General features: G+C 36.2%; 220 protein-coding genes and 10 tRNA genes (2 of these 230 running past the window's edge). 165 read left to right on the forward strand and 65 right to left on the reverse strand.

Annotation, left to right across the window (positions count from 1 at the left end):
- From NBX25_RS04375 to NBX25_RS04420, 10 genes are all read left to right on the forward strand, one after another.
- Positions 1–912 carry the 3' portion of a site-specific integrase gene (locus tag NBX25_RS04375; RefSeq protein ID WP_002979474.1) on the forward strand. 339 nt of this gene lie to the left of the window's left edge, so the window shows 912 of its 1,251 coding nt (coding positions 340–1,251); its start codon lies off the left edge, out of view; its stop codon occupies positions 910–912.
- A 651-nt stretch (positions 913–1,563) separates the two neighbouring features.
- Complete coding sequence (locus tag NBX25_RS04380; protein WP_061084778.1) at positions 1,564–1,956, forward strand: single-stranded DNA-binding protein; 393 nt, start codon at positions 1,564–1,566, stop codon at positions 1,954–1,956.
- 45 nt (positions 1,957–2,001) lie between these two features.
- Entirely contained in the window at positions 2,002–3,075 is a 1,074-nt protein-coding gene (locus tag NBX25_RS04385) for a DUF932 domain-containing protein (protein ID WP_061084779.1), read from the forward strand.
- A gap of 52 nt (positions 3,076–3,127) precedes the next feature.
- Entirely contained in the window at positions 3,128–3,322 is a 195-nt protein-coding gene (locus NBX25_RS04390; RefSeq protein ID WP_024564693.1) for a hypothetical protein, read from the forward strand.
- A 26-nt stretch (positions 3,323–3,348) separates the two neighbouring features.
- On the forward strand, positions 3,349–3,687 hold the full coding sequence (locus NBX25_RS04395; protein ID WP_024564692.1) for a hypothetical protein: 339 nt from the start codon (positions 3,349–3,351) through the stop codon (positions 3,685–3,687).
- 24 nt (positions 3,688–3,711) lie between these two features.
- A complete protein-coding gene (locus NBX25_RS04400) occupies positions 3,712–4,320 on the forward strand; it encodes a PRTRC system protein E (RefSeq protein WP_024564691.1) in 609 nt (202 codons plus the stop codon).
- A 17-nt stretch (positions 4,321–4,337) separates the two neighbouring features.
- Positions 4,338–4,556, forward strand: a complete 219-nt coding sequence (locus NBX25_RS04405) for a PRTRC system protein C (RefSeq protein ID WP_024564690.1) — start codon at positions 4,338–4,340, stop codon at positions 4,554–4,556.
- An 18-nt stretch (positions 4,557–4,574) separates the two neighbouring features.
- Positions 4,575–5,738, forward strand: coding sequence for a hypothetical protein (locus NBX25_RS04410; RefSeq protein WP_024564689.1), 1,164 nt, complete (start codon positions 4,575–4,577; stop codon positions 5,736–5,738).
- Entirely contained in the window at positions 5,735–6,457 is a 723-nt protein-coding gene (locus NBX25_RS04415) for a PRTRC system protein B (RefSeq protein ID WP_024564688.1), read from the forward strand. The genes NBX25_RS04410 and NBX25_RS04415 overlap by 4 nt, the downstream gene beginning before the upstream one ends.
- Positions 6,454–7,260, forward strand: coding sequence for a PRTRC system ThiF family protein (locus NBX25_RS04420; protein WP_024564687.1), 807 nt, complete (start codon positions 6,454–6,456; stop codon positions 7,258–7,260). The genes NBX25_RS04415 and NBX25_RS04420 overlap by 4 nt, the downstream gene beginning before the upstream one ends.
- Before the next feature lie 215 nt (positions 7,261–7,475).
- On the opposite strand, the gene NBX25_RS04425 is transcribed toward NBX25_RS04420, so the two are convergent.
- From NBX25_RS04425 to NBX25_RS04505, 17 genes are all read right to left on the reverse strand, one after another.
- Positions 7,476–7,862 carry a response regulator gene (locus NBX25_RS04425; RefSeq protein WP_002979452.1) on the reverse strand — a complete coding sequence of 129 codons (387 nt, stop codon included), beginning with the start codon at positions 7,860–7,862 and terminating at the stop codon, positions 7,476–7,478.
- Between the two features lie 282 nt (positions 7,863–8,144).
- The gene (locus tag NBX25_RS04430; protein ID WP_002979451.1) at positions 8,145–8,438 is read right to left on the reverse strand and encodes a helix-turn-helix domain-containing protein; all 294 of its coding nucleotides are present in this window, start codon (positions 8,436–8,438) and stop codon (positions 8,145–8,147) included.
- Complete coding sequence (locus tag NBX25_RS04435; RefSeq protein WP_024564686.1) at positions 8,419–8,730, reverse strand: helix-turn-helix domain-containing protein; 312 nt, start codon at positions 8,728–8,730, stop codon at positions 8,419–8,421. Before NBX25_RS04435 ends, NBX25_RS04430 begins: the two co-directional genes overlap by 20 nt.
- Positions 8,731–8,871: 141 nt before the next feature.
- The gene (locus tag NBX25_RS04440) at positions 8,872–9,315 is read right to left on the reverse strand and encodes a VOC family protein (RefSeq protein WP_002979449.1); all 444 of its coding nucleotides are present in this window, start codon (positions 9,313–9,315) and stop codon (positions 8,872–8,874) included.
- A 34-nt stretch (positions 9,316–9,349) separates the two neighbouring features.
- A complete protein-coding gene (locus NBX25_RS04445; RefSeq protein WP_002979448.1) occupies positions 9,350–9,631 on the reverse strand; it encodes a hypothetical protein in 282 nt (93 codons plus the stop codon).
- A 114-nt stretch (positions 9,632–9,745) separates the two neighbouring features.
- On the reverse strand, positions 9,746–10,195 hold the full coding sequence (locus NBX25_RS04450) for a DUF3872 domain-containing protein (protein ID WP_024564685.1): 450 nt from the start codon (positions 10,193–10,195) through the stop codon (positions 9,746–9,748).
- A gap of 11 nt (positions 10,196–10,206) precedes the next feature.
- On the reverse strand, positions 10,207–10,767 hold the full coding sequence (locus NBX25_RS04455) for a conjugal transfer protein TraO (protein WP_024564684.1): 561 nt from the start codon (positions 10,765–10,767) through the stop codon (positions 10,207–10,209).
- Between the two features lie 21 nt (positions 10,768–10,788).
- Entirely contained in the window at positions 10,789–11,691 is a 903-nt protein-coding gene (gene traN / locus NBX25_RS04460; protein WP_061084780.1) for a conjugative transposon protein TraN, read from the reverse strand.
- A gap of 25 nt (positions 11,692–11,716) precedes the next feature.
- Complete coding sequence (gene traM, locus NBX25_RS04465) at positions 11,717–13,057, reverse strand: conjugative transposon protein TraM (RefSeq protein WP_061084781.1); 1,341 nt, start codon at positions 13,055–13,057, stop codon at positions 11,717–11,719.
- A complete protein-coding gene (locus NBX25_RS04470; protein ID WP_024564681.1) occupies positions 13,044–13,331 on the reverse strand; it encodes a hypothetical protein in 288 nt (95 codons plus the stop codon). Before NBX25_RS04470 ends, traM (NBX25_RS04465) begins: the two co-directional genes overlap by 14 nt.
- Before the next feature lie 20 nt (positions 13,332–13,351).
- A complete protein-coding gene (locus NBX25_RS04475) occupies positions 13,352–13,783 on the reverse strand; it encodes a hypothetical protein (RefSeq protein ID WP_002979442.1) in 432 nt (143 codons plus the stop codon).
- A gap of 11 nt (positions 13,784–13,794) precedes the next feature.
- On the reverse strand, positions 13,795–14,418 hold the full coding sequence (gene traK, locus NBX25_RS04480) for a conjugative transposon protein TraK (protein ID WP_002979441.1): 624 nt from the start codon (positions 14,416–14,418) through the stop codon (positions 13,795–13,797).
- Between the two features lie 24 nt (positions 14,419–14,442).
- Positions 14,443–15,438 carry a conjugative transposon protein TraJ gene (gene traJ, locus NBX25_RS04485; protein ID WP_024564680.1) on the reverse strand — a complete coding sequence of 332 codons (996 nt, stop codon included), beginning with the start codon at positions 15,436–15,438 and terminating at the stop codon, positions 14,443–14,445.
- 2 nt (positions 15,439–15,440) lie between these two features.
- Entirely contained in the window at positions 15,441–16,055 is a 615-nt protein-coding gene (locus tag NBX25_RS04490; RefSeq protein ID WP_372487774.1) for a DUF4141 domain-containing protein, read from the reverse strand.
- A 45-nt stretch (positions 16,056–16,100) separates the two neighbouring features.
- On the reverse strand, positions 16,101–18,602 hold the full coding sequence (locus tag NBX25_RS04495) for a TraG family conjugative transposon ATPase (RefSeq protein ID WP_024564679.1): 2,502 nt from the start codon (positions 18,600–18,602) through the stop codon (positions 16,101–16,103).
- Entirely contained in the window at positions 18,599–18,931 is a 333-nt protein-coding gene (locus NBX25_RS04500) for a DUF4133 domain-containing protein (protein ID WP_002979436.1), read from the reverse strand. The genes NBX25_RS04495 and NBX25_RS04500 overlap by 4 nt, the downstream gene beginning before the upstream one ends.
- A 12-nt stretch (positions 18,932–18,943) precedes the next feature.
- A complete protein-coding gene (locus tag NBX25_RS04505; RefSeq protein WP_002979435.1) occupies positions 18,944–19,249 on the reverse strand; it encodes a DUF4134 domain-containing protein in 306 nt (101 codons plus the stop codon).
- A 204-nt stretch (positions 19,250–19,453) separates the two neighbouring features.
- On the opposite strand from NBX25_RS04505, the gene NBX25_RS04510 reads away from it, so the two are divergent.
- The 3 genes from NBX25_RS04510 to NBX25_RS04520 are packed head-to-tail and all read left to right on the forward strand — an operon-like array spanning position 19,454 to position 22,758.
- A complete protein-coding gene (locus NBX25_RS04510) occupies positions 19,454–19,738 on the forward strand; it encodes a helix-turn-helix domain-containing protein (protein WP_002979433.1) in 285 nt (94 codons plus the stop codon).
- A gap of 57 nt (positions 19,739–19,795) precedes the next feature.
- Complete coding sequence (locus NBX25_RS04515) at positions 19,796–21,001, forward strand: SIR2 family protein (protein ID WP_002979432.1); 1,206 nt, start codon at positions 19,796–19,798, stop codon at positions 20,999–21,001.
- A 2-nt stretch (positions 21,002–21,003) separates the two neighbouring features.
- Positions 21,004–22,758, forward strand: coding sequence for an ATP-binding protein (locus tag NBX25_RS04520; RefSeq protein WP_002979431.1), 1,755 nt, complete (start codon positions 21,004–21,006; stop codon positions 22,756–22,758).
- A gap of 37 nt (positions 22,759–22,795) precedes the next feature.
- On the opposite strand, the gene NBX25_RS04525 is transcribed toward NBX25_RS04520, so the two are convergent.
- Genes NBX25_RS04525 through NBX25_RS04540 form a run of 4 tightly spaced genes read right to left on the reverse strand, consistent with a single transcriptional unit; the run spans position 22,796 to position 24,925 of the window.
- Positions 22,796–23,428, reverse strand: a complete 633-nt coding sequence (locus NBX25_RS04525; protein ID WP_002979430.1) for a hypothetical protein — start codon at positions 23,426–23,428, stop codon at positions 22,796–22,798.
- Between the two features lie 2 nt (positions 23,429–23,430).
- A complete protein-coding gene (locus tag NBX25_RS04530) occupies positions 23,431–23,703 on the reverse strand; it encodes a DUF3408 domain-containing protein (RefSeq protein WP_002979429.1) in 273 nt (90 codons plus the stop codon).
- Positions 23,704–23,714: 11 nt separating this feature from the next.
- Positions 23,715–24,152 (reverse strand): DUF3408 domain-containing protein, encoded by a 438-nt coding sequence (locus tag NBX25_RS04535; RefSeq protein ID WP_024564678.1) that lies wholly within the window; start codon positions 24,150–24,152, stop codon positions 23,715–23,717.
- 5 nt (positions 24,153–24,157) lie between these two features.
- On the reverse strand, positions 24,158–24,925 hold the full coding sequence (locus tag NBX25_RS04540) for a ParA family protein (RefSeq protein WP_250252963.1): 768 nt from the start codon (positions 24,923–24,925) through the stop codon (positions 24,158–24,160).
- Positions 24,926–25,664: 739 nt separating this feature from the next.
- On the opposite strand from NBX25_RS04540, the gene mobA reads away from it, so the two are divergent.
- From mobA to NBX25_RS04630, 18 genes are all read left to right on the forward strand, one after another.
- Positions 25,665–26,108 carry a conjugal transfer protein MobA gene (gene mobA, locus NBX25_RS04545; RefSeq protein WP_024564677.1) on the forward strand — a complete coding sequence of 148 codons (444 nt, stop codon included), beginning with the start codon at positions 25,665–25,667 and terminating at the stop codon, positions 26,106–26,108.
- Positions 26,105–27,394, forward strand: coding sequence for a conjugal transfer protein MobB (gene mobB / locus NBX25_RS04550; RefSeq protein WP_024564676.1), 1,290 nt, complete (start codon positions 26,105–26,107; stop codon positions 27,392–27,394). Before mobA ends, mobB begins: the two co-directional genes overlap by 4 nt.
- Before the next feature lie 101 nt (positions 27,395–27,495).
- Positions 27,496–29,496 carry a conjugal transfer protein MobC gene (gene mobC / locus NBX25_RS04555; RefSeq protein ID WP_024564675.1) on the forward strand — a complete coding sequence of 667 codons (2,001 nt, stop codon included), beginning with the start codon at positions 27,496–27,498 and terminating at the stop codon, positions 29,494–29,496.
- A gap of 165 nt (positions 29,497–29,661) precedes the next feature.
- The gene (locus NBX25_RS04560) at positions 29,662–30,018 is read left to right on the forward strand and encodes a hypothetical protein (RefSeq protein ID WP_198418452.1); all 357 of its coding nucleotides are present in this window, start codon (positions 29,662–29,664) and stop codon (positions 30,016–30,018) included.
- Between the two features lie 91 nt (positions 30,019–30,109).
- A complete protein-coding gene (locus NBX25_RS04565; RefSeq protein ID WP_002979422.1) occupies positions 30,110–30,373 on the forward strand; it encodes a hypothetical protein in 264 nt (87 codons plus the stop codon).
- A 149-nt stretch (positions 30,374–30,522) separates the two neighbouring features.
- Positions 30,523–31,176: a HupE/UreJ family protein gene (locus NBX25_RS04570; protein ID WP_250252964.1), complete on the forward strand. Its 654-nt coding sequence runs from the start codon at positions 30,523–30,525 to the stop codon at positions 31,174–31,176.
- A gap of 11 nt (positions 31,177–31,187) precedes the next feature.
- Positions 31,188–31,796 carry a hypothetical protein gene (locus NBX25_RS04575; protein WP_002979420.1) on the forward strand — a complete coding sequence of 203 codons (609 nt, stop codon included), beginning with the start codon at positions 31,188–31,190 and terminating at the stop codon, positions 31,794–31,796.
- Between the two features lie 21 nt (positions 31,797–31,817).
- Complete coding sequence (locus tag NBX25_RS04580; RefSeq protein ID WP_002979419.1) at positions 31,818–36,212, forward strand: CusA/CzcA family heavy metal efflux RND transporter; 4,395 nt, start codon at positions 31,818–31,820, stop codon at positions 36,210–36,212.
- Positions 36,213–36,232: 20 nt separating this feature from the next.
- On the forward strand, positions 36,233–37,429 hold the full coding sequence (locus tag NBX25_RS04585; protein WP_024564674.1) for an efflux RND transporter periplasmic adaptor subunit: 1,197 nt from the start codon (positions 36,233–36,235) through the stop codon (positions 37,427–37,429).
- 215 nt (positions 37,430–37,644) lie between these two features.
- Positions 37,645–39,483 carry a heavy metal translocating P-type ATPase gene (locus tag NBX25_RS04590; RefSeq protein WP_024564672.1) on the forward strand — a complete coding sequence of 613 codons (1,839 nt, stop codon included), beginning with the start codon at positions 37,645–37,647 and terminating at the stop codon, positions 39,481–39,483.
- Positions 39,484–39,513: 30 nt separating this feature from the next.
- Positions 39,514–39,936, forward strand: a complete 423-nt coding sequence (locus tag NBX25_RS04595; protein WP_024564671.1) for a hypothetical protein — start codon at positions 39,514–39,516, stop codon at positions 39,934–39,936.
- Positions 39,937–40,072: 136 nt separating this feature from the next.
- A complete protein-coding gene (locus NBX25_RS04600) occupies positions 40,073–40,393 on the forward strand; it encodes a DUF6122 family protein (RefSeq protein WP_078411585.1) in 321 nt (106 codons plus the stop codon).
- A 38-nt stretch (positions 40,394–40,431) separates the two neighbouring features.
- The gene (locus NBX25_RS04605; RefSeq protein WP_123891969.1) at positions 40,432–40,758 is read left to right on the forward strand and encodes a hypothetical protein; all 327 of its coding nucleotides are present in this window, start codon (positions 40,432–40,434) and stop codon (positions 40,756–40,758) included.
- Between the two features lie 72 nt (positions 40,759–40,830).
- On the forward strand, positions 40,831–43,236 hold the full coding sequence (locus NBX25_RS04610; protein WP_061084769.1) for a TonB-dependent receptor: 2,406 nt from the start codon (positions 40,831–40,833) through the stop codon (positions 43,234–43,236).
- A gap of 62 nt (positions 43,237–43,298) precedes the next feature.
- Positions 43,299–43,739, forward strand: a complete 441-nt coding sequence (locus NBX25_RS04615; protein ID WP_024564668.1) for a hypothetical protein — start codon at positions 43,299–43,301, stop codon at positions 43,737–43,739.
- Positions 43,740–43,983: 244 nt separating this feature from the next.
- Positions 43,984–44,322, forward strand: coding sequence for a MerC domain-containing protein (locus tag NBX25_RS04620; protein WP_061084768.1), 339 nt, complete (start codon positions 43,984–43,986; stop codon positions 44,320–44,322).
- A gap of 37 nt (positions 44,323–44,359) precedes the next feature.
- Positions 44,360–45,586: an MFS transporter gene (locus NBX25_RS04625; RefSeq protein WP_024564667.1), complete on the forward strand. Its 1,227-nt coding sequence runs from the start codon at positions 44,360–44,362 to the stop codon at positions 45,584–45,586.
- A gap of 49 nt (positions 45,587–45,635) precedes the next feature.
- Positions 45,636–46,460: an RteC domain-containing protein gene (locus tag NBX25_RS04630; RefSeq protein ID WP_024564666.1), complete on the forward strand. Its 825-nt coding sequence runs from the start codon at positions 45,636–45,638 to the stop codon at positions 46,458–46,460.
- A gap of 107 nt (positions 46,461–46,567) precedes the next feature.
- Here the strand turns inward: NBX25_RS04630 and NBX25_RS04635 are convergent, their stop codons facing one another.
- The gene (locus NBX25_RS04635; protein WP_078411583.1) at positions 46,568–51,997 is read right to left on the reverse strand and encodes a helicase-like domain-containing protein; all 5,430 of its coding nucleotides are present in this window, start codon (positions 51,995–51,997) and stop codon (positions 46,568–46,570) included.
- Positions 51,984–52,421, reverse strand: a complete 438-nt coding sequence (locus NBX25_RS04640) for a DUF1896 domain-containing protein (RefSeq protein ID WP_024564664.1) — start codon at positions 52,419–52,421, stop codon at positions 51,984–51,986. Before NBX25_RS04640 ends, NBX25_RS04635 begins: the two co-directional genes overlap by 14 nt.
- 186 nt (positions 52,422–52,607) lie before the next feature.
- Between NBX25_RS04640 and NBX25_RS04645 the strand changes: the two genes are divergently transcribed.
- Together NBX25_RS04645 and NBX25_RS04650 are read left to right on the forward strand one after the other, a co-directional pair.
- Complete coding sequence (locus tag NBX25_RS04645; protein ID WP_024564663.1) at positions 52,608–54,737, forward strand: DUF262 domain-containing protein; 2,130 nt, start codon at positions 52,608–52,610, stop codon at positions 54,735–54,737.
- Between the two features lie 18 nt (positions 54,738–54,755).
- Positions 54,756–55,514 (forward strand): hypothetical protein, encoded by a 759-nt coding sequence (locus NBX25_RS04650; protein ID WP_024564662.1) that lies wholly within the window; start codon positions 54,756–54,758, stop codon positions 55,512–55,514.
- A 29-nt stretch (positions 55,515–55,543) separates the two neighbouring features.
- Here NBX25_RS04650 and NBX25_RS04655 read toward each other — a convergent pair whose 3' ends face one another.
- The 6 genes from NBX25_RS04655 to NBX25_RS04680 all read right to left on the reverse strand — a co-directional run bounded on the left by NBX25_RS04655 (position 55,544) and on the right by NBX25_RS04680 (position 61,876).
- Positions 55,544–56,425, reverse strand: a complete 882-nt coding sequence (locus NBX25_RS04655; protein WP_024564661.1) for an ORF6N domain-containing protein — start codon at positions 56,423–56,425, stop codon at positions 55,544–55,546.
- Positions 56,415–58,508 (reverse strand): type IA DNA topoisomerase, encoded by a 2,094-nt coding sequence (locus tag NBX25_RS04660; RefSeq protein ID WP_024564660.1) that lies wholly within the window; start codon positions 58,506–58,508, stop codon positions 56,415–56,417. The genes NBX25_RS04655 and NBX25_RS04660 overlap by 11 nt, the downstream gene beginning before the upstream one ends.
- A 2-nt stretch (positions 58,509–58,510) precedes the next feature.
- On the reverse strand, positions 58,511–59,917 hold the full coding sequence (locus NBX25_RS04665) for a DUF3945 domain-containing protein (protein WP_502799734.1): 1,407 nt from the start codon (positions 59,915–59,917) through the stop codon (positions 58,511–58,513).
- A 174-nt stretch (positions 59,918–60,091) separates the two neighbouring features.
- Complete coding sequence (locus NBX25_RS04670) at positions 60,092–60,385, reverse strand: helix-turn-helix domain-containing protein (RefSeq protein WP_002979402.1); 294 nt, start codon at positions 60,383–60,385, stop codon at positions 60,092–60,094.
- Between the two features lie 28 nt (positions 60,386–60,413).
- On the reverse strand, positions 60,414–60,764 hold the full coding sequence (locus tag NBX25_RS04675) for a helix-turn-helix domain-containing protein (protein WP_024564658.1): 351 nt from the start codon (positions 60,762–60,764) through the stop codon (positions 60,414–60,416).
- A gap of 266 nt (positions 60,765–61,030) precedes the next feature.
- Complete coding sequence (locus tag NBX25_RS04680) at positions 61,031–61,876, reverse strand: RteC domain-containing protein (protein WP_024564657.1); 846 nt, start codon at positions 61,874–61,876, stop codon at positions 61,031–61,033.
- Between the two features lie 469 nt (positions 61,877–62,345).
- On the opposite strand from NBX25_RS04680, the gene NBX25_RS04685 reads away from it, so the two are divergent.
- Positions 62,346–63,404: a serine hydrolase domain-containing protein gene (locus tag NBX25_RS04685; protein WP_250252965.1), complete on the forward strand. Its 1,059-nt coding sequence runs from the start codon at positions 62,346–62,348 to the stop codon at positions 63,402–63,404.
- Between the two features lie 117 nt (positions 63,405–63,521).
- Here NBX25_RS04685 and NBX25_RS04690 read toward each other — a convergent pair whose 3' ends face one another.
- The 5 genes from NBX25_RS04690 to NBX25_RS04710 all read right to left on the reverse strand — a co-directional run bounded on the left by NBX25_RS04690 (position 63,522) and on the right by NBX25_RS04710 (position 64,985).
- Positions 63,522–64,346: a 5'-nucleotidase, lipoprotein e(P4) family gene (locus NBX25_RS04690; RefSeq protein ID WP_250252966.1), complete on the reverse strand. Its 825-nt coding sequence runs from the start codon at positions 64,344–64,346 to the stop codon at positions 63,522–63,524.
- Between the two features lie 211 nt (positions 64,347–64,557).
- A tRNA-Arg gene (locus tag NBX25_RS04695) sits at positions 64,558–64,631 on the reverse strand.
- Positions 64,632–64,643: 12 nt separating this feature from the next.
- Positions 64,644–64,718 (reverse strand) — tRNA-Pro (locus tag NBX25_RS04700).
- Between the two features lie 107 nt (positions 64,719–64,825).
- A tRNA-Arg gene (locus tag NBX25_RS04705) sits at positions 64,826–64,899 on the reverse strand.
- 11 nt (positions 64,900–64,910) lie between these two features.
- Positions 64,911–64,985, reverse strand: a tRNA-Pro gene (locus NBX25_RS04710).
- Positions 64,986–65,798: 813 nt separating this feature from the next.
- On the opposite strand from NBX25_RS04710, the gene NBX25_RS04715 reads away from it, so the two are divergent.
- Positions 65,799–66,305, forward strand: a complete 507-nt coding sequence (locus NBX25_RS04715; protein WP_228412863.1) for a thermonuclease family protein — start codon at positions 65,799–65,801, stop codon at positions 66,303–66,305.
- A 148-nt stretch (positions 66,306–66,453) separates the two neighbouring features.
- A complete protein-coding gene (locus NBX25_RS04720) occupies positions 66,454–67,737 on the forward strand; it encodes a hypothetical protein (protein WP_250252967.1) in 1,284 nt (427 codons plus the stop codon).
- Positions 67,738–68,446: 709 nt separating this feature from the next.
- Here the strand turns inward: NBX25_RS04720 and NBX25_RS04725 are convergent.
- The 3 genes from NBX25_RS04725 to NBX25_RS04735 form a co-directional block, all read right to left on the reverse strand.
- Positions 68,447–68,520, reverse strand: a tRNA-Arg gene (locus tag NBX25_RS04725).
- A 41-nt stretch (positions 68,521–68,561) separates the two neighbouring features.
- Positions 68,562–68,636, reverse strand: a tRNA-Pro gene (locus tag NBX25_RS04730).
- Positions 68,637–68,650: 14 nt separating this feature from the next.
- Positions 68,651–68,735: transfer RNA gene (locus tag NBX25_RS04735), tRNA-Ser, on the reverse strand.
- 135 nt (positions 68,736–68,870) lie between these two features.
- On the opposite strand from NBX25_RS04735, the gene NBX25_RS04740 reads away from it, so the two are divergent.
- The 4 genes from NBX25_RS04740 to NBX25_RS04755 all read left to right on the forward strand — a co-directional run bounded on the left by NBX25_RS04740 (position 68,871) and on the right by NBX25_RS04755 (position 73,456).
- Positions 68,871–69,896 carry an N-acetylmuramoyl-L-alanine amidase gene (locus NBX25_RS04740; protein WP_123908688.1) on the forward strand — a complete coding sequence of 342 codons (1,026 nt, stop codon included), beginning with the start codon at positions 68,871–68,873 and terminating at the stop codon, positions 69,894–69,896.
- Positions 69,897–69,968: 72 nt separating this feature from the next.
- A complete protein-coding gene (aspA, locus tag NBX25_RS04745) occupies positions 69,969–71,369 on the forward strand; it encodes an aspartate ammonia-lyase (RefSeq protein ID WP_123908687.1) in 1,401 nt (466 codons plus the stop codon).
- A gap of 77 nt (positions 71,370–71,446) precedes the next feature.
- Positions 71,447–72,301, forward strand: a complete 855-nt coding sequence (locus tag NBX25_RS04750) for a glycosyltransferase family 2 protein (RefSeq protein ID WP_250252968.1) — start codon at positions 71,447–71,449, stop codon at positions 72,299–72,301.
- A 108-nt stretch (positions 72,302–72,409) separates the two neighbouring features.
- Positions 72,410–73,456 carry a hypothetical protein gene (locus NBX25_RS04755; RefSeq protein WP_250252969.1) on the forward strand — a complete coding sequence of 349 codons (1,047 nt, stop codon included), beginning with the start codon at positions 72,410–72,412 and terminating at the stop codon, positions 73,454–73,456.
- 35 nt (positions 73,457–73,491) lie between these two features.
- Here the strand turns inward: NBX25_RS04755 and NBX25_RS04760 are convergent, their stop codons facing one another.
- The 7 genes from NBX25_RS04760 to NBX25_RS04790 form a co-directional block, all read right to left on the reverse strand.
- Positions 73,492–74,970: a lipopolysaccharide biosynthesis protein gene (locus NBX25_RS04760; protein WP_123908684.1), complete on the reverse strand. Its 1,479-nt coding sequence runs from the start codon at positions 74,968–74,970 to the stop codon at positions 73,492–73,494.
- Between the two features lie 9 nt (positions 74,971–74,979).
- Positions 74,980–75,774 (reverse strand): FkbM family methyltransferase, encoded by a 795-nt coding sequence (locus NBX25_RS04765; RefSeq protein ID WP_123908683.1) that lies wholly within the window; start codon positions 75,772–75,774, stop codon positions 74,980–74,982.
- Between the two features lie 335 nt (positions 75,775–76,109).
- Positions 76,110–76,778, reverse strand: coding sequence for a DUF2461 domain-containing protein (locus tag NBX25_RS04770; RefSeq protein ID WP_250252970.1), 669 nt, complete (start codon positions 76,776–76,778; stop codon positions 76,110–76,112).
- Positions 76,779–76,888: 110 nt separating this feature from the next.
- Positions 76,889–78,118, reverse strand: coding sequence for an ABC transporter permease (locus NBX25_RS04775; RefSeq protein WP_250252971.1), 1,230 nt, complete (start codon positions 78,116–78,118; stop codon positions 76,889–76,891).
- 19 nt (positions 78,119–78,137) lie between these two features.
- Positions 78,138–78,887 carry an ABC transporter ATP-binding protein gene (locus NBX25_RS04780; protein ID WP_123908680.1) on the reverse strand — a complete coding sequence of 250 codons (750 nt, stop codon included), beginning with the start codon at positions 78,885–78,887 and terminating at the stop codon, positions 78,138–78,140.
- A 50-nt stretch (positions 78,888–78,937) separates the two neighbouring features.
- The gene (locus NBX25_RS04785; protein WP_250252972.1) at positions 78,938–80,212 is read right to left on the reverse strand and encodes an efflux RND transporter periplasmic adaptor subunit; all 1,275 of its coding nucleotides are present in this window, start codon (positions 80,210–80,212) and stop codon (positions 78,938–78,940) included.
- Positions 80,213–80,300: 88 nt separating this feature from the next.
- Positions 80,301–81,611, reverse strand: a complete 1,311-nt coding sequence (locus NBX25_RS04790; RefSeq protein WP_250252973.1) for a TolC family protein — start codon at positions 81,609–81,611, stop codon at positions 80,301–80,303.
- A gap of 227 nt (positions 81,612–81,838) precedes the next feature.
- Here NBX25_RS04790 and NBX25_RS04795 point away from each other — a divergent pair, with 227 nt between their 5' ends.
- The 8 genes from NBX25_RS04795 (at position 81,839) to NBX25_RS04830 (ending at position 89,962) form a co-directional block, all read left to right on the forward strand.
- Positions 81,839–83,533 carry a DEAD/DEAH box helicase gene (locus tag NBX25_RS04795; RefSeq protein WP_123908677.1) on the forward strand — a complete coding sequence of 565 codons (1,695 nt, stop codon included), beginning with the start codon at positions 81,839–81,841 and terminating at the stop codon, positions 83,531–83,533.
- Between the two features lie 151 nt (positions 83,534–83,684).
- Positions 83,685–84,323, forward strand: coding sequence for a DUF47 domain-containing protein (locus NBX25_RS04800; protein ID WP_045494045.1), 639 nt, complete (start codon positions 83,685–83,687; stop codon positions 84,321–84,323).
- A 23-nt stretch (positions 84,324–84,346) separates the two neighbouring features.
- The gene (locus tag NBX25_RS04805) at positions 84,347–85,489 is read left to right on the forward strand and encodes an inorganic phosphate transporter (RefSeq protein ID WP_250252974.1); all 1,143 of its coding nucleotides are present in this window, start codon (positions 84,347–84,349) and stop codon (positions 85,487–85,489) included.
- 103 nt (positions 85,490–85,592) lie between these two features.
- Positions 85,593–86,564 carry a polyprenyl synthetase family protein gene (locus NBX25_RS04810; protein WP_250252975.1) on the forward strand — a complete coding sequence of 324 codons (972 nt, stop codon included), beginning with the start codon at positions 85,593–85,595 and terminating at the stop codon, positions 86,562–86,564.
- Positions 86,565–86,638: 74 nt separating this feature from the next.
- On the forward strand, positions 86,639–87,592 hold the full coding sequence (locus NBX25_RS04815) for a GSCFA domain-containing protein (RefSeq protein ID WP_250252976.1): 954 nt from the start codon (positions 86,639–86,641) through the stop codon (positions 87,590–87,592).
- Positions 87,589–88,110 (forward strand): DUF4269 domain-containing protein, encoded by a 522-nt coding sequence (locus NBX25_RS04820; protein ID WP_250252977.1) that lies wholly within the window; start codon positions 87,589–87,591, stop codon positions 88,108–88,110. The genes NBX25_RS04815 and NBX25_RS04820 overlap by 4 nt, the downstream gene beginning before the upstream one ends.
- A 5-nt stretch (positions 88,111–88,115) precedes the next feature.
- The gene (locus NBX25_RS04825) at positions 88,116–88,880 is read left to right on the forward strand and encodes a TatD family hydrolase (RefSeq protein ID WP_250252978.1); all 765 of its coding nucleotides are present in this window, start codon (positions 88,116–88,118) and stop codon (positions 88,878–88,880) included.
- Between the two features lie 14 nt (positions 88,881–88,894).
- Complete coding sequence (locus NBX25_RS04830; protein WP_123908671.1) at positions 88,895–89,962, forward strand: acyltransferase family protein; 1,068 nt, start codon at positions 88,895–88,897, stop codon at positions 89,960–89,962.
- A 3-nt stretch (positions 89,963–89,965) separates the two neighbouring features.
- On the opposite strand, the gene NBX25_RS04835 is transcribed toward NBX25_RS04830, so the two are convergent.
- From NBX25_RS04835 to NBX25_RS04860, 6 genes are all read right to left on the reverse strand, one after another.
- Positions 89,966–91,276: a DEAD/DEAH box helicase gene (locus NBX25_RS04835; RefSeq protein ID WP_123908670.1), complete on the reverse strand. Its 1,311-nt coding sequence runs from the start codon at positions 91,274–91,276 to the stop codon at positions 89,966–89,968.
- Positions 91,277–91,529: 253 nt separating this feature from the next.
- A complete protein-coding gene (locus NBX25_RS04840; protein ID WP_250252979.1) occupies positions 91,530–92,018 on the reverse strand; it encodes a DUF6438 domain-containing protein in 489 nt (162 codons plus the stop codon).
- A 47-nt stretch (positions 92,019–92,065) separates the two neighbouring features.
- Positions 92,066–93,106 carry a DUF6438 domain-containing protein gene (locus NBX25_RS04845; protein WP_250252980.1) on the reverse strand — a complete coding sequence of 347 codons (1,041 nt, stop codon included), beginning with the start codon at positions 93,104–93,106 and terminating at the stop codon, positions 92,066–92,068.
- Positions 93,099–94,082, reverse strand: coding sequence for a GTPase ObgE (obgE, locus tag NBX25_RS04850; protein WP_123908666.1), 984 nt, complete (start codon positions 94,080–94,082; stop codon positions 93,099–93,101). Before obgE ends, NBX25_RS04845 begins: the two co-directional genes overlap by 8 nt.
- Before the next feature lie 64 nt (positions 94,083–94,146).
- Positions 94,147–94,725, reverse strand: a complete 579-nt coding sequence (locus NBX25_RS04855; RefSeq protein ID WP_123908665.1) for an adenylate kinase — start codon at positions 94,723–94,725, stop codon at positions 94,147–94,149.
- 123 nt (positions 94,726–94,848) lie between these two features.
- Entirely contained in the window at positions 94,849–95,403 is a 555-nt protein-coding gene (locus tag NBX25_RS04860) for a phosphoribosyltransferase (protein WP_045494079.1), read from the reverse strand.
- A 195-nt stretch (positions 95,404–95,598) separates the two neighbouring features.
- Here NBX25_RS04860 and abc-f point away from each other — a divergent pair, with 195 nt between their 5' ends.
- Entirely contained in the window at positions 95,599–97,188 is a 1,590-nt protein-coding gene (gene abc-f, locus NBX25_RS04865; protein ID WP_250252981.1) for a ribosomal protection-like ABC-F family protein, read from the forward strand.
- Between the two features lie 235 nt (positions 97,189–97,423).
- Here abc-f and NBX25_RS04870 read toward each other — a convergent pair whose 3' ends face one another.
- Together NBX25_RS04870 and NBX25_RS04875 are read right to left on the reverse strand one after the other, a co-directional pair.
- A complete protein-coding gene (locus NBX25_RS04870; RefSeq protein WP_250252982.1) occupies positions 97,424–97,942 on the reverse strand; it encodes a HEAT repeat domain-containing protein in 519 nt (172 codons plus the stop codon).
- 182 nt (positions 97,943–98,124) lie between these two features.
- The gene (locus tag NBX25_RS04875; protein WP_250252983.1) at positions 98,125–100,290 is read right to left on the reverse strand and encodes a TonB-dependent receptor domain-containing protein; all 2,166 of its coding nucleotides are present in this window, start codon (positions 100,288–100,290) and stop codon (positions 98,125–98,127) included.
- A gap of 144 nt (positions 100,291–100,434) precedes the next feature.
- Between NBX25_RS04875 and NBX25_RS04880 the strand changes: the two genes are divergently transcribed.
- The gene (locus NBX25_RS04880; protein ID WP_250252985.1) at positions 100,435–101,457 is read left to right on the forward strand and encodes a sensor histidine kinase; all 1,023 of its coding nucleotides are present in this window, start codon (positions 100,435–100,437) and stop codon (positions 101,455–101,457) included.
- Complete coding sequence (locus tag NBX25_RS04885) at positions 101,454–102,158, forward strand: LytR/AlgR family response regulator transcription factor (protein WP_250252987.1); 705 nt, start codon at positions 101,454–101,456, stop codon at positions 102,156–102,158. Before NBX25_RS04880 ends, NBX25_RS04885 begins: the two co-directional genes overlap by 4 nt.
- 276 nt (positions 102,159–102,434) lie before the next feature.
- Here the strand turns inward: NBX25_RS04885 and NBX25_RS04890 are convergent, their stop codons facing one another.
- Both NBX25_RS04890 and NBX25_RS04895 read right to left on the reverse strand, forming a co-directional pair.
- Entirely contained in the window at positions 102,435–103,298 is an 864-nt protein-coding gene (locus NBX25_RS04890) for an alpha/beta fold hydrolase (RefSeq protein WP_250252988.1), read from the reverse strand.
- 123 nt (positions 103,299–103,421) lie between these two features.
- Positions 103,422–104,627 carry a hypothetical protein gene (locus NBX25_RS04895; protein WP_250252989.1) on the reverse strand — a complete coding sequence of 402 codons (1,206 nt, stop codon included), beginning with the start codon at positions 104,625–104,627 and terminating at the stop codon, positions 103,422–103,424.
- Positions 104,628–104,813: 186 nt separating this feature from the next.
- On the opposite strand from NBX25_RS04895, the gene NBX25_RS04900 reads away from it, so the two are divergent.
- The 49 genes from NBX25_RS04900 to NBX25_RS05135 all read left to right on the forward strand — a co-directional run bounded on the left by NBX25_RS04900 (position 104,814) and on the right by NBX25_RS05135 (position 154,071).
- Positions 104,814–106,100: an adenylosuccinate synthase gene (locus NBX25_RS04900; protein WP_123908657.1), complete on the forward strand. Its 1,287-nt coding sequence runs from the start codon at positions 104,814–104,816 to the stop codon at positions 106,098–106,100.
- A 157-nt stretch (positions 106,101–106,257) separates the two neighbouring features.
- On the forward strand, positions 106,258–106,548 hold the full coding sequence (locus NBX25_RS04905) for a hypothetical protein (protein WP_123908656.1): 291 nt from the start codon (positions 106,258–106,260) through the stop codon (positions 106,546–106,548).
- Positions 106,549–106,744: 196 nt separating this feature from the next.
- The gene (locus tag NBX25_RS04910) at positions 106,745–107,587 is read left to right on the forward strand and encodes an energy transducer TonB (protein WP_250252991.1); all 843 of its coding nucleotides are present in this window, start codon (positions 106,745–106,747) and stop codon (positions 107,585–107,587) included.
- 163 nt (positions 107,588–107,750) lie between these two features.
- Positions 107,751–108,524, forward strand: coding sequence for a ParA family protein (locus NBX25_RS04915; protein WP_115973537.1), 774 nt, complete (start codon positions 107,751–107,753; stop codon positions 108,522–108,524).
- Between the two features lie 69 nt (positions 108,525–108,593).
- On the forward strand, positions 108,594–109,484 hold the full coding sequence (locus NBX25_RS04920; protein WP_123908654.1) for a ParB/RepB/Spo0J family partition protein: 891 nt from the start codon (positions 108,594–108,596) through the stop codon (positions 109,482–109,484).
- The gene (locus NBX25_RS04925; protein ID WP_123908653.1) at positions 109,485–110,123 is read left to right on the forward strand and encodes a DUF5683 domain-containing protein; all 639 of its coding nucleotides are present in this window, start codon (positions 109,485–109,487) and stop codon (positions 110,121–110,123) included.
- A 60-nt stretch (positions 110,124–110,183) separates the two neighbouring features.
- Complete coding sequence (gene dapB / locus NBX25_RS04930) at positions 110,184–110,885, forward strand: 4-hydroxy-tetrahydrodipicolinate reductase (RefSeq protein ID WP_250252993.1); 702 nt, start codon at positions 110,184–110,186, stop codon at positions 110,883–110,885.
- 131 nt (positions 110,886–111,016) lie between these two features.
- Positions 111,017–112,666, forward strand: coding sequence for a signal peptidase I (gene lepB / locus NBX25_RS04935; protein ID WP_250252995.1), 1,650 nt, complete (start codon positions 111,017–111,019; stop codon positions 112,664–112,666).
- Between the two features lie 57 nt (positions 112,667–112,723).
- A complete protein-coding gene (locus tag NBX25_RS04940; RefSeq protein WP_410493996.1) occupies positions 112,724–113,341 on the forward strand; it encodes a WbqC family protein in 618 nt (205 codons plus the stop codon).
- Between the two features lie 76 nt (positions 113,342–113,417).
- A complete protein-coding gene (locus NBX25_RS04945; RefSeq protein WP_250252997.1) occupies positions 113,418–115,100 on the forward strand; it encodes a S8 family serine peptidase in 1,683 nt (560 codons plus the stop codon).
- Positions 115,101–115,327: 227 nt separating this feature from the next.
- Positions 115,328–115,819 carry a lipocalin family protein gene (locus NBX25_RS04950; RefSeq protein ID WP_068941648.1) on the forward strand — a complete coding sequence of 164 codons (492 nt, stop codon included), beginning with the start codon at positions 115,328–115,330 and terminating at the stop codon, positions 115,817–115,819.
- A 26-nt stretch (positions 115,820–115,845) separates the two neighbouring features.
- Positions 115,846–116,535, forward strand: coding sequence for a YiaD family glycine zipper/OmpA-like lipoprotein (locus tag NBX25_RS04955; protein ID WP_123908649.1), 690 nt, complete (start codon positions 115,846–115,848; stop codon positions 116,533–116,535).
- A 108-nt stretch (positions 116,536–116,643) separates the two neighbouring features.
- Positions 116,644–117,531, forward strand: a complete 888-nt coding sequence (locus NBX25_RS04960) for a decaprenyl-phosphate phosphoribosyltransferase (protein ID WP_123908648.1) — start codon at positions 116,644–116,646, stop codon at positions 117,529–117,531.
- The gene (locus NBX25_RS04965) at positions 117,528–118,847 is read left to right on the forward strand and encodes an FAD-binding oxidoreductase (protein ID WP_250252999.1); all 1,320 of its coding nucleotides are present in this window, start codon (positions 117,528–117,530) and stop codon (positions 118,845–118,847) included. The genes NBX25_RS04960 and NBX25_RS04965 overlap by 4 nt, the downstream gene beginning before the upstream one ends.
- Entirely contained in the window at positions 118,847–119,572 is a 726-nt protein-coding gene (locus tag NBX25_RS04970) for an SDR family NAD(P)-dependent oxidoreductase (protein WP_123908646.1), read from the forward strand. The genes NBX25_RS04965 and NBX25_RS04970 overlap by 1 nt, the downstream gene beginning before the upstream one ends.
- A 4-nt stretch (positions 119,573–119,576) precedes the next feature.
- A complete protein-coding gene (locus tag NBX25_RS04975) occupies positions 119,577–120,164 on the forward strand; it encodes an HAD-IB family hydrolase (protein WP_123908645.1) in 588 nt (195 codons plus the stop codon).
- Positions 120,165–120,188: 24 nt separating this feature from the next.
- Entirely contained in the window at positions 120,189–120,662 is a 474-nt protein-coding gene (locus tag NBX25_RS04980) for a hypothetical protein (RefSeq protein WP_250253000.1), read from the forward strand.
- Positions 120,663–120,664: 2 nt separating this feature from the next.
- Positions 120,665–121,840 (forward strand): cysteine desulfurase family protein, encoded by a 1,176-nt coding sequence (locus NBX25_RS04985; protein ID WP_250253002.1) that lies wholly within the window; start codon positions 120,665–120,667, stop codon positions 121,838–121,840.
- Positions 121,841–121,923: 83 nt separating this feature from the next.
- The gene (trxA, locus tag NBX25_RS04990; protein ID WP_027374941.1) at positions 121,924–122,241 is read left to right on the forward strand and encodes a thioredoxin; all 318 of its coding nucleotides are present in this window, start codon (positions 121,924–121,926) and stop codon (positions 122,239–122,241) included.
- 131 nt (positions 122,242–122,372) lie between these two features.
- Positions 122,373–122,446, forward strand: a tRNA-Asp gene (locus tag NBX25_RS04995).
- 32 nt (positions 122,447–122,478) lie between these two features.
- Positions 122,479–122,552, forward strand: a tRNA-Asp gene (locus tag NBX25_RS05000).
- 33 nt (positions 122,553–122,585) lie between these two features.
- A tRNA-Asp gene (locus NBX25_RS05005) sits at positions 122,586–122,659 on the forward strand.
- Positions 122,660–122,906: 247 nt separating this feature from the next.
- Positions 122,907–124,130 carry a site-specific integrase gene (locus tag NBX25_RS05010; protein ID WP_002981237.1) on the forward strand — a complete coding sequence of 408 codons (1,224 nt, stop codon included), beginning with the start codon at positions 122,907–122,909 and terminating at the stop codon, positions 124,128–124,130.
- Between the two features lie 710 nt (positions 124,131–124,840).
- Positions 124,841–125,170, forward strand: a complete 330-nt coding sequence (locus NBX25_RS05015; protein ID WP_002981234.1) for an ArsR/SmtB family transcription factor — start codon at positions 124,841–124,843, stop codon at positions 125,168–125,170.
- Between the two features lie 118 nt (positions 125,171–125,288).
- On the forward strand, positions 125,289–125,762 hold the full coding sequence (locus NBX25_RS05020) for a DUF6428 family protein (RefSeq protein ID WP_002981233.1): 474 nt from the start codon (positions 125,289–125,291) through the stop codon (positions 125,760–125,762).
- Between the two features lie 46 nt (positions 125,763–125,808).
- Positions 125,809–126,582 (forward strand): metallophosphoesterase family protein, encoded by a 774-nt coding sequence (locus NBX25_RS05025; protein WP_002981231.1) that lies wholly within the window; start codon positions 125,809–125,811, stop codon positions 126,580–126,582.
- 61 nt (positions 126,583–126,643) lie between these two features.
- Positions 126,644–126,976: a glycine cleavage system protein H gene (locus NBX25_RS05030; protein WP_081457775.1), complete on the forward strand. Its 333-nt coding sequence runs from the start codon at positions 126,644–126,646 to the stop codon at positions 126,974–126,976.
- Positions 126,977–126,983: 7 nt separating this feature from the next.
- The gene (arsB, locus tag NBX25_RS05035; protein ID WP_002981227.1) at positions 126,984–128,027 is read left to right on the forward strand and encodes an ACR3 family arsenite efflux transporter; all 1,044 of its coding nucleotides are present in this window, start codon (positions 126,984–126,986) and stop codon (positions 128,025–128,027) included.
- A gap of 29 nt (positions 128,028–128,056) precedes the next feature.
- The gene (locus tag NBX25_RS05040; protein WP_002981225.1) at positions 128,057–128,680 is read left to right on the forward strand and encodes a class I SAM-dependent methyltransferase; all 624 of its coding nucleotides are present in this window, start codon (positions 128,057–128,059) and stop codon (positions 128,678–128,680) included.
- A gap of 273 nt (positions 128,681–128,953) precedes the next feature.
- On the forward strand, positions 128,954–129,283 hold the full coding sequence (locus NBX25_RS24750; RefSeq protein ID WP_123901651.1) for a DUF6660 family protein: 330 nt from the start codon (positions 128,954–128,956) through the stop codon (positions 129,281–129,283).
- 156 nt (positions 129,284–129,439) lie between these two features.
- Entirely contained in the window at positions 129,440–133,804 is a 4,365-nt protein-coding gene (locus tag NBX25_RS05045; protein ID WP_027374942.1) for a CusA/CzcA family heavy metal efflux RND transporter, read from the forward strand.
- Positions 133,805–133,875: 71 nt separating this feature from the next.
- Complete coding sequence (locus NBX25_RS05050; protein ID WP_002981220.1) at positions 133,876–135,195, forward strand: efflux RND transporter periplasmic adaptor subunit; 1,320 nt, start codon at positions 133,876–133,878, stop codon at positions 135,193–135,195.
- A gap of 60 nt (positions 135,196–135,255) precedes the next feature.
- A complete protein-coding gene (locus NBX25_RS05055; protein WP_034689560.1) occupies positions 135,256–135,996 on the forward strand; it encodes a methyltransferase family protein in 741 nt (246 codons plus the stop codon).
- A 31-nt stretch (positions 135,997–136,027) separates the two neighbouring features.
- A complete protein-coding gene (locus NBX25_RS05060; RefSeq protein WP_002981215.1) occupies positions 136,028–136,906 on the forward strand; it encodes a bestrophin family protein in 879 nt (292 codons plus the stop codon).
- A gap of 28 nt (positions 136,907–136,934) precedes the next feature.
- Positions 136,935–137,828, forward strand: a complete 894-nt coding sequence (locus NBX25_RS05065) for a cation diffusion facilitator family transporter (RefSeq protein ID WP_002981213.1) — start codon at positions 136,935–136,937, stop codon at positions 137,826–137,828.
- A 232-nt stretch (positions 137,829–138,060) separates the two neighbouring features.
- Positions 138,061–139,968 (forward strand): LTA synthase family protein, encoded by a 1,908-nt coding sequence (locus NBX25_RS05070; RefSeq protein ID WP_225875511.1) that lies wholly within the window; start codon positions 138,061–138,063, stop codon positions 139,966–139,968.
- 1 nt (position 139,969) lies between these two features.
- Positions 139,970–140,446 (forward strand): MgtC/SapB family protein, encoded by a 477-nt coding sequence (locus NBX25_RS05075; protein WP_002981210.1) that lies wholly within the window; start codon positions 139,970–139,972, stop codon positions 140,444–140,446.
- Between the two features lie 43 nt (positions 140,447–140,489).
- Positions 140,490–142,529, forward strand: a complete 2,040-nt coding sequence (locus tag NBX25_RS05080) for a heavy metal translocating P-type ATPase (protein WP_002981207.1) — start codon at positions 140,490–140,492, stop codon at positions 142,527–142,529.
- 185 nt (positions 142,530–142,714) lie between these two features.
- Positions 142,715–143,512, forward strand: a complete 798-nt coding sequence (locus NBX25_RS05085; protein WP_123901653.1) for a phosphatase PAP2 family protein — start codon at positions 142,715–142,717, stop codon at positions 143,510–143,512.
- A 319-nt stretch (positions 143,513–143,831) separates the two neighbouring features.
- Positions 143,832–144,911 carry an endonuclease gene (locus NBX25_RS05090; RefSeq protein WP_002981203.1) on the forward strand — a complete coding sequence of 360 codons (1,080 nt, stop codon included), beginning with the start codon at positions 143,832–143,834 and terminating at the stop codon, positions 144,909–144,911.
- Positions 144,912–145,309: 398 nt separating this feature from the next.
- Positions 145,310–146,512 carry a di-heme oxidoredictase family protein gene (locus tag NBX25_RS05095; RefSeq protein WP_002981201.1) on the forward strand — a complete coding sequence of 401 codons (1,203 nt, stop codon included), beginning with the start codon at positions 145,310–145,312 and terminating at the stop codon, positions 146,510–146,512.
- A 2-nt stretch (positions 146,513–146,514) separates the two neighbouring features.
- Positions 146,515–146,961 carry a Rieske (2Fe-2S) protein gene (locus tag NBX25_RS05100; protein ID WP_002981199.1) on the forward strand — a complete coding sequence of 149 codons (447 nt, stop codon included), beginning with the start codon at positions 146,515–146,517 and terminating at the stop codon, positions 146,959–146,961.
- Entirely contained in the window at positions 146,958–148,178 is a 1,221-nt protein-coding gene (locus NBX25_RS05105) for a hypothetical protein (RefSeq protein ID WP_002981197.1), read from the forward strand. Before NBX25_RS05100 ends, NBX25_RS05105 begins: the two co-directional genes overlap by 4 nt.
- A gap of 283 nt (positions 148,179–148,461) precedes the next feature.
- On the forward strand, positions 148,462–148,653 hold the full coding sequence (locus NBX25_RS05110; RefSeq protein ID WP_002981195.1) for a hypothetical protein: 192 nt from the start codon (positions 148,462–148,464) through the stop codon (positions 148,651–148,653).
- Positions 148,654–148,870: 217 nt separating this feature from the next.
- Positions 148,871–149,749 carry a DUF3347 domain-containing protein gene (locus NBX25_RS05115; protein ID WP_250253003.1) on the forward strand — a complete coding sequence of 293 codons (879 nt, stop codon included), beginning with the start codon at positions 148,871–148,873 and terminating at the stop codon, positions 149,747–149,749.
- A 10-nt stretch (positions 149,750–149,759) separates the two neighbouring features.
- On the forward strand, positions 149,760–150,281 hold the full coding sequence (locus NBX25_RS05120; protein WP_002981191.1) for a DUF305 domain-containing protein: 522 nt from the start codon (positions 149,760–149,762) through the stop codon (positions 150,279–150,281).
- Between the two features lie 36 nt (positions 150,282–150,317).
- A complete protein-coding gene (locus NBX25_RS05125) occupies positions 150,318–150,980 on the forward strand; it encodes a DUF3347 domain-containing protein (protein ID WP_002981188.1) in 663 nt (220 codons plus the stop codon).
- A 1-nt stretch (position 150,981) separates the two neighbouring features.
- Entirely contained in the window at positions 150,982–151,452 is a 471-nt protein-coding gene (locus tag NBX25_RS05130; RefSeq protein ID WP_002981186.1) for a heme-binding domain-containing protein, read from the forward strand.
- An 81-nt stretch (positions 151,453–151,533) separates the two neighbouring features.
- Positions 151,534–154,071, forward strand: coding sequence for a multicopper oxidase domain-containing protein (locus NBX25_RS05135; protein WP_002981185.1), 2,538 nt, complete (start codon positions 151,534–151,536; stop codon positions 154,069–154,071).
- Between the two features lie 520 nt (positions 154,072–154,591).
- Here the strand turns inward: NBX25_RS05135 and NBX25_RS05140 are convergent.
- Positions 154,592–155,452: an arsenic resistance protein gene (locus NBX25_RS05140; protein WP_002981184.1), complete on the reverse strand. Its 861-nt coding sequence runs from the start codon at positions 155,450–155,452 to the stop codon at positions 154,592–154,594.
- 679 nt (positions 155,453–156,131) lie between these two features.
- The gene (locus NBX25_RS05145; RefSeq protein WP_002981182.1) at positions 156,132–156,389 is read right to left on the reverse strand and encodes a hypothetical protein; all 258 of its coding nucleotides are present in this window, start codon (positions 156,387–156,389) and stop codon (positions 156,132–156,134) included.
- A 664-nt stretch (positions 156,390–157,053) separates the two neighbouring features.
- Here NBX25_RS05145 and NBX25_RS05150 point away from each other — a divergent pair.
- Genes NBX25_RS05150 through NBX25_RS05160 form a run of 3 tightly spaced genes read left to right on the forward strand, consistent with a single transcriptional unit; the run spans position 157,054 to position 163,899 of the window.
- Entirely contained in the window at positions 157,054–160,065 is a 3,012-nt protein-coding gene (locus NBX25_RS05150; RefSeq protein WP_002981181.1) for a SusC/RagA family TonB-linked outer membrane protein, read from the forward strand.
- A gap of 10 nt (positions 160,066–160,075) precedes the next feature.
- Positions 160,076–161,464 (forward strand): RagB/SusD family nutrient uptake outer membrane protein, encoded by a 1,389-nt coding sequence (locus NBX25_RS05155; protein WP_002981180.1) that lies wholly within the window; start codon positions 160,076–160,078, stop codon positions 161,462–161,464.
- Positions 161,464–163,899 carry an alpha/beta hydrolase family protein gene (locus NBX25_RS05160; RefSeq protein WP_002981179.1) on the forward strand — a complete coding sequence of 812 codons (2,436 nt, stop codon included), beginning with the start codon at positions 161,464–161,466 and terminating at the stop codon, positions 163,897–163,899. Before NBX25_RS05155 ends, NBX25_RS05160 begins: the two co-directional genes overlap by 1 nt.
- A gap of 35 nt (positions 163,900–163,934) precedes the next feature.
- Here NBX25_RS05160 and NBX25_RS05165 read toward each other — a convergent pair whose 3' ends face one another.
- The 4 genes from NBX25_RS05165 to NBX25_RS05180 are packed head-to-tail and all read right to left on the reverse strand — an operon-like array spanning position 163,935 to position 166,166.
- Positions 163,935–164,213 (reverse strand): DUF6520 family protein, encoded by a 279-nt coding sequence (locus NBX25_RS05165; protein ID WP_002981178.1) that lies wholly within the window; start codon positions 164,211–164,213, stop codon positions 163,935–163,937.
- A gap of 46 nt (positions 164,214–164,259) precedes the next feature.
- Positions 164,260–165,744: a MauE/DoxX family redox-associated membrane protein gene (locus NBX25_RS05170; RefSeq protein ID WP_002981177.1), complete on the reverse strand. Its 1,485-nt coding sequence runs from the start codon at positions 165,742–165,744 to the stop codon at positions 164,260–164,262.
- Between the two features lie 18 nt (positions 165,745–165,762).
- Positions 165,763–165,930 (reverse strand): hypothetical protein, encoded by a 168-nt coding sequence (locus NBX25_RS05175; RefSeq protein ID WP_002981176.1) that lies wholly within the window; start codon positions 165,928–165,930, stop codon positions 165,763–165,765.
- Positions 165,931–165,944: 14 nt separating this feature from the next.
- Positions 165,945–166,166 (reverse strand): hypothetical protein, encoded by a 222-nt coding sequence (locus NBX25_RS05180; RefSeq protein WP_002981175.1) that lies wholly within the window; start codon positions 166,164–166,166, stop codon positions 165,945–165,947.
- Positions 166,167–166,552: 386 nt separating this feature from the next.
- On the opposite strand from NBX25_RS05180, the gene NBX25_RS05185 reads away from it, so the two are divergent.
- The 9 genes from NBX25_RS05185 (at position 166,553) to NBX25_RS05225 (ending at position 173,660) form a co-directional block, all read left to right on the forward strand.
- Positions 166,553–168,142: a helix-turn-helix domain-containing protein gene (locus tag NBX25_RS05185; protein ID WP_225875512.1), complete on the forward strand. Its 1,590-nt coding sequence runs from the start codon at positions 166,553–166,555 to the stop codon at positions 168,140–168,142.
- A gap of 46 nt (positions 168,143–168,188) precedes the next feature.
- Complete coding sequence (locus NBX25_RS05190) at positions 168,189–169,031, forward strand: RteC domain-containing protein (protein ID WP_002981173.1); 843 nt, start codon at positions 168,189–168,191, stop codon at positions 169,029–169,031.
- Between the two features lie 240 nt (positions 169,032–169,271).
- Positions 169,272–169,535, forward strand: a complete 264-nt coding sequence (locus tag NBX25_RS05195; RefSeq protein ID WP_002981172.1) for a helix-turn-helix domain-containing protein — start codon at positions 169,272–169,274, stop codon at positions 169,533–169,535.
- A 15-nt stretch (positions 169,536–169,550) separates the two neighbouring features.
- Positions 169,551–170,105: a hypothetical protein gene (locus tag NBX25_RS05200; protein ID WP_250253004.1), complete on the forward strand. Its 555-nt coding sequence runs from the start codon at positions 169,551–169,553 to the stop codon at positions 170,103–170,105.
- Positions 170,102–170,353 (forward strand): DUF3853 family protein, encoded by a 252-nt coding sequence (locus tag NBX25_RS05205; RefSeq protein WP_002981170.1) that lies wholly within the window; start codon positions 170,102–170,104, stop codon positions 170,351–170,353. The genes NBX25_RS05200 and NBX25_RS05205 overlap by 4 nt, the downstream gene beginning before the upstream one ends.
- Position 170,354: 1 nt before the next feature.
- On the forward strand, positions 170,355–170,990 hold the full coding sequence (locus tag NBX25_RS05210) for a helix-turn-helix domain-containing protein (RefSeq protein ID WP_250253005.1): 636 nt from the start codon (positions 170,355–170,357) through the stop codon (positions 170,988–170,990).
- Positions 170,991–171,029: 39 nt separating this feature from the next.
- Complete coding sequence (locus NBX25_RS05215) at positions 171,030–171,251, forward strand: hypothetical protein (protein ID WP_002981168.1); 222 nt, start codon at positions 171,030–171,032, stop codon at positions 171,249–171,251.
- 59 nt (positions 171,252–171,310) lie between these two features.
- Positions 171,311–172,408, forward strand: coding sequence for a hypothetical protein (locus tag NBX25_RS05220; RefSeq protein ID WP_002981167.1), 1,098 nt, complete (start codon positions 171,311–171,313; stop codon positions 172,406–172,408).
- 418 nt (positions 172,409–172,826) lie between these two features.
- A complete protein-coding gene (locus NBX25_RS05225) occupies positions 172,827–173,660 on the forward strand; it encodes a DUF8464 domain-containing protein (protein ID WP_002981166.1) in 834 nt (277 codons plus the stop codon).
- A 55-nt stretch (positions 173,661–173,715) separates the two neighbouring features.
- On the opposite strand, the gene NBX25_RS05230 is transcribed toward NBX25_RS05225, so the two are convergent.
- Together NBX25_RS05230 and NBX25_RS05235 are read right to left on the reverse strand one after the other, a co-directional pair.
- Complete coding sequence (locus tag NBX25_RS05230) at positions 173,716–174,267, reverse strand: AAA family ATPase (RefSeq protein ID WP_002981165.1); 552 nt, start codon at positions 174,265–174,267, stop codon at positions 173,716–173,718.
- 67 nt (positions 174,268–174,334) lie between these two features.
- Positions 174,335–174,511 carry a BF3379 family histone-like protein gene (locus tag NBX25_RS05235; protein WP_002981164.1) on the reverse strand — a complete coding sequence of 59 codons (177 nt, stop codon included), beginning with the start codon at positions 174,509–174,511 and terminating at the stop codon, positions 174,335–174,337.
- 664 nt (positions 174,512–175,175) lie between these two features.
- Here NBX25_RS05235 and NBX25_RS05240 point away from each other — a divergent pair.
- From NBX25_RS05240 to NBX25_RS05275, 8 genes are all read left to right on the forward strand, one after another.
- Positions 175,176–175,574, forward strand: coding sequence for a single-stranded DNA-binding protein (locus NBX25_RS05240; RefSeq protein WP_002981163.1), 399 nt, complete (start codon positions 175,176–175,178; stop codon positions 175,572–175,574).
- A 12-nt stretch (positions 175,575–175,586) separates the two neighbouring features.
- On the forward strand, positions 175,587–175,796 hold the full coding sequence (locus NBX25_RS05245; protein WP_002981162.1) for a hypothetical protein: 210 nt from the start codon (positions 175,587–175,589) through the stop codon (positions 175,794–175,796).
- Positions 175,797–175,812: 16 nt separating this feature from the next.
- On the forward strand, positions 175,813–176,244 hold the full coding sequence (locus NBX25_RS05250; protein ID WP_002981161.1) for a hypothetical protein: 432 nt from the start codon (positions 175,813–175,815) through the stop codon (positions 176,242–176,244).
- A 33-nt stretch (positions 176,245–176,277) separates the two neighbouring features.
- Positions 176,278–176,829 carry a PRTRC system protein E gene (locus NBX25_RS05255; protein WP_002981160.1) on the forward strand — a complete coding sequence of 184 codons (552 nt, stop codon included), beginning with the start codon at positions 176,278–176,280 and terminating at the stop codon, positions 176,827–176,829.
- Between the two features lie 17 nt (positions 176,830–176,846).
- Positions 176,847–177,065: a PRTRC system protein C gene (locus NBX25_RS05260; RefSeq protein ID WP_002981159.1), complete on the forward strand. Its 219-nt coding sequence runs from the start codon at positions 176,847–176,849 to the stop codon at positions 177,063–177,065.
- 77 nt (positions 177,066–177,142) lie between these two features.
- The gene (locus NBX25_RS05265; RefSeq protein WP_002981158.1) at positions 177,143–178,309 is read left to right on the forward strand and encodes a hypothetical protein; all 1,167 of its coding nucleotides are present in this window, start codon (positions 177,143–177,145) and stop codon (positions 178,307–178,309) included.
- Positions 178,306–179,028, forward strand: coding sequence for a PRTRC system protein B (locus tag NBX25_RS05270; protein ID WP_002981157.1), 723 nt, complete (start codon positions 178,306–178,308; stop codon positions 179,026–179,028). The genes NBX25_RS05265 and NBX25_RS05270 overlap by 4 nt, the downstream gene beginning before the upstream one ends.
- Positions 179,025–179,828 carry a PRTRC system ThiF family protein gene (locus tag NBX25_RS05275; RefSeq protein WP_002981156.1) on the forward strand — a complete coding sequence of 268 codons (804 nt, stop codon included), beginning with the start codon at positions 179,025–179,027 and terminating at the stop codon, positions 179,826–179,828. Before NBX25_RS05270 ends, NBX25_RS05275 begins: the two co-directional genes overlap by 4 nt.
- 204 nt (positions 179,829–180,032) lie before the next feature.
- Here NBX25_RS05275 and NBX25_RS05280 read toward each other — a convergent pair whose 3' ends face one another.
- The gene (locus tag NBX25_RS05280) at positions 180,033–180,572 is read right to left on the reverse strand and encodes a hypothetical protein (RefSeq protein WP_002981155.1); all 540 of its coding nucleotides are present in this window, start codon (positions 180,570–180,572) and stop codon (positions 180,033–180,035) included.
- 412 nt (positions 180,573–180,984) lie between these two features.
- Between NBX25_RS05280 and NBX25_RS05285 the strand changes: the two genes are divergently transcribed.
- Both NBX25_RS05285 and NBX25_RS05290 read left to right on the forward strand, forming a co-directional pair.
- Positions 180,985–181,386 carry a DUF6876 family protein gene (locus tag NBX25_RS05285; RefSeq protein ID WP_002981153.1) on the forward strand — a complete coding sequence of 134 codons (402 nt, stop codon included), beginning with the start codon at positions 180,985–180,987 and terminating at the stop codon, positions 181,384–181,386.
- A gap of 16 nt (positions 181,387–181,402) precedes the next feature.
- The gene (locus tag NBX25_RS05290; protein ID WP_027374947.1) at positions 181,403–181,825 is read left to right on the forward strand and encodes a hypothetical protein; all 423 of its coding nucleotides are present in this window, start codon (positions 181,403–181,405) and stop codon (positions 181,823–181,825) included.
- A 194-nt stretch (positions 181,826–182,019) separates the two neighbouring features.
- On the opposite strand, the gene NBX25_RS05295 is transcribed toward NBX25_RS05290, so the two are convergent.
- On the reverse strand, positions 182,020–185,433 hold the full coding sequence (locus NBX25_RS05295) for a hypothetical protein (RefSeq protein ID WP_250253006.1): 3,414 nt from the start codon (positions 185,431–185,433) through the stop codon (positions 182,020–182,022).
- On the reverse strand, positions 185,423–185,818 hold the full coding sequence (locus NBX25_RS05300) for a Het-E N-terminal domain-containing protein (protein ID WP_002981150.1): 396 nt from the start codon (positions 185,816–185,818) through the stop codon (positions 185,423–185,425). Before NBX25_RS05300 ends, NBX25_RS05295 begins: the two co-directional genes overlap by 11 nt.
- Positions 185,819–186,505: 687 nt before the next feature.
- On the opposite strand from NBX25_RS05300, the gene NBX25_RS05305 reads away from it, so the two are divergent.
- From NBX25_RS05305 to NBX25_RS05510, 43 genes are all read left to right on the forward strand, one after another.
- On the forward strand, positions 186,506–187,297 hold the full coding sequence (locus NBX25_RS05305) for a hypothetical protein (RefSeq protein WP_002981148.1): 792 nt from the start codon (positions 186,506–186,508) through the stop codon (positions 187,295–187,297).
- A 108-nt stretch (positions 187,298–187,405) separates the two neighbouring features.
- Positions 187,406–188,473: a phage tail-like protein gene (locus tag NBX25_RS05310; RefSeq protein ID WP_250253007.1), complete on the forward strand. Its 1,068-nt coding sequence runs from the start codon at positions 187,406–187,408 to the stop codon at positions 188,471–188,473.
- Between the two features lie 38 nt (positions 188,474–188,511).
- Positions 188,512–188,835, forward strand: coding sequence for a bacteriophage spanin2 family protein (locus NBX25_RS05315; protein WP_002981146.1), 324 nt, complete (start codon positions 188,512–188,514; stop codon positions 188,833–188,835).
- Positions 188,836–189,005: 170 nt separating this feature from the next.
- Complete coding sequence (locus tag NBX25_RS05320; RefSeq protein WP_228370545.1) at positions 189,006–189,230, forward strand: hypothetical protein; 225 nt, start codon at positions 189,006–189,008, stop codon at positions 189,228–189,230.
- Positions 189,227–190,684 carry a relaxase/mobilization nuclease domain-containing protein gene (locus NBX25_RS05325; protein WP_002981144.1) on the forward strand — a complete coding sequence of 486 codons (1,458 nt, stop codon included), beginning with the start codon at positions 189,227–189,229 and terminating at the stop codon, positions 190,682–190,684. Before NBX25_RS05320 ends, NBX25_RS05325 begins: the two co-directional genes overlap by 4 nt.
- A gap of 39 nt (positions 190,685–190,723) precedes the next feature.
- Entirely contained in the window at positions 190,724–191,374 is a 651-nt protein-coding gene (locus NBX25_RS05330) for a ParA family protein (protein ID WP_002981143.1), read from the forward strand.
- Positions 191,375–191,401: 27 nt separating this feature from the next.
- A complete protein-coding gene (locus tag NBX25_RS05335) occupies positions 191,402–191,878 on the forward strand; it encodes a hypothetical protein (RefSeq protein ID WP_228458895.1) in 477 nt (158 codons plus the stop codon).
- Positions 191,879–192,068: 190 nt separating this feature from the next.
- Positions 192,069–192,389, forward strand: coding sequence for a DUF4134 domain-containing protein (locus NBX25_RS05340; protein WP_027374949.1), 321 nt, complete (start codon positions 192,069–192,071; stop codon positions 192,387–192,389).
- Between the two features lies 1 nt (position 192,390).
- On the forward strand, positions 192,391–192,705 hold the full coding sequence (locus NBX25_RS05345; RefSeq protein WP_002981136.1) for a DUF4133 domain-containing protein: 315 nt from the start codon (positions 192,391–192,393) through the stop codon (positions 192,703–192,705).
- Positions 192,677–195,748, forward strand: coding sequence for a TraG family conjugative transposon ATPase (locus NBX25_RS05350; protein WP_002981134.1), 3,072 nt, complete (start codon positions 192,677–192,679; stop codon positions 195,746–195,748). Before NBX25_RS05345 ends, NBX25_RS05350 begins: the two co-directional genes overlap by 29 nt.
- Complete coding sequence (locus tag NBX25_RS05355; protein WP_002981132.1) at positions 195,735–196,388, forward strand: hypothetical protein; 654 nt, start codon at positions 195,735–195,737, stop codon at positions 196,386–196,388. The genes NBX25_RS05350 and NBX25_RS05355 overlap by 14 nt, the downstream gene beginning before the upstream one ends.
- A gap of 10 nt (positions 196,389–196,398) precedes the next feature.
- Positions 196,399–197,079, forward strand: a complete 681-nt coding sequence (locus tag NBX25_RS05360; protein WP_002981130.1) for a hypothetical protein — start codon at positions 196,399–196,401, stop codon at positions 197,077–197,079.
- Between the two features lies 1 nt (position 197,080).
- A complete protein-coding gene (locus NBX25_RS05365) occupies positions 197,081–197,746 on the forward strand; it encodes a hypothetical protein (RefSeq protein WP_002981129.1) in 666 nt (221 codons plus the stop codon).
- Positions 197,747–197,750: 4 nt separating this feature from the next.
- Positions 197,751–198,578: a hypothetical protein gene (locus NBX25_RS05370; protein ID WP_041461890.1), complete on the forward strand. Its 828-nt coding sequence runs from the start codon at positions 197,751–197,753 to the stop codon at positions 198,576–198,578.
- A 1-nt stretch (position 198,579) separates the two neighbouring features.
- A complete protein-coding gene (locus NBX25_RS05375; RefSeq protein ID WP_029296699.1) occupies positions 198,580–199,815 on the forward strand; it encodes a TraJ family protein in 1,236 nt (411 codons plus the stop codon).
- A 21-nt stretch (positions 199,816–199,836) separates the two neighbouring features.
- On the forward strand, positions 199,837–200,451 hold the full coding sequence (gene traK, locus NBX25_RS05380) for a conjugative transposon protein TraK (protein ID WP_002981126.1): 615 nt from the start codon (positions 199,837–199,839) through the stop codon (positions 200,449–200,451).
- Position 200,452: 1 nt separating this feature from the next.
- Complete coding sequence (locus NBX25_RS05385; RefSeq protein ID WP_002981125.1) at positions 200,453–200,806, forward strand: hypothetical protein; 354 nt, start codon at positions 200,453–200,455, stop codon at positions 200,804–200,806.
- Positions 200,796–202,007: a conjugative transposon protein TraM gene (gene traM, locus NBX25_RS05390; protein ID WP_029296697.1), complete on the forward strand. Its 1,212-nt coding sequence runs from the start codon at positions 200,796–200,798 to the stop codon at positions 202,005–202,007. The genes NBX25_RS05385 and traM (NBX25_RS05390) overlap by 11 nt, the downstream gene beginning before the upstream one ends.
- Positions 202,008–202,012: 5 nt before the next feature.
- A complete protein-coding gene (gene traN, locus NBX25_RS05395) occupies positions 202,013–202,879 on the forward strand; it encodes a conjugative transposon protein TraN (RefSeq protein ID WP_002981123.1) in 867 nt (288 codons plus the stop codon).
- 49 nt (positions 202,880–202,928) lie between these two features.
- Positions 202,929–204,917 carry a type IV secretory system conjugative DNA transfer family protein gene (locus NBX25_RS05400; protein WP_002981122.1) on the forward strand — a complete coding sequence of 663 codons (1,989 nt, stop codon included), beginning with the start codon at positions 202,929–202,931 and terminating at the stop codon, positions 204,915–204,917.
- 16 nt (positions 204,918–204,933) lie between these two features.
- A complete protein-coding gene (locus NBX25_RS05405; protein ID WP_002981121.1) occupies positions 204,934–205,791 on the forward strand; it encodes a M23 family metallopeptidase in 858 nt (285 codons plus the stop codon).
- Positions 205,792–205,804: 13 nt separating this feature from the next.
- Positions 205,805–206,503, forward strand: a complete 699-nt coding sequence (locus NBX25_RS05410; protein WP_250253008.1) for a hypothetical protein — start codon at positions 205,805–205,807, stop codon at positions 206,501–206,503.
- Positions 206,504–206,524: 21 nt separating this feature from the next.
- Positions 206,525–208,549, forward strand: a complete 2,025-nt coding sequence (locus NBX25_RS05415; RefSeq protein WP_002981119.1) for a hypothetical protein — start codon at positions 206,525–206,527, stop codon at positions 208,547–208,549.
- 75 nt (positions 208,550–208,624) lie between these two features.
- The gene (locus tag NBX25_RS05420) at positions 208,625–209,305 is read left to right on the forward strand and encodes a hypothetical protein (RefSeq protein ID WP_002981118.1); all 681 of its coding nucleotides are present in this window, start codon (positions 208,625–208,627) and stop codon (positions 209,303–209,305) included.
- A 2-nt stretch (positions 209,306–209,307) separates the two neighbouring features.
- The gene (locus NBX25_RS05425; protein WP_002981117.1) at positions 209,308–214,416 is read left to right on the forward strand and encodes a helicase-like domain-containing protein; all 5,109 of its coding nucleotides are present in this window, start codon (positions 209,308–209,310) and stop codon (positions 214,414–214,416) included.
- 143 nt (positions 214,417–214,559) lie between these two features.
- Positions 214,560–214,886 (forward strand): ArsR/SmtB family transcription factor, encoded by a 327-nt coding sequence (locus tag NBX25_RS05430; protein ID WP_002981116.1) that lies wholly within the window; start codon positions 214,560–214,562, stop codon positions 214,884–214,886.
- A gap of 56 nt (positions 214,887–214,942) precedes the next feature.
- Positions 214,943–215,416, forward strand: a complete 474-nt coding sequence (locus NBX25_RS05435) for a DUF6428 family protein (RefSeq protein ID WP_002981115.1) — start codon at positions 214,943–214,945, stop codon at positions 215,414–215,416.
- 10 nt (positions 215,417–215,426) lie between these two features.
- Positions 215,427–215,918, forward strand: coding sequence for a GNAT family N-acetyltransferase (locus NBX25_RS05440; RefSeq protein WP_002981114.1), 492 nt, complete (start codon positions 215,427–215,429; stop codon positions 215,916–215,918).
- Between the two features lie 26 nt (positions 215,919–215,944).
- Positions 215,945–216,718 carry a metallophosphoesterase family protein gene (locus NBX25_RS05445; RefSeq protein ID WP_002981113.1) on the forward strand — a complete coding sequence of 258 codons (774 nt, stop codon included), beginning with the start codon at positions 215,945–215,947 and terminating at the stop codon, positions 216,716–216,718.
- Positions 216,719–216,735: 17 nt separating this feature from the next.
- Positions 216,736–217,113: a glycine cleavage system protein GcvH gene (gene gcvH / locus NBX25_RS05450; protein ID WP_002981112.1), complete on the forward strand. Its 378-nt coding sequence runs from the start codon at positions 216,736–216,738 to the stop codon at positions 217,111–217,113.
- Between the two features lie 7 nt (positions 217,114–217,120).
- Positions 217,121–218,152, forward strand: a complete 1,032-nt coding sequence (arsB, locus tag NBX25_RS05455; protein WP_002981111.1) for an ACR3 family arsenite efflux transporter — start codon at positions 217,121–217,123, stop codon at positions 218,150–218,152.
- Between the two features lie 89 nt (positions 218,153–218,241).
- Positions 218,242–218,520, forward strand: coding sequence for a VOC family protein (locus NBX25_RS05460; RefSeq protein WP_002981110.1), 279 nt, complete (start codon positions 218,242–218,244; stop codon positions 218,518–218,520).
- A 263-nt stretch (positions 218,521–218,783) separates the two neighbouring features.
- A complete protein-coding gene (locus tag NBX25_RS05465; RefSeq protein WP_002981109.1) occupies positions 218,784–219,158 on the forward strand; it encodes an ArsR/SmtB family transcription factor in 375 nt (124 codons plus the stop codon).
- Positions 219,155–219,757, forward strand: a complete 603-nt coding sequence (merTP, locus tag NBX25_RS05470) for a mercuric transport protein MerTP (protein ID WP_002981108.1) — start codon at positions 219,155–219,157, stop codon at positions 219,755–219,757. The genes NBX25_RS05465 and merTP overlap by 4 nt, the downstream gene beginning before the upstream one ends.
- Complete coding sequence (locus NBX25_RS05475; protein WP_081457773.1) at positions 219,757–219,963, forward strand: GDCCVxC domain-containing (seleno)protein; 207 nt, start codon at positions 219,757–219,759, stop codon at positions 219,961–219,963. Before merTP ends, NBX25_RS05475 begins: the two co-directional genes overlap by 1 nt.
- A 79-nt stretch (positions 219,964–220,042) precedes the next feature.
- A complete protein-coding gene (locus tag NBX25_RS05480) occupies positions 220,043–220,381 on the forward strand; it encodes a hypothetical protein (RefSeq protein ID WP_002981107.1) in 339 nt (112 codons plus the stop codon).
- A gap of 6 nt (positions 220,382–220,387) precedes the next feature.
- Positions 220,388–220,795 (forward strand): Fur family transcriptional regulator, encoded by a 408-nt coding sequence (locus tag NBX25_RS05485; RefSeq protein WP_002981106.1) that lies wholly within the window; start codon positions 220,388–220,390, stop codon positions 220,793–220,795.
- A 57-nt stretch (positions 220,796–220,852) separates the two neighbouring features.
- The gene (locus NBX25_RS24755) at positions 220,853–221,179 is read left to right on the forward strand and encodes a DUF6660 family protein (protein ID WP_349815566.1); all 327 of its coding nucleotides are present in this window, start codon (positions 220,853–220,855) and stop codon (positions 221,177–221,179) included.
- 152 nt (positions 221,180–221,331) lie between these two features.
- The gene (locus NBX25_RS05490) at positions 221,332–225,699 is read left to right on the forward strand and encodes a CusA/CzcA family heavy metal efflux RND transporter (protein ID WP_002981104.1); all 4,368 of its coding nucleotides are present in this window, start codon (positions 221,332–221,334) and stop codon (positions 225,697–225,699) included.
- Positions 225,700–225,706: 7 nt separating this feature from the next.
- Positions 225,707–226,984, forward strand: coding sequence for an efflux RND transporter periplasmic adaptor subunit (locus NBX25_RS05495; protein ID WP_002981103.1), 1,278 nt, complete (start codon positions 225,707–225,709; stop codon positions 226,982–226,984).
- A 17-nt stretch (positions 226,985–227,001) separates the two neighbouring features.
- The gene (locus NBX25_RS05500; RefSeq protein ID WP_002981102.1) at positions 227,002–229,047 is read left to right on the forward strand and encodes a heavy metal translocating P-type ATPase; all 2,046 of its coding nucleotides are present in this window, start codon (positions 227,002–227,004) and stop codon (positions 229,045–229,047) included.
- Positions 229,048–229,382: 335 nt separating this feature from the next.
- Complete coding sequence (locus NBX25_RS05505) at positions 229,383–230,207, forward strand: RteC domain-containing protein (RefSeq protein ID WP_002981101.1); 825 nt, start codon at positions 229,383–229,385, stop codon at positions 230,205–230,207.
- A gap of 115 nt (positions 230,208–230,322) precedes the next feature.
- Positions 230,323–230,686, forward strand: the 5' portion of a protein-coding gene (locus NBX25_RS05510) for a helix-turn-helix domain-containing protein (protein WP_024566623.1). 200 nt of this gene lie beyond the right edge of the window; only the first 364 of its 564 coding nucleotides appear in the window; the start codon lies at positions 230,323–230,325; its stop codon lies beyond the right edge, outside the window.

A 230,686-nucleotide genomic window follows, 5' to 3' on the forward strand; every position in this document is an offset into this window, starting at 1 on the left:
CTAAAAGTTTTCAACGACCAAAACGAACAATTTAAAAAATTGGTCGAAAAGGAAGAACGTTCAGAGGGTACTTACAATAAGTACATCACAGTTTACAATCATCTTTCCAACTTCATAGAGTTACGGTATCATCGTGACGATATGGCTTTTCGTGAATTGAATAACGATTTTATCCGTGAGTTTGATTTTTACCTCCGCTATGATTTACAGTTAAGCCATAATACTATTTGGGTGTACACAATGCCTGTTTTGGCTTTGGCGGAGTTAGCGATTAAAAAAGGGCTGATACGTGATTATCCTTTTGAGGATTACGAAATCAGTATGGAGGAAACCGACCGAGGTTACATATTGAAAGAGGACGTTGAGAAACTAATGCTTAGTAAGCCTCCGCACAAACGGTATGAAGTTGTAAAAGACCTGTTTATTTTCAGTTGTTTTACAGGGCTTGCGTATGCAGATATTAAGAAATTAAAAAGGAGCAATATACAATCATTCTTTGACGGGCATCAATGGATTATCAGCCGTAGAAAGAAATCAGACGTTGCTTCCAATGTTCGTCTAATGGATATTCCAAAACGTATCATTGAAAAGTATATCGGCACTACCCGTAATGAGTTTATATTCCCTATCCCAACCAATGCGACTTGTAATAAGCACGTCGCTAAGTTGATTGAAAATGCAGAAATTATTACGGAGCAAAAAGTAACTTTCCACACGGCAAGGCATACTTTCGGAACAATGTTTTTGACCGAGGGCGTACCTCTCGAAAGTCTTAGCAAAATGATGGGGCATAAAAATATATCTACTACACAAATTTATGCGAAGATTACCAGCCAAAAAATCAGTAAGGATATGGATTTGGTAACTCCGAAATTTAAAGCAATGGAAGAAGCATTTTTAATGGCTATCTAATTAAATTCATAAACATTTTTTTGAACAGAGCTTAACGGCTCTGTTTTTTTTTGCCTCAATTTTTTATACCCAAAGCACATTTACCACCCTTTCTAATCCCCTCGCAGTAAAAGAGCTTTCGGCTATATCTGAAACAGAAATTTGAAAAACGTCCCTCCGCTCATTCCACTTTTCGACATTTTTAAAATCCCTATCAGCGTGGCTTTGGAAGCCACCTAACTAAAAAAAACATTTATCAATTAAGGGAAATAGAAGTGTTATTTCAATTCAAGACAGACCATCTTCTAATGCAATTTTCTCGGCTTCCACATTTTTTTTATTCAAAGAAGCCTGTATGCACTATTGTCCCATTTCAAGAGCAAAGGTATTTCCGTGTTCTTAACGCCGCCAAAAGGTCAAGCAAGTTTGGAAAAAAATCTCCACCCGTTGGGTAGTATTTGTTTTCCAAAACCTTGTGTCGCCTAAACACGAACCTTTAATGCTCGTGAAACGAAACATAGCATACTCCGGCTCTTTGGACGAATAAAAAAAATGTCAGTTATGAAAATTATAAGCATTGAAAATGGTAATGAAACGAAACAGCACCTCCTCTCATTACCGAATAAATCAAAAAAAATTAAATCAAATATCAATCACTAAAAATCAGAAAAAATGAACATCACAGGCAGACTGACAAGAAATGCGGAAGTAAGCACATTGTCGAACGAAAAACAGGTAGTAAACTTTTCCGTAGCGGTAAATGACGGCTACAAAAACAGACAGGGCGAATGGGTAGAGCAAACGGCTTACTTCGATTGTGCCTATTGGATTAGTGCAAACGTGGCAAGGCTACTGACAAAAGGCACTTTGGTAGAACTCACAGGACGTGTAAGCACAAGAGCGTGGACAGGCAAAGACGGAGAAGCGAGAGCAGGTTTGAATTTCCATACCTCACAAATCAAATTGCACGGCGGAGGAAACAGAGCCGAAACCGTACTGGCTACTGCACAATATGAAAACAACGGATTTACAGCAGAGGGAACAGAGGACGACCTACCATTCTAAAAATAAGTATTCAATCAATTTTTTAAACATCAAAATTTTATCAAAATGGCACACAATCTAAATTTCAACGAGAGAACAGGAAAGTACAGTTTCTTTACAGTACAGCAAAAAGCGTGGCACGGTTTGGGGCAACTCGTAGAGCAATATCCGACAAGCGAGGAAGCAATCAAACACGCAGGGTTAGATTACGAAGTTGTAAAATCCCCACTATTTACCAAAGGTTCGGGATTTATTGAAACTGCACAGGGTATTGAGTTAGGCAGTACCGAATTGGAAGTACCTAACTATTTCGCCAACATTCGCACCGATAATAATGCAGTATTGGGCGTAGTCGGGAAAGATTACCATATCGTACAAAACCGTGAAGCGTTCAATTTCTTTGATGCTATCGTAGGCGGTGGGGACGGTATTTTATACGAAACCGCAGGAGCATTGGGCAAGGGAGAGCGCATTTTTATCACAGCCAAATTGCCTGACTATATCCGTGTAGGTAATGGCGATGATGTTACAGAAAAATACATCTTCCTAACCACAAGCCACGACGGAAGCGGAAGTATTACCGCAGCGTTTACGCCTATCCGTATCGTATGCCAAAATACCTTAAACGCAAGTTTGCGGAATATGACAAATGTAGTGCGTATCAAACATACTTCGGGAGCAAAACAACGTATCGAGAACGCCCACAAGATTATGGGATTAGCCAACACGTTGAGCGACCAATTACAGGGCATTTTCAACGATTGGGCAAAGGTCAGAGTATCAGACCGAGAAGTTAAAAAGTTGATACAGTTGGCACTTTGCCCAAATAAAGAAACCCTTGATTTACTCAAAAAAGGTGCGGAAGATGAAGTTTCCACCGTGTTCAAAAACACCGTAGATGACGCATTTGGCTACGCAATGATGAGCGACACACAGCAAATGGACACTACAAAGGGAACACTGTTCGGAGCGTACAATGCGGTTACAGGCTACTTTCAGAATGTTCGTAATTACAAGGACAACGAAGCCAAATTACAGAGTATCGTAATGGGTGGAACGGCTCAACTGAAATCGCAAAAGGCATTTGAATACTGTACCGCCTTTGCTTTGGACGGTGCGGAAATCCTAAACCTTAATTAAATAACAACAGGCTACCGCCTTAATCGGTGGTAGCCTTTTAAAAACAAGCGATATGAAAGCGACAACAATAGAAGAAGCGAAAAAGTTGGCAAAGGCACAGAGCCTTGAACAGAAACACAAAGACGAAAGCATATTTATTATTTACTGCAATCGTACAGAGTATTTCTATATAGACACAGATGGTTTAGTACGCCTTTGGGAAAAGTCATTTGGCTACTATGTAAACGGAGTTTATACCAAAGAATAAACGCATAACATTTAAAAGCAGTTACAATGGAAACGAAAGCAATAGCAACAAAATTTATCAGCCACGAGATACCCGAATTGGAAACGCTGAAAACCGCAAAGGTTTACCAATTAAGGGAAAAACTGAACAAGGGCGAGAAGTTGAGCCGAGCCGATAAAAATTGGATTGCAAGAGAAGTAAACTACAATGGTTTTTTCCGCACAGCTATTCCGCTAATGGGTTATCGGTTTGGTTTTGAGGATATTCTAAAAACCTATATAGTGAAGCAGTACGGAAGTTGGCACGAATACAATGCACCCGACAAAACGAGCCTACGCAGTTTCATTTATGGCAGGATAGACGAGATAGCAGAAATAAGGAATTAACGAACACATTAAAATTTCAGAACAATGAACACAAATTTTTTCAATCAGATAGCACAGTTGGATTTTACAGGCAATTTACAACTGACAATAACCAAAGGCACGGAAAACAACCTAATTGTAACTGTATTGCTCAACAATGAGCAATGCAGAGATGGTGCAAAAAATCTCATTCCCCCTTTGACATTCAACGCCACACCGCAGGAGTTTGACGAGGGATTTTTCGAGCAGATTAAAAAACCTGTTCAGACTATTTCGGGCGTAATGGTAGATATGGAAGCCTTTATGAAGCAAATGGAAATAGTCAAACTACAATCCGAAGCGGAAAAGCAGAAAGCCGAGAAACTCAAAAAGGAAAAAGAAGCCAAAGACAAGAAGTACAAAGACGGTATGGCAAAGGCGGACGAGTTGGAAAAAGAGGGCAAATTCCGTGAAGCGTGGATAAAAGTACCCGACATTACCGAGTTTCCCGAAAAAGCGGACGAGATACGCAAACGCAAATCTTCACTATCTGCAAAGTTCGCTACACCCGACCTATTCGTAACAATGGGAGCAACAGAAGAAGCACCGACACAAGCGGAAGAAGTTACAGCAGATTACCCCATTGAAGAAACAGACGAAGCAGAACAGTATTAACCCAAAAATCAAAAGTTATGTTATTAGCAACAGTATTACCGAGAGTTTTTATACTCAAAGATAAAGGACAGGACATCAGACTAACCGACCCCGAAGCACGGTGGAGCGTGGAAGCTGTAATGAATTATTACGCCAATATGTACCCGATACTGACTACCGCAAAGGTATCAGCACCGAAGATAAAAGACGATGCAGTTGAATATCGTTTTGAGAGCGTAATGGGTACGAAAGGATAATTTAAAACCGTAAAAACAATGAACTATGCAACGCAACAAAATAGCGGGAACAATCAGCATTCCCGAACAGCAACGGCAACGACAGTTGCACCAACAGTTAGGCGAGTTCGCCCAATGGATGCAAAGACCAAAAGACGCAGACCAAGTCCGGAAAGACAAACGGAAATCCGTACCGATAGCAATGCTACCAATGGTTTTTTAAAGTGTACGTTTCTGCCTAAACTGAAAACGGCACAATCCGTACAGGCTTGTCAGAAAACGGAAAGGGATTTTTATAATTCCCTTTCCAGACTTGCCGAGCATTACAGCATTGAGCCTATGCAGACCCGACAGGATTACGCCTTTCCCTACAATATTGTATTGGCTATGTGGGATATGAACACCCAACAGAAGCGGACAAATATAAATTGGGACGGTTTTAAATTGGTACAGGACAGCAGGAAAACCTATTTTGTAACTGACGAACGGTTTAAAACCAATACAACGCTTTTCTATATTCCCGTTGTACCGCTTTTCAGAATGTTGCAGGACAAACAGCGAAAGCAATCGGCAAAGCTACTTTTATCAGTATGCAGTTACTTATACCATTTTGCCCGAATACCATATTACAGGGACGAAAACACCTATCTGTATGAGTTGTATGAGATGTATAAGGATTGGGCAGAATACGGAGAAGCAGAAGAAAGCGAGTGCAACAAAAAAGAGATTGAACAATCCGAAATGATTGGCGACAAAATAGAATTGGAAATATCTGACCGTACTAATTTAGAAGCATTTGAACAGCGTTTGAGCCAATTTAAAAGCCTTGATACATTCGACAAAGAATGTTGGCATATTGCGTGTAATGCCTTTGCCCTATACACGGAATACCCGAACGCAAGTATTTTCAGAAATGCACCAATGCCCGAACAAGACCCATACGATGACGACAGTATCGAATACGTTGGAATGGAAAGGTACATTTCATTCGTGGCAGATACCAAAGGTTGGTTATTTGATAGCCTTGTTGAAAGCATCAATTCAGACTTTAACGAGTTGGGAGCATTGGAAGAACCAAGTATTACCAAAGTCTTTGACGGCAAGAAAATAACAGCAGGAAACCTTGATTTTGAAAACCGTTTGTTTGACCTATTGGACGACCTCAAAATACTATTGCGAAACTATAAAACAACAGAAGAATGAACAATTTAACTGACATAACCGCAAATTTCGGAACGCTTTATTTTCCAAAATCGGCATTGGTTTTTTACCAAAACAAAGGCACGGACAAAGAAACCTATGTAGAGCATTTCGATATGGATAAGGACGGCAACCCAATCAACGCCCACCCCTTGACCGTAAGAGAAGCCAATATTTTGTCGAAGTGTTTACAGACCGATGAAGATAAGAACACGGCATTTTTAAAACCAAAGGGAATTTTGCCTACAAATATCCTGCATATCAATCCGAGCGACAACGGCACAGTGCTATGGCACACCAAAGCAAAGAAACAGCAACTTTATTTCGTGGACGATTTGGGCATACCCAACGGAACGGCACAAGTTCCTGCAATGCTTTGGTTAGCGAGTAAAAGCAGTCTTTCCGTATTTGCTTTGGCAAACAACAGGCGACCAACCGAAAAAACGCCTTTGCATTACGCCCCATTTTTCAACATCTACGAAAAGGGCAACGTATGTATGGGGACAGTCAGTATTGACATTAAAAATTCGGCTTCGGTTGAGGAATTTATACAGGCGTGGGAACACTATTTTTTCAATTCCTATTTCAGTCATTCATTATGCAGTAATTTGACAAAACGAAACATTGTAAGCCTTTGGAAAGACCTCGTTAATACAGATAAACCCTTTCCCACAGAAGCATTAAAAAAGAATAATAAAACCCTTAAAAATCTATTCCGATGAACAGCGAAAAAACAAAAGTACATTTCACAGATAACTATCTGTTAAACCCAACTAACCCGATTACGGTAAACCTTATCGGAGCAGGTGGCACAGGCTCAAAAGTTCTGACAGCCTTGTTAGAGACAAATGAAAGTTTGACGGCTTTGGAACACGCAGGACTTTCCGTAAGGTTGTGGGACGATGATATTATCACGACCGCCAATTTAGGCAGACAGCGGTTTTTTGAAAGCGAAACAGGATTGTACAAATCCGTTGCTTTAATCAATCGTGTAAACCGTTGTATCGGTACAAATTGGAAAGCCGAAAGCCGAAAATTTGAAAGGGATAATTTCGGAATGATACCCGAAGAAGCACAGGCAACCATTACCATTACTTGCGTGGATAACGTACAGGCACGTTTTGGAGTTGCTGAAATTTTGAACGTATTGGGCAACCGTAAAAATTACCGAGATACCCCAAAATATTGGTTGGACTTTGGGAACAACAGGAACACAGGTCAAGTCTTACTATCTACTATCGGAGAGATTAAACAACCCGATACGCAAAAATACGAAGCGGTGGCAAGTCTGCCATTTGTTACCGAAGAATTTGGAGAATTGCTGAAGCAATCCGAAGAACAGGACGACACGCCAAGTTGTTCACTTGCCGAAGCATTGCAAAAGCAGGATTTATTTATCAATAGTTCATTGGCTCAAATGGGTTGTTCCTTACTTTGGGATTTATTTCGCTACGGAATGACGGAATACAGGGGATTTTTCCACAATCTGAAAGACTACCGTACCCAACCGATAAAAGTCGGTTAAAGTCCGAAAAATCGGGCAAAAATGCAATTCCTCGCTTCGGTCGGAAACGCATTTTTGCGTTTAAATTGGTACAACCACTTTGCCAAAATGTATCTCTACACAACCCCATTGCCCTACATTTCATCAAACAGGTTGTGCTTGTTTGGACTTCTTTTCTTTCCGTTGCGACCAAAGAAAAGAAGCAAAAGAACGTCGCTTTATTAAGGACAGATATTTTATACTTTCTCGATAACTCTTTTAAAATCGTCTGCATCGCTACCAATAGGCAGATAGCTTTTTATTCCTATTTCCGTAAGAGCCTGTACCGTTTCATCTGTATCATCAATATCTCCGTAGCCAATTAATCTGATGCTTGGATATTTAGCCTTTAGTTCCCGAACTTGTGCCAGCACATTCTTATCCTCAAAGTTGAGGTCAATAATAATTGCTTTGGGGAGTTCGGTCAAAGCAGATAATTGAGTTAAACCGTCCTGAATGTTCTCCGAACGGAACAGTATCTCAATTCCTGAAGCAGTAAGGTCATTGCAGATAATGTCAATTAGAGGGCTTTTATCATTGATAAATGCAATACTGTTTTTGTGGGGTTTGTTTCCTGTGTCCATAACTGATAATTTTTCTTTTGTTAGTGGAACCTACCCAAAAAAAGAGCGTAGGCAATCACACTTACCGATACTAAGGCACTGGTACGCCCTGAACCCCGAATAAGCGGACGCCCACGCCTATTGCGTGAGCGTTCTTACTTATTGCCTCGGGGTTACGAAAAATTACCAGTTTTTAGTACCGAGTTTTAAAGCAAAAACACTTTAAATAATGTCTATATTTTCAAATACAAATATACTAAAGTAGTTCCGATTGAAACATAATCGGAATGAAATTAATTACAATCAATGCGTTTTATTGGTTATATAATTTTGCTCCAATATAGTCAGAATATCACTTTCCTTGTAGATTATTTTACCGCCAACCTGAATAAACGGCAGGATATTGTCATCACGGTATTGCTGGAGAGTGCGTTTGCTGATATGTAACAGCCTGCATACATCTTCGCCCGATAAATAGATTTCGCCATTCATTACAGGACGGTAGTTTTTCAGTATATCCTCAATACGGTTTCGTAACCGTGTTATCATTTCCTGATAGGCTACGATTTCTTCGGTGTCATTCGTCAGTAAATCCATTGTCATTTGTATTGTACGGTTCGCCAGCTTCGAGCAAAGCCTGTACGTCCGAGAGTTTATAATAATTCTTGCGGTTCAGTTTGGAATAAGGCAGTAAACCCTTGTCTTTATAGGTCTGCAAAGTCCGTTTGGTAATGTTCATCATCAAACAAACCTCCTGATTGTCGAGCCACTTTTCCCCTTTGAAAATCGGGTCATATTTACGGGTAGCGTTTTCGGTCAGTTCCAAAAGCTCTTTTATATCATTCGTCATTCCGTCCAATGCGGATTTTGCTATTGCGATAACTTCCATAGTTTGCATATTTTTTCTGTGGAAGTCGAAGATATTAAGGCTTGTTGCAGGGTTGCGGAAGATTGCACCCTTTGGCTTTGAAAGGCAGTGTTTGGCGTAATAAAAAACAAATAGGATAACCTTTTGGGCTATCCTATTTGTTTAGTTGGGATTTACGAAATTCAAAACCCTGTTATATTCGGGTGGATAATAAGCCAGCTCCCATATATGCCCGTCAGGGTCTGAAAAATACCCTGCATATATACCGAGTGCTTCGTTTGTTGTCGCTTTGCTCGTTACCGTTCCGCCACACGCTGAAACATTTGCCAACGCAATATTTACATCTTCTTCGGACGGCAAAACACAACTGATAATCGTAGAAACATTGTCCTTTGAAACCTTAACGTTACGACCTGTTTTCAGGATGTAATAGGCTTCATATCTGTTTTTGTCTATCAGGTACAAATTAAGGTTCGGAAGCTCCACAATGATTAATCCGTCTTCGAGAAATATTTCGGGCGTTTCACTGAATAGGTTTTTGTAGAATGTTACCGATACCTCCGGAAACGCTACGGGTAAATAAACGATTGTACTTGTTATGTTCATACTATTTTTAATGTTCTCCAAATAAAGGTAAAAACTATCGTGTGCTTTGGGCTTCTATCGGTTGTTTTTCCTTATCCTTTTTCATTTGGGTGTACGTCCATATACAGACCACTCCGAGAATAATAAGACCATAGGCAAACAACTTGCCGATACGTTCTAAAAAACGCACAGATATAGCTTTAGTATATCCCGAAAACATTTCTACACCAGCAGCATTACGCCTGTAAAACCTCCTGCGGTTTATCCAATAGATAAGTACAACCGCAACAACGATAACAAAAATACCAAACACTAATTGAGCTGTAACCGTATCCATAGCTATATGATTTATAATACCGTAAATTTAAACAAAACCCCTAACATTGGAAGCTAAAAAGTAAAAAACCGACCTGTTGAAAGTCGGTTTTTGCTTATCTAATTTGCTGTCGTTTTAATCACTACTGTTAAACTGAAAACTTATCTGTTTCTCATTGCCAAAGCTGTCGGAAATCCAAATTTCAAAGGATTGTGATACCGTAGAAGCCGAAGTATAATACAACCTGAATTGCTCCGATTGTAACGGGTACAAATCGTTTGGCAGATACGGAGGTTCATCGTAATACCTCAACGAGCCTTGTCCGTCAAATTGGAAGTAGCGGAGATAGTATTGCGTATTTTGGTAGTTACCGCTCCGCTTTATCGTTACTCTGATTTCTACCGTTTGCCCATTGGCGACCTCTTTAGGTACGGGCATCACATTGACCTCAAAAGGAAAATCGTTCTGTATTTCAAGCTCGTCATCTTTGCTACAAGATACCAGCGAAATAGAACCTGTCAGGATTGCCAGCATTAGATATATTGGCAACAATCCTATTCTGAATTTATTAAATATTGCTATCATCGTTTTACGTTTTAAAAATTAAACCTTATTCCCACACCTGCGGACGGTCTGAATTGTCGCAGGTCAGTTCCCCATAACACTTTTGTACGCCCTTGCAGTACCAATACAAATCGGTCAGACAGGTACGTTTCAAAGGTCAGCCGACCACCAGCTCCGTAAATAAAATTATCCTCGCTTACTATCTTTGCACCGTCATACAACATCGTTTCGCCTCTGTTGATGCTCTCGTAACCGACCACGCCCGTTATTCCTGCATTCAGCGTAATGTTCTTACGGACATCGCCCAGCAGGAAGAAACTGTAACCGCCCTCAGCAGTATAAGTTTCCTGCGGTATGCGTTGGTCTTTATAGTCGTGATATTGGTGCGTGTACTCCAAAGCCCAAATCTGATAATTACCGTTTTTGCCGTTCACGGTCATTCCGAGATTGATATAATAATCGTTACCGATTTTATCATCGGACAAAATGCCCGTACTCACTTCCAATCCTTTTTGCTTTGGCAACATTCGTTGTGCCTGTGCAACCGTGATGGCCACAAAGAGTAGCATCACGGTATAGATATACTTTTTCATTGTTCTTGCTTTAAAAGGTTATTAAAATTTCAAGTGCATATCACTGATTACACGGGCATTGATTAAGTCCGAATTTTCCACCTGAAGCGTTTGGTGTCGTCCGCCGTTTTTCTCGAAAATCTCAATCAATAAAACCTTATCATCGGCAATCGTGAATTTGTCTAAGAGAAAAACATTTTGCTCGGTAGATTTCCCGTTAATACCGTCCTCTAATGGCTTGTAGGTTCTTAGCGGTGTCAATGCCCGTTCCTGTACTACGGTACGCTTAGCGACCTTTTTATCCACGACTTTGAAATTGATAAAGTCTATATCAAACGGTACATTGCTTTTGTTCCTTAATTCCGTATGGAAATAATATTTACCATTATGGATATAGATGCCTTTCAGGATAAACTGAATGCCGAAGCTCTTAGCCCCGATATGCTTAACGATACGCTTGTCGTTTTTGTAAATCGTTTCCAAAAGCAGACCAGCCAAAGACGGAGAATTGTTTCCGAGTTCCTCGAAAAGCACATCATTACCGTTGGCTTTATCTACTGCCTTTTGCATCGTCAGCAGGTCATAGCTCAACGCATCGGGATAGGAACTATAATACACATCAAAAGAGTAATAACGCCCGTCATTGGTAATGACCGAAAAATTGGTTTCGGTTTCAAAACTCCTTACGGCAGCTTTTACACGCAATACATTTTCCGCATCTTCCGCCTTTCCTGCAATCAGGTATTCACTTCCCAAATCCACGTACCGAATGGCGGTCGGGAAAATCAAATGCGAAGTTTTATCGTAGGTTACTTCCATTTTGTAAGGCTCAATCTTGCCCAAAGCAAGCGGAGTTTTGATATTTACACTATCCTGTGCAAAAGATTGTACGGCAAAGCCGATAGTCAGGGCAACCGCCCAAAAGGTTTTAAAAAGATTTTTCATTTGTCTAAATATTTGAGTTATACAATTATTGTTTTGATACAAGGAATACTTGGTGTCCTGCCTTTAGCGTGACTTTTGGTGTGCGTACTTTCTTGGCGAAATAGCCCGAAATTCCTTGTACCACGCCACGACTTAAATCGGCAGCGACTTGTTGTCCTGCATTTTGTGTCAGCATTACACTCGTTCCACCTGTCTGGCTCATATTGCCAGCCATTTCTGTAAGTGCATTCATTTCGGGGGAATACGGAACGTACAAACCCTGCTGACCATCCAAATCGTAAATGGTTATATCTACGGGAATGATATTGCCCTCCAATTCGATAGAGGTTATTTTGAGTTGCAAACGCCCTCCCTGAAATTTCGCATTAGCTGTTACAATCGTTCCCTGTGGGATTGTACGGATTGGCGTTTTTGCAGGTTCTAACAGCCGTAACCTTACGCCTGTTTCGCCAACTACCGTTTGTGCATCGTGTACGCAGGCTCTAATACTGTTTTTAGGTTGTACAATTTGCTCTTTAGCACCAGCAGTATAAAATCCCCGATTTCGGGTTTCGCTCCAATCGGCTAAAAAGGCACTGTCCGTAGGTTCACGGTACAAGGCTGATACGGTGTTCTTCCTTGCCGGAGTGAACGCCACAAAATGCTCCTTTTGATTTGTCCCCGTTGTTCCTGTTGCCGTACCGTTTGCAGGTGCATTTTCTGCGGAGCTTGCAGGCGTATTAGCAGGAAGATATTTCGCTGCCATTTGATACGATTTTTCCATTAATGCAAGCTGGTCATCTACGGTTGTTGGTTTCGGTACATTTTGCTCCGCTAATTGCTCTTTGAGTTCGTCCAACTGTCTGCGGAGTTCCATTGTTTCCGAATTGTCGTCCTGATAGAAAGACCCCAATGTACTTTGCATATTGCGGTAGCTGTTCAATGCAGGATTGCCCCCGTTTCTCCCTGAACTTCGACCGCCATTACCATAGCCGTAGCTTTCTTCCTCCTGGGCAAATTCGTCTATCGGTTCTTCCTTATCGTCCGTGTTCCAATAATCTGAAAGTGTTGCTAAAGCATTGCGTTTCTCTTGCTCCTTTTGTTCCAGCATTTCAAGCTCGTAAGCCTTGCCCTTATTGTCGGGCATTCCTGCTCCCGTAGCTTGCGGAACGGCATCGTTCAGACCAATGTTTTCGATTTCCTTTTTGTCTTCCGACGGTTTAAATATCAAATACATACAGCCCACGAAAACAATACCCATTAAGCCAAAAATCAATGGCTTTTTCAATTTCTCGGTATTGTTCTTTTTTTCTTCGGGCAGATTTGATGCTCCGTTTTGGTCGTCCCCCTCAACGAGAAAACTGACCTTTTTTTCATTTTCTTTCATAAATCTGATTTTTTAAAATTGTTTTTAATGTGTCCTGCAATCTTGCAGGGCTTTCGTTCTGTTTCAGGACAGGGTTTTCGATATGGTCGATGTGCATATCGTTTTTTGACTGGCTTGTATCGTACCACACTTTTGCAACAACCCCTACGGTCAGTAGCAGGTAGCCCACAAACAGGTATAGCGTGTATTGGTGCTGTTTGCGAACGGGCATTGTCCTCCAATTTTCGTCCAGCCTGTCAAAAAACCTGTCGATATTTTCCCTTAATTTTTTCATACTCTTATTATTTAGGGTTACTACATTTTAAACCCTCTTTTTCGGGGAGAAAACTGTTGTTTAGGTGTATCAAGGACTTTGGAAAGGGCTTCCTTTGCGGTCGGAACCGACCCCGTTGTAAGGTTGGTCAGTTCCGATTTTTTCATTGAATGCCCGTAACGGTCTTTCCTTTCAATTTCCAAACTCTGTACATCGAATTTGCCGTCTTCATACCGTACACGCATATAGCAATCAGTATAGGGTTTGTCATCTCCGTTCCATTCGAGATATGTTTTTAGCGAAATGCTATCAGCATACAGCGGTTTGTCCGTACCGTTCTTACAAGCCTCCAAAAACCTGTTGATACTTTCTTTGACTTTGCCCGGATAATCAGCTTCCGTATGGAAATATCCGTCATAACCTTTGTCAGTCAATGTTTTTGCGAATGTGTCTAAATCAAGTAGCTTATCCATATCCGTAAATTTTAGCGTTCAATGACTTCGATATCCCGATTTTCAACCACCGCAAACTTTTCGATATTAAATCCCTGTGGGTTATTATCCGACCTTACGGAGTTTACGAGATAGCAGGAGGTAATCAGGTTACGGCGTGTTACGTTACTCGACCGTATGATAAATTGCTTCGCATACGTCCGCACCGAATAGGGATAGTTGTCGAAGTTGCACACGACACTATCGACCTCAATGCGTTGCTGAACATTCCCCGATATGATACGGGAGTAATAACCTTTCTCCGATAAGTCTTTGTAATAGTCAAAGGCTGATTTGTCGGCAAGGTTGAATGCCCTTGCCATATTGCTCTCGATAGCATTCTTATCAGGTGCAAGCGTAAAAAACAGTTCGTGAAATCTCCGAACGTGTTCCCTTGCTTCCACAGGTCTGTTAATGCTTGCATCTTGTGATAAGGCAAGCATCAAAGATTTGCCGTTGTCCAGCACATAGATTTTTTGGCGTTGCTCGTTGGCGAAGCTGTACGATTTCCACACGGCAAATCCTACCACGCCAATACAGAGAACGGCAAACACTATCGCATACAGACGTATCTGACGGAAGCTGTTTTCAATATTTCTAAGCGTTTTAAATTCCATTGTTAAATGATTATTCGTTTTACATTATTTTTTAAGCAATTGCCCTCCGATATTTCCGGCAGCAGAACCAGCTCCGGCACTTGCGACATTTCCGGCTTTCATAGCAGCTTGGTTTACATTTCGGGTAAAGTTTCCAGCACCACCAGCCTGAATTACCCAGCCTGTTACGGTCGGTACAGTGAAGTACCCCACGATGCCGATAATCATAAAGATGATGTACACGGTATTACCCGTATCGGGTATGTAGGTCGGGTCAGCCAACATCTGTATATCCTTTTCGATAATCAGGGATTGGATTTTAGCAAGCATTGAGCTGAACAGGTCGGCGACGGGCAACCACAGGTAAACGCTCACATACCTTGTGAGCCACTGCGTGAGCGTACTCTGAAAGCCGTCCCACACGGAAATAGCAAAGGCTATTGGTCCGAGTATGGACAGGACTATCAGGAAGAATGTTCGTATCGTATCGACGACCAATGCAGCAGCCTGAAACAGCACTTCGAGCAGGTTGCGAAACCAATTCTTAATGGCTTGTTCGGTTTGGTAGGCAAACCTGTCCATATACATACCTGACATAGTAATCAGGTCGCCCGGCGACCAGCCCAATTCTTCGAGCTTTGCGTCGAACTCCTCATTATCTACGAGATATGCCGTTTCAGGATTGCGGAGCATCGCTTCCCGTTCGAGCAGGTCTTTTTTCTGTTGCAACTCGTTCAGGTCAAGCACCTGATTTTCGAGAATAGCGTGTGTACCCTGTACCACCGGACTTAGTACCGCATTGATTGTTCCCAACACGATTGTCGGAAAGAACATAATACAGATACCCAAAGCGAACGGACGGAGCAAAGGGTACATATCTATGGGTTCGGCTCTACTCAATGCCTGCCATACTTTTATGGCGACATAGAACAAAGCACCCAAGCCGGCTACGCCCTTAGCCACTGCCGCCATATCGGCGGACAGTGGGAGCATCTCATCATACAATGAGCGTAGGACTTCGTGCAGATTTTGAAATTCCATAACTACCAATATTTTTGGTTAGGAGTTCCGTACAAGTCAAGCACTCGTTTGGTATTATTCTGTTTCTTTGCTCTCAGGATACTGACAGAGATATTCTTATTCGTGTAGTATCTGACAAGGCTGTGGTATTCTTTGACCTCCTTATACACACGGTCGATAATGTCCATTCGCTCCTTGTCATTTAGTGACAAGCCTGTGGAGGTTACAATCTGTTTCAGTTCCTTTAGCAACTCGGTACTTTCATTCAGCAAAGCCGAGTAACCATTTGAGATTGCGGTCAGTTCCTGTGCGGAGAAATTCGGGTCGTTCATCATTTTGCCGAAGTTTTGCACATACATTTCCGATACATCGCCCACCAGCAAAACAGTCTGTTGCACCTTACGGGCATCTTTCACAAGGTTGTTTACGGCTTTGAGCTTGTCGTAATATTCCTTACCTTGTTCGTACACTTTCTTGACCTCGTTAAAGTTCTTGACTACGTTACTCACGGTCGAAGAAGTCTGTACGATTTCGTTCGCCGAGTTGAGAATACCTGATGCTAAATTTGCAGGGTCAGTTACCACAAATTGAGCTTTCGCACTTGGGGCAACGGCAAGCATTAATGCCGTGATTGCCATTAAAAACATCTTTTTCATTGTCTTAAAATTTTTGATTGTTAATTACTATTGATTTGCATTGTCACGCCTTTGCATAGCGATATGCTTAATGGCGAGTTCTACGTTACCGTCCAATTCGGAAGCGAGTTGCATCACTTCCATTTTTTCGGTTTCCTCCGTCGTGTAAGCCAAATATTCTTCGAGGCTTACTTCCGTTGCGTACACTGCCGAGTGTGTTCCGCCCAATCCTATCCAAACTTCCTTGTACAAGCGACTGGCATCGTTGTTCATATTGATAGATAGTACCTGTCCTTTCTCTTTGTCCGTAAGTCCGAGCATCGCCTGTATGTCATCGAACTTGTTCATATATTTCCTTTGGTCTAAGAGAATTTTGCAATCGCTGTTGTTGATGATACTTTCCTTTACAATGGGCGACTGGATTATATCATCGACCTCCTGCGTGACGACTATGGCTTCTCCGAAAAATTTGCGGACTGTCTTAAACAAATACTTGATGTATTCCGCCATTCCCTCTTTCGCAATCGCCTTCCACGCTTCCTCAATCAGTATCAGCTTGCGAATACCTTTCAGCCTCCGCATCTTGTTGATGAACACCTCCATAATGATGATGGTCACAATGGGAAACAGGATTTTGTGGTCTTTAATCGCATCAATTTCAAACACGATAAATCGCTTGGATAACAGGTCTAATTGCTTGTCGGAGTTCAACAAATAATCATACTCTCCGCCACGATAGTAAGGCTCTAAAACGTTCAGGAAATTGGCAATATCAAAGTCTTTTTCCCTGACTTGTTTTTCCTCTAAAACCTTGCGGTAATCGCCTTTTACATACTCGTAGAAACCATTAAATGACGGGTAGGTATCGTCTTGTTTGATACGTTCGATGTAACCCGAAACGGCATTGGAAAGTGCCACTTCTTCAGACCTTGTAGGCGGTTCATCGTCCCGTTTCCAAAGCGTGAGTATCAAAGTTTTGATACTTTCCCTTTTCTCAATATCAAACACACCGTCGTCGGTGTAGAAAGGATTAAAGGCAATCGGATTATCCTCGGTATAAGTGAAGTAAACACCGTCTTCGCCTTTGGTTTTTCCTTTAATCAGTTCACACAATCCCTGATAAGAGTTACCCGTATCTACCAGCAGAACGTGAGCACCTTGCTCGAAATACTGCCTTACCATATGATTGGTAAAAAAAGATTTTCCCGAACCTGACGGACCAAGAATGAACTTGTTCCGGTTCGTGATAATTCCCCTTTTCATTGGTAAATCGGAAATATCCAAATGGATTGGCTTTCCGGTCAAACGGTCAGCCATTTTTATCCCGAACGGAGAGGGCGAATTGTGGTAGTTGGTTTCTTCCGTGAAGAAACATAGAGCAGGCTCAATAAACGTGTAAAAACTTTCTTCCGCAGGAAAGTCCCCGGCATTACCAGCCATTCCAGCCCAATACAAGGTTGCCACGTCCGTAGTATTGTGGCGAGGCTTACATTCCATTAGTGCCAATGCACTACCGCAATCGTTTTTCAACTGTTTGAGTTCCGCAGGGTCTTCCGACCAAGCCATAATATTAAAGTGTGCTCTAACAGAAGAAAGACCGAACGAATGTGCTTCGTTCAGGTATTTTTCAATCCACTCTTTGTTAATTTGGTTGGCACGGCTGTACCTTGCCAAAGAGTGCATATTACGGGCAGACTTCTCAAACCGTTGTAGGTTGTCCTCGCTGTTATCCAAGAATATGTATTGATTGTAAATGTGGTTACAGCTCAACAACAATCCTACGGGAGCAGCAAAGGACAGACGGCAGTCGCTCCGGTCAGTGGATAGCTTTTCGTATCGGGTATCAGCCGAAACGGTTGCAGGCAAGTCGTCAGTATCGGACAGCGTGTGCAAGGACAATCTTTTGTTCCCTACACGGACTTCTTCAGCACCTAAGCCAATATCCTGCATTGGTGTTCCGGCTTCTCTCGAAAGCGTGAGGTATTGTTCCAGCAATCCCTGTTGCTCGTCCGTTCCGGTTATATCATCTTCTGTCAAACGTCGCAGGGTTATAAAACCGCTATCGTTCACGATACGCTCAAACTGTGCGACCGCTTCCATAAATCGGTGTATTGCTTCCTTATTGATTTCCTTTGGAATAAGCGTACCCTTGCAAAGCGATGAAAAGTTACTTTGCATACGCATTCTGTTTTTGGACGTCTTCGTCAGGAACAGATAGCAATAATGGTTCAGGAACGGTCGTTCGTTGAAATGGCGTTGATACGACTTTGATAAAAAACTTTGGTCTTCCTGTGCCAAATCGGGAGCATAGCTCTCTTTGATATACCAATCCTGTTTGTGGATTACCGTAAAATCGGGCAAGGTCTTGATTGCCTTATGCCAAGCCGAATGAATGGCTTCATACTCGGCAGAGGCTACGGTAAACAGTTCCGGCAACCGCACCTCAAAGCAGGCGGTAATGTCTGCATCTTTGGATAAGATACAGTTGTTCTCTACTGCCAGCAAAGGGAATTTATTCTCCAATGTGGCTGTCTTGGCTACATTTCTCATACGGCTTTAGGTTTAGGAGTGAATTTTAAATACCTGCGTACAGGCTTGCGGCAAATGATGAAGCGAGGGTGTCGTTTTCTTGCACCTACTTTCATCAATCCGTGTTCGCCGTATTTTTTGTTCAGCGAGAATGTTTGCCACACAATGAGCGAAGCACCGCCAGCTCCGAGGAACAGGCAGACGTAATTACTTACGCCAGCCATATACAGTATCATCACGAAGATGAGCGTACCCAACAGACCACCAGCGAAGATGAAAAGATACTGTGCCTTTAAGCCCCTGAACTCAACCGTCCTGCCAATGCCTTTGTTAATGTTGTAACTATTCATAAGGCAGAGGATTTACAGGAAGAATGAACGTAGGATTGTAGCCGCCACAATCAGGAAGATACAAGCACCAAACCAGCTTGCTGCCGTCTTACTCGTATCAGGGTCGCCCGAACTAAATTTGTTATACACTTTCACGCCCCCGATTAACCCGACGACCGCCCCAATCGCATAAATCAATTGGGTAGCTGGGTCAAAGTAGGACGTTACCATTTGGGTAGCTTCGTTGATACCTGCCGACCCGTTTCCCTGTGCGAACGCACCAATTCCTGACAGCATCGCCACGGCTGCCAGCAAAACTTTTTTTCTCTGTTTTTCCATTTTTGAAAAAGATTAATTTGTTACTGTTATCCCGTACCTTACGGGCTTACGGCACAAATGTCTAATGGAAATGGAGGCGGTCTTTTAAAGTGGCAGTCAAAGGAAGTGTTTGGCGTTCAATGGCATAATGTTGGCTTAAATTATCTACTCATTAAAAGTATTTTTGTAAATTTGAACTTTTTAGACAAGTCGTAAAAAATCAAAATGGCATTTGGAAAACATATAAAAGAATTGAGAGAAAGTAAGGGGTTGTTCCTAAGAGAGGTTGGGGCAGCTTTAGAATTGGATAATGCTTTTATCAGTAAGGTAGAAAATGAGGAAAGATTATTACCAAGAAAGCATTTAGAAAATCTTGCTGAATTTCTGAACGTACCATTAGATGAATTATTGATTTTGTGGTTATCTGATAAAATAAAAAGTCTTATTGACGATAAAGAAATAGGAAAACAGGCTTTGAAAATAGTATTAAATCAATTGAAACATAGTTAAGGCAGTGCCTTGAAAACTTCTTATAAACACGAGTTTTAATAAACAAAATATGAGTGTATGAATTATATTTTACTCAACAATAACAGTTCTGTTGCTTATGATGATAGTGATGCTGCCGATGTCAAAGTGTATATCGACGGTAAACTTCACGATTTCAAAGAAAGCACTGAAAACAGGATAGATTATGCTATTGCAACAAAGAGGAACAAGTATTCTCAAACTTTAAATAATCAGTTTGAAAATTTATTACTCCTCACAGGGGCTGGCTCGTCCATTGGTTGGGGCAAGGATGAAAAATTAGGTAAGTCGATGGCTAATTTATGGGATGATGCGGAAGCCCTTTTGACTACTGATGTTTTTAACAAGTTGCTTGAAACGATTGGCTATGAAGAGAAATGGGAAGATGGTACAATCGTGAAAAATTTAGAAAAAGTTCTTTCTATGGCTACCCCTGCTATTCCTTATGTACCTAAAGGCGATATTGACATAGAAGATTGTGTAAACAAGATTAAAGATTTTATCAAAGATGCTTGTCAATTGAGTTTACCTGATAATTCACCTCATACGCTTTTACTAAATAAAATAACCAAACGAAAGGTTACGCTACCACGATTTAAATTGTTCACATTGAACTACGATATGATGTTTGAACAGGCGGCTTGTGAAAGCAATTTTGTGGTTATTGATGGCTTTTCATTTTCTCAACCAAGAATATTTAGCGGACGTAATTATGATTATGATATTGTTTCTCGAAATCAAAGCAGGGTAAAAGAGGAAGATAATTTCATTCAAAAGGTTTTTCACTTGTATAAGTTACACGGTTCTGTAAATTGGGAAAAAGAAGACAACAAAATTATACAGAAAGAAAACCCTGACAACCCATTGATGATTTACCCGCATCAGTCTAAATACGAAAGTTCTTATGAACAGCCGTATTTCGAGATGATGTCGAGGTTCCAATCTAATCTCCGAAAGGATAATGTTTTTCTCATAACGATAGGGTTCAGCTTCGGAGATAAACATATAGTTACTGCTATTATCGAAGCTCTTGAACAAAATCCAAGTTTCCAATTAATGATTATCAATCGTGGAATAGATGAAACTAATGAAAATCTGAAGCCATTTATTGATGCTTCAAAGAAATATTCCAATTTAAGTATTGTATCAGAAACCTTTGAAGATTTCGCCAAAAATTATCCTGACTTAAAATCTTATAATCAGGAAGATACAAGACAAATAGTAATTAACATTCCTAACTCCTAACTATGAGTAATAGTCCTTTTAATCACAGCCACTTTCTTGGGTACATAAATTTTGTATCCCCTGCTTTTGTCAAAGTGCATTTTCCTTCATCAGTTTTGATGAAAACATTTGTGCATCACGCAGAAGTGTTGCGGGGTGGTCTTGTTGGCAATTATATTGTTATTGAGGGAGAAGACAAGGGGTTTTTAGGAAAAATGTTGGAAATATCGTTGCCCGAGAAAGAACGATTAGAATTAAGCGAAAGAACCTTTTCAACTAAGGCATTTCATCCGGTTGGCAGAATTGAGATTTTGCTATCATTTGACTTATTTAACCCCAATAAAATAGAAAAAGGCATAAACAGTTTACCACTTATTGGCTCTAAGGTATTCATTTGTTCTTCAGAATTTTTATCTACTCATTTCAAAACTTTCGGTATAAAACCAGAAAATATTGAGCATTCTCCGACATTTAGAATGGGTAATTTGATTTATGATAAAAATGTTCCCGTAGATATTTCATTGCAAGCAATCTTCAGTAGGCATTGTGCTGTGGTGGGTACAACGGGTGGTGGAAAAAGTTATACAATTAGTAAATTTATCGAGGGTGTTATTGAAACTGGCGCAAAGGCTATTATTTTAGACCCAACAGGAGAATATTCCACGTTTGATGCACATCCGAAAGTCGCACATTCCGTGCTTATTTCAGAAAGTTATTTTCCTTATCAAAATTTAACTATAAATGACTTGTTTGTCCTGTTCAGACCATCAGGACAAGTACAACAGCCTGTTTTGTTGGAAGCGATAAAATCTTTGAAAGTTGCTCACTGTTTAATGAGTAATATTCCCAATAATGGACATCTTAATGATGGAACAAATGACAATTTCACTTTTAGAGGGCAGCAAGTTGTGATAAACAATGGATTGATTGTAAAACAGGGAAATTTTACTGCCGCATATAATAATGCTTACTTTACTTACAAGGCGATAGTAGAAGATTTTTCAATAAATAATTTTGGTATAAACCTACTTCATAGACAAATTGGAAACGAATGTTTTCAAATATTTAATGACCGTTGGGCAACAAATAGGGATGAAAGAAATTATGGAAATGCAACCAGCCTAATAATGCGTGTCAATAATGTCATATCTGACAATGATTATGCAGGAATGTTTGGATTTAATGCACCAACAACCAACAACTTGATAACGAAGATTAATGAGTTTTTAGACAATCCTGATTTAAACGTATTGAGAATTGGGTTTGAAAACGTCCCATATAATTTTCAGGTACGAGAAATTTTAGCAAACTCATTGGGAAGATATTTATTAAACAAAGCAAGAACCAATGCCTTTAGAGAAAACCCTTTAATACTTTTTGTTGATGAAGCACATCAGTTCTTGAATAAAAAAGTTAAAGATGAATATTTTGAAAGTACAGAGTTAAATGCTTTTGACAATATAGCTAAGGAAAGCCGAAAATATGGATTATTCCTCTGTTTATCGACACAGATGCCAAGAGATATTCCTGTGGGAACATTAAGTCAGATGGGAACATTTATTACTCATAGACTGATAAACTACCAAGATAAAGAAGCGATAGCAAGTGCTTGTTCAACAGCTAATAAAGAAACACTTTCATTTCTGCCGTCTTTGGGGTCTGGAGAAGCCATTGTAATGGGTGTTGATTTTCCAATGCCTATATCTGTCAAAGTGGATTTGCCTACAATTACACCAAAGTTTGACACTCCAAAATTCGTAAAGGCAACCGGAGGTTAAAAGATATTCCCTTGTTTTCTAAAAGACAAAGGGAAGTCTATATAAACTCCCCAATGTCAAAATCACTTAAATCACTTTTCCGCAAATTGGAAGAATTGTCTTTGGTATCAGTTGTAAGAGTGCTATCCAAAAGCTCGGCAATCTTTAGGGAAGCTCCCTCCATTGAACTTTCCAGCAGAGCAAATAATTCGGTTCCTTGTAATCTTTGAACTATATCAATCGCTGTTTCCTTTTGGGCTGGCTCTAATTTTTCTTTCTGAAGCAAGACCCCCACGTTGTTTAGTTCCTGAAAGGTAACCCCTTGGGCAAAACCGTCATCGCCTACGGAAGCTCTATACCTGTTCAATTCTACCTCCTCCGTCAAATCAGGTACATTTCTGAATACTTCGTCCAATTCTTCCTGCGGAATTTGAATATTGACTTCTTCGTATTTGTCATATTCGATGACCAAATTAGCAGGGTTAATCTCCGGTTCTGCAATTTGGCTCTCATTGGCAGTGTTTGGCACTGATTGGCTTCTTACGGGCTTAGGTTGTCCCATAATATCGGGTAGTTTCGGATTGACTTTTTCCTGCGTAGGTTTCTGTTTCAATTTCCTTTTAATGATAATCTTGTCCTGTACAAGCAGGACAATAATTACCAACAGACATATTACGATTATCGTTTCCATAGCTAAAAAAGAGGTTTGAATTTTTTGTTATACTCCTTGATAATTTCTTCGGAAAACAATTCAAAATGATGTTCCAATATATTATCCAAAATGGCGTACAATGGGATTTCGCTCTTACCGATTACCTTTACAATGTGTGTTAGCTTTTCGTGGTATTCGGGACTTACATAAATAGCTTTATCGCCTCTACCTTTCATTTTACTTCTTTTTAGAAATTTAGCACTATAAGTTTTGCCTGTCTTCTTTGCTCCGGCTGTTTTTTTATTCGTTTCCATATCTCTACTAATTAAATGGGTTTATATTTTTCGTTATAACTTTTGGTAATCTGTTCGGCAAATTCCTGAAAATGGTAATCCAGCAAATTGTCTAAATAAGCATAAATGGTTATTTTGTCTTCGCCAATTACCTGTATTATGCGTGTCAGCTTTTCGTGAAATTCAGGACGGATATAAACCGTTTTCCCGTCACGGGCATTGGTTTCCGATTTCCTGAAAAAGATACTTTCGTAATCGGCATCGGAACTTCGTTTGCTTCGGCTTCTTTCCCTGATAACGGGTTTCTCCCGTGGCAGTTCCTTTGGCTTTTCGGCTTCCGTTTCGGGTGCTTCGCTCGGAGGTTCTTGCAATGGCTGTAAACCCTCTTTCTTTACGCCATCAACCATAAGGTTCATCATAAATTCCTCGTTAATGTCGGGAGTAACCTTTTTCTTGTTTTCTTTTTCCATAGTGCCTATAATTGAATGATTTTTAAAAATTCGCTCATAAACTCGTCCAATTGACAGGTGTTCATCAGTCGTTCATCGGGAGGCATCAGCGTTGAGCGGAAAACGGCTTTGCTGTTTACTTCACTTTCTTTGCGAAAGCGTGTGCTGTTCTTGACTTGGCTCTGCATCAGGCTTAAACCTAATTGGTCTATAAGTTTGTTATAGACCTCATACAATGGGGTGCTTTCCCTGCCGTCCACTTGGTTCCAAAACAGGTTAATGGTTTCTATCGAGGTTTCGCCCTTTTTCATAATCACGTCCTTTAATAGCTGTGTGAAAACGAGGGTACTCTCCATTACAACACGGTCTGCCGTGATAGGCGTAAAAATGTGGTGCATTCCTGCCAACGCTTTCAGAATACCCGGCGTATTTACAGTTCCCGGCAGGTCGAAGAACACGGCATCAACAGGAACGGCTGAAGCGTTTACAAATTCGTGTGCCGCTTCCAACACGCTATCCGCTTTGTGCTGTATAATCGGATAGGCTTTTTTGTTGATTGTGGTAAATTGTTTGTAAGCCAGCTTTTTCAAAGCCTCGTTTTCCATTACCATAGATAAATCACGTTCTTTCATTTTCATCAGGCTGTGCTGTGGAAAATCCGCATCAAATACGGCTACGTTGTAGCCCAACCGATAATGCAGGATACTCGCTGCAAGAGTTGTAAATGTACTCTTACCGACACCGCCTTTTTGAGAAGAAAAGGCGATAAATACTGTTTTGTGTTTTGCATTCATATTTCAACTGTTTTAATTATTTACATACTTAATTACCTATGTGCGTAGGTGCTTATATCCGTAGTCAGATACCTATGTGGCTCTGCAAATAGATAGGTAGCTCTGTACCGATATACTTGGGTAGCTACGCACCTATGCAACAAGCTATCTATGTACCTGAATACATACCTATATCGGTATGCGGGTAAGTAGGTTTGTACGGGCAGACCTACTTACTTATGTACCTGCATTTGTCCGTACAGGACTGCATAGGCAGGTATCTGAATAGGTACTTTTCTATGTACCTGTTTACTCATTTACCTATCTCGGTATTGAGGTACTTATGTTGTTACCTGCATAGCTATCTACGCACTTATATCCTTTTGTTGGTACAAAGGAAAAGAGATAAACAAGCAGTTTTATTTATGTGGCAGTGTTTGGCGTTCATTGGCAGTGTTTGGCACTCTGTTACAGTACAATCCTTTCAGAAAGAGGGCTTTACTTTGTAAAAAGAATTTTATTAACGGATTTATGCAAAATCGAATAGACAAATTGGACTTTTACAGCGACGGCTTCGAGCCGTTTTTCCCTGTTAAAATCAATCCGACCGTAGGGAGGATTTTTGTGTTCAACAGAACACGGCAAGTTGTGTTTTGAGCATCTCGAAAACTTTTCGGATGCTCAAAACCACTTGCCCTTGCAGGGAGCAGAAAACGTCCTCCGAAGTCGGCGTTTTTGTGTGAATTAAAATGGCTTAGTGATGAATGAGAACAGCAAAAAACAGTTAAAAAAGACGGGGCGACCGCTTAAAAACGACCCTGCGAAAATCCGCTACACGATTTCTTTTAACGAGGAGGAACACGCCCGTTTTCTTGCCCTCTTTGATAAATCGGGTATGCAGATAAAGGCACATTTTATAACGTCTTGCATCTTCAATAAGACGATAAAATCGGTACATATTGACAAAGGAACAGTTGATTTCTATATGCGACTGACTTCGTTTCACAGTCAATTCCGCTCTATCGGGGTAAACTATAATCAGATTGTAAAGCTATTGTACAAGAGTTTTTCCGAGAAAAAGGCATCGGCATACCTGTACAAGTTGGAAAAACAGACGGCAGAAATGGTCGAATTGTTCAAAAAAGTTGTGGAGATAACCGAGGAATTTAACCAAAAACACCTCAAAAAACAGCCTGAAAAATGATAGCGAAAATCGGAAGAAGTGCAAATTTATACGGAGCATTGGCGTACAATAATCTCAAAGTTGAAAAGGAAAACGGACAAATTCTGTTTACCAATAAGATTATTGAAACGTCAGACGGGCAATATTCCGTTGCACAATTAGCCCAATCTTTTGCCCCTTATCTGTTGGCAAACCAAAATACGGAGAAACATACCTTGCATATTTCACTCAATCCCGACCCAAAAGATAAGGTCAGCGATGATACTTACAGGGAAATGGCACAGCAGTATATGAAAGAATTAGGCTATGGCGACCAGCCTTTTGTCGTATTCAAACACACCGATATTGACCGCTCTCACATTCATATCGTATCGGTTTGCGTGGACGAAAACGGCAAAAAAATCCCTGATAAGTTTGAGAAAGTACGGTCGATGAATATTTGCCGAGAACTCGAAAAGCAATACAATCTCATACCAGCTACGGACAAGGAACGCCAGCATAACGACAAGATTTTTAAACCTGTGGATTATAAAGCAGGCGACATAAAAAGTCAGATTGCTTCGGTAGTACGACATTTGCCGAACTACTATCAATTTCAGACTTTGGGAGAATACAATGCTTTGCTATCCCTGTTCAATATTACCACCGAGAAAATCGAGGGCGAATTGCAGGGAAAAATGCGAAAAGGTTTATTGTATATTCCATTAAATGAAAAGGGCGAAAGAGCCGGACACCCGTTTAAGGCTTCCCTGTTCGGAAAGAATGCTGGACTGCCAGCATTGGAATTGCATTTTGCGAAATGCAAAACAGCTTTGAAAGACCACCCGACCCAGCAGACTTTAAAAGCAGCCGTTACCATTGCCCTGCAATCTACGGCTGATGAATTGAGCTTTAAAAAGCAGTTGGGCGAACAAGGTATTAATGTAGTGGTTCGCAGGAACGACACAGGACGTATTTACGGTATCACATTCATCGACCACAATTCCAAAACCGTTTGGAATGGCTCACGATTAGCAAAGGAACTTTCAGCCAATACCTTTAATGATTATTGGAACAACAACATTAAACCGGACATTAAAGAACTGGACGAGCCAAAAGAAAAGAAATCCACATCAAATGATGCGGATCTTCCTGCGGAAGAACTGCATCATTTGTTCGACTTAAACATTCCCGATAAAAAAGACGACGGCTTGATTGAAGCCTTTGGCGGTTTGCTTATCCCTGAAGCACAGGGCGAGGACTACGAAGAACAGGACTTTGCTAATAAAATGAAGAAAAAGCGGAAACGCAAGAGAGGTCTGCAATAACATTTAGCCAAACACCGCCACCCACTGCCATTGACTGCCACATTCTTATAGCCACTCTTTTGAGCCTTTAAATTCACGCCCGAACATTTAAAACTTTAGAAATGCAGGGAGAAGACGATTTAAGAGGCTTAGCCAAGATTATGGCTTTTATGCGAGCCGTAAGCATCATTATAGTATTGATGCACTTGTATTGGTTTTGCTACGGGTTCTTTATACACCGTGGCTGGACATTGGAAATCATCAATAAGATTTTAGGGAATTTCAACCGAACAGCAGGACTGTTTGAACACACCTTATATACCAAAGTCTTCGCTTTGGTATTGTTGGCTTTAAGCTGTTTGGGTACAAAGGGCGTTAAGGACGAAAAGATTACTTGGGGCAAAATTTATGTGGCTTTGGGTATCGGTTTCGTCCTTTTCTTTTTGAATTTCCCATTGCTAAAGCTACCACTAAACACCGCCACATTTCTCTATATCCTGACGACGGGTTTAGGTTATATCGCTTTAATGGTTGCAGGGGTTTGGATGAGCCGTTTGCTCCGTAGCAATTTAATGGACGACGTTTTCAACAACGAAAATGAGAGCTTTCAGCAGGAAACCAAGTTAATGCAGAATGATTACTCTGTTAATCTGCCTACAAAGTTTTACTACAAAAACAAATGGAATGACGGTTGGATAAACATTGTAAACCCATTTCGGGCAACGATTGTGCTGGGAACCCCTGGCTCCGGAAAATCGTATGCAATCGTAAATAATTATATAAAGCAACAGATTGAGAAAGGCTTCTCAATGTACATCTACGATTTTAAGTTTGACGACCTGTCCACGATTGCCTACAATCACTTATTAAAGAACAGGCATAAATACAAAGTACCGCCAAAATTTTACGTGATAAATTTTGACGACCCACGCAAGAGCCACCGTTGCAATCCGCTCAATCCCGAATTTATGACGGACATATCAGATGCCTACGAAGCGGCATATACGATAATGTTAAACCTGAACAAAAGCTGGATACAGAAACAAGGGGATTTCTTCGTGGAAAGCCCAATTATTCTATTGGCAGCCATTATTTGGTATCTGAAAATTTATGACAATGGTAAGTATTGTTCCTTTCCCCACGCCATAGAATTACTAAATAAAAGATATGCAGACGTATTTACAATTTTGACTTCTTATCCCGAATTGGAAAACTATTTATCGCCCTTTATGGATGCTTGGCAAGGCGGAGCACAAGACCAATTACAGGGGCAGATAGCTTCCGCTAAAATTCCATTGTCAAGAATGATTAGTCCGCAACTGTATTGGGTTATGACAGGCGACGATTTTTCTTTAGATATTAATAACCCCAAAGAGCCAAAAATTTTGTGTGTCGGAAACAACCCCGACCGACAAAATATTTATTCGGCAGCTTTGGGTTTATACAACTCCCGAATTGTAAAATTAATCAACAAAAAAGGACAGCTTAAAAGCTCCGTTATCATAGACGAATTGCCCACAATTTATTTTAGGGGACTTGACCAATTAATCGCAACTGCGAGAAGTAATTTTGTATCGGTATGTCTTGGTTTTCAGGACTTTAGTCAATTAATACGTGATTATGGCGACAAAGAAAGTAAGGTAATTCAGAACACAGTCGGTAATATTTTTAGCGGTCAGGTTGTCGGCGAAACAGCGAAAAATTTATCCGAACGTTTCGGAAAAGTTTTACAAAAACGCCAAAGTATGACGATTAATCGTAATGATAAATCTACTTCAATTTCAACCCAATTAGACAGCCTTATTCCGGCTTCAAAAATCAGTACCTTAACACAAGGTATGTTCGTGGGTGCTGTTTCCGATAACTTTGACGAACGTATCGAACAAAAGATATTTCACGCTGAAATAGTTGTAGATAATGAAAAGGTTGCTGCCGAAACAAAAGCGTATCAGAAGATACCGGAAATTTTATCCTTTGTTGATGAGAATGGAGTGGATAATATGAAACGGGATATTGATAACAATTACCGTCAGATAAAATTAGATATTGTTCACATTATAGATAGTGAAATGGAGCGTATCAAGAACGACCCGAATTTACAGCACTTGATACAGGAGGGATAGTTTGGACATATCAAAAAATAAATACGATAATTTAGTTTTTTCCGGTATCTAAATTCACTTTTTTGCATCGAATTGATACCCAAATGAATTTATTTACATACATTTGCGATAATGTTGCGTAAGTATTCTGCCATATTGTTTTTAGTTGTTGCCCAAATTGTAATTTTGGGTCACGGCATTGTATCGCACCACCACCACGCTGACATCGTTAATGATGGGCATCATAATGGTAAAAATAGCCATCATAAAGACAGTAAGGAAACACCATTAGAGCTTGCTTTCTCCGGTTTTATACACGCTGGCGAACACGTTTCTTTTACCAATTCTGACGAAACAAGAGTTGTCATATCAAAGGACGATGTAAAATCAGTAAAGGCTTTGCCTGTCGATTTTACCAAGCCTGTTGAATATATCGTAGTCTATCAGAAACACACGTTTCCACCCGATAGGCATATCATTTACTTACCACCGCTCCACGGAGCATATACCCTTCGGGGTCCTCCCTCTTTCATCGTTGCTTAACTTTCAATTCTCCGAAAGTTAAAATTTGAGTTATGCCCAAAATTCAATGGGCAGGTTATTTCTTTATTAATTATCAAATTTTATTTTAACGATGAAAAAATCATTCATTATAGCGGCTTTTGCTGCACTTACATTTGTAGCTTGCAATAACAGTGGAAAATCTTCTTCCGACAATTCCAATACAGAACAAGAGCAGTCAGCTCCGGTAGTCAATCAAGACAGCATTGACAAGGCTCACGGTCATTCGCACGACCCTAACGGCGGACATACCGCACCGGCAGCAAAACAAGACAGTTCTAAGGTTGCACCTGTTAATCAGGATAGTATTGATAAAGCTCACGGACATAAGCATTAATTAATTTTTTAAGCAACGTTTTTCAATCATTGCGGTCAGGGCTTTGGCTATAATGTATTGCATACACCTGTATGCAATACAGCCGGGCTTGTACTGCCTAACTTAAAAATTCAATTATAATGCGGTATATAAAAGTAGTTTTATCAATAGTGCTGTTGCTATTGGTAACAGGCTCGGTGTATGCTCACGGTGTAGATGAGGATACCCAAACTTTCCTCAGTGGAAATTCAGGCGTTGCCTTTGTACCCTTTTTGTACATAGGAGCCAAACATATGTTGACGGGATATGACCATTTATTATTTCTCGTAGGGGTTATATTTTTCCTTTACCGTCCGAAAGAAGTATTGCTGTATGTGAGCTTTTTTACCATTGGACACAGTATTACCCTCTTGTTGGGCGTATTGGCAGATATGGCAATCAATGCTTACCTGATTGATGCAATCATAGCCTTGTCCATTGTGTATAAGGGCTTCGATAATTTGGGTGGCTTTCAAAGGTTCTTGGGGTATCAGCCCAATACCAAAGCGGCTGTTTTAATCTTCGGACTTTTTCACGGCTTTGGTTTAGCCAGTAAATTACAGGAATTGAGTTTTGACCGTACCGGATTGTTGACCAACCTACTTGGTTTTAATATCGGTGTAGAAATAGGTCAGTTCATAGCCTTAGCCCTTGTATTATTTATTATCACTAATTGGAGAAGGTCACCGAGTTTTCTCAAATTCTCGACAGTTACCAATATGTTGCTTATGGCAGCAGGTTTTTTATTGTTCGGCTATCAGTTGGTCGGTTATTTTAATTCTTAAAAATTATCAAAATGTCAGAAATAGCACATCAAATCTTAGATAAGAAATCTATCATTAAGCAGGTCATCTATGCTTTAATTATAGGAGCGGTACTTCTTGTTAGTGCCGTATTACCGGCAGAATACGGTATAGACCCTTTGGGTATCGGTAAAGCAACCGGTTTTAGCAAATTATATGTTGGTGACGGCGGTTCGGAAACGCTTGCTTCGGGACCACATAAAATATTGCAATTGGAAAACGTAGGTTCTCCGGCAGATGTAGCCAAACCTGCGGCAGCAGATAATCCGCCACCCGCTACCCAGCTCGCAGAGCGGACAGACGAAGTAAGTGTCGTTATTCCGGCAGGCGAAGGATTGGAATATAAGATAAATATGTTGAAGCACGGTCAGTTGAAGTACGAATGGATTACCGATAAAGGAGAACTATACTTTGATTTTCACGGAGAGGTTAAGAACAACAGCAACTATTTTGAAAGCTACACCATTGCCTATTCCAACAATATGGTGGGGTCATTGCTCGCTCCGTTTGAAGGTCCGCAAGGATGGTACTTCAAAAACAATTCAAATGAGGACATCACTGTCAAAATCAGAATGAAAGGACAGTATCTCCTTAAACAATAACTATTCTAATAACATTATGGTATGTTAAATAACATCATTCATTTTTCAATCAAGAATAAGTTGATAATAGGATTATTTACCCTGGCATTAATTTGCTGGGGTACGTACTCCCTTACCAAACTTCCTATTGATGCCACACCCGATATCACGGATAATCAGGTGATGGTCATTACTGTATCGCCTACATTGGCGGCACAGGAGGTGGAACAGCTTGTAACCTTTCCGGTGGAGCAGACAATGGTCAGTATTCCCGGTATTAAGGATATGCGTTCCTTTTCCCGTTTCGGGCTTTCAATCGTAACCATTGTATTTAAAGAAAATGTTGACATCTATTGGGGACGACAGCAGGTACAGGAAAGATTGACCATAGCGGAAAAAAGTATTCCCGAGGGTGTCGGTACACCCGAAATGGCTCCGGTAACTACCGGTCTTGGGGAAATCTATCAATACAGCATTCACCCCAAAAAAGGTTATGAAGACAAGTACGATGCCACTGAATTAAGAACTATTCAGGATTGGATTATTAAACGGCAATTATTAGGTACGCCCGGCGTTGCAGAAGTAAGCGGCTTCGGTGGATTTGTAAAGCAATACGAAATCGCTATCGAGCCTGACAGGCTTGCCAGCCAGAACATCAATATCTCCGATATTTTCACGGCATTGGAGAAGAACAACCAGAATACCGGTGGTGCTTACATTGATAAAGGTCCTAATGCTTACTTTATCCGAAGCGAAGGCTTGGTAAAGAACATCGAGGAAATCAAAAAAATAGTGGTCAAAAACGAAGCTGGCGTACCTATTCTTTTAAGAGATGTAGCCGAAGTACGGTTTGGAAACGGACCGAGATACGGAGCAGCCACCCGTAATGGTGAGGGCGAAACTGTAACAGGGGTAGTGATGATGCTTAAAGGAGCTAATTCATCTGAAGTAATTACCAATGTAAAGGCTAAGGTAGCAGAAATAGAAAGCAGCTTGCCTGAAGGTGTGGAAATTGAGCCTTTTCTTGACCGTAAAAAGCTGGTGGACGGAGCTATTTCTACCGTTTCAACCAACCTGATTGAAGGTGCATTAATCGTGATTTTTGTACTGATACTTTTCTTAGGAAACCTGCGTGGCGGGCTTGTGGTCGCTTCCGTAATTCCATTGGCAATGTTGTTCGCCATATCTATGATGAACCTCTTTGGCGTATCAGGCAACCTGATGAGCTTGGGAGCGATAGACTTTGGTATCATCGTGGACGGGACAGTTATCATCGTCGAGGCTGTGCTGCATCGAATAACGGGAAGTAAAGACCGGTACGGAGGTGTGGCAAAACTGACACAGGAGCAAATGGATGAAGAAGTCTATCAATCGTCCCGTAAAATACGCTCTGCGGCTGCATTCGGTGAGATTATCATTCTGATTGTATACCTGCCATTATTAGCGTTGGTAGGTGTAGAAGGTAAAATGTTCGGACCAATGGCACAGACTGTTTCTTTTGCCATTTTAGGAGCTTTCTTGCTTTCGTTTACCTATGTACCGATGATGTCGGCTTTGGTGTTGAGCAAGAAAACAACCCATAAGGAAAACTTCTCCGACAGAATGATGAAGGCTATTCAGAGAGTTTATACGCCTATCATCGAGGGAGCAATGAAAATGAAATTATTGGTCGTTTCTATTGCAGTAGGTCTTTTCATCATTACACTTTTTGTATTCAACCGTATGGGTGCAGAATTTATACCTCAGTTGGATGAGGGTGATTTTGCGGTAGAAACAAGGGTTCCGGTCGGTAGCTCTATCAACCAATTGATAGATGTTTCACAGAAAGCCCAAACTATCCTGCGGAAGAACTATCCCGAAGTAGAAGAAGTAGTAAATAAAATCGGTTCGGGGGAAATTCCCACAGACCCGATGCCTATTGAAGCGGGCGATATGATAGTGAAACTAAAGCCGAAAAAGGAATGGACAAGTGCCAAAGACAGAGAAGAACTGATAGAAAAAATGCAGGCTGACCTATCTGTTATCCCTAACGCTACATTTAGTTTCCAGCAACCTATACAGATGCGTTTCAATGAGTTGCTTACAGGAGCAAAACAGGACGTGGTTCTAAAAATCTATGGAGAAGATTTGGACGTACTATCAGACCTTGCTTCGGATGTGGGTCGTAAAATAAAAAATGTCGAAGGTGTAGAAGATTTATATGTAGAGGAAATAACAGGTTTGCCACAAATCAGCATACAGTTTAACAGGGATAAGATAGCACAGTACGGAATGAATATCGAAGACGTAAACAGTGCCATTGAAACAGGATTTGCAGGTAAAGCAGCAGGTTTGGTATATGAAGGCGAAAGACGGTTTGACTTGGTGGTAAGGCTGGATAATGCTTCAAGAGCAGATATTACGGATGTTCAGAATTTATTTGTAAGTACGCCCACAGGTCAGCAAATTCCTCTAAGTGAAGTAGCAGATATTTCATACAAACCGGGTCCGGTACAAATCCAAAGAGATAATGCCAAAAGACGGATTACACTTGGTTTCAACGTAAGAAACAGGGATGTAAAAAGTATCGTGAACGATATTCAGGATATTGTGGGAGCAAAAGTAAAAATGCCTGCGGGCTATCATATCACCTACGGCGGACAATTTAAAAACCTCGAAGAAGCCAATGCGAGGCTTGCAGTAGCATTGCCGGTGGCACTCTTACTGATTTTACTATTGCTGTACTTTACGTTCCGTTCGGTAAAACAAGGTCTATTGATATTTACTGCAATTCCGTTATCGGCGATAGGTGGTGTATTTGCTTTGCTCATCAGGGATATGCCTTTCAGTATCTCCGCCGGTGTAGGTTTTATTGCGTTATTCGGTGTTGCTGTTTTGAACGGGATTGTATTGATTGCAGAGTTCAACCGTTTGGCTAAGGAAGGGGTTAATGATATTTACGAAAGGGTTCGGATTGGTACACGGGTAAGATTAAGACCCGTACTGATGACAGCCGCAGTAGCTTCGTTAGGATTTTTACCGATGGCAATCTCATCTTCATCAGGTGCAGAAGTACAACGCCCGTTGGCTACGGTAGTTATCGGAGGTCTGATAACGGCAACTGCACTGACCCTTGTGGTACTTCCTGTACTGTATATCTATTTCACAAAATCATCATTCAAGATGCGGAAGCCCAAAACCTTGCCTACGGCAATATTACTATTAGGATTTTTAGGTTTACCGTCGGTAATGAATGCACAAGTACCTACAAATTCCGGTACAAGAGTGCTGACCTTACAGCAATCCATTGATGAAGCGTTGAAAAACAACAACAGCATCAAGATAGCGGAGTATAACATCAATGTACAGCAGGCATTAAAGAAAGGAAGCGTTACTATTCCTAAAACGGAAATTTCCTATACACAGGGTGTAGTAAGTAATCCTACTATTAATGATAACCTGATTAATGTTACACAGCGTTTTGATTTTCCGACCGTTTACAGCAATCAATCAAAGTTGGCACAGGAAAGGATACGCAGCAGCGAAAAATACAAGGCTGTAACCGAAAATGACCTTGTTGAAGACGTAAAGCTGGCTTACCTGCAATATCAGTATATATTGGAGAAAAGACGGCTATTGTTGGAACAGGACACGATTTACAGCAAGCTAAGTAAAGCAAGTAATGCGAGGTATAGAACAGGAGAAAGCACAAGTCTTGAAAATGCTACTTCGTCAGTCCAATACCGACAAATTCAGAATGAGCTGGAAAAGAATGAAGCCGATATACAAATTGCCAAACGTCTTTTACAGACATTGCTTAATACAACCGATGACATCAGCATAGCAGATACGGCATTGGTTGTAAGGGAGGAATTATTGGCTATTGATGGTGTATCAACTACCAACAATCCTATCATTCAATATCTGCAACAGGAAATCAATGTTAGCCAAAGAGAAATATCCTTGCAGAGAAGCAAGATGTTACCGGACATTATTTTAGGTTATAACGGTCAGACCTACAAAGGTCTGCAAACGATTAACGGTGTCGATAGAACTTATACGGGTAAAGACAGGTTTAGTTTTTTCCAAGTCGGTATAAGCATACCTCTTTTTCCGGGTGGTTATAAATCCCAAATCAATGCGGCTAAAATCAATGAACAGATTGCACAAAAACAGGTAGAACTGACGACTACAAATCTGAACGGACAGCTTAAAGAGTTGGCACAGCAGTATGTGAAATTTCAGAAATCTCTAAACTATTATCAGACACAGGCATTGCCACAGGCAGACCTGATTATCAGTAATTCGGATAAGAGTTTTAGAAACGGTGATATTTCCTATACACAATATCTGCAAAACCTTACGCTATCCAATAATATCCATTCAGAGTATATAGACAACCTGTATAATCTTAACCGGGTTATTATTTCCATAGAGGCAATTTTAGGCAACAATTAATCATTCAAAAAATCAGAATAATGAATAGGTCATCATTTAAAAAATATATACCATTATTACTGTCAGCAGTATTGGTGGTTTCGTCCTGTAAGGATAAAAAAGAGAATGCTGCCGAACAGGCTCCGGCAGAAACAGAGAGCAAGACCGATACAGCACCTTCGGTAAGACAAATTACGTTTACCGCTGACCAGTACAAGCTGTCGGAGATACAAACAGGCTCCATAGAATTAAGAAACCTTAGCAATATAATCAAGCTGACAGGAGCTATTGAAGCTGAACCAAACAGCATAGCCACCGTATCAGCACCATTGGGCGGTTATATCAAAACAGCAGGGTTATTGCCGGGGCAAGCTGTAAAAAAGGGGCAGCAATTAGCCACTATTGAAAATCCGGAGTTCATCACCATTCAACAGGAGTATTTGGAAAGCATCGGCAGGCTGGAATATTTGTCACAGGAATACAAAAGACAGCAGGAATTGAGAAATGAAGATGTCAATGCAGCCAAAACCTTCCAACAGGTAAGCTCTGATTACAATGTGATGAAAGCCCGTATTGCAGGTTTGGAACAGCAGATGGCACTTATCGGCATCAGCAGTAACGCCTTGAAAAACAACAAGCAAATTTCCAGAACTGCGGGTATTTATGCTCCCATTTCAGGGTATATCAAAGTCAGTAATACCAATATCGGGAAATACGCCGCACCAACCGATGTCCTGTTTGAGATAACGGGTGTAGATGCACTGCATCTTGCTTTAAATGCTTTTGAAAAGGACTTGGGCAAAATTCAGGTTGGGCAGACCGTTAAGTTTTCACTTTCCAATGAAAATGATTACCGCCATACCGGAAAAGTGTACTTGGTCGGTCAGGCTGCAAATGACAAAAAAATGATACCGGTGCTTTGCCGCTTTACCAAAGATGCAAAACTCTTACCGGGAATGTATGTAAAAGCGTGGGTAGAAACAGGAACGGAACAAAAGAATGCCGTACCTAACGATGCCATTGTTCAGTTGAATGGTTTGGATTACATCATCGTCCAAACAGCAGGGAATAATGACAGCTATACATTCCAGTTGTTGCAAATTGCCAAAGGTGTGGAGCAGGAAGGTTATACAGCAGTTGAATTACCTCAAAGTGCCAATCAGCAATCGTTAAAAGTAGTCACGAAAAACGCTTATACTATCCTTTCAGCTATTAGAAATGCGGAAGAGGAAGAATAACCATATCGGGAAACCGAAGCATAAGAGAAAGAAGAAAAGACCACCTCCGCAAAGGCAGGGAGGTGGTAAATCTTCAAATAATAAATGGGGATACAAGATGATAAAGTATGGTTTAATAGCATTGGTAGTCTTGTTATTTCTATCCGTTCTTATTTTGCTCGGTGTGTTTCCCAATATTAATGTAGGTAATAACCATAGACATTAAATTATAAAAAATGAACACATTTAAAACCTTTTTTTCCCGGCAGTTTTTATGGGAAATCATACGCATCATTACAGTAGGTATTGCCAGCCTATTGTTTTATATGGGGGTCATTCCGTTACCTGTATTACTGGCAGCTACGGCTTTCGGTCTGTATTCTTTGCTAAAGACGGCTATTGTCGAGCTTATCAAAGAACGTAAAGTCGGCACGGAGCTTTTTATCTCCATAGCCGTAATTGTATCGGTTGTGGGCAAAGAATACCTTGCCGGTTCCGTGGTACTGATGATTATCCTGATAGCGGAATATATCGCCAGTGCAAGCGGAGAACGGGCAAGGGCATCTATCAAAGAATTGATAGGCTCTGTACCGCAAACAGCCGTCATTAAAAAAGACGGAAAAGAGCAAACAATCCAAATCACCTCGCTGGCTATGGGCGATATTGTCGTAGTAAAAGCAGGAGAAAAAATACCCGTTGACGGTAAAGTCATTGCCGGTTCCGGTTCCGTCAATCAGGCTCCTATTACCGGAGAAAGCGTACCGGTCGAAAAAGTCAACGACAGCGAAGTCTTTGCCGGAACTATATTGGAGTTGGGAGCATTGGACGTTCAAATGACCAAAGCAGGTAATGATACGGTGTTTTCAAGGATTATCGCTTTGGTAGAAGAAGCCGAAAGCAGTAAAGCTCCCATTGAAAAACTCACTGACAGGGTAGCCTCGTGGCTGATACCATTCGTGTTCATTTTTGTGATAGGTGTCTATTTAGTAACAAAAGATGTAAAGCTGGTCATCGCCCTGTTGATTTTTACCTCGCCTGCCGAATTAGGCTTAGCCACCCCTTTAGTAACTATATCTGCCATTGCAAGGGCAGCTCGTGAAGGTATCTTGGTAAAAGGAGGTAAATATTTAGAGGAACTCGCAAAGATAAAAACCATTGTTTTCGATAAGACCGGAACACTTACGGTAGGTAAACCTACACTCAATAAAGTAGATATATCGGATAGCAACTATACAGAAAAGGACTTACTGTATTTTGCGGCTACTGCCGAAAACCGTTCCAGCCACCCATTGGCAAATGCGATTATTGTCCGTGCAGAAGAATTAGATGTGGAGCTTTCAGAGCCGACCGGCTTTGAGGTATTTAAAGGAAAGGGGCTTGGAGCTTCAATAGACAGCAGAAAAGTGTTGATAGGAAACAAAACATTGATGGACGACCATAAAATCAGTGTTACAATAAATAGCGAAAACCTTACAGATACAGCTATTTATATGGCAATTGATAATAAGGCTGCCGGTGTATTCTATGTGTCCGACACCATACGTCCGGGAGCAAAAGAAATGATTGATGAACTGAAAAAAAGCGGTGTTCAAAATGTTATAATGCTTACGGGCGACAATCCGCAAACAGCACAACACGTGTCAAGTCAGTTAGGCATTACCTCGTTCAAAGCGGATATGCTGCCGGAGGACAAAATTAAAGCTATACAGGAACTCCAATCCACAGGAGAAAAAGTAGCAATGGTAGGCGATGGCATCAACGATGCTCCGGCTCTTGTGCAGGCAAATGTAGGTATCTCTATGGGTATTGTAGGCACACAGGCAGCTATGGAAGCCGCTGATATTGTTTTGGTGGAAGACAAACTCGAAAAAATTGCCCGTTCCAAAGCTATCAGCAAAAGAGCATTCAAAACTATCAAAGAGAATATAATCGGGGGTGTTGGTGTGGTACACGTATTGGGTATTACACTGGTATTGTTGGGGGTTTTAGGACCCGTAGAAGCAGCAGTCATTCACCTGTTGCCCGATACGCTGGTATTTCTTAATTCAGTCAAACTACTTAGAGTAAAAATTTAATTATTAATTCACTTTTAAAAATCAAAAAAAATGAGAAAAATCAAATCAATCGGAATGGCTTTAGTGGTTGCCATAGCCACGCTTGCCGTAAGCCCTGTAATGGCTCAGTCGGGTCACGGTTCTGCCCCTCACGGCGGAAAAATGATAGACGTTGACAATTACCATATTGAAATGGTAAAAGGTAACAATATGCTGACCTTTTATGTGCTGGATGCCAATGCTAAAACATTAAACAAGCCCGCTACCGGTTCGGTAGAGTTTGCTTTTGAGAATGGCACTAAGTCAAATTCAAATCTCAAAGCAGATAAAAACGGTGCATTACAGGTGGCATTGCCCAAAAACGCAATTCATACAAATTGTACTGTTACGATTAAGGTTGATGGCACAACGCTGACAGGAAAATTTAAAAATGAGGTTTCTGCCGCTGAAAAAGCACACGGGCATCAACATTAAATCTGTGAAGGTTGAAACATACTATCTTCTTCTTTTTGGGGAAGAAGATGGTATGTCAATTCAAATACCGTGTATCAATATTAAGTGAGAAAAACAAATAACACAATAATGCTAAAGGCTATAAGAAAGTAACGATATGGAACAATTTATCCATTACTTTTTACACCTTATTTTTCCGGGTATCCTTTCCTATTTTCTGTTTAGGGAAAATTGGATAAGATGCTATGCAATATTGTTGCTCACTATGCTGGTTGATTTAGACCACCTTTTGGCAACACCAATATTTGACCCTTGCAGGTGCAGTATAAATTTCCACCCCCTGCATAGCTGGTTTGCTATTGCTATTTACTTTATCCTGTTGTTTTTCAAACCGACACGGGTTGTTGCCGTGGGGTTGCTTTTACATATGGCTACCGATGGTTTGGACTGTTTTCTTAGCCAAAATAATTGCGGTTGATGTTAAAAGATATAAGACATATAAAAGGTTTTTTTCTTTTGCTATTGTACGTTTTTGCAAATAGCCCGGTTATCTTATACCACCACCACGACGATGAAATTATCGCCTATTCAAAAGCAAGCCAATGTGAGAAGGCAATATATTATGGGGATGAAAGCAATGCCTGTAATCATAAGGCACATCTTACCAAAGCATTCAAAAAGTGTTCACTGTGCGATAATCATTGCTTATCGCCTCATCTTATCGTTGATGCCATTATTGTTTACGTTGATGTACAGCCTTATTTTGAATACAGCTTATGTAAGGTAAGTTTCTACGAAGCGGAACGCCTTACAATCCAAAACAAAGGACCGCCCACAGTTTGATTTTTTATATAGACGCAAGCAGTCAAACGCCTGTTTGCTCATATCAAACAATAATCGTTAAAAAATCAAACAATGAATTTAAAAAGCATATTACTATTGGTTGCTTTCGTATCAGCAACCTTAAACATATTTGCACAAAACAGTATTTCAGGTACGGTAAAAGACGAAACCACAAACGAGAATTTAGCTGGTGCATCCATCTATATTGCTGACCTGAAAACAGGTGCAACGACAGACACAAACGGTAGTTATAAAATCAATAACCTTAAAAGGGGAACCTACCTTTTAGAGATAAATTATACAGGCTATCAGCCAATAATCGAAAAAATAAGCATTGACAAAGATACGGTTATGGACTTTTTGTTAAGCCCCGCTGTTACAGAACTGAATGAGTTAATCATTACAGGCGTAACCCGCTCAACAGAATTAAGACTAAGCCCTGTCATTGTTAAAGCGGTGGACGGTAAAACACTCAATCAGAACAGTGCTACCAATCTGATTGATGCTTTAAGGAATGTACCCGGTGTAAACCAAATAACAACAGGGACAGGAATTTCAAAACCTACTATAAGAGGTTTAGGGTTTAACAGAGTAATTACATTAAACAATAATATCCGGCAGGAAGGACAGCAATGGGGCGATGAACACGGTATTGAGATAGACGAGAATGCAGTGGACAGAGTGGAAGTTGTCAAAGGTCCCGGAAGCCTTATGTACGGTTCGGACGGTATTGCGGGAGTGCTTAATTTTCTTGCTCCGAAAGCCTTGCCGTTAGGACAGGTAAAAACACAGGTTTCCTCCAATTACCAAAGTAATAACAACCTCATTGGCTATTCCGTTGCCAACGCTGGGAATAAAGACGGCTTGCAATGGCTTGGCAGGTTCAGCAACAAGTTTGCAGGCAACTACCAAAATGCCTACGACGGAAAAGTTTTCAATTCGGGATTTAAGGAAATCAATGGTAGCCTGTTTTTGGGAATAAACAAAAGCTGGGGACACTCACACCTGACCGTAAGCTCTTATAACAACACCCTTAATCTTGTAGAGGGAGAAAGAGATGAATTAGGAAGATTTATCTACGAAAATGCCAATGGCGATGAAGTAGCAGCAACCGACAAAGATTTGAAAGGATATAAAACAGGTTTTCCGCATCAGAAGATAAATCATATTGGAGTAGCTTCAAACAATTATTTCATATTGGATAAAGGAACGCTTAATGCCGACTTTGGTTTTCAGAACAATAAAAGAAAAGAGTACGAAGACCCTTCCGCTCCTGACCAGCCCGCTTTGTTCTTTGATTTGAACACGCTGAATTATAACGTACGGTATAATTTTGAAAAGTCAAAAGGTTGGGAAACTTCGGTCGGTATTGGTGGTATGTGGCAGTCCAATACCAACAGAGGAGAGGAATTTATGATACCTGCCTATCATCTGTTTGATGCAGGCGGGTTTGTTTTCACACAGAAAACTTTTTTTGACAAGCTCACTTTAGCCGGAGGTATCAGGTTCGACAACCGATATATGAACTCAAAGGAACTTTACCTCAATGAAGATGAAAATCCCGTTTCCGGTACAGACCCCGATGCGGAGTTGAAATTTAGTGCTTTTAACAAAAGCTACAATGGCATTTCGGGAAGTTTGGGATTATCGTATAAGGTGGATAAAAATTCTACTTTCAAATTTAACGTATCGAGAGGTTTCAGAGCACCGAACAGCACCGAGCTTTCTGCCAACGGAAGACACGAGGGAACATTTCGGTATATCATCGGAAAAGCTGATTTAAAATCAGAAATCAGCCATCAGCTGGACGTTGCCTACTTTCTTAATTCCAAACATATCACGTTGGAGATTACACCATTTGTAAACTTCATTCAAAACTATATCTATTTGGAAAAACTCGTTGCGGAAGACGGAACTGAAATCATTCCCGACCCGACTGACGGCGCACCTGCCTTTCAATATACGGCAGGAAATGCTACTTTGCTCGGTGGCGAAATCTATTTGGATATACACCCACACCCAATAGAATGGTTGCATTTGGAAAATTCGTTTTCCTATGTGCAGGCTACCCAAAGCAATCAGCCCGAAAGCTCAAAGTATCTGCCGTTTATTCCTGCCCCAAGGTACAGGGGAGAAATCAAAGCTGAACTAAAGGAAGTTAATCATACATTTTCTAACGCCTATATCAAATTCGGTATAGACTATTTCTTTAAGCAAAACAGATTTTTCAGTGCTTACGGAACAGAAACGGCAACACCGGCTTACACGCTGTTGAGTGCAGGAATTGGAACAAATATAAAGGCATTCAACCGAAGCGACTTTATGTCTTTGTATATCAGTGGAGAAAACTTGGCTGACGTGGCTTATCAAAATCATTTGAGCAGGTTGAAGTATGCCCTTGAAAACCCCGCAACAGGACGTATGGGTGTTTTCAATATGGGACGTAATATCAGCGTGAAAATGATAATGAATTTTTAACAACAACTCTGTAAAGCCTTATCAAATGTATGGTAGGGCTTTGCAGAAAATTTTTGATAAATATGAGAAAGATTTCAATTACAGTAATACTATTGATATGCTCCATAATTACCAATGCACAGCGTTCGGAGCATTCCGATACTACACCACCGCAAGAGTTTTCCCTTAGTGCCGGGGCGGTCAATACCGCTATTCTACAAAAGGGATTTTACGGGGGATATTTGGATTTAAAATATTACCCCGTCAAAAGGTGGGCTACGGGGCTTAGTTTTTCACTTGTTGGAAGAAAGATAACAGATAATTTCACTTATTCGATAGGACAGCCATTGGTTGATTTTTATGAAATAGGCTGGGTTAATCAATATGACATAATTCAGAAAGATAAAATCCGTCTTGGGGTAAGCCTTAATAATGGTGTTGTTATTTCGAGGCTTGGGGATAATGCCGAAAAAGAAAAATATATTGGGCAAGATTTGGTTCGGGAAAACGTGCAAAAGAAGTAGCTACAAATTATTTCTACCTGTTACAACCCGGCTTAAATATTTCGTACAAGATTTATTCAAACACTAACAGTCCTGACATTTACTTTACAACCAAATTACAGTATCGGGCAGTATTTGGCAGTCCGAAATACGGACAAATCAACGACTTTTCTAACTATTGGATAGGAGCAGGAATTACAGTTTTAAGCGATATGTAAACAGAATTATTTAAAAAATTTCAGAACAATACTATAAGAAATCATAAATGAAAAATAAAACATACGACATACTCGGCATTTCGGCAGCAACGCTCTGTTTAATCCATTGCCTGATTTTCCCCTTGCTTGTCATTATACCGATTGGCATATCGCATAATCCGTATATAGATTTAGCCTTTTTGATTATCGGAGCTATTATAGCCTTCAAAATCTGCAAGACGACTGACAGCAAGCTGGTCATTGCTCTTTTTGCCGTTTCATTGCTTACGATTTTAATTTCGGTAGTCCTTGATTTTGTTTATCATATCCACCTACCGCTTATCTATGTAGGTTCTGCCGGACTTATCACGGCTCACATCATCAATCATCGAAGAACACATACTTAATGAAAGTATATCAATATATAAAAAACATCATTACTGAATGGCAACAGATAATATAATAAAAGTAATCACAGAACCATTTAAAACCCTGCGAAACACGACTTTCGCAAGGCTTTATTTCGCACAGATAGCAAGCCTTTTCGGCGATGCTTTTACGTGGCTCGGTCTGGCTTTGCTCACGTATGAGATAAGCCCCCAAAATGCCGCCGCTATTTTGGCATCAGCCCTAACATTAAGGGTAACGGCATACATCATCTTTTCGCCCTTTGCAGGTGTGGTATCAGAAAAATTCCAACGCAAACAGATATTGCTCATCACGCAGTTTGCAAGAATGACAATCGTCTGTATGCTGCCTTTCGTCAATGCCGAATGGCAGTTGTACGCATTGATATTTGCATTGAATGTGTTTGCTGCATTTTTTACGCCTACATACAGGGCAATCATTCCGCAGATAGTAGAAAAAGAAATATACAGAGAAGCTAACGGCTTATCAATGGCAACTTTTCAATTGTTGAGCGTATTTGGTCCTGCATTAGCAGGTATCGTAGCAGTTTGGTTAGGAGCGACACAAATATTTTTCGTCAACGGTGCTACCTTGTTCATCGCTATATTGTTCATTCTTTCCATTCCGAAATCATCATTGCAAAAAGGTGTAAGCAGTGATAATGCCGTACCTCAAAAAACGTGGGGCGAAGTATTAAAAGGCATACGCTTATTGTTCGGCAACAAGATTGTACGGTTTGCATTGAGCATTGAATTTATATCAGCCGTTGCAGGTGCTTTGGTATTGGTCAATACAGTAGGATTAGTAAAAACAAATCTTCAGTTAGATGATAAACACTATGGCTGGATAATGTCGGTATTCGGTGTAGGTGCAGCGATTACAGCATTTTTATTGGGTAGTTTGGACAAGTCCAAAACACGTAGCGTTTCACTGATTAGCGGAGCAATGCTAATAGGTGTTGCCATTAGTTTTGCCAATTTCGTACCGTTCAACGGTTTGATAATCCTGTGGATTTTGGCAGGTATCGGGCAGACGTTAGCCGATATGCCGTCCGAAACACTGATAGGCGAAAATATCGAACCTAAAGACCAAGGCAAAGTGTATGGTGCTCATTTCGCATTCTCCCATTTGTGGTGGGCAATCGCCTATCCGATAGCAGGATTTTTAGGTACACAGTTCCCGAACAGAGAATTTTTGTACGGTGGGATAGCCACCATTGTTTTGGCGGTTGTAGCCATTCTGATGTTTAGAAAATCAAATTAAAAAAGCCTAATCAAAGATGCAGCCTGAATATTAATTTAAGATAACCCGTATGGATAAATTTTATCAACAGACGCTAATTAAGCTGGAGGACGAAATCAGGGAATTGGAAATTGAAACCGATTGCTCTGTGCAACGAATTGAAGCAGTTATAAAACTTATCATTAAAACATTGTCCGACATAAAGGAGCACATCTTAAAAATAGGGTTTAAGAATAATGTTGAAGAAATCCATTTTTTCAAACATCAGAAACCCGTTATCGTTGCTAAGCTCATTTATTACTATGCCATTTATAAAATTGAAACGAAAAAGCCCAACGGCACGAAAGCGGTCAAAAAATATTTCAATGAAGAATTGAGAAAACTCAAAAGACACTTCAATAATAACCTTGAGCTTTATAAATATTATCGTACCAACAGTACATTTCTTGATGAGAAGCTATTTATAAGAGGAAAATTTGATATTAAGTTAAGTATAGACACTATTTATTTGGAAACAGATATTAGGTTTTCTACTTATTATGATTATAAAATAGCCGAGATTATTGCCAATGATTTAATACAGGTATATCTTGAAGCCAAATTAAATAAAAGCAATCAGAGCAAGACATCAGAAAATCCACCTCTCAAATGGACGGCAAGCAAAGCCTCCGCAACCGAATTGATTTACGGATTGTATTTGTTAGGTGTATTCAACAATGGGAATACGGATATTATCAATATCGTTAGATATTTTGAGCGTGTTTTCGGTATTGATTTAGGCGATTTTTACCATACGTTTATGGAACTCAAATCCCGAAAGATAAACCGTACCAAATTATCAGACAGTATGCGTGAAGCACTTATAAAAAGAATGGACGAACAGGACGAGAAATAGTAGTCATTGGATTGAAAAAAAGTAACAGGGGATTTGCAGATCCCCTGTTACTTTTTAGCCAGCATTATAATCAAAATTTGAGGTCTTCATTCTCATTAACTCATTATTTACAATACCCCTCGTGCCAAATGAACACCTTTTGTCCGTACAATACTCTCCGAGAATTTTGGCGTTTCTTGCTTTTTATCAACCTGTTCCGCAGACTGTCCTTTTTGTTCCGGTTCGATAGATAGCTGTATCTTTCGCTCGATAGCAGCCAGCTCCGTTTTGAGTTCGCTCAGTCGGCTCTCCTTAGACCACGTACCATTAACCACCTCCTGAAGCACAGGTATATCCTTTTGATAGCTCGCAATGCTTTCCTGTTCCTTTGCAATAAGTGGCGGTATTTTTTCCAACGCTCTCAAAAAGTTAACGGAGGCGGTTTCAGGGTCTTTCGCAATCACACCGAAATTATGATTGTACTTGATGTTGCCCTCTCCCTTTATGAAAAATCGGTTGACCCGAATATCTACGCCGTCTTTTTGCGACATTTCCGTTTTAACCAAAAGCTGAAAGCCGTACAAACTGCCAATCTCCTGATAATCCCCACCTGTACGGGCTTTGTCTGCAATCTCGTTGAGCTTGGTTCCAATCTGTTTAACATTTGCATTAGGCGACAATCCGTCCAACTGAACGGGGTTTGCGATTTTGCCGTCCTGCCTTTTTTGTATGCGTTGCTGTAAGTTCTCCCAATCGGTTGTCATACGGTTGAGGCGTGATTGAGCTGCGTTAAATTCTTCCGTATAGTTTTCCAATTTGCCTTTAGCACTGTACTTAGAGCGGTTAAACGCTTGCTTCTCGCTTTCCAATCCGGCAATCTGTTTTTCAACCCGTGCCTTATCCAACAGGTCTGTATTTCCTGACAGGATTGCCACGTATTCCGAGAAGTTCATACCCGACTTTTCGTCCATACTGCCCTCGTCAATGGTTCGCTTGCCGAGATTATTGGATTTTAATTGGTCGATAAATAGCTGTTTGTTGAACAGCAGGTTGAACTTATAACTATCCAAAGATTTCTCAACGGCATAAATGATTACATCTACTTTGTTGTCCGCAAAATGTTTGGCAATTTCATTGCCTTTGCGGATTGCCCGACCGTCACGCTGGGCAAGGTCGCTTGGTCGCCACGGGGTATCTAAGTGATGAACGGCAACGGCTCTTTTCTGTGCATTTACACCCGTTCCGAGCATACTCGTTGAGCCGAACAGCACACGGATTTTGCCCTCGTTCATTCCTTTGATAAGGTCTTTACGTTGCTTGTCCGTTTTGGCTTCCTGAATGAACCGGACTTCGTTAGCAGGTATGCCGTGGTCTTCCACGAGCTTGCGTTTGATTTCCGAGTACACATTCCACTCATTCGGCTTGTACGTTCCCAAATCAGAGAACACGAATTGCGTACCTTTCTGTGCATTGTATTTGTTGTAATACTTCGCAATATTATTGGCACAGTGCGTGGCTTTATTGTCGGGGTGGTCTTCATACATACCGCTTACCATTCGCATATCCAATGACATCTTACGGGCGTAGTCCGTAGCAATTAGCATTTTGGCTTTTTCTTCCGATTTTGACAACGGGTGTCTGCCGAGCAGGGTTGCATCGCCCGACTTGGCAAATTCCATTAAGTTCTGAATAAACTCCGCTTGGTCGGGCGTAGGCGGAATGTTGTACAGGATTTCTTTTTTTTCGGGACGGTCAATCCCTATATCTTTGGCAGTCCTGTAATCCGTGATTTCAGAGTAGAACTGTGCCAGCTCCGGTACTTTGATAAAATAACGGAAACGTTCTTTTGCTACGATATTATTAGCCACTGAAAACTCGTAATCGGTTGTTTTCCTTGCGTAGATAGCTGCCCACGCATCAAAACAGTTAATGCCCTGTTTCTCTAATGCCCGTGGTCGCAGGTATTTGAACAGGAGGTACAATTCCGTCAATGAATTGCTGATAGTCGTTCCCGAAAGAAAGGTAGCCCCCATATCCGCATTGGTTCGCTCCTGAATGGTGCGGATAGCAAAAAGCAGGTTCAACGCTTTTTGGCTACCGTCCACATTACCCAATCCGGCTACCCGACTATGACGGGTATTGAACATCAGGTTTTTGAATTGGTGGCTCTCGTCGATAAACAAATGGTCTATGCCCATCATTTTGAAATCGACAATATCATCTTTGCGGTTCTCAATATCGTGCTGTAAGGTCTTTAGCTTGACTTCGAGATTATCCTTTCGCTTGATAGCTCCGGCAAGCATACCCCTTGTTACTTCCGCACCGTCTGCCTCCATTGCATAGAGGTTTCGCTCCACATTATCCAATTCTATTTCGAGGATTTCCTTTTGAATTTCGGGGCTTTGCGGTATCATCCCGAATTGGTCGTGCGTGAGAATGACACAATCCCAATCGTTGTTTTTAATATCCCCGAATATCCGCAGGCGTTTTTGTGGCGTGAAATCTTCCTTTCCTGGAAACAGTATTTTTGCGTGGGGGTACGCAGTTCGGTAGGCTTCGGCGATTTCGTGTACATTACTCTTTAATCCGATTATCATTGGTTTGTGTGCCAAGCCCAAACGCTTCATTTCCTGTGCAGCCGTACACATAACCAATGTTTTCCCAGCACCGACCTCGTGGTCGCAGATAGCCCCGTTGTTCAGCTTAATCATCCAAACGGTATCCTTTTGGCTACTGTACAGGTCTTCGATACCCAACGCTTTGCGGTCTAAGCCTGCAAAGTCCTGATGGCTTCCGTCATAGTTCGGACGGACAAAACAGTTGAACGTATCGTTGTATTGGTCGGTCAGTCGGGTTTTAAACTCGTCACTTTGGGCGTGTAGCCAATCCGTAAAGGCGGAACGGATTTCGTCAATTTTGGAATTAGCCATTTGTATGGCTTCCATATCCTTGACCTTGACTTCCTGCCCGTCTATTTCGACTTTCTTGGTTATATCGGGTGTCGTATTGACAAGGGCGTGTTTCAGTAACGCCACGCCGTCAAACGTCCGGCTCTCCGACTTGACCGCATACTTGACCCAAATATTTTGGTTGCCCTGATTACAGATGACCGAAAAATCATCGGAGCTGTCCGAATAGTGGATTTTTACATCTGCATCGAACAGGTGTGAAGCAAATTTGGCGTAAACACCCGTGGGTATCCAGCGTTCGCCGAGGTTAAAGTCCAGCTCCTCAAATTCGATACGTCTTGGTCGGGCTTCCTCCAATACGGTAAGGCTTTGCTTGGCTTCCTTATCATCGGGATTTTGTTCAACGTAGGTTCTGATTTCGTTGGCTTTTTCAACCACATTGCCCGCTATCCAGCGTTCGGCAATTTCGTACTCCCTTTCCAACGGGTTGTAAAAAATACGACCGTGCAAATGCTCTTTCAGTGCATCGGCGATCATATTGCTGATTTCGGACATATAGTCCAAATCCACCGTTCCGAATTTGTTCAGCGAGGAAGCTAATGCTTCCGGCGGATTGTCCGTTGCTAATGTTGTGGTGGAGAAACTTACGGGATGGTTGAATATATCCGCTTTCTGAACGATACCGCCCTTTACACGCTCCAAATACGGGATTTCTTTTCCGGCACTATCCGTTTTAATCAGCTTGATATTATCGGCACTGTTCAGGTTGCTGTACTTTTTGATAAAGGCATCGTACAGGCGGTTCAGGTTTTCCCTTTCTTCCTTATGCTCCGTTTGTTTTTCGGCTTCTTTCTGATACAGGTCATTATAAGTATCACGTACAGCGATATAGGCTTCGGCTCTTGCTTTTTGGGCGGATGGCAGTTGCAAAGGATGGAACATTGCCGTTCCGTTTTCCTTATCCACCTCCTGCAAATGACCGACCCAGCCGTTATCCACGACAAGACAATCGTTACGGTGGTACGATTGCAGTTCCTGACTGTATAAGGCAGGTTCGGGAATGGCAACAGTCACGGGAATAGCTGGCTTGTCCGCTTGGCCATTTCCGTTTTGTTGTGAAAACAAATCTCCGATGACCTCCTGTTTAATGCCGTTTGGTGGGCTTGTCCTGTTAACCTTACCATTGGGAGCAGGAGGCGTGTAAGGTTGTTGCATCGCTCCACTGAATAAGTCCGTTTGCCGATTGATAGGCGTTCTCCGTCTATTGGAGGTTTGCCTTTTGGTTCTTGATGTTCGCTTAGGCGGAGCAAGAACGGCAACAGGTTCGCCAGCATTTTCAAACAGGTCGAAAATGCTTAACTGCGTAAATTCCTGTGGGCTTTCCTTTCCTATGGTTGTTTGCGTAAAACGAGGTAGTTCCGGCTGAATGATTTCACGCTCGATAACAGGAGGCGTTGGTGTTGGTTGTACCGGAATTTGTACGATTGGCTCATCGTTCCGCTCGCCTTTGTACAAAGACAAATTCAGGTGCTTTCTAAAATCATCGGAAAGCATCTGTTTAAGATTTTTGGCAATGCCCTCAACGCCGTCTTGGTGGGTATAAATTAATGCAGGTTGCCCGTATGGGTCAGTACCTACTTTCCAATGCGTATTTATAATTCTTGCACCGTCATTGAATATCGCATTGCTGGGTGTACCGTACCCCGTTTTGTTGCTTTGGCAAAACAGATCTTCCCTTTCGGTCAGATTTTGTTTTGCCGTATTCTTTTGCAGGATTATCAGGTCGGAGCCGACCTCTGTACCTGCATAATCCGTAAACACGTTATTCGGTAAGCGGATTGCCGAAACCAAATCGTTGTTTTCCATCAACGCCCTGCGTATCGGCTCATTATTCGGACTGTTTAAAATTCCCTGCGAGGTAATGAACGCCTGCAAACCGCCCTCTCGGAGCATATCATTCCCTTTCAAAAAGAAATAGTTATGAATGCTTCGGGCAGCTTGTATTTTTGCAGGGTCTTTACTTCGGGAATACGAAAGGTCAAATACGGAGGTATCGCCAAAAGGGATATTGCTGGCAATAACGTCATAGCTGTTTTGTTCCTTTTCGGGGATTTCCTCAAAGCCACTCACACGGATATTGCTTTCGGGATAAAGGTGCTTTAGGATTTTGCCCGTAAGCACATCCTTTTCGTAGGCGGTAACTTTGGTTTGGTTCTCTGCAAAGGACTGAACAAAAGCCCCGACACCTGCGGAGGGTTCGAGGAATTTGTCAATGTTCAGACCGCTATCCCTCAATGTGGAGGATATAGCGTTGATAACTTCCGGCGGTGTGTAAAAAGCGGTCAGCACCGAGCTTTTCATACTGTCCACATATCGGCGGTATTGCTTTTCGTCCGTAGCGTTCTCTTTTAATAGTTGGTGGAGTTCCTGCGTTATCGGGAACAAATCGTGTTCGGTCTTCCGCCAATGGTTGATGTCTATTTCGTCCGCTATGGGATTGAGAATGAATTTAAGACCGCCAAATCCGCTGTAACTCATCATACGCCCTCTTTCCTCGGCGGTCGCTTGTCGTTGCTCCTTTTCCAATGTAAAAGCAATCCGCAGGGCTTCAATATTGTGCTGGAGGTGCTGACGTTTACTGAAGCCCATTATCTTCAATCCAAATGGCGATGGTTCCCGTCAGTTCGGTATAGAGGACATCAAACTCATACCCGTAGGCGAAATCATCGGTTAGTTTATACTTGGCAAATACAGGCTCACAGATGGGGAACATTTTAAGGGCGAACGGTCGCAGTTCCTCGTCTGCCATTAGGGTATCGAACTCATTACAGACCACCTGAAAAACCGTATCAAACTTGGAGAAGTGCAAGCCCTCAAAGAGTATGTAGTTGGCAATCTCATTGCATTGGTCGATAGCGTTGCCGGAGCGGAACGCACCCTCATAAGCACTGGCAGCCCAAGAGGAACGCTGGTCGATAAATTTTTGGTCGTGTGCTTTTTCGGGAAAGCTACCGTTGAGGTGTTCTTGCAGTCGTAAACGGAAATAAGACAGGTCTTTTTGCTGTGTACTCATAATAAATTTTGTTTTAGAATTTTGCGTAAAGCCTAAAATTAGAGCAGGTAGCAAGTAGCTTTAAAGAAGTGGCAGGGTTTGGCTTTGAAAGGCAGGATTTGGCTTAAAACCAATTAATAGCAAAGAATTTAATTTGTATTTTTGATACTTGATAAAATCAACAATTAAAAGAACGGTCATCAAATAATGAATGAATTAGAACCCTTAAAAAGTATTTTTAAAGACAGAATATTTAAAATACCCGATTATCAGCGTGGCTACGCTTGGACAACAAGGCAATTGAAAGATTTTTGGGAAGATTTAGTCAATCTTCCTGCCGATAGGTTTCACTATACAGGCTTACTCTCTTTGAAAAAAGTCGATAAAAATATCTGGAATAACTGGAATGATGAACGATGGTTAATTGAAGATAGAGGGTTTAAACCTTTCCATATCGTTGATGGGCAACAACGGTTGACTACATTTGTAATTTTCATTCAAGCTATTTCGGAACAGCTAAAAGCAATACCGGAAAACAAAGGCAAAAAAGATGAAGAAATTTATCTTGGCTCTTTTAGCTTAAAGGCTATTAAGGAAGAATATTTAGTAATAGAAAAACCTCCTCAGTTTATTGTTACAACCTACAAGTTTGGCTATGAGGTCGATAATCCAAGTTTTAAATATTTACGTCATAAGGTGTTCTTAGAACCAAATAGCGGAACAATACAGGAAACTTTTTACACGCTCAATCTTGAAAATGCAAAGCACTTTTTCAAGGAAAATCTACAAAACTATTTTGAAACATACGGCTTAACCGAGATAGAAACACTATTCAAAAAAGTTACGCAAAACCTAATGTTCAATGTTTATGAAATAAGTGACGATTTTGATGTTTTCGTAGCATTTGAAACGATGAATAATCGTGGTAAAAAGCTGTCAAATTTGGAACTTCTCAAAAACAGGCTAATTTATTTGACTACTTTGTATGATGAAAAGGAGTTAAAAACTGATGAGAGAAATTCTCTGCGTGAAAAAATCAATGATGCTTGGAAAGAAGTTTATTATCAACTTGGGAGAAACAAGAAAAATCCACTTAATGATGATGATTTTTTAGTGGCTCATTGGATAATGTACTTTCAATATACAAGGGAAAAAGGCGATGATTATATTCGCTTTTTGCTTGAACAGAAATTTACACCTCAAAATATCTATGCAAAGACAGAGGTAAAATTAAGTTCATTGCAAGAGTTTGAAGAAGTTCGGGAAGATGAAGACACCGACCAAGAAGAAGTTGAAATAAACGGAGAAGAAGAAGTAATTGTTATGCGTTCCCAGCTTGCGCCCAAAGAAATAGAAGATTATGTAAACAGCTTAAAGGCTGCCGCCGTACATTGGTATAATACCCATAACCCTGTTAATAATCCGGACTTAACCAAACAGGAAAGTCTTTGGATAGACCGTTTGAATAGAATAGGTATAATCTATTTTCGTCCACTTGTAACAGTAGCTTATTTGAGTAAGAATGTTAATCCTGATAAAAGAGTTCAGCTCTTTAGGGCTATTGAGCGTTTCATTTTTATTACATTCAGGCTTAGCCGAGCTTTTTCAACATACAGAAATAGTGAATTTTATCGTGCAGCAAGACAACTGCGAAATGGGGAACTAACAATTGACAATATCATTCACAGATTGAATGAAAGAATGGATTATTGTTTTTATACACCTGAAAATTGTGAAGAAATCTACTTTGATTATACCTATTTTCAAAAATTCATTGACAAGAAGTTTAAAAGTGGAGGTGGTTTCTATTCTTGGAATGGGCTTAGATATTTCTTATATGAATATGAAATGGAAAAAGTTAGACAAAGAGGAAGTCAAAAAATAGATTGGAAACTGTTTGTAAAGAGCGAAAAAGATAAGGTTTCTATTGAGCATATTTATCCACAGACACCAACGCATAAATATTGGAAACAAAATTTCAAGGAATATAAAAAGACTTTTCAACCTTTCTTTCAGGGAACATTAGGCAACCTTTTACCATTGTCGCAAAGTATAAATTCAAGTTTGCAAAATGATTGCTTTGAAGATAAGCGAACAGCAAAATATAATGACAGAAAGGAGAAATTAAGACAAGGCTATTCTGACGGTTCGCATTCAGAGATTGAAGTGTCTGGATATAATATTTGGAACCCGGAGACTATCCTTGACCGAGGTAATAAATTATTAGAATTTATGGAGAAACGCTGGGATTTGAAATTTGAAGATGATGAAGCTAAAGCAGAATTATTATTTCTTGATTTTATGCTTCCCGAAGATGAGCATAGTATAGAAGAATAACCTAAAGTATTTTTGTAAATGAATTATACAGAAAACATTGAACGCTTAAAAATACTACTTACAGGAGCATCCACCGATGTTACTATAACAAGTGATAATGAAGCAGAATATAAACGATTGAAAAGTGAGCTGAATAAATCTGCGAAGTTCCAAACCAACCAACCAAAGGAATTTAAAATTTGCTTTACACTTCAAGAATTTAGAAGAGAAATGCAAGCAAAAGGCGGGTATGCAGAACGCAGAAAATATATTAACGAGATATTCTATCCTCTAATTTCAGATGAAAATTCCCTATTGGATAGCATCGAGGAAATACAACAAAGCGTAAACTTTGGTCATTTAAACCTTTTGCCGCAAGACATACAGCAAAAAGGACGAGAAATGTCGGAAGTCTATTTATATTTATATTGTATTGAAAATTCTTTAAGAATTTTTATTGAAGAAATTGTGAAGACGGAAACAGTAAATATTCCCCGAAAAGTACAAGAAACCATAGATAAATTAAAGAAAAGCGAACAAGAAAGTAAATATTTACCCATTCGAGGTAATAGTAATTTATTTTACTGTGACTTTATCGAGTTAGGAAAAATAATAGTCGGGAATTGGACAATTTTTGGGAAGTATTTTCCAAAACAGAATGAACATTGGTTGAACGTAATGGTTGATGAATTGTATAAGATACGGTGTTTGGTTGCTCATAATAGTTATGTTGGTAAAGATGAACGTGATGCACTAAAAGTTTATTACAAGAGTATCACGGCTCAATTACAGTTATAGTATAAATTTAAACCCTCTGAATAGAGGGTTTATTGTTGATACAGGAGTTGAAGCATCCTACCGACCTCTACATCCATTCGGGAAAAAGCAAACCACTTTTTACCCAAATCTTTGAGCGAAGCTCCGATATGGTACAGTTCCGTTTGGTCGATTATCAAAAATCGGTCGTGGGCATCGGAAAACACCTCAATTTCAATCGGGGGATATTGGCTGTTGTAGCGTTGTATATCCAGCCTTAGCTGATTGCTGATAGCTTTGGTGTAGATTTTTGCGGTTACATTATCCTTACGTTTGCCCAACAAGGTCAGCACCGTATCATCGGCATAATTGTCGAGCAGGATAATGGAGCTTTCGGCATTCCTGATAATATCCGCTACAAACTTGTAAGCATCAAAGACCTGCCCGTTATAGAAAACACCTTTTTCGCTTTGGAGCTTGTCGCTTTCCAAAGCCTTAAAGATTTCCTCAATCTTTTGGTCGGTTTCTAATTGCCTGATTTCGATTTTATCCAGCCTATGAAAAAGAGAGGCATTGCTGATGAGCATTCTCCGCATTTCTACAAATGCGTCCATAATTTCAATGCTCACTCTTACGGCGACATCTGAACGGAGTACAGCAGATAACATCGCTATTCCTTGCTCGGTAAAAACGTAGGGCAGGTAACGTCTTCCGCCTCGCCCTACGTTTGAGGTTCCAATTTGGAACCTCAAAAAATCGCTTTCTTCATCGGTCAGTTGAAAGCAAAATTTATCGGGAAACCTGTCTAAATTCCGTTTTACAGCCTTGTTCAATATTTTGGTTTCTACCTGATATAATGTAGCAAGGTCGCTATCCAGCATAACCTGTTTATCACGAATGGTATAAATCAGGTTGCTGATTGCTTGGGGTATCATCGTTGGCTTATTTTCCATTGCGTTTATTGCTTTTCTTTTTCTCAAACTCAAAGGAACTTTCCGAGTTCTCATTCAACACGATATAGGCATCGAATTTCTTTCCGGCTTTGCTTTTCATTCCCTTAATCAGAGGGGTTTTACCATTATTGACAAGGCTCGTAATATCGGCTATGCTTAATTGCACTTCGCAAACCCTACGGAACTGTACCCAATTACAATGTTCGTCAGGGCATTTTACAATCTTGTCACGGATAATCAATTGCTGGCTTTTGCATTTCGGGCAGGTCAGTTTAGGCAGGTTCTCATTGGCAATAGAGGTTTGTAGCAATTCGTCCGTTATAGACTTTGCATAGGTTTCCATTTCCCTCAAAAATACCCTTGCATCAACTTCGTTGTTTTCGATTTTCTGCAAAGCCAATTCCCATTCGGCAGTCATAGCCACGTCCGCAATTTTGCGGTATTTGACTAATCCATATACCTGCAATCCTTTCTCCGTAGGGATTAAGGATTTCTTTTCCCGTTGGATATAATTACGGGTAAACAGGGTTTCGATTATCGCAGCTCTTGTGGCAGGCGTACCGATACCGATATTTTGCAGGGCTTTTCGTTCGTCCTCGTTTTCGATTTCCCTGCCTGCATTTTCCATTGCCGACAATAGTCCGGCTTCGGTAAACAATACAGGCGGTTTGGTTTTCTTCTCCAAACAGGAGGCTTCTTTGATTTTCAGCTCATCGCCCTTTTTCAGTTCGGGCAAATCCTGTATCGGTTCGGTATCTTCGTCCGAGAAATTGCCTTTTATGGAACGCCAGCCAGCCTCTAATATCTTACAGCCTTTTAGTGTAAAATCGTAGTGCGACACTTCCAACGCTATATCCGTCACTTCTTTTACACAGGCTTGTGAAAGGGCTTCGAGCAGTCGAAAGGCAATCATATTATACACCTTTGTTTCGTCCGCATTAAGAGCAGACGGGATTTTGTCGGTTATGAGTAAACCGTGGTGGTCTGTTACACGGAGGTCATTTACAATCCGCTTATTAAACCGACCCCATTTCAATTTTGATACCGCTTGCTTGAAATTATCGTTGTCCTGTAACGCCCTTATAAGGTTGGGGATTTCTGCCCACATATCTTCCGGTATGTATTTACTTCCGGTACGGGGATAGGTAATAAATTTTTGTTCATACAGGCTTTGAGCGATATTGAGGGTTTGTTCGGCTGATAGGTTGAGCTTTTTGTTGGCTTCCTTTTGCAGTCCTGTGAGGTCAAAAAGCAAGGGCGGTTGCTCCGTGGTATTTTTACTTTCCACAGATACAACCGTAGCAGTTCCGTGTCTTTGGATTGACTTTAATGTATCTTCCGCTAACTTTTGCTCCTCCCATTTAGTTTTGGAGATACTTTTAAAATCAATATCCTCTTTGCGGTGCAATAGCTGAATTTGCCAATACTTCTTAATGGAGAAATTTTTGTTTTCCAAATAGCGTTTGCAAATCAGAGCCAATGTAGGCGTTTGCACTCTGCCCAAAGAATAAATGCCATTGCCTGCTGATATACTCAATGCTTGTGTGGCATTGATACCCACCAGCCAATCGGCTCGGCTTCTGCCTTGTGCAGCCTGATACAATCCGTCAAATGCTGCCCCGTCTTTCAGGCTGTCAAACCCTTGCTTGATTGCTTTTTCAGTAAGCGAGCTTATCCAAAGCCGCTCAAAGGGTTTACGGCATTTCAAATGTTCGTAAATATACCTGAAAATCAACTCGCCCTCACGTCCTGCATCGGTAGCAACGATAATACTGTCGCTTTTGTTGAACAATTCTTTGATGACTTTCAGTTGCTTTAATGCTCCCGTATCGGCTTGGTAGCCTTTGTCTTTTTTGACCTTTCTGACGGTCAATATAAACGGGTTCGGGAGGATAGGCAATGAAGCCTTGTCAAATCCCGTAATCCCATAATCTTCGGGCATTCCTAATCCAATTAAATGACCGAACGCCCACGTAACAAAATAGCCATTCCCCGTTAAGTAGCCGTCCTTTTTATCGGAAGCTCCCAACAAGCTGGCTATTTCCCTTGCTACGCTTGGTTTTTCTGCGATAACTGTTTTCATAACTAACTTACTTTTCTACTTCTTGATTTTGCAGGGGCTTTTGGCTTATTCTGTTGTTGCTGTTGCTTTTCGTTCTTCGGTGCTTGCTGTCCTTTTTCCAAAGGCTCCTTGATATTCTTAGTTGCTTCATTGGTCTTACCCTCCGAATTGACCGCAGTTTGCGTTTTGTGTTCCTCAGTAGGTTTAACACGTTCTTTGTATTGGTTCGGGAACTCAAAATTGGTAGTTCCTGTTTCTTTATTGTAAGTGATATAACCATTATAGGGTTTATCCTTTTTATCTTTCAACTGAACATAGACCGTTAGCCCGTCTTTGAATTTGTTGTATTGCTCGTCGTTCAGCTCAGTACCTCGAAAAGTTTTAGGAGCTTCCTGTGGCTGGCTTTGCTGGTTGGCTTGTCGGTTACTTTGGGATTGCTGTTGATGATTACCTCGGTCAAACAGATACTCCAAATAATTTTTGTCCGCATTGTACTGTACCGTTGCATCAAAGGATTTTCCTTTTGTGGAAGTCATACCCTCAACGAATAGGGGTTTACCCTCCATTAAGGTTTGTTTTTGTTCCTCTGTAAACTTAACCCCCTTTAATTCATCGGGGATATTGATTAAAGAGGTTCGGAGGGCGATAAGCTCATTGGTCAATCTGTCCACACTGATAATGGACGGTATCAGTTCTCCCATTTTTGGATGTATCAAATCAACCACTCGACCCATATTACCCGTTTCGAGCAGGTTTTTTTTATCTTCATCTGTAAACTTGTGATTGAAAAATTCTCTGTGCAGGTCAGGGGAATTGCGGACACCGTGTGCCATTACTACCACGTCGCCTGTTTCGTTTTCACGTAGCTGTAAACGGGCTTGTGAGCGGTGGGCGACCCCTCCGAAGTTAGCGTCCATATAGACAAGTTCATTCGTCTTATAACCCCGTAGGAGTGGGTCAAGCAGGTTTCTCTTTTCGAGGTATTCTCTTGTTATCCCGAAGCTGTTCAATGTTGCCCAATCAATCTGTTCCGGCTTGAAACGGTACTCGTTTGTTTCCGGTGTTGTCTGTGTTGTTGCCATATCGTTTTTATTTTCTTGTTTTTGTTCCTCTTTCGGTTCAGCCTTTACCTCGTGCTTTTTCATTTCCTTTTCGCCCTCCGGCGTAGGCTTATCTACCTGTTGCTGAAATTGCTTTGCTTTTTCGACGGCATCGCCTGCGTCCACTTTGAAAAATGCAAACGGGGTTGGGTTTTTCAACTGTCGCCAAAAGTTGGATATGAAATTGGTAAAGAAATCTCCGTGTTTATCTACACGCATAAACTCGGATTGGTTCTTTTGGGTCGGGTCAACGGTTTCTAAATTCCCGTCCTTGTCAATACCCTTAACGGCTTGGATTTTCATTTTTTCCTTATCCAGCACTAACAGCACGTCCGATAGTTGCTCAGGAGCTTCCTGTGCAACTTGTTCGGTTGCTTCCTGTTGATTTAAAGTTTCTTCGCTCATAATCTGAAAATTTTAAAGTTCAATGCCGAAAGTAAAGGAAGTGGTTACTGCATAACCCGAAGTGGCACTCAAAGGCAGTCAAAGGCAGTGTTTGGCGTTTTACTTACCCGTAGGAGGGTTAAAGCTCTCTCGGATAAATTGATGTACATCGGATAGCTTGTAATAGAGTTTTCCGCTTATGGTATAATAAGGCAGTTTGCCAATGGAACGGTAACGCTGGAGCGAGCGGTTGCTGATTTTAAGCATTTGTAATAAATCCTGATTGTCGAGCAGTTCCTCGCCGTCTATACTGTTACGTTTCTTTTGTAAGTCGTCAATATGGTTACTCAACATATCCAGCCTGTCCATTATTCGCTCCATCCACGACAAAAATTCCATTCTATCAATATTCATAGCTTTTACTTTTAAGAGTTCGTCCCTGTTATTTACCTGATTTCAGATTTCTGCCTTTTTCGATATAGCTTTTGCCCTTTGCCATAAGTTCCGCTACATATTCGTCACTACTTTGCACAGCATTGGCGTTAAGCATATCCTTGATTGCCCCAATCGTATAGAAGTATTGCCCGTAGATTTTGGAGTAGGTTATTTCGCCTTTGGTACGCATACGCCACAAAGTCTTTTCGCTGATGTGCAGGTATTGGCATACCTCGTGATTGTTGAGCCACAAATCATCGTAGCTGGTGTCGTCCAATCTTTTCAGATAATCCGCAATAGCGTTGATACGGCTGTTAAGCTGTTTCCACGCTTCTTCTTCAATGGTTATAATTTTCATTGCATTGCTTTTTAATGTTCACAATGCAAAATTGCTAAGGGTGGCAGTGTTTGTCCGCCAACCCTTGCCAATTGGTTTGGCGGGTTTTTTAAAATTTTTAAAATCGGGAGAAATCCTTTATTAAAGAGCGTTTTAAAGGATTTGTAGTTTTGAAACAAGGTAAATAGCCAACATTTGCCAATTGGTTTGTAGTTGGCAACAGCTATAAACAAAAAGGCAGTACATCAAAAGTGTACTGCCCTAAATATTATGATTAATATTAAACACTAAAGGTCTTTATCCATATATTCCTCCAATGAAACTTTAAGCTCATCTAAAAATGCGGTTCGGGAGCCACTTTTAGTTTTCATTCTATGGAATGTGTGATGTATATCGTTTAGCGTAATGCCAAAAAGTATTTGGAACATTAAACTAATTTTTCGCACGCTGATTTTTCCGTATGAAATCGCACCGGAGGCGTGTAAAGCATAGATTAATTCTGTAAGTGCATTTTTGGTTTCCGTCCAAAAAATATCTTTGGAGCGTTCCGGCTTTTGTGCAATCAAATCGGGGCTTTCTTCGGGATTTATTTTTGTCAGTAGATAAGTGTAGAGTAATTCGTTAGCAATAATCCTTGCTGTCTTGTAATCGTAGAAAGTAGAAAATTCGGGGTCAATCTCAAATACGATACTGTTTAATCCATCGTGGTAGTTTATATTTCCACGTTTAAAATAGCTGTGGTCACGGTCTGTACGTCCCGAACGGTAGTACCTGTAAAAATCGGAATTGCAGATATGCTCAATGTATTCTCTTTTCAGACTTGCTAATTGGTTGGAAAAATAATTGAAATACATTTTGCCATTGCTGAACGGACAGGTCGTTTCAATGCGGTAAACCTTATTATAGTAAATGAGTTTGCCAAGAATTTGTGGTTTAATGGTTCTGAAGAATTGTATTTCCTCATTATCATTTTCAAAGTCCTGTTCAATGATTTGTTTCTTGACCGAAAATAATAGGTCTTGAAGATACAAGGTCATTTGATAAGCCTCGTCAATTAGCCTTTCGCTTTGTACTGAAATCTTATCTTCCATATTATGTATCTCTAAAATAATGGTGTGTAAAGAATGTTTCATAGCCAATATTTTTTGTGATGATTACTAAACTTCAAATTCAGTTTATACCTAATTAACACACAAATATTATGAGATGAAGTGACAAAATACCCACAGTTCAACCACACTGTGCGAATTTTTTTTAACCGTAGGTGGGGGCAACTGTGGAAATAAATTTGCAAATATTTTGTATGAAACCTGTTTAAAGGATATATAAAAAATTAGACGGCAATAAATATTACCGTCCTATTTTTTTGTATATTTGCTATTGATTTACAAGGAAATCAAAAGAAAGCGAGTGCAGAGAGCACCACTACTAAATCGTTACCGATAAGGTTTTCAATTCTTGTAAACTACTCTTTTTGAAATACTTTGAGCCTTATTAATCTTTTTTAACAAAAAAGATCAAGTACGTTTATTCGGTCGTATAAGGTTTTTCTATTTTTCAAATTTGTATCGAAATAAATATTTAACCTTAAAAAACGATACAATGAAAACTTCATTCACATTTTTCGCAGTACTATTATTCATCAGCAGCTTTTCTTTTGGACAAGATTTCACCCAAAAAATTGATTCCATCGTAAAAGACAATTATCAAAAAAATCCGGAGGTAGGAATCAGTGTTGGCTTTATCAATAATAATAAAGAATATTATACAGCTTATGGAAAACTGAATAAAGAAAGTAATGTAGAGATTAACAAAAATTCACTATTTGAAATTGCTTCTATTACTAAAATACTGACTTCAAACTTAATTGCACAAGCTGTTCTGGATCATAAACTAAAACTGGATGATTATATGGATCGTTATCTTCCAAAAGGATATGCTTTAAATCAAAATATCAAGAATAAGATCAAAATTTCAGACTTAGCTTCTCATCAGTCCGGACTACCTGATATAGATTTTGCCAAATTAATAGAACAAAATCCGCAGCAGCCTGTAAGTACCATTACTGAGCAATCATTAACCTCTATGATTAATAGCTGTACAGAGCTTATTGACTATGGAAAATACCGTTATTCTACCATTGGGTATACTTTACTTGGGCAAATATTAGAAAAAGTATATGGAAAGACTTACGATGAGATCATTCATGAAAAAATAATAAATCCTTTAAAAATGAACCGTACATTCACAAAAGAATTTAATGTAAAAAACAAAACAACAGGTTATAATCCTAGTGGAGGTGCTCAGGAGTTTTTTAATTGGAATGTTACAGCATCAGCGGGATTGATAAAATCAGATGCTTCTGATATGGTAACCTATTTAAAAGCAATTCTGACTAGAGGAAATCCAATATCTGAAGCGGGCTTAATCACAGAAAAAATTTATTACAAAGATGAAAAGAGAGAAATGGGACTAGGACTTAACATGAGTACGGATGAACAGAATACAATCTACCTGAAGTCTGGAGATTCTATGGGGCAATCATCCATCATTTGCTACAACAGAGCCAAAAAATGGGGAATTATCATTCTCTTAACCCAAAGAAATTCAAAAATGAGACAGAATCTGCTGAACGAAATCTATGAGAAAGTTCTAAAATAAATTGGATTAGAAAATAAAAATTATTAAAAATAAAACCCCTCACAGTTTTTGTTGTGAGGGGTTTAAAATTTTGATCCTATACCTATTTTGTCAGGAGTATAATATTTATAGAATGTATTAAGGAGCTGCCTTTACAGCGTTATACATCATTGAATCTTTTTGCTTAGGGGCGTAATCATACTTGTATTGATAAAAAGAAGATTCCCAATCTCCATATCCGACATTAGGAATAATAATGAATTTTTTGCCAAACTCATTTGCTGAATTTTTCACCGCAGCTGAGCGTTCCGTTTCTGATTTTTTATCAAATAGATTAGAGAAATCGGCGAGATTATCACCCAGCAGGAGTACGATATTGTAATTTTTAGCAATATCCAAACGTCTGGCTTCCTTACTGCTTTCTTTAGATCGAAGAATAAGATGAGCTTCACTTTGAATAGGGTAATTGTATTTTTTCAGGTTTTTCAAAGTTCCTGCACGTTCCTGTTCCACGCGATTGGTAACATAGAATACCTGTACTCCTTTACTGGCAGCATACTGATAAAACTCCTGGGAACCGGTAAGGGGTGTTGCGATGCCTTTGGCGGTCCATTCCTCCCATGTTTTCTGATCGTAATCTTTTCCCATTTTTGAACGCTCAACAGCATAGTAGGAATTATCTAAAAAGGTTTCGTCAATATCTGAAACAATAGCTAATGGCTTATCCGGTTTTTGTGCTAAGGCTTCATCCAGACGAAGTTTTGCGATATTGTAGGCTTGAAGACATAGTGCTTCATATTCTGCAGCCCTTTGCTGATAAAAAGCAGCATATATTTTACCGTCACGTCCAAGATTCTGATAAGGTACATTCTGCACAGAAACCTGTGAAACTGGAGATGCTGTTTTACATGATAAAGTCAAAGCAAAGAAACAGCTTGCGATAATGAACTTGAAATTTTTCATTGAATTAAAATAGAGAGCACAAAATTATAACAATTTGAATTTTATGACAACTATTTTCGAGGTTTATAGTTTATTTGAATCCATGAAATGTCTGAACAAAGTCTGAATGTTTTCAGACATTTTTCAGATTATTGTGGAAATATCAGAATAGCAATCTAAAATAGATCATCAGAAAACAAAAAAAGTCTCTGAAACAGAGACTTTTATAAAGTGAGCGCGAAAGGATTCGAACCTTTGACCGTCTGCTTAGAAGGCAGATGCTCTATCCAGCTGAGCTACGCACCCTTTGAAAAAAAGTCGGGGCGGCAGGATTCGAACCTGCGACCTCCTGGTCCCAAACCAGGCGCGATGACCGGACTACGCTACGCCCCGATAAGGTCATCTTTAATGAATTTTACTTCATTGTTTTAATTTTAAAAAAACAACATGCTTTCAAAAATTAAAATAAATAAACTTACATCAATCAGTAAGTCTTTTTGTGAGCGCGAAAGGATTCGAACCTTTGACCGTCTGCTTAGAAGGCAGATGCTCTATCCAGCTGAGCTACGCACCCTTTGAAAAAAGTCGGGGCGGCAGGATTCGAACCTGCGACCTCCTGGTCCCAAACCAGGCGCGATGACCGGACTACGCTACGCCCCGATTAAAGGTCATCATTGACGAATTTTACTTCGTTTTTGCGGTTGCAAAGGTACAATACTTTTTGAAATAAAAAAATAAATTAAAGGATAATTTTTAATTAAATTTTGGAGAAACTTTTTTGTTAACTTTACTTGATTAATAACCATGGATTTAGATTATCAGAGGAATTTTACATTTTTTTATGGTTCAATAGCAGGTCCACAAATTTTGCCATCACAATTTTTAAAATTTAAAAATACAAGAACTCATGATTTTCATAAAATAGACCTTCTCATTCTTGAAAAAACATTTTAAAATGGTGACATGAATTATGAGATTTATAAAGAAGCAGAAGAATAAATTGATACCATTACTTTGTATACGCACTTGAGCATGTCTACACTGATGAAACTCATACAGCTTGTAAATTTATTGGGTATTTTGATGATATAGAAATGTTCGAAAAAGCAAAAGTATTAATTCTCCCTGGGTTTAGAACCTATCCTAATGATTTTACAGTGGGAAGATTTACTTTAAACAATTTGTTATGGGTTTCTGGATTTTAAATTTATAAAAATGTGAAAATATTTCAGTTAGGGTGCAGGTAGATGGTATTGTTAAGTATGGATATAGTATAGATTCCAATTATAAAAGCATTCACGAAATAAAGAAAAAAGGAAAATAGATGGAGATATTATTAAGTAATAAGGATTTAAGAATAAGTTATATAAGGTTAACGAGAAATGAAAATATAATTAAAGATAAATAAGATAGTGTCCTTCTTTATCCAGATCCTTTAATCCTTATATTTGCCCCATGAAACGATTAATGTTGATGAGCATACTTTTCCCGGCCATCCTGTTTTCACAAACAAGCGGAAAAGTAATCAAAATCTCAGATGGAGATACAATTACAGTACTTTTAAAAGGCAATACCCAAAAGAAACTTAGATTGGCGGAAGTAGATTGTCCGGAAAATGGACAGGCTTTCGGAAAAAATGCCAAACAATTCACCTCTGAGCAGGTGTTTGGAAAAACGATTACGTTTAAAGAGACCAGTACGGACCGTTATGGACGTTCCATTGCCAAAATTTATTATGATAATGATAAATACCTTTCCAAAGAAGTGATAAAGGCTGGAATGGGATGGTGGTACTTTTCCTATTCTAAAGATGATTCTCTAGGAAAGCTACAGGAAAAGGCTCAACAGAAGAAAATTGGTCTTTGGCAGGATGTTCATGCTGTTGCTCCCTGGGAATACAGAAAAATGAGACGGGAACAATCGAAAAATAAGAAAATGGAAGCATCTAAAATTCAATTGAAAACGAAAAAAGATGCTTGAAAATAGGGAAGAGCCTTAGATTATTTCTAAGGCTTTTTTTTGTTCTTAAAATTATCAGAATAAAATAAGAGGTGTAATTTATTATATTTGTGATACAGACACTTACAATAAACGCAATAAATAGTCTGTGCAATTAAAGAACTTAACTATGAAGCAGACTGCTACTTTTATACTATTGTTCTCTCTGTTCGGACACTATCTAACGGGACAAAAAAATGATAGTATTTCCATTTTTTATAATGAGTTTAAAATCGAATCTAAAAGAAATATTGAACTTTGGAATAAAGATCTCTATGGTCCTATCCTTTTAATTGATCCAAAGACAAGAGAAATTTTTGCCAATGAGGCTGATGAAAATGGTATTTTAAAGGCTAATGGCACTATTTATACCGGAGTTTTGCCTGATAAAATTAATATTGCCAATACGGCTGTGAACTGGAATGGAAAAAGATGGGCAATGATGATGCTTCCACTTCCTAAAAATAAATACAATAGAATGGGTTTGCTGGCTCATGAGTCATTTCATCGCATACAACCCTCATTAGGTTTTGAACTAAACAATGTTGAAAATAACCACCTGGATCAGAAAGAAGGTAGGATTTATCTTCGTTTAGAACTGGAAGCTTTGAAAAAAGCGTTGAAATCTGCTTCAAAAAAAGAATTACAGGAACATCTTACGAATGCACTCACTTTCAGGAAATTCAGACATAGTCTTTACAAAGGTTCAGGTTCAAATGAAAATCTTCTGGAACTCAATGAAGGAATTGCGGAGTTTACAGGAGTAATAGTAAGTGGTAGAAATAAGACGCAGACAGCTGCTTTTTTAGTTGATGGAATTAATGATTTTTTTAAGAATGCAACGTTTGTACGATCATTTGCTTATCACACAGTACCTGTTTATGGGTATTTACTCTATAATAAAGATAAAAAATGGAATAAAAAAATAACGGCAAAAACAGATCTGTCCAACTATTTTATCAAAGCATTCAATAGTAAAATTGCTGGTGATTTAGATGAGGTTATTAAAAGATCAGCTGAGGATTACAATGGCTCAGCAATAACTGAGGAAGAAACAAAAAGAGAAGAGAAAACAAAAAAACTCATTGCTGAATATAAAACCAAATTTATAGAGAATCCCCATTTTGAAATAAAATTTGAAAAGATGAATGTTTCTTTCGATCCAAGAAATATAATACCGATTGAAGATAAAGGAACAGTATATCCCAATATCAGGGTTACTGATAAATGGGGAATTCTGACCGTTGAAAATGGAGCATTAATGAGTTCAAACTGGGATAAGATTTCGATATCGATTCCTGCTAAAACAGAAGGTAGAAAGATATCAGGTGATGGCTGGACTCTTGAACTGACTGATGGATATGGAATAAAGAAAAATGAAACTGATGGAAATTATGTGCTGGTTAAAAAATAGCCAGACATCATAAGTGAAAAATAGAATATAATAATCAGGTGGTATTGTTGAATAATAAAAGCCTTACAATTCAAATTGTAAGGCTTTTGTTGTTTATAAATATTAAGATTTATATTTTACAAGTCATTTGGGTTTGGGAACGGACCACATAAGCATAGTCCGTTAGGGTCACAACCTCCTTGTTCAAAACCTTGCTCCTTACATAAATCTCTACAAAATCGTGGAATACATTGATTTGGTAAGGTTCCTCCTAAAATAGTTTTCAATTCATTTCTCTTTAGAGCACTGTGTTGTTTTTTGAATGTTTTCACGGTAATTGTTTTTTTATAAGTTAGTGAACCAAATATATAAAAATATCCTTTATGAGTGAAAAAATATTTATGATAAAATTATGATTAAAAACTTTAAAGATAGAACTTAGATGATAACCTCTGTTGCGAGTGTGAAATGTTGATTCTATCGACTATTTGCTTAGAGAAGAGATAGGGCTTCTTGTTAGGTTTAGTTTAGAATTAAGCTGACTGTGAATAAATTATTGGAAAATCAATATATTCATAATATAAACAGAAAATGAGGTTTTGTAATCGCAGAAGGATTCGAACCTTTAACCGGATTAAAAAATAGGAATGTTTTATCCTTGATAATCTAAGCTTTAAAATAAAGAATGGTAATAAAACAAAAAACCTCACCATAAAATGATGAGGTTTTGTGAGCGCGAAAGGATTCGAACCTTTGACCGTCTGCTTAGAAGGCAGATGCTCTATCCAGCTGAGCTACGCACCCTTAGAAGTTGATTCTCGCTTATAATAAGCACATTAAAAAAGTCGGGGCGGCAGGATTCGAACCTGCGACCTCCTGGTCCCAAACCAGGCGCGATGACCGGACTACGCTACGCCCCGAGATATATAGAGTGCGGAGGGTAAGGGATTCGAACCCTTGCGACACTTTCGCGTCGACAGTTTAGCAAACTGCTCCATTAACCACTCTGGCAACCCTCCTTTTTGTTTATTTTTTAATGATCGTTGTTCCGTTATTGCGAGTGCAAATATAGAATAGATTTCTTTATTTACCAAATAAATTTCAAGAATTTTTTGTGTATTTTTGAGGTAATAAATTGATAAAAAACCAAACTGATGCGTAAAACATTATATATCATCGGATTAAGCACTTTAGTTTTTTCATGTACTTCTCAAAAAAATGTGAAAAAAAATACCTACCAACCGAAAACCCCCGTGGCACAGCCAAAAACAGCAGTAAAGACCCCAACTCCTGAAGCTCCAAAACCAAAAGTTGTAAGTGATCATGGAGTAGACTTTTTTACTACTAATATAGCAGACCCAGCAAAAAATGATAATACGGCAAGTTATGGTTCTATTGTCTCGGCAAAACCTGCAGGATATAAAGTCGTAAAAACTTATTTCCCTGCCATGGCACAGAACTTCAGACAACGTTATCTGATCATGCATTATACAGTGCTTCCTGATGACAAGTCTATTACCGTTCTTACCCAGCCGGGAGTAAGTGCCCATTACCTGGTAAACAATACAGGAGATAATGAAATCTACCAATTGGTAGATGAGAATAAGCGTGCCTATCATGCAGGAGTAAGCTCATGGAGAGCTGATAAGAATCTTAATGATACTTCTATAGGAATAGAAATTGTGAACCCTGGCTTTACTACGGATGCTACAGGGAAAAGAATTTTTGTTCCTTTCAGTGATGCACAGGTAAGAAAAGTGGCAGCATTGGCAAAAGATATTGTAACAAGATATCAGATTCCGGCAACCAATGTTATTGGTCATGCAGATATTGCTCCTACAAGAAAACAAGATCCGGGACCCATGTTCCCATGGAAAAAATTATATGACGAATACCAGATAGGAATGTGGTATGATGAGGCAGCAAAACAAAACTACTTCGAGCTTGCGCAAACAGAACTTCCGGCAAAGTATAGTGATACGGTCTTTATTTTCACTATACAGACTGCATTACAAAAATTCGGATATGGAATAGAATTGAGCGGAAAATGGGATGATGCTACTAAGAAGACTATTGAAGCATTCCAGTATCATTTCCGCCCACAAAATTATGACGGAATTATGGATGCTGAAACATGGGCAATATTACAAGCTTTAAATGTAAAATATTCAGTAAAATAATTCAAATTAAAGCGCATCGGATCGATGCGTTTTTGCTATCTTTAAACGATCAAAAACAGTAAAATATCTGTAATGGAAAATTTCAGAAAAGAAAGTGATCTATTAGGCGAACTGAACGTGCCTTTAGATGCTTATTATGGAGTGCAGACGCAAAGAGCAATCAACAACTTCAAAATTTCGGGACAGCTTTTGTCTTCATATCCGGATTTTATCAAAGGACTGGCTTTCGTAAAAAAAGCTGCCGCAAAAACCAATTATGAATTAGGACTTCTTGATGAAAGCCTATATTTCAAAATAGCAGAAGCATGTGATGAGATTGTAGCAGGGAAATATCATGACCAGTTTCCGGTAGATATGATCCAGGGAGGAGCAGGAACTTCAATCAACATGAATGCGAATGAAGTAATTGCCAATGTAGTGTTGGAAAAATTAGGGAAAAATAAAGGAGAATACGAATTCTGTTCACCTAACGACCATATCAACCTTTCGCAATCAACGAACGATGCTTATCCTACAGCCATCAAAATGGGGCTGTTGCAGATGAATATCGGTTTGGTAGAAAGATTGGAGAAAATCATAGCTGCTTTCCGTACAAAAGGGCAGGAGTTCCATGATGTTATTAAAATGGGACGTACTCAGCTTCAGGATGCTGTTCCTATGACATTAGGCCAGGAATTCGAAGCATATGCTGCTACCTTGGAAGAAGATATTTCCAAACTGAACAATAATGCAGATCTTTTCGTAGAAGTAAATATGGGAGCTACAGCCATCGGGACAGGGTTAAATGCTCCGGTTGGGTATGCTACACTTTGTGCTAAAAATTTAGCTCAGATCACAGGGTTTCCTATTATTTCTGCACCTAACCTGGTAGAAGCTACACCAGATACAGGATCTTATGTGATTTATTCTTCAGCTATGAAGCGTCTGGCGGTAAAATTATCAAAAATCTGTAATGATTTAAGATTACTTTCATCAGGACCAAGAGCGGGACTTTTTGAAATCAACCTTCCGCCAATGCAGCCTGGATCATCTATTATGCCGGGTAAAGTAAATCCTGTTATCCCGGAAGTGGTGAATCAGGTTTGCTTCAAAGTAATTGGAAACGATTTAACGGTAACGTTTGCAGCAGAAGCAGGACAGCTACAGCTTAATGTAATGGAACCGGTTCTTTCTCATGCAATCATGGAAAATATCAATTTCCTTTGCAATGCATTGGATACCCTTCGTGATAAGTGTGTAGTAGGAATTACAGCCAACAAAGAAGTATGTCTGAATATGGTAAAACACAGCATTGGAATTGTAACGGCATTGAATCCTTATATCGGTTATAAACAATCTACACAGATTGCAAAAGAAGCATTGGAGACTGGGAAAAGCGTATACAATCTTGTTTTAGAGAAAGGGATACTTTCTCAGGAAAAGCTGGATGAAATCCTTGATCCGAAAAACATGCTGATGCCACACAACAAATAATATAAAAACAATCAATAAGTGATAAGTGATGGTTTTCATCATTTATCACTTATCATTCATTACTTATAAATTACTCCGTGAGGTTTTTAATTATTATTCCTGCCCATAACGAAGAGCAGAACCTCTCCTTCACTCTGGACTCCTTACAGCAGCAAAGTAGTAAGGATTTTAAAGTGGTAGTCGTTAATGACGGTTCCACAGACGGTACTTCTGATGTTATCAGAAAATATACTGCACCTGATTCCCGTTTTGAAACCATTAATCTTCAAAAATCAGAACATCAACCCGGTTCAAAAGTAGTTCATGCTTTCAAAAAAGGTTTGCAGACACAGTCAGTAGATGATTTTCATATCATTTGTAAATTTGATGCCGATATTATTCTTCCTGAAAATTATCTGGAAACTGTAGAAAAAGCTTTTAATAACAATCCCGAATACGGATTGGTAGGAGGGTTGCTCTACGTAGAAAAAGATGGAAACTGGGTATATGAAGGGAATTCTAATAAGCATCATGTAAGAGGCCCTATGAAGGCTTACCGGAAAGAATGTTTTGTTCAGATGGGAGGCTTAAGGGAAACATTAGGCTGGGATAATATAGATTCTATTCTATTGGAGCATTTAGGCTGGAAAGAAGTTGTCTTACCTGAACTTCATGTAAAGCTTATTAAAGTAAAAGGAGCGGATTATACCATAAGACCAGCCGATTATTACGGGCGTTATTTCTATTTTTTAGGATTGAACAGATTTCTGGCTTATATTGCCTCATCAAAGGAAGCAATGAAAAGCAAATCTCCATCATTTTTCTTTGATATTGTGAAATCCTATGAAGGTTGTAAGGCTAAAAAACTGGAACTTAAAATTTCAAAAGAAGAACAAAAAGCCGTTAACGATCAACGCTGGAAAATGCTGAAGAAAAAATGGCTGAAAATGTAATGCTGTAAACCAATATAAACATCAATAGAAACGGACTTTAGTCCGTTTAATACAAAATAAAAATTCAACCGGCTTTAGCCAAAAATTAAAAATAATTCCAATCGGTCAGTGAAAAAAATAGCCTACATAGAAATAGATACCCACGCAGAAATAGCACAGGCTTTCATGAATGTCATGGAGGGATCTCAGAATTTCAGTGTAGATTATTATTTTTCCAAAAGGATAAAGGATCAGATCCGTGAGACCGGATCAAAGGTTTTTCTGTCGGATAGTTCTATGATTTTAGATCAGCTGAAGACGAGAGAATATGATTTGGTTATTATCGGAACTGTTCATCGTTTTTTCAATACATTTTTGGCGATAACAAAAAAATACAATACGGCTGTTATTACTCATAATCTCAATTTTACCAGAGCCTCAAAACTTGATTTAATAACAAATGTATTCAAAGGTGATGTCATCTACAGACTAAAACTATGGTGGAAAGAAGGATTGTTGTATGCTGGTAAAGTGTATCAGCAATCAAAATCTCTGATAGTACTGGATGAAGCGCTGATCTCTGACAGGCATCAGTTTCTGCCTCTTTTTTATGCCAGAGACTATGTGTCATCTGAGAATGAAAGTCTCATGATTGTTATTCCGGGTGGTGTTTCTCAGAAGAGGAGAGATTATGCCCATATTTTTGCAGCCATTCAGAAGATAAGATCGGATCAAAAATGTGAATTTATTTTTCTTGGAAAAGCCCAGACTTATGAATTAAAACAACTTGAACGCCTGTCTTCAAACCTGCCGGAGAATATCTCTGTAACCTATTTTCCAGAAAGAGTCTCATCGGAAGACTTTGAGGCCTGGATGCAGAAGGCAGATGTACTTTGGTGTCCGATTCAACAGGAAACGGAATTTTTCAGCATAAAAGAAACGTATGGGAAAACCAAGATGACAGGGAACCTTGGCGATGCTATTGCCTACGGAAAACTGGCTGTTTTTCCAAAAAATTACCCATCAAAACTGAATTTCATTTTTCCCGAAAAAGAAAATATCCTTGAGCAGATGAATGGGCTTATAAACACCCATTTCGATTTTCAAAAAAATTACGGTAAGTCAGAAGTCCAAAGCAGATTAGAACAGGTATTAAACAGCCTTATTGCTGATTAAATTGGTATTGTTCTGTTGTTTTTATCTTCTAAGTCTTATTTAAACTTAAAAATACTCTTAATAAACCTCATATTCAGATAATCCTCTATTGGGAAAATCTTTGTAAAGTAGTTTCCAATATAGATTAATAGGAGTACTACAGCAGGTTTGTAGATCAGATTGATGAAGTTGCTGTTGAAATTAGGCAAAACAATGGCTACAGTAATCGCTAAAGTACAAATGATTGAAATGAAGATCATTTCGATACTCAATGGTGAAACTTTGAAAAGAATATAGTTGAATAAGATTTTAACAACATTATAAATCGTAAGGGAAATGGCTGTGGATAAAGCAATTCCGATAAGTTTCAAGTCTGTATTTTTGATGAAATAATAGTTCAGCCCAATCGTTAATCCGGCTAATAAAAGCATCACCAGAATGTTGAATCTGTAATACTTTGAAAGAGAGATGATATTTCCGTTGAATCCTGTGGCTAAGTCAATTAAAACTGCAGATCCCCAGATCCATACAACCGGTTCATATTCTCTGAGCATTACCCCATTTTTTGGCATAAACTGAGTCAGGTAAGGAAACCCGACCATAATGCAGGAAAATAATACCGCTCCCAGAAAATATAACGTTAATGAAGTCTTCTTATGGAACTTATCCAGGCCTTCCATGTCACCATCAGCAAGATGTTTACTGATAATGGGTGCTGAAATATTAAATAAACCCAGCTGTGGAATAGAGATCAATGAAATAAGAGCATATAATACAGAATAAATACCATTTTCTTCCATACCCATAAACTCTCCGATCATAAAGCTATTAATCGCCAGGTAATTTCCAAATGTTCCCAGAAAGCCAAAGAAACTGTAGTTTAGAAATTCTTTCCAGAAATTGTCTTTCTTAAAATAATCTGTACTGATGTCAAAATGGATTTTCTCAAGTTTATTGGTGTAATAAATATATCCGAAAAGCATTAAGGTAAACATTCCAAAGAAGAAAGCCAATGCTATATTCTGAGACAGAGAAAAATAAAAGAACAGACAGAATGCTCCCAAATTGGCTATTTTAGGGAATAGATTGTCAAAGATATTAGAAACAACAATCCTTTTATAATTAGAAGTGTATTTATTGAAAATAGCACAGATAGATAAAACTAAAATAAGAGGTAAGATAATTTTTTTAATTTTCCAGGCTTCCGAATGAATGAACTTGGGATAAAAGTAAGGAAGAACAAAAAATATAATGGAAAATATAATGAAGTTAATTAAAACAGTAACAAGCGATAAGGAAAGCATGTTCTGATTTTTACCATCTTTCTGTAAAGAATGAAAAAATTTCACATTCGCATAAGAAATTCCAAAAACAACGAAAGGAACAAGCATTTCTGCAGTTTGCATACTGTAGCGGAGTTTTCCATAAAATTCGAAGTCATTGGGAAAGATGAATATTGCAGAAACTGTACCCAGCAAAAAACCAATATAACCGATAATGGAATATTTGAAGCCTTGTCTCGCTACTACGCTCATAAAGTTGTTTTAAGGGTTTTTAGGTATAAAAATAATATTGTTGATGTACTGAGTTTTATTTTTTTCGTCGTTTGTATTTTGTAGCAGAATATTCTCTGTAAGGGTTTCAAGGGTAAAGGTGTTCCTGTTCAGGTACTTTACTTCATATCCCCAGCGTTCCACTTCAGAGATTTCATTCCATATAGGTGTTTGGTGATGCCTTTGTTCCATCTCAACCATTAAAGTAGGCATAAACTGTCTGATGGTTTCTTTAGCTCCCGAAAGAGTCTTTATTTCATTGCCTTCAACATCAATCTTGATAAAATCCAGTCGGTTGAAGTGTTCCAGAGCAGCCCATTCGTCCAGTTTGATAACCTTTACTTTCTCAGTATAGCTTTTCTCTTCGCCTTTTTCTTTGTAGTCCGTATTTAAGGTTCCACGGGAAGCGATGGTTTTTCCGTTGATAATGGGAACTTTGAATTCCGCAATTGTATTTTCGTCAGAAAGTGCCAAAGGAAGTACCCTCATCGTAGGGAATAATCTTTTCAGTCTGGTGTAAAGCTTTTTATTAGGCTCAAAAGCATAGATATGCTCGTGGTCTAATTTATTTTCCAGTTGATACAGGAAAGTTCCTACATTGGCGCCAATGTCCAGTATTACAGCATTTTTTGGAAGGTATTCTTTGATCCATACCAGTTCCGGTTCTACATTGCGTTCCGAAAAATTATCTTTATTAAGATTGTTTAAGGTCTTAAAATATCTTTTCTTATAAAAATCCGGACTTATATATTGTAGTTTTTCTGCAATTTTTTGGTATAAAGACATCCTTAGCTTTTTGACGAACAGCAAAGATAAGCAAAAATGTAAAACTTTTCTTAAAAAATGTTAAATATAATGAATTGATTTTCAGTTGATAGTGTTTGTGTGTTGTTTTGTAAGACCTTGAGCTCTAATATATTTTGAATTTGTCACAGAAACGCCTTGTAGGAGTGTTTTTTACTTTGTAGAATATTTATGCGTAAAAAAAACAGAATTTCATAGGTCTATACAGGCATTTTTTAGATACTACAATAGTAAATGCAGTCGCATCTGTGAAAGTCCTAGCCATCTGTGGTAAAAAATACTGATGAAATTCAAAAGAGTTTATTCTTGAACGATTTTTAATCCCGGAAAGGAGTATTCAGGAAATCATTAAAAGGTTTCATTAGTTTGAAAATCTTACTGAGATTTTTCACAGCATTTTTATCTAAAACTTCTTCATCTTTGATGGGGTATACCACAATGAAGTTTTTAAGCTTTAAATATTCCGCCATAGGATCTTCTTTTTCAAAACCCTGAGGAACCTTTTTCAGTTTATCATCCTGATCTAGTTCAGGAAAGTGCTTTTTGAAATCTTTATGATTTAAAATTTTAAGAAAATCATCGCCATACAAAGAGATTTCCTTCCGTACTTCTTTTAAAACTGGAGATTCAGGCATATATATACCACCGGCCAGAAAAGATTTACCAGGTTCCATATGAAGGTAATATCCGCCTTTCTGATTTCCTTTTCCCATCCCCAGAGAAGCTCCGAAATTAGTTTTGTACGGGGATTTATCTTTCGAAAAGCGGGTGTCACGGTAAATTCTGAAAAGTGATTTTTTGCTGTCAATTTTAGCAAGTTCTTCATCAAATCCGGACATTTCTTTAATCAAGCTGTCTAAAAAATCAATGACATTTGACTGAGATTCAGTATACAGATTCTTATTTTCATTAAACCATTCACGGTTGTTATTTTTGGTTAACTTTTTTAGAAAATCAAAGGTTTTAGAAGAAATACTGGCTGACATATTTTGTTGATGTTTATTAATTTTTCTGGTGGCTATATTCTGAATCTCATCATCCCGAAAACTCGAAACCCGTGCCCATACTCCACAACACTATCCAAATTTACATAAAACTATTCATATCTCAATGCTTCAATAGGGTCAAGTTTTGATGCTTTTAAGGCAGGATAATAGCCGAAAAATACTCCGGTGACGGCACAGACAATAAACGAAATAATAATGGATGACTCGGTAATGAAGGTAGGCCATGAAAGAAAAAAAGTAACCAACTCTGAGGAAAGAATCCCGAGAATAACTCCCAATATTCCTCCGGTAATACTGATGAGTACGGCTTCGATCAAAAATTGGTACAGAATGTCTTTTCCTCTGGCTCCAATTGACATCCTTAAACCGATTTCTTTGGTTCTTTCAGTCACAGAAACATACATAATGTTCATAATCCCGATTCCTCCTACAATCAATGAGATTCCGGCAATAGCAGAAAGCAGTACGGTCAGAAGCTGGCTGGTAGAACTCATGGTAGAGATCAGTTCCGCCTGGGTTCTTACACTGAAGTCGTCGTTGCTTCCATCAACGGGAAGCTTGTGCTGTTTTCTTAAAATTTCTGAAACCTGATCCGTAGCCTGTTGTGACGTGTTTGCATTCGTAGAAGCCGCATAAATGGTCTGCACATAAGTAATTCCCAGAAATCTTCTCTGAACTGTATTAAAAGGAGCCAGGATGACATCATCCTGATCCTGGCCGAAAGCATTAGATCCTTTAGGAGAGAGAATTCCAATAACTTTCATGGGAACTTTATTAAACCTGATAATACTTCCTATCGGGTCTTCTCCGTTGGGGAAGAGATTCGTATAAACCGTCTGTCCAAGCAGGCAGACTTTATTGGCAGAGGAAACATCTTTCTTGCTGAAAAAATTACCACTTGCTACACTCCAATCCCTGATTTGAGAATATTCTTCATTAACACCCTGCAATTGGGTAGGCCAGTTATTGGGTCCGTTGATCGACTGTCCATTGGTTTGTACAGCGGGAGAGACATAAGAAACATCAGGTGCTCCTTTGGAAATAGCGTCAGCATCCTGTGATTTCAGTGTTTGCAATCCGGAGGCTCCTATTCTTGCCCCTCCTGAAACATTCACATTGCTTGAAGGCCGAATCGTAATCATATTGGAACCCATGGAAGAAAGCTGATCGCTGATACTCTTTTTAGAACCTTCGCCAATGGCAGTCATAGCAATTACGGAAGCAACACCAATAATGATCCCAAGCATCGTTAAAAATGCTCGAAGCTTGTTTCTTAAAAGGGCTTTCCAGGCAATTCTGAAGAGGTTTGAGAGGTTCATTGCAATGAGGTTTTAGTGTTTATTGATAATCATCATTGACAGGAAGAGCATCCAGCGCTTCTCTGGCAGATTTTATATTGTCATTTTTAACATCCTTAATTACTTTTCCGTCCCGCAGTGTGACTGTTCTGCTGCTAAAAGTAGCGATATCGGGTTCATGCGTTACAAAAACAATGGTACGTCCCTGTTTATGTAAATCCTGCATGAGTGCCATGATCTCGTAGGAAGTTCTTGTATCAAGATTTCCAGTGGCTTCATCGGCAAGGATCATAACAGGTTCATTCACTAAAGCCCGGGCAATAGCTACTCTTTGTTGTTGCCCACCTGACATTTGATTGGGAAGGTGATCTATTCTGCTTTCCAATTTTACGGCAGTCAATGCTTCTAATGATCTTTTGTGTCTTTCCTCTGTTGAAATTTTTGCATTGTAAAGAAGAGGAAGTTCCACGTTTTCCCTTGCTGTAGTTCTGGGAAGAAGATTGTACGATTGGAACACAAAACCTATTTTTTTATTCCTAAGAACAGCCAATTCATCTCGGTCAAGATTTTTAACATTAACTCCATCAAGAATATAATCGCCGCTGGAGGGTTTGTCCAGGCAGCCCAAAATATTAAGCAAGGTAGATTTTCCCGAGCCACTGCTTCCCATGATCGTCACGAATTCTCCTCTTTCTACAGAAAAAGTAACTCCTTTCAGCGCATGAACAATCTCTTCACCCATTCTGAATTCCCTTTTCAGATCCATGATATCAAGAATTTTTTCTGCCATGACTTTTGTTTTTTTATTTTTGCTAAATATTAGGGTAGATTTTGGGCTTTTTATTGTCTGGGTCCACCGCCGCCACCGCCTTTATTATTGTTACCACCACTTCTTCTTTGAGGCATAAACGGGCTTTTTGTCTGTCCACCGGAAGATTTTTTAGAGAGCAGCTTGTAGCCTGTGATGATATTATCATTTTTATCTAAACCAGAAATAACTTGTATTTCAGTATCACTGTCCATCCCTGTTTTAATCCTTTTGTGGGATATGGTGCTGTCTTTGGCAATAACCCATACACCGGCCTCATTTTTCTTGTCTGTACCTTTTTTCATCCCTTGCTTTTTTCCTTGCCCTTTTTCATGGGCTTTAGCATTGGCAAATGGTGAATTGATCTTGTATTTTTGAATAACCAGACTGTCTGGTCTGAAGCTGGTTGCAGCAGTAGGGATTTTCATTACATTCTCTAAAACCTGTGTGTAAATTGTAATATTTGCGGTCATTCCTGGCTTTAATTTCAAACCAGAGTTGTCAGCATTAATGATGGTAGTGTAGTTTACAACATTCGATGAAACGGTAGGGTGGAGCCGGACTTCAGCAACTTCACCATTAAATGTTTCATCAGGAAAAGCATCTACAGTAAAAGTTGCGTTCTGTCCCACCTTCACATTTCCAATATCAGCTTCATCTACTGAAGCACGAACCCTCATTTTAGTAAGGTCTTTAGCAATACTAAACAGAGTAGGGGTACTGAAGCTGGAGGCTACAGTCTGCCCTTCGCTTACATTCCTGTTGAGAACGGTGCCGTCTATCGGAGAATAGATATAGGTAAGTGAGAGGTTTTTATTAGCAGTAGAAAGCTGGGCAGTTACAGTACCTACCTGTGCTTTTGCCATATTATATTGATTGGTGGCAATATCATAATCTGCTTTGCTGATGGCTCCTACTTTATAAAGCTGTGACTGCCGGTTGATGTTGATTTCATTGTAAGCAAGATTACTTTTTGCATTCTGAAGATTGGCTTTATACTGTTCAGATTGGAACTGAAGAAGATCCGGATCCAGAGTCGCTAAAAGCTGTCCCTTTTTTACAGTAGAATTAAAATCTACATAAATATTTTTGATAATTCCTGATACCTGAGTACCTACCGCAACAGTATCCACTGGTTGAATAGTTCCTGTGGCAGTAATAGAATTGGAAATTTCTCCCATTTCAGGTTTTACCGTTTCCAATTGGATTTTTATTTCTTTTTCTCTGATGAAGAAAAACCAGACTGCACCTATAGCAATGATGCCGCCCACAACCCAGTATAACCATTTTTTATTCTTTGTTTTCATATGCTAGCCGTTTATTGTTTTTAAAGGTCATATGCAATCGCGTTATCCTCATCGGTATTTTGTTTGTAAATCATAGCGATTTCATAGTTTACTTTAGATTTATAGGGTTACCTGCATAAAATTCGTAAATCTGTTTATTGAGAACCGCAGTGTATTTAGCCTGCAGATAATTTTGAATAGACTGAATGTAAAGCAATCGTTGCTGTTGAAGCTGTACATAGTCAATACTGCCAATTTTCATCTGAGCATTCACAATATCGTAGCTCTGTTGGTTGAGCTCCATTTGTTTGGAGGCGGAATCGTATTGTGATACTGCATTTTGTAAATTGATATAGGATTGCTCGATTTGTTGGTTGAGAATCGTTTTGGTATTTTGAAGATCAAGATTAGCCTGCTCTATCGCAATTTTTGATTTTTCAATCTGCGTTTTGTATATTCTGTTATTATAAAACGGAATACCAAGGCTTAATCCGATAGGCATGTAGAAATTATTACCTAATTGATTAAAATAATTGCCATTCCCATTGGTATAATTGGTTGAAACATTTCCTACTACACTTAAGGTGGGTTGAATAGAAGCCTGAGCCATTTTAAGATTGGTATTTGAATTTTCCACATTCAGTTCCCCATATTTTACTTCAGGGCGTTGGTTTTGGGCAAGACTCTGAACGTCTTGAAGGGGTTTTAGCTGGTCATCCACCATGAGACTGTCCGGTTTTACAATCTGGAAGTCATAATTCGTCGGCAATTGCAAAATTTGTTTTAAATTAACAATATTGGTGCGCAAATTATTCTGAGCTGAAATTAAATTATACTGATCCTGAGCAACCTGTGATTGAATCTGAAGATAATTAAGTTTAGAAAGACTTCCCGCTTTATAAAGTTGATCTCCCTGTTTTAACTGGGTTTGGGTTGTTTTTAAAACATTTTCCAGTGAAACGATATTTTCTTCATTCATCAAGATATTAAGATATGCCTGTGTGATGCTTATGGTAATATTGTTTTCAGATTCCTGTACAGATAAATCAGCCATCTGAACGAGCATGTTTTTTGATGCTTCATTATTTTTAATATAATTGGCATGGTAAAGGGTCATCGAAGAATTGGCTCCAATACTTTGAGTTTGTGCTCCGGTTACATGAAGCCCGTCATTTCCGTTAAGAGAAAAAAGACCTTGTGAAACCGTTCCGTTAAGGTTGGGATATTTTGCTTCTTTAGCCTGCAGCAGATCCTGCTGAGCTGAATTTTTTGAAAGCCTTAATGAATTGATAGAAATATTGTTTTCCTTTGCATATTCAATACAATTATCCAGGGTCCACCGGGTGGGATAATTGGGGGTCTGAGCAAATATTTCAAGCGTTATCAATGAGAATATCAAAAAGAAAAATCTGCGTTTCATAGTTTTGTTTTCGAAAATTCATAAATAATCCAGAAAAAATCAATCCAATTTAATAAAAAAAACTAATGTTTAACAAATTTTTAACCCAAAGCTTATTTTTTTGGATTTAATTTTTCAAATATTAAAAAAGTATTAAAAGATTCTGAATTTAAGTTTGTATATTTAAAACTTTGTTCAAAAACAAGTCAAATATTTATTGTATCTTTGCAAAAATTTTAAAATAGTTAATGAATTTATTTACGGAAACCAATTTAAGTCCTGATATCCTTAAGGCAATTGGCGAACTGGGTTACGAAAGCCCAACAGAAATCCAAAAACAGACTATCCCTTTTATTCTTTCAGATATTCGCGACTTGATCGCACTTGCGCAGACAGGGACAGGCAAAACAGCAGCGTTTTCGCTTCCGATTTTGGATATGATTGACGATACGAGTCGCAAAATCCAATTATTGGTGCTTTGTCCGACACGGGAATTATGTCTTCAGATTTCTAAAGACATAAAGAATTACTCTAAATACATGGACATCAAAACTACTGCGGTTTATGGTGGAAGTAGTATTGTAGATCAGATGAGATCTTTAAAGGACAAACCACAGATTATCGTGGGAACTCCAGGTAGGGTAATTGACCTTATCAACAGAAAAGCATTAGACTTTTCTGCGATTCATTGGTTAGTATTAGACGAAGCTGATGAAATGCTTTCAATGGGATTCAAGGATGAATTGGAAACCATTCTAAGTGAAACTCCGGAAACTAAACAAACTTTCTTATTCTCGGCTACGATGAATAAAGAAGTGGAAAGAATTTCCAAAAACTATCTTACAAAGCCACACCGTATTTCAGTAGGTTCTATCAACGAAGTGAAGAAGAACATTACGCATGAATATTATGTGGTAGGATACCGTCAGAAAAAAGAAGCATTAAAAAGATTAATTGATGCTAACCCGAACCAGTATTCCATTATTTTCTGTAGAACAAGAATGGAAACTCAGGAGGTTGCAGATTTCTTAATGCAGAACGGTTATGCAGCTGATGCCCTTCACGGTGACCTTTCTCAGGCACAGAGAGATACAGTAATGAAGAAATTCAGATTGAAAAACATTGATATTCTTGTGGCTACAGACGTTGCAGCAAGAGGATTGGATGTTAACTCTCTGACTCACGTTATTCACTTCTCTTTACCTGATGATCCTGAAGTATTCGTTCACAGAAGTGGAAGAACTGGTAGAGCAGGAAAAGACGGTATTTCTATGGCTTTAATCAAGCCTGAAGAAAGCAGAAAACTGAAGCAAATCAAATCTGCTACTAAAATTGAAATTAATGAGAAGTTCATTCCTACAGGTGGAGATATTATCAAAGCTCAGGTAGGAGGTGTTTTTGAAAAATTATTGACGGAACACGAAGATATTTTCGAATTTGATGACAGTTTAATTCCAGATCTAAGTAACTTTACAAAAGAAGAATTGGTGCACCAGTTGTTACAATTCCAATTGAAAGACCTTGCTTTATACTACAAGGATAAACATGATCTTGCTGAGCAGAAATTGAGCAGCAGAGATGATGATTATTCAAGAAGAGATCGTGGTCGTGATAGAGACAGAGATAGAGGAAGAGATCGAGACAGAGATCGCGGAAGAGACAGAGATCGTGGTGGAAAGCCAAGAAGAAAAGATGAAAACATGGTAAGATTCTTCTTCAACCTTGGTAAAAAAGATCACTTGAAAAAACTTGATGTTTTAGATATTATCAATAAAGCTACTGCTGGTGGAAAAACCAAGAAAAGAGCTGAAATCGGAGATATCGAGATTCTTGAGAAATTCTCTTTCTTTGAAGTTGAAAAATCATTCAAAGACAATGTTTTAAGTAACATTCAATCGATGAAATTTAAAGGAAAAGATATGAGAGCTGAAGTAGCTAACTAATCTCTTTTTATACCCTATAAAACCGGCAGTAATGTCGGTTTTTTTATTTGGTAATCAGCAGGTAAGCGAATGTTAACAAAACTTAATGTTATATAGTTTCAGGTACAATCCTTTTTTAAGAAATTTGCACTCGAATTATAAATACTAAAAAATGGGAATTGGTAATATTTTCCACGCTTTTCAACCAAAAGATAAAATCTTCTTTGTACTTTTTGAAAAGGTAACTGAAAACCTAGTTGCAATGTCTGAGGAATTCAATGCTGGAATCAAGGATTTCGATCTTAATGACGATTCAATGTTGAAAAAAATGAGTGATTACGAACATAAGAATGACGAGCTTACTCACGAAATCTTCGTAGAACTGGGAAAAAACTTCATTACTCCTTTTGATCGTGAAGATATTCACACACTGGCAACAGGATTAGATGATATTGCTGATTATATCTACGCTTCTACAAAATATATCTTCTTATACAAATCTCCTGAGATGAAAGCTTATTCAGATTTCTCTCTTTTGATTCACAAAGCATGTCTTGAAATTCAGAATGCAATGAAAAACCTTAAAGGGTTTAAGAACATGGAGCAGGTGAAAGAAGCTTGTATTAAAGTAAACTCTATTGAGAATATTGCAGATGATTTGCTTTCCAACTCAATGGTAGATTTATTCGAAACTAATGATGCTATTAACATTATTAAAGTTTCATCTGTATTGAACTATCTTGAAATCGTAACGGATAAAGCAGAAGATGTTGCCAATACAATTGAGAACATCATGATTAAATACGCCTAAAAGATAACAATACATAGCAAAAAATGGAATTTCCGATTTTACTTGTAGTTATTATTGCGTTGGCGTTAATCTTTGATTATATCAATGGTTTCCATGATGCGGCCAACTCAATTGCAACTATAGTTTCTACAAAAGTTTTAACTCCATTCCAGGCTGTACTTTGGGCGGCACTTTGGAACTTTGCAGCTTTCTTTATTGCTGCTTATATTATTGGAGAATTTAAAATTGGTAATACAATTGCCAAAACAGTTAACGAGAATTTTATCACGCTTGAAGTTATATTTTCCGGTTTGATGGCAGCTATTGCCTGGAACCTTCTGACATGGTGGTTTGGGATTCCTTCCTCATCATCACATACCTTGATTGGAGGATTCCTGGGAGCAGCTTTAATGCATGCTTTTATGATGGATTACCATGATGTGGCAGCAGCACAGCCTGAACTTGGAATGTGGGAAACGACTAAAGAAGCTTTCAGCCAGGTAACTCATCAGGGAGTGGTAAAGTTTGATAAAGTTATTCCTATCTTCCTGTTCATTTTCATGGCACCGATCATAGGGATGATTATCTCGATCATTATTACATTAATTATTGTTCACCTTTATAAAAAATCAAATCCACACAAAGCAGACAAATCTTTCAAAAGATTGCAGTTGGCTTCGTCAGCACTGTTTAGTTTAGGACATGGTTTGAATGATGCTCAGAAAGTAATGGGAATCATTGGAGCGGCGGTAATTTATTATCATGTGAATATGCTTCAGGATGCACAGTATTTGAATATTCCTTCTGCAGGACGTTTCGATTATTTTGCTCAACACTATATCTGGGTTCCTCTGGTTTCGTTTATTGCTATTGCTTTAGGAACTATGAGTGGAGGTTGGAAGATCATTAAAACAATGGGAACAAAGATTACTAAAGTAACTTCATTAGAAGGAGTGAGTGCAGAAACTGCAGGAGCAATTACTTTATTCATCACAGATCACTTTGGTATTCCTGTATCTACCACACACACCATTACAGGGTCTATCATCGGGGTAGGATTAACAAAAAGAATTTCAGCAGTAAGATGGGGAATTACAGTAAGCTTACTTTGGGCTTGGGTATTAACCATTCCGATTTCAGCAATAGTAGCTGCTATCACTTATCTTATTGTAACTTTCTTATTTTAAGATAAAAAATCACAATTATCATATAAACTTTGTCCATTTGGGCAAAGTTTTTTGTTTTATAAAGCCTTGAAAAATCGTATTTTTGTTCAAATTATAAGATTTTATGGAATTTTTAGACAGATACCAGCAGCTTGTTGGGGACGCCATCAATAAGTATACTTTTAAAGATAAGCCTACGCAGTTATATGAGCCGATGAATTATATTATTTCCCATGGTGGAAAACGTCTTCGTCCCATTATGGTGCTGATGGCTTGTGATCTGTTCGGTGGAGATCTGAAGCAGGCTATAAAACCGGCTTTGGCTATCGAGTTTTTCCATAATTTCACCCTGATTCATGATGATATTATGGATGAGGCTCCTTTAAGAAGAAATAAGCCTACAATCCATACCTTACATGGAATTAATGTGGGGATTCTTTCTGGAGACGGATTGATGCTTAAAGCATATAAATTCTTTGAAGATCTTGAACCTGAAATCTTTAAAGCCTGTATCCGAATCTTTACCCGTACTGGTCTTCTTTTATGTGAGGGACAGCAGTATGATATTAATTTCGAAACTCAGGAGAATGTAACTTTTGATGATTATATCAGAATGATTACCTATAAAACAGGAGTATTGAGTGCTTCTTCTTTTGAGATCGGAGCTTTAATTGCAAAGGCTGATTTTAAAGATGCTAAAGCAATTTTCAACTTTGGAAAACACATCGGAATCGCATTCCAGATTATGGATGATTATCTTGATGTATTCGGAGATCAGGCACAGTTTGGTAAAAAACATGCCGGAGATATTTATGAGAACAAGAAAACAGTTCTTTATCTGTTAGCAAGAGAACATGCAACAGAAGAAGAAAGAAAAGAACTGGATTACTGGTATTCTAAAAAGACTGATAACATCGATAAAATCTACGGTGTTGAAAAGATATTCAGAAGAACAAAAGTAGATGAAAAAGCCCTTCGTCTGATCGAAAAACACAATGAAATCGGACAAAGCTATCTACAGAAAATTGATATTCCTGAAGAAAAGAAAAAGCCGTTCATTGAACTGGCCAACTATTTATTAAGAAGAGAAAGCTAAATAAGGTTGCAGATGATAGGGAGTAGGTCGCAGCATTGCCTGCTACCTATTGCCTCCCACCTAAAATCTATACAATGAAATTCAGAACAGAAGTTGATATTCCGAAATCAGAGAAGAAGATAGAGATTGAAGATAGGATATTCTCAATTGGTTCCTGCTTTGCCTCTGAAATGACTGAATTACTGAAAGATGGCCAGCTTCAGACGCTAAATAATCCTTTTGGGACAATTTTTAATCCCTTTTCCATCAATAATGCAGTAAAAAGGCTTCATGATTCGGAGTTTTATATAGAAGATGAGTTGATTGTTTATAATGAAGAATATATTTCTTTAGATCATCATACGAGTTTTGATACCAGGTATATTCATCAGACTTTAGACAAGATTAATGGAGCCATTGAAACAGGAAATGCATTCCTTCAGGAAGCTGACTGGATTATTATTACTTATGGATCTTCTTTCATTTATGAGTTTCTTCCAAAGCACAAACTGGTAGCCAACTGTCATAAGATTCCTCAGAAATTCTTTGAGAAGAGGCTGCTTACCCATCAGGAGCTTACAGGGTCCATTTACAATACCATTCTGGAACTTAAGGATATCTGTAAAGAAGGAGTTCAGATTTTGTTTTCTGTTTCTCCGGTAAGACATACCAAAGATGGAATGGTGGAGAATCAGTTAAGCAAGTCCAAATTAATTACCGCCATTCATGAATCTATTTCCCTGTTCGAAGACTGTCATTATCTCCCTGTTTATGAGATTTTGATGGATGATTTGCGGGATTATCGTTTCTATAAAGAAGATATGATTCATCCAAGTACTCAGGCCGTTAATTATATTTTTGATAAGTTTGGAGACTCTTATTTTTCAGAAGAGACTAAAGAATTTATTAAAGAAAATTTTAAGATCATGCGGGCACTGGAGCATAGAACCAATGATGTAAAAGATCCTAAATTTATAGAATTCAGGGGAAAATTGGATCAGAGAATCGAAAATCAAAGAAAAAAAGTAAAACATACCATATTCAAATGATTGATTTTACAAAGATCGACTATCTGAAAACAGGAAATGAAAGGCAAAGAAGAGCTTATGAAATTCTCACAAAGCATCGCATTTTTGAAAAGCTAAAAGAGTATTCTCCAATTTTAGCAGGAACCATTCCTATTGAAATTGACATAGAAGGAAGTGATCTCGATCTTATTTTTGAGGTGGATTTAAAATTTGAAGAAGACTTTCTAGATGATTTAATGTTGAGTCGCTTTATTCCTCATGATGTAGGAGTGGAATATCCCATTGTAAACGGCGAAAAATGCATTACATTAAATTTTATGTTAGAAGGGCTTCCTATTGAAATTTTTGGACAAAATAAACCTACGACTCAGCAAAATGCTTACCTTCATATGATTGCTGAACACAAAATATTACAGGAAAAAGGAGAAGAATTTAAACAAAAAATAATAGACCTTAAAAAAAAGGGAATCAAAACAGAGCCGGCCTTCGGAATGTTGCTGGGCCTTGAAAATCCTTATAAAGATCTGTTGAAATTTTAAATAAAATGATTGATACACATACCCATTTATATGCAGAAGAATTTGATGCAGATAGAAAAGAAGCCATTCAAAGAGCTTTAGATAAAGGAATTACAGAATTTTATCTCCCTGCTATTGATTCCGAATCCCACGGGAAAATGTTGCAGCTGGAAGCTGAATATCCTGGACAGATTTTTTCAATGATGGGGCTTCATCCGTGCTATGTAAAACCTGAATCCTGGGAAAAAGAGCTGGAAATCGTTAAGAATTATCTTGACCAAAGACATTTTCCTGCAATAGGGGAGATCGGAATTGACCTGTATTGGGATAAAACAACTTTGGATATTCAGGTACAGGCTTTCGAACAGCAGATTGATTGGGCGATAGAAAAAGACCTTCCGATTGTAATCCATACCAGAGAAAGCTTTGATGAAACCTTCGAAGTGCTGGAAAGAAAGAAACATCCCCAATTAAGAGGAATATTTCATTGTTTTTCCGGAAATCTGGAGCAGGCACAGCATGCAATTGACCTGAACTTCATTTTAGGTATTGGTGGAGTAGTGACTTTTAAAAATGGGAAAATTGATCAGTTTTTGAATGAAGTTCCTTTAGATAAAATTGTTTTGGAAACAGATTCTCCTTATTTAGCTCCGGTTCCACACAGAGGAAAAAGAAATGAGAGCTCGTATCTTGATCTTGTAGCCGGGAAGTTGGTGAATATTTATGGTAAAGATTTTACTGAGATAGACAGGATTACTACGGAAAATGCAAAGAAGATTTTTGCTATCTAAGAGATAAATTAAATATGAAAAGACTTCCTAATATTACTTCCTTGAGATTTTTCCTGGCTTTATTGGTTGTGATTTTTCATATTCCCCAGTTTTTTGATAACAGAGGATTGCCTACTTTTTATGGTTTACCTCTGTTTGATAAAGGACGTGAAGCTGTATATATGTTTTTCTCTTTAAGCGGTTTTCTTATTATCAGACAGCTGTTTGATGAAAAAAGAATTACCGGTAAAATAAATCTGAAGAACTTCTATATCAGAAGGATAATCAGGATTTTTCCCCTGTATTATCTCGTGGCCATTATAGGATTACTATACTACAATATTATTCTTCCACAACTAGGTTTTGAATTTAAAAGTGAATACAATCTATGGGAAGGAATAATTCTCCTTTTTACATTCTTTCCTAACATATTTGCAACTTTCGAACCAGGAGGGATTCTTGAAATACTATGGTCTATAGGAATAGAAGAGCAATTTTACCTGCTGATTGCTCCTCTTATTTTGTTGATTTCTTTAAAGAATATCAAAGCATTCTTACTGATCTTCACCGTTCTATTCATAGGGTTATATCATATGCCCGGTCTTGAATTCTTAGATGAATATAGAATGATGTTTTTCTATTTCTCTTTTGCGGGATGGTGCTCTTTGCTAAAGTTTAAAACTAATAAATATTGCAATATTCTTCAGATCATAAGCGGTGTACTCCTCCTGATTTATTTTACGACAGACCTATTTATTAATAGTATGTCTGAATTTCAGTACAGAGTTTTCAGTATGGTTCTGTTTGGTTTTTTCCTTATTTTCTTTACCCAAAAAAAAATCAGTTTTTTTGAAAATAAAAAACTGATTTATCTTGGAAAAATTTCTTATGGAATCTATATGTATCACACCATTGTAATGCAATCCATAGGGTTTATTTTACTTCAATTGGTTTCAAAATACAATATAAGTGATTATGCCGTCATTGTTTCAAGTTATCTGATGATCCCATTGATAACAGTATGGATCGCGCACTTTTCATATCAGCATTATGAAAAAAGATTTCTTGCTCTGAAAAGTAGTTACAGAAACATCTCTCAGTAATCTTTATTTCTTTCTTGTAAAATTCTTATTCTTAGGCTTTTTAAATCCAGTAGAAGGAGTTTCTGAAGGGTTAGGCTTCTTTTTATTTCTATTATTGGGTCTGGAATTATTGTTAGGCCTCTTTGGTTTCTCCCCACCTGGCTGAACAGGCTTATTATTGGAATCTCTTTTCTGTGCTACAAGATCATCTGTATGGAACGGATGGTCTTTAATAATAGGAATTTTCTTCCCAATTAGTTTTTCTGTATTTTTCAGATTAAGAAGGTCTAATCCATCTACAAAAGAAATAGAAGTTCCTTCTGCTCCGGCTCTACCTGTTCTTCCGATTCTGTGTACATAGGTTTCAGAAACATCGGAAAGTTCAAAGTTGATAACGAATTTTAATTCATCAATATCAATTCCTCTTGCTGCAATATCAGTAGCTACCAGAACTCTTGTTTTCCCTGATTTGAAGTTATTAAGGGCGTTCTGTCTTGCATTTTGAGATTTGTTCCCATGAATAGCCTCTGCAGAGATATTGTCTTTTTGAAGCTTTCTGGCGATTTTATCAGCACCATGCTTTGTTCTGGAAAATACCAATACGGAATCCGCAATATCATTTTGGAGAATATGAGATAATAAATTTAGTTTGTTTTCTTTTTCTACAAAATAAACGGATTGTTTAATGGTATCTGCAGTAGAGGAAACCGGAGTAACTTCTACTTTTACAGGATTGTTCAGGATAGAATTAGCCAGTTTCTGAATTTCTCCCGGCATCGTTGCAGAGAAAAACAAAGTCTGTCTTTTCTGTGGTAAAAGTTTGATGATTCTTTTCACATCATGTACAAATCCCATGTCAAGCATTCTGTCTGCTTCATCAAGAACAAATATTTCAAGATTTTTTAAGCTAATAATACCCTGGGCAATGAAGTCAAGAAGTCTTCCCGGTGTAGCTACCAAAATATCAACACCTCTTTTGAGTGCAGCTTCCTGGTTCCCCTGTTTCACCCCGCCGAAAATAACAAGTTCTTTTAAAGGAAGATATTTACCGTAAGCATGAATGTTTTCCTCAATCTGAATCGCCAATTCTCTGGTAGGCGTTAGGATTAAGGCTTTAATATTTTTGTTCGGTATTTTATTTTTAGATAGATTCTGTAAAATAGGAATGGCAAATGCTGCTGTTTTCCCTGTTCCGGTTTGTGCACAGCCTAAAAAGTCTTTGCCTTGTAAAATTTCAGGAATAGATCTTTCCTGAATGGGCGTTGGAGTTGTATATCCCTGTTCCTGGATTGCTTTAGCAATAGGTTCTATTAAGTTTAAGTCTGTAAAATTCAAATGAATTATTTTAAAATTTAAATAAAAATTCCCTCTGTCTGAAAGAATTACATTCTGCAAAGGTAGGTTAAAAAATTAAGAACTTAATAACCTCTGTTTGATTGGTAGATCGTTGTAGGTCAGAAAGGGGAGAGATGAACATGTTTTTAATTTGGAATTGTCAGGATTATATCAAAAGTAGAGAATCGAAAGGCTTAAAAAAAATAATTCCTCTTTAAAAAGGAATTATTTTTCAGAATATAATTTAGATATTTTATTTCACCTTAGTCCATTGCTGGTTCTTTCTCAGATCTTCAAAAAAATGATATACTTCTGAGAGTTTTTCACTTCCATGTTTTCCATAATCTTCTACATTTTTTGAAGTACCATCATCAAATTTGATTTTTAAATAAGAGGTAGGTAAATCCGTGATGTTTTTTTCTCCGTATTTGTCCTTCAAGTTTTTTACTTCTAAACCATCTAGTAAACTGATGAGTTTATTGTAATCCTCTTCTTTAATAGTTCCTTTAAAAGTTCCTTCGCGAGGTTTGGAAAATTCGTCTTTTGAAGGCTTATCATTAAAATTAAAGTGCTCTGCTTCAAAAACGGCTGTTCTATCCGGATTGATGGTCATTGTGAATACTGGGCAGAATCCAAAACAGGGAGTTGCCTGATATTCTATTTGAGAATATTTCGAATTTACTTTCTGAGAAGTACAGGAAAATATAAATATAAAAGCACAAAGGCCTAGGACATATTTCATAGCCGACAATTTTATAAACAGTCTTCCAATAATTGTTCCAAAGAGTTTTAAGGTATCTTTTCCCAGTCCTGATTAAATCTTAGGTTGAACAAGATTTTATAAAGTTTTTTAAGCCCATAAGTTCCTACTAACCCGTAGTCCTCAATCTTCTTTATTTTTTTTATTTTTCCAGTATTGTAAACAATCGTAAGGGTAGAAGACGGATTATCAGTTGCGGAGATTGAATAACTGCTATTGAGGTTTGGAAAGTCAATATAATTCAATAGCTCTTCAATAGCAGCAATGTCTGAAGGCTTTATCTGACTTTTAAAAACCCCTTCATTTTTACCTTTATTTAAATTTCCGATTGCATTAGCTGCTGCTGCTCGATCATTATCATCTATGAAGTTAAAAGCAAATGCTGTGAATGTAGAAATCTTATTTTTATTGAGTTCTAATTCAAACATGGGGCAGGTTCCGTAGCATGGCCCTGCTTTGTAAGAAATCTGTTTAATAGAATGCTTTTTCGGTTGGGAATTGTATTCTATGAAATCATCAAATTTATAGGTTAGAATTTTAGATAACATTTTTTCGGGTGTATTAGAAAACATGCTATTGTCTTCATAGGTGATGTTAATATAATCCATTCCATTAATTTTGATGACTTTTGGGATGGTAAAATCACGATGACGTCGCATCACATCTTTAAGTACATACCCCGATTCCAAGTCGAAGATTACCTTGACACTGGTATTACAGGAGATCTCTTTTTTTGAATCCATGGAAGTTTGTATACAGCTTTTATTATCACCTATAAAAAGGAGATCGGTTCTGCCATCATGATTGAAGTCTCCCTTGTAAAAACTTTTACCAACACCTAAGGCTTTTGCTTTTTTCTTAATTTTTGGAGAAATGACCGTGTTATCAAAATCCTTGATTGTTTTCAATGTAAATTTAGAAAGAAAATCATCTTTGCTTTTGGAACAGGATCTTATAAAAGACTCAACCTCGGGGATCGTCCCGAGGCTGTCTATTTTTGAAGTATTACTTTGTGAGAAGTAATATTGATGAATTACAAAAAGTAAAACTGTAATTATTTTCTTATCCATGCAGTTGTTTCCAGATGGCATCTTTCAGTTCGATAAGACCTTCTCCGGTAACTCCTGAAAAGAATAATGGCTGTTTGTTCTCTGGGAATTCAGCAGCAATTTCTTTTTTCAGTTCATTATCCAAAAGATCAGATTTTGAAACGGAAACAATGAAGTCTTTATCTAAAAGCTCAGGATTGTATTCCTTTAATTCATTTTCCAGAATTTTAAACTCCTGGAAGTGATCTTCAGAATCTGCAGGAATCAAAAACAAGAGGATAGAGTTTCTTTCAATATGTCTCAGGAATCTGTGTCCTAATCCTTTTCCTTCTGCTGCCCCTTCAATGATCCCCGGGATATCAGCCATTACAAATGATTTGTAATTTCTGTAATCCACAATTCCAAGGTTAGGGGTCAGGGTAGTAAAGGCATAGTTGGCAATCTTAGGTTTTGCTGCAGATACAGAAGCAAGAAGTGTAGATTTTCCGGCATTTGGAAACCCAACCAATCCTACATCGGCCAAAATTTTAAGTTCGAAGACAATATAGCCTTCCTGCCCATCCATTCCGGGTTGAGCATATCTTGGAGTTTGATTGGTAGAAGATTTGAAGAATTCGTTTCCTTTTCCTCCTTTTCCTCCTTCCATCAAAATGATTTCCTGTTTGTCCTCAAGGATTTCGCCGATAATTTCTCCTTCTTCATTTTTAGCGATCGTTCCGATAGGAACATCAATATAAATATCAGAACCGTCAGCACCGGTAAGCTGGTTTTTTGCTCCGTTTTCACCACGTTCAGCTTTTATGTGACGGGTGTATCGAAGCGGAAGTAAAGTCCATTCCTGTGCATTTCCTCTCATAATGACGTGTCCACCACGACCTCCGTCGCCACCATCGGGACCACCTTTAGGGATATACTTTTCACGGCGAAGGTGGGCAGAACCAGCACCTCCGTGTCCGCTTTTACAATGGATTTTTACGTAATCTACAAAGTTAGACATATAGTATTTGTTACGAGTTGCGAGCTACGGGACGAAAATACGAATCCCGTATCCCGAATCTCGATTATTTAATTTTCTCTACCTCAGCGAAAAGTTTTTGGGAAATTTCATTAATTTCACCTACACCGTTTACTTCAACATATTTACCTTGTTGCTTATAAAGTTCGGCTACTTCTGCTGTTTTAGTATAATATTCTTTAATTCTGTTTTCGATGATCTCTACATTGCTGTCATCTGATCTACCGCTGGTTTCTCCTCTTTTAAGAAGTCTTTCCACCAAAATTTTATCTTCTACGATTAATGAAAGACAGATGTCAATCTCGTCATTTAATTCTTCTTTAACGATTTTTTCCAAAGCTTCTGTCTGAGCAGTCGTTCTTGGATATCCATCAAAGATAAAACCATTAGTGTTGGTAGGTTTTCTGATTTCGTCAATCAGCATATCTGTTGTTACCTGATCCGGAACCAATTCTCCCTTATCGATATAAGACTTAGCCAATTTTCCAAGTTCAGTGTCATTTTTCATATTGTATCTGAAAAGATCACCTGTTGAAACCTGCTTTAAATTGAATTTCTCGATTAGATTCTGAGCTTGTGTTCCTTTTCCACTTCCTGGAGGGCCGAACAGAACAATGTTTATCATAATGTTGTTTCGCTTCCGGCAATGCGCAGATGCTTCTTGCTTTTAGCTTTATTTAGTTAATATTTTACTTTATTTCGATTTAATATTTAAAGCTAAAAGCCAGTAGCTGATAGCTATAGGCATTTAATGATTGATTTGTCCGTCTTCTAACTGGTACAAATTAGGTAGGTTTCTTCCCAATTCATCATAATCCAATCCATAACCAAGAACAAATTTATTTGGAATTTCCTTTCCAATATAATCCAGCTTGAAATCCTTTTTGTAAATTTCAGGTTTCAGTAAGAAACTTGCCAGTTTTACAGATTTAGGACGTTGTGTTTCCTGGAAATATTTGAAAAGACTTTCAACCGTATTTCCTGTGTCAACGATATCTTCTACAAGAATGATGTGACGGTCTTTTACGTCTTTTGTCAGTTCCATTTTTTGGTAAACAATCCCTGTAGATTCAGTTCCTACATAAGAACTCATTTGTAGGAAAGCGATTTCGCATTCCCCAGGATAATATTTTAAAAGATCTGAGAAGAACATGATAACTCCATTCAAAACACCAATGAAAACAGGAACTTCGTCTTTGTAATCTTCATAAATTCTTAATGCGGTCTCTTTTACAATTTCCTGAATTTCGGCATCCTTTAAATAAGGAACGAAAGTTTTGTCGTGAACTTTAATACTTTCCATAAAAATTTTTAGTAGTTGGCAAAGTTACGGATTTTTGATTTTTCATTAAAATCTTTTTGTGTTTAATCATGTATTTATACTATATTTGTTCTTTCAAACCCATAAATACAGACATGTAGGATATAATTTCTTTCAGATTCAATGAAGCGGTAACCAATGAGTTGCCGGTGTTTAACCTTTATTAAGAAAGAAATCATGATTTTACTGCAAAATATATCCTTTGGGTTTCCGGGAGGAGACCTCCTTTTTAATCATATCAACTTAACAATACCATCAAATACCAAATCTGCTTTGGTAGGAAGCAACGGCGTGGGAAAATCTACCCTGCTCAGAATAATAGCCAATGAACAACAGCCATTAGAGGGAACTGTAAACATTCAGGGCAACATTTTTTATGTTCCCCAAATGTTCGGGAATTTTAATCATTTAACCATCGCAGAGTGCCTGAATATAGATCAAAAGCTTTTAGCACTTGAAAAAATTACGAGTGGGGAAGTGGATGAACACTATTTTGAAATTCTGAATGACGACTGGGATATTGAAGAGCGTTGCCAAAGCGCATTACAGTATTGGAATCTTCAGGATTTTGATTTGAACCAAAAATTAGAAGGACTAAGCGGCGGCCAGAAGACTAAAGTTTTTCTTGCGGGAATTCAGATCAATCAGCCTGATGTTATTATTTTGGACGAACCTACAAATCATCTGGATTTGGAAGGAAGAAAACTGTTGTATAACCTTATTGAAAAAGTGAGTGCTACTGTTGTTATTGTAAGCCATGACCGTACATTACTGAACCTTGTAGACACAATTTTTGAATTAAGCAATCAGGGAATTGCGACCTACGGCGGAAATTATGACTTCTACGCAGAACAGAAAGAAGTGGAAGACGAAGCTTTACAAAATGATATTCATGCGAAAGAACGGGCTTTGAAAAAAGCAAAAGAAAAAGAACGTGAAACCATCGAGCGGAAACAAAAGCTTGATGCCAGAGGAAAACAGAAACAGGAAAAATCCGGGGTGGCCAGAATTATGATGAATACCCTTCGGAACAATGCGGAGAAAAATACTTCAAAACTGAAAAGTGTACATACAGAAAAGATCAGTGGCATTTCAGGAGATTTGAGAGAATTGCGCTCTTCTGTAAGAAATTCTGATCAGATGAAGGTCAATTTCAATGATTCCGGATTACATTCAGGGAAGATTTTAATTACAGCGGAGGATATTAACTTTAGCTATGGTGAAGAAAAGCTCTGGAAAGAAAATCTTGATTTTGAAGTGCGAAGTGGTGACCGAATTTCAATTAAGGGTTCCAATGGCTCAGGAAAAACCACTTTGATAAAACTTTTGCTGGGAAATATTTCGCCTTCAACGGGAAACATCAGCAGAGCTGAATTCAACAGCATTTATATCGATCAGGAATATTCATTGATTGATAATGATCTGACAGTTTATGATTTTGTACAAACCTTTAATGATAGCGCATTACAAGAATCGGAGGTGAAGACATTGCTTGCAAGGTTTTTATTCAGTAAAGAAACCTGGGATAAGAAATGTGGGATGTTAAGCGGTGGAGAACGCCTGAGGTTACTGCTGTGCGGACTTTCCATCAGCAATAAAACTCCGGATATGATGATCCTTGACGAACCTACCAATAATCTGGATTTGCAGAATGTAGAAATTCTGACCAATTCTATTAAGGATTATCATGGAACGCTGATGGTGATCTCACATGATGAAGTTTTTCTGGAAGAGATAGGAATTGGTAAGGAAGTAATGCTGAAATAATTTGTTTCCCACAGATTACACAGATTTTACAGATGTTTATGTATGATTTTTTTCTCTGCTTGATCTGAAAAATCTGCGAGAGATAATATGATATTAATATTTTATAAATTCAATAGCAGCGGGCTTTAGCCCGCTTTAAAATAAAATGTCAAATTTCAATGGACTTTAGCCCAAACCTAAAAAACAAAATCATGGATATAAACTCCAGGATTTTTATGTTTATCAATTTTAAATATTATTTCTTCGTTTTTTTTATGGCATCCAGATAAATTTTCTTGATGCTGTTCTTTTCCTCTTTCTCGCTCATGTTCTCAAGGGCCGGAAGAAGAGTCTTGTTGTGAGGTGTTTTCAGCTTCAGAATTTCTCCTAATGCAAATGCGGCACTCCAACGGACAACAGTTCCTTCATGTTCTGTGTTTGCGATCAAATTACTGATAGCCAGCTCCAGATTATCAGGAAATCGTTGAGCTGTATTACCAATTACTTTGGCGCTTTCCCATTTTATTTTGGGGGCTTTCTCAGTAAGGGTATTGGTAACAAATGCAAATACGGTTTCATCTGCCAGGTCAGGATTTTGCTTGGTGGCATATTCCATGGCTTCTATACAGGTTCCCTTTATCGGATCTTTTGATTTCTCGGCAAAAGCGATGAGTTCATCTGTAGGTAATGAAGTGTCAATGATCCATTGGCTGATGATTTCTGTTTTTTCCTTGGCTTTGGTAGCTTTGTCTTTAAAAAGTTCTTCTATCGTCATGGTGTTTGATTTTAGTTTTTCCAGCGTTCTAATTTAGGAATTCCTTTTGAAAACAAGCCGGCTAGAATGTTAGCAATAAAAAACTCTCACAGATTTTGCAGAAGAGGCAGGTAAAAGAATACTTAGGCACCTGTGTAACCTGTGAGAATCTCATTAGAATTAAAAACTAATAAAAAATAAACTTATTGATTCATCCTGTTTCTTTCCTCTTCATTTCCAAAATTTCTATCCTTAGATTTAAGATCATTATTCCCGAATCTATAGCTCAATGAAAGCCGGAATCCTCTTGTATAATTATTATTTCTGAAATTGGTTTCAATACCATTAGACTGATAGGAGATCAAAGGTCTTTGGCTGTTCAGAAGATCAGTTCCGGTAAGAGATATGGAGAACTTTTTGTCAAGACATAGTACTTTTACAGTCACATCCAAAATATTCATCGTGGAAATATGAAAGATCTGATATCTGCCTGGAAGCTGTAATCCATAATTAACACTTACTAAAATTGTTTTTTTCTTGTTAAGAATAAAGTCATTATTGCTGTACAGGTAAGCATTATAGCCATCAATAGAAGCTGTGTAAGGAACTTTGGATTTTACGTTCTGGTAATTAACATTAAATCCTGAAAAGCTGTTCCACCATTTTATAGCGCTGAAATTATAAGAGGTTGAAAAGCCAATCTGATAAGTATCTGCATAATTTATAGGAGTATTTCTGGTAACATTGGTTTCGGGATTCAATATAGATAATGCCTGTCCGAAATCTGAAACTTTGGAAAAATACAATGAAGAAGTCCATTTTTGTCCTTTGATATAGGAGAGCTCAAGGTTATCAATAATTGAAGGTTTCAGATAAGGGTTGCCTTCAGAATAATAAAACGGACTGGTTCTCACAACAAACGGATTCAGATAATCAAAATCCGGACGTCTGATCCTTCTGTTGTAAGTCAGTGAAAAAGAATGATTATTGTTCGCAGTATAAGTAAGATAGGTTGTGGGAAACAATTTGATATAATCATTTTTATCAGTCTGGTTGCGGTTTTCAGAAAACCCAATTGTTTGAGTAGCTTCTGCTCGTAATCCCAGTTTAGCTTCCCACTGACTGTTGAATTTTCGGCTCAATGAAAAATATAAAGCTTCATTATATTCCTTGTAAATAAATGTATTGGATTGATCGGTATTCAGAAGAGCCGGACCGGTTTCTTTATCGTATGCTAAAAAATTATTGTCAGTGCGGGTGAAAGAGAAACGACCACCGAAATTAAGATCTGCCCAGAGAAGTTTGGTCTCCAGATCAGCTTTTCCTGAATAGTTACGAATTTTATTCACATTTGAATTCAATGCTGAAAAATAGGAGCCGGGAAGCATCTGCATTTTGGCATCAAGTTCGCTGCCGTAGAAATCTCTTGCATCATCTTTTTTATATTCAAAAAAATCAAAATCTGTGGTAAGTACAGTTGCTGCACTGTCCATTTTTATGGTGTTAAACCAATTCAAACTATTAATATTCGGTTTGTTGGAAGATTGGGTATCAGAAGAAATAAATGAGGTAGGCTGCGAATTTTGATAACTTATTCTTGAAGTAAGCGGTGAGCTTGAGCCAGTTTCCGAAGTGAAACTACCCAGGTATTTTAATCCGGTTGTCCATCGGTCTGTGATTTTGTAATCTACCCCTAAACTGATCCCCAGATTTTTATTTTTACTGATCCCCTGTGTATCCATAGACCATAATTCATTTTGGTAATACGTGTTGGTTTGAGAACTGGAGCGGAGTTTTTGCTGTTCCATATATACAGAAGACTGTAGTGAAAGTTTCCCATGATTATAATTAAACATTCCCTGTACGCTGTTTCCTGCATAAAACCTTTGGGTATAATTAGTTCCTAAACTGGCGTTCCATGAATTGTTTTTGGCTGTTTTAAGTTTGATATTGATGATACCATTGTTTCCTTCCGCTTCATATTTTGCCGGTGGAGAAGTAATCACCTCAATACTTTTAATATTATCTGAAGGAATTGTTTTCAGAAAAGTAGCTACTTCACTTGCCGGAATTTTTTGAAGACGGTCATCAATCATAATCAACACTTCACCTTTACCCACAATGGAAATCGTTTCATTTTGTACCCTTACCATAGGAGCAGATTTTAAAGCATCCAAAGCATTACCACCCGTTGAGGCTGTAGAATTTTCAACATTATAAATCAGGCGGTCCACCTTTCTTTCAATGATTTTTTTCTGCTTTTGTATGATAACTGTTTCTAAAGAAGTTTCATTAGTCGTTTCTTTTTCCTGTGCATTCATTGTATTTAGGAATAAAAGAAGGATCGCTGGAAGAAGTAAAGTTTTCATAATCTTTGTCTTAATTTTTCAGCAAAACTGCAGCTTTGAGCCAGCTGAAACCAATTTTATCGACGTTCCTCCGTATTTTGTCGACAAACCCGGTGTGAGGCTTTTCCATAAAAACCTATTTTTACAAAAAAAATAATAACCCATATGGGAAAACTATATCTGAATAAAAAGACAGAAATTGGGCTCCACATCTTATTTTGGTTGCTGATCCTGTACTTTATGCTGATTGGTAAACCGCTTTCTTTCGAAATGCCGGAGCTGGATTTATTCCTTAAAACCTATGCTGTAGTCTTTGTTTTGACCTTTTATTTTAATTATGGTGTTGTGATGCCAAGAATCTTCACTGATTTTAAATGGATAAAGCTATTGTCAGGAATTATCATTACTTTTCTGTTCTTTGCATTAGCCCGTTTTGTAGTAGAACAGATTATAACAGACTGGTGGCTGGGACAGGTGAATTATACAAATCCTGTGTTAGGAAGCTATCTTCTGGACAATCTTGCTTACAGCAGCAAACCGATTATTTTTAGCTCATTTTTATGGCTGATCATCCATGTGATAAGACTTTTAGAATATAATAAAGTGATTTTGGAAGAACAGAAAAATACAGAAATCAAATTTCTTAAAGCACAGATCAATCCGCATTTTATTTTTAATACCCTCAACAATATTTATTCAATGGTTCATTTTCAATCTCCGGAATCTCTTTCGGCTATTGAAAAACTCAGCAATATCATGCGTTTTACTACCTATGAAGCCCAGAAAGATCATATTGCCCTGTCTGAAGAACTGGATTATATAAAAGCCTATATAGAATTGGAAGAGTTAAGGCATTATGAAAATAATATCGTAAAATGGCACTCAGTAATTAAAGATGAAAAACGAAGAATAGCTCCCTACATTCTATCCCCATTGGTAGAAAATGCGTTGAAACATGGAACCTATTCTGAGCAAAACCCAATTGAAATCAGTATTATTACCGATGAAAAGAGTCTGAATTTTGAAGTCATCAACTCTATAGGAAATAAAAAAACAGATAAACTGGGGGGCATTGGACTGGATAATCTTAAAAACAGATTAGATATGCTGTATCACGGTAGATATACACTGGAAACCATCCGACTTGAAAATAAATTTAAAGCATCCATACAAATTCAACTTTCATGAAACAAAAGATCAATTGTATTATCCTTGATGATGAACCCTTTGCGGTAAGGCTTTTGAATGATTATGCCTTAAAAACTGATCTGTTAAACATCGTATATGCAGGAAGTGATGTATATGAAGTGATGAAATTACTGGGTTCAGAAAGTATAGATCTTATCTTTATTGATATTCAGATGCCTGAGCTGACGGGTATTGAAATGATGAAGATGTTCAATAAAAACCATAATTTCATCGTAACCACTGCGTATGCTGAATATGCTTTGGAGGCTTTTGATTTTCATGTAGTCGATTTTTTACTGAAACCTATTACTTTTAACCGCTTTTACCAGGGGGTACAGAAATTTATACAATGGCAGCAGGCTTTTATTCCTGAACCACAAACAGAACACCTTTTTGTACGGGCAGACCGGAAGTATTACAAAATTGCTTTTGATGAGGTCATTTATATTGAAGGGTTAAAAGATTATATCAGAATTCACACGATCAATGATAAAGTGATGGTATTGGAAAATATGAAAGATATTCTAGAGAAACTCCCGGAAAACAGATTTATGCGAATTCACAGGTCTTACATTATTGCTATTGATAAAATCAAAGTTGTCGATGGAAACCGGATCCAGATGAGAAACCAGGACTTCGTGACAGTAGGAGAGACCTACCGAAAACCTTTCTCAGAATGGATTGAAAGCAGTGGCAGGTAAGAAGATTGAATACTTGTTCACTACTTTGGTAAGTAGGTTGTATTTCTTAATCAACCTAGGAATTAGGAGCGTTAAGAAAATTTCAATATAATCCGTTAAAAAATTCCCACTGTCTGAGCATGGCTGGTCCATTGAATCGAATCTACATTAAATGATCCATGCGAGTTTGGGAATTTTAGGAATATATTTAAATTTTTAGCGGATGATTCCAGTCTTGAACTTTTGTATACTTTTGTTTCAAGACAAAAGTATAACAAGAAAAAAACAGTAAGAACCTTATTTACAATGTTTCAACATCCAATCATAAATTTCACTCAGCACCTGTTCCCGTATTTCCTCATTTAAAATCTCATGGCGCATCTCCGGATATATCTTTGTCTCCACATCCTGAAAACCATCACTTTTTAAATTATTGATGGTAAGTGTAACCCCTTTACCAAAATCACCAATCGGATCATTCTGTCCGCTTACAAATAGAAAAGGAAATGATGGGGAAATAGAAGAAGCCCAATTTCTTGAAGTTGCCCTTTTATAAACTGTAAACAGCGTATAAAAAGCATTGTGAGTGAAAGGAATTCCACACAATTCATCCTGTTCAAAAGCTGTTCTGTTTTTAGGATTAATGCTGAGCCAGCTTGTATCGCTAAAGTCTTTATCTTTCTTAAAATGTTTATTGTTAACTTTCGTGAAAACAGAATTTAAAAAAGTACGATGTTTTGGAGCTATAGCATTGGCTAAAAATAAATATCCTCTTAATACATCAATTCCCGGCAAAGGTCCACCGGTTCCGGTAATAATAGCTCCTGCAAATTTATGACCAGCCTTTTGAAGAAGACAGCGGGTAATAAAAGATCCCATGGAATGCCCCAAAATAAAATGCGGAACATCCGGATATTGTGCTGCAAGATGATCTGCCATCATTTCTGCATCAGCAATTAATCTTTCATCCGGTTTATCAACCTGGAAGAAACCAATCTCGTTTTTATCTTTTACAGATTTTCCGTGACCAAGATGGTCATAAGTAAGGACAGCAATGCCATGATTGGCAAAATACTCTGCTATTTCCGAATATCTTCCGCTGTGTTCCTGCATACCGTGAACGATGAGGAGGGTGGCTTTTGCTGTTTGTGGAGTGAACATATTGTAAAAAATCTGTGACTCGCTGTTTATTTTTGATGGTAGATATGCAGATTTTTGAAATAATATCATTATTATAAGTTATGGCTATATCAATAATAAAATAAAATTATGAACTTTTGGTTTCTAGTCATTTAAAAGTGTCATTACTTTTGTGTCAATATCAGTTATATTTCTGACTTCTTCAAAAATTGGCCATTCTAGATATTGGTCTTTGTTTAATTCTTCTAATATAATGGCTTTTTTTATTTCTGAGTCTATGTCATTAAAATCACCACATAGAATTTTATGTGCAACTTTAAAAATCGGTGTAGCTGTTCCAACTTTAATAGTTTTTAAAATTTCACTCAACTTAGGATTATTAGTTCTTTTAAGTGCTATGGCATGATTAATTTTTATTCTTAATAAATTATCTTCTTGTTCACTGTTTTTGGGAATTATTACTTCAGCATACTTGCAAATTTTTGCAACAGTATCATAGTTTTTAAGATTTAAATCTTCAAAAGATTGAACCATAATCTCATTAATTGCTCTGTTAATATTGTCTTTATCCCAATTACCCCAACAATTAAAAAGCAATAGTAATCCTGCTAACTTAAATTCTTTAAGACTATTTAGAAAATATATTTTATCAATAGTAATCTTGTCTCCTATATTAAAATTATAAGGATTTTTTGTTCTAACAATATATTTTTTATTTACAGTGGATGAATTATGAACGATTAAATGTCTTCTTTCCCTAATTTCAATAATACTATTCCAATTAACTAGATTTTTTTCTAATGGTATTTTTAATTTGTCCTCAAAATGCACTAAAAGCTCATTGAAGCTCTTCTCTAAAATTAATGTTTCAATTTCTTTAACAATAAGGTCTTTTATTGCTTCATTTATAGATTCATATTCAGAAAGTTCTTTTAAAGTAAATTTGAACTCTTTTTCATTTAATGAATTACTGTATTTATTATAGTAGTAAGATAATAAATCTGCCAATAAATATTCAAAATAATTATTTAGCATTAAAAACGAACTATTAGATAGTATTTCATAGTTCTTTGGAGATAAGTTGTTTCTTTTTCTTAATCTTTGTGCAAGCTTTCTTAGATGCCTTTGGCTAATTTTTAAAATTTCTTCTTGATTTTCTCCATTTTCAAACTTAACTTCTTCAATTTTGGCTTGATATTCGTTGAATGCGTCATTGAACATCTTTCCCGAGGTATCATTTATATTTTCATCCTCACTTGTTGCTAATTTTCCAAATTTATTGAAGTATAAACTTACACTATTTAAATTGTCAATATAGTTGTTGTAAATTGATTCTACAGACTCAATCATTTCTTTTCATGGTTTTAAGTTTTCAAATATACATTATTAAAATTAACTGTTCTCTTCTCCGAATTTATTTTAGCATGCAAATTTTTCTCCTAATTTTCACCCCACCCAAAAATAAATATCCCCTATAATTTGGCAGTCATTTTTTTTAAAAGTAATTTTGCACGAATCTTAAAACAAAAGTAAAATATGTCAACTTATGTAGTTGTAGGTCTTCAGTATGGAGATGAAGGTAAAGGTAAAATCACGGATGTTTTATCAGCAAAATCGGACTATGTAGTACGTTTCCAAGGAGGAGATAACGCTGGTCACACGGTATATGTTGGTGAAGAAAAATTCGTTCTGCACCTTCTTCCTTCAGGAGTTCTTCAATGCAAAGGGAAATGTATCATTGCAAACGGAGTAGTGGTAAACCCTAAGTCTTTTATTAGAGAAGTTGGTCAGATCGAGAGCAAAAACTTGAGAACAGATCACATTTTTATCAGCAGAAGAGCGCATGTCATCATGCCTTACCACATCCTTTTGGATACTTACCGTGAAGAGGAACACGGCGGAACTCAGATCGGAACAACCAAAAAAGGAATCGGGCCTTGTTATGAAGATAAAATTGCAAGAGTCGGAATCAGAATGGTTGACCTATTAAACCCTGAGATTTTAAGAGATAAAATTGAGAAAAACTTAAAAGTTAAAAATTCTCTTTTTGAAAAATATTACGGAAAACCTGCATTAGACGTTGAAGAAATCTATAACGAATATTTAGAAATCGGAAAACAGCTTCAGGACAGAATCGTTGATACTGAATTAGAGCTAAATGAAGCGATCAGAGACGGTAAAAACGTTTTATTTGAAGGAGCACAAGCATTAATGCTTGATATCGACTTCGGTACTTATCCATACGTAACTTCATCTTCACCGTCTACAGGAGGAGTTTGTTCAGGAGCAGGAGTTCCACCAACATCACTTCAAAACCTGATTGGGGTAGCAAAAGCATACTGTACAAGAGTAGGAAACGGACCTTTCCCATCTGAATTAGACAACGAATTGGGTGAGAAAATCAGACAAATCGGTGGTGAATTCGGAGCAACTACAGGGAGACCAAGAAGAACAGGTTGGTTAGACCTTGTTTCTTTAAAGCACGCTTGTATGATTAACGGAATCAATAACCTTGTCATTACTAAACTAGACGTTCTTACAGGAATTGAAAACCTTAAAATCGTTACACATTACAAAACTGAAGACGGAAAAATTATCGATTACTTTACTTCGTCAACAGAGAAATTATACAACTATGAGCCAATCTACCAGGATTTACCAGGTTGGGAGGAAGATATCACAAAAGCAAGAAGCTATGATGAACTTCCTGATAACGCTCAGAAATACATCGAGTTTATTGAAAAATATTTAGGAATTAACGTATATTTAGTTTCTGTAGGTCCTGAAAGAAGTCAGAACATCATCAGAAAAGAATTATTCTAATTTTCTTAGAACATACACATAATAAGAGACTGTCAGATTTGATGGTCTCTTTTTTTTGTTTCATGTCAGGGTTTTAAATCTTGGCATGGATAATCATATATTCTCAAAATGTTGATGTTATTGAAAACCCTTATATTTAATCTTATAATATAATCAGATGGAAAACAATAAATTACCTCAATCTACCATGAACAATATTGTAATTAGCGTATACTTTACCATTGCATATGCTGTTTTACTAAGTGTTTATTTAGGGTTTCCAATAAATATCCGCAGTAATTTTCTGCTGATGTTATTTGTTGTTTGTAGCTTACTGTTTAGTGTTGCCGCTATATATTTTGCTGCCAAAAGTTATAAAAAAGCAAAGATCAGTTCAGTAATTCTCATTATGATCAATGCTCTGGCGTTATTAATACCATTAATAATGTTACTGATGATTTTTACATAATTCAATACTTCGATGGATTTTAGGGATATATTTTCAATAGTTGAAATGTTAAATTTTAAACATTTTCATAAAATTTTATAATATTATGTTGTTTTGGTAAAATTCTGGCAAATCTTTTGATATTGAAACATTGCTTATCGATAAGAACTAATAAAACTAATAATCACTTTTTTTAACAGTTTAAATAGTAATAGTGATGAAACACCAGAATCAGAACCAGGAATTTCGCTTCAACGAAGTTCTTTTTGAGCACCGGAACAAAGAATACGGTGCTTATGTATTAAGAAACGAATCAGATAGAATATTAACTAAAGCACTTTTTATAGGAGCAAGCTTAATGGCTGCTGTATCCATTACACCATTTGTAATATCAGCTTTTAAAGGTCCGGAGGTAATTGAACAACCATGGGAACTTCCACCACCAATGGTGATTCCCGATGAACCTGTTGATACACCACCGGTAACCATTGCACCTGTAAAACCAGCCACTGCTCCTGATACAAAAACATTTGACAGTACAGTTCCTACACCCTCAAGAAATGCTACGGATAATGTGAAAAAGGACCCTATTCCTGATGATGCTGTAGCAGGTTTTAAGGATAATTTTAAAGGCGATGTAGTAGCTCCGAATACACATGTGCCAACAACGGCGCCTGTGGGACCGGTAATCAACACGCCACCGCCGGTAATTCCGGAAGTTGTGGATAAAAGTAAAATTGTGGAGTCAGGAGAACTTGGCGTAGAAGCCAGTTTTAAAGGCGGAATAGACTCTTTCAGAAATAAAGTCATGAAGAACTTCGACGGTTCAGGATTTGAATCAGAAGAAATAGTAAAAACTACGGTTACATTCATTGTAGAAATGGATGGAACAATTTCAGGGGTAAAAGCTAACGGAACCAATGCCGATTTTAATAATGAGGCAATCAGAACAGTGAAGTCAATTTCAAACAAAGGAACCTGGATTCCTGCCAAAAATAAAAAAGGTGAATTTGTGAGAAGTTACTTCAAGTTTCCAATCTCCATGAAGTTTGATAATTAATATCAAAAATCAATTTTTAATAGTTATCCACAAAGAATTTTTTTTGTGGATAATTTTTTTTATACTTAAATTGCTTATTAACAATATTTTAACTCTATTTTGATTTTCTCTATCTATCGGGAGCAAAGAAAAAAGTGTATTTTTGAAACTTAAAGTTCTAATAATGGCAAAAATCATAGGTATAGCTAATCAAAAAGGTGGGGTAGGAAAAACGACCACTGCCGTAAACTTAGCCGCAGCATTAGGAGTATTGGAAAAAAAAATATTGATTATTGACGCTGATCCTCAGGCCAATGCTACATCTGGTTTGGGAGTAGAAGATGTTCAGTATTCCACATATAATCTATTGGAGCATAGTGCAGATACAAGAACGTGTATCAAAAGAACGGCAACGCCGAATCTGGATATTATTCCATCACATATTGACCTGGTAGCAGCAGAGATCGAATTGGTAGACAAGGAAGATCGTGAATATATGCTGAAAAAAGCCTTAGCCAGTGTAAGAGATGATTATGATTATATTATCATCGACTGTGCACCGAGTTTAGGTTTGATTACAGTAAATGCTCTTACAGCAGCAGATTCTGTAATTATCCCGATCCAGTGTGAATATTTTGCATTAGAAGGACTTGGAAAACTTTTGAATACCGTTAAAAATGTTCAGAAGATCCACAACAAAGATCTTGGAATAGAAGGTCTTCTACTTACGATGTATGACAGCAGATTAAGATTGTCTAATCAGGTAGTGGAAGAAGTAAACCTTCACTTCCCGGAAATGGTTTTCGAAACCATCATCAGCAGAAACGTAAGATTGAGTGAAGCTCCGAGTTTCGGAGAAAGTATCCTGAACTATGATGCCGAAAGTAAAGGGGCAGTTCAGTATATTCAGTTAGCTGAGGAAGTTCTTTTAAAGAACGAAAACTTAATAAAGAATTAAATTAATAATAAATGGCCAATGAGTGATTGGTAACCATCACTTTACAAACATCATTTATCAATTATATCTATGAAGGACAAAAAAAGAGCTATGGGACGCGGCTTGGGCGCCATTTTAAGTGCAGAATCCAAAGCAACTGTAAACTCTGCTACCGATGAGGGGGCAGATAAGTTTGTGGGAAATATTGTAGAAGTTGCGCTTGAAGATATATATCCGAACCCAACGCAGCCGAGAACTTATTTTGATGAAAAAGCACTAGAGGAATTAGCACAGTCTATTAAAAATTTAGGGATAATTCAACCGATTACCCTAAGAAAAGACGGTGAGAAATTCGAGATCATATCCGGGGAAAGACGTTACAGAGCAAGTAAAATTGCAGGTTTAACAACGGTTCCGGCTTATATTCGTTTGGTAAATGACCAGGAGCTTCTTGAGATGGCTCTTGTTGAGAACATCCAGAGAGAAGATCTTGATGCAATCGAAATTGCCCTTACCTATCACAGGCTTTTGGAAGAAATCGGTCTTACTCAGGAAAATCTTAGCCAGAGAATAGGGAAAGATAGAAGCACTATTACCAATTCAATTAGGCTTTTAAGATTGAATCCGGATATTCAGAATGCGATCAGAAGCGGTGAAATTTCTGCAGGACATGGTAGAGCAATCATCAGTCTTGAAAGTGAAGAAGATCAACAGGTTTTATTCGATCTTATCATTAAAGAAAAATTAAATGTGCGTCAGGCCGAACAAGCCGCTGCAGCATTAAAAAATCCAAAGTCTCCGGCAGCTAAAAAAGCAAACGCCGAACTTTCGAATAACTATAAAAGAGCCCAGAAGACTATCGCTGACATCCTGGATGTAAAAGTGGAGATCAAGGCTTCTGGAAATGGTAAAAAAGGTAAAATTGTTCTGGACTTCAAAAATGAAGAAGAGCTGGAATATATTTTATCCCATATTAAATAAATGAAGAAAATATTTTTCACATTTTTCTTGTGTATTACTGCATTGGCATACTCACAAGTTGCACCTATTGATACTGTTCGGGTACAAACACCTACGAAAGAAGAACTTCGTTTGATAAAACCAACCAAAACAGAATCCAAGATCATCGAAGATCTTGAAAAAGCGAATGGTCCTACCAGGGTAACTGTAAAACTTAACCCAACCAGAGCTGGGCTGTATTCTGCAGTATTGCCAGGTTTGGGACAGTTCTATAATAAAAAGTACTGGAAAATTCCAATCGTTTGGGGAGCTGTAGGAGCAGGAGTCGGTATTGCAGTATGGAATGATAATCAATACAAGAAATACAGAGAATACTATATCGCTAAGCTAAACGGTACTCCAAATGAATTCGTGGATGCTCGCCCTTGGCTAGATAAAATAGCATTAGGGAATGCTCAGGACAGAGCGAAAAGACAAAGAGATTACGCCATTGCCATTACAGGATTGATCTATATATTGAATATCGTAGATGCCGTAGTGGATGCCCATCTCTATGAAAGCCGTCATGATCCTGATTTAACCTTTAAGCCATCATTAATCCAGGATCAATACGGATTTGATGCACCCAAAACAGGATTCGCTTTAAGTTATAGATTTTAATAGACAATACATACAGGATACCGAAAGGTGGAAGGTAACAATCAAAATAAAAAAGATTACATGAAAATAGCATTAGTTGGTTACGGTAAAATGGGTAAGATCATTGATGAGATCGCACAGAAAAGAGGTCACGAAGTAGTGGCTCGCCTGAAGGAAACCCCAACTGCTGAAAATCTTAACAATCCGGATGTTGTTATTGAATTTTCCTTACCGGAAGTTGCCTATGACAATATTAAAACTTGCCTTGAAAATAAAATTCCGGTAATTTGCGGAACAACAGGATGGCTGGAGAAAAAAGCTGAAATTGAAAAACTGGCTGTAGATAATGATACTGCCTTTTTATATGGTTCAAACTTTAGTTTAGGCGTTAATTTATTTTTTGCTTTGAATGAAAAGCTGGCTGATCTAATGAAGAATGTTAATGAATATTCTTGTCAGTTGGAAGAAATTCACCATATCCATAAAAAAGATGCTCCAAGCGGAACTGCAATTTCTATAGCAGAAGGGATCATTAATAATAATCCGAAATTTGACGCCTGGAAACTGGAAGAAACAGAAGGTAACCAACTGGGAATTTTTGCTGTTCGTGAAGACGAAGTTCCGGGAACACACAGTGTTTTCTACAGAAGTGAAGTGGATGAAATTGAGATCAAGCATACCGCATTCAACCGAAATGGCTTTGCATTAGGAGCAGTAGTTGCTGCCGAATGGATCAAAGACAAAAAAGGAAACTTCGGAATGAAGGATGTTTTAGGGCTTTAATTGTAACAAATTCTGTAAATTGCAGACCAATATGAAAATGATGAATAGTGAATTGTCAATAGCGGAAAAGCTGTTATCATTTATTACTCATCATTTATCATTTATATCATAAGAATAGGCACAAAAAAATTATGAATTATTTTTTAACGTATACAGTGTATGTCCTCATTTTATCCGTATTAATGGGGATTTCAACATGGAAGTTGTTTAAGAAAATGGGGTATAGTCCTTTATTTGCATTTATACCTTTTTATAACTATTTTATCATTTTAAAAGAAACAAAACATCCGAAATGGTGGGCAATCCTTTCGTATCTACCGATTGTAGGGCCAATCATGATGTCTGTTTTCCATCTTTATTTAGTAAAGAAGTTTGGAAAAACGCTTTTCAAGGATCAGATCCTTACAGTGATTCTTCCGTTCATCTATATGGCAATCATCAACTATTCTAAAGATGTAGAATTGGAAGATGAAAATGCAAATGACCTGTTTCTTACTGATGAAGAAAAAGAAGCCAAAAAGAAAGATACATTTCTGGGATCTATTACTTTTGCAGTAGTATTTGCAACGATTATTCACGTTTTTGTAACGCAGCCATTTGGAATTCCTACAGGTTCCATGGAGAGAACCTTATTAGTAGGAGACTTTCTTTTCGTAAACAAATGGAGCTATGGATACAGACTTCCAATGCGTCCTTTAGCAATACCTTTCCTTCAGGGAACAATCATGGATACAGGACAGAAAGGAAACCCTAAAGATGATCCTAAATCTTATGTAGACGGAGTAAAATTACCTTATACAAGAATTTTACAGTTCAATAAGCCGCAGAAAAATGATGTAGTAGTGTTCAACTACCCTCAGGATTCAGTTCACACGGCAATCGACAGAAAAGATCCTTATGTAAAAAGATGTGTGGCTACAGCAGGTGATACTTTTGAAATGAGAGCCGGAAGACTTTTCGTCAACGGAAAACCGGAAACAGTTTTAGGAGATCAGGAAGTACAGCACAGGTATATTGTAACTACTGATAGCCAGTTAGACATTCCTACATTATACAAAGCCTATGGATTTTTACCGGTACAGGAAGTGCAGCAGAATAATGGTGGATTTATCTATGGTTTCCAGGGGCTGACAGATAAAATTGCGAAAGATATTAAAGAGCTTCCTCATGTTGTAGACATGAAAGAAGATGTTTCGGTGAAAGGAGAAGCTGCAATAGCTTATAGAGACGAAGCCAGAACTAAAATCGATACAACACAGTCTATTTTCCCTGTTAATAAACCTTGGAACCAGGATTGGTATGGTCCGGTAAGAATTCCTAAAAAAGGAGATGTGGTAGCGATCAACAACGAAACCCTTCCAATGTTCCAGTGGATTATTTCGGAATATGAGCACAACAGCTTAGAAAAGAAAAACGGGAAAATCTTTATCAACGGAAAAGAAGCGAACCAATATACCATCCAGCAAGATTACTACATGATGGTAGGGGATAACAGAGATGCTTCATTAGATGCAAGGTTCTTTGGTTTTGTTCCGGAAGAAAATATCGTTGGAAAACCAATGTTTACATGGATGAGTCTTCAGGGAGCTTTTGCAGACAGCAGCTCTACCTATCAGGCACCGTTCAAGATCCGTTGGGACAGAATGTTTAAAGCAACCAATACAGGAGAAGCTAATAAAACTTCATACTGGTGGATTGCAGCTATGATTTTAATATTATTCTTTGGTTGGGAGTATTTCGTGAAATTATTCAGAAAGAATAAGACAGAAGACGAACTATAAATAAAATTAAACTTAAAATAGAATGAAGTATTTGAAAAAATACTTCATTTTTGCATTATGAATATGAAGAATGTTTTATTGCCGGTATTTTACATGCCACCGGTTTCATGGTTTTCAGTGTTTTTAGACGCTGAAAATGAAATTGTATTGGAACAGTTTGAAAACTTTCCGAAGCAAACCTATAGAAACAGAACCAATATCTATGGGGCTAACGGAAAATTATCTCTTATAATTCCCATCAATCATAACGGGAAAAGAGCATTTAAAGATATTGAGATTTCTTACAGGGAAGATTGGAGAACACTTCACTGGAAATCAATTCAGACAGCCTATCAGAGTTCTCCTTATTTTGAGTACTATGAAGATAAATTCAGAAAGATCTTCGACCTGAAAGAAAAGTTTCTTTTGGATTTTAACCTTAAAGGGTTAGAAATCATCCAACAGATACTGAAAACAGAAAAGGCACACTCTTTGAATGAAGAATATATCAAAAATCCGGAAGGGGTCAGTTTCAGAGAAAAATTTTCTGCAAAACATCCTTCAGAATTTGAAATGGAAAGTTATTATCAGACCTTTTCAGACAAATTAGGTTTTTTGGAAGATTTATCGGTTCTGGATCTTATCTGTAACAAAGGTCCTGAATCGCTTGTTTACATAAAAAATATAAAACATTAATATAGGATCGTCACTATCAGTATAGATTACAAAAACAGATGACGGTTGTATATGACTTTAAAACAAATATCAATATATGAAAAAGGTATTATTAGCTGCAGTTTTTTTGACGGGTTTTGGATTCTCCTTTGCACAGGAGTCAAAAGCTAAAAGTGTTGACCCGAATGAAGATAAAAATCTGATGATGTGGTATCACAAAGATTTTGCAACTTCAAAAGTATATGGTGTCAATACTGAAAATGCATATAAATATCTGGAATCAAAAGGATTAAAGCCTAAAACGGTAGTCGTTGGAGTGTTGGATAGTGGCGTTCAGGTAGATCATCCGGGATTGGTGAAAAATATGTGGAGTAATCCTAATGAAATACCTGGAAACGGAAAAGATGATGATGGAAACGGATATATCGATGACATTCACGGTTGGAACTTTATTGGAGGGAAAAATGGTGATATTGACATCGATAACATGGAAGTAACAAGAGTTGTAGCCAAATACAAACCTCTTTTTGAAGGAGATGACTCTGCAAAGAACAAAGCTAATCAGGCTAAAATGCCGGAAGACTTTGCCATGTATATGAAAGCCAAAGATCTTTTCACAAAGAAAAGTGTGGAATCTCAGCAAAATTTCAGAACTTATTCTATGATTAATGAGCTGATCCCTAATATGGTGAAGCTGTTGGCTGGAAAACCAGTAACGGCAGAAAATATTGCAGCCATTAAGAAGCCTACGGATCAAAAGGATGCTGTTGCTTTGGAGGTTTTAAGCCAGGTTTCTCAAAGTCCGGATTTTAAAGGAAAATCCTCTGCTGAATTTGAAGAGAGGATGAAAAAAGATATGAAAGAAGCGATTGATCATTTTGCACCGGCAGCAAAACAATATGACCTTTCATATGATCCGAGAAAAGAAATCGTAGGAGATAACTATGATGATTATTCTGAAAAGAATTACGGAAACAATCATTACGAAGGACCTGATGCAGAACACGGAACCCACGTAGCTGGAATTATTGCAGGACTTCCACAAGGAAAAGAAATTCAACATGGGATTGCTTCAAGAGTAGCTAAAATTATGACTGTAAGAGCTGTGCCTGATGGAGATGAAAGAGATAAAGACGTTGCCAATGCAATCAGATACGCCGTAGATAATGGTGCTAAAATCCTGAATATGAGTTTTGGTAAGCCGGTTTCTCCAGGTAAAAATGTAGTTTGGGATGCGTTTAAATATGCTGAGGATAAAGGAGTTCTTTTGGTAAAAGCAGCCGGTAATGAGAATGAAGATGTAGCAGAACATTTAGCATATCCTACCAACTATAAAAATGTTAATGATGAAAAACCATTTGTCAATAACGTAATTGTAGTAGGAGCAAGTACAAATGATAATAATGCCCTTAGAGCAAGTTTCTCCAACTTCAATAAGAAAATGGTAGATGTTTTTGCTCCGGGAGAAAGAATCTATTCAACGGTGAAAGGAAGTAAGTATGAGTATCTGGATGGAACATCGATGGCTTCTCCTGTAGTATCAGGAGCTGCAGCAGTTCTGCTGGCTTATATGCCCAACCTTAAACCTGATCAGATCATTGAATCATTGAAAAAATCGAGTAATCCGAGCTCAGCGAATGGTTTTACTGATTTTTCTGCTGCAGGAGGTGTTATAGACGTAAAAAAAGCCGCTGAATACGCTTATAATAATTTCTATAACGGAAGCAAAGCTCCTGGTGTTAAAGTGATTAAAAAAGCAAGTAAAGCTGTTAGAAAATAATTATTTATAAATGATTATGATATCCATTTTATGAATGGAGAAGTTGGAGATATCAATGGTGAACTACGATAAGATGCTGTTTTTGTTTTCTTCAGCAAAAATGTTAAAATATTCATTTTTAAATAGCTAATAAAAGAGTCCGAAATTTTTCGGACTTTTTTATTTTTTAAATACAATTTTGGCACGGTTTTTTGTAACTTTAATGTAACAAAATAATAAACAACAAAATGAAAAAGTTACTACTTGCAGGGATGTTAGGAACATCACTTTTTGCAGTGTCTTGTTCCTCTGTGAATAACGCAGCTACATCTCAGAATCAAAGAGCTGACTTCCTTAAATTAAAAGGAGACTGGCAGATTGTGAGCATAGACTACGACAAAGGTTATAAAATTAAGCCTTTTGACGAAGGGGCAGATGCGCAGTGTTTCGTAGGAAGCCACTGGAGATTGATTCCGAACAACTGGACAGGTGCTTATACCCTGAACGGAGGAGGAAGCTGTCCAGCCATTACACAGCCTATCAAGTTTGAAATAAAGAATGGTGATACATTTATGTTTAAAAAAGTTCTTGCAGGTACAAAAGCAAAACAGAATATTGCAGGGTATACTTTATCGGTAATCAACCAAAGCACAGATCAGTTTTCTCTTCAGCAAGATGTTCCATTTGAAGGAGGAAGTGTAAAAGTAGTTTACAACTTCGAAAGAACTGGAATGAAATAATTTAAATAACATAAAAGATTAAAAAAATGAAATTTACTAAAACATACGTAGGAGCTCTTTTCTTGTCATCAGCATTATTATTGACAAGTTGTGAAGCCGTTCAAAATTCAAATCACCAACAAAGAGGTACTGCTGTAGGGGTAGCTTCAGGAGCTGTGCTAGGTGGTATTCTTGGAAATAATGTAGGAAAAGGAGGTAATGGTGCTATTGGTGCTGTACTAGGTGGTATTATCGGTGGTGTTGCAGGTAACGTTATCGGTAACAAAATGGATAAGCAGGCAAAAGATATTAAAGAAACTTTACCAGGTGCTCAGGTAGAAAGAGTAGGAGATGGTATTAAAGTTACGATGAATGAAAGTATCGTAAACTTCGCTTTCGACTCTTCAAATCTTACTTCTGTAGCGCAAAGTAACTTAGATAAATTAGCTAAAGTATTGGCTGATAATCCTGATACTAACATTAATATCTACGGACACACAGACAGCGTAGGTAAGGATGCTTACAACATGGCCCTTTCTCAAAGAAGAGCAGATGCTGTAAAAGCTTACTTAGTAGGAAAAGGATTGGCAGGAAGCAGAATGTTCACAAAAGGTGAAGGTAAAAACATGCCGGTTGCAAGCAACGATACAGACGAAGGAAGAGCTAAAAACAGAAGAGTTGAATTTGCTATTACTGCAAATGAGAAAATGATTAATGATGCCAAGCAAGGGCAGTAATTAATTTAATATATAAATATTTTCGTAAAAGACCGCCCCGGCGGTTTTTTTTGTATTTTTATACCTGTCAATTTTGAATTTATTATTTTTGTAATTGAAATAACATAAATGAAAAAATATTTAAAGCTGCTCCGGGTGGAGCAATGGGTGAAAAACCTTTTTGTATTTGTCCCTCTATTTTTCTCCGGTAACATTACCAATTTTGATTTACTTACCAAAAGTATCTTTGCTTTTATCATCTTCTCATTTGCAGCAAGCGTTGTTTATATTCTGAATGATTATAATGACATTGAGGCAGATAGGAAACATCCTGAAAAAAGAAGACGCCCGCTGGCGAGTGGTGCCATTTCAAAATCTACGGCCATAGGAATCCTTATTGGGCTTTTGATTGCAGATATTGCTTTTGTTGGCTTTGCACAACTGTATTTCCATCAGCCGTTATGGAAATTTGCAACGATTATCGCTTTTTATGTGATGATGAATCTTGCATATACATTCAGATTGAAGCATGTTCCGATCATTGATATATTTATCATTGCCATAGGATTTGTACTGCGTGTTCTGGCAGGTGGTTATATTACCGGGATCAGTATTTCCCAATGGGCAATCTTACTGACTTTTGTACTGGCATTGGTATTAGCCATCGGAAAGAGGAGAGGTGAACTTATTAATGCTCAGGTTTCAGGAAAAACTAGAAAGGCTCTGGATGGTTATAATGTACAGTTTGCGGACATTGCATTATCCATATCCATCACACTGGCAATTGTTTGTTATCTGATGTTTACCCTTTCGCCGGAAGTGCAGGCAAGATTTCATGAAAGAGTTTTTTATACCGTAGTTTTTGTTGTATTTGCTCTTTTAAGATATCTGCAGCAGACCCTGGTGTACAACAGAACAGAATCTCCCACAAAAATTGTGTACAGAGACCGTTATATACAGGTTACTTTATTACTTTGGGTGGCCACATTTTTAATTCAAATTTACTTTAAGAAATGAAGCCAAATTTCACACAGAAAGTTACAAACTGGGGCAATTTCCCGGTAGTGGAAAAAGAAATGAGATCTGAGGACAGCTTCAAAAATATAAAAGAGTTTGTACTCAACCACAATGAAGTTATCGCAAGAGGAAACGGAAGATGTTATGGAGATGCCTCATTGGGGGAAAGTATATTTTCCACCAAAAAATTAAATAAATTTATCAGTTTTGATCGTTTGAACGGGATCATAGAATGTGAATCCGGGGTATTGCTTTCGGATGTACTTGAAATATCAGTTCCACAAGGATATTTCCTATATGTAACTCCAGGGACAAAATTTGTTTCTGTGGGAGGAGCTATTGCTTCTGATGTACATGGAAAGAATCACCATGCAGAAGGTTGTTTTTCGGAATATGTGATTGAATTTAAACTGATGGTTGAGAATGGGGAGATCATTACCTGTTCAAGAGAAGAAAATTCAGAAAAGTTTTGGGCTACGATTGGTGGAATGGGACTTACAGGAATCATTCTGACCGCAAAATTTAAGCTTAAAAACATAGAATCTGCTTATATCCGCCAGGAGAGTATCAAAGCAGACAATCTTGATGAGATTTTTAAGCTGTTTGACGAAAGTGAAAGCTGGACGTATACCGTAGCGTGGATTGATTGCCTTCAGAAAGGGAAAAATATCGGAAGGAGTATTCTGATGAGGGGAGAGCATGCTTTCCAGCATGAATTGCCTCAGAGTATGGGAAAAACTCCCTTAAGATTAAAGAAAAAATTACAGCCTACTGTTCCTTTTTATTTTCCGGGATTTGTATTGAATGCCCTTACGGTAAAGATTTTTAACTGGCTGTATTATAAAAAACAATCCAAAAAAGAAGTCAAGAACTTCATTGATTACGAAACGTTTTTCTATCCTTTGGATGCCATCAATGAATGGAATAAGATCTATGGTAAATCCGGTTTCATACAATATCAGATGGTGATTCCGAAAGAAGCAGGAAAAGAAGGAATGAAGAGAATTCTTGAAACGATTGCTAACAGTGGGAACGGTTCATTCTTAGCGGTGTTGAAACTTTTCGGAAAGAATAATCCGGAGGCTTACAATTCTTTCCCTGTGGAAGGGTATACATTGGCGCTGGATTTTAAAGTCAATTCAAAACTGAAAAAGCTGGTAGACCAGTTAGATAGTATTGTTCAGGAGTTCGGAGGAAGAATTTATCTTACTAAAGACAGCATGAGCAGATCTTCATTAACTAATTACCTGAAAAATATTAGAAGTCCTAAATTTGTGTCTTTACAGCACAAAAGAATCTTAAACAACAATTCATAATGATAGTTCTGGGAAGTACATCTGAAGTGGCACAGGCTTTTGTGGAAAAAGCACTTCAGGAAGGAGAAAAGTTTGAAAAAATCTATCTTTTTACCTCAAATAAAGAAACTACAGAAAGGTTTGCAAGACATATTGATGTGAAATTTCTGCAACAGTCCGAAGTAATAGAACTGGATCTGATGAAAGAAATAGATTATAACAGATTTGATTATATCAATTCAAATGTATTATTTTGTGCCGTAGGATATTTGGGTGAAGGAACAGAGGAAGGATTGTATGATAATAAGAATACAGAACGTATTATTAATATCAATTACTCTAAACTGATTCCGGTAATGAATTATTTTGCCCATAAATTTGAAAGCAGAAGATCGGGAACAATCATCGGACTTTCATCAGTGGCAGGAGATCGTGGAAGACAGAGTAATTTTATTTACGGAAGTGCAAAGGCTGCTTTTACAGCGTATCTGAGTGGACTCAGAAATTATCTTTTTAGTAAAAAAGTACATGTACTGACGATAAAACCTGGGTTTATGGCGACTAAAATGACAGAAGGTCTGCCCTTAAATCCCAAATTAACGGCAACGCCCAAGCAGGCAGCCGCTTGTATTTATAAAGCGTTCAAAAAACAGAAGAATGTGGCATATGTTTTGCCGATTTGGAGTATTATCATGATGATTATCAGGAATATCCCTGAATTTATATTTAAAAAGTTAAAGCTTTAAAAAAATGAAAAAGTTGTATTGTTTTGATTTTGACGGAACCCTGACGTATAAGGATACTATGTTTATGTATCTTAAATTTTACGATTCTACAAAATATAGAATACAATTTTTAAAGCATGTACCGCTTTTTATCCTATTGAAGCTTAAATTGGCAGAAACTGAAAAAGTGAAGAAAAGCTTTATCGGATCTATCTTAAAAGGACAGACCCAGGAGAAGATAGAATTGAAATCCAAGCAGTTCTTTGAATTGCATTATCCCAGAATCGTAAGGGAAAATGCACTGGATTTTATTCAAAATATCGATAGGGATCATACAAAAAGTTTATTGGTAACTGCTTCTTTGGATATCTGGGTAAAACCTTTTGCTGAAGTATTAAAAATGCAGCTTGTTTCTACACGGGCTGAGTTCAAGAACGGGGTCTTCACGGGAAACTTCATTGGAAAAAATTGTAACGGTAAAGAAAAACTGGTGCGGATAAAAGAAGAAATTAACGATTCCAGATATGACAAAATTATTGCATTTGGTGATACTTCCGGGGATAAGCCAATGTTGAAATGGGCAAATGAGGGACATTACCAATTTTTTCACTAATTTTGGGTGATAAAAGTGAAAAAAATGAAAAGTCTGTTAATGGCATGTACAGCGATCCTGATGAGCTGTGCAGGTACAACAACATCTCAACAAAAATTGTCTGATATGCAGCAGAAAGCAGAACTTCTGGTAACCAACTCTCAAGGGGGTGCCGAGCAGCCAGGTTTCAGGATCATTAAAGATGAAAAAGAATATCTTGCTTTGGGAAAAGTAGGTTTTCAAGTGATAGAAGAAGGAAAGGATGCTGCATCCAATTATCCGAAATTCCCTAAAGACAAGAAAGTTATTGTATACAATCTTGGGAGTTTCAGATCAGGTAGCCATAGTATCAATGAAATTAAAGGGGTATATGTAAAGAATAATGTCCTGTATGTAGAAGTTCCGGCTGGAGAACCTTCCGGTGGAATGGAAATTCAGGTGCTTTCCAATCCTTGGTTCGTTTTTGCTGTTCCTGCAAATTACCAGTTTACCTCCGTAGAATTAAAATATTCAAAATAATAATGGATAAAATATATTTAGATAATGCCGCAACCACTCCTCTTGCAGAAGAAGTTATAGATGCAATGGTTGGTACGATGAAGATGAACTTCGGAAACCCGTCTTCAACTCATAGCTTTGGACAGGAAGCCAAAATCCTTATTGAAAATGTAAGAAGACAGGTTGCAGACTATCTTCATGTAACTCCTGCTGAGATCATTTTTACTTCCTGTGGAACAGAATCCAACAATATGATTATCAAATCCTCGGTAGAACACCTTGGAGTAGAGAGAATTATCAGCTCGCCTTTGGAACATAAATGTGTTTCTGAAAGTATCCTGGATATGAAAGCGAGAAAAGGGGTAGAAGTAAATTATATCCGTCCTAATGAAAAAGGAGATATTGATCTTAATAAACTAGAAGAATTATTAAAAGCTTCAGATAAAAAGACTTTGGTAAGCTTAATGCATGCCAACAACGAGATCGGTAACCTTATGGATCTTAAAAAAGTAGCTGAGCTTTGTAAGGCGCATAATGCTCTTTTCCATTCGGATACTGTGCAAACGATGGCTCACATGAATCTTGATTTCTCAGATATTCCTGTAGATTTTGCTTCATGTAGTGCCCACAAGTTTCATGGACCAAAAGGTTCAGGCTTTGCTTACATCAGAAAATCAACAGGTTTAAAAGGAATTATTACCGGAGGACCTCAGGAAAGAAGTCTGAGAGCAGGAACTGAAAATGTTTGTGGTATTGTAGGATTGGGTAAAGCTTTAGAGCTTTCTCTGGATCATATGAATGAATATACCCAGCACATGCAGGAAATCAAGGATTACGCTATTGAAAGATTATCTGCTGAAGTTGGAGGGATAAAATTCAATGGAAGGAGTGCTGAAAAAGAAAACAGTCTTTATACGGTTTTAAGTGCTTTATTGCCATATAAAAACCCGTTAATCGGTCTTCAACTGGATATGAAAGGGATTGCTATTTCTCAGGGAAGCGCATGTTCTTCCGGAGCATCTAAACCATCAATGGTTATGATGATGGTACTTTCAGAGGATGAAATGGATCATTGTACGCCATTACGTATATCTTTCAGTCATATGACTACAAAAGGTGATATAGATGCATTAGTGGATGTTTTAAAAGAGATTTCAAAAGACTATGCTATAGAAAAAACTAATGTTGAGCATAGATAGTCTTATGATGTAAAAGTCGTAATTTTGAACACTCAATAGAATTGAAAAAGAAAAATAATATTAATTAAAATAAAAGAAACAAAATGGCTTTAGAAATTACAGACAGCTCATTCCAGGATACGGTTTTAAAATCAGATAAACCAGTTTTAGTAGACTTCTGGGCAGTATGGTGTGGACCTTGCAGAACGTTAGGACCAATCATCGAAGAAGTAGCATCAGATTTTGAAGGGAAAGCAGTAGTGGGGAAAGTGGATGTTGACAACAACCAGGAGATTTCAATGCAGTATGGTATTAGAAATATCCCTACCGTTCTTATTTTTAAGAATGGAGAAGTAGTAGATAAATTAGTAGGTGTAGCTCCAAAAGAGGTAATCGCTGAAAAACTAAGCGCTCACTTATAAAAAAATAAGTTTGATAATGAATGCCTTCCACGATTGGGAGGCATTTTTTTTGAAAATAATTTGCAGGTAATAAAAAAAGGTGTAATTTTGCAACCACGAAAAAGAAACGACGTTCTTTCACAAAAAAACATGATCCGGTAGTTCAGCTGGTTAGAATGCCGCCCTGTCACGGCGGAGGTCGCGGGTTCGAGTCCCGTCCGGATCGCATAAAGTTTTTCAATTACTTTTAAAAAAATTGATCCGGTAGTTCAGCTGGTTAGAATGCCGCCCTGTCACGGCGGAGGTCGCGGGTTCGAGTCCCGTCCGGATCGCAGAAGTTTTCTCAATTTCTTTTTAAAAAAATTGATCCGGTAGTTCAGCTGGTTAGAATGCCGCCCTGTCACGGCGGAGGTCGCGGGTTCGAGTCCCGTCCGGATCGCAACTACAATATCAAAGTAGTGCAAAAAGCTTTAAAACATATGTTTTAAAGCTTTTTTCGTTTTATGTCTATTCAAAGAAAGTTAAAAAAGCACAATTTGAAAGTGACCTATTCAGTGACCTGTTAAAATAGGTTTAAAAAGGTCACTGAAAATTCAACAAACCCTGTTCAGTAGCTAGTTCAGGAACTGAATATCTTGTGATAAGTTTTTGCTAAGATTAATTTTAAATCTCAAACCCTTTACGAAATGAACAAGACATTCAATTTACTTTTCTATGTAAAAAAAGCTAAAATCAATTCTTTAGGAGAGTCTCCTATTTACTTACGAATTACAATTGATGGCAAGATATCCGAGATAAGCACAAAACGTACAGTAAAGGCTTCAAAATGGAATTCTGCAATGCAGAAGGTTAGTGGCTCTTCTGAAGAATTTAGATCACTTAATTTTTATTTGAAAACTTTTGAGCAGAAAGTTTATGATGCCTATCACGAATTAATCAGAGATAAGGAAACAGTAACTTGTGAGACTCTTAAAAATAAGTTAGTTGGTAAAGGTAAATTGACCAGAATGCTCATTCCTATTTTTCAGGATCATAATGATCGAATGGAGAAACTGATTGAAAAAGAATTTGCACAAGGAACATTGACACGTTATAAAACATGTCTCAAACATACAAAAGATTTCTTGAAATGGAAATATAGTATTACCGACATTGAAATTAAAAAGATTGATTATGCTTTTCTAAATGATTTTGAATTTTTTTTAAGAACCGAGAGATCCTGCAACAATAATTCTGCTGTTAAGTATATTAAGAATTTTGGTAAGATTGTTCGTATTTGTCTTGCGAATGGATGGATAGAGCGAGACCCTTTTATGAACTATCATTCTAAGTTTAATGAAGTGACGAGAATGTTTCTTAATGAACAGGAAATTGAAGTGCTTTTTACCAAAGATTTTACAAATGAGAGATTGTCTTTGGTTAGAGATATTTTTCTGTTCAGCTGTTTCACCGGACTGGCGTACATTGATACCCAAAAACTAACATATCAAAATATCAATTTAGGTCTTGATGGCTCTCAATGGATTTATACCAAACGTCAGAAAACTAAAACTACTTCTAATATTCCCATACTTTCTCAAACAGAGAAAATTATTAAAAAATACAAAAATCATCCGGCTTGCCTTAATAGTGGAAAACTTCTGCCTATTCTTAGTAATCAAAAGATGAATGCCTATTTGAAAGAAATTGCAGATCTGTGTGGTATCAATAAGGAATTAACTTACCATATTGCACGCCACACTTTTGCAACAACCGTTACTTTATCTAACGGGGTCTCTATTGAAAGTGTAAGTAAAATGCTAGGTCATAAAAGTATTAAAACTACGCAGCATTATGCGAAGATATTAGATAGCAAAGTTAGTGAGGACATGATGTTACTTAAACAAAAATATCTTGACAAAAGAATGTAAAAAGATTTCTGAGATAATTAAATTATCAGACAAAGATAGTTGTATAGAGGATCTATATTCGAAGTTGATATGCCTTGTAAAGTAATGATACAGTTTTTTTAAAAAGATATTGAAATTTGTCTGTTAAGATTTCAAAAATGTCTTGAAGAAGACAAAACTTAAGTTCGACATCCTAAAAAAGCTGCTAGTCATCTTTTGTTAATAATCTTCATATATTTTTTATTTATATATCTTTCGATTTCCAAGAGAGATCGTAAGATTTGAATTTAGCAAAAAACATCCTAATATTTTTCCTGTAGGGAGTTGTGTGAGGTTAGCGGAGTATTTTTTATTGAAAAAGAAATCCAGCTTAATGATCAGAAAGAAAAACATTTTTTTCCAGAGATATCCTGTATTTATAAGTAAAGTTGTGAGAGATATAGCATCCTTCTTAGTGTCTAATAATTAGAAACAAAAATGAGAGCTTCACATTCATTTATCACTGGATTTATGCGAGAAGATTGTCTTTAAAAGTTGTAAAGAAAAAATTTTAGAAAATTATTAATAATGTGTATGATTTTGTCTCAAAGATGGTAACAAGTTCAAAATATAATTTTATAAAAAATAGAAGTTATATCCTGATACCTTTTTAAATATAATTTGTAAAAGCTATTAAATCTTTTTGTATTTCAAATTTAATATCGTAATATTGCGATATTAAATAATTAAGTATGGGGCTTACAAAATCAGATATGTTTTCAGATGAACAAAATAAATTAGCTTCTTTGTTTAAAGTTTTTGGACATCCTGCAAGGGTAGCTATACTTCAATATATTATCAATCAAAAATCCTGCATTTGCAATGATTTGGTGGATAAATTAGGTTTGGCGCAAGCGACAATCTCGCAGCATTTAAAAGAGTTGAAATATATGGGTATTATACAGGGTACAATAGATGGAAAATCAGTTTGTTATTGTATAGAAGAAAAGAAATGGAAAGAGATACAAGAGTATTTCAATCAATTCTTTGAACAGGAAGTAAAAGTAAATCAATGCTGTTAAAGGCATTTTTTTACATTCCTTAATATCGTTATATTGCAATATTATGTATCGATTAAATTTGTATATCAAAAATAGAATTCCAAAGTATAGAAAAATATCATAATAAAATAGAAGATTTATGAAACTATCAGACATCAAAGAAATCTTACCAACATTAGATAATGTTGAATTTCAATTAGAGAACGGAATATTTGTACCAGAACACTTTCACGTTACAGAAGTGGGTGTAATTACAAAGAATTTCATCGATTGTGGTGGAACAATCAGAAATGAAAAAGTGGTCAACTTTCAATTATGGAATGCAGATGATTACGAGCATAGATTAAAGCCGACCAAACTATTAAACATCATCAAGTTATCTGAAGAAAAATTGGGAATGGAAGATGCTGAGATAGAAGTAGAATATCAAAGCGGAACAATTGGCAAGTACGATTTGGAGTTTAACGGGAAAACATTTGTACTAAAAAATAAAACGACTGCGTGTTTGGCTCAGGATGCTTGTGGCATTCCTTCAGAGAAACAAAAGAAAAATTTGACTGAATTATCTGTAAACAATTCAAACGCTTGTACGCCAGGAGGTGGTTGTTGTTAATATCTTAATAAGTAAAACAAAATTCAAAACATAAAAATCAATAAAAATGAAAATTGCATTATTCAGCGACATTCACGCCAATCTACCTGCCTTAGAAGCATTCTTTGAAGATGTAGAAAAAAGAAACCCCGACAGTATTTATTGCTTAGGCGATTTGGTAGGTTATAATATTTGGGCAAATGAAGTTGTAAACGAAATCCGTAAAAGGAAAATACCAACCATTGCAGGAAATTATGATTTTGGCATCGGGCGTATGAGCAACGATTGTGGATGTGCGTACAAAACAGACGGGGAAAAAGATAATGGGAAAATCTCTATTTCATTTACCAACTCTATTATGAAAGATGAAGAAAGAGCCTATTTGCGTACACTTCCTGCACATATCAAAGTAGAATTTCAATTGAATGAAGATAAGCTCAATTTATTATTAGTACACGGAAGTCCAAGAAAAATAAATGAATATTTATTTGAGGATAGAGAAGAAAAAAGTATGCTCAGAATTATGGAACAGGCGGACGCGGACATTTTGTGTTTCGGGCATACACACAAGCCATACCACCGTATTTTAAATTCTGGTATTGACGGAAAAAATCATTTCAGACACGCCATCAATATTGGTTCGGTAGGTAAACCTAAAGATAATGATGTAAGAGGTGGCTACGTGATGCTTACAATCAATGAAGATAGTTCAGTACTAGATAAAGATAGTATCAGTGTAGAATTTATACGCTTTGATTATGATATTGAAAAATCAGCAAAAGCAGTTGAAGAAAGCCCACTACCAAACGAATACGCAGAAAATTTAAGAAGAGGTTATTAATCCTAAAAATGATAAAAAGGAACTTCCAAACGATATAAAGTATTCAAAAGAACATACTTGAATTAAAGTACAAGAGAATATTGGTACAATAGGCATCACAGAATTTGCACAAAGTGAATTGGGCGAAATTGTAAATGCAGACTTACCGAATGTTGGATATAATTTTCAGCAGGATGAAGTATTCGGCTCTGTTGAAGCGGTTAAAACGGTCAGGGATTTATTTATGCCCGTATCGGGTAAAATCATTGAAACAATCGACCTACTATTGAAAGCACCTACACTTATCAATGACAACCCATATAAAGATGGTTGGTTGATAAAAATTGAAATCAAAGACCTTACAGAATTAGAAAACTTATTGACAGCAAACCAATATAAAGAACTTACAAATTAGCAACGCTATGCAACCAAAACTAAAATTTCTTGACCGTTACCTTACCTTATGGATATTCCTTGCAATGGCAGTTGGTATAGGATTGGGACATTTCTTTCCGGGTATTTCAAAAATTACGGATGCTCTTTCAGCCGGCACCACAAACATTCCTTTGGCAATAGGTCTGATACTGATGATGTACCCACCATTGGCAAAAGTAGATTACTCATTATTGCCCCAAGCATTTAAGGATAAAAAAGTAATCGGCATATCGTTGTTTCTGAATTGGATTATCGGTACTTTGCTGATGTTCGGATTAGCCGTTTTGTTTCTACGAAATGAACCCGATTATATGACAGGCTTGATACTGATAGGTTTGGCAAGATGTATCGCAATGGTAATCGTATGGAGTGATTTAGCTAAAGCAAACAGAGAATATACAGCTATGTTAGTGGCATTAAATAGTATCTTCCAGATGCTTTCTTATAGCTTCTTAGTTTGGTTATTTATTAATGTGTTACCGAGTAAATTAGGATTGGCAAATTTCAATGTAAGTGTATCAATGAAAGATGTTACAATAAGCGTATTGATATATTTAGGCATTCCATTCTTAGCGGGTTTTATAAGCCGTTATGCATTGGTAAAATCAAAAGGGATAGAATGGTATAACAGGGAATTTGTACCCAAAATATCGCCCATTACATTATATGCTTTACTGTTTACCATAGTATTAATGTTCAGCTTGAAAGGCGATAAAATATTAGAGTTACCAATGGATGTAATAAAAGTAGCCATACCACTAATTATCTATTTTATACTAATGTTCTTCGTTAGTTTCTTTATCAATAAAGCCTTAAAAATTCCTTACGACAAAAACGCATCCATCGCATTTACAGCCACAGGAAACAATTTTGAATTGGCTATAGCAGTAGCAATATCTATTTTCGGTATCTATTCCCCACAAGCATTTGTGGGAGTTATTGGACCGTTGGTAGAAGTTCCCGTCTTGATACTATTGGTAAAGGTAAGTTTGTGGTTAAACGTGAGAGATAGTAAAAAAAAAATGAGTTAAATTTGAATAGTACAAAAAATTAAAGAGATATGTCATTATCTGATAGAAAAAATCATTGGGAAAAAATATACAATACCAAAGCTTTGGAAGAAGTAAGCTGGTATCAGCCTACACCCGAAACGTCATTAGCATTTATTAAAGAATTCAATGTATCAAAAACGGCCAAAATAATTGATATTGGCGGAGGAGATAGTTTTTTTGTTGATCACTTGCTTGACTTGGGTTATCAGGACATTACAGTTTTAGACATATCAGAGACAGCACTTAGTAAAGCTAAGCAACGACTTGGCGAAAAGTCAAACCGTGTAAAATGGATAGTTGAAGATGCCAGTACATTTAAACCCACAGAACAATATGATTTTTGGCACGACAGGGCTGCTTTTCATTTTTTGACAGAGGATAATGAAATTGAAAGCTACATCGATACGGTTAAACAGAACATTAAACCAACAGGAATTTTGGTAATCGGGAGCTTTTCAGAACAAGGTCCGATAAAATGTAGTGGTATTGAAATCAAACAGTATTCTGAAAGTTCATTGGAAAGTCGCTTTAAGGAACATTTCAATAAAATAGAATGCTTTACCGTAGACCACAGAACACCTTTTAATACCAATCAGAACTTTGTGTTTTGCAGTTTTAGAAGAAAAAGATGAGTTGGAATAAAAATATCGATAAAAAAATGAAATGGCAGATCTTATCAAAGTTTCACCATTCATTTTAGTTTGTTGATGTAGTAGACAGACAGCTTCACAGTATCATTAGTCAAAAATAAAACAGATGAAAAATCTACATTTGATTGTCGTTTGTTAATAGTTGCGAAATTTAAAAAGTTTATTAATAATAAGTTTTTGTTTTTCAAGAATTTTTATTTTAAAAGTTTTTAGAATATTTAGTTAAACTTTGAAAAATATATTTATATTTGTAAAGTGAGATTAGTTAAGTTCTTTTTAATTATTTATTTCATGGTGCTTGCCGTAGTGCCTTGTAATGATATCCATGCGCAGTCTCCAAATAATTCTAAAGATTCTTACAGTACTATCAGCAATTCTGAAGATTCTCATTCTAAAGACAAAGGAGATATTTGTTCTCCATTATGTACTTGTAACTGTTGTCAGATAACAGTAGCTTCTTTTAAAAGTGAACCTCTTCCACTTCAAAAAAAGGTCACTGAATATTTTTCAAAAAAGATTCATTTTCAGAAAAATGACTTTGCGTATTTGGTATACGACCAAATTTGGCAACCCCCCAAGATTTAGTTTTTATTGATTCAATGAAAGGTGCGTGTCTTTCATCAATTTGTCATGGATACTTTGCAATATGATTGCATTGTAATCCTGTTCATCTTTGTATTTCGTTTTAGGTTCATCACAATTGATGAACACATTTCGAATTTCAATAAAAACTTAAATTCAATGTTAGATAATATCATAAGATTTAGCATCAAAAATAAAATCATCATAGGCTTGATGACTTTGATGTTAGTCATTTGGGGTGCTTGGAGCGCCACAAAATTACCTATTGATGCCGTACCGGACATCACCAACAATCAGGTACAGATTATTACAGTTTGCCCGACGCTTGCAGGACAGGAAGTGGAGCAACTCGTTACTTTTCCAATCGAGCAAAGTATTGCCAATGTCCCAAATATTGAAGAAACAAGAAGTATTTCAAGGTTTGGGCTATCAGTTATTACCGTTGTTTTCAAAGAAGATGTAGACGTTTATTTTGCCCGTCAGTTAATCAGCGAACAATTAAAAAGAGCTGCCGAAGAAATTCCGAAAGGTGTGGGAACACCTGAAATGGCTCCTGTAAGTACAGGTTTGGGCGAAGTCTATCAATATATTCTTCACCCTAAAAAAGGCAGTGAGAAAAAATACAGCAGTAAGGAGCTAAGAACAATGCAGGACTGGATTGTCCGCAGACAGCTTAACGGAACTCCTGGTGTTGCGGAAATTAACAGCTTTGGAGGAGAGTTGAAACAGTATGAAGTTGCAGTAAATCCAAACCGTCTAAAAGCAATGGGAGTAAGTATTACAGATATATTTACTGCTTTAGAGAAAAACAATCAAAACACCGGAGGTGCTTATATTGATAAAAAGCCGAATGCCTATTTTATTCGTGGAATCGGAATCGTTACTTCGATTGAAGATGTAAAAAATATAGCTGTCAAAAATGAAACGGGTAGTGTTCCGATTTTCATTAAAGATGTAGCCAATGTTGGCTTAGGCCACGCAGTCCGTTATGGAGCTTTGACTTATAATGGCGAAGTAGATGCAGTGGGAGGTGTAATTATGATGCTGAAAGGCGCCAATAGTAATGAAGTCGTTCAAAGAGTTAAAGAAAAAATTCCTACCATTCAGAAATCGCTTCCGGCAGATGTTGTGATTGAGCCATTTTTGGACAGAACAGATCTGGTAGGAAGAGCAATCAGTACTGTAGAAAAAAACCTGATTGAAGGAGCATTGATCGTAATCTTTGTCTTGGTTATTTTCCTTGGAAATTTAAGAGCTGGTTTGATTGTAGCTTCAGCAATTCCCCTTTCATTGCTATTTGCTTTAGGAATGATGAATGTTTTTGGGGTAAGCGCCAACCTGATGAGTTTAGGAGCTATTGATTTTGGTTTGATTGTAGATGGTGCAGTGATTATTGTCGAAGCCACCCTTCATCATCTTGGAATGAGAAAAAGTATGAAGGTAATGACTCAAAATGAAATGGATGAAGAGGTTTTCCTTTCTGCGTCAAAGATTAGAAGCAGTGCTGCATTCGGAGAGATCATTATTTTAATCGTTTATATTCCGATTCTAACTTTAGTGGGTGTTGAAGGTAAAATGTTCACACCAATGGCTAAGACAGTAGGGTTTGCAATTCTAGGAGCTTTGATTTTGTCACTGACTTACATTCCTATGATGAGTGCCTTGATCTTATCAAAAAAACCTTCTCATAAAGAGACTTTCTCAGATAAGATGATGAACAGACTCCAAAAAATCTATCAGCCTCTTTTGGAAAAAGCTTTGAAAATTAAATATTGGCTGGTGGGAGTAACAGTTGCCATATTTGCCGTTGCAGTTCTGATTTTTGGTAGAATGGGAGGAGAATTTATTCCTCAATTACAGGAAGGAGATTTTGCTTTTCACTGTATTTTACCACAGGGAAGTTCTTTAAGTCAAAGTATAGAAACTTCAATGCAGGCTTCAAGAATTATCAAGCAATTCGATGAGGTAAAAATGGTTGTCGGAAAAACAGGAGCTGCAGAAGTCCCTACTGATCCTATGCCGCCGGAAGCCACGGATATGATTGTCGTACTAAAACCACAGGATGAATGGAAAACCAAGAAATCCTATGAACAATTAGCCGACGAAATTTCTGAAAAACTGGAAACCATTCCAGGAGTTTTCTTTGAAAAAAACCAGCCGATCCAAATGCGTTTTAATGAACTAATGACCGGTATCAGACAGGACGTTGCGGTGAAGATATTTGGTGAGAATTTAGATTCATTGGCAATTTATGCAGATAAAACAGCAAAAGTTATTCAATTGGTTCAGGGAGCAACTTCCCCACAAATAGAACGTGTTAGTGGGCTACCGCAGATTAATGTGGAATATGACAGAACAAGAATGGCCAATTATGGACTGAATATTCAGGATGTTAACAGTGCTGTAAGTACTGCATTTGCAGGACAGGCAGCAGGGCAGGTTTTCGAAAATGAAAGAAGATTCGATCTTGTTGTCCGTTTAGACAGTCTGAACAGAACTAATATCGATGATGTAAATAACCTGATGATCTCCACCAATTCCGGAGTGCAGGTTCCTCTTTCACAGGTGGCAAATGTCAGTTATAAATTAGGTCCCGCACAAATCAGTCGTGAGGCAGGAAAAAGAAGAATTGTTATCGGTTTCAATGTCAAAGGCAGAGATGTTGAAAGCGTTGTGGAAGATATTCAGAAAAAGCTGGATCAACAGGTTAAACTTCCGTCGGGATATTATTTCACCTATGGTGGTCAGTTTGAAAATCTAAAGGCGGCGAGCGCAAGGTTGATGATTGCTGTTCCTGTGTCGTTGCTACTGATCTTTATGCTTTTATATTTTACATTTCACTCTTTTAAACAGGCTGCGCTAATTTTTACAGCCATTCCAATGAGTGCTATTGGTGGTGTTTTCGCTTTAATATTAAGAGATATGCCATTCAGTATCAGTGCAGGAATTGGATTTATTGCTTTATTTGGAGTTGCGGTTTTGAACGGAATTGTTTTGATAGGCACTTTCAACCAACTGGAAAAAGAAGGCGAAACCGATATTCTAAAGCGCGTATTGGTAGGTGCCAAAACGAGGTTGAGACCCGTTTTGATGACAGCGACGGTGGCTTCATTAGGATTTTTGCCAATGGCAATTTCTACGGGAGCAGGAGCAGAAGTTCAGAAACCACTGGCAACAGTTGTTATTGGAGGTTTGGTAACAGCTACATTCCTGACATTATTTGTATTGCCTATGCTTTATATTATTTTTAATACAAAAATCAACATAAAGAAAATAGGTAATAAATCAGTTGCAACACTTGTGATATTAGGATTCTTATTTTTAGGTCAGACTTTTAAAGCACAGCAGGGTAATCCGTTGAGTCTTGAGGAGGCTACCAAGATGGCGCTAACCAACAATAACCTGATGAAGTCAAAAGATCTGGATATTAAGGCCACGGAAGCATTATTGCCTACCGCCAAAGAACTTCCTAAAATGAATGCAGATATGCAATTGGGACAGTATAACTCGAAAAAGTTTGATCAAATGTTTTCCATTTCTCAGACAATTCCATTTCCCAGCTTATTTAAAGCCAAAAAAGACCTTATTAACGAGCAGGTGAAAGGTAAACAAATAAGTAAAGAGGTGTCTGCAAATGAACTCGCTAAACAGGTTAGAACATATTATTATCAGATTGAGTACTTGCAGTACAATCAGACAAAACTTCAAAACCTGGACAGCTTATATACCGATTTTATTAGAATTGCAACAGTTAGGTTTAAAGCGGGAGATGTTAAAAAAATTGAAATTAATACCGCTGAAACGCAGAAAGGAGAAATTAATCTGTTACTCAAACAAAATTGGGTGTATTTGATTAATGCTTACAAAAACCTAAAGGCACTTTTAAATACTTCTGAGGATTTTACCATATTATATGATGAGAATTATCATCCTCTGAAAGCGGATTATGTTCTGGACAGTACTGTTGTTGCAAGACATCCTACGGTAAGGGCTTTTTATCAGGATATGGAGATTGCTGAGAAAAACAAAAAGGTTGAAAAGTCCCTAGGTTTACCGGATTTCACAATAGGTTATACAAATCAGTCACTGATTGGTTTTCAGACTGTAAATGGAATGGATCAATATTTTAACGGTGGAAACAGATTTCATTCTGCAACAATTGGAGTTTCTATTCCATTAACTTTTGGTGCAACCAAGGCGAGAATTCGTTCACTGGATTATCAAAAGCAAATGGCGGAGTCCAATGCGAAGTTTCAGCAAAAACAATTGGAAGCACAGCTTGAAAATGCTTTGAACCAATATCAGCAAAATATAAAACAGTATGATTACTATGTCAATCTGGCTATTCCAAATGCTGAGAAGATTACAAAAGCAGGGCAGTTGGGATATAAAACAGGGGAAATATCATATGTGGAATATCTTTTTGCTTTGCAGACTTCTACCAATATTCAGTTGAAATATCTGCAATCCATTCAGCAGGTCAATGAATCTGTCATTATCATTAATTCAATAATCAATCAATAAAATGAAATGCCTGTAATGCTATTAATTAATCAGTATTACAGGTACTTCATCTGACAAATAAATTTATAAAGATGAAAATCAAATATAGTATTGTATCTCTAGCTTTAATTTCACTTTTTGCTGTTAGTTGCGGAAAGAAAGATACAGCGGAAGCAACAACAGAAAAACCCAAAACAGAACAAGCTGAAGAGGGTGCTCACGAAGAAGGACCGAAAACTATTGCTGAACTTACAGAAGAACAAATGAAATCTGTAGGAGTCTTACTGGGACAAGTTGAAATGAAAGACCTAACGTCAACCATAAAAGCCAACGGATTGTTGAGGGTTCCTAATGATAAAAAAGCTACAGTGACCTCTTTATATGGAGGTGTTATTAAGACCATTAATTTTCAGATTGGTGATTATGTAAGAAAAGGGCAGGTGTTGGCAAGCATCAGTAATCCAGAATACATTCAGCTGCAGGAGCAATATTTAACCGTAAACAGTCGAATATCTTTTGCAGAGCAGGAATTCAGAAGGCAGAAAGAGCTATTTGACAATGATGCAGGAGCCAAAAAGAATCTACAGAGTTCTGATGCCGAACTGAAGAGTCTGAGAACACAAAGAGCATCTTTACAGAGACAACTTCAGCTGATGGGAATAAGCCCAGGAAAGGTTAATAACAGGAATCTACGTTCAGGATTGGTCATTACTGCTCCTATAAGTGGTATTATAAGTAATATCAATGCGCAGATAGGAAGTTATGTGGATGTTTCGTCTCCAGTTTTGGAAATGATTGATAACAGTTCGATTCATTTGGATCTTCAAGTTTTCGAAAGAGACCTTCCTAAAATGAAAGTAGGTCAAAATGTACAGTTTAAGCTGACCAATAACCCTGAAATGCTTTATAATGCAAAAGTTTATAGTATTGGTTCTTCTTTTGAAAATGAAAGCAAGACCATTTCTGTTCATGCCAATGTTACAGGAAATAAAGTGGGGTTGATCGACGGAATGAATATCACAGGTGTAATTAATCTTGAGAGTGCGACAACGCCTGCAGTTCCCGATGAGGCAATTGTAGAGGCTGACGGTAAGTTCTATGTATTTGTACAGACAGACAAAAAAGCTGAGGAGCATGAAGCTCTAGAGAAGGCAGATGATGATCATGGACATGGACATGATGAAGGAGAAGCTGAACACGGTCACAAAAATGAACAGGAAGCTGGAAATCACGCGAAAGAACAGGGGAAGAAAATGAATTTTGAAAAAGTTGAAGTGGCGAAAGGTTCATCAGAAATGGGCTATACCGCTATTACTCCTGTTACTGAAATTCCAAAAGATGCAAAGATTGTCGTTAAAGGAGCTTTCTTCGTGAATGCTAAACTATCGAACGCTGGAGATCATGGGCATTAGTAAACTCAAAGAGTGAAATTAACCTTAAGGTGTTTCACTCTTATTTAAAAATTAATGATTATGGCCTTAAAACAAGAACTTGAAAAACAAGGTAACTGGCTGTTCAGATACAGAAGTTTTTTACCGCTTATCATTCTTTTCATTGGTTTAGCAGTTTTTATTGAGACCAACTGGAACAGAAGTAGCTCTGAATGTAATGTTTATTATGAATTGTTTTGCCTCCTTATAAGTATTTTCGGATTAAGCATAAGAATTTACACAGTTGGTTTTACTCCAAAAAATACATCAGGCAGAAACACAAAAGCGGGTCAGGTGGCTGATGAATTAAATACAACAGGAATTTACAGTATTGTCAGAAATCCACTGTATCTCGGAAATTTCTTTATGTGGCTTGGTGTAGCTCTGTTTACTGAAAACATATGGTTTATAGTTTCATTCATCCTTTTTTATTGGATCTATTATGAAAGAATCATATTTGCTGAGGAGCAGTTTCTTGAAAGAAAATTTGGGGATTATTATATCAGGTGGACTGAAAGAGTACCTCCGTTTATACCTAATTTTTCATTGTTCAAAAGTAATCAGCTGAGGTTCAGTATCAGAAAAGTTTTGCTTAAAGAAAAAAACGGACTTTTTGCCATCTTTCTGATTTTTACTGTATTTGATCTTACGGCAGAAGTTATGAATAACCACCTTCATTTCAATAATGTTTTTATTACAGGTTGCATAGTGACTATGCTGTTATATGTGGTCTTGAAAATAATAAAAAGAAATAAAGGGTTTTCCCTCGAAATTAAAAGGTAGAAAACATATAAATATTAAATACAAAAAAACTATGTTACTCAACAAAAGAATTTCAATAGGATATTTTGTCCGTCAGATTAAGTACCAGATCATATTGATTGTATTTTTTGCTTTTCTTATAGGTTTTTTGGATGATATATCTTTATTTAAAAAAATATCTATTCCATTAAGCATCCCCGCTTTGCTGGGAACGGCAGTGTCATTACTTCTGGCATTCAGAACAGCACAGTCATATGAAAGATGGTGGGAGGCAAGAACCGTATGGGGAGCTATAGTCAATGACTCAAGATCTTTTATAAGATTAGTAAGACAGTTTGTTCCTGAACTACCTGAGGAGAGCAGGGTATTTACAGAAAGACAGATCGTGTGGGTGTATGCATTAGGTGAAGCGTTGAGAAAACAGGTATTTTCAGATAAAGTGAAGAATTATCTGCAGTCCCATAATATTACAGGAACAAATATTCCTAATGCAATTTTGGATAAGCATTCTGAACATATTAGAAAAATTGCTGCAGAAGGTCGTATTTCAGATTTTAAAGAAGTTCAGTTAAATGAGGTTCTTATGAGATTATGTGACAGCATGGGAAAATGCGAGCGTTTGAAAAATACAGTATTTCCAAGAGCTTACAGTATCCTGCTTCATACATTGATTTATGTTTTTGCTTTTTTACTGCCTTTTGGTTTGGAAGATTCTCAGTTGACTGTTGAAATAGCGACTACTATCATTGTCCCTATTATATTTATTACGATAGAGAAAACAGCTATTATCATGCAGGATCCTTTTGAGAATACTCCTGTTGATACGCCAATGACAGCTTTGGCTCACACGATTGAAATTAACCTTCTTCAAATGATTGGTGAGAAAAATATTCCCGCTAAAAGACAGAATGATTCCTATTTTGAAATGTAGTTTAAATACATGATAACATCTTGAAATTATGAATAATGATAATAAAAATCTTTCAGCCTCATCAAAGCACAAAAAGAATCTATTGATTGTACTTTGCTTAAGTGGTACATATATGATTGCAGAAGTAATAGGAGGTATTACAACAAAGAGTCTTGCGTTGTTAGCTGATGCAGCGCACATGTTGACAGATGTGGTAGGGCTATTTTTAGCATTCGTTGCTATCAAGATAGGTGAAAGAAAAGCAACTTCTCAGAAAACTTTTGGTTACTATAGAACAGAGATATTGGCTGCCGTTATTAATGCAGTTGTTTTATTAGGTATTTCTCTATATGTTTTGTTTGAAGCATATCAGAGATTTAGTAGTCCTCCAGAGGTACAAAGTACTCCTATGTTGATTGTAGCTGGGATTGGTTTAGTGGTAAATATCATTGGGATCATAATTATCCGTAAAGATTCTTCTGAGAGTCTAAATATGAAGGGCGCTTATTTTGAAGTTCTTTCAGATGGATTAACATCAATAGGAGTAATGATTGCAGGAATAATAATGTTAACAACAGGTTGGTATTATGCTGATCCATTAATTTCTGCTGCAATAGGTCTTTTAATATTTCCAAGGACTTGGAAACTTTTGAAAGAGGCTATAAATGTCCTCTTAGAAGGTACACCAAAAGATGTCAACATAGAAGATTTACGGAAATCTCTTGAATCCATAAATGGAGTCAAAAAATTACATGACCTGCATGTTTGGTCTCTTACTTCAGGTGTAAATGCAATGAGTTCACATGTCATTGCTGACCGTAGTGAGGATATGAATATTCTACTAAAAACACTTACAGAAATAGCTACTACTGATTTTAAAATTTCTCATACTACTTTTCAAATTGAAACAGAAGGACACAAAGAAAGCGAAGCACATCTTTAAAGATTTAAAATACTAATAATCAAAAATACTGGAATATGGAAAACAGATTTGATGTAATAATTGTTGGCTCTGACCTACGGATTATGAATCACTTCGGGAAGCTTGCTTGGCGGTTCATGGGATCGCTATCCACATTTAACTTTAAAATAAATCTATTCTCGGTATGAAACCTAAAAGTCTTTTTAAGAGCAGCTATGCATTGCTTACCAGATTTTTTCTATTATTTATCATAATGTCTTTTTTACTAAGGCTGGGATTTGTATTGTCCTCATTTCAAAAGGCTGAGTTTTCTGCAGTATCTTTTATTAGAGTATTTTTATTAGGACTTATATATGACATAGGGGTAGGTTTGTTTTTCATATTTCCATATAGCCTTTATTTGTTGATTTTGCCCCAACGATTGGTAGATTCTAGATTAAATAAAATCATTACCTACTTTTCTTTTTCTCTTGGTATATTGATTCTGTTTTTTTCCTTTTTTGCTGAAATAACTTTTTGGCAGGAATTTGAAAGCCGGTTTAATTTTATCGCTGTAGACTATCTTATTTACACTTACGAAGTAATTAATAATATCAATGAATCTTATCCCCTGCCCATATTAATTGCAGTGATGATTATTCTCACATTTTTTGTAATTTTTTTCTGTATCCGAAAAAAATATTTTTTTGATACTTTCAAAGGCACTACCATATTTTTGTCAAGGCTGAAAATAACGGTTGGAATTTTTGCAGCAACTCTTGTTTATGCTTTCTTAGTCGAAAACAATTTTGCGGATTTGAGTACCAACCGCTATCAAAATGAATTGTCAAAATCAGGAATCTATTCATTCTTTTCTGCTTATAATAATAATGAAATCAATTACGATCATTTTTATCAACTTATGGATAATAAGGATGCTTTTAAGATTATTAAAAATGATTTGAAAGACAGCAGTTCAATATTTCTGCAGAACAGTTTCTCAATCGAAAGAAAAATTAAACCTACCACAGCAACTATACAAAGACCTAATGTAATTATGATTACAATGGAAAGTTTCAGTGCAGATTTCATGAAAACTTTTGGAAATAATCAGGATATAACTCCGGTATTGGATTCGCTTGCAAAAGAAAGTGTTTTATTTACAAATATGTATGCTACAGGTACGAGGACGGTTCGAGGAATGGAAGCTCTCTCTCTCGCAATACCACCTACACCAGGTAATAGTATCGTCAGACGAAAAAATAATGACCAGCTGACAACAATAGGGTCAATTTTCAGTGAGCAGGGTTATGATACAAGTTTTTTTTACGGAGGGGACGGATATTTTGATAATATGAACAAGTATTTTGGGAATAACGGATATAACATTATTGATAGAAACAGAAATGCATTTGCAAGGGAAAACTATCTTGCGCCAAGAACTTCAATCGATGATAGAAATATTACTTTCGAAAACGCATGGGGGATATGTGACGAGGATCTTTACAATGAGGTAATCAGAAAATCAGATCAGCAATATAAAAGTGGCAAACCCTTCTACGACTTTGTTATGACTACGTCAAATCACCGACCGTTCACCTATCCGGATGGTAAAATTGATATTCCCTCTGGTTCAGGAAGAGAAGGAGCAGTTAAATATACAGATTATGCAATAGGAGCATTTCTGAAAAAGATAAAAAATAAGCCATGGTATAAAAATACTGTTATTGTTATTGTTGCAGACCACTGTGCTAGCAGCGCCGGGAAAAATGAAATTGATATATCAAAATACCACATTCCCGCGATGATTGTAAATCTTCAGGACAAGCAGTCTTTGAAAATCGATAAAATGTGTTCTCAAATTGATTTGTATCCTACTTTATTTAACTTTTTAGGATGGAAATATACAAGCAATCTGTATGGGAAAAATGTAATTAGCGACAACTATATTCCCAGAATATTTGTGGGAACTTACCAAAAACTTGCCTATATGGAGAATGATGATCTCGTCATCCTTTCACCCCAACAAAAAGTTGAGACTTTTAAATATATACAAGGAAAAAACGATCAGATTGCTGTATTACCTAAGCCGGAAATAATAAGAAGGGCAATTGCCAATTATCAAACAGCCTATTACCTTTATAAAAATAATGGTTTGAAGCAGAATAAAAAAAATAATTGATATGAATATGGATCTCCGCTTTGAGTTAATTATTGCAGCTAAACTCTTTTTGTCAATAGTATTAGGTTGTATTATAGGTTTTGAGAGGGAAACATCCCATAAAGATGCGGGAATCAGAACTTTTGGTGCAATTACCTTGGCTTCGTGTCTGTTTGTTGCAATTGCATCTCACCTTACAGATGATAAATCTGCTATTGCACGAATGCTCGCTGCGATAGCAACGGGACTCGGCTTTATCGGCGCAGGTTTGAGCTTTAAGGATAAAAGCAACAGTCTTATGGGGCTGACAACATCATCTGCCTTATGGGCTACGGCGGCAGTCGGCTCTGCAGTTGCTCTCAATATGTATGTACTGGCTATATTTTCTACCGTTTTAATTTACATATTATTATCTCTTAATAAATTCACATGGTTTAGAAAGATAATAAAAAGTAATATTTCAAACAAAAGTAAGCATGATGAAGGAAACGACGTTTAGCTTACTTTAAGATTTAAAAATGTAAACATTTAATCAAAATATTATGGAACACATTCACAAGTATGACGCAGAGGGCAAACAGCTATGCTGCTCTGCACAAGAGGAAAAGATTGATAAAAAGGCTGATAATCTCCTGGAAAAATCGAAACATACAGCGAACGACGGGCATGATCATGATCATAACGATGAAGACGGGCACGACCACGGAAGCACGGATAAGACTATTTTTCAAATGTTTTTACCATCAGTAATATCACTGGTGCTTCTATTAACGGGAATAGTATTTGATAATTACGTGAAAATTGAATGGTTTAATGGATGGATTAGGACAATATGGTATGTGGCTGCTTATGCTCCTGTTGGCCTTCCTGTTATAAAAGAAGCTATTGAAAGTATCGTAAAAGGTGATGTCTTTTCGGAATTTTTACTGATGACCATTGCTACTGTCGGCGCATTTATTATCGCAGAATATCCTGAAGGTGTTGCTGTAATGTTGTTCTATGCTGTAGGAGAGACCTTTCAAACTCTCGCAGTTACAAGGGCTAAGAGTAATATTAAAGCTTTACTTGACCAGCGCCCAGATGAGGTTACAATTTTGGAGAATAATATTCCTAAAACTATAAAAGCTGCACAAGCTAAAATAGGAGAGATTATTCAATTGAAACCTGGTGAAAAATTAGCGTTGGACGGTGAATTGCTAAGTGATTCGGCATCCTTTAACACCGCTGCTTTAACAGGCGAAAGTAAACCAGATACGAAAAGCAAAGGGGAGTCAGTTTTAGCAGGAATGATCAATCTGACGAGCGTCGCACAAGTAAAAATCACTACTGCTTACGAAGATAGTAAATTAAGTAAGATTTTGGAATTGGTACAGAATGCCACATCACAAAAAGCACCTACAGAACTTTTTATCAGAAAATTTGCTCGTATATATACACCTATAGTCGTCTTATTGGCAATTTTAATCTGCGTTGTACCATATTTCATTGTTGATGATTATGTATTTAGAGATTGGTTGTATCGTGCGCTGGTATTTTTAGTGATCTCATGCCCTTGTGCATTGGTAATATCGATTCCTTTAGGATATTTCGGAGGGATTGGTGCCGCAAGCAGAAATGGGATTTTATTTAAAGGAAGTAATTTTCTCGATAAAATTGCTGAGATACAAAACGTTGTAATGGACAAAACCGGAACAATGACTGAAGGTGTTTTTAAAGTTCAGGAAGTTAAAATTCTGCCAGGTTTTGACCAGGACGAAATTCTTAAGCTGGTAAATGCACTGGAGAGTAAGTCAACGCATCCTGTCGCAACCGCTATTCATGAGTATGTTGGAGAAATTGATAGTTCTATCAATCTTGAGAATACGGAAGAAATTGCAGGTCACGGTCTTATAGCGACTGTGAACGGAAAAGATTTGTTGGTAGGTAATTTTAAGCTAATGGATAAATTCAATATTAAATATGATATTGACCCTTCCACAATTGTTTATACTATCATCGCAATAGCATATGAAGGAAAATTTGCTGGCCTTATTACTATTGCAGACAGCATAAAAGAAGATGCAGGGATTACAATCAAAAAACTTCATAATCTTAATGTTAAGGTGACCATGCTCAGTGGGGATAAGAGTAGTGTGGTTAAATATGTTGCGCATAAGATAGGAATTGATAATGCTTTTGGAGATTTACTTCCGGAAGACAAAGTCAATAAAGTTAAAGAGATTAAAGCAAGAAAAGAGAGCGTTGCATTTGTTGGTGACGGGGTAAATGATGCACCAGTGGTTGCATTGAGTGACGTAGGAATTGCTATGGGTGGATTAGGAAGTGATGCGACTATTGAAACAGCCGATGTCGTAATTCAGGATGATAAACCGTCAAAAATTCCTATTGCAATTAATATTGGCAAACAGACAAAAAAGATAGTTTGGCAGAATATCATCCTAGCATTTGTAGTGAAAGCAATTGTACTTGTTCTGGGAGCCGGAGGGCTGGCAACGATGTGGGAAGCTGTTTTTGCTGATGTAGGAGTTTCACTTATTGCTATTCTGAATGCCGTAAGAATTCAGAAAATGAAATTTGAATAATTACTTTTCAGATTTTTTTAAATACTGTAATTCAATAAATAAAATGAAGTTTTTAAACCAGCCTCCAATATCTAACTAATCTTTAAATCAATATAATTCTATTGTTTTTATTCCGATTTTATATCGGAACAGCAATAACTATGTTCAGAAATAATTACAGAAATTAAATCAAAATGCATATTCCCATGACAAATTTATTCAAAAAATATATGCTCATAATATTGATGCAGATTTGTTGTTTAGCCTCAGCACAAGACAGTCTGAAGTTAAATACTGTAGATTACTATGATTCTTTAGAGGTATCTGATCTGAAACATCATCAATTAAGTTACAAGAAATTAATTATCCCGGCAAGCTTGATTACAGCCGGAGCCATCAGTTTTGCTGTTCCTCAGATGAAAGAAATAGATCGTGATGTTAGGGGAGAAGTGAACGAACATAATTTGTCCAATTCAAAACTGGATAATTATACACAGTACGTCCCTGCTGCAATGGTGTATGCCTTGAATTTAGCAGGGATGAAGGGTAAACATAATTTTAAAGAAAGAACAATTATTTTTGCAACCAGCCAGGCTTTGACAGCGGCTATTGTACTTCCAAGTAAGAAATTAATCGGAGAAGAGCGACCTGATAAATCCAATAATATGTCGTTTCCTTCGGGACATGCTGCTGTTGCCTTTTCGACTGCCCACTTTTTATTCCGTGAATATAAGGACACCAATTACTGGCTTGGAATATCGGGATATTCATTTGCGGTTTTTACAAGTGTATACCGGGTAATCAATAACAAACATTGGGTAACTGATGTATTTGCAGGTGCTGGAGTTGGGATATTGTCAACAGAACTAGCTTATTGGTTATATCCCAAAATCAATTCTTTGTTTAACATCAGCAAGGGTAAGTCTGCTTCGATGATTTCGCCATTTTATCAAAAATTTGATAAAACGAATATGATGGGGCTAAACTATCAATTGTCCTTTTAAAAGTAATATAATGAGTTTTAAAAGGACATTAAAAAGAAAAGCAATACGTAATAGTAAACATAGGGTTTCCTCAAAGGATATCTTTTATCTGATATGTTGTGCCCTTTTTTTTCTTTTGCTAATAATACATCAGACTTATAAATTTAGTGTTAAGTATACAAAAATTCATCCCAGACCATCTAACCATCAAACACACTCTAAATAGTTAAAATACAATGTATCATTTTCTGAATAATACTTAAGTATTCTCCAAACAATATTTTCCAAACAAAAATTCATTCAAACAACTTTTATTAACCTTTTATTTTTTAACATTAGCATGAAAAAATTATTACTAAATCTTTTGACGGGCTTTGTATTTTGTACAATCTCTGCACAAGCACCAACGAATTATTATGACGGAACAGCAGGTCTTTCTGGAGCAACCCTAAAATCAAAACTTAAAACAATAATTACCAATGGGCACCAAGACAAAGGGTATGCAGGATTATTAAATGCATTTCAAACTACAGACCGAGATTATTTTTATGAAAACGACGGAACTGTAATGGATATGTATTCAGAAAATCCACTTGGATCAGATCCATACAACTATAACCACGGTTCTAACCAGTGTGGTAATTACAGCAGTGAAGGAGATTGTTATAACAGGGAGCACGTAGTACCACAAAGCTTATTTAATCAAAACTTACCAATGAGATCTGATGTCCATTTTGTGACACCAACTGATGGCAAAGTAAACGGAATGCGATCAAATTACCCATTTGGAAAAGTAGGAACGGTTTCTTTTACTTCATTAAATGGCTCAAAATTAGGAAGTTCGGCTTCCGCAGGCTACGCAGGTACTGTTTTTGAACCAATAGATGAATTTAAGGGAGATATTGCAAGAATGATTTTATATTTTGTAACAAGATATGAAACACAACTTTCTGGTTTCAGCAATGGAAACATTTTAGGCTCTGTGGCATTTCCAGGTCTTCAAACTTGGGAACTCAAACAATTACTTGCGTGGAATGATGGAGATCCAGTCTCAGCTTTTGAAATAGCACGAAATAATGCAGCTTTCACATATCAGGGAAATAGGAATCCATATATAGACCGCCCTGAATTTGTTGCGCTGATTTGGGGAGCTTATATGGGTGTAGATGATGTTTCATCAATATCTAAAAATCTAACCATTGTTCCAAATCCAGTTAGAGGAAATGTCTTAAGAGTAACTGGCGAAAAAGATTTGAAAAAATTTAAAATTGCATTAATTATTAATTCTGCTGGACAAAATGTTCAAACAATTGAAAAACCATTTGAGAATGGGAATACAGTTAATTTGAAAAATCTACCAAAAGGAGTTTATTTTCTTAAATTAGATAATAGCAATACAAAATTTATTATAGAAGATTAAAAAAGCAAAAGGAAGTGTCCTAAAAGTCAGATAAACCTTCTGAGAATCAAATATTCATATACTCCTCCTGTATTGGGGCACAAATAAAACCAGCAAAAATTGAGGCTGTCCAAACTTTTCGGACAGCCTCTTTGCTTTTTTAATCTAGTAATTAATTGTATGCGTCGCCAAAAAAAGTTTGGACAGAATTATACCTCCGTTTCTTACACTATAAAAATCTTCTATTACGATTACTCTGAGTAGAACTCTTTTAAAATTTTTGGAATATGACTCTGTGTTAAATAAGATAAAAGTTCAAAAACCGAAATCCAGATTAAATATCACAGTAAAATTAGATTAATATAAACAAATTGTTAGATTAGTCTAACAATTTATTTATATTTGTAAAAAAAATAATCGTGAGTAAAAGATATTTATCTGTTTTTGTACTTTGCTATCTTGTTTTTATTATCGTGCAGGCTTGTGATAACCTTCATCCGGAAGCAATAGACGAAGGTGAATTACTAGATGGTCCAATTGAGGGTTTGTCTTATGCTGAAAACCAGCAATTTTTAAAAGGAGATATAGCTTTTAATGATGAAATTTTCACAGTTGAAAAAGGGCTTGGGCCTACATTTGTAGCAACAAGTTGCGGCAGTTGTCATGCCGGTGACGGAAAGGGCACACCTTTTTCTACGCTGACTCGTTTTGGGCAGGTTGACGAAACAGGTAATTTATTTTTACATTTAGGTGGTCCCCAATTACAGAATAGAGCGATACCGGGTTTTACTCCGGAGACAATTCCTTTCGGAGCGACATTTTCCAAATTTACTCCGCCTGCAAATACAGGATTGGGTTTTATTGAATTGGTATCCGATACAGATATCTTGGCAATGGCTGATCCTTTTGATGCAGATAATGATGGGATTTCAGGAGTTCCAAATTACATAGTGCTTCCAGGGTATCAAGCGCCATTCCCCTTTGCTATCCCAAAAGAAGGAAAGTATATTGGACGATTTGGTAAAAAAGCATCCACATACAGCTTACTTCAACAGACTGTTAATGCCTATAATCAAGATATGGGCATTGCTTCAACATTTAATCCTCAAGATGTTTATTCAGGAATGAACATTGACCCAGAGGTCTCTGACAAAACCATTGCAGATGTCGTATTTTATCTGCGTACATTAAAAACGCCGATTCAACGAGATCCAGAAAACAATAGTGTTAAGCAGGGGCAGGCTCTATTTACCCAAATAAGTTGCATTAAATGCCATGTCCCGGAATTAAAAACTTCATCATCTTCAATTTCAGCATTATCAAATAAAAAGTTTTACCCATACACAGATCTATTGCTTCATGATATGGGCAATGCTTTGGATGATGGATATACAGAAGGATCTGCAAAGACCTATGAATGGCGTACTCCTGCATTGTGGGGACTGGGTTTATCACCAAAATCACAAGGGGGGCAATATTTCTTAATGCATGATGGTAGAGCAAAAAGTATAGAGGAAGCTATACAACTGCATGGTGGAGAAGCTACAAATAGCAAAAATAAATACATGCAGTTATTATCTCAGGAGAAAGAAGCTATTATTAAATTTTTAAAATCATTATAAAAGTGGACAGACTTGAATTTATAAAAAAATGTGGTTTTGCCTGTTTGGGGCTTACTGCACTTCCTATCGTTCTTTCAGGGTGTATAAGCAATAAAATAGTTGCTGGAACAATTGAAGAAGATTACATTATATTGCCTTTGGTAGATTTTGTGGAAGCAAAATATCCAGATAAAAAACGTTCTTATGTCATCATTCAAAATGATATCCTGAAATATCCTATCTGCGTATTTCGTTTTTCAGAAACCGAATATGAGGCACTATGGATGCAATGTAGCCATCAGGGAAGCCAATTACAAGTGTTTGGAGACAAGCTCCAATGTCCTGCACACGGTAGCGAATTTACCAATAAAGGGCATGTACAAAATGGCCCTGCTGATAGGGCACTAAGAAAATTTCCGGTGTACATAGAATTCGATTTTTTGAAAATTTCTTTAAAGAAACCCGTATGAAAAAAATCCTCTACCTTACTGTATTTTTAATATTTCAAACAACCATAGCACAGGTCGATACTGAGCTATTAAAAAGAATTCCTGCAGACAGCGCCCAATCTTTAAATATGGATGCTGTCTACACACGCCCTTTCTTAGGCCTAGGAAAAGTACCTGTCTCTATCGGAGGCTATGCAGAAGTCAACTGGCAGCACATCAGTACCGACGGCGTATCAGAAGGACATCAATTTCAATTACGAAGAACGACACTTTTCGTATCTTCTTCAATTTCGTCCAAAATAAAATTTCTTAGTGAACTAGAATGGGAAGAAGGTGGTAAAGAGATTAATATTGAATTTGCTGCCATTGATGTGGAGCTCAATCCCCTGCTTAATTTGCGAGGAGGAATTATCATGAATCCAATTGGGGCTTTCAACCAAAATCATGATGGTCCGAAATGGGAATTTACTGATCGTCCTATATCAGCAACACAAATGTTGCCTGCAACATTTAGCAACGCCGGCTTTGGGTTATATGGAAAAATGTATAAAGCAGATTGGATGATTGGCTATGAAGCCTATCTTTCCGGAAATTTTGATAATTCAATTATTGATAATAGTCAGAACAAAACTTATTTGCCCGCTGCCAAAAGTAATCCGGAACGTTTTGAAGAAATCAACAGTGGCATCCCTCTTTTAACCGCCAAAATTGCTACAAGACATAAAAAAGCAGGAGAGATTGGAGTTTCTTATATGGGAGGTATTTATAATAAATTTCAGGATGATGGTCTCCAGATCGATGATAAAAGAAGTGTAAGGGTATTTGCATTGGATTATAATAATACACTTCCAAATTTGGGAACTTTTATTACTGCGGAATGGGCATGGGTAAAAGTAGATGTTCCTGAAACTTATACACAGCAATATGGGGATAGACAATATGGAGGATTTATTGATATTGTGCAACCCGTAGTTAAAAGAAAAATTCTAAGTTGGGAAAAAGCTGTTGTTAATGTTGCTTGCCGTTTTGAATATATAGATTGGAATGTAGGCCACTTTAGAGAAAATAACAGCAAAATTGGAGATGACCTATGGAGTGTAATGCCTGCAATTAGTTTAAGACCAAATGCACAGACTGTTTTTAGAATTAATTACAGATTTCAGAAACAAAAAGATGTTTTTGCAAATCCTTCATCAACCACGACAGGCTTCAGTTTCGGAATTTCTACCTATTTTTAATTTTTGGGAGATATTTTTTACGCAAAAATATCTTATATATAAAAGATAAAATGAAATAATAGGTGAGGAATTTAAGTATGAGAGTTTCAATTTTTTATTGGATAATTTAAATTTTTAATCAAGAGCATTGGGTGAAATTTTACTAAGAAGTTGAAATATATATAGCTAAGCTGTTGAAAATATATTTTTATTTGTAAATTTGTTATGTTGAAAAATTTAAGAATATATACGAGTGTGATAACACTATTTTGTTTGGGTTTCTTTTTGATACCCTTTCAAAGCTATGCCTGTTCCAAAAAATCAACAAGCACTGAAAAAAAATCCTGCTCAAAAGAAAAATCTGAAAAATTGCACTACAAAGACAGTTGCAAGTACAAGTCAGATAAAAAATGTGACGATGGTAACAACTGCGATGGCAATTGTAAACACAGCTCTTGCAGATGCAGTACTACTTCATCTTTTGTCAGCTTACTAATACCATTTGATTTAAATATAACAGACCCTTTTGCTGAAAACAAAAAGCAAAAATTCGGGTTTGAACAAGTCAACTATACTTTAGGTTACTCATCCATTTGGCAACCACCTAAAATAGGCTAAAACGGAGGCTTTACAGCCAAAGTTATGTCTTGTCGAAAACCAAATCCGGTTTTCGCACCCCTTTTGTATTTCTTATTAAATTAAAAATTTTCAAAATGAAATCATTATCAAAAATAATGGTGGTAATCGCCGTATTACTATCATCAATAAACAGTTTCGCACAACTCAAGAATGCGAAAACAGAAACCGTGAAAATTTACGGCAATTGCGGTATGTGTAAAGCCACTATCGAAAAAGCAGGCAATGTGAATAAGGTAGCCAGTGTAGAATGGAATGAAGACACAAAAATAGCTAAACTCACTTATGACAGCGGTAAGACCAATCAGGATGAAATATTGAAACGTATTGCTTTGGCAGGCTATGACAGCGAAAAGTTTTTAGCTCCGGATGATGTGTATGCTAAACTTTCAGGATGTTGTCAATACAGCAGGGAATTAAAACCGGTCGCAAAATCTAATGATGCAGGTATGGATATGAAAAACGAACACGCAAATCATAACGAAATGGCAACAACAAAAACTGCCGATGCCCAAAATGCACCACAATTGAAAACTATTTTTGATAATTATTTTTCAGTGAAAGATGCTTTGGTAAAAAATGATGCAGGCAATTCATCCACAAAAGCTGCCGAATTGGTGAAAGCCATCAAAGCGATAGAAATGGTAAAACTTTCTACCGAAGAGCATACCGTTTGGATGAAAGTAATGAAAGACTTGACTTCAAATACCGAAAAGATTGCTGCTTCTAAAAATGTTGCACAACAAAAGGAAGCATTCGCTTTGCTTTCTAAGAATATGTATGAGTTGGCTAAGGCATCAAAGCAGGAGATCCCTGTATATTATCAGCATTGCCCGATGTATAATAACGGGAAAGGAGCAAATTGGCTGAGCAAGGAAGAAGCGATTAAGAATCCATATTATGGCTCTAAAATGCTTACCTGTGGCAGCGTACAAGAAATCATAAACAACAAATAACCACGGAATTATGGAAGGTATTGAAAACAAACACGAAATGCAACCTAGTATTAAAAATGAAGTACATAGTGTTAAACATTCTTTGGCAATGTACAAACGCTTTGCAATTATGGCGGTTGTTATGTTCGCAGCAATGTATTTTATAATGTATGCAATGATTGATGGATTAAACAATCTTATACCCAACATTAATAATTTATATATGACTTTGCTAATGGTTTCTGCAATGTTGATAATAGAATTATGGATAATGAAGGGTATGTACGAAAACACGAAAATCAATTGGAGTATTATCATACTTTCAGCTGCAATAGGTATCTTTTCATGGTTTGGTATTCGGAAGCAGTTATTTGTTGGTGATAATGAATTTGTAAAAGGTATGATCCCACACCATGCAGCGGCAGTATTAATGTCTGAAAAAGCAAACCTTACTGACCCCGAACTGATACAGTTGCAAAAAGACATACTCAAAACCCAAGCAGAAGAAATCGAATTTATGAAGCGAAAGCTTAAAGAATTTGAAAATAAATAACAAAAAAATTACACATTATTATTTAAAATCATTAAAATGAAAAATTTAATATTCTCCATCATAGGAACGGCTACAATTGCAGTTGCCACAATTTCGTGCAACGAGTCATCAAATAAAAATACGGAAACAAAAGCTAATGATACTAGTATTAATTCCGAAAATCTACCAGTTGAAACACAAACGCTAAGCGATACAGCAAGTACAACTGCATCAATTGACACGATGACGGAAAAAGTTGAAAAACAAGATGTAAAAGACAAGGTTCAAAACTTCTCTATAGCGCCCATAATAAAAGATTATTTGGCATTAAAAAATGCACTTGTAGGAGATAATGATAAAGCAGCAGCCAATGCAGGTAAGCAATTATTGGTAACATTTAATCAGATAAATATGAAAGCCATTCCTGCCGACAAGTACAAAAAATATATGGACATTGCTGACGATGCCAAAGAACATGCCGAACATATTGGTGCCAATGCCGGAAAAATAGGTCACCAACGAGAGCATTTGGCATTAATGAGTAAAGATATTTCAGACCTTATCACATTGTTTGGCTCTACTCAAAAATTGTATCAAGACTTCTGCCCAATGTATAATGATGGTAAAGGAGCTGTTTGGATTAGCGAAGCAAAGGTAATTAAAAATCCTTATTACGGTAGCCAAATGCTTACCTGCGGTTCTGTGAAAAAGGAATTCTAAAATGAAAAAAGTATTAAAGATAATTTTGCCTATAGTGCTGTTTATTTTTATTGCTATACAGTTTTACCAGCCTGCCCTCAATGTAAACAAGGGGCAGGTTTACGAAACAGATTTTGAAAAAGTTTATGACGTTCCATTAAATGTCCAAAGCATTTTACAAAATGCATGTTACGATTGCCACAGTAACAACACAAGAAATATTTGGTATTCGGATATTCAACCTATGGCATTGTTTATGAAAAGGCATATTGGTAGAGGAAAAGAAAAATTAAACTTTAGTGAATTTGGCAATTTAGGTAGGCGAAGGCAAATAAGTAAATTGGAAGGAATAGCAAACCAAATTAAAAACGATGAAATGCCGTTAGCTTCTTATAAAATATTGCATAGCAATGCAAAGCTTTCACGGGGGCAAAAAAAAATCGTCATAGATTGGATTAGCAAGACAGCCGATAGCCTTTCGACCATAAATTAAAAACAATGCGTAAAATATAAAGCAGAAAACCACGCAATGTTGCCATAAATGCAATTTTTTTAAAATCAATAAAAATAATCAATGAAAAAGATAACACTAATATTATTCATCCTTTCTGCATTTTCCTGTTTACAAGCACAAGATATGAAAGCTATGGATATGAGTAAAGAAAAGTTTCAGCAAATAACTTATACTTGCTCAATGCATCCCGAAATACATGCCACGAAACCAGGTAACTGCCCAAAGTGTGGTATGAAATTAATAAAAGAAAAGGCTAAAACGGTAAAACAGTCATCAAACAAAGAGAACGTTGGAATGCCGAATCTCACAAAGGAGCAGCCAAAAAAGGTAGACAAAATGCAGAATATGTCGATGCCTATTGAAATGCCTCGAACTCTAAAAAGAAGGGTAGAAGCCACTGCACCAAAAACTGTTCGCTACGATTTATTTGTTAAAGATACCCTTGTAAACTATGCAGGTAAAGAAAAAAGAGCCATCTCCGTAAATGGTCAAATTCCAATGCCTACATTAACATTTACTGAAGGCGATACAGCCGAAATTGTAGTACATAACCAATTAAAAGAAAGCACATCATTGCATTGGCACGGTGTGTTCTTACCCAATAAGGAAGATGGCGTGCCTTGGCTTACTCAAAAGCCCATTAAGGCAGGTACAACTTATACTTATCGTTTCCCAATTATCCAACACGGTACACATTGGTATCATTCACATTCGGGCTTGCAAGAGCAGATTGGGATGTACGGAAGTTTTATAATGAAAAAGCGTGATGATGATACAACCTTTAGAGAAGGAATAGATGATTTGCCAACTGTGCCCATCATTTTAAGCGAATGGACAAATTTAAATCCCAATAACATTAATAGAATGCTGCATAATGCCAACGATTGGGCGGCTATAAAAAAAGGAGCAACACAATCTTATGCGGAAGCTATTAGAGAAGGACATTTTAAAACAAAATTAACCAATGAATGGAAACGTATGTTGGCAATGGACGTAAGCGATGTCTATTATGATAAGATATTAATCAACGGTAATCCTACTACCGATTTAAAAACCGTTGATGGAAAAGCACTAAAAGCCGGAGATAAAGTAAGACTAAGGGTATCAAACGGCGGGGCTTCATCCTATTTTTGGTTACGATATGCAGGAGGTAAAATTACAGTAGTCGCCAATGATGGAAACGATGTAGAGCCTCTGGAGGTTGATAGATTAATCATTGCAGTTTCCGAAACTTATGATATTGTAGTAACCATTCCTGATGACGGCGTTGCCTATGAGTTTTCGGCCACTACCGAAGACCGCACACAATCAGCAAGTTATTTTGTGGGTAATGGTATCAAACAATTAATATCACCGCTTCCAAGATTGAAATATTTTGAAGGGATGAAGATGATGAACGATATGATGAAGATGAATGGTGATTTAGATGATATGGGAATGAAAATGAGCCTGAATCAAATGGATATGAATGTTGTGATGTATCCTGAAATTACGGGATTGTCAGGGAAAAAACCAGACCATAGCAAGCACGAGAGTATGAATATGGATAACGACCCCAACCGTTACAATGCAAATGCTTTAGGAGAAATCAAAACCCTGAATTATGCAATGCTACAATCGCCCTATAATACAGAACTTCCCAAAGATGCTCCGGTAAAGGAATTAAAATTTACACTTACCGGAAATATGAACCGCTATGTGTGGAGTATGGATAATAAAATTCTTTCAGAAGTTGATAAAATACCTGTCAAAAAGGGTGAAATTCTACGTATTACCATTTATAATAATTCTATGATGCGACATCCTATGCACTTACACGGGTTCGATTTCAGAGTGATTAACGGTAAAGGCGAAAAATCTCCACTGAAAAATGTGTTGGATATTATGCCGATGGAAACAGATACCATTGAGTTTTTAGCGAATGAAGAAGGAGATTGGTTTTTTCACTGTCATATCCTTTATCATATGATGTCCGGAATGAACAGAGTTTTTGCAGTGGACGATTATCAAAATCCTAATTTACCTGACAAAGAGAAGGCATATAATATGTTGCAGCGAGAGAGTAATATGCCTCATTTTATGGCACAGAATGATTTTGCAACCAATGGAAATGATGGTGACGCAATGCTTCAGAACGCAAGATGGAGTTTAGGTACAGAATGGCGTCTAGGTTATAATGATATGCACGGTTATGAAGTAGAAACACACTTAGGTAGATACATTGGTAAAATGCAATGGTTTATGCCATTCATCGGTTATGATTGGCGTTACCGAAAAATGGGTATGGATGAGCACGAAACAAATTTATTTGGACAGAAAAATGAAAAAGATACACGCAGAGCTTTTAGTCTAGGTTTTATGTACACTTTGCCAATGTTGGTTAATTTTCAGGCAGAAGTCTATCACGATGGCATTGTACGTCTGTCATTAATGCGTGAAGATATTCCGATTTCAAAAAGATTAAGAGCAGGCTTTATGGTAAACACTGATATGGAATATATGGCAGAACTTAGATACATCATTACCAAAAACATTGGTATCCGTACACATTATGATAGTGATATGGGTTTTGGTGTAGGAATGGCATTTACATACTAAATAGCAGCTGGAAAAATGAACTATTAAAAATGTTTACAATAACAGAACCTTAATTATACTAATTCAAACAATGCATAGTTATTTTCAGAACAAATAACAGTTTCAGAAAACCGCTGATCTGTGTGCATTGTTTGATTTAAAAAAAAATCAATGTTTCGGAACTAAATGAGTTGATTTCATAGTTAAATATTGCAAAATTAGAAACAGAATTATCGAGATTGATAGCTGAAGACTGTTTCTTAGCTTGAGTAAAAGAGATGTAGGTTGTATATAAGTAATCTAGGTATAGATATAAAAACAAAAAGATGTATTAGTGTTTTGATATCATTACTTTGTGATGTTTTTATTAAGATATCTGAAAAATTGTTGGTCTTTTAGGACAAGATATTTTTTTTTTTATACAAATATCTAAATTTTTACAATCAAAGCGACCTTGTTTTTTGCATAGAATGCAAAGAAACTTCTTAACTCGTTTTTTAAAATATAATAAGATTTCAAATTAACTGCAAAGCTAATTCGATTATCTTCTTATAATGTAAGGAATAATTTTGATATAAATCAGTTCAAAGAGAATTTCTACAATGGTCTGAGTTACAATTACCACTCCAACTAATTGATTATCGGGGGAAGGAAGAGAAAGTGCTAGAGGTAAAACAACTAATGAATTTCTCGTACTTGTCGAAAAAGCTATTGCCCTTGTTCCATAAAGATTTACCTTAAATATTTTGGATGATAGCATACCAATAAATGGCGCACATATGGCAAATGCAATATAAATAGGGATAACAGTTAAAATCGGTTCAGGATTATTGTAAAGTGATGAAATTTGAGACGCAGTAACAACAAAAAATGTCAACGCCATAAATGGAACTGGCAACCAGCTCGAAAAGTCCATTATTGTATTTCCTATTTTATTGTTAGCTTTTGAAGCTGTCTGCGTTAAAACTGATAATATAAAAGGTATAATTATCAAGTAAATAAAAGATTTAACAAAAGGAGTAATTTGGATTATGTTGATTACTTCTCTTCCCAAGAAAATCCATAGAAATAAGGGTAACAACAACATCTGAATGATAAATAATAAGGGTGTTGAAGCTAGGACAGATTGAGAATCACCTTTTCCTAAGAACGTAAATACAATTACATAATCTATACAAGGTGTCAAAAGAACTAAAAGAACGCCAACACTAATTACAATTGTTACAGGAAATATATTTATTAAAACCCAAACAAGTAATGGTATCAGTACGAAATTTCCAAGTAAAAGAGCTTTAAAAAAAGACGGATTTTGAAATGTTTTTTTTAGTTTCAAAAATGGTATCTGACAAAACATACTATAAAGCAAAATTCCAATAACTGGTTCAATTGTATAGTGTCTCAAGAATTTTGCTATTACCCCAATTCAGTCCAATAATAGCACTTATTAAAAGTGTGGCTATATATATACCAATTTGTCTTTTTTCGAGTATTTCTTTAGTAATCATTAGTTATAGCAAATTTTTTTAGATTGAATACTAAAATTCAATTCTGTTTTAATACCGTCAACAACTTTAGTTTTTAATTAAGTTTTACCTTTTCATCCATTGACAGGTATTGCAAAAGTATAAAAATCAAAGCATTCTATTCAGTTTAATAACTTTGTATGTTCCAAGGAATTTATATGCAAAAACTTTTTTTAGTTCTCTCCTCTCAATAATCTTATTAGAAAATATACACGTTTTAAATTAAGATTTATCCAATTTAGTAGGGTAGGTAAAATAACATCAAATTAACTTCGGTTTTGAATAATTGTAATTTTCTTTAGTAGATAAAATTGACAAAATGGAATTCTTAGAGATTTTTTAATCTTTTGTGCTAAATATACTTTCGATAGGAATATGACTCGTATTTGCCAGCTCAAAAATGTTTCCAGTTTTAAGTTCATCGATTATTTTCATATATTAAGATAATTATTGTTTTTTATTCAATTAAATTTAAAAATTGCTTCAGGTTTGCTAATACATATAAATAATTCATTCATTTTTTTTAGCCTTCCATAAACTCGAAACTCTCATTAAGATTCAATTATCTAATTCTGAATAATATTCTTTAAAATCAAAAACTATGTCAAATAGCTCCTTAGGATGAATACGTAAACCAGTTGCTATTTCAATAAAAGTGCTTAATTGACAATCTATCTTATCATTTGACACATCACTAATTCGCGCCGCGGTAATATTGCACTTGGCCGCAATTTTAGAATAAGGCATATCACCTTTAATTTCTTTAATTCTTTCAGCGACTAATTTCTTGATTTCGTTAGTCTTAAATTCACTCATAATTGCACTGTTTATTGCAATTTCACATTTATTACAATATTTATCATTACCGAATTCGGTAATGATAAATATTTTTATTATATTTGGAACAAATTACTTATTAAAGTAATTTTGCGATACTTCAAAGAATTATAGAAGCTATTGCTTAGAACCTCGTACTAGAAAATCGCCAATTTTCAAAACAAATGCAACGAGACCATAAGTAAAGTAGCTCACGCTTCGGCGTGGGCTCACTTACGGAGTTTGTTGCAAGGTGTTTGGCGATACCTCTAGTACAAGCGATGATGTAGTGAGTCCACGCTGTTTTTAATTCCAATGCTGTTCGTTCACTCTACATTACAATCTAAGCCCTGCTTACAAAATAGTATCATGCACGATACAATAGGAGGGTACAACCTATTGAGGCAATAAAATGCCAACTTGGGACACAGATTTCATTCATATTAAATTCTTTCCGGTGCCTTGCGGTCACTGCTTGCAGAACCTCACCAGTCCTTTTTCATACCAAAGGGCATTAGGAAAGTCTTTACATTATCCACATGAATCAACAATAGCAAAATTAAAATCAGAAGAAAAAAGAAAAAGCCCCTTCCCATACAGTTTGGAGACCTAAGGGAAAGAGCTGAAATCAGTTATTAATTAAATTAAAAACCTTTACAAATCTATGAAAAAATCCTATTACAATATAGGAGGTATTTTCTTTGGCCTTATGCTGACAACAGTAAGTATCAATACACAGGCTCAAACACGCACCATTTCCGGTACCGTAACTTCGTCAGACAAACCACTTTCGGGAGTTGTCATTTCTCAGGAAGGAAGCGACCAAGTAACCATTACCGGCAATAACGGAACCTACCGAATGGAGGTTAATACAGAAAATCCCATCCTATTGTTCAGACATCCTGATTATGCAGAAGTAAAAATTACAGCAAATAATCAGACCGTCGTAAATGTCAGCTTAGAACAGAAAGTAAAGGGAATCGAAGAAGTTATTCTCAACGCAGGCTACTACAAGGTTAGAGACAGAGAAAGAACCGGTAGTATCGCCAAAGTTTCAGCAAAAGATATAGAGAATCAGCCAGTCACCAATGTTCTTTCAGCGGCGCAGGGTAGAATGGCAGGGGTTAACATTACTCAAAGCACAGGAGTTGCAGGTGGCGGTTATGATGTACAGATCAGAGGAAGAAACAGTCTCAGAACCCTATCCAATAGTCCTGTGGACGGAAATCAGCCTCTATATGTTTTAGACGGAGTGCCTATGGCCACATCAGTTACCTCAACATTTTCTGCACAGATCTTACCATTCAGAAATATCAACCCGTTGAATAGCATAAGTCCCAATGACATTGAAAGCCTGGAAATCTTAAAAGACGCTGATGCCACTGCTATTTATGGAAGCAGGGGAGCTAATGGTGTGATCTTAATTACAACTAAAAAAGGAATTAAGAATAAATCCAGTATCACGGTTAATTCAAGTCTGGCTTTCAGCAGTGTAGCATCAAGGATGAAAATGATGAATACCGCAGAATACATCCAGATGAGAAAATCTGCATTTGCCAATGACAATATTTTAATGTTGCCGGCTACGGCTTACGATATCAATGGTGCATGGGATCAATCCCGCTCTACCGATTGGCAGAAAGAATTAACAGGTAAAACAGCAACAACGTCGAATACCAATGTGGGACTATCGGGAGGCTCAGACGGATGGACTTACCGGATCAATGTTACCCATAATGAACAGACAACGGTTTACCCAGCTGATTATCAGTATAAGAATAATGTTTTATCAATGGGATTTACCCACAGATCGAAAGATAAAAAGCTGAATATTGCTCTTGCAAATAATTTTTCGCAGCAGTTCAATAATGTCATTAATGAAGATATGACCAATATCGGTTTGTCTTTGAGCCCCAATGCTCCTACGCTTTATAATGTTGATGGCTCATTGAATTGGCAAAATAACACCTTTACCAATCCCATAGCATCAACATTAGCTACTTATCAAAACGATACCAAGCAGATCAGCAACAGTTTAAATGTGTCTTATCAGCTTTTTCCAAACATTAATTTTAACATTAATTCAGGATTCAATTATCAGAATTTTGAAGAATTTAACCTGCGACCTCATACAAGGTATAATCCTGCCTTTAACTTTACGAGTTCAAATGGGTCAAGTACCTTCACGAGTTCATTTTCCTCATTTTCATATAACGTGGAACCACAGATTACCGGGGACTTTGTGTTGGGAAGAAATAAAGTCAGTGTTCTACTGGGAGCTACTGTTAATTCTTTGGAGTCAAAACAGTCTTCTATTCAGGGTTCAGGATTTGAAAGCAATGCATTAATGATGAATATTAATGCAGCAAAAACAAAAATATTCTCGGATATTATTTCCACAGATTATAAATATATTGCAGCCTTCGGAAGAATAAACTATCAATTTGACAGTAAGTATATTGTTAATCTTACCGCAAGAAGAGATGGTTCCAGCAGATTTGGACCCAATAATAGATTCGCCAACTTTGGAGCCATAGGAGCAGCCTGGTTATTTTCCAAAGAGAACTTTTTGGCAGACAGAAAATGGTTAAGTTTTGGGAAACTGAGAGGCAGTTACGGTATTGCAGGAAGTGATAATATTGGTGATGCTCAATTCAGAGACACCTATTCAGTAGCTTCATCAAGTATTTATAATGGAGTAGTAGGGCTTGTACCCACCAGGCTGTTCAATGGTAACTTTAGCTGGGAAAAAACAAAAAAGCTGGAATTTGCCCTTGAAACTTCATTTTTTTCTGATGCTATTGGAATGAATATCTCCTGGTTTAGAAACAGATCAGATAATCAACTCGTTGGACTTCCATTGCCGGCTACTACGGGCTTTACATCCGTTCAGGCTAACTTAGCGGCAACTGTTGAGAACAAAGGTTGGGAGTTTGAATTCAGAGCTACACCCATTAAAACCAACAATTTTACTTGGGAATCCAATTTCAATCTTACGATCCCCGAAAATCGTCTTCTAGCATTTCCTAATCTGGAAGGATCCACTTTTTCCAATCAGTATGTAGTAGGTTACAGCACATCTATTGTAAAACTGTACAATTTTACGGGCGTTAATCCACTAACGGGACTTTACTCATTTACAGATGTTAACGGAGACGGTAAAATCTCAGCCCCTGATGACAATAAAAGTATTGAAGATCTTTCAGTGAAATTTTATGGAGGGTTGTCTAACAGATTACGATATAAAAATTGGGATTTGTCCTTCTTATTCCAGTTTACAAAGCAGAGAAATTATAACTACCACAGCTATATGTCAGTTCCCGGAACGATGAATAATCAACCGCAGGTGGTTTCTGATGTATGGTCTGTGAATAATCCAAACGGTTATTACATGCCGTACACCACTGGTGTAAATGCAACAAAAAATGCTGCGCATACCAATTTTATGAGAAGTACAGCAGCTGTTGGCGATGCATCATTGATAAGGTTAAAAAATATCCAGCTTAATTACAGGCTGCCCCTTCAAAATTCTGTTATCTCTGAAGTGATGATTTATGTTCAGGGTCAAAATGTGATTATATGGACAAACTATTTCGGTCTTGATCCAGAGTTTGTTGCCACAGGATATTTACCACCCTTAAGAACATGGTCCATAGGAACTCAGATTAATTTTTAAAATTAAAAAAATGAAAAATAATATATTCAATACATTGAAAAGTGTTTCAATAAGCTTAGTCCTGTTGGGATCGATATCATGTGAACAGTTTATCAATACAGAACTTCCCTATAATCAAATTGGAAACACGGAAGTGTTTGCAGATGTCTCATCAGCCAATGCCGCCCTTGCAGGACTGTACGCCGAACTTTGGAGCAGCTCGATGATTTCAGGAGATGCGACAGGTGGAGCTGCTATTCTTGGAACGTATACGGATGATCTCAACTGTTATTCCCCATACGTTCAGAATGGTCTTGTTGATATTTACAACAATGTACAGATTCCAAGCAATACGATTATCTACAATTTTTGGTCGAGAGCATATAAACACATTTATTATGCAAACTCAATTATTAAAGGTGTAAGGGAATCAACCTCTATTTCACAGGCAAACAAAGATCGATTAATTGGAGAAGCTACGGTTATACGCTCGATTTTATATTTCAACTTGTCACAGATTTTTGATGACATTCCGTATACCGATACAACGGATTATGTTTACAACAGTCAATTAAAAAAGATGTCGAAGAGCCAACTTATGTCATATCTTGAAAATGATCTGAAAGGCAGCATTAGTATTCTGAATGACCAATATGCTAATCAGGAAAGAATCTACATCAATAAAAAAACGGCGGAGCTATTACTGGCAAAAGTTTTAATGATGGATGACAAATGGAGTGAAGCAGAAATTCTGTTATCCCAGATTATTCAATCACCGCTTTACACTTGGGAATCTGATTTAAGTAAGGTTTTTATTAAAACAGGAAAGCACATTTTGTGGCAGTTAAAGCCGGCGAACTCAACGGATGCGACAAAAGAATTTATCATGTTCAATTTTACAACAAGTCTGCCAACATCTTTTTCGCTGTCAGATGCTTTAGTCAATTCTTTTGAAACAGGAGATTTAAGAAAGCAGGCTTGGATAATTTCTACAGTAATCAATCAGAAAACCTATTTCCGTCCATTGAAGTATAAGAATCCTGTCAATGCCAATTCGACCGAAGACTCCGTCATCTTTAGAATTGAGGAAGTGTACCTTTTATATGCTGAATGCATGGCTCAACAGAATAAACTATCTGAAGCTAAAGCAGCTGTTGACAAAATCAGACAGCGAGCAGGACTTAGTCCTTTACCTTTTGGTCTTTCAAAAGATGGGCTCATTGATAAAATGATGGAAGAATCAAGACATGAGTTTTTTGCAGAAATGGGTCATCGATTCTATGATCTAAAAAGATTTAAAAAATTAACCTTGCTTCCTCTAACAAAACCCAGCTGGAAAACTTTTCACAGTGCTTTTCCTATTCCGGAAAAAGAACTGGTCATTAATCCAAATCTTAATCCACAAAATTTCGGGTACTGATGAAAACTTTTTTAATATTCGTATTGTTTTTCTTAATCCAGCAAGTATTTTCTCAGGAGAAAAGTGAAATGGCATCGAGAGAAAAATATGATAACTATGACATTAATCTGAAAGATACTTCATTAGACGGCAAGTGGCTGGCATTTTATAAAGTGTATGATGACAACAGTGATACTCTTGTGATCGTAAATCGGAACAATCCCGACAAGCAATATCAGAAAGTAAAAGTACAAGATCACAAGTGGAGTAACGACCGACTAGTGCTGAAGTATAATGACCATACAGAAGTTTTTGATTATAATAAAAATAAACAATGGGAATTACCTGCATGTAAAAGCTTTGGAATGATTCCTAAAGATCATTTATTGGCACTATACAGTTCTGACACAGTTAAGGTCTATGATTTGAAAAATGAACAGTTACTGGATAAGATAGGATTAGTTTCTAACGTTTTTTTTCATGATGATACAATTTGTATGCAAGTTAAAAATGGAACTGAGTATGACCTAGTTGACTTAAAAAATAATGGCATCGTATCTTTGTACAAAACACCTAATACTATATTTAGTGTAAAGTTTCTCAGAAATCATTCTTTACTAATTTTTGAAAAAAAAGATGGAAACATTCAAGACATTGTATATTATAATGGGTTTTCAAAAAAAACATTCAAGTTTGCGCAAGTACTAAAGCCTCAATTTAATTCTGCTACCGGATACCAAAGAAATGATGGAAGCATAATAATCACTACGGAAAAGACAAAGGTCAAAAGACAATCTTCTGATCCTGAAGTTTGGTTAACATCAGATAACAATCTTATACAGAAATTTAAAAATACTGTACCAGGTCAATTTCTTTGGCAACCAGAAGAAAAAAAGATTCTTAAGTTGGGAACTAAGAACCTAGAGAGAGTCGTAGATATCAATAATGACAACTATTTTTTGACGTTCAGCTTTTCCCAAATGCAGGATTATACGACAAAACAGGTTTCATCAAAAGTTTACAGATTTGATCAAAGAAACGAAGAATTTAAATATGTTGATACGATAAAAGAAATCGCTTTTTATTCGCCGGGTGGTCAGTATATAATTTATAAAAAAAATAAATTTTGGAAACTATTAAATATTAATACGTTACAGTATACAGAGATTAAAGATAACTCTTTTGCCAATGTCTATTTTACAAAAAATAACAAGATCATATTTGACGGATCGGAGGGACTTTGGGAATACGATATAAAAACAGATCATCTTAAACTCAGTTACAGAGATGAACCGGGAATTTACAAGATTCTTACCTATGACTATTCAGGCAATTTTCTAAATTATCTTTTAGAAATCAATTTTCGTAGTCGAGGGCTTAATGAGAATAGTTTTATGTTTGAAGTTTATGATCCATCTACGTTAGTGAAATCATTTTATGAGAAAACCAATACAAAATATTTACCTCTGATTAAAACTACCACTTCAAAACTGGTTTATCAGAAAACTGATATTTCAAAAAACAGTTACGTTTTTACAGAAGAAAACTATAATCTGCCTAAGCAATTGATCACTTTGAGCAGGTCAGAAAAAAAGAAGGTAGTTTATCAGTCAAATAGAGGGGATAAAGCACAAGCAGATTTTCGAATAGAAACCATTCATTATCAAAACAGTGAGCATGCTAATCTTAAAGGGACATTGCATTATCCTCTCAATTATATTCCATCTAAACGCTATCCATTGATCGTCCATGTGTATGAGATACAAAGTGACAAACGCAATGAATACCCGGTATTCTTGGAACAAAATATAACTGAAGGCTTTGATATCCGATCTCTTTTGGAACAAGGATATTTCGTTTATATGCCTGACATTGTTTTTGATAAACGGGGAACAGGCATATCGGCACTGGACTGCGTGAATAAATCTCTTGATGCAATAAGTGGTTACAATTCAATAGATTTTGATAAGATAGGGATGATTGGTCATTCGCACGGAGGTTACATCACCAATTTTGTTGCAACCCATTCAAATCGATTTGCAACCTACATAGCAGGTTCAGGATATAGTGATATTGTTCGCTCCTATTTTTCAATGAGTTTTCATTATATGAGTCCGCTTTATTGGCAGTATGAAAACGGACAATTTAATTTAAAAACTTCTTTTTTGGAAGATAAGGAACTTTATTTCCGCAATAATCCAGTTTATTATGTGGAAAATGTTTCAAGACCCATCTTGTTATGGACAGGAAAAAAAGATCTGAATGTTGAGTGGGGGCAATCGATGGAATTTTATATCGGGCTTAAGCGAAATAAAAAAGAGGCTACATTGCTCATATATCCAGAGGAAGGACATTATATAGCTTCCAGGTCGAGTTCGAAGGATCTTTTTCAAAAAACGATGGAATGGTTAGGACACCATTTGAAAGGAGAAGAAAAACCAGCATGGACAGAATAAAAATAAGAAGGATGCCGAAAGGCATCCTTCACTTTTTAATTTCTATATAATGTCTGTCCGCATTCCGTATCGCTGAGATATGACTGCATTACTTTTGGTGAACCGTTGACCAATTCGGTGCAAACTGTACCACCAATGACATCACAGTCAATTTCTCCAAATGGAATACATTTCTCAGCTGGAGCAGCTGGGTCAAAATGATAAGCAAAAATACTTGCTTTCTTCTCTGTTTTTGCTTTGTTTGTAGCAAAAGCACTTCCGACACCAAACACTAAGATGGCTACGGGAATCATGATTGTTTTAAGATTTCTCATAATAATTGTATTAAGATGTGCCTACGATTAAAACAGGTTTTCGGCTTTACCTGTGAAATTGCTCAAGTATCGGTTGCGCAAAATGATATTTGACAATTTCATTTCCAATGAGGATATATAAGTACTCACCAGCGATAAACATGTCCTTTACTTTCTCACCATGGCGATTGGGTACCAGAAAGCTCCCGGAATAATATTGCTGATTAATCTTATAAAGGTCAATAATGCTCGACTTATTCCACTGCATGGTTCCATCATGGACAGCTTTGGAATTTGAATTGACAAACAATAAATTATTGGTGACAAAAGCATTTTTTACACTTTGCTGAAGGGGATTCTTAATTTTCGTTGAACCGTCAGGAAGTTTTACGGTTTCGGTTTTCTGCTCTTTTTGAAAACCAATCATTTTTAATCTGTTACTATTTCTACTTTTTGCATGATCAAAAGCAACAAACTCATTTTTGTAGTAATATAAATACACTGACATTTTTGTCTGCAGGTCAGAAAGTAAAAGACCATCATTGTCAATATATCCTGCTTCATCAGTTCCCAGAAGATCATATTCCAATTTAACAATGTTGTTTTGATAATAACCCAATACGAAATTTTTGAATTTTGAGCTTTGTGATCTAAATAAATAGTTTTCTTCCGAAAGAACATTTAACTGATCAAAAAACATCTCATTTTCAGTCACTTTATGTAACGGGTCATTATTTGAAATCGTTCCCTTAAAAATCACTGGAACAGTGCCGTCATAGATATAATAAAAGGGAGCTTTCCATGCTATTTTCAGACTTTTAAATTGATATGATTTAGTTTCTAAAGGTATTCGATACTTTGAGAAACCGCTCAGATCTTTTTTTACAACAGTAATATTTAAAGGTGCGGTTGTGTTGCCGAGGTAAAGATTATGAGAATCATCTCCCATAAAATAAAAAGAATTATAATCAATATTGAGATGAGTTTCTTCTTCTACTGCATGCGGTATGTATCTTCTTGTGAAATTATTATTTTTTCTTATTTGTTTTTCAGACTGAAGATATAAAAGGCTAACAGACAGTGAGCTGATGAAGATTACCACTACAGGTCTTGAAATAAACTTAATTGCCTTCTGACCTTGGTGTCTTTCAGCCAGTACAATGGCAAAACCTGCAATAATTACACATATCCCATTAAAGATTAAATGGGATTTCCATCCCATATTTTCCAAAATTCCACCACAGGAGCACGGAACAAACTCACTATACTCGAGAATTAGGTAAATATACATCGTAAAAGCAGACATCAGTCCAAGCGAAAAGTATAAGCCTAAAATTCTTTTTGCAGGAATCATTAGAAAAAACACCGCTATAAATTCTATAACTATTGTAAAATAGGATATGCTTCCAGCATAGACGCTAAGCAGAGGAGACTGGGCAATCTGTGACTGAAAGTTTTCAAAATCCAGTACTTTACTCACACTTGCATAAATAAAAAGGATGGCAAAAAAATACGAAACAGCAGTAATACAATAAATTTGAAAATTTTTCATGATATATAGTTTTTTTGATTACTGTTCAGTCAAAAGTTTCCATCGAACTTTATGACCGCAATAATCCGGCATAAGCTCGCCTTTAAAAAGGGCAATGGTTGTTTTAAAATTCCCCATACTTTCCCAAATGCCACTCGCCGGACATGGTAAGCCTGTTGCAATTGATATATAGGTATGAGGAATCATAGGTTGTAAATTGATTAATTGCTTGGCTTTATTCTCCAATTATCTCCATCTCTTACTGGGGGATCAGGATCTATTATTTGTTGTACTGTTTTTGCAGAATCATATCTCATCTGTAGATTAGTTTTTATTTCAAATTTTTCATTATTAGTTGAGATGATATCTTCATCTCTCTGGACACAGCTTTGAGATAAAACTGATCCAATCATTATGCTCAAAAATGGGATAAACTTTTTCATTTTATAAATTTTTGTTGATTATCCCGACGTCGGATTATGTAGAATTCTGAAGCCAAAGTTATCTGGCAAGTGCCTAGAAAAAAACTACATTACGGTACTATTTTAAAATAGTGACGTCACTATTTTAGAATAGTACCATGTGATTTTTAATGATAATGTATTATTAATCAGACTTATGTACGTTTTGCGTTTAAAATGCTTGTAAACTGCTAAAATAGATAGTGTTTATAGGCAAATTGCGTAATTTTGGAATGGTGAGGCTCTAATAATAGCATATGAAAAAGTTAAATTACTTTCTCGTCTTCATTTTTGCATTTTCTCAACACATATTTTCACAGCAAAAAAAAGAGAGAACCTTCTGGGAAATCAGAAAAAATTATCAAAAAATGACCATTGACGACATTCGCGCAATGCCATACGTTAAGGACTATATTCAAAAATCTAAGAGACAGAATAACTTGCCAAAACTCATCCAAGGATATAGGGACGGTAGGCAATTTGATTTTGCTAACAAAATGAAATATGCCGACAGCGCGTTGGCGGCAAGTATTAAATATAAAAACAACGATGATATTAGCAAAGATTACTTAAGCAAAGGAATCATTTATTACTTCTATCAAAAAAAATATAAACTGGCTTTGAATGAATATTTAATGGCATATAAATATTCAAAGGATTCAAAAGATGAGTACCATTATTATAAAGTTTTATATCATCTTGGAATAGTTAAAGAACATTTAGGTTATTATGACGAGGCTTTAGAACATTTTTCAAATTGCGCAGAGTTCTACAGCACCAAAATGAACAGTAAAATGCACGAGAATATACTTTTCAACTATAAAAAAGCTTATTATAACTCACTGCATCAGATGACAATAGTAAACCGATATCTGAAAAATTTTTTGAAAAGCGACAGTTTAATCGATCTCGGATATCATCTGACAAGAAATGATGGTGATTTTCTTATTGAAAATAGTTACTTTCTTAAGTGTAGGGGAATTTCAAAATTTCATAAAAAGGATTATTCGGGAGCAAAATTAGATTTAGAGCAGGCACTTCCGATATTGTTGCAAAGAAATGATTTTGCATGGACCTCGGTAATTTATTATTATCTTGGAAAGATATCAGAAGTAAGAAACCAGTTACCCAATGCTATAAAATATTATGGCGCAATCGATTCAATATTCGAAAAACAACAATTTATATTTCCTGAGATTTACAGGGGTTACAATTATCTAATTAGCTATTATAAGGATAAGGATCTTAATAAGCAGCTTTATTACACAAATCAGCTTTTAAAAGCTGACAGTTTGGTTACAAAAGATTATCCTTATTTATCAAATAAGTTGCATAAGGATTACGACCGAAATACTCTAATACAAGAAAAAGAAAATATTGAGACAACTGGACGAAATAATATGTTGTTTGCAAATATTCTTATTGTAACGGGATCACTTGCATTTACAATTCTTTCCTACAAATATATAAAAGACCAAAAAATAAAAAAGCAGTATGATTTACTTCAAAAGAGAATTGCTGAAGGTAACAATGTGCTTTTGGACAAAAAAGTAGATGAAGCAGATGATAATTTGTTAAAAAAGAGTTTACTCACTCCTGAATTGTCCCATGAAATTAGAATAAAGTTGGACAAGTTTGAGAAGGAACTCCAATTTACCAAGCGTTTAACTCAAAATAGCTTAGCCGCTAAACTCAATACTAATTCACGATATTTATCGGCTTATATTAATGAGAATAAAGGTGTAAATTTTAATAAGTATATTGCTGGATTACGGATTAATTATATTACAACTTTATTAAACAGTAATAATAAATACTTAAATTTTACAATAGAGGCTTTAGCAGAGGAGTGCGGTATTGTGGCTAGACAAAACTTTTCAAAGCTTTTCTTCGAGATTAATGGGATTCGTCCAGCGGATTACATAAAAAAGCGAAAACAAGAGCTCGGTTTAAGTTGAAAATGGCTCCAGTAAACGTTTTTTTGTAAATTTCTAGAAAAAGGACATGGTAACAAATACTATTTTTAGAGAAATTACTCAATTACATGATGAGTTAGAATCAGAGATTAATAAAGTTTATAAAGAAGATAATGATGTTGTCAAACTCGCTGAAAAATCTTTGATTCTCATTGATAACGCTGTGCGAAAAGTTAAAGGAATGATTTCATCCCATCATTTTGATACAATTGCTCAAGAAATACATTTTTTCAAGAAAATAAAACCGCAGTTTATTTCAAAATTTATTTATCATTCAACAATCCTTGATATTGAATCTCATAAGCCTAATGCAGGCATTAAAATTATTAAAGAATATTATGAAGCTGAGCAAGAAAAGTTAAAAAATTTTTATACTGAACAATCCGAATTTTACAGTTATTATCGTCGTGATGCCACCTATTTGGATCACAAGATATTTGTGAGGAATTCTTATGATTTAAAAATGAAGCTATCTTTTGGCTTTTACAATTTCGATACAAGTTTTACAACATCTCACGATCATCTAGTAGCAAGATTTATTGCCAATCAGCTATTTGATGAATATTTGAAAGAGTCAATAGCAAATTTAAGTGAAAACCGCAGCAATAAAATTTTATCACCACTAGTATGGTCTGCATCGAAAGTGAGTCTAACTGAATTACTATTTGCCTTACATCTAAGTAATTGTTTTAATTCGGGTCACACCGAACTATCGGAAATTTTTAGATGGGCAGAGAAATCATTTGATATTAGTTTAGGTAACTATCATAAAACTTTAGGTGAAATAAGACTAAGAAAAAATGATCGGTCAAAATTTCTGAATTTACTCCGACAAAATCTTAATCAGTATCTGGATGATTTAGATATCTAAGTAATTTTTCGGTAGTACGACAAACTACCGAAAAATACCCTAACACAAATAATCAGAGAATTTGTAAATATTTTTGGGAAAATATCCGCTTAATTACGGAAGTTATATGTTATACACCTATTGCTTGGAAAGTTTGAACAACTTTTTTATATAAAAAAAATCTTTCGGTAGTACCGAGAAACTACCGAAAGATATTTTGCGTGATTTTGAAATTTTGTCAAATAAAACAATTTTAAAACTATGGCAATATCCATTATCACCAAAGAAGACCTTCAGCAGTTTAAAGTTGAATTGCTGGAAGCTATCAAAGAACTATTACAAGGTAATACTACAGAACAAAAGTTGTGGCTTCGCACCTCTGAGGTCAAGAAGATGCTTAATATTTCTTCAGGCACATTACAGAACTTAAGAATTAATGGAACACTATCTTACAGTAAGGTAGGAGGGACATTATACTACAATTACAAGGATATTGAGAAACTACTGAAAGATTTCAAACATTAATTGGTAGTAATAATTATGGAGAAATCTAAAAATATCATCAGTTTCTTAGGCTCTTTTATTCAGGATAGCCGGATGTATCCTTCACATCTCAGCTTATATGTTTCAATTTTCCAATTGTGGAGTTCAACCAAATTTCAAAATCCCTTTCGTGTTTGTCGCGAAGAGTTAATGAAGCTAAGTAAAAATAAATCTTTTGCAACCTACCATAAATGTATTAGGGAGATACATAATGCAGGATTTATTAATTATTCGCCGAGCTATAATTCTTACGAAGGAAGCTCGATTGAAATTATTGATTTTGAAAGTGTAGATAAGAACAAAAATGAATTAAGCTTGGAAGAAAAAGCCTTGCAAGAGGAAATATTTAATTTTTCTGTACCAGCGCTATATGAGATTGAAATGTATTTCAATGAGCGGGATATAGTATCTGAAGAAGCGTGTCAATTTTATTCATTGTATCAATCTAAGGATTGGAGTTTGACAAATGATAAACCAATGAAATGCTGGAAATCAGCTGCAAGAAATTGGATTTCGAAAATGAAAAACAGCAATCAAAACCAGAACCTATGAAAGAAATAAATCTTAAAACTCCAATGTGGAAATTAACTGTTGGAGAGTTTTTAGAAATTTCAAAAGACTTCATATTTCAACAAAAATACGAATATGGATTAAAGGGATTGGCAAAAATTCTGGGATGTTCCATTTCAAAAGCTTCTGAAATAAAATCATCTGGAATATTGGATGAAGCCATTATCCAAAAGGGTAATATAATCATTATTGACATTGAGAAAGCTTTGGAGCTTTTCGCCCAGAAGTAATATGTATTACCTTGAATTAATACAACGATTTTGGGATTTTAATAAGATTGTCAAAATAAGTCCTACTGAGATTGCTTTGTATTTGTACTTGCTTAAAATTGGTTATGAAAAAGACCGCTATGATTTTAAAATCTCTGATGTGGAATTAGCAAGAGAGTTGGGTCTGACGAGAGTTACCATAAAAGCGTCAAAAGATAAGCTCAAAAATAGAGGACTAATACAATTTCAGACCAGCAATGGGCTTCCTTGCTACTATCGTTTACTTTTAGATTATTCTTTTGAGATTAAACCGGAAAAAGAAGGTATAAAAAAAGATTCTGATACGGAAAACTTACGAAAAAGAGCAATTCTAGAAATCCCTCAAATCATTGACAACTTAGCCAATGAAAGTACCATCATCCCTTCTTGGGAAGAATTTATCAGTTATGCAAAGACGTTGCAAAGCTATGATTCGCCAATGGATTTTTCCATTGAAAAAAAATATAAAATCTGGGTTGATAAAGGATGGAAAAATGCATTTAATCGTCCAATCAGTAATTGGAAAGCAACACTAAAAAGTACACTGCCCTATATGAATAATTCAAGTGAAGATAATCCAATTTCATTAAAAGATATTCCAAATATAAAGCGCCCCTAACTCAGAATTAAAAATCATTAAATCAAATTTCAAAAAGTAATGGGTAAAAAAGAAATTACAATATCCGATTTAAAACTTGGACAAAAGGTTATTATTAATGGTATGCTTGCAGAATATAAAGGCATCCAAAAAGTACGAATTCTCAATTTGGGTAAGGCTGACAAAAGAGTTTTTAAAGCAGAAGGAGTTAATATTTTTAAATATTACAGCTTAGCTGATGGCTCGAAAACGCTTAAAAGTGAAAAAATTAAATTGATTTAGTCCTTCCAAGCAATTTGAAATATAATTAGATTAAATCTTACAATATCTTAAACAATAGAATGGCTAATCCAGATAAGGATTTTCGATTAATCCGTAACAAATTTGAAGTTAAGAATGAATTCAGTCAGGAAAGAATAAGAATAGGAAATCGTTTTGTAGATGACTTTATTTTCGATGACAACGAGGCTGCAGATATTCCAATTAATGCTTTGCGTGTTATTTTCAATATTATTTCTATAATCAGTAATGAACAATTTCGTCCGCAAGACCGACCTAAACAATTATCGCTTTTTGATGAAGAGTTTGAGACGGACAACAATATTTTTGCGTCCATTAGAATCAGAAACAGTAAAATTTCACCAAGTGGTTCAACACAACAAGTCGTTGATGCATATGAGTTTCTTGCACGATTCAAAATGGGTTGGTATAAATCTTTGAACTCAAAAGGAAAAGAAATTAAAACTTTCGGTGGATTGATTTCTACACCCAGTTATGACAAACGTGGTTATACTACATTTTTAGTCAGCAGTTATTGGCTTAAGAAACTGTTGGTCATTCCTGAATACAACTACATTTTATATAATTTGGTCTACAACGTAAGAAACAACAAACATATTATTTTCGCCATCTGGCTTTCAAAAATACCTGAAAGTGGAACAGTTCTAAAGTTATCGACTTTGAACAAAAAATTTGGACTTAACTATAAAACAGCCAATGATTTCTGTTTTAAGTTTCTAAAGCTTGCAAGAATTAGCTTGGATATACACAATAGTTTATCTTTCAACTACCAATACAAAGGGGATTCTATCTTTATATTTCCTTACAAAGCTAAAATTACTTCAGATGTTTTGATGTCCGAAGACTTACAAAAAACACCTGAAATCACTAAAAGGTTAAGCTATTTCCGGAAAAGATTTGGCTTACAGGAAAATGAAATGAAACAATTCTTTCATCAATACAGAAATATTCCCCAGACCCGAATATTGATAGAAAAAGCTTTTAAAAGATTCATCAAAATCTGCAGATTGAAAAAAATACAGTCTGTCATATTTCAAGGGATAGCTTTTTTACAAGAAATTCAGAAGCTGGTTATACAAATATATCAGGAGAGTAGAACCGGAAAATTAATTCCAAATGGTTACCCGATAATATTGTGAATTCGGAATTGCGCTCATTCGGATTTCGGAATTGCGGTAGCTGGAGTTAAAGAAATCTTAAAAAATGATAGCTTCAGTCATTGTTTTCGGAATTGCGCTCATTTCATTTTTTCTAATAGAGTTAAAATTATTGGTTATCATTAAAATCGCGAATAATTGAGAGAATCTATAAACAATTAAAAAAGGCATTTCGGAATTGCACTCATTCCAAAATCTGGTTTTTTTCGGATTTGTGCTCATTTCAGTTTCGGAATTGCACTTATTTTAAATTCGGAATTGCACTCATTCGAAAAATAATGGAAATCCTTTGTGGTAATACGATATGGCGATTTACTAAAAGTATATTAAAAGTAGATAAAAGTTTTTTTTTATCTAAAAGGAAAATGAAGATGAAAAATTTGCTTTAAAAAGAAAAAAAATGAATTGCGAAGAAATTAAACAAAAAATAGGAATCAGAACTGTTCTGGAATCGTTCAACTTATTTCCGTCCAAAGAAAACCGAAGAACGGCTTTTTACTTTGCAATTGACAGAGAGGAGAGGACACCCAGTTTATCTGTTGATTTTGTGAAAAATAGAGCATTTGATTTCGGGACTGGCAAAAGCTATGATGTGATTTCAATTGTGCAGCAAATTAATCAATGTTCTGTTTCTGATGCTTTGAAATACTTGGCAAGGTTTGGCTTTTCTGTCCAGAATGATATTCAGAAAGTTGATTCTAATCAAGAATTGGAATACGAAATCTTAAAAACGAGTGAAATTAGGCACTTTGCATTAGTTCAGTATTTAACATCACGAAGAGTTTATGAGCAAAAGGATTTGGTCAGAGAGATTCATTACAAAATGAATGGAAAAAAGTATTTTGGAATAGGCTTTTTAAATGACTCTGGTGGTTTCGAAATACGAAACAAATATTCTAAAATCTGTTTGAGTAAGAAAGATGTTACATTAATAAAAACTCAAAATAATAACTTTGATGAAATTGCAATCTTTGAAGGCTTTTTCGATTACCTTACTTACAGAAATATGGAAAAAGAACAAAGCTCAGATTATCTGATTCTCAATTCTACATCAATGCTTTTTAAAGTTGAAAACGAATTGAAGAAGTATAATAAAATCTCACTGTTTTTAGATAATGACTCCAATGGAAAATCTGTCAAGTCTAAAATTGAAAAACGATACAAAAATGTAGAAGACTGTTCCGTGATTTATGAGTCGTATAATGATTTGAACGAGTGGTACTGCAACATTTAGAGGGTGTTTTTTATTTAAATATTACGAGAAAAAATGATGGAGAAATAAAATTATTTCAAATATTACTGAAAATGAATTCGCATCTTTTGTCGATATTTTCCTTAGGAACTTCAATAACTTTATAACCAAATTTTGTATAAGTCTGTTTCATTAAATCAAAAGTATATACTGCCTCTTTCCAAGTTTGTTTTCTTTCATTATCTGTTTCGTAGATGTCTAACCAAGGTGGCAGGATAAATACTTTTTGATTATATGGATTTGAGCGTACAACAGCCACTATCTCATCGGATACAGGAATATTCTCCATTTCCATATAACAGATTGCACCCAAAATTCCTCTATCAAAGAAAACTGTTTTATCCAAAACTTCGCTTGTTACTTTTTGATAAGTTTTTAAAGAAGCCTCAAACATCAACTCCGCATATAAAATTTTATTCTTCCACGGCAGTCCTTCACCATTAATCTGCATCTGTTGTTTAATAATTTGGCGGGCATCTTCAGGAATGACACGTTTTCCCTTAATTTCAAGTGCATTTAGTAAAGTTGTCTTTCCAGCTCCAGGTCCGCCGGTAATAACAAATAGATGTTGGGATTTATTTTTGAGCATAGATTTTTATTTTGGTATTCAAAAACAAATCCCAACTGAAAAGCTGGGATTTATTTTTTATCAATTATTATTTCTTAGATTCTTCAACAGAGATTTTTCTAAAGTCTTTAAATAATTTACTTAGTTCCAAAGCAGATTTTCTTGCTCTAGTTCCAGCTGCTTTGTTTCCTTTTTCAACTTGTTGGTTTGCTTCTGTAGTGAACGCCTCAAATTCTGCGTTGATTTTTTCGATAAGTTCTTTCATAATGTATGTTTATATATTTAATAAGACCGCAAATATAAATTTTTATTCCTTTTTATAAGCACTTTTAAGCCTATTTGCAAATTTTTTATAGAATGATAAATCATCAAACTATTTGAATTTCATTTTACAAAAGTCAGAATGTGAAAAACGATTTTTTTCTAATGGATTTTCCTTTGTTTTTCGTTGACAAAAACTTCATTGAACCAATTCATAACTGTGGTTTGTGCTTTTTACTATTGCAAATGTAGGATAGCATCATTCACTCAAAAAAATCTTTTTGGGTTTCTACAAAAATTCTTTCCACTTCATTCCAATAATTTTTCCAGACACTCCTAAATCCTTCGGACAAAAAGATTTCAAGCCCGATTCACCACTGTAATCCATTACGGGAAGTGAATCGGGTTTTGTGTGCCTGATGCTTTCCTATAATCATAGGCAAAGAAAAAGCCGGAACCTCAGTTATACTAATCAATTCAACTCAAGACGCTCTTTGACATCAACGAAAAAACAAATAGAAAAACAACAAAATATACTGTTTTTCAAAACTTAAATATAAAAAAGAGAGCCGAGTGTCCTCGATACCAAATCAAATCACTCAAGATTTTAATCATTAATAAAATAAATAATTATCAACGAAATCATTAACAAAATAAATCGAAACATTATGAACACAATTATCGGTAGAGTTACCAAAAACGCAGAAATCAACATCTTAAAAAACGACAAGCAAGTTGTGAATTTTTCAATAGCCATCAATGACAGCTACAAAAATAGACAAGGAGAAAAGGTGGAGCAGACCACTTATTATAATTGCGCATATTGGCAAAGTCCTAATGTCGCAAAATCTTTAACTAAGGGAACTTTGGTTGAACTATCAGGCAGAACGAGTTCAAATGCGTGGATAGGTAAGGATGGAGAGATAAGGTCTGGATTAAACTTCCATACTTCAAATATAAAGTTTCACGGAGGAGGAAAACGAGAAGATGTACAAAACTTTGTGACAGAAAAAGCGCAAGACAAAAAAACATTTGCGGAAGATACAGACGACGATCTACCATTCTAATTAGTGAAATTTATGGAAGCACAATTTAATTTTCAGATAAAGCAGAAAAAAGACAAACGAGGATGGGAAGACATAGAAGTTTATTATCTCACCGAATGTGACAGAACTACAGCAGTACGATATGCAAGAAAGATTTCCAAGATCTTTAAATCAGAAATCCGATTAACACAAGGGGCAGAACCTCTTAAAGTAAGTGGAACTTATATCTACGAAACCAATTAACAAGAAAAATTAGAAAATGAAAAAATCAATCAAACCAACCGAATATTTTTTAATAAAAGCAAAGAGCGAATGGGACGACTGTGATTTTGCAATTATACATATCACCGAAGAATGGAAAAAAATCCAAAAGAAAAGATTGGAAGTTGTGAAAATTGTGAAAAATGATTCTGATTTGAAATGGCTCAACTATGAAGATGTCAAAGTTGAGTTTTTCAAATTCTCTAAAGAAAACTACCCTCAAATTGAAGAATGGCTTTCAGAAAAAAATCAATTTTTCGTCGAATTGGAAAAAGATGATTTGAAACAACTTTTACAACCCGAACACGATTTGCACAACCGTCAAATGCAAGTTTTTAAGAGCGGAAATGCCATCTACAACGCATTCGGAAAACACACAAGCGAAGAATTTTTTACAGAAGAATTTTCATTGGAGGAATTCACAAAATAATTTATAGATTCAAAATTTCACATCATAAGAATTATGCAGACCAATTTTTTCAGACATATAGCAAAAATGGACTTAACAGGAGATTTGCAAATCACACTTCGTCCAACGACTGAAAATTGCTTTGTTCTTTCCATACTGCTCAGTAATGAGCAGTGTGGAGACGAAGCAAGGAAATTGATTCCACCTCTCAATCTTCGTGGTACAGCAGAGGAACTCGATAACGGTTTTTTTGAACAAATAACGACACCATTGCAAACCGCTTCTGGATTGATGGTGGATATGGAAGCTTTTATGAAGCAACTTGAAGAAGTTAAAAAGAAATCGGCAATGGAAAAGGAAAAGACGGACAAGGAAAAAAAGGAAAAAGATACCAAAGAAAAAAAGTATAAAGAAGCATTGCAAAAAGCCGAAGAACTTGAAAAAGAGGGAAAATATAAAGATGCTTGGACAGCACTTCCAAAAGCATCAGATTATCCCGACTTCGCCGAAGTTATCCGCGGTAAACAAGACGAGTACTCCAAATTTCTTGCCCCCAATCTTTTTACTGAAAGCAATGACAACAATGTACCAACTGAAACTACCTAACCTTAAAAATCTTAAAAATGTTACTTGCAACACTATTAGAACGAGTTTTTGTTTTGAAACACAATGGACACGAAATAAAACTTACAGACCCCGAACCTAAATGGAGTGTAGAAGCTGTGATGAATTTTTACGCTAATACTTACCCAATATTAACCACTGCAAAAGTTTCAGCACCGCAGATTAAAGATGATACTATACAGTACAAATTTGAAAGTGTAATGGGGACTAAGGGATAGATAAATATTGCGACTTGTTAAGAGCAAATAACTTTAAATCCAGTCCTCATTTTTCAGCAACCAACAACAAAATAAAAATGAATGCAACAAAAAATCATATCGGGAAAAATCAAGTTACCGGAAGAAAGACAACAAGAAGAGTTACATCAACAATTGGGCAGGTTCGCTCATTGGCTTCAAAAACCAAAGACCTTGAACGAAATTCGGAAAGACAAACAGAAGTCTGTACCAATAGCAATGCTTCCAATGGTTTTCTGAAATGTAAGTTTCTACCAAAACAAGAAGAAGTTTCACATTTTCAAGGTAGCAAGAAAATACTTAACACAGAAAGGGACTTTTATAAGTCCCTTTCTAAATTTTCCAAACAGTATGGAGTAGAGCCAATGCAAACAAAAGACTTTGGTTTTCCATATAATTTGGCTTTGGCAATGTGGGATATAAAAACGAAAATGAAACAGGCTAATGCGGATTGGAATCAATTCAAACTCATACGAACTAACAAAAAGTTTCATTTTGCAAAAGAAGAACAGTTCTGCACTAATACATCACTTTATTTTATTCCCGTTGTACCACTTTTTAAAATGCTTCACGACAAAATGTGTAAAAAGAATGCTCAACTTTTACTTTCGGTTTTTAGTTACCTTTATCATATTGCCAACGTTCCATATTATAGACAACAAGCTAGTTATCTGTATTGGATATACGAAATGCACGAAGGATGGATGGAGGAGGATGAAGCAGGAGAGGATTCACATCATTATTGCAGAGAGTTTGAAATGTCAAAGAATATAGGAGACAAAATAGAACGAAAAATTTTTAATATTAAAAATTTGGATTTTTTTGAACAGCGTTTGAAGTGTTTTAAAATCCAAAATGAATTTGACATCATTTGCCACAAAGTTGCTTCCGAAGCTTTTGCTCTTTATTCAGAATATCCAAATACAACAATTTTCAGAAATAAACCATCATCTGAAGAAAACCCGCACGATGACGATTATTCCAATAAAGCTATATCAATGGATATGTACATTTCATTTGTAGCTAACACCAAAGGCTGTTTGTACAATAATATTGAAGATAGCATTAATGCGGAGTTCAATGAATACGGAAGCATTGAAGAGCCAACTATTTACTTACCTATTAATGGAACAGAAATTCCAAAAGCGGATTTTGATTTTGAATATCGTTTATTCGCTTTAATGGAAAAATTACATCAAGTATTAACCTGTAAAAAATTAGAATGAATAATGTAATTGACACCAACAAATATTTCGGAATACTGTACGAACCAAAATCTGCATTGGTTTTTTACGAATCTTTAGATAAAAATGAAATGTACGTTGAACATTTTGATATGGACAGAAATGGAAATCCAGTCAATGCACATCCGTTAACTGTTAATGAAGCAAAAGCGTTAGCAAAATCATTAGTCATTGATGAAGAAATCGAGAAAGCCTTTTTAAAATCTAAAGGAATCTTAGCCAATAACATTTTGCATATTAACCCAAGCCAAAAAGGTTCAGTGATTTGGTACACCAAAGCACAAGAACGACAAATGTATTTTGTGAAAAATCTGGAAATACCCAGCGGAAAAGCAAAAGTTCCTGCAATGCTATGGATTGCGGATACAGAAACTCTTTCTGTTTTTGCATTATCAAACGATAAAAGACCAACAGAAAAAACACCATTGCATTATGCTCCATTTTTCAACGTCTATAATGACGGTGATGTTTGTATGGGAACTGTAGATATAAAAATTAAAAACTCAGCTTCGGTCGAAGAATTTATAGAACAATGGGAGAACTACTTTTTCAATTCTTATTTCAGCCATTTGGTAGGTAATCATAATCCTATTGATGGGAACTTAGTCAACCTTTGGAAAAAATTGCTTGAATCAAATGAAGCTTTTCCTGTCAAAATGTTAAAGAAAAACAATAAAACCCTCAAAAATTTATTACGATGATTGCAACAAAAATAATGGTTCATTTTGCAGACAATTCTTTGCTTAGTCCGACCAACCCAATTTCATTAAACCTAATTGGAGGAGGAGGGACAGGTTCTAAAGTTTTAACAGCTTTAATGGAAATGAACCACAGTCTTATTGAATTAGGACACGCAGGATTACAGGTTCGTCTTTGGGATGATGATATTGTCACAAATGCCAATATAGGCAGACAACGGTTTGCAGAATGTGAAAGAGGATTGTATAAATCCGTTGCGTTAATCAACCGCATCAATCGATGGGCAGGAACCAATTGGAAAGCCGAAACACAAAAGTTTGAAAAAGATAGCTTCGGCAGATTTTCAGAAGATGCTAAAGCAACGATTACAATGACCTGCGTAGATAATGTACAGGCAAGGTTTGGTGTTGCAGAAATTTTAAAAGAGAGAGATGATTATAAAAGTTTCAGCAATCAACCTAAATATTGGATTGATTTTGGGAATGGTAAACATACGGGGCAAGTCTTGTTATCTACTGTTGGAAGCTTAGCACAACCAAAATCCGATAAATATGAAACAAGAAGTAATCTTCCATTTATTACTGAGGAATTCGGAGAACTTCTAAAACAATCCGAGACTGAGGACGATACGCCAAGTTGCAGTCTGGCAGAAGCTTTAGCAAGACAAGATTTGTTTATCAATTCAACTTTGGCTCAAATGGGATGTTCGCTTTTGTGGAATTTGTTCTGTGATGGATTAACTGAGAACAGAGGTTTTTTTCTTAATCTAAAGAACTTCCATTCTCAAGCGATTAAATTGTAGATTTTGCTGTCCGATGAAAGTCGGGCGGCAAAAATGCAATTCCTTCCTGAGGTCGGAAACGCATTTTTGCAAAATAAGGAGCAACCCTATTTCAAAAAAATTGCCTTGTTTTGGCTTTAGATATTTTTGAAAAAAGGATGCGGAGTATTTTATTTTTTTGAATTATTAAAATCAAGTAGATTCAAAAAATCTTGTTCAGTCATCTTAGTTCCAAACAACTTTTAAATCTTTAAATTCTAAGTTTGATTTCGTTTTCTCAAATGTATTTCTTTCAGGCTGTGAGGTCGTTTTGAATTTAAATATTTTGATAAACAATGGCTCACCTTGTATATCTTTAAATGAAAAATTTAGTCTGAAAGGAACATTTTTGGCCAATTCAGGAAATGGTTTGCTGGATTTATACAAGTCAATTTTGTGTTCATTACCTTCGATATCCACAATACTAATATCTTCGATTGTCATTTTTTTATTCTCATCCTTGGACATAATAAGGAAACTTATTTCAATGTTTTTCCCAGCTTTATTACCTGTAACTTTTGTGATTCTATAAGAAGAATTTTCTGTTTCTGTTTCAAGAATTGGCTTATTGATTTCAAGCACTTTTTTTAGATAATCGTTTTCAGAAGTCAAAACTTTATTGGTTGATTGCAAAGCTTCGTTTTCTTTTTTTAGAGCTTCACAGTTCGTTTGGCTAAATCCTGATATTCCGATTAAAAGTAGTGATAATATAATTAGTTTTTTCATAAACCCTCTTTAATAATGTGTTTGTTGGATATTCAAATATACAATTATTGATTTTTATTTCTTGTTTTACAATCGAAAAAGGGTTCTAATTCTTATGCTTTTTTTCTGACTACATAGGTTGTTTTCAGTTTGCAAAAGTATAAATCCTTTTCTGCTCAAAAAATCTTTTTGGGTTTCTAAAAAATTCTTTCCACATCGCTTCAATAATTTTTCCAGACACTCCTAAAATCCTTCGGGCAAAAAGATTTCGAAGCCTTCATTTCATTTTTCCATTCCGGTTTTGGCTGAAACTGGATTTCTATCGTCAAAAAGCAATGAAAAACAACTCCATAATCAGAAAAAATTAAAACACAGCAATCTGTGACTTTTCCGAAAAATAAAACAAAATACAAACATTTTTAAAATTTCAATTATGAAAAATCCAAACATTTCAGCCAATGATTTTTATGACAGTTTTATGGGAACAGAATCTTATTACTCCTACATAGGAAAATTGTTATTAACAGATGGTGTCATAACTATAGCTCGGGAAGAATCTTGCTTTTGGTTTCTTGACTGCATTGCATCCTACCAATATTCAGAAAAATTTCAAAAAGAAGAATTCCAAGTCTGGAAAATCGAAAGAATTGAAGCGAATAGATTCAACCTTTCTGCGACTGACGGAAATGATAATGTTCTGGCTACACAAGATATTGAGTTTTCTGATTTCTTCTTTAATGAGTTTACAATCTGGAAAGAAGATAATGTTTTACTCCTACCAGTGAACATTAATCAAAAAGAACCTCACGATGTACAGGCAATCGTATTTTTTTAAATTAAAAATATTTAAAATGGGAACTTACTCGATAATATATTTGAAAAAACCAGAAAAAGCGATAGAGGTAAATGAACTTCTCAAAGAACAATATAATCTAAAGTATGAAACTTACAATGGGATAGATTATGGTCTATTCTTTTCGCAAGAGATGTTTAATGAGGACTTACGATTTATGAATGAAGATGAGGAAGGTATAACTAATTTACCACATTTTAAACGTCCTATTTCCAAAGAAACTTACTATTCTCTTCTTTTTGGTTTAGGAAATTGTTTTGGAGATATAGGAACTGTCTGCATTAAAATCTCAAGTATTTCCGACAAAGACATAGATACTATTGCGGCACTTCAAAAATTTTCAAAAACTCCGGAGTTTAAAAAGTTGATTAATTTCAGAAAATCTAAAAATCTTCAACGATTATTGCAGACTAAAATGTAATTAGTTATAATAAAGCCAATTGGGATAAATTCCAATTGGCTCTTTTTTTTGTAAAAAGTTGTCAAAAATGCAATTGCTCCCTGTGGTCGGAAACGCATTTTTGAGACGTCTGAAGCAACCCCATTTCAAAAACATTTCCGTGCAAAGACTTTAGATGCTTTCGAAAAAAGGTTGCAATCTTTTTGAAAGAATTTCTAAGATTTATTGTAATATAATTTGACCGCTAAATCAAATTCTTTTAATATTTCATCATAACTGGTTCCTAACAACTTAAACTCGGTTGCGAGCTGGGACTTATATTTAAGAATTAAATTTGATGGAATACCGTAGAATGTATTTCTAAATATCTCAGAAGCATATCTGTTTTTATCATTCATAGATAATGAATTGATTAAATATAGATGCTTTAGAAATTTAATACAAGTATTAATGACTGATTCATCACCGTGTATTGTAAACTGTAGATTCTCTAATACTAAAGGGTAATAGTTCTCTCTACCTGCTATAAAGTCATAGAATTCGTTTTTTAAGGTGTCAAGTCCTATTCCTATTCCCAAATATTTTGACTTCAGAAGAAATCTGTAAAACTCACTGTTACATTTTTCGGGATAATAACTGAGCAAATATTTTTCTGGATTTATATAATTATAATATAGGTTTTGTTCAGATTTTATTCTTATTAAAGAACTGTCACTGCTTATCAATCTGTACTTATCATTAGATGAAAAATACATATTGTCTACCATTAAATTTGAAAAATTACCTGTGAAATCAGATTCATTTTGTTTTAATTTAGGAAGAACATTTAGCTTTTCTTCAACATAATCGATTTCACAATTTTCATTTACCCAATCTAAAATCGATTGAAAAAAGGTAGTTCTTTTTTCATTGTAATCTTCAGGAACTGGGCTTGGTCTGACACCATCCATAGTTATCTGAACATACATAAACGTTTTGTGAGAACCTTTTAATTCTAAAATTTTATTTTCAATATGTTCCTTTATGTAATAAGATATTTTAAACTTATGAATGAATTTGAAATCAAGTTCTTTTTCCAAGAAATAAAAAAGCATCAAAGAACTAAAATCCAATGCGAATAGAATGTCAGGACTATCTGTGATTGACCTGACTAATCTATTGGGAAGTGTAGTGAACTTACTACCAGAGTCAGTTGTTAGATGTAGATAGGCATCTATAAAATTATCTTTGAATACAGCTCTTACAACTTCCGTATATCCAATTTTCCAGCTGTAATAATTGTTTAGTGATTCTCTAATTCGTTCATTTTCTTGGGAACCACTAATGCCAAATTGCTCAATAAGCATTTTCTCAAAATCCTTAGGATTTGTAGGTGTCTGAAAAGATTCAAATCCCAGATTGTTTAGCGGATTATGTGCCTCTTCATTGATTTCTCGGAATAAGTTTACAGCATCATTGAATATCTCAATAATCACTACAGAATTAATTCTATTGGTCATTGGGGAAGGTATAGACACTTGATCTCCAATTTTTTTCCCAATTAAATTCTTATGAAATTCATTACCTGGAGAAATCTGTTCGCGAAATTTTTGATCACCAATTGTATACACCACATAGTATCCAAAACAAATCTCGTCATATCTTTCAAAAAATGAATCATATAGAGTAGATCCCACCATATAGTTTTTTCTGGCCATTGTATTACTAGGATTTTTTGCCAGGTTGTAAAGTATATCGAATCCCTTTTTTGGATTAATGTCATTTCTTCCCAAGATTCCAGAAATAAAAACTCCTACCTCTTCATCATTAAAGATCTCAGACATACTGTCAGAAATATCTTTGATTTTATCAAAATCACTAGATCTCTCAAGCGAAACTAAATAAGAATACAAATATCGTTCGTTACTTGGAAATTTAATATATAGAAATTCACTGATTGTTTTTAGCTTTGGAAAGTCATTAATTGTTAGATAAAGATTATACTCGATTTTACAAAGGTGTTCATCTACAAAACTGCTGTTTAACCTCCAAAACTCTAAAAGAGTTAGTAATTCTTTGTAACGAAACTGTTCTGAATCATTTTTATCAGAGAGTTGTTTATCAAGTAATAATATGTAAAGTCGTAGGGTGCCAGAAACTTTTGATTTGTCTAAATATGAATCCAGATATTGTATTGCTTCGTTGGTTTTCCCTATAAAATCTAAATCCTCAGCAATAAGATTTTTACAGTTAATATTTAACTCCACACTATCTTTTATGCTATTCAGGGATTTATAAACTTCTTTTTCATCATATTTCTCAATATATCTTAAATCTACAATTGTTTTTAATAAAGTCTTAATCTCGTTTGGATAAAAGTTTTTTTGCAGGGCTAAATCTAGATATTCAACATATTTGTGCTTATTTCCGATTTGCCTTTGAACATTGAAAAATGCACTGATAATGTTGAACAAATGTCGTTCATCAAGAATATCTATCGATTCCAAATAATTTTTATACAATTCATCAATATCATCATTCTTTTCAAGAAGATAAAGAACGATTGATTTGAAAAGGTAAAATTCAGAATGTAGTTCTTCTCCTGATTTTTCATATAGATTTAAAGAATCCAATGCCTTTTGGTAATGCTCTTGGTGATTATAAATCTGGCATATTGCATTAGTGAAAAACCATTTAGGTTTTTCTATTTCATTGTATAAACTTTCTAATATCTGTATATCTTCAGGGCTATTGGATATTAAGTATTTTAAAAAATGGAGATAAAATTTTTGATTTTTGGTGGAATCTGCGATTTCTGAGTTTTCTAGACCAACTACATATTTCTCGATGAGGCTCAAACCACTATTCAATTCTGGAAAACGTTCAATAGAAAAATGTTTTCCGTTGATGTATCGAATAGGATGGTCATTGAAAGTTCTATTTACAAAAAGATCTATAGCAACTAAAAATGAGTCCTTGTTCTGAAAATTAATTTCTTTGTACTTCTCGAAATCAAAAGTTAGCTTAAGATTATATTGTCTCAAATCTTCTAGATAATTAAGTTTCTCGACTCTTATAATGTGATAAATTATACTGTGACGAAAACCGTAATCGTTGATTATTACATTAGGAACAGTTTTTAAAAATTGTTTGATATTACTGGACGTTATTGTCTTTACTATCCAAGCTGTAAGATTATACTCATCAATACTTAATAATTCGTCTGCTAATATTACAGCTTTTTGAGAATCTGGAATATGAAGATATTCTATGCAGGCTTTGGTTTTTAAAACTTCATCCTCTTTATTGAGATTATAAGCGTGAATGAAATCTTTTGCAGATTCTTGACTTGTAAACTCAGACAATTCTCTTTTACAAAGAGCTTTTAAGAATAATAACTTGCTTTTTGTTTTATTATCTACTGTAGTCTGGCTGTCATTTATTCTTTTTTCAAGAGCTTGAAGTAAAACAAGAGCTGTTTTGGGTTTGAAAGCCAGAATCAGGTGGTTGATTTCATCAAGCTGTTGCTTATACTCTGTAAGTAAAAGACCTAATCCATCTATAAATTGAGTAATATTATTATAAATTTTATCTCCAATCTCAACGCTTTCAGCATCAATATTTCCAGTGTTTACATTTTTATACTCCATAATCGTCGCCTATCCTAAAATTACCACCTTGGGTATTTACGTCACCAGTATTTACGTTTTTACTTTTGTATATAGAAGTTTCTGTTTTTGGAACTTTGTTAAGAATTTCCTTTAGAAATTTGTCATTTTCAGGATTATCTTCAATAGAATTCTCAATTATTGCTTTAATGACATTTTGTCTTTCTTTGTCTTCAGGAGCATCAATTAATTCTTTAAGTGCATTTTTTGGTTCATTATTTTTGAAAAATAAAGACTTTAACCAATCAATGCTTCCTTCGGTTAGTTTTTCACTTGATGTATCAACAACTTTCTCAGCACTTTTCTTAGCTAATTCAATTAAAAATGGGTACAATGCAGCAATGGCTGCTGTAGTAATTAATGGCATAGTTTAAATATTAGTAGATTATCACAAGCAATGTACCAATTTGGAATGTGTCAAATTGACAGTGAGTATTGTAGCGGAGTTTAACTAGTACACAACTAAAAACTTCTAATATGGCATTGTTACCTTAACCTGCATAAAATATTTGCAGCCAAAAAAATCTTATAACCTAGCATTTTACCTGCAATAAAATCATAAATATGAACCGCAATCCTGTAAAAGTAATTTACAGGTTTTGTTAAGACCTCAGTAGAAAGTTTACAGTTTCACTCCAAACCTGAACAAAAAAGTGTGTAATAAGATATCTTCATTTTATTATTTTTTTTGATTGCATAATAATGTCTTTTAAAATATTTATAATCAAATATTTATATTGTTTTTTTGTTTCTCTAAAAAACTCGTGCGTTCTGATAGCAAGATGTGTCTTTGTATATACAAACTTTTCAAGTTTGATACACAAAGACTCTCTTGCCTTTTCTTCAAAAAGGGTAAAAAACTGCGGAACTTGTTTTTTTGTTTTCTGTGAAATTAGGTTTAAGATTCCAGATTAATCCAGATTATTCTTTTTTAATCTCCAGAGATTCCAGAATCATCCAAATTCATCTTATTTAGCCCAGCTCCCATTAACACTATTGTTTTCAAGGTTTTGATGTCCCAACTTTGCAGAAGAAATGTTAACCAAAAAACGAAATGAGAATACCTTTTTATTTTTTTCTGCTATTTACTGTGATAACTATGCGAGGGCAAGTCGGAATCAATACCAAATTACCAGAAGCTACTTTGGATGTTGTAGGAAAACCAAGTGATTCTAATCATTATGATGGCGTAATTCCTCCTCGTATTACAGGCGACCAGTTATCTGCTAAGGTATATACTTCAGGTAAAAAGGGTGCTATCGTTTTTGTGACATCTCCTGCGACCAATTTAGTCGGTCAGGTTAAGTCTGTTGTTGAAACAGGATTATACTGTTTTGATGGAAGTTTTTGGCAGCTACTTTTACAAGATAAAGATCCAATCGAATATTTCATTTTACTGACATTCGACCCAACCAGTACTGCAGGTCTTACTGCAACATCAACTTGGTCAACTCCGAGAAATCAGTGGGGTAATACAAACGCATATTTGACTTCATCGAAATCTTACTCTGTAGGAACAAAAAATTTTGGAGGATTAAATGGAAATATATCTTTTAAAAAAATTAATGGTATTGTCAATATCCGTTTTCAGTTATACAGATTAGATAGTGAACCAATCACAGGAAATACTTTCATAAACATTGGAGATATATGCAGTGATTTAGGGTTTGTTCCGTATCAAATCGCCCTACTGCATCGAGAAAATTCAACACAATATTTTCCAGCCTTGCTTGAAAATTATGGTTTTCAAATTCCGCAAAGCACTTTAAGTTCAATGTCACCCTCATTTTATACATATGGAGAAGTGCAAAGTTATTCTAACTGGAGGAAGCCATATCTAAAATAGAATTTTCAAAATTGAAATTCTGATACAAGTGATGAAAGAAAGCGATTCTATAACCAAATGAATTTAAATAAAAACAATAATAAAATGAAAACACTTATTTATCTTTTTTTGTCCTTTTTTGGTATAGCGGTTCACGCTCAAGTCGGAATCAATACCCAAACACCAGAAGCAACATTAGAAGTTGTAGGCAAACCCAATGATACTAATCATTATGATGGAATTATTCCACCACGTATCACGGGAGAGCAACTGGCAACAAAAACTTATTCAACTGCGAAAAAGGGAACAATAGTCTTTGTCACATTACCTGCTACAAATTTAGTTGGCCAAGTCATTCATATTACAAAATCAGGTTTATATTATTTTGATGGTAGTGCGTGGATACCTTTTATTCAGGAAGACCCTCTAAATAACGTTGCTCTCAGAGGAAACTCCTCAACTGTCGAACTCGTTGTCAAAAGTAATCTCCATCTTGATTTTGATAGTAAGGAAAATTATACACTTGGAAATTCCCGAAGTCAAATTACAGGCGAGTATAATTCCATCGTTGCAACAGATTCGAAGATCACTTCAGGAAAAGGAAATTCTGCTAGTTTTTACGCAATGTCTCAGGGAGAAATAACCGGTAAGTTAAACTATGGAGCAGGTGTATCAGCACTAAATGGAATTGCAAACGGAATAATTTCAGGAAACAGAAATATTGGAATCGGAGCAGGAGCAATGTCATACATCACTTCCGGAAATGATAATATATCGATAGGATATTTGTCAGGTACAGGAAACCGAACAGGTTCAAACAATGTATTTATTGGTGTTGGAGCAGGTAGTCCAGCTTCTGGAAATAGAAGCGTCAGCAATAAATTAGCTATACATTCAACCCCCGTTACAACAAGTTCAACCAACTTCTGGGATAGTATCACAAATAATTATACTGATTACAAATTCGCGTTGATTTCGGGGGATTTTTCTGAAAGATGGCTCAATATCAATGGAAAATTAAGTGTCACTCCTTCACAAATGCCAAATGCAGATAACGATTCTTCATATACGAAAAGAGTGGTGGCTAAATCTGATGGATCATTTGGTTTTGCTACTGAATTAATTCCTCAACCACCACCTGTAGGAACGTATGTTCTAAAGAGTGTAAATGGTGTGGCAAACTGGGAAGCACTTTAATGCATTGCAAATTTAATTGAACTTAAAAAAATAGAGTGATGAAAAATTACCAAATATTTTTAATTCTGTTATTATGTATTTCATTGACCTCCTGCAAAACCATAGTAGCTAATCCTGGGAAACCATTAATTGAAAGTTCAATAGAAGTTGGCAGAAGCTATGAAGTTCAAGATTTTAATGCAAAAGTACTTAATCTAAAAATAACGGGATTTGATAAAGATTGTATCTATGGAATTTCAGCTAAGAAAGAACAGATTAGCCTTGAGAAAGCAGGCATTAGGCAAATGAAGAAATGGAAAGTATTGAATTCTGTTTTTGTTGGCGCTTTAGCAATTGCTGCTCTAATTTTTATTCCAATTTAGATATACCAGAATGAAACTATTTACTATTTCAAATGAGTCCGATTGAAACCGAGAATAAGACTATCATTTTTAGAATCAGTAATCAGAAAAAAGAAAAGTGGAAAAAAATATGCGACACAAGAAATATTTCTCTTACAAGTTTAATCATCAATTCTGTCGAAAACAGAATTTTGGAAGATGAAAGAAGAAAAGTTCTGGAATTCATTGAAAAACAAGATAATGTTTTTGTAAAGATCGAAACCAATATCAATCAAGTTGCCAAGATTGTAAATGCCCAAAAATTCATTAGTTCTGAGGATTTAAAAGTTTTTTCTGAAAAGCTTTCAGAAGTAATAATTCTAAAAAAAGAGCAGAACAAAATATTTGAAAACATTTATTCTTTGCTATCTAAATGATTGTTAAGATAATGAATCCAGCAGGATCCGACTTTCCAGGAGTTAATTACAATGATAAAAAAATAGACAAAGGAAAAGGGGAGTTGATGATGATGAAAAACTTTCCGTCCTTCATTAATGAACATAGCAATAAGCAACAGGTAAGAGATTATTTAAAAGCTATTTCGGCTGGAAATAAAAGAGTAATTAAGCCTCAATTTCACGCAACAATTTCAACCAAGTTCAGGGAGCATTCCAAAGAAGAACTTACAAAAATTGCTGATGACTTTATGGATGAATTGGGATATGGAAAGCAACCATTTATTGTGGCTTTCCATAATGACACAGAGAACAATCACATTCATATTGTTACGACTCGAGTAGATAAACAGACTGGAAAGAAGATTAATGACAGTTACGAAAAGTTAAAAGCTCAAAAAGCTTTAGCTAATACTCTCGAAAAACTTTACGGAATCAAACCGGAGGAAGTATTGAACAAACTGTTGAACTACAAAATGAGTTCCCTCCATCAGTTTGAAACTTTACTTAACAGAAATGGCTATAAACTGGGCAAAAACACAAATGATGCGAAATCTTTGACCATTTTAAAAAACGGAGTAATCCAGCGAACATTATCAGGAGACCAGATTGTTTATGATAATAGAAAGAATGAAAGAAGAACAAAACAACTGAAAGCCATTTTTTCCAAGTATAAAGAGATTTATTCCAACAAGGTTTTCAAAGTTGAGGATTTTAGAAAGCAGGAAGCGATGCTTCCTGAAGAAAAGCAAAAAGCTGATTGGACACCGAAAATTGAATTTGAAAGTGAACTTCAGAAGAAGCTAAGAGATGTTTTTGGGATTGACTTGGTTTTCCACCATAAAGATGAATTTCAACCTTTTGGCTATACTGTAATTGATCATAAAACAGGCGCAGTTTGTAAAGGAAGCGAACTAATGAAAATGAATGAGTTGTTTGAATTCACTTCGGCGAAAATGGACAAGAAACTGTTTGAAAGTCTCAAGGATTACAATATTCCAAATGATGAAACTAAAGCAGTACTGCAAAGGTTTTTGAAAGATAGAAACCCAAAAAATGAAATACAATACTTTATGCTTTTTGAGAATAAAAAGCTGAAAAATAAGGACACATTCACAGCTATCAGAAACGATGTAAAAGAATACGTGAAAATCCAAAATAATAAAGATGTTAATATAATTAAGTCGGAGGAAGGAAAATATTACGTCATTTATTCGAGACTTCACTACATCGGAGAATTGAAACCGATGATTGGAGAAAAGCAATACCAGGAATTCCTAAATCCTCAATTAGAAAGTACCAAGGAAAATAAAGAAGGAAATGAATTGAAAAAAGCAGTCAATGAGATGTTTTTTGAACTGATGAGAAGCTCAGCCAATTCTAAAGACCCGGCAGAAAATGAATTGAAGAAGAGGAGGAAAAAGAAAGGTCGCTGAAATGACTGGCTTTCAAGAACCTGTAATCAATGTAAAATTATGATAATCACATTTGCAACGCAGAAAGGAGGAACAGGTAAAACAACGCTTGCAATTGCTTTTGCCAATTATGTTTCTGCTCATTCTAAAAGAATGATCAAGGTCTTCGATTTCGATTTTCAAAAATCGTTTTACCACAAATGGAAAGAAGATGAATTGCTGGAAATTCCAAAAATATATGATGTTGAAATCATTGATGAAGAGAATGAAGAACCCTTCACGGATTTTGATAGTTTGATAGCATTGAAAGAAAGTGAAGAGATAAACATATTCGACCTTGCAGGAACATTGGATGTAAAGTACAGCGACCTTCTTATTTACAGTGATTTTATTGTCATTCCCTTTGAATATTCAAATGTCTCAGCAAAATCAACTTTGGTCTTCATTAATTTTTTGGGATTGTTGGAAAGTCAGGCAGAAAGGGTATTCATTCGCTCACGATTTGATAAAGGCTATGTATACCAGAATCAAGAAGGAATGGACGCCGAAATCAGCAGGTATGGACTGCTATTGAAGAATCCTGTATTCAAAAGAAATTGTCTACAAATTCTTGATACCAGAAAATTAACGAATCATCAGAGATATGCTGTGGAGAAATCATTCAACGAATTAATTGACCACATTAACAAATGCCTTGAAATTACATTATAACGGATCACTATAAACTCATTACAAAATATGATTAAAATAATTACCTCTATCATAGCCATTTATCTGCTTTATTATGCAGGGAATGTATTGTATGATCTTTTTTTGAAAAAAGACAGTTCAAAAAAAACGGATGAAACTGAAGAGTATTCTTTAACGGAATTTTCAGAAGAGAACAAAAACGAAGTACAAAGAATAGAGATCGATGATGTAGAAAATATCAATACTCCTAATTCTTTTAACAAGAAAGAGCTATTTCGGGCTAATCAGGAAGAGCAACAAGATGAAAGCCGTGACCTTGATCACTTTCGAAAGAAGTTTGAGTCTGAGCAGAATATTGATGATTTTTATAACGTTCCCGAAATACAAGAAAAGCCAAATGAAAAAGAACAAAAGGAAACTGTTTCACTTGATTCCCAACAGGAAAACATTATTCAAGAGCAAGAAAAAAAGAGATTCCATCCCCAAACCTCGACGCCTTACATAAACAGTTTAAAGACTTTCTAAATCTCGCCGAAACAAGCGTTCAGGTTATTCTAAACCAAGATGGACATAAGGTCTATCAATCAATGATCTAAGAGGTTAATCAAAACTTTTCACTACTAAAATGATCCGCCTATAAAAGGCGGATAGCACACCCCTTATGCATAATTCTAAGCTAAATAAACACAATTCTAAACATAAATCCTTAATCATTATGAACTACAAATCGAAACATTACAAGCTGTTTAAAAAGTTATTGACTGCTTGTGTAATCCTCCTTGCTGTAACCCCAGCATTTGCACAGGGTGGTGCAACAGCAATTTCCAATGCAGCCAATGACATCAAAGATTATTGGGATCCGATCAAGCTTATCCTCAAAGCTGTCGGAGGATTGGTCGGTTTCATCGGAGGTCTGAGAGTGTACAACAAATGGACAAATGGCGATCAGGATGTCAACAAAGAGATCTTGGGCTACGGAGGTGCTATGATCTTCTTATTGGTAGTTCCGGAATTCGTAACAGCATTCTTTGCTTAATATGGGGTTCTATCTCTACAAGGGGCTTAAAAAACCCCTTGTATTCTTCGGGCTTAAAGGCAAATACATCTTTTATGCAGTAGGAGTCATTGGAGTCGGTGTCATCGCAGCACTCATATTATCCAAATTCGGATTGCTGGGTTCTCTTTTAGGACTCGCAGGTACAGGAGGAGGCGTCTATTTCATCTTCAAAAGACAGGATAAATATGGTCTGTACGCTAAGACCAAAAACTTCGATCAAGTTTTGATTTTCCCCAAAAAAATAAACAATAAAACACTTTTAGGTTATGTCCAAAATAAAGAAACAAGCATTTGATATTCCTTTTATCGGTTTTGATATTGGAAAAGATTTCGGATGGGACTTTGATGTTTTATTTGGGCAGTACGGAAATCCTATCATCGGAATCAAAATAAAAAATCCTGTTGAGCAATATTCGGCAGATCCTGACAATTATCTGAATTTCCACACGGTTTTAAATCAGGTTGTATCTATTATAGGAGAGAGTAGAATCGTACAAAAGCTTGATATTTTTTCAAAAAAGAGATATACAGCCGAACAATCCAATCAATTTCTGCAACAGAAGTATTCGGAGCATTTTGAGGGGAGGCTTTTCAAAACTATTGAAACCATACTTTTCTTCACAGATATTGTCGATGATAAGCTGAAAAAGAAAATGAAGCACTACCATTTCTCTGACAAGAGTTATAAAGAGCTTCGTGATAAATGTCAAAAGGTATTTATGCTTTTGAAGCAAAGCGATTGCGAACCAGAATTTTTATTTGAAAAGGAGTTTGAACATTATATATCCGGCGTATTGTCGATGCAGTTTTCAGATGTTCCCACTTTTGATAATATTAAATCAACCAATGAATATCTGCAGATAGGAAATAAGTTCGTTAAGAATATTTCATATGTCGATGTTGAAAACATTGATCTGCCTTCTGAGATAGAGCCTTATTCCATACTTGGTGGAAATGGCGCAGCTGCAGAAACGGCTGTTGATAATTTCACATTCATCAATGATTTGGAGGATTACGAAACCATCATTTACAATCAGGTAATTACGATTCCTCTTCAGGCACAACAACAGAGAGAACTCGACAAGAAAAAGAAAAAGCACGAAGGTGCAGCCAATAATTCTCCTTCCAATGCCATTATAGCGGAAGAAATACAAACTCTTCTGCATAACATCGCTATCGATGGGCAATTGGTTGTCAATGCGCATTTTTCCCTACTATTTTCAACAGACACATTGGAAAAAATGGAGGGAACACAATCCCTGATTGAAAATAAGCTATTCACGAAAGGGATCATCGTTTCCAAGAATGCCTACAATCAACTGGAACTCTTCCGGTCTGCCATTCCAGGGAATGCCACAGAGCTCAGGGAATACGATCTTTTTATGACGACAAGCGAAGCGGCCTTGTGTTTTTTTTTTAAAGAGAGTTACCCCCTGAATGAAGAATCCAATTTCTATTTGAGGTTTACAGACAGACAAGGAGTTCCATTAAAAGTTGATCCTGCTGACGTACCGATGAAAATTGGCAGAATTAACAATCGAAACAAATTTGTTTTAGGACCAAGTGGTTCAGGAAAGAGTTTCTTAATGAATAATATAATTGAGCAGTACCTTACCTATAATTATGATGTCGTCATCGTCGATACCGGAGATTCTTATTCAGGAACCTGCAAATACAAAGGTGGGAGATACATTCAGTACACTGAAGAAAAGCCGATCACAATGAATCCTTTTCTGATGGATAAGAAAGAATTCAATATTGAGAAAATAGAATTTTTGACCAATCTGATCTTCCTTATCTGGCAAGGTCCGGATGCGTCAATGTCATCTGCCCAGAAATCAATATTGGACAATGTGCTGATGTCCTATTATCATCAATATTTTAATTCGGGAAGTGAATGGTATGAGAATAAAACTTCAGAAGAGTTAATTCTTTATTTGAATAAATACAACATTCACGAAGAAGATATTTACGCTCAGTATGAGAGTAATGTTAATGAACGGCGGACATACTACGATGTTTTAGGAATTGCCTTCAATGCAAGTACTGAAGAGATCAAGGATGCAGGAAGAAGACTATTAAAATTCTATCATCCTGACAAGAACATCAATAATCCTGATTATGACAATGAAAAATTTTATACAGTTTATGAAGCTTATGAAACGCTGGGTGATGAAGAGAGAAGAAGAATTTACAATGAAACCCAATTGATTCTTATCAGATCCAATGAAATCATCAAAAAGGACAAAACGGAAGAAAACTGGGATGAATCATTTAGGAAAGCCATTATCATAAAAATCAAAGAACTTGAAGAGAAGTTGGATGCAAAAGAACTTTCCTTTAATGGTTTCTATGACTATTGCGACAAATTTCTTCCTCTTTATCTGAATAATAAGAAACACAGCATCACAGAAAGAGAATTTAACCTGAGAACTTTTCTATTCGTTCTGAGGGATTTTTACAAAGGTGGACGTTATGGAACAACGCTCAATGAAAATGCAGATAATACTTTATTTGATGAGTCATTTATCGTTTTCGAGATTGATAATGTTAAGGATAATCCCAAGCTTTTTCCAATCGTGACACTCATCATAATGGACACGTTCATCCAAAAAATGAGACTCAGAAAAGACCGCAGAAAAGCTCTGATCATTGAAGAAGCGTGGAAAGCCATTGCAAGTAAACTGATGGGTGGATATATTTTGTATCTCTATAAAACAGTAAGAAAATTTTGGGGAGAAGCGGTGGTGGTAACACAGGAGTTGGATGACATTATTGGCAATGCTGTTGTAAAAGACAGTATCATCAACAATTCGGATACATTTATTCTTCTTGATCAGACCAAGTTCAAGGACAACTTTGACCGTATTGCAGCTTTGCTTTCATTAAATAAGGTGGAGCAGAACAAGATATTCACAATTAACAACCTTAACAACAAATTCGGACGTAGCAGATTCAAAGAATTTTATCTGAAACGTGGTTCCAAAGGAGAAGTTTACGGTAATGAAGTTTCAATAGAGCAGTACCTTACCTATACAACAGAGAAGCCTGAAAAGTCAGCAGTAGAGTATTATGTGCAGAAGTACGGAAGCTATGATGAAGCCCTTATTAAAATTGTATTTGATTTAAAAATTTTTGGAGACAACCTTGAAAATCTTGTTTCACTGGTCAATCTGTATCAGAATCCTCTAGACCAAAAGATTGTTTCCTATTACAACAGGATGAAAAATGAGAACAAAGGCAAAAATGTTTTCAAGGTCATTTCACAGGAGCTTGAAGATCATCAAATCAGTTTTTCAGAATTAATCAATAAAAATTATCTGTATGAAAAAGTTTAGTCTCCTATTTCTAGGATTCAGTAGTTTTTTATTTGCACAGAATACCTACATCGATCCTACGGTAACGGCTGCAATGATTCTGTATTCAGAAAATCTGAAAGCCAAGCAGAACGAGGTTATCGAAGAAACATCAAAATTAAAGGATGCACAAACCTGGGTCGGAACCCAAATGGTAGCCGCCAATGATATTCAGAATAAAATATTAAAAGGTTTGAAAGAAGTTTCCGGAACACTACAAAACGGTATTCAGGTACAACAGATCTACACTGAGTTGAACAAATGCTACGATTATTCTGCTCAGGTTGTCCAATTGGCTTCGCAGCATCCGCAATATGCCATATTCGGTACCAAAGCTTCACAAAAAACCTATGAGCAAAGTCTGAAAATAGTCACCGATATTACGGATATTCTGGCATCTGGAGAACTGAATCTGGCTACTGCAGGAGATCGATATAAAATCCTGCATAATATCTCAGGAAATGTAAAAAATCTGAAACTATGGCTTTTGGCAATAAAGCTAAGACTGGAAAAAGCCAATCGATTGGGATTTTGGAATTCCATCAATCCTTTTGCTGGATACATCAATACCGATAAAGGCATTGTGGAGAACATAATGAATAAGTACAAGAGAAATTTTTAAAAGTCAAAAAATGAAAAAGATTTTTCTAATGCTGACCATTCCTATTTACATCTTAATCACTTCTTCAAGCGGTGGTTCTACACCTGCGTGGCAACAGGAAAATGTTTCTTTTCCAATGATGGATCTGGAGATCAATGCAGCGATGAAAGAACACGACCGACAAAAAGAAATGAGACAGAAGCAGACTGCAAATGCCACTGTGGAAACAGTTAATCAATCACAATGGAAAGATTTCAAGGATAAGATTACCAAAGTACAGGACAGGTTACGAATTGTATCATTTGCTGTTCAGGCAATACCAACAGGAATCGCTATGAGCAGAGAGATAACGAAGATTACGGATAATCAGACCACTATTATTAATGAAATCATTACTGCACCATATTCAATCATAACTGTTCTGCCATCGCAAGTACAGTTTGTGGATGACCTCCAAATGGTCACTCGATTAATTACAGGAATCATCCTGTCTTATGGGGCAATCAACCAAATGGAAAAATCGGAACGAAAAATTTTGCTGGATTATGCATTGGATGAAGTCAAAGCAATAAGTAGAAACTCTACCCATATGCTTTTAAAGATAAGGGACATCAAAGCAAAGGTCTTACGTAACAAAAGAGCATTCCAGTACTATGTCAACAGAGATAAACAAGTTGTGGAAAGTATAATGAATAACATCAAATCTTTTTAAAATGAAAAAAATATTAATACTTGGAGTCGTTGCGTTATCTAGTATTTTAGTAAAAAGCCAGCAGATTGTTATCAATGATAAACTGTTATCACAAATCACGCTTAATCACGGTGTTCGACTGGCAAGTGAGCAGGCTTTTTTGGATTCCTATGAAAAACAAAAGGAGCTGTATGACGAAATCAACAACAAGACAACTCAAATTATTGCGATTCAGGAATACATCTATCAGCAGCTTAAAAATGTCAATTCAGCGCTTACACAAAGCAAGAAATTAATCTATCTGTATCAGTATTTAGGAAAGATTGCTACCAATTCCAACAAGATGCTGGATCTGTCGGCACAACATCCTGAATATGCAGTTCTGGTTTCAAAGTACTATACTGAAATTGGTAAACAGGTTATTAAACTCCAACAGGAAGTTACCCAAGATGTCTTGAACGAAGACAAAGATTTCCTGATGGATGCAATGGACAGAGAAATGCTGATTGAGAAAGTTTTTACAAGGGTAAGAAATATCAATGGGAATATCCTTTATATCATTTTACGATTAGAGAATGCCAAGAAAATCCCATATCTGTTCCAAGTCCCTGTACTAAGAAATTACCTCAATGTCGATAAGGCGATTGTCGGTGATATTATTCAAAAATACAAACACCTATTCAACTAAAACTATGGAAAATCTACTTAAAAAAGGAAAACTTTTTCTCTTACTACTAGTTGCGGTAAATGGCTTTGGACAAAGTGTGAAAAGATTGAATGACCCTGCAATTGTTGCGCAGCATAAAAGGATGACTTTTGAAAGCTGGGGTGATTGGCGTCCTTATCCTAAATATTTTCTGGGTATTCAAACCAATTTTGCTTATGCAACAGTTTGGGGAATGTGGGCTCCTAAAATTAACAGGGATTATAAAGATGGTGATGATATAAGACCTCTGAAACCAACCGGAGAACAGAATATACGATTTGCTCAACTGAAATTTCAGGAAGAAGAAGCGAAGAAGATCAAAGCTGCTTCCGATACAATTTATAAGAGAAGTGTTCAGGATCTTGCCCATTGGACTTCTGCTACGGTCGATGCAGACCCGCTCTGGCTTTTATACTACAAGCGAATGCTGAAACCCATCACAGAGTTTCCAGACACACCACAGAATTTTATTGAATGGAGACTGAAAGATCAGCAGACTTATGAAACACTCAATACGACTGGTACATTGAAAAGACTGCAGGAAGAACTTGATCTCATTAAAGATAAGTATTCTATGTCCCGCTCAATGGATATGCCAAGAGGAAAACGCTTTGTAATGTATCACGAAACGCTTATGAAATGGAGAAAATTTGTTCAGGAATTAAGAAAGCATAATAACAAAACGACTTTGCTTATGGATTACAAAAATATACTGAATAGCCATTTACCCACAGCTTTACCGACGCAATGGGCACCTGCTTCAGATAGACAGATTGTTCAAAATGTGATGCAGCAATACAAACACAGATACTAATATGAATAGAAAATTGACATACTTTTTTTGCCTCTTTGCAATAGGATTACCAATAATGGGCTTTGCCCAGACCGATAGTGATTACAGCAATCTGTTGCAGTTTTTAAAAGGCGACGGTGCTTTTGAAAAATGGTTTATGGAGGTGTTTACTAAATTGGACAACAGTGTACAGGATAGTGCGGAAGGTTCAGCTTTGGTAGGACGGGCTATAGGCGGATTGGGAGCATTGATGTATCTAGGATATATGGGATGGCAGATGGCAGCCGGAGATCGCGAATGGGAAATTGTACCAATGCTAAAACCTATTTTAATTGGATTCACACTGATTTACTGGACTGGATTTGTCAATCTAATTCAGGCACCTTTTGAAGCCATTGCAGAACCGGGGATAGCCATCTTTAGTGACATCGAATCTGAGGTAAACGATTTGAGAATTGAAAGGTTCAAAAAACAACAGCAATTGTTGGATGCAGTCATCAGGTTAAATGCTGAAGAGGATGCCAAGCAGGAAGTAATCAATAATACCAGCGAGGATGTGGACGATTCGTGGTATGATATCAGCGAAGGCATTGATAAACTGTTGCAACCTATCAAGGAATGGCAGATCCGAATGGAGTTTCAATTACAAAAATTAGTGGCAGAAGTCATTGAGTTTATATGTTTATCCATACTAAGAATTTGTGTTTATCTCATCTTCTTTATCCAAAAAATATGGGCATATATATTAATAATTCTTGGCCCTATTGCAGTGGGAATGTCAATGATTCCCGGATTTGAAAATTCTTTATACAGTTGGGTTTCAAAATTCATCAATATCAACCTGTACACTTTTGTTGCCTATACTATTATCAATATTGGACAACAGCTGATCGCATCAGGCTATACAATGGAGATTGAACGATATGATACTCTTTTAACCAATGGAATTATTACCAATTTGGATGCTTTAATGGTTTACGTGTCAAATTCCGGAATGATCTACAATCAACTCTTTACCTGTGTGGCTTATATCGTCACAGGCATTGGAGTTCTGATGACCCCAACCATTGCCGACACAATTGTTACTGCAGGTGGAGCAGGGGCGATGACCAAAATGAAAAGTGCAGCAGGCAGAATTGCAAGCGGTGCAAAAACAGCGGTTTTGGCGGTCAAGACAGGCGGAGCATCCGCAGTGAAGTCTGCGGCGGCTGCTTCTGCATCAGGGAGGGTAAATGATGCAATGAAAAATAAAAAGTAATCAGACTAAAAAAATTCGAGAATGCTTATAAAAAATATAGAACAAAGAATTAAGATCAACAAGGTGGTTTCATTGGGAGCGATTGTATTTGCTGTCTTTATCATTATTGCAGGGTTTTTATTTGCCTACAAAATGATTCAGGATTCAAGAAAGTCAATTTATATTCTTGATAACGGAGTTCCGGTACTTGCCAAGCAGACCGATGTGCTTCTGAACAGACCTGTGGAATATAAAGCCCAAATCGAATTATTCCACAGATTATTTTTTACGCTGGCTCCTGACGACTCCTATATCAAGGAAAATATCCAAAAATCATTATACCTCATTGATGATAGTGGAAAAAAAGAATACACCAATCTAAGGGAAAAGGGATTTTACAATCAGATCGTTGCTTCCAGCTCAATGGTCAGCATTCATACTGATTCTATTACTCTGAATATGGAAAACAAGAAATTCCAGTATTTCGGAAAACAGATGATCACCAGAAAATCTTCTGTCATTACCCGAAAATTATTTACTGAAGGTTTCTTTGATGACATTATACGAAGTCCCAACAATCCGCACGGTGTTCTTCTTAAAAACTGGCGGATCATCAATAACGAAGAACTCTCTAACCAAAATAAAAACTCTTATTAAAATGAATGCTTTTGTTAAAAAGATTGGGCAGAAATGGTTTGCCTGGACAGTCAAAAACCCTAAGGAATTTTTTATGTATTCGATGGCTTTCCTATCAGTTTCCTTCATCATATCAATTGTGCAAGGAATATTCTTTCCTTCTGATATGACATTTAAAATCAAGCCTCCTGTGCTTTATTCCAAAAGTTCGGTAGGTCAAAATACTTTAAAAAGTAATGATAAGGAAATGAAAAAAATAGTGGTTGAACTCCAGTCACTCAAAGTAAAAAGAGATCAGCAAAAACTACGGAAAGATGACAGCCTTAGAATAGAATATCTGTTTAACCAATACCAACACTTAAAAAATGGACATTAATAAAATCAACTTTAAAGAAAAGAAATATGTTCTGCCACTCCTTGCTCTGCCGTTCGTTTGTCTTTTTGCATATGTAGGTGCTCAATTTATGAAAGAAGATAAACCTGCAGACAAACCGAAAGAGCTTTCTATGTCACTTGGTGAATCTCAGGATTCCATTATGACCAAAAATGATGCGTATGATGCATTCTTTAAAAAGGAGGATAACAGAACAATGCTTGGAGGATTGGACAAGGAACAGGATAGTCTGCTAAGCTATGACGACCAATTGTCGTTAGCTCAGAAAAGAAGGATTGATTCTTTAAAAGCTGTCAATTCAAGGCAGAGTCAATATGAGACCACAGGAAATCCATCATCCTATTATGATCCTAAGCAGGGTAAAGAAGATCAGGACTATAAAAGATCAACTGAGATTATTAAAATGCTAAATGACAAATCCTACGGAAAAGCAGAAGATAATATTCAGATTATAAAGCCTAAAACAAAAGAACAAAATACACAGCAAGATCCTGTAAAATATCTAAAGCAGCAAATGCTGGTGATGGATTCTTTAGAGAAAGCAAGAGATCCCGAGTATCAAAGCAAGCTGGCGGCTGAACAAAAGTTAAAAGCCAATAAAGAAAAGATGGACGAGTTCCTTAACTCTACTTTCAACGTCAGTAAGTCTGGTATCAATAATGACTTCAACGCCATTTATAAAGACAAGGAAAATAGTTTTATCAAGGCTGTTATCGATGAAAACAACAAAGGATTTTTAGGAAGCAGGATTAGATTCAGGTTGCTGGAAGACATCTTTGTTGGAAACAGAAAGATCAGTAAAGGTTCCATTTTATATGGTCAGATTTCTGGATTTACAATGCAGCGAGTTGACTTGAAAATCATTTCGGTATTTGCTAAGGGAGAGATCTTTCCAATCAACCTATCTATCTACGATGTTGATGGTATGAAAGGATTGTATGTTCCACAAAGTGTTTTTAGAGATATGATCCGTGAAATGGGAAGCAATTCTGTGCAAGGAACACAGATGGATATGGGAGGAGAAGGATTTTTTACCACCATTGGTTCCAAATTATTTACGTCCACCTCCAAATCGATTGCGAATCTCATTAAAACCAACAAAGCCAAATTGAAATACAACTCTTATGTATTTCTGATTGACGAAAAACAATTGAAAGAGTCACAAAACCAACCAAAACCTTAAAAGCAATGAAATCATTTTTATATACACTTTTACTATTTACTGTTACACTCAATGCACAGACAGCAACAAAAGAACAAATTATTTCTGACCTGCCAGAAATAGAAATCACAGAGGGAGTCAATCTGCATATTATTTCTCCGGAACCTATCCAGTACGTTGATCTGTCTACAGAAAAACTGACAGGAGATTTACCGACGACCAATATTGCAAGAATCAAAATTACAGACAGCCAAACATCTGAAGAAAAAGATAAAAAGAAAAAGACCTCCATCTTTTTTAATGGAAATCAAGTCGGAATTATTACCGTTGTGGGGCAATCTTTTATTGCACAGTATAAAGCGGTTTACAGACATTCTGAAAACTTAAATACAATTACCAATATACATATTCAGCCAGAAGCGATGCAGCCCATTGAATTTGATAAAATGGTGTTCTCTAACCTTGAACTCAGAAAATTTGCAATGGGAATTATTCAGAAGAAATCTGAAGGTAATCCAATCAGGGAAGAGAAAAATCTCAAACTTAGTTTCCAGCTCAACAATGTGTATGTCATTAGTGATTACATCTTTCTTGATATGACCTTTAAAAATAACTCTAATCTGAGCTATGATATTGAGGCGTTAAAATTTTCCATAGAGGATAAAAAAATCCATAAGGCTACAAATAGCCAAAGCATCGAGATGACGCCACTTTTTCAGTTGAATCCTCAAAAACATTTCAAGAAGAATTTCAGAAATATTTTTGTGTTCAAAAAGTTCACTTACCCGAATTCTAAGGTAATGATGATAAGGTTGATTGAAGAACAGCTGTCGGGTAGAACCATTGAAATGAAAGTTAATTATTCTGACATTCTAAAAGCTGATACTTTCTAGGCGGAAGTTCCGCTTACCATTAATTAATATGAAACTATAATAAACTGCTATGCAAGAACAACAACATCAAATTAAAATCTATGGATTCCTGCAAAAGGTGGTCTATGCTGTAGTTGCATTGGATTGTGCTTCGCTGTTTTATCTGAATGCTGATGTTCCTGTAGTTTCCAATTTATTGAAGAACTTCTCTAAAATGAGTTTCATTTATCCTCCCATCAATGCAAAATTTGCCACGGTGGTTTTGATTGGATTGGTTGCTGTTGGAACAAAAGCTAAGAAGAAGAGAGACCTTAATATATACACAAAGATTGGAATTCCAATAGTGTTAGGGTTATTGATGATTTTCTCATCCTTGATCTGGCAGGATGAAGCTGGAAATAGAGAGCTTCCGCATATCTTTCCGGGGCTTAATTTTTATCAAATCATCTATGCAGTTCTTTCTTTTTTAGGAGCAGTTATTCTTCAGATGGGAGCAGACAGTATTTCTAAATTGATGCAGCAGAAAATGGGAAAAGACCGATGGAATGTTGAAGAAGAATCTTTTGATCAAAACAAAGAACTTGTAAACACGGATACTTCTATCAATATCCCTTATATTTTTAGATATAATAACAAAACCTATGAAGGCTATATTAATATCGACCCTTTTAGAGGAACAATTGTAATCGGAGTACCTGGCTCTGGAAAATCATTTGGGGTTATTAATCCATCTATTAGACAAATGATTGCTAAAGGATTTTGTCTTTGCATTTACGATTTTAAGTTTCCTGACCTGGCGCAAATTGCTTATTATCATTACTTATTGAAAAAAAGTAGAGAATCAGATTACAATTACAGTTTTCATATTATCAATCTTAATGAAGTAGAAAAATCAAGAAGAGTAAATCCGTTCCATAAAAAGTACATTCAAACATTGGCTGAAGCTCAGGAAATGGCTGAATCTATGGTTTCTTCATTGCAAAAAGGAGGATCCAGCTCAGGAGGAGGTTCCGAAGCTTTTTTTACTCAATCGGCAATTAACTTTCTTTCATCTTGTGTCTACTTTTTTGCTACGTTGGAAAATGGGAAATATTCAGATCTGCCGCATATTCTATCTTTTATGAACCGCAGTTATAAAGAGATCTTTGATACACTTTTTACCAATGAAGAGATTCTTTCCTTGCTTTCACCATTCAAAACAGCCTATGACAACAAGGCTTTTGATCAGTTGGAAGGACAAATTGGAACTTTGAAAATCTTTCTTTCCCGATTGGCAACTAAAGAGAGTTTTTGGGTATTCTCAGGAGATGAAGTTGAGCTTAAAATAACAGATAAGCAAAATCCTTCAATTCTGATTTTAGCTTCTGATCCGAGCACACAGGACATTAATTCAGCCTTATACTCTTCAATTCTTAATAGGACCTTACGCCAAATCAATTCTAAACATAATTTACCTGGTGGAATTATTGGCGATGAATTCCCAACAATATACATTCATAAAATTGACAATATAATAGCAACAGCAAGAAGTAACAAGATAGCTGTTTTATTAGGGCTTCAGGAAATTCCACAGCTTCGACAGTTTTATAAAAAGGAAGTCGCGGATACTATTTCAGCGATTGTCGGAAATGTTCTTTCCGGTTCTGTAAGAAATAAAAATACCTTGGATTGGCTTGAAAAATTGTTCGGAAAAATTAAACAAAAGTCTTACTCCCAATCTATTTCGCAGCAAGGAACATCGACCAGCATCAATGAAAAAATGGACTTTATGATTCCTGCAGGAAAAATTGCTGCACTCAAAACCGGTGAAATGGTTGGAATGATTGCGCAAGGAGAAGAGAACAGTAGTGAGGAATATAAAACTTCTGCAATAAGAGGAAAAATCAATCTTGATATGAAAGCTATCAAGGAGGAAGAACAAAACTATGTAGCTATGCCTAATTACTATTCATTCGTCGATAAAAAGGGCAATAATCGTAAAGAAGAAGTTCTGATGACCAATTTTAGAAAAATAAATAGAGAGGTGGAACTCATCGTAAACGAAAATATTAAAGATTAATACAGTGGGATTAAAAATGAAAAATATAATAACAGTGCTGTTTTTAGGTTGCTATTCGTTGGTTTTTACACAGTTCAATACACTGACTCCTAAAAAGGTTACATCCAACGAGATTCTTAAAGAACAACAAAGTTTTCAGAAGCAATCTACCTTCAAAATAGAAAAGGAGCAAAAAAGCATTATTAACAGACTTTTCAATGCTCCAACTAAAAAAAATCTGAAAAAGGAGATTGATTCTCTGAAGACATTAATGCTTCGTTACAATGTATCAAGAATTGAGGAAAGTAAGGCAGACTCAAAAATCGATAATGACTCACTCTTACAAAACTATAAAAAGCAATCAACAAATCTGGAAAATTCAAATACAGAAAAGCGTATTAAAAAGTTTGATTTCGTTAATGAAGAGGAATCTATCTCAAAAATAAGTATGCCACTTAACAATAGGATGATGGTTACTTCTCCTTTCGGATGGCGGGTTCATCCTATTTTTGGAGCTAATAAATTACACAACGGTGCAGATTTTAAAGCCAACTATGAAAATGTATATGCTGTTTTAGATGGAGTTGTAATTGCATCGGGTTGGGATTTAGGTGGAGGAGGGAATTATATTAAAATCAGGCATTCTAATTCATTTATAACCTCATATCTCCACCTTTCAGAAATGTATTACAAAGCTGGAGAATTTGTAAAAGCCGGATTCATCATTGCAAAAAGTGGGAATACCGGAAATTCTACCGGCGCGCATCTTCATTTTTCAGTGACAGAAAATGGAAAATACATTAACCCCATCCGATTTCTAAATGATCTTATTAATGCCAATAATTTAATTGCCAACTACTATGAATCACGAGCAAACTCATACAACCAACATTAAACTTCTAAACATTATGCAAAATCACAATTTACCAACGGACGAACTTAAAAACTTTGGAATTATCAATGACGATTTTACATTTTCCAAAAAGCTAAGCGAAGATGATATTCAGAAATTTCTTCAAGGATATACCATCGTTGCCGACAATGATAAGAATAGAGCCACTTTTCAGCTCACAGAAAATAATACAAAACTGAAGGTCATCTTTCTTGAACGAGATAAAAGCCTAACTAAACTTCTTGAAAATAGTAAAGAGAAAGTTCAATATACGGACATTAAAGAGCTTTCAAATGAATTTCCTTCACTTGAAAAGAAGGCTTTTGTATTCGATAGTGAAACAGGAAAAGTTGTAGAGTTTGATTTCATCAAAAATGCGACAGAGCTTACTGCTATCATTGCTGATAAAAAGGATGCGCAGGAACTTAATCGTTATAAAAACGAATTGCTAAAACTTAAAGGCTTTCTACAAGATAAAGTCGACCAATATCCTGAAATAGCAAAGGAAATCACAAACGATGTAAACATTGTTTCGAGAGAGATTGACGCTGTAAGTCACATTACTGAAACTGAAAAACAACTTTCAAAAGGAGGTGATTCAGATATTCAACTGAATGTGAATGATAGAGATATGTATGAAGATGCTAACAGAAACAGGAAGGAGCAGGAAGAACAATCTGAGGAACAGGAGAAAAGAAGAGGATTCAGAAGATAAAATCTCAAATAATTAAAAATTGTGGAGAATAAATTATCCTGGTTCGACAGAGTGATTACTCCAAAAACCAAAACTTATAAAGATTTTGAAAAAGAAATAAAAAATACAGCTCCCGAAAATTTTTTTAGAGATGGAGAAAGAAGGTTTTCCAATCAGGAAAAAAGATTTATGCAAATCTATAAATCCAGAGAAAGTCAAATGATTCAGGGATCTGCTTTTACTGTGAATTCCATTTTTAATTCAGATAGTAAAGCATTGATTAAAACAAACTTTAAAAGCTTTAGTGAAGCTGTAAGATTCCTTGATAAACAGAGAATCGATGACAGATTTTTAATAGTACAAGATAATACTTCCTTTAAAGAAGTAACTATTAGCGATGAAGCTTCAAAGCAAAAATTTCTTTCAGATTCTTGGGCAAAAGAATTGGAGAAAAGAACAGATTTAAGTTTGGGGATGACCAATACACAAATTGATGAACAACAGGCCCACCATTACCGGAATTATGAGATTGAAGCAGGAAAATTGGGAATAGAAATTAATCCACTCACTGAGGAACTTCACAAGAGCTGGGAAAATAGTAGTCAACTTGATTGGGAAGAAGACAGTTTCGAATTTGATGACCTGTTTTCAAAAGATGACTTTGATGAAAGTTTGGTTCCTGCATCTGGTCTTCCTGAAGGATGGATTTGGCGCGAGTACGATGATGGGAGCGGTTCTCTGAAAAGTCCAACTGGTAATATTTATTATAGTTATGATATACAAACCCAAGAATATAAGTCATCCTCATTTGGCAATGGTTGGACTGATATGAAAGATCTTTATGATCGACCGAAAAGTTTGAACGAATTCAAAACCTATGTGGAAAATGACCTGAAGGGAAAAGCACCTCAAAATAATCTTACCCCTAAGCTTTCTGAAGATGAAAAAAATAATCTGCTCAATTACGTACTTATTAATAAAGAAAATGAATTTATCCTAGAAAATCTGCACTTAACAGATAAGCAAAGAAAGAGTTTTTCAGAAAAAGTAGAATTTGGAACGACGGAGGGAGATTACACATTAACAAATAAACAATTAGAGAAAATTCCGGATGTACTTGACGGACATCACTTATCAAAGAATGATAAATACGCCTTGGCTTTTGGCTTATTGGAAAGACAAGGGAATGGCGAATCCTATAAATTATTACAAAATGGAGAAATTTTAAAAACTTATCTCGATGAAGATAACTTATCAATATTCAGAATATTAACAGTCAATGATATAAATTTTAACAATCAAAACCCAAATATTATGGAAAAACAACAAGACTTTGACCAAGTAAAATATCTTAAAGACCAAATGAAATATCTCGGTTTTGGAGAAGAGGAAAAACTTCACAAAGATTTAGAAAAAGGTATCAACTCAAAAAAGCAAGAGTTTGAAATTAAGACTAGCTCAGATAAAACCTTACCCGCAAATAAGGTTGATTTTATATTAAAATTCAATAAAAGTGAAAGCGGAGGTGTTTTTCTTAATTCCTACAATGCAAAATTGACTAATGACAACAGTGAGGAGATCTCTCATAATTTTCCTGTTAGCCGGGATAATAGTTTTACAGCAAAAGAAGCGGTCAATCTTTTGGAGGGACGTAGCGTGAAAATTGAGTTTCTCAATCCAAAGAGTCAACAAGTCGAACCTGCTTTTGTTCAATTTAACTTCAACGAACCGAAGACCGAGAAGGGAAATTATTACTTCCAAAATTTCTACAAAAACTATGGTGTCAATACGGCTAAGATTGTTGACAAATCTAATCTCGTATTTGACAGACCTGAATGGAAAGAAAGCGCAATAAAATCTCTAGAAAAAGGGAATGTATTAAAAGTAAAATTCAAAGAGAATGATCAGGTCATAGAAGGAAAAGCAGTTCTGGATCCTCAAAATCGAAATCTTAAACTTTATGACAATGAAATGAACAGGCTTAATACTAACAAACCTTTAGAAGGCCTGGAGCAAGATAACAAGAACGATAAAGCCAATGTTAGGGAACAAAGCATCAAAAGATAAAAATTTTACTTACCATAATACCATCGGAAGCGGTAAGTCAATATGATTTGCCGCTTTTTTATAAACTCAATTGAAATGAAACTAAAATTAATATTTCTACTTAATGCAATTCTATTTACAGTAAGTTCTTGTCACAAGGAAATCGTTTCTGAAAGTGGAGGGATTGATCTTATTTCCAATGTCTATTTTGATGCTTCGAAAGGTTTGGACCAAATGGAAAGCTTTCATCTATCTAAAATAAACTATTCTCAAAATCATTTGATAGAATTGGTTCCCGATACTTCGTTTCCGGAAATTAATAAACAAACTTACTACATTAAAGATTCATTGTACTTCCAGGTAGATCCATCAGAGAATAATATCATATTTTCAGCAGTTTCTCAAAAACAAAGACCATTATCGGTTTGGGACAAAAAAGTAGGTGCTATATTTTCCAAGGATTGGATTCTCAACTACAGAAACAGAAGAAATTTGTCTGATACAGTATTATTCAAAAAAAAATTTAAACGCTTTGAAATCAACTCTCCTTGGAATTATACGCGTTTTTACATTTATCCTACAGATACTATTTTACCATATTCCTTTTACAGACACGCCGAAAAAGACTACCATGGTAGACTGGAGCGCATTGATTCTTATAATAAGAAGAGCGACATTTTCGTAACCCTTCAGCTGCTACCCAGAAAAAAATGGGATGATCAGGCAAAAGAATTATTTGAGTTCAACAACTTCGTAACAAGCAGAAAAAACAATTGAGTATGTCATTGGATTCTTCAAATTTTAAAGATGATATTTCTGTTATCAATGGAAGCAAGAATGAGCTTGTTGTATTTGAAAAGGAAACTGATACGCTCTCATTTCTCGAATTATTGAAGTTGAATAATCAAAACAATAACAGAACTCTTGTTACACTTAATTCTGCGAGTAATACTAATAAATTTCTCAACCGATTTAAAGATTTTGATGGGAAAATATTTTTATGTTTGGAAGCAAGCAGAATAGGGGATGCTGCAACGCTTAAAATTTTAATGGAATTGAAGCTGAAGAATAAGAATATTAAAGATATCCGAAGTATGTATGAGGTATCCCAAACCGCAAATAAGAATCTGAATGAATATCTACAAAACAAATTAAATCTTCAGAATAAAAATATTAATTTAGTTGAACCAAAAAAATCAGAGGATGCAGAAGTTATCATTAGACCAACAAGAATTTCCGACACTCAGCACTTGGGATCCAAATTTTCTGAACGAAATTCTGGAGAGTCTCTCCAAAGAAGCCAATCCGAACAAAACGGAGATTACTCAGGAGGACAAACTTTGGGCAGCAACGATGCTGGAAATGGACTTGAAAAGTCAGAACGGAACGATCTTGGAAACACAGGAAGAGAATCCATTGACAGAGCACAACCTGAAAATGTTGAAGAAAATGAAGACAGAAAACATTCCTTGGACGGAATCCTATCCGGGAGAATTGTATCCGATAGAATCGAAAGAAGAGTAGATGATTCCAAAAATATTGAGGAATTAAATTCTCTTATTTCAAAATATAAAGGTCAAAAACTGACCAATGAACAAGTTGCAGAAGTAGTTTCTGCAGCTTGTTTTGTTTCCGAGGATAGAAAAATTACTTTACATCCAAATGTTGAGATTTCTGACGATGTAAAAAATATTTGCAATCAATACAAAAGTGGTGGTACTGCGAAGGAAGGGCGTGGAATCCTTGATGAATATTACACGGATTCAAAGATTGTGGAGGCAATTCGCAATCTTATAAAAGACCAATTCAAAAATCAAAAAGAGATTTCAGCTCTAGAGCCAAGCGTAGGAACCGGAAGTTTTCTTTATGCTATAAAAGATCTCTCTGTAAAAATAAATGTTACAGCTTTTGAAATCAATGATACTACAGCTAAAATTGCCAAAATTTTCCATCCTGAAGCTGACATCAATCTGCGCTCGTTTGAAACTGAATTTATTAATGAAAAAGGTCAAAAAACTGACGCAAATGACTATAATGAAAAGTATGACTTGGTTATTGGGAATCCGCCTTATGGAGAACATCGAGGTCTATACAAAGGATTAGGGGAAGAACCCAAAATTAGTAAGTACGAAGATTATTTTTTCAAACGTTCTTTAGATTCTTTGAAATTAAATGGTGTTTTGGCAATGGTACTTCCTTCAGGTTGGCTGAACAGGCAGAAGAAATTAGAAAATGTAGAGATTATGAAAGCCTACAGATTACCTTCAGGGGCTTTTGCCGGAACTCAGATCGAAACTGACATTATTATCCTTAAAAAATCATCGGTAAAAATCACTGAGGATATATCTGATTATTTTGAAAAGAACCCAGAAAATATCTTAGGAGAAATTCGGAAAAAAAGCAATCGTTTTGGGAGAATGGAGCAATATGTCCACGGCAATTTGGATAATGCTTTACATATTCTGCACCGGCTTCAAAACAAAAATGAGACAGAAAGAATTGGAAATCTGTTTGAAGATTTTATTCCAGAGAATACTGAACCGGAAAACAAAAATACAGTCAATGATAAAACGGAAATAGATAATGAAACCGAAAGCGGAGTAGCACTGAATGATGTTACAGACAAAATCACTGAAGTTCTTTCATCCTTAAAGGAAATCAAATTTAAATCTCCGGCTATTGTCAAAGAAATTGAGAAATATTCCAAGCTCAAAGAACAGATAGAAAAAGATGCTCAATCTTTTAATTCCAAAGAGCTAAAGGAGGTTTTTGATAAATCCGAAAAAATAATTCAAACTCAAAAAAGGAAAGACTCAGAATATAGAACTCAGACAAAACCGGAAATCAAAAAAGGGGTTTTAAAATATCTGTTTTTCAAATCTGATGAAGTTCTAAATACTTCTCTTCAAAATAGCAGTTCAATTTCCAAAGAACAAATTGATGCTTTTCGTGATACCAATTATGACGGGACTTTGAATAATTATGGTAAACACTATCAATTTGCCAATTTTATTGATGGAAAGTGGATGCACGATTTTTATTATGCAGAAGGAAATATTTATGCAAAGCTGGAGCAGTTAGAAAAAGATTTTGCTGATAAGTATGCTGTTGGCGGAACAGAAGATCAGTATGATAAGCAAATGAATCTGCTTCTTAGTGTTGTACCAATTCCTAAATCTTTGGATGACATATCCATTAGTCCCAATCACGAATTTGTACACAAGTTTGCACTTGGTCAAGTAGAAAAAGAGAAATATAACCCAAATTCAAAACTGGTCGAAACTGTAATTGTAGATTACAATCTTGCAGAAAAGTTTAAAGATTTTGTAGGAGATTTATCAAGTGATGCGTTTGCAGGTTCTTCAGCTTGGGAGGTCAAAAGTTTCGTAGATAATGAAACAGTTACTGGAAGTGACAAGGAACGAAATGCTTTGGTTCGTGAAAGGCGTAAAGCTGCAGCTAATGATCTGTTTCAAAAATTCATTCGTGAAGAATTATCTGATGAATTGAGAGAACGTTTTGTAAAAGAATTTAATAGAAACTTCAATAGCATTTACGTTCCGGATTATTCCAAATTCCCATTGTTTTCGAAAATCTATCAGAATTTTAAAGGAAAAGAACTTAGATTGACTGAAGTTCAAAAAGCGGGAATCGGAAGATTAACAACAAAGGGAGTTGGGTTGCTTGCTCACGAAGTTGGTTTTGGAAAAACACTTTCTGGAATATTGTCAATGCACGAAGCGATGGAGCGTGGAAACGCTAAAAGACCTTTGATTGTTGTACCCAACGACAGTATTTTAAAACAATGGATAGAAACAATTTTTGAAACTGTTCCGAAGGCAAAACTAAATGTGCTGGGCAATCTTGGAAAGGATTATGATCTTTCCAAATTTGATAACAGAGATGGAGAAATCACAATCGTTACTTATGAAGGTTTTAACAATATTGGTTTTTCAGAAAATATTACTCAAGATTTAGCCGCAAAGTTTTCGTACATCTCAGAGAGTGAACTAAGAAGTGTGAACTCCATCAGCGAGCGAGATTTTCAGATAGAATTAGAAAAAGAGAGGGAGCTGGAGGGCAAAATGAAACGTGGAAAAATCCACGACTGGGAAGATTTTGGTTTTGATCATCTAACTTTTGATGAAGTTCACAACGCCAATCATATTGTGGGAAAAGTAAGAATTGAGGATCGAAGATTTGCATCCGATTTTAGAAGCCAAAATCAACAGACTTCCAAACTTGGGATCAATACTTGGATGGCTTCGCAATATATACAGGATAAATACAATGGCAGAAATGTTACGTTACTTTCAGCTACGCCTTTTACCAATAAGCCTCTGGAGTATTATTCAATTCTTTCATTGATTGCCAATAAGAGGTTGGAAGAATCTGGCTACTTTAATGTCAACAACTTCTTTGAAACCTTTATGGAGGCGGATACTGATATGGAAATTGATGCTATAGGAGATGTAAAGTTCAAGGCCAATGTTCGGAGGTTTAAAAATAATTCTTTGTTTCAACAGCTTTTGTCTGAGTTTATTGATATAAAAGGAGAAGATGATAACCCTGAACTGATTCGTCCTACGAAAATCAATAAAGAGTATAAAATTGAGCAGAATGATTTAACTCAAGAACAGTATGATTTACTGAAAGAAAATTTTGAAGAAACTCAAAAGGGAGCAATTTTAACTCACATACTAAATGCGAGGCTTATTGCAATTTCACCATATCTGTCACCATATTATGATGGAGAATTACCTTCAGTAAAAGAATTTATTGAAAATTCTCCAAAGCTTATTGATACAATGAATCTGATACGGCAGAATAGAAATGATATTCCCGATGCAGGCCAGATCATTTATTCTGAGTTAGCAGTTTCAGAGTTCCCTAAAATTAAGGAGTATCTTGTAATAGAAGTTGGTTATAAACCAGAAGAAGTGGGTGTCATTACAGGAGCAACGAGCAAACCAAACAGATTGAAAATTCAGGATGATTTTAATTCCGGAAAAATTAAAATCATCATTGGCAGTGAAGCCATTCAGGAAGGAATGAACCTTCAGGAAAATACGACCGATCTGTATATGCTTTCTCTTCCCTATAATTTTACAACCTTGAGACAAGTTGAAGGTCGTGCTTGGAGACAGGGCAACAAGTTTGAAAACGTGAGAATCAATTTTATGCTCACTAATGATAGTATCGATGTGTTTATGCTACAAAAGTTACAGTCTAAACAAGCAAGATATTTAGAAGCGATGAAGAAAGGAGCGAATGTATTAGATATTTCTGACATAAGTACCCAAGAACTCAAGACCTCTATTATTACTGATCCGGAAACGAGAGCAAATATTGAAATAGAACTCTTAAAGAAGAAAATTGAAATTGAAAAAAATAAACATCTTGCAGACATTGCATTTGTACTCAGAAAACACAATGACTTCCTAAAAGTAAAGGAGATGGTCACCAAAGCTGAAGAGTCATATAACAGAATCTTAGGTTATTCTAAAAATGTTGATGGAAATACTGATTACTGGAAAAATCAACTTCCATCTTATCAGAAAACGATTGACTTGGCTAAAGCTGAAGTTCAAAAAACAGTAGAATTATTAGCTGAAAAAGGAGTTAATGTTGCAGAAATAGAAGTTCAATCCAAAAGTACAGAAGATAAAATTGTAGAGTTTGATAAGAAACTTGAAAATCTTCCTGAAATTAGAAGTAAATTGGTAATTCAATACAAAATTGAAAAAGAGGAACAAATGAAAATTAATAAGCATAGAGACTATGTAAGAGAAAGAACCATTGATAATCGTATTTTGTATAATAGTTTCTTAGCAGTAAGCTCCAATAATAATGTTGAAAAGGTTTCTGTCATAAACAGAAAGAGGTAAAGAAACCTTTAAAATTCTATGATTATCATAACATATTAATTATCTATAAAATTAGGCTCAACTTAAAATCAATAAAAAATTAAATGATTTTTATTTTGTATTTCAAAAGTACATCGTAATATTGCAATATAAAATAATGAAATATGGGGGCAACTAAGACTGAGCATTTTACGGACAAACAAAACCAAATTGCAACAATTGCAAAAGCATTAGGACATCCTGCGCGAATAGCAATTATCGAGTATTTGATGAAAGTCAATGAGTGCATCTGTGGAGATATCGTGAACGAATTGCCTTTAGCCCAACCAACAGTTTCTCAGCATTTAAAAGAATTGAAAAACGCAGGAATTATAAAAGGTAACATTTCTGGAAACGCTATCTGCTATTGTATAGACGAAAAGACAATAGAAATTCTAAACACTTATTTTTCAGCTATAGTACAAACTGTGACCAAATCAAAATGCTGTTAAGTATTTTTTTACCTTAATATATCGCAATATTGCATTTAAGCTATAAAGATTCAATTATGAAATTATCAGAAGTAAAACAAATTTTGCCAACATTAGAAAATGTTGAATTTCAATTAGAAAATGGAACTTTTGTTCCGGAACATTTTCACGTTACAGAAGTAGGAATGATTAATAAAAACTTCATTGATTGTGGCAGTGTCATTCGTTCAGAGAAGGTTGTGAATTTTCAACTTTGGAATGCAGACGATTTTGAACATCGTTTAAAGCCTAACAAGTTACTCAACATTATCAAACTCTCTGAGGATAAATTGGGAATCGAGGATTTTGATATTGAAGTTGAGTATCAAAGTGATACTATTGGAAAATACGATTTAGAATTTAATGGGAAAACATTTATTCTAAAAAGTAAGACTACTGCTTGTTTAGCACAAGACGCTTGTGGAATCCCATCAGAAAAAGAAAAAAATAATCTAATTGAACTTGGTGTAAATCAAAACAATTCTTGTCCGCCAAATTCTGGATGTTGCTAATTCAATTTCTATGAAAATAAAGCCGATTACCAAAGACAATTTTTCAGAACTGGTAGAAATCTATAGTCAGGGATTAGCGACTAATATCGCTACTTTTCAAAATGATTTGCCCCTATGGCAAGATTGGGATAAAGGACACCTTGATTTTTGCAGGATTAGTATATATGAAAATAACGAAATGCTTGGTTGGACTGCATTATCTCCTGTCTCCAACAGATGTGTTTATTCGGGTTTAGCAGAAGTAAGTATTTATGTTGCAACAATTGCAAGAGGAAAAGGGATTGGTGAAATGTTGTTGAATGAATTGATTAAGCAGAGTGAGTTAAATGAAATATGGACATTACAATCTGGGATATTTGCAGAAAACAGAGGTAGTATAAAATTGCACGAGAAATGTGGTTTTAGAATAGTTGGCTACAGAGAAAAAATTGGAAAGAAGAATGGGGTTTGGAAAGACAATATATTAATGGAGTACAGAAGTAAGATTGTCGGAATCGATTAAAAATTAAAATTATAAAATCAATAAAAATGAAAATTGCATTATTCAGCGACATTCACGCTAATCTCCCAGCATTAGAAGCATTCTTTGCAGATGTTGAAAAAAGAAATCCCGACAGCATTTATTGCTTGGGAGATTTAGTAGGTTACAATATCTGGCCAAACGAAGTGGTCAATGAAATTCGTAAAAGAAAAATACCAACTATTGCAGGCAACTACGATTTTGGCATTGGGAGAATGAGCAATGAATGTGGTTGCGCCTACAAAACGGAGGCTGAGAAGGACAACGGAAACATTTCTATATCTTTTACCAATTCATTGATGAGAGATGATGAGAGGGCTTACCTGCGCACACTTCCAGCACATATAAAAGTAGAATTCAAATTGAACGAAGATAAACTAAACCTGCTTTTGGTACACGGGAGTCCGAGAAAAATAAACGAATATCTCTTCGAAGACCGTGAGGAAAAAAGTATGCTTCGTATTATGGAACAAGCCGATGCCGACATTATGTGTTTCGGACATACGCACAAGCCCTATCACAGAGTTTTAAATTCGGGTGTTGATGGTGAAAATCATTTCCGCCACGCAGTGAATATCGGTTCCGTTGGTAAGCCAAAAGACAACGATATAAGAGGTGGTTATGCGATGTTGACAATTAATGAAAACAGTTCTGTTTTGAACAAAGAAAGCATCAGTGTAGAATTTATCCGTTTCGACTATGACTTTGAAAAAGCTGCAAAGGCTGTGGAAGACAGCCCTCTTCCAAACGAGTACGCAGAGAATCTAAGACGTGGCTATTAATCTAAAAAATCTAAAAAATGGAATTTCCAAATGATTTAAAATATTCAAAAGAACATACGTGGATAAGCATACAGGACAACACAGGTACAATAGGTATCACAGAATTTGCACAAAGTGAATTGGGCGAAATCGTATATGCAAATTTACCAAACATTGGATATAGTTTTCAGCAGGACGAAGTATTCGGTTCTGTTGAAGCGGTTAAAACGGTCAGTGATTTATTTATGCCAGTATCGGGTAAAATCATTGAAACGAACCAACTCTTATTAGAAGAGCCAACACTAATCAATTCAGAATCTTTTGGAAACGGTTGGCTGATAAAAATTGAAATCAAAGATATTACAGAATTAGAAAAATTATTGACATCAAACCAATATAGAGAACTTACAAATTAGACACACAATGCAGCCAAAACTAAAATTTCTTGACCGTTACCTAACCTTATGGATATTCCTTGCAATGGCAATAGGTATAGGTTTAGGACATTTCTTTCCGGGAATATCAAAAATTACAAATACTTTATCCATTGGAACTACAAATATTCCATTGGCTATAGGTTTAATATTAATGATGTACCCACCATTGGCAAAGGTTGATTATTCATTATTGCCCCAAGCATTTAAGGATAAAAAAGTAATCGGTCTGTCATTATTGCTGAATTGGGTCATTGGTACTTTATTGATGTTCGGATTAGCCGTTTTGTTTTTACGCAATGAACCCGATTATATGACAGGGTTAATACTGATAGGTTTGGCAAGATGTATAGCAATGGTAATCGTATGGACCGATTTAGCTAAAGCAAACAGAGAATATACAGCTATGTTGGTTGCGTTAAACAGCATCTTCCAGGTACTTTCTTACAGTTTCTTAGTTTGGTTATTTATCAATGTTTTACCTTCAAAATTAGGATTAGCTAATTTCAATGTAAGCGTATCAATGAAAGATGTTACAGAAAGCGTATTGATATACTTAGGTATTCCATTCTTAGCAGGATTCGTTAGCCGTTACTTCCTTATTAAATCAAAAGGTACAGAATGGTATAATCGAAAATTTGTACCCAAAATATCGCCCATTACATTGTACGCTTTACTGTTTACGATAGTTTTAATGTTCAGCCTGAAAGGTGATAAAATATTAGAGTTGCCAATGGATGTAGTAAAAGTAGCCATACCATTAATCATCTATTTTGTACTGATGTTTTTTGTCAGCTTCTTTATCAATAAATCTCTAAAAGTACCTTACGACAAAAACGCATCCATCGCATTTACAGCAACAGGAAACAACTTTGAATTGGCAATCGCTGTTGCTATAGCAGTTTTCGGTATTCATTCCCCACAGGCATTTGTAGGCGTTATTGGACCTTTAGTAGAAGTTCCGGTACTGATACTTTTAGTACGTGCAAGTTTGTGGTTGAAGAAAAAATATTACAGTTAGAAATAAGTAATAGAAGTTATGAAACGACAATAGGATTTCAACCGATGTGCAAAAAATATAGGGTTCAATAATTAAAACAAGCGTACAAAATGATAGAACTAATTAAACCCATTCCCGCATTTCTTGTACGGAAAATTAATAAGGCAGTTAAGTTTTATAAAGCTCGATTTGGTTTTGAATGCAGACATCAGGAAGAAACTTTTGCAATATTAGTTAGGGGTGGTATAGAGCTGCATTTGTGGGCTTCCTGTAATTACAGTTGGAAATGGAAAAGTGTTTTTTTATTTCTAAAACCGATTAGTAGCGGAGCAGAAAGTTTTTTGGCAGGTACACACAGTTGCAGGATTGAAGTAAAAGGCATTGACTAACTGTATAAAGAACTAAAAGAAAAAGAAGTTTTACACAAAAACGAAAATAAAAAGCACATATTATGGTACAAGAGAATTTGCAACATTAGACTTGTATAGGAATTTGATAACTTTTTATGAGGATATGATATAGCGTGAAAAATAATTATAGAAAGAGTTAGTGTATAAAAGAGCCTTGTTAAAACTGTAAAGAACAAGACAATGAAAGTTAAATTGTTTATTTAAGCAAACGCTAAAATAAACAAATTAGCTATATTTGCACCATGGATAGTATTTCTTGCATTAGACAACAGGCAGACATTAAACAAATCAATCGCTGTAAAGAACGAGTTTCGGAACTCCAAGGTTCGTTTGACTATTTATCTAACGGACTGGAATTGGCGGGAAACAATGTAAGACTGAAAATCCTGTTTCTTATTTATGAAGAACGAAAACTTTGCGTTTGTGATTTAAGCGATATTCTCGGTATGACAATTTCTGCAATTTCTCAACATTTACGAAAACTCAAAGACCGTAAACTAATTGAAACTGAAAGAAAAGCACAAACTATTTTTTATTCATTAACAAAAGAGTATGAAAAAATGCTGACCCCATTTTTTGAAATACTTAATGATAATAAAATTTTAGAAACTATATGAAAACGGACAACAAACTAATCGGTACTGGTCTTTTTACGGCAATTGCTGCTTCATTATGTTGCATTACACCTGTTTTGGCTCTCATAGTAGGAACAAGCGGGGTTGCTTCAACATTTTCTTGGCTCGAACCTTTCCGACCATATTTTATTGGCTTGACAATTTTAGTGCTTGGTTTTACTTGGTTTCAAAAGTTGAAACCCAAAAAGCAAATTGACTGTAAATGTAAAATAACTGAAAAACCCAATTTTATGCAAACAAAATCATTTTTAGGAATTATTACCGTTATGGCGGCTTTACTTTTATCATTTCCAATTTACGCTCACATCTTTTTTCCAAAGCCCGAAAACAAAACAATTATTACCCAAAGTTCCAAAATTCAGAAAGTTGAGTTTACAATTAAAGGAATGACTTGTTCAGGTTGTGAACATCATATTAAAACAGAGATTAGCAAACTAAAAGGAATTATCGAAGTTGTCGTTTCCTATGAGAAAAGCAACGCTATTGTCAAGTTTGATAATAAGCAAACCAGTATTGCTGAAATCGAAAAAGCTATCAATTCGACAGGTTATAAATCACTAAAAAGTAAAGTTATATCATAATGGAAATTAAATTACAATCAATAATAACTTGCCCAAAATGTGGGCACAAAAAAGAGGAAACAATGCCAACTGATACTTGTCAGTATTTTTATGAATGTAAAAATTGCAAAACAAGGTTAAAACCACTACAAGGCGACTGCTGTGTGTATTGTAGTTATGCCAGTGTTCCTTGTCCACCAATACAAAAAGAAAAAAAATGTTGCTAAATAGAACGCATTTTATATAAATCACATAAAAAATCGGTAGGTTTTACTAATTATTTTTAAACAATTGTAAGAATAACTTATGGCATCAACAGAAAAAACATTATCAGAGGTAATTGAAATATTAAGACTAAGAGGTTATACTGAAGATTTTAACCTATTGGAAGAAAATATCTCATATAAAACAGGAGGTGAAAAGGTCAATTTAAGTGACATAGTTATTGATAAAATTTATCGTTTTACAGGGCTGAATGACTTGGAAGATGAAGCTATCTTGTATGCAATGAGAAACCAAAAAGACGGAGCAAAAGGTATTTTCGTAAATGGCTATGGCACGTACTCCGACAGTGTAGCAAATAGCATCATAGAGCAAATAGCAGTTAACGAAGATGATAACAATGATTGGACAAAAGAAATTTGAATTAGAATGACAGAATTAGAAAAAATTTTAAACCAAAAAGGCATAAAGCCTACCGCTATGCGTTTGTTGGTGGTAGAAAAGCTATTAAAACAACAATACGCAGTAAGCCATAAAGAGCTGGCAGAACAGTTTGAGAAAGCAGATAGTGTTACCTTATTCAGAACACTCAAAATATTTCTGGAACACAAACTCATCCACACCATTGATGATGGAAGTGGAGTTGTAAAATACGCACTATGTCAATCTGGATGTAATTGCAATTTATCAGAACTACACACACATTTTTATTGCACCGACTGCAAACATACCTTTTGTCTTACGGAAACTGAAATTCCAAACATCAAAATTCCTCAAAACTTTAAATTAGAAGGAGCTAATTTGGTTCTCAAGGGGAAATGCTCAAGCTGTAGTTAATACACCTTTAAACTTTGCAATTCAATTGCACTAATTATATTTTACATTTGTAGTCTGATGAAAATATTTGTAATCCTATTCAGTATATACTTTATGGCATTATCGGTAATGCCGTGTACTGATGCGTGCGATATTAGCATAAACAATACTACAAAATCAGAATTTATACAAGCGGGTGATGGTCAAGAAAATAGCATTGACGTATGTAGCCCTTTTTGCTCCTGTGCCACTTGTCCCACTGTTGCTGTTTTTACATTTCAAACTTTCAAAATAGGCGAAGCTAAGTCTAGTTTCGACAAAATACAAAAATTCCCACTTTGGGATTTCGGGTTCAATTCCAACTACCACGGAAATATTTGGCAGCCGCCAAAGATTAATGCCTAAATTTTTAGCGACTGTATTTTATTGTCGGTGTATGGGCATCCATTCACTATTAAATAACGTACCCCCTCAGTCGAGCATTTAGCTATTCATTTCACATATATGGAGTGGAAGAATTTATATCCACTATTTATTAATCTTTAATCATATGAATTGTGTTAGACAGTATCATAAAATTTAGTATAAAGAACAAACTTGTCATCGGAATAATGACATTGTTACTCATTATTTGGGGAGTGTGGAGTGCCACAAAATTACCCATTGATGCCGTACCCGATATTACAAATAATCAGGTACAAATAATTACGGTTTGCCCAACATTGGCAGCTCAGGAAGTAGAACAATTAGTTACCTTTCCCATAGAGCAAAGCATTGCTAATATTCCCGATTTAGAAGAAACCAGAAGTATTTCGAGGTTTGGTTTGTCCGTAATTACAGTTGTATTCAAGGAAAAAGTAGATATTTATTTTGCCCGACAGCTCATTAACGAAAAACTGAAAGAAGCAGAAGAAAAAATTCCGAATGGAATAGGAACGCCGGAACTGGCTCCGGTAAGTACAGGACTTGGTCAGATATACGAATATATAATACATCCCAAAAAGGGAAGTGAAAATAAATACAATGCCAAAGACCTACGTACAATGCAGGACTGGATTGTAGCAAGGCAACTGTATGGTACTCCCGGAATTGCAGAAGTAAATAGTTTTGGCGGCGAGCTAAAACAATATGAAGTAGCTGTTAATCCTAGTCGCTTAAAGGCTATGGATGTAAGTATTACCGATATTTTCAACGCTCTTGAAAGAAACAACCAAAATACAGGGGGAGCATATATTGATAAGAAACCAAGTGCTTATTTTGTTAGAGGTATTGGTATGGTTACATCATTAGATGATATAAAAAACATTAGTGTAAAGAATAATCCTGGCAGTGTTCCAATTTTTATAAAAGATGTGGCGGATGTACGATTTGGTAATGCTGTAAGATATGGAGCAATGACATATAATGGAGATGTTGATGCAGTAGGTGGTGTTGTGATGATGTTAAAAGGCGAAAACGCCAATAATGTAATTGAAAAAATAAAAGAAAAGCTTCCTACTATACAAAAGTCATTACCTGATGATATTATTATTGAGCCCTATATAGACCGTTCAGTTTTAGTTGACAAGGCAATGAGTACCGTAGAAAAAAACCTGATAGAAGGTGCATTGATTGTAATCTTTGTATTGGTACTTTTTTTAGGAAATTTTAGAGCAGGATTAATTGTAGCTTCCGCTATTCCCTTAGCAATGCTGTTTGCCTTGGCGATGATGAATGTGTTTGGTGTAAGCGCCAACTTAATGAGTTTGGGAGCCATAGATTTTGGGTTGATTGTAGATGGGGCAGTAATTGTTGTGGAAGCCACATTGCATCATTTAGGCTTACGAAAATCTAAACAAAGGCTTACACAAACTGAAATGGATGAGGAAGTTTTTCTGTCTGCCTCCAAAATTCGTAGTAGTGCAGCATTTGGTGAAATCATTATACTAATTGTTTACATTCCTATTCTTACGTTAGTGGGCGTAGAAGGCAAAATGTTCCGTCCGATGGCACAGACTGTAGGTTTTGCCATTTTTGGAGCTTTGATTTTATCCTTAACATACATACCTATGATGTGTGCTTTGTTCTTATCCAAAAAGCCTTCACATAAAGAAACCTTTTCCGATAGAATGATGAATTGGTTACAAAGAAAATATCAGCCTTTGCTTGAAAAAGCGATTAGCATAAAGTATTGGTTCGTTGGTATCGCCATTGCCATATTTGCAATTAGTATTTTCTTGTTTAGCCGAATGGGAGGAGAATTTATACCCCAACTACAAGAAGGAGAATATGCGTTTGAATTTAAAATGCCTATTGAAACCTCATTATCACAAAGTATAGAAACTTCGATGCTTGCTTCGAGAATTGCCAAACAATTTGATGAAGTAAAAATGGTGGTAGGTAGAACTGGAGCTGGTGAAGTACCTACTGACCCAATGCCTCCAAGTGCAACAGATTTAATAATTATTCTTAAGCCTGAAAGTGAATGGAAATCCGGAAGGACATACGATGAATTAGGCGATGCAATAGAAGAAAAAATAGCCGTAATACCTGGCATTATTGTCGAAAAAAGCCAACCCATTCAAATGCGCTTTAACGAACTTATGACAGGGGTAAAACAAGATGTTGCAATTAAGATTTTCGGAGAAAATTTAGACACACTAGCGTTAAATGCCGATAAGGTTAGCAAAGTTATACAAACAGTAAAGGGAGTTACAGTGCCTCAGGTAGAACTGGTAAGCGGGTTACCTCAAATTAATATTGAATACGACCGAACTCGTTTAGCCAATTATGGAGTAAATGTAGAAGATGTAAATAATGTTGTAAGTACTGCTTTTGCAGGAAAAAGTGCAGGTGTGGTTTTTGAGAATGAAAGGCGATTTGATTTAGTTGTGCGTTTAGATAGTACCTATAGAGGTAGTATTGAAGATGTAAACAATATGATGATACCAACTAGCACAGGCAGTCAAATTCCTCTATCACAGGTGGCTACAATTGACTATAAATTAGGACCTGCGCAGATAAGCCGTGAAGCTGGAAAGAGAAGAATTGTAATTGGTTTTAATGTTGCAGGCAGAGATGTACAAAGTGTGGTAGAAGAAATTCAAAAAAAGTTGAACAACCAAGTAAAATTACCATCAGGGTATTATTTCACTTATGGAGGACAGTTTGAAAATTTACAGGAAGCAAGCAATAGATTACTGATAGCTGTTCCAGTTTCTTTAATATTGATATTTGTACTGCTTTACTTTACTTTCAGTTCCTTTAAACAGGCAGGATTAATTTTTACAGCCATCCCAATGAGTGCAATTGGAGGAATACTAGCTTTGTTACTTCGAGGAATGCCTTTTAGCATCAGCGCAGGTATTGGATTTATTGCATTGTTTGGCGTTGCTGTCCTAAACGGAATTGTACTGATAGGTATTTTCAATCAATTAGAAAAAGAAGGAGAAAAAGATGTATTGAAACGGGTAATCGAAGGAACTAAAATCCGTTTGAGACCAGTTTTGATGACTGCAACAGTAGCCAGTTTAGGATTTCTGCCAATGGCTTTGAGCAGTAGTGCAGGCGCAGAGGTACAAAAACCATTGGCTACAGTTGTTATCGGTGGTTTGGTAACTGCAACATTCCTTACCCTATTCGTACTGCCTCTATTGTATATCATCTTCAATTCAAAAATTAATTTAAAAAGAAAATTTAAAGTGAAACCCATTACAACTATCGTTGTGTTACTGCTATCATTGGTAGGTTTTACAGCAAACGCACAAACGAAAGATTTATCCAGTGTTGATGAAGCAATAAACATCGCGCTGAAAAATAATCAAACCATAAAGGCTTCAGATTTAGAAATTGATGCAAGTAAAGCCTTGAAAAAAACTGCCGGAGAATTACCAAAATTAGGTTTTAATGCACAATTGGGGCAGTACAACAGTACAAAATTCGACCAGTCTTTTGAAGTGGCACAAACTATTCCTTTTCCTACATTATTCGGAGCAAAAAAACAATTGATTAATGCCGAAATAAAAGGGAAAGAATTACAGAAAAATCTTACCGTACTAGAGTTAAAAACGCAGGTCAGAACTTACTATTATCAAATCCTATATTTGCAACATAACCAAAAGCAATTACAACAGTTAGATAGTCTGTACAGCGATTTTATAGAAATAGCACAGCTTCGTTATAAAACCGGCGATACAAAAAAAGTGGACATCAGTACGGCAGAAGCTAAGAAAGGGGAAATCAATTTATTGTTAAAACAGAATAAAGTGTTTTTAAATAATGCTGTTGCCAGTCTGAAAACTTTGATGAATACAAGAGAGGATTTTCTCATTGCAGAAAATGGAATTTTTCAACCTTTACAAATCAGCAATTTATTGGATAATGATGTAGTAGCAAGTCATCCCGCCATTCAATCCTTGTATCAGGATGCTGTTATTGCAGAACAGACCAAAAAGGTAGAACGTTCCCAAGGTTTACCTGATTTTACAATTGGTTTTACAAATCAATCTTTAATAGGTTTTCACACAGTAAATGGTATGGAAAAATATTTTAATTCTGGTAACCGTTTCAATTCTGTAAATATTGGCATTGCAATTCCTATCACTTATGGTGCTACCAAAGCAAGGATAAAATCTTTGGACTTCAGAAAACAGGCTTCCGAAGCCAATGCTCAGCAGCAGCAGCAAGCATTAACAACACAATTACAAAATGCTTTGCAGCAATACCAACAGGATATGCAACAGTTTAATTATTTTCAGCAAGAAGCATTGCCTAATGCCAAAGAAATAGTATCAGCGGCACAATTAGGGTATAAAACAGGAGAAATTAGCTATGTGGAATATCTTTTTGCATTGCAAACCGCAACCGACATTCAATTAAATTATCTGAAAAGTATTCAGCAGGTAAACCAGTCTGTAATCAATATTTATTCTCTCATTAATCAATAAGTAAAAAATGAAATTCAACATAAATAAAATCACAATTGTAACAGTGATAACTGTTTTAATATTTGCATTTTCCGCTTGCAATAATCAGAAAGATGGAAATGGGCAGAACCAGGAAGCAAAAGAAATTCAAAGAGAAGAAGCCGAGGAAGAAGTACCAACCATTGCCACTCTTTCAGAGGAACAATTAAAGATAGTTGGAATAAAAATAGGCACAATAGAACAAAGAGAGCTGTCTGCAACTATCAAAGCAAATGGAAATCTGAATGTTCCTAATAACAACAAAGCCAACGCTACAACTTTATATGGTGGAGTGATAAGAACATTGAAAGTTCAAATTGGGGATTATGTTAGAAAGGGTGAAATAATAGCAACTATTGCCAATCCGCAGTTTATACAATTACAGGAAGAATATTTGAGTGTAGTAAGTAAGATAACTTTTGCAGAGCAAGAGCTATCAAGACAAAAAGAGTTAAATGAAGGAAATGCTGGCGCAAAGAAAAATTTACAAAGTGCAACAGCCGAATTGAACAGCCTTCGTACTCGAAAAGCGTCTTTACATCAACAACTACAATTAATGGGCATCAATCCCAGCACCTTATCAAACAGTAATTTGAAATCTGCTCTGACAGTAATTAGTCCTTTAAATGGCACAGTAAGTAATGTTTACGCTAAAATTGGAAGTTATGTAGATGTTTCTTCGCCGGTAATTGAAATAGTAGATAACAGCTCATTACATTTGGATTTACAAGTATTCGAAAAAGATTTACCACAAATAAAAATCGGGCAAACTATTCATTTTAGATTGACAAATAATCCAACCACAGAATATGAGGCTACGGTTTTCAATATCGGTTCATCTTTTCAAAACGAGAGTAAAACTATTGCTGTACGTTGTCGTATAAAAGGTAGTAAAATTGGTTTAATTGATGGAATGAACATAACAGGGGTTGTAAGCTTAAGCAATGTAACTACACCTGCTGTTCCCAATGATGCCATCGTAAATACTGATGGTAAATATTATATTTTCGTACAAACCGATAAAAAAGCAGAAGAGCATCACGAAGAAGGTAAAGAAGAAGAAAATCATAAAGATGCTGATAAAAATGAAAAGGAAGATAAGGCAAGTATAAATTTTGAAAAAATAGAAATATTGAAAGGGGTATCTGATATGGGGTATACCGCAATTACTTTTATCAAACAAGTTCCTGCCAATCCAAAAATCGTTGTAAAAGGAGCATTTTTTGTAAATGCAAAATTATCTAATGCAGGAGAAGACGAAGATTAACCAATAATAACTAAACGATGATAAATACAGATAAAAATCACAAGCATATTTATGATGCGCAGGGCAAGCAACTCTGCTGCACGGAGGAAAACAAAAACGATGCCCAAACAAATACAGGGCAGAGTACTGATAATGTTTGTTGCTCAACGGATGAAAAAGTTAATCAAAAGAGCAATGAACGAAGTGAAGCTGTTGATAAAAACAGCGTTATAAAAATGTTTTTACCAGGAATTATTTCTTTGGTACTATTGCTAATTGCTATTTACTTAGACAATGTCTTGAAACCTGAATGGTTTCAAGGTTGGGTAAGAACTGTTTGGTATATAATAGCTTATGCACCAGTCGGATTTCCTGTAATTAAAGAAGCTTTTGAAAGTATTGGTAAAGGCGATGTTTTTTCAGAATTTTTGCTGATGAGTATTGCTACTATTGGAGCCTTTACCATTGGTGAATACCCCGAGGGTGTTGCTGTAATGCTGTTTTATGCTGTTGGTGAAGTCTTTCAGTCATTAGCAGTAAAGAGAGCTAAAACAAATATCAAATCTTTACTCGACCAACGTCCTGATGAAGTAACCATTTTACAAGGCACTCAAACAAAAGTTGTAAAAGCTGAAACAGTTACTATTGGAGAGATAATACAATTGAAGCCTGGAGAAAAGTTAGGATTGGACGGAGAATTATTGTCCGAAGCTGCATCTTTCAATACAGCAGCTCTTACGGGTGAGAGCAAGCCTGACACTAAATCAAAAGGTGAAACGGTACTGGCAGGGATGATAAACTTAAATACCGTTTCACAGGTAAAAGTGACAACCGCCTATACGGATAGTAAACTAAGTAAAATTTTAGAACTGGTACAAAACGCTACTTCTCAAAAAGCTCCTACAGAATTATTCATCAGAAAATTTGCAAAAGTATATACACCAATTGTAGTGCTGTTAGCTATTCTAATTACAGCATTGCCCTACTTCTTTGTAGAAAATTATGTGTTCAGCCAATGGTTGTATCGTGCTTTGGTATTCCTTGTTATCTCTTGCCCTTGTGCATTGGTAATAAGTATTCCTTTAGGCTACTTTGGCGGAATTGGGGCAGCGAGTAAAAATGGAATATTGGTTAAGGGAAGCAACTTTTTGGATGTTCTTGCCAGCATACAAAATGTAGTAATGGATAAGACAGGTACAATGACGGAGGGCGTATTTAAAGTTCAGGAAGTTGTATTTGACAAGGCATTTGATGAGAAAGAAATTTTAGAAATGGTCAATGCTTTGGAAAGCCATAGTAGCCACCCCGTAGCAACTGCCATTCAAGAATATGTAGGCGATGTAAACCACAATATCCCATTAGAAAATATAGAGGAAATTGCAGGACACGGACTAAAGGCTAATGTAAATGGGAAAGAATTATTGGTAGGGAATTTTAAGCTGATGGATAAATTTTCTATTACTTATGACATAGACCCGAACAGCATTGTCTACACGGTAATCGCAGTGGCTTATGATAGAAAGTTTGTTGGTTACATTACCATTGCGGACAGCATAAAAGAAGACGCACAGGAAACCATAAATCTATTGCATAAGCTCAATGTTAAAGCTACTATGCTTAGCGGAGATAAAAGTACGGTTGTAAAGTATGTAGCGGAACAGTTGGGGATAGATAATGCTTTCGGAGATTTATTGCCTGAAGATAAAGTAAACAGAGTTAAAGAAATTAAAGCCAAAGGCGGAAGCGTTGCTTTTGTTGGCGACGGTGTAAACGATGCGCCTGTTGTGGCTTTGAGCGATGCGGGTATTGCAATGGGCGGTTTGGGAAGCGATGCGACCATTGAAACGGCAGATGTGGTAATACAAGACGACAAACCGAGTAAAATACCTATGGCAATCAATATAGGCAAGCAGACAAAGAAAATCGTTTGGCAAAATATAGCTTTAGCATTCGGAGTAAAAGCTATTGTACTAGTTTTGGGAGCTGGGGGCTTAGCGACTATGTGGGAAGCTGTTTTTGCAGATGTTGGGGTTGCCTTATTAGCTATACTAAACGCAGTAAGGATACAGCGGATGAAATTTTAAGATTAGAACATCCTAATGATGAATAAAACAGACAATTCGTAAGAAAGGCAAAAGTTATCAAATGTCAATTTGTCGAAGGAGAAGAAGAAGAAGAAAAGACCTTCGCTCTTTATGATACTTTTTGGGATATTTTTTAGCTCTGTGTCTTATTGCTTTGATATACATAAAATTAGACACTATTATATCTATCCCTATCACTAAAAATGGACTTATTAGTTCTGTATCGAGCAAAAACCAAAGTTCCAAAAGAGAAACCCGAAAATGCAAATTTCTTTCAAATATGACAGTATTTGGGCTTCTCTATTATTGTTTAAAAAATAGATTTAGGATAACGGATGGATAAATTTTATAACGAAACGCTGGCTAAGCTGGAAAACGAAATCAAAGAATTTGAGATTGAAGCAGACTGTTCGATAGAACGCATTGAAGCAGTTATACAACTTATTATCAAATGTTTATTCGACGTAAAAAAATATATTTTAAAAAGAGGATTTAAGAATGTTGATGAAGAAATTCGCTTTTTTAAATATCAAAAGCCAATTATCGTTTCAAAGCTCATCTATTATAATGCCATCTATAAAATCGAAACGAGAAGACCGTATGGAAATAAGCGTACCAAGAAATATTTTGTCAAAGAACTGAAAAAGCTAAAAAGGTTCTTTGAAAATAACCTTGATTTTTATAAGTATTACCGTAGCAATAATTCTTTCTTTGACGAACAATTTTTTGTACGTGGCAAGCACGATATAAGACTATGGTTAGACACTTTTTATTTTGAGGCAGACCATCGCTTTTCTACTTCGCACGATTATAAGGTTGCCAAGATAATTGCTAATGACCTGATACAGGTATATTTGGAAGACAGGTTAAATAACATCAACGTTAAAAAGGTTTCAGATAATTCGTTGATATGGACAGCAAGCAAAACTGCACTCACGGAACTCATTTATGCACTGTACTCCCACGGTGCATTTAACAATGGGAATACAGAAATAAAATTGATAGCCAAAACGTTTGAAGATGCCTTCAATATTGAGTTAGGCGACTTTTACCATACGTTTATGGAACTTAAAGCCCGCAAAATAAACCGAACGAAATTCCTCGACAGGCTGTGTGAAGCACTGATAAAGAAAATGGACGAACAAGATGAAAAACAGTAAGTATATATGTACACAGGCTTTATTCCTCTTGGCAAGAAGTCAGAGTAATTAAACTTAAATTGTAAATTTGTTTATTGCTTATGTATTAAATACTAAACGTAGTCAGTAAATAAATATGAATACAATCTTTATTAAAAATATGGTTTGCGACCGTTGCATTATGGTGGTACAAAACGAATTGGAAAAACTGGGATTAGATGCTAAAAATATAAAACTGGGCGAAGTTATTCTTTCCAAAGAAATAACATCTCTGGAAAAAGAGAATTTGTCCAAAACTTTAGAGCCATTAGGATTTGAAGTAATTGACGATAAAAAAGGCAGGATAATAGAAAAGATAAAGAACATTATCATTGACCTGGTACACCATCAGGATAGTGATGTAAAAACCAACCTTTCCGATGTATTGAGTGACAAATTGCATCACGATTACAATTACCTGTCCAATCTGTTTTCAGAGGTAGAGGGTACAACCATTGAAA

The sequence above is a fragment of the Chryseobacterium sp. Marseille-Q3244 genome (assembly GCF_940807095.1).
Lineage (GTDB): Bacteria > Bacteroidota > Bacteroidia > Flavobacteriales > Weeksellaceae > Chryseobacterium.

Bases quoted from the DNA above. Each gene is read 5' to 3' on its own strand.
- NBX25_RS04380 (WP_061084778.1), top strand. From the start codon at position 1,564: ATGAACATCACAGGCAGACTGACAAGAAATGCGGAAGTAAGCACATTG.
- NBX25_RS04385 (WP_061084779.1), top strand. From the start codon at position 2,002: ATGGCACACAATCTAAATTTCAACGAGAGAACAGGAAAGTACAGTTTC.
- NBX25_RS04390 (WP_024564693.1), top strand. From the start codon at position 3,128: ATGAAAGCGACAACAATAGAAGAAGCGAAAAAGTTGGCAAAGGCACAG.
- NBX25_RS04395 (WP_024564692.1), top strand. From the start codon at position 3,349: ATGGAAACGAAAGCAATAGCAACAAAATTTATCAGCCACGAGATACCC.
- NBX25_RS04400 (WP_024564691.1), top strand. From the start codon at position 3,712: ATGAACACAAATTTTTTCAATCAGATAGCACAGTTGGATTTTACAGGC.
- NBX25_RS04405 (WP_024564690.1), top strand. From the start codon at position 4,338: ATGTTATTAGCAACAGTATTACCGAGAGTTTTTATACTCAAAGATAAA.
- NBX25_RS04410 (WP_024564689.1), top strand. From the start codon at position 4,575: ATGAACTATGCAACGCAACAAAATAGCGGGAACAATCAGCATTCCCGA.
- NBX25_RS04415 (WP_024564688.1), top strand. From the start codon at position 5,735: ATGAACAATTTAACTGACATAACCGCAAATTTCGGAACGCTTTATTTT.
- NBX25_RS04420 (WP_024564687.1), top strand. From the start codon at position 6,454: ATGAACAGCGAAAAAACAAAAGTACATTTCACAGATAACTATCTGTTA.
- NBX25_RS04425 (WP_002979452.1), bottom strand. From the start codon at position 7,862: ATGGACACAGGAAACAAACCCCACAAAAACAGTATTGCATTTATCAAT.
- NBX25_RS04430 (WP_002979451.1), bottom strand. From the start codon at position 8,438: ATGGATTTACTGACGAATGACACCGAAGAAATCGTAGCCTATCAGGAA.
- NBX25_RS04435 (WP_024564686.1), bottom strand. From the start codon at position 8,730: ATGGAAGTTATCGCAATAGCAAAATCCGCATTGGACGGAATGACGAAT.
- NBX25_RS04440 (WP_002979449.1), bottom strand. From the start codon at position 9,315: ATGAACATAACAAGTACAATCGTTTATTTACCCGTAGCGTTTCCGGAG.
- NBX25_RS04445 (WP_002979448.1), bottom strand. From the start codon at position 9,631: ATGGATACGGTTACAGCTCAATTAGTGTTTGGTATTTTTGTTATCGTT.
- NBX25_RS04450 (WP_024564685.1), bottom strand. From the start codon at position 10,195: ATGATAGCAATATTTAATAAATTCAGAATAGGATTGTTGCCAATATAT.
- NBX25_RS04455 (WP_024564684.1), bottom strand. From the start codon at position 10,767: ATGAAAAAGTATATCTATACCGTGATGCTACTCTTTGTGGCCATCACG.
- traN (WP_061084780.1), bottom strand. From the start codon at position 11,691: ATGAAAAATCTTTTTAAAACCTTTTGGGCGGTTGCCCTGACTATCGGC.
- traM (WP_061084781.1), bottom strand. From the start codon at position 13,057: ATGAAAGAAAATGAAAAAAAGGTCAGTTTTCTCGTTGAGGGGGACGAC.
- NBX25_RS04470 (WP_024564681.1), bottom strand. From the start codon at position 13,331: ATGAAAAAATTAAGGGAAAATATCGACAGGTTTTTTGACAGGCTGGAC.
- NBX25_RS04475 (WP_002979442.1), bottom strand. From the start codon at position 13,783: ATGGATAAGCTACTTGATTTAGACACATTCGCAAAAACATTGACTGAC.
- traK (WP_002979441.1), bottom strand. From the start codon at position 14,418: ATGGAATTTAAAACGCTTAGAAATATTGAAAACAGCTTCCGTCAGATA.
- traJ (WP_024564680.1), bottom strand. From the start codon at position 15,438: ATGGAATTTCAAAATCTGCACGAAGTCCTACGCTCATTGTATGATGAG.
- NBX25_RS04490 (WP_372487774.1), bottom strand. From the start codon at position 16,055: ATGGCAATCACGGCATTAATGCTTGCCGTTGCCCCAAGTGCGAAAGCT.
- NBX25_RS04495 (WP_024564679.1), bottom strand. From the start codon at position 18,602: ATGAGAAATGTAGCCAAGACAGCCACATTGGAGAATAAATTCCCTTTG.
- NBX25_RS04500 (WP_002979436.1), bottom strand. From the start codon at position 18,931: ATGAATAGTTACAACATTAACAAAGGCATTGGCAGGACGGTTGAGTTC.
- NBX25_RS04505 (WP_002979435.1), bottom strand. From the start codon at position 19,249: ATGGAAAAACAGAGAAAAAAAGTTTTGCTGGCAGCCGTGGCGATGCTG.
- NBX25_RS04510 (WP_002979433.1), top strand. From the start codon at position 19,454: ATGGCATTTGGAAAACATATAAAAGAATTGAGAGAAAGTAAGGGGTTG.
- NBX25_RS04515 (WP_002979432.1), top strand. From the start codon at position 19,796: ATGAATTATATTTTACTCAACAATAACAGTTCTGTTGCTTATGATGAT.
- NBX25_RS04520 (WP_002979431.1), top strand. From the start codon at position 21,004: ATGAGTAATAGTCCTTTTAATCACAGCCACTTTCTTGGGTACATAAAT.
- NBX25_RS04525 (WP_002979430.1), bottom strand. From the start codon at position 23,428: ATGGAAACGATAATCGTAATATGTCTGTTGGTAATTATTGTCCTGCTT.
- NBX25_RS04530 (WP_002979429.1), bottom strand. From the start codon at position 23,703: ATGGAAACGAATAAAAAAACAGCCGGAGCAAAGAAGACAGGCAAAACT.
- NBX25_RS04535 (WP_024564678.1), bottom strand. From the start codon at position 24,152: ATGGAAAAAGAAAACAAGAAAAAGGTTACTCCCGACATTAACGAGGAA.
- NBX25_RS04540 (WP_250252963.1), bottom strand. From the start codon at position 24,925: ATGAATGCAAAACACAAAACAGTATTTATCGCCTTTTCTTCTCAAAAA.
- mobA (WP_024564677.1), top strand. From the start codon at position 25,665: ATGAATGAGAACAGCAAAAAACAGTTAAAAAAGACGGGGCGACCGCTT.
- mobB (WP_024564676.1), top strand. From the start codon at position 26,105: ATGATAGCGAAAATCGGAAGAAGTGCAAATTTATACGGAGCATTGGCG.
- mobC (WP_024564675.1), top strand. From the start codon at position 27,496: ATGCAGGGAGAAGACGATTTAAGAGGCTTAGCCAAGATTATGGCTTTT.
- NBX25_RS04565 (WP_002979422.1), top strand. From the start codon at position 30,110: ATGAAAAAATCATTCATTATAGCGGCTTTTGCTGCACTTACATTTGTA.
- NBX25_RS04575 (WP_002979420.1), top strand. From the start codon at position 31,188: ATGTCAGAAATAGCACATCAAATCTTAGATAAGAAATCTATCATTAAG.
- NBX25_RS04580 (WP_002979419.1), top strand. From the start codon at position 31,818: ATGTTAAATAACATCATTCATTTTTCAATCAAGAATAAGTTGATAATA.
- NBX25_RS04585 (WP_024564674.1), top strand. From the start codon at position 36,233: ATGAATAGGTCATCATTTAAAAAATATATACCATTATTACTGTCAGCA.
- NBX25_RS04590 (WP_024564672.1), top strand. From the start codon at position 37,645: ATGAACACATTTAAAACCTTTTTTTCCCGGCAGTTTTTATGGGAAATC.
- NBX25_RS04595 (WP_024564671.1), top strand. From the start codon at position 39,514: ATGAGAAAAATCAAATCAATCGGAATGGCTTTAGTGGTTGCCATAGCC.
- NBX25_RS04600 (WP_078411585.1), top strand. From the start codon at position 40,073: ATGGAACAATTTATCCATTACTTTTTACACCTTATTTTTCCGGGTATC.
- NBX25_RS04610 (WP_061084769.1), top strand. From the start codon at position 40,831: ATGAATTTAAAAAGCATATTACTATTGGTTGCTTTCGTATCAGCAACC.
- NBX25_RS04615 (WP_024564668.1), top strand. From the start codon at position 43,299: ATGAGAAAGATTTCAATTACAGTAATACTATTGATATGCTCCATAATT.
- NBX25_RS04620 (WP_061084768.1), top strand. From the start codon at position 43,984: ATGAAAAATAAAACATACGACATACTCGGCATTTCGGCAGCAACGCTC.
- NBX25_RS04625 (WP_024564667.1), top strand. From the start codon at position 44,360: ATGGCAACAGATAATATAATAAAAGTAATCACAGAACCATTTAAAACC.
- NBX25_RS04630 (WP_024564666.1), top strand. From the start codon at position 45,636: ATGGATAAATTTTATCAACAGACGCTAATTAAGCTGGAGGACGAAATC.
- NBX25_RS04635 (WP_078411583.1), bottom strand. From the start codon at position 51,997: ATGGGCTTCAGTAAACGTCAGCACCTCCAGCACAATATTGAAGCCCTG.
- NBX25_RS04640 (WP_024564664.1), bottom strand. From the start codon at position 52,421: ATGAGTACACAGCAAAAAGACCTGTCTTATTTCCGTTTACGACTGCAA.
- NBX25_RS04645 (WP_024564663.1), top strand. From the start codon at position 52,608: ATGAATGAATTAGAACCCTTAAAAAGTATTTTTAAAGACAGAATATTT.
- NBX25_RS04650 (WP_024564662.1), top strand. From the start codon at position 54,756: ATGAATTATACAGAAAACATTGAACGCTTAAAAATACTACTTACAGGA.
- NBX25_RS04655 (WP_024564661.1), bottom strand. From the start codon at position 56,425: ATGGAAAATAAGCCAACGATGATACCCCAAGCAATCAGCAACCTGATT.
- NBX25_RS04660 (WP_024564660.1), bottom strand. From the start codon at position 58,508: ATGAAAACAGTTATCGCAGAAAAACCAAGCGTAGCAAGGGAAATAGCC.
- NBX25_RS04670 (WP_002979402.1), bottom strand. From the start codon at position 60,385: ATGAATATTGATAGAATGGAATTTTTGTCGTGGATGGAGCGAATAATG.
- NBX25_RS04675 (WP_024564658.1), bottom strand. From the start codon at position 60,764: ATGAAAATTATAACCATTGAAGAAGAAGCGTGGAAACAGCTTAACAGC.
- NBX25_RS04680 (WP_024564657.1), bottom strand. From the start codon at position 61,876: ATGAAACATTCTTTACACACCATTATTTTAGAGATACATAATATGGAA.
- NBX25_RS04685 (WP_250252965.1), top strand. From the start codon at position 62,346: ATGAAAACTTCATTCACATTTTTCGCAGTACTATTATTCATCAGCAGC.
- NBX25_RS04690 (WP_250252966.1), bottom strand. From the start codon at position 64,346: ATGAAAAATTTCAAGTTCATTATCGCAAGCTGTTTCTTTGCTTTGACT.
- NBX25_RS04715 (WP_228412863.1), top strand. From the start codon at position 65,799: ATGAGCATACTTTTCCCGGCCATCCTGTTTTCACAAACAAGCGGAAAA.
- NBX25_RS04720 (WP_250252967.1), top strand. From the start codon at position 66,454: ATGAAGCAGACTGCTACTTTTATACTATTGTTCTCTCTGTTCGGACAC.
- NBX25_RS04740 (WP_123908688.1), top strand. From the start codon at position 68,871: ATGCGTAAAACATTATATATCATCGGATTAAGCACTTTAGTTTTTTCA.
- aspA (WP_123908687.1), top strand. From the start codon at position 69,969: ATGGAAAATTTCAGAAAAGAAAGTGATCTATTAGGCGAACTGAACGTG.
- NBX25_RS04760 (WP_123908684.1), bottom strand. From the start codon at position 74,970: ATGAGCGTAGTAGCGAGACAAGGCTTCAAATATTCCATTATCGGTTAT.
- NBX25_RS04765 (WP_123908683.1), bottom strand. From the start codon at position 75,774: ATGTCTTTATACCAAAAAATTGCAGAAAAACTACAATATATAAGTCCG.
- NBX25_RS04770 (WP_250252970.1), bottom strand. From the start codon at position 76,778: ATGTCAGCCAGTATTTCTTCTAAAACCTTTGATTTTCTAAAAAAGTTA.
- NBX25_RS04775 (WP_250252971.1), bottom strand. From the start codon at position 78,118: ATGAACCTCTCAAACCTCTTCAGAATTGCCTGGAAAGCCCTTTTAAGA.
- NBX25_RS04780 (WP_123908680.1), bottom strand. From the start codon at position 78,887: ATGGCAGAAAAAATTCTTGATATCATGGATCTGAAAAGGGAATTCAGA.
- NBX25_RS04785 (WP_250252972.1), bottom strand. From the start codon at position 80,212: ATGAAAACAAAGAATAAAAAATGGTTATACTGGGTTGTGGGCGGCATC.
- NBX25_RS04790 (WP_250252973.1), bottom strand. From the start codon at position 81,611: ATGAAACGCAGATTTTTCTTTTTGATATTCTCATTGATAACGCTTGAA.
- NBX25_RS04795 (WP_123908677.1), top strand. From the start codon at position 81,839: ATGAATTTATTTACGGAAACCAATTTAAGTCCTGATATCCTTAAGGCA.
- NBX25_RS04800 (WP_045494045.1), top strand. From the start codon at position 83,685: ATGGGAATTGGTAATATTTTCCACGCTTTTCAACCAAAAGATAAAATC.
- NBX25_RS04805 (WP_250252974.1), top strand. From the start codon at position 84,347: ATGGAATTTCCGATTTTACTTGTAGTTATTATTGCGTTGGCGTTAATC.
- NBX25_RS04810 (WP_250252975.1), top strand. From the start codon at position 85,593: ATGGAATTTTTAGACAGATACCAGCAGCTTGTTGGGGACGCCATCAAT.
- NBX25_RS04815 (WP_250252976.1), top strand. From the start codon at position 86,639: ATGAAATTCAGAACAGAAGTTGATATTCCGAAATCAGAGAAGAAGATA.
- NBX25_RS04820 (WP_250252977.1), top strand. From the start codon at position 87,589: ATGATTGATTTTACAAAGATCGACTATCTGAAAACAGGAAATGAAAGG.
- NBX25_RS04825 (WP_250252978.1), top strand. From the start codon at position 88,116: ATGATTGATACACATACCCATTTATATGCAGAAGAATTTGATGCAGAT.
- NBX25_RS04830 (WP_123908671.1), top strand. From the start codon at position 88,895: ATGAAAAGACTTCCTAATATTACTTCCTTGAGATTTTTCCTGGCTTTA.
- NBX25_RS04840 (WP_250252979.1), bottom strand. From the start codon at position 92,018: ATGAAATATGTCCTAGGCCTTTGTGCTTTTATATTTATATTTTCCTGT.
- NBX25_RS04845 (WP_250252980.1), bottom strand. From the start codon at position 93,106: ATGGATAAGAAAATAATTACAGTTTTACTTTTTGTAATTCATCAATAT.
- obgE (WP_123908666.1), bottom strand. From the start codon at position 94,082: ATGTCTAACTTTGTAGATTACGTAAAAATCCATTGTAAAAGCGGACAC.
- NBX25_RS04855 (WP_123908665.1), bottom strand. From the start codon at position 94,725: ATGATAAACATTGTTCTGTTCGGCCCTCCAGGAAGTGGAAAAGGAACA.
- NBX25_RS04860 (WP_045494079.1), bottom strand. From the start codon at position 95,403: ATGGAAAGTATTAAAGTTCACGACAAAACTTTCGTTCCTTATTTAAAG.
- abc-f (WP_250252981.1), top strand. From the start codon at position 95,599: ATGATTTTACTGCAAAATATATCCTTTGGGTTTCCGGGAGGAGACCTC.
- NBX25_RS04870 (WP_250252982.1), bottom strand. From the start codon at position 97,942: ATGACGATAGAAGAACTTTTTAAAGACAAAGCTACCAAAGCCAAGGAA.
- NBX25_RS04875 (WP_250252983.1), bottom strand. From the start codon at position 100,290: ATGAAAACTTTACTTCTTCCAGCGATCCTTCTTTTATTCCTAAATACA.
- NBX25_RS04880 (WP_250252985.1), top strand. From the start codon at position 100,435: ATGGGAAAACTATATCTGAATAAAAAGACAGAAATTGGGCTCCACATC.
- NBX25_RS04885 (WP_250252987.1), top strand. From the start codon at position 101,454: ATGAAACAAAAGATCAATTGTATTATCCTTGATGATGAACCCTTTGCG.
- NBX25_RS04890 (WP_250252988.1), bottom strand. From the start codon at position 103,298: ATGTTCACTCCACAAACAGCAAAAGCCACCCTCCTCATCGTTCACGGT.
- NBX25_RS04895 (WP_250252989.1), bottom strand. From the start codon at position 104,627: ATGATTGAGTCTGTAGAATCAATTTACAACAACTATATTGACAATTTA.
- NBX25_RS04900 (WP_123908657.1), top strand. From the start codon at position 104,814: ATGTCAACTTATGTAGTTGTAGGTCTTCAGTATGGAGATGAAGGTAAA.
- NBX25_RS04905 (WP_123908656.1), top strand. From the start codon at position 106,258: ATGGAAAACAATAAATTACCTCAATCTACCATGAACAATATTGTAATT.
- NBX25_RS04910 (WP_250252991.1), top strand. From the start codon at position 106,745: ATGAAACACCAGAATCAGAACCAGGAATTTCGCTTCAACGAAGTTCTT.
- NBX25_RS04915 (WP_115973537.1), top strand. From the start codon at position 107,751: ATGGCAAAAATCATAGGTATAGCTAATCAAAAAGGTGGGGTAGGAAAA.
- NBX25_RS04920 (WP_123908654.1), top strand. From the start codon at position 108,594: ATGAAGGACAAAAAAAGAGCTATGGGACGCGGCTTGGGCGCCATTTTA.
- NBX25_RS04925 (WP_123908653.1), top strand. From the start codon at position 109,485: ATGAAGAAAATATTTTTCACATTTTTCTTGTGTATTACTGCATTGGCA.
- dapB (WP_250252993.1), top strand. From the start codon at position 110,184: ATGAAAATAGCATTAGTTGGTTACGGTAAAATGGGTAAGATCATTGAT.
- lepB (WP_250252995.1), top strand. From the start codon at position 111,017: ATGAATTATTTTTTAACGTATACAGTGTATGTCCTCATTTTATCCGTA.
- NBX25_RS04940 (WP_410493996.1), top strand. From the start codon at position 112,724: ATGAATATGAAGAATGTTTTATTGCCGGTATTTTACATGCCACCGGTT.
- NBX25_RS04945 (WP_250252997.1), top strand. From the start codon at position 113,418: ATGAAAAAGGTATTATTAGCTGCAGTTTTTTTGACGGGTTTTGGATTC.
- NBX25_RS04950 (WP_068941648.1), top strand. From the start codon at position 115,328: ATGAAAAAGTTACTACTTGCAGGGATGTTAGGAACATCACTTTTTGCA.
- NBX25_RS04955 (WP_123908649.1), top strand. From the start codon at position 115,846: ATGAAATTTACTAAAACATACGTAGGAGCTCTTTTCTTGTCATCAGCA.
- NBX25_RS04960 (WP_123908648.1), top strand. From the start codon at position 116,644: ATGAAAAAATATTTAAAGCTGCTCCGGGTGGAGCAATGGGTGAAAAAC.
- NBX25_RS04965 (WP_250252999.1), top strand. From the start codon at position 117,528: ATGAAGCCAAATTTCACACAGAAAGTTACAAACTGGGGCAATTTCCCG.
- NBX25_RS04970 (WP_123908646.1), top strand. From the start codon at position 118,847: ATGATAGTTCTGGGAAGTACATCTGAAGTGGCACAGGCTTTTGTGGAA.
- NBX25_RS04975 (WP_123908645.1), top strand. From the start codon at position 119,577: ATGAAAAAGTTGTATTGTTTTGATTTTGACGGAACCCTGACGTATAAG.
- NBX25_RS04980 (WP_250253000.1), top strand. From the start codon at position 120,189: ATGAAAAGTCTGTTAATGGCATGTACAGCGATCCTGATGAGCTGTGCA.
- NBX25_RS04985 (WP_250253002.1), top strand. From the start codon at position 120,665: ATGGATAAAATATATTTAGATAATGCCGCAACCACTCCTCTTGCAGAA.
- trxA (WP_027374941.1), top strand. From the start codon at position 121,924: ATGGCTTTAGAAATTACAGACAGCTCATTCCAGGATACGGTTTTAAAA.
- NBX25_RS05010 (WP_002981237.1), top strand. From the start codon at position 122,907: ATGAACAAGACATTCAATTTACTTTTCTATGTAAAAAAAGCTAAAATC.
- NBX25_RS05015 (WP_002981234.1), top strand. From the start codon at position 124,841: ATGGGGCTTACAAAATCAGATATGTTTTCAGATGAACAAAATAAATTA.
- NBX25_RS05020 (WP_002981233.1), top strand. From the start codon at position 125,289: ATGAAACTATCAGACATCAAAGAAATCTTACCAACATTAGATAATGTT.
- NBX25_RS05025 (WP_002981231.1), top strand. From the start codon at position 125,809: ATGAAAATTGCATTATTCAGCGACATTCACGCCAATCTACCTGCCTTA.
- arsB (WP_002981227.1), top strand. From the start codon at position 126,984: ATGCAACCAAAACTAAAATTTCTTGACCGTTACCTTACCTTATGGATA.
- NBX25_RS05040 (WP_002981225.1), top strand. From the start codon at position 128,057: ATGTCATTATCTGATAGAAAAAATCATTGGGAAAAAATATACAATACC.
- NBX25_RS05045 (WP_027374942.1), top strand. From the start codon at position 129,440: ATGTTAGATAATATCATAAGATTTAGCATCAAAAATAAAATCATCATA.
- NBX25_RS05050 (WP_002981220.1), top strand. From the start codon at position 133,876: ATGAAAATCAAATATAGTATTGTATCTCTAGCTTTAATTTCACTTTTT.
- NBX25_RS05055 (WP_034689560.1), top strand. From the start codon at position 135,256: ATGGCCTTAAAACAAGAACTTGAAAAACAAGGTAACTGGCTGTTCAGA.
- NBX25_RS05060 (WP_002981215.1), top strand. From the start codon at position 136,028: ATGTTACTCAACAAAAGAATTTCAATAGGATATTTTGTCCGTCAGATT.
- NBX25_RS05065 (WP_002981213.1), top strand. From the start codon at position 136,935: ATGAATAATGATAATAAAAATCTTTCAGCCTCATCAAAGCACAAAAAG.
- NBX25_RS05070 (WP_225875511.1), top strand. From the start codon at position 138,061: ATGTCTTTTTTACTAAGGCTGGGATTTGTATTGTCCTCATTTCAAAAG.
- NBX25_RS05075 (WP_002981210.1), top strand. From the start codon at position 139,970: ATGAATATGGATCTCCGCTTTGAGTTAATTATTGCAGCTAAACTCTTT.
- NBX25_RS05080 (WP_002981207.1), top strand. From the start codon at position 140,490: ATGGAACACATTCACAAGTATGACGCAGAGGGCAAACAGCTATGCTGC.
- NBX25_RS05085 (WP_123901653.1), top strand. From the start codon at position 142,715: ATGACAAATTTATTCAAAAAATATATGCTCATAATATTGATGCAGATT.
- NBX25_RS05090 (WP_002981203.1), top strand. From the start codon at position 143,832: ATGAAAAAATTATTACTAAATCTTTTGACGGGCTTTGTATTTTGTACA.
- NBX25_RS05105 (WP_002981197.1), top strand. From the start codon at position 146,958: ATGAAAAAAATCCTCTACCTTACTGTATTTTTAATATTTCAAACAACC.
- NBX25_RS05110 (WP_002981195.1), top strand. From the start codon at position 148,462: ATGCCTGTTCCAAAAAATCAACAAGCACTGAAAAAAAATCCTGCTCAA.
- NBX25_RS05115 (WP_250253003.1), top strand. From the start codon at position 148,871: ATGAAATCATTATCAAAAATAATGGTGGTAATCGCCGTATTACTATCA.
- NBX25_RS05120 (WP_002981191.1), top strand. From the start codon at position 149,760: ATGGAAGGTATTGAAAACAAACACGAAATGCAACCTAGTATTAAAAAT.
- NBX25_RS05125 (WP_002981188.1), top strand. From the start codon at position 150,318: ATGAAAAATTTAATATTCTCCATCATAGGAACGGCTACAATTGCAGTT.
- NBX25_RS05130 (WP_002981186.1), top strand. From the start codon at position 150,982: ATGAAAAAAGTATTAAAGATAATTTTGCCTATAGTGCTGTTTATTTTT.
- NBX25_RS05135 (WP_002981185.1), top strand. From the start codon at position 151,534: ATGAAAAAGATAACACTAATATTATTCATCCTTTCTGCATTTTCCTGT.
- NBX25_RS05145 (WP_002981182.1), bottom strand. From the start codon at position 156,389: ATGAGTGAATTTAAGACTAACGAAATCAAGAAATTAGTCGCTGAAAGA.
- NBX25_RS05150 (WP_002981181.1), top strand. From the start codon at position 157,054: ATGAAAAAATCCTATTACAATATAGGAGGTATTTTCTTTGGCCTTATG.
- NBX25_RS05155 (WP_002981180.1), top strand. From the start codon at position 160,076: ATGAAAAATAATATATTCAATACATTGAAAAGTGTTTCAATAAGCTTA.
- NBX25_RS05160 (WP_002981179.1), top strand. From the start codon at position 161,464: ATGAAAACTTTTTTAATATTCGTATTGTTTTTCTTAATCCAGCAAGTA.
- NBX25_RS05165 (WP_002981178.1), bottom strand. From the start codon at position 164,213: ATGAGAAATCTTAAAACAATCATGATTCCCGTAGCCATCTTAGTGTTT.
- NBX25_RS05170 (WP_002981177.1), bottom strand. From the start codon at position 165,744: ATGAAAAATTTTCAAATTTATTGTATTACTGCTGTTTCGTATTTTTTT.
- NBX25_RS05175 (WP_002981176.1), bottom strand. From the start codon at position 165,930: ATGATTCCTCATACCTATATATCAATTGCAACAGGCTTACCATGTCCG.
- NBX25_RS05180 (WP_002981175.1), bottom strand. From the start codon at position 166,166: ATGAAAAAGTTTATCCCATTTTTGAGCATAATGATTGGATCAGTTTTA.
- NBX25_RS05185 (WP_225875512.1), top strand. From the start codon at position 166,553: ATGACCATTGACGACATTCGCGCAATGCCATACGTTAAGGACTATATT.
- NBX25_RS05190 (WP_002981173.1), top strand. From the start codon at position 168,189: ATGGTAACAAATACTATTTTTAGAGAAATTACTCAATTACATGATGAG.
- NBX25_RS05195 (WP_002981172.1), top strand. From the start codon at position 169,272: ATGGCAATATCCATTATCACCAAAGAAGACCTTCAGCAGTTTAAAGTT.
- NBX25_RS05200 (WP_250253004.1), top strand. From the start codon at position 169,551: ATGGAGAAATCTAAAAATATCATCAGTTTCTTAGGCTCTTTTATTCAG.
- NBX25_RS05205 (WP_002981170.1), top strand. From the start codon at position 170,102: ATGAAAGAAATAAATCTTAAAACTCCAATGTGGAAATTAACTGTTGGA.
- NBX25_RS05210 (WP_250253005.1), top strand. From the start codon at position 170,355: ATGTATTACCTTGAATTAATACAACGATTTTGGGATTTTAATAAGATT.
- NBX25_RS05215 (WP_002981168.1), top strand. From the start codon at position 171,030: ATGGGTAAAAAAGAAATTACAATATCCGATTTAAAACTTGGACAAAAG.
- NBX25_RS05220 (WP_002981167.1), top strand. From the start codon at position 171,311: ATGGCTAATCCAGATAAGGATTTTCGATTAATCCGTAACAAATTTGAA.
- NBX25_RS05225 (WP_002981166.1), top strand. From the start codon at position 172,827: ATGAATTGCGAAGAAATTAAACAAAAAATAGGAATCAGAACTGTTCTG.
- NBX25_RS05230 (WP_002981165.1), bottom strand. From the start codon at position 174,267: ATGCTCAAAAATAAATCCCAACATCTATTTGTTATTACCGGCGGACCT.
- NBX25_RS05235 (WP_002981164.1), bottom strand. From the start codon at position 174,511: ATGAAAGAACTTATCGAAAAAATCAACGCAGAATTTGAGGCGTTCACT.
- NBX25_RS05240 (WP_002981163.1), top strand. From the start codon at position 175,176: ATGAACACAATTATCGGTAGAGTTACCAAAAACGCAGAAATCAACATC.
- NBX25_RS05245 (WP_002981162.1), top strand. From the start codon at position 175,587: ATGGAAGCACAATTTAATTTTCAGATAAAGCAGAAAAAAGACAAACGA.
- NBX25_RS05250 (WP_002981161.1), top strand. From the start codon at position 175,813: ATGAAAAAATCAATCAAACCAACCGAATATTTTTTAATAAAAGCAAAG.
- NBX25_RS05255 (WP_002981160.1), top strand. From the start codon at position 176,278: ATGCAGACCAATTTTTTCAGACATATAGCAAAAATGGACTTAACAGGA.
- NBX25_RS05260 (WP_002981159.1), top strand. From the start codon at position 176,847: ATGTTACTTGCAACACTATTAGAACGAGTTTTTGTTTTGAAACACAAT.
- NBX25_RS05265 (WP_002981158.1), top strand. From the start codon at position 177,143: ATGAATGCAACAAAAAATCATATCGGGAAAAATCAAGTTACCGGAAGA.
- NBX25_RS05270 (WP_002981157.1), top strand. From the start codon at position 178,306: ATGAATAATGTAATTGACACCAACAAATATTTCGGAATACTGTACGAA.
- NBX25_RS05275 (WP_002981156.1), top strand. From the start codon at position 179,025: ATGATTGCAACAAAAATAATGGTTCATTTTGCAGACAATTCTTTGCTT.
- NBX25_RS05280 (WP_002981155.1), bottom strand. From the start codon at position 180,572: ATGAAAAAACTAATTATATTATCACTACTTTTAATCGGAATATCAGGA.
- NBX25_RS05285 (WP_002981153.1), top strand. From the start codon at position 180,985: ATGAAAAATCCAAACATTTCAGCCAATGATTTTTATGACAGTTTTATG.
- NBX25_RS05290 (WP_027374947.1), top strand. From the start codon at position 181,403: ATGGGAACTTACTCGATAATATATTTGAAAAAACCAGAAAAAGCGATA.
- NBX25_RS05295 (WP_250253006.1), bottom strand. From the start codon at position 185,433: ATGGAGTATAAAAATGTAAACACTGGAAATATTGATGCTGAAAGCGTT.
- NBX25_RS05300 (WP_002981150.1), bottom strand. From the start codon at position 185,818: ATGCCATTAATTACTACAGCAGCCATTGCTGCATTGTACCCATTTTTA.
- NBX25_RS05305 (WP_002981148.1), top strand. From the start codon at position 186,506: ATGAGAATACCTTTTTATTTTTTTCTGCTATTTACTGTGATAACTATG.
- NBX25_RS05315 (WP_002981146.1), top strand. From the start codon at position 188,512: ATGAAAAATTACCAAATATTTTTAATTCTGTTATTATGTATTTCATTG.
- NBX25_RS05325 (WP_002981144.1), top strand. From the start codon at position 189,227: ATGATTGTTAAGATAATGAATCCAGCAGGATCCGACTTTCCAGGAGTT.
- NBX25_RS05330 (WP_002981143.1), top strand. From the start codon at position 190,724: ATGATAATCACATTTGCAACGCAGAAAGGAGGAACAGGTAAAACAACG.
- NBX25_RS05335 (WP_228458895.1), top strand. From the start codon at position 191,402: ATGATTAAAATAATTACCTCTATCATAGCCATTTATCTGCTTTATTAT.
- NBX25_RS05340 (WP_027374949.1), top strand. From the start codon at position 192,069: ATGAACTACAAATCGAAACATTACAAGCTGTTTAAAAAGTTATTGACT.
- NBX25_RS05345 (WP_002981136.1), top strand. From the start codon at position 192,391: ATGGGGTTCTATCTCTACAAGGGGCTTAAAAAACCCCTTGTATTCTTC.
- NBX25_RS05350 (WP_002981134.1), top strand. From the start codon at position 192,677: ATGTCCAAAATAAAGAAACAAGCATTTGATATTCCTTTTATCGGTTTT.
- NBX25_RS05355 (WP_002981132.1), top strand. From the start codon at position 195,735: ATGAAAAAGTTTAGTCTCCTATTTCTAGGATTCAGTAGTTTTTTATTT.
- NBX25_RS05360 (WP_002981130.1), top strand. From the start codon at position 196,399: ATGAAAAAGATTTTTCTAATGCTGACCATTCCTATTTACATCTTAATC.
- NBX25_RS05365 (WP_002981129.1), top strand. From the start codon at position 197,081: ATGAAAAAAATATTAATACTTGGAGTCGTTGCGTTATCTAGTATTTTA.
- NBX25_RS05370 (WP_041461890.1), top strand. From the start codon at position 197,751: ATGGAAAATCTACTTAAAAAAGGAAAACTTTTTCTCTTACTACTAGTT.
- NBX25_RS05375 (WP_029296699.1), top strand. From the start codon at position 198,580: ATGAATAGAAAATTGACATACTTTTTTTGCCTCTTTGCAATAGGATTA.
- traK (WP_002981126.1), top strand. From the start codon at position 199,837: ATGCTTATAAAAAATATAGAACAAAGAATTAAGATCAACAAGGTGGTT.
- NBX25_RS05385 (WP_002981125.1), top strand. From the start codon at position 200,453: ATGAATGCTTTTGTTAAAAAGATTGGGCAGAAATGGTTTGCCTGGACA.
- traM (WP_029296697.1), top strand. From the start codon at position 200,796: ATGGACATTAATAAAATCAACTTTAAAGAAAAGAAATATGTTCTGCCA.
- traN (WP_002981123.1), top strand. From the start codon at position 202,013: ATGAAATCATTTTTATATACACTTTTACTATTTACTGTTACACTCAAT.
- NBX25_RS05400 (WP_002981122.1), top strand. From the start codon at position 202,929: ATGCAAGAACAACAACATCAAATTAAAATCTATGGATTCCTGCAAAAG.
- NBX25_RS05405 (WP_002981121.1), top strand. From the start codon at position 204,934: ATGAAAAATATAATAACAGTGCTGTTTTTAGGTTGCTATTCGTTGGTT.
- NBX25_RS05410 (WP_250253008.1), top strand. From the start codon at position 205,805: ATGCAAAATCACAATTTACCAACGGACGAACTTAAAAACTTTGGAATT.
- NBX25_RS05420 (WP_002981118.1), top strand. From the start codon at position 208,625: ATGAAACTAAAATTAATATTTCTACTTAATGCAATTCTATTTACAGTA.
- NBX25_RS05425 (WP_002981117.1), top strand. From the start codon at position 209,308: ATGTCATTGGATTCTTCAAATTTTAAAGATGATATTTCTGTTATCAAT.
- NBX25_RS05430 (WP_002981116.1), top strand. From the start codon at position 214,560: ATGGGGGCAACTAAGACTGAGCATTTTACGGACAAACAAAACCAAATT.
- NBX25_RS05435 (WP_002981115.1), top strand. From the start codon at position 214,943: ATGAAATTATCAGAAGTAAAACAAATTTTGCCAACATTAGAAAATGTT.
- NBX25_RS05440 (WP_002981114.1), top strand. From the start codon at position 215,427: ATGAAAATAAAGCCGATTACCAAAGACAATTTTTCAGAACTGGTAGAA.
- NBX25_RS05445 (WP_002981113.1), top strand. From the start codon at position 215,945: ATGAAAATTGCATTATTCAGCGACATTCACGCTAATCTCCCAGCATTA.
- gcvH (WP_002981112.1), top strand. From the start codon at position 216,736: ATGGAATTTCCAAATGATTTAAAATATTCAAAAGAACATACGTGGATA.
- arsB (WP_002981111.1), top strand. From the start codon at position 217,121: ATGCAGCCAAAACTAAAATTTCTTGACCGTTACCTAACCTTATGGATA.
- NBX25_RS05460 (WP_002981110.1), top strand. From the start codon at position 218,242: ATGATAGAACTAATTAAACCCATTCCCGCATTTCTTGTACGGAAAATT.
- NBX25_RS05465 (WP_002981109.1), top strand. From the start codon at position 218,784: ATGGATAGTATTTCTTGCATTAGACAACAGGCAGACATTAAACAAATC.
- merTP (WP_002981108.1), top strand. From the start codon at position 219,155: ATGAAAACGGACAACAAACTAATCGGTACTGGTCTTTTTACGGCAATT.
- NBX25_RS05475 (WP_081457773.1), top strand. From the start codon at position 219,757: ATGGAAATTAAATTACAATCAATAATAACTTGCCCAAAATGTGGGCAC.
- NBX25_RS05480 (WP_002981107.1), top strand. From the start codon at position 220,043: ATGGCATCAACAGAAAAAACATTATCAGAGGTAATTGAAATATTAAGA.
- NBX25_RS05485 (WP_002981106.1), top strand. From the start codon at position 220,388: ATGACAGAATTAGAAAAAATTTTAAACCAAAAAGGCATAAAGCCTACC.
- NBX25_RS24755 (WP_349815566.1), top strand. From the start codon at position 220,853: ATGAAAATATTTGTAATCCTATTCAGTATATACTTTATGGCATTATCG.
- NBX25_RS05495 (WP_002981103.1), top strand. From the start codon at position 225,707: ATGAAATTCAACATAAATAAAATCACAATTGTAACAGTGATAACTGTT.
- NBX25_RS05500 (WP_002981102.1), top strand. From the start codon at position 227,002: ATGATAAATACAGATAAAAATCACAAGCATATTTATGATGCGCAGGGC.
- NBX25_RS05505 (WP_002981101.1), top strand. From the start codon at position 229,383: ATGGATAAATTTTATAACGAAACGCTGGCTAAGCTGGAAAACGAAATC.